Genomic DNA, 227,928 nt, shown 5'->3' on the forward strand with positions numbered 1-227,928 from the left:
GGGCTTGTTGAACTCTTCCAAACAGGTAAAATTATCATCGCTAGAAACTACCAATCTTTCCGCATGTATGCTATCCTAGCAGTAATGTATTTAGTAATCATTACACTGCTTACCCGCTTGGCAAAACACTTAGAAAAGAGGACTAAATAATGGCTGAATTGAAAATTGATGTACAAGACCTCCACAAATATTATGGAAAAAATGAGGTTCTAAAAGGCATTGATGCCAAATTCTATGAAGGCGATGTGGTTTGCATCATTGGTCCTTCTGGTTCTGGTAAATCAACTTTCTTACGAACACTCAACCTACTTGAAACCATTACATCAGGTAAAGTTGTCGTAGACGGATTCGAACTATCTGACCCTAAAACAAATATCGACCGTGCACGTGAAAATATCGGAATGGTATTCCAACACTTTAACCTCTTTCCGCACATGACTGTTCTAGAAAATATCATTTTCGCTCCTGTCGAATTAGGAAAACAAACCAAGACAGAGGCTGAAAAACTAGGAATGGAACTCTTAGAAAAAGTCGGTTTAGCTGATAAAGCTAACGCCATGCCTACTAGCCTATCTGGTGGTCAAAAACAACGTGTTGCGATTGCTCGTTCCCTCGCTATGAATCCAGATATCATGCTCTTTGATGAACCAACTTCTGCCCTTGACCCAGAAATGGTCGGTGACGTTTTAAACGTTATGAAAGACCTTGCTGAACAAGGAATGACCATGCTCATCGTAACTCATGAAATGGGATTTGCTCGCAAAGTTGCCAACCGTGTCATCTTTACCGACGGTGGTCAGTTCCTCGAAGACGGGACACCAGAAGAAATCTTTGACCATCCAAAACACCCACGCCTTATCGAATTTTTAGATAAAGTCTTAAACGTTTAAAAGAAGTTCATCCCGAACTTCTTTTTTATGTTGTAAAGTCAATTAGTTTTTATTTAGTATTTTTGTTAGCACTTCTCCTAATGTGGTGTGGGGCGCTCAAAAGGTCTGGGAGACCTTTTGAGGTGGGAAATGAAGCTGACGAAGTCAACATCAAAACCTCCTACGGAGTTTCATTGCTAGATTTGAGCTTATCTCTATCGCAGTAGATGATTGGATGTACTTGTCGACTACTCGACAGCGTCCACCCTAATCATCCTTGCGGGGGAACTACTACGAAATTGACTTTCAATTTCTGTAGTTCTCCCAAAAATCCGTTCTTATCAAGCCAATTACCCTCACTTTTTAATTTCTAAGCTCAGGCTGAAACTGTCCACTGGACAGTTTCACTAATAAGAATACCACTATAGCGAAAGAAACATTTTTTCTCGTTACGCTCGTCACCATCTCAACGATATTAGTGGTTCTAAAATTCTAATTTTGATTTTGGATGAGTATTAGGTGGACTCTTGAAAATATAGAAGTGGCCAATTGCAGACTTTCAATCAACCACTGCTGCATTCTGTTATTACTATAAAAAAATAAGGCTGGGAAAATCACACATACTCCCAGCCTCTCTTTGGTTATTTACGCTTCTTCTTCGCTTTTTTGAGTTTGTTGGCTTGGCGTTTCATCATTTGCTTCATGGCAAATTGCCCAACTTTTCCTTTGAGGCCACCACCAAACATTTGGCTCATATCCGGCATGCCTGCGCCACCCAGAGCTGATAAATCAGGCAATCCTGAACCTCCCATCATGCTCTCTAAAGCAGACATGTCCATGCCACTCATATCTGGCATATTTGGCAAGTTCTTAGGAAGATTGTTAGGATTGATGCCCATTTGACGCATCATCTTATCCATATCACCTGACATGACACCTTGCATCATGGACTTAGCTTGGTTGAAATCTTTAATGAACTTATTGACTTCCACAAAGCTATTTCCAGAACCATTGGCAATACGGCGACGGCGACTCGGTGTCAGTAAATCTGGATTTTCACGCTCTGCTGGTGTCATTGACGATACAATGGCACGTTTGCGAGCGATTTCTCTTTCATCCACTTTCAGGTTTGCCAAGGCAGGATTGCCAGCCATCCCAGGTAGCATTTTAAGAAGGTCTTCCATCGGTCCCATGTTTTGGACTTGGTCCAGTTGCTCAATGAAATCATTGAAATCAAAGGTGTTTTCACGCATCTTCTCAGCAAGCTCAGCTGATTTTTGCATGTCGTATTCTTGAGAAGCCTTTTCAATCAGGGTCAACAAATCACCCATGCCCAAAATACGGCTAGCCATACGATCTGGGTGGAAGGTTTCAATGTCGGTAATCTTTTCACCAGTACCTGTAAACTTGATTGGCTTCCCTGTGATTTCACGGATTGAAAGGGCAGCACCACCACGGGTATCACCGTCAATCTTGGTTAAGATAACCCCTGTCACTTCCAATTGCTCATTAAACTCACGCGCAACATTGGCAGCTTCTTGACCAATCATGCTATCAACAACCAAAAGGATTTCATGTGGTTGCGCTAATGCTTTGACATCGCGCAATTCCTGCATGAGTTTTTCATCAATTTGGAGACGACCAGCGGTATCGATGAGAACATAATCATTGTGATTCTCACGCGCTTTTTCTAAACCTTGGCGCACAATTTCAACAGCCGGTGTATCAGTCCCCATATCAAAGACAGGGACACCGATTTGCCCACCCAGAGTTTTAAGTTGATCTATCGCAGCTGGACGATAGATATCCGCTGCAATCATCAACGGACGAGCATTTTCTTCCTTGATAAGCTTGTTTGCCAGTTTACCAGCAAAGGTTGTCTTACCAGCACCTTGAAGACCAACCATCATGATAATGGTTGGAATTTTAGGGGATTTTTCAATTTCTGCCGTTTCAGAACCTAAAATGGCTGTTAATTCTTCATTAACAATCTTGATGATTTGTTGAGACGCATCCAAGGTTTCGATAATCTCATGACCAACAGCACGCTCACGAACACGCTTAATAAACGTCTTAACAACCGGAAGTGCAACGTCCGCCTCAAGGAGTGCCAGACGAATTTCTTTTGTAACGTCTTGAACTTCTTTTTCCGTTAGCTTTCCTTTACGACGTAGATTTTTAAACACGCCTTGCAAGCGTTGTGTTAGACTTTCAAATGCCATCTGTTTTTATTTCTCTCCTTTTTTCTTCTCGCTCTTGCTGGCTACATAAGCTCAACAACCAGCTTAATCTCTATTATCAATACTCATTAAAATAGCGATTTTTTCTTGCAAATAGTCATCGTTTGCATATTTCTCAGTCATCTCATCAAAGATTTCACTACGCACAATATAATCAGAATACATGTGCAGTTTCATTTCATAATCCTCTAGAATTCTCTCTGTACGCTTAATATTGTCATAGACAGCTTGCCGACTGACCCCAAACTCTTCAGCGATTTCTGCCAAGCTGTAATCATCTGCGTAATAGAGTTCAATATAATTCATTTGCTTATCTGTTAAAAGCGCTGCATAAAACTCAAAAAGAGCGTTCATTCGATTGGTTTTTTCAATTTCCATATCCTATATTTTACCATAATATCTAGGATTTTAATAGGGGAAATGGCAGAGCTTTTGAGCTGTACCACCATGAACACTCTAGTTTAGACAAGGTAAACACTGGAATAGCTAACCAGCTATCCTGATTGCAAAGCTCAAGGTACTCACAAATAGCATGGCGCCCAAAAACCACTACATCACCTATAAAAATCACACAATCTAAAATACCTTATTTCCAACCTTGAGCATTAACGCAATACTATCTTCAGTAGTCGTTTCTCCCACAGATACCACCATATATGCGGATATATCGTTACAAATCAATCATAATTTGACTGGTGTCACCTAATTGTTTTCTAGGTAGAACTCAAATCGATCGCCTACATACTGACTTCTCACATATTCAAATGGGCGATTATCTGTGAAATAGGAAACTTGTGTGAGTGCTAAAATAGCATGACCTTTAGCAATCGAAAGATAATCTGCCACGCGCTCACTGGCAATTTTAGCTGAAATCACTTGCTGACTTTTGCCAATTTCATAGCCATTATCCGTTAAGGTTTTAAAAAAATGTTCCGTAATGGCTCGTCGTTCAACATTACGAATCAGTTCCTCAGGAATAGAAGCCACTTCATAGACAACAGGAACATTATCCGCATACCGTACCCGCTCCATTCGAATCACATAGTCCGTTTTCTTCAGCTGCAGACGGTCCATTTCCGTCTGGCTCGCCAGTTTCTTTTGATAAGAAATAACTTTCGTAGAAGGGGTCTTCCCTTGCGCTGTCACAATCTCGGTAAACGATGTGGTACCACGCATTTTTTCCTGAACCCATCTGCTGGCCACATAGGTGCCGCTTCCTACTCTCCGTTCTAAGATACCTTCATCAACCAGTAAAGTAATCGCTTGACGAAGCGTCATTCGGCTAACGGAAAAATCATCTGCCAAGTCACGCTCGCTAGGCAGACGGTCTCCAATCTTCCAAATGCCTTTATCAATCTGCTCCTTCAATGCATCGTGAATACTAATATAGGCTGGCGCCATCGCTTTTCCTCCTAATGATATCGCTTGAGGTAGGTGCGTTCTTCATAGACCTCCTCAATCTCAAACAACTCCAAATCTGTCTCTTTAGCGACAATATAATGCCCCTCGCGCTGATAGTATGGCAACTCCCCATCTTCAGTAACAAATGCTAGTCGCTTCTGATCTGGTAACACCTGAAAAGTGAATGATTGATCCTGTGATTTTGGTGTTCCTACAACCAGCCAGTCACGACAGATGACTTCTGCTCCCCATTTCTGATAAAGGTGGTTCGCTTTTTCATCGCCTCTTGTAAAAATGGCTAGCGCTTCAACCCCTTTTTCTCGAAGAAGAATCTCAGCTCGTTCAAATAATTGATTTGCGATGCCCTGCCCCTGATAATCTGGATGGACAGCTAAATTAGCAAAATAAGCGACTTTGTCACAGGAATAATAGGCATATGCTCTGCTATTTTCCCTAGAATAAATCCCAATATCTAGCAGACCAACAACAGTATCTCCCTCTAAAGCAACGAGTTCAATGCTGTCTTCGTAAAAATCCGTAAAGTTATCCTTAGTACGGCTGATATCATCAAAAAAGTCTGAATATAAGTAAGAAAGGGCTTTACAATAGACCCAACTTTTTTCATATTGGTTCTCAAAAGGTTTAATCGTTATCATAAGATTAGTTTACCATATTTAATAAAAAAAGGACTGCAAAAAACCAGAATTTATGCTAGAATAATAGAAACCGTCTATAACATCTGACGTAAAAAGAAAGGGAATCCATGACTGAAACGTTGACTGATGTTCAAAAAATCATCGTTCTCGATTACGGTAGCCAGTACAATCAACTGATTGCGCGTCGTATCCGTGAATTTGGTGTTTTTTCAGAACTTAAAAGCCATAAAATTACAGCAGATGAGCTTCGTGCCATCAATCCTATCGGAATCGTCCTCTCAGGAGGTCCTAACTCTGTCTACGCTGACAATGCCTTTGGTATTGACAAAGATATTTTTGAGCTTGGGATTCCCATTTTAGGAATCTGTTATGGTATGCAATTGATCACACATACCCTTGGAGGGAAAGTGGTCCCAGCAGGTGAAGCTGGTAACCGTGAGTATGGTCAATCTACACTACGTCTTCGTGCCGAATCTAAGCTATTTGCTGGAACACCTGAAGAACAACTTGTTTTGATGAGTCATGGTGATGCCGTCACTGAGATTCCAGAAGGTTTCCACTTGGTTGGTGACTCTGCTGACTGCCCGTTTGCTGCGATGGAAAACACTGAGAAAAACTTCTACGGTATCCAATTCCACCCAGAAGTTCGTCACTCCGTTTACGGTAATGACATGCTTCGCAATTTTGCGGTAAACATCTGCGGTGCGCGTGGTGACTGGTCAATGGATAACTTCATCGACATGGAAATCGCTAAAATCCGTGAAACAGTTGGAGACAAAAAAGTTCTCCTTGGTCTTTCAGGTGGGGTAGATTCATCAGTCGTTGGTGTCCTTCTGCAACGTGCGATTGGTGATCAGTTAACATGTATCTTCGTTGACCACGGCCTTCTTCGTAAGAATGAAGGCGACCAAGTTATGGAAATGCTTGGTGGCAAATTCGGTCTTAATATTATCCGTGTTGATGCCGCAGAACGCTTCTTGAGTCTTTTAGCAGGTGTTGATGATCCTGAGAAAAAACGTAAAATTATTGGTAATGAGTTTGTTTACGTCTTTGACGATGAAGCAAGTAAACTCACCGATGTTGATTTCTTAGCACAAGGTACCCTTTACACAGATATCATCGAATCAGGTACTGAAACTGCCGAAACCATCAAATCTCACCACAACGTTGGTGGACTTCCTGAAGATATGCAGTTCAAACTCATTGAGCCACTCAACACCTTGTTTAAAGATGAAGTACGCGCACTTGGTACTGCACTTGGCATGCCAGATGAAGTTGTTTGGCGCCAGCCATTCCCAGGACCAGGTCTTGCAATTCGTGTGATGGGTGAAATCACTGAAGAAAAACTTGAAACGGTTCGTGAATCAGATGCTATCCTTCGTGAAGAAATTGCAAAAGCAGGCCTTGACCGCGATGTATGGCAGTACTTCACTGTAAACACTGGTGTCCGTTCTGTTGGGGTTATGGGTGACGGTCGTACCTACGACTACACCATCGCTATCCGTGCCATCACTTCTATCGACGGCATGACAGCTGATTTTGCGCAACTCCCTTGGGACGTTCTTAAGAAAATCTCAACCCGAATCGTAAACGAAGTTGACCACGTTAACCGTATCGTCTATGATATCACAAGTAAACCACCTGCAACTGTTGAGTGGGAGTAAAGATTAGTAATTATCTTTAACTCAATAATAGAGATATAACCCCCTGCATGAATCATGTAGGGGATTGTTTATAAATTTCAGCATTCGTAGATGCGATAAGTTTATTATGTTGATCTGATTAACGGAATTTTCCCCATATACACAAAAAATGGTTCCTACTTCTAATAAGTAAGAACCGTTTTTTATTACCTTATTTCAATCATGTAACTCACCAAGCAACTTGGTTATAATTTTGTTCAAAAGATTTGAGAATCGATTTATCCGCATCATTAAATGCCACTTGTGTTTCAAGCAAACCTTTCACAATTGTACGTTGTGTTGCCTCAGCATCTGTACAAGTTACTAGTGTGATTTCGTTGACACCTTCATGATCTTCTAGGACATAAATAGCCTCTGGTTCAACGATTTCTACACTGTTAATCACATAAGTGTAAATAAATTCTTTGTCAGTCAGATAGATTTTCATACCATTTTGAGCTCTCTCAAGTGGTGAAAACAGCATATCTGAAGCACCGACCATCGAAAAAATATGATGGCTAGCCAGCGTATAATTGCCTTGTCCCATAACCTGACTTTCTTTCATGGTACCTGCACCATAAGATAATTCAGTGTTACCGAGACCTTTAAAAATAGGCAAATTAATTTTTAAATCTGGTATAGCTATACCACCTATTACAGGTAGAAGCTGTGCTTCCATTTGAGATTTTAAAATGGATTCTGTTGAGACAGATTCAACTGCTGAGAAATCAAAACTCGCTTCTTTTTCCTTATTCTTTTTGATGGTCTCCTTTGAAACTTGAGAAACTTGATATTTATTAGAATTCCAAGCAATCAAAGTATTTCGAATGGATTTATTAAATACCAATGCTAAACCAACAATAAACAAAAGAACAATTAGGGTGTTGTGTAAAAACGTTTTAAAGGTTTTCTTTTTATTCCGTCTCATCAGCACCATCCTCATCTGTAGCTCCAGATTTCACTAAAGCAAAGGTCACAATTTTAGCTTGTTCATCCAAACGCATCACTTTAACACCTTGGGTTGAACGTCCTGTCTGAGAGATATTTTCAATGCCTGTGCGGATCATGACGCCAGTATCGGTGATAATCATAATATCCTCATCACCACTAACTGTGACAAGCCCAGCAAGTGGTCCATTTTTCTCAGTAATATTAGCAGTTTTAATCCCTTTACCGCCACGACCTTTAGTTGGATATTCGCTTGCAGCGGTACGTTTACCATAACCTTTTTCAGTGATGACAAGAACTTCCTGATCTTGAGCAATAGCTGACGCACCAACAACGATATCTCCATCGCGTAGGGTAATCCCTTTAACACCTGTTGCAACACGGCTCATGCTTCGCACACTATCCTCACGGAAACGAACAGAGTAACCTGTTTTCGTACCAATGATAATGTCATCTTGTCCATTCGTTAAAATCACATTAATCAATTGATCATCATCTCGTAAGCCCAAGGCTTTCAAACCATTTTGACGAATGTTATTAAACTCAGAAACACTTGTACGTTTGACAATCCCTTGTTGGGTGATGAAGAAGAAATGCTTATCTTTGAAGTCTTCTTTCGTTAAATTAATCACCGTCTGGATAGTTTCCCCTTCATCAAGCTTCAAAAGATTGATAATAGGAAGACCTTTTGCGGTACGACCATATTCTGGGATTTCGTAAGCTTTTAGGCGGTAAACACGTCCCATATTCGTAAAGAACAACAAGTGGTCATGTGTCGAGGTAGATACCAAATCTTTGACAAAGTCATCATCATTAACACCTGTTCCTTGAACACCACGTCCACCACGTTTTTGGGCACGGAATTCATCCTGAGCCAAGCATTTGATGTAACCTTTGTTAGATAAAGTGATGAGAACATCTTCTTCTTCGATAAGATCTTCGTCTTCTAGTGACAATACCTCACCGACCATAAGCTCTGTACGACGATCATCAGCATATTTACGCTTGGTTTCATCCAATTCTTCTTTGATAATTGTCGCAACACGTTCAGGCTTAGCCAAAATATCAGCCAAATCTGCAATTAAAGTCAACAAATCATCATATTCAGATTGAATTTTATCGCGTTCCAATCCTGTCAAACGACGCAGACGCATATCCAAAATCGCCTGACTTTGACGCTCTGACAACTCAAAACGACTCATCAGCTCTGCTTGTGCCTCGGCATCAGTCTGACTACCACGGATAATCGCAATCACTTCATCAAGGTGATCAAGTGCGACTAACAATCCTTCTAAGATATGTGCACGCGCTTCTGCTTTCTCTTTATCAAAACGCGTCCGACGAACAATCACTTCTTTTTGGTGAGCAATATAATTGTCAATAATCTGACGTAGGGAGAGAATTTTTGGCACTCCCTTTTCAATAGCCAACATATTGAAACTAAAGTTTGTCTGCAAACTTGTTAGTTTAAACAGATTATTTAAAATCACATTAGCTGACGCATCACGACGAACTTCAATGACAAAACGAACACCTTCACGACTCGATTCATCACGAACAGCTGTGATTCCTTCAATGCGTTTTTCCTGTGCCAAACGAACAATATGCTCGTGAACCTTTGTTTTATTGACACCATACGGAAACTCTGTGACAACAATGCGTTCACGACCAGTCTTAGTCAATTCAATTTCTGTACGAGAACGTAAAACAATTGATCCTTTACCGGTTTCATAGGCACGATGAATACCTGATTTCCCCATAACAAGAGCCCCTGTTGGGAAGTCTGGACCAGGCATTACTTCCATCAAATCACGTGTTGTGACTTCTGGATTATCCATTACTAATTTAACCGCATCAATGGATTCTCCAAGGTTATGCGGTGGAATGTTGGTTGCCATACCAACAGCGATACCTGTCGCTCCATTAACGAGAAGATTAGGAAATCGTGCCGGTAACACTAGTGGCTCACGTTCAGAACCATCATAGTTATCCTGAAAATCAACCGTGTTCTTATTGATGTCACGGAGCATTTCTAGAGCGATTTTGCTCATGCGCGCTTCCGTATAACGTTGAGCGGCCGCACCATCTCCATCCATAGAACCAAAGTTTCCATGACCATCAACCAACATGTGACGATAACTCCACCACTGAGCCATACGAACCATAGCTTCATAGATAGAACTGTCACCGTGCGGGTGATATTTACCCATAACATCCCCGGTAATACGGGCCGATTTTTTATGAGGTTTATCTGGAGTAACACCAAGTTCGTTCATCCCGTACAAAATACGGCGATGTACCGGTTTTAGACCATCACGAACATCAGGTAGGGCACGTGCCACAATAACGCTCATCGCATAGTCAATAAAACTCGTCTTCATCTCACTCGTTAGATTAACATCTACCAAGTTTTTATCTTGCATGTACATGCCTCTTTTCTTTTCAAAAGTCTTTATTATTATATCATAAATTCCTTGGAAAATCTGTATTGGTATCGCTTTCTGTAAGCAATTTTCATTTTTCTTCTTTCTTCCGTGACAAACAGCAAAGAACATGGTAGAATAGTTAGATGTATGGGAATTCCCCAAAGAAAAAAATAAGGAGACGTTTAGCATGACTTTAACTAAACAACACAAAAAAGTTATCCTTGTCGGTGACGGTGCCGTAGGTTCATCTTACGCTTTTGCTTTGGTAACACAAAACATCGGTCAAGAGCTTGGAATTATTGATATTTTCAAAGAAAAAACTCAAGGTGATGCAGAAGATTTAAGCCACGCATTGGCATTTACTTCACCTAAAAAAATCTATGCAGCTGATTACTCAGACTGCCACGATGCTGACCTTGTTGTCTTGACAGCTGGTGCTCCTCAAAAACCAGGTGAAACTCGTCTTGACCTTGTTGAGAAAAACTTGCGTATCAACAAAGAAGTTGTTACTCAAATCGTTGCATCAGGTTTCAACGGTATCTTCCTTGTAGCCGCTAACCCAGTTGACGTTTTAACTTACTCAACTTGGAAATTCTCAGGATTCCCTAAAGAGCGCGTTATCGGTTCAGGTACTTCTCTTGACTCAGCACGTTTCCGTCAAGCACTTGCTGATAAAATCGGTATCGATGCTCGTTCTGTCCACGCTTACATCATGGGTGAACACGGTGACTCAGAATTTGCCGTTTGGTCACACGCTAACGTTGCCGGTGTAAAACTTTACGACTGGTTGCAAGCTAACCGTGATATCGATGAGCAAGGTCTTGTTGATCTCTTCATCTCTGTTCGTGACGCTGCTTACTCAATCATCAACAAAAAAGGTGCTACTTACTACGGTATCGCAGTAGCTCTTGCTCGTATCACAAAAGCTATCTTTGATGATGAAAATGCAGTGCTTCCATTGTCAGTTTTCCAAGCTGGTCAATACAACGGTGTTGAAGATGTCTTTATCGGTCAACCAGCTATCATTGGTGCACACGGTATCGTTCGTCCAGTAAACATTCCACTTAGCGATGCTGAATTGCAAAAAATGCAAGCTTCTGCTGCTGAGTTGAAAGCTATCATTGACGAAGCATTTTCTAAAGAAGAATTTGCATCAGCTTGCAAAAACTAATCTCTGAAAAAGACTGGAATACTGCTATTCCTAGTCTTTTTTATATGTTTTAATGATTGTTCAAGCACCTACAATTAGAATCTTTTGTATCGTTAGCTTCCAATCACCAGCTGCCTCAAAGTGCTTCTATTACAATATTTCAGACGGTTTAAAGATTTTTCTTATACTAGAGGAAGCAAATATTATGAAATATTAAAGATTTCTATCTCTCGTTGACAAATACCTTCATTCATTGTATTATGTAATCAATATAAATAACTACAGAGGTCTACAATGAAAAAACGTCCAGTTTCTGAAGAGTTTAGTAAAAGATTGTTTTATCTTATGCTAATTCTCATACTTTTCTGTTATTTACTAACATTTTTTGAAAAAACTACCTTAGGACCACTTGTGCATCTTACTCCCCTATTTGTAGGGATTAGTTACGATTGGAAAGCTATTTCAAAAGAAAGTATCAAATATCTTCTAGCTACTGTAATAGTCACCCTCAGTTATCCTTGCATCATGCTGATTATTGGTTTAGGTAAGCCATTGTCTCATTATTACACCATTGTCATCTATTTTTTAATAGCAATCTATATTCTTTACTTAAATGTCAAAAAGAGAGTGGGACAGAAGTCATGATTTCGAAGAAATTGACTTCGTCGTCCCACCTCCGCACAGTTGATTAGGATGGCCGCTAACGATTGCGTAGCAAGGGTTTAGGACCTCCAATCAACCACTGCGTCAATCTGTTATTACCATTAAAAATAGAAGGTTGAGATATTTATGTCCCAACCTCTTTTTATTATTCTAATAAATCCGATAACAATATTTGGATTATTTTTAATTCAAGCACATTCATAAAAGAAACCATCTACAAAGTCTTAACATAGCAAAGATAAGTTCCTCTTTCTTTAAACCCTAAAGCTCTTAACAGCTCGCACTCCTTTTCATCACTAAAAAATAATATTTGTCGAATACCTGACTGACGTGCTTCTTCTATAAGAGTATAAAGTAACTCACGAAGAATGCTTTGAGAATCATCAGCCATTTGTTCAGCAATGACATAGCCATAAATTTCCATTTGACAATCCCCAAATGGTCTTGCCCAAAGGGCACCTTTATCAGGAAACAAATAGATTACCCAATTGTCTAATTCTTCCATCAATCGTTCAGGTGACCACTAAACATTTTCAGAGTTATCCCGTGGAAACAGAGATTGAAAGTGTAACTGATTAGAATGGCTGACACGGATAATATCTGACTTAACAGCACATGGCTCACATCTTATAAACGGTTCTTCTAACAGATTGACGACTTGAGGTGCTTCTGCAATCCACCCCTTATCCTTTAAAACTGATTGATAAGTCGCATTTCTCGCATCAATGCCAAAAAGTATCTGAAAATCTTTAAAATGTGATTCTAAGTGCTCAACCAACTCCGTAAGATGTATGTCAGCATGATAAGATAGATTTAACAGATCAACTTGCAAATACTTGTCATCAGGCAGGTAAAAATACCCAATAATCCCTTCTACTTGTCCTTCAAACTCTGCAATCAATAACCTACTATTCTCATGTTCTAATCGCCTCATCAACAATCTTTCAAAATCATCCTTAGTCTTTGTCCCATCAAAATAGGCTGGGTAACCTGATGTTAATGGATTTAAACCTAGTTGATAAAAGGTGTCACCATATCTTTTAATATCACTAAGAGTAGCTTCTCGTAGCATAATATCTCTCCATTTCTAAGACACATTATAGCATAGGGAAAAATAAGCGTCAAAAAAACCAGCCAATCGGCTGGTTTGCATGCTAATCACAAATTAGTCTTTTGCACCAAGTGCTGCCATTGTGATGTAGTTGTATGGTTTGTTGAAATGTGGCAAGAAGAAAATATCTGTCAATGCCAATTTCTCAATAGTAACACCTTCTTGGATAGCAAGTGAGAACATGTGGATACCCATAGAGATATCTTCACGTGCAGCCATTTGCGCACCAAGGATACGGCGTGAATCTTTATCGTAAACGATTTTAAGTGTTACTGGGAAGTTACCATGCTCAATGAATTCTGGTTTTTGATTGTCAGTGTATTCAGTTACAGCAGCGTTGATACCAAGGCGAGTTGCTTTTTCAAGCGTTAAACCAGTTGAAACAAGGTTAAGACCATAGATTGAAATACCGTTTGAACCTTGTACACCAATACCTTCAAGGTCAGTTCCACAGATGTTGTGAGCTGCTACGATACCTGTACGAACAGCGTTTGAAGCAAGGGCGATATAACTTGTGTCACCAGTAGCATTGTCGTAGATTGTAGCACAGTCACCGATAGCATAAACATCTGGAAGTGATGTTTGTTGGCGTTTGTTTACAAGGAATGCACCATTGCGGAAGCGCTCAATACCTTCACCTGCGAAAGCAGTGTTTGGACGGAAACCAACAGCAAGGATTACCATGTCAACATCGTATTCATTTTTATCAGTAATGATTTTTTCAACTTTACCATCACCAGCAACTTCTTTAACAGTCTCACCGAAGGCAAGTTTAATACCATGCTCTTCCATGTTTTTCGCCATAAGATCAGACAAATCACGATCATAGTAGCCAGCAAGACAAGTATCAACAACATCGATAAGAACAACTTCTTTACCTTTGCGTTGGAATGCCTCAGCAAGCTCAACACCGATATAACCAGCACCTACAACGGCAACACGGTTAATGTCTTTGTTCTCAAGTTTTTGAATAACATCTGCTGAGTTTTGGTACAATTTAACAAATTGAAGATTTTCAAGAGTTGCTTCAAATTCAAGTGAACCTTCTTTAATTTCAGCACCTTTAATTGGTGGCAAGATTGGTTGTGAACCTGTCGCAAAAAGCAATTTGTCGTAGCTTTCAACATGCTCTTTACCATTTACAAGAGCTGTAACAGTTTTAGCCTCATAATCAATAGCTGAAACTGGTGATTCCATGTAAACAGTTGCACCAAGTGATTCAAGTTCTTCTTTATCTGAGTAGAACAATCCTTCTGGACCAGAAATTTGTTCACCGATCCAAAGAGCCATACCACATCCTAAGAATGAAATATTTGAGTTTTGGTCGAAAACAACAATCTCATTAGCATCACCATAGTTTGTTAACATGGTTTTAATAGCAGCTGTACCAGCATGGTTGGCACCTACAACAACGATTTTAGACATAGTAAAATCCTCTTTCAAAAATATATTATTTTACTACTCTATTTTATCACATATTACAAGCGCTTTCCATATATTTGCTCACTATCACATGGCAAATTGAAAAAAATATTTATACTTAACAAAAATCAAAAATTACTTTTTGTTTCTTTCTTAAAAGTGCGGACGCTCCAAAGGTCTGGGAGACCTTTGGAGGTGGGAAATAAGACGAACAGAGTTCGTCACAGTCGATAAGGTTTGGGGAACCTTTTGAGGTGGGAAATATAACTGACTAAGTCAGTGTCAAAACCTCCTACGGAGTTTCATTGCTAGATTTGAGCCTCTCTATCTCAGTAGATGATTGGCTGTACTTGTCGACTACTCGACAGCGTCCAACCTAATCATCCTTGCGGGGGAACTACTACGAAATTGATTCTCAATTTCTGTAGTTCTCCCAAAAAGTCCGTTCTTATCAAGCCAATTACCCCCGCTCTTTTATTTCTGAGCTTGGGCTAAAACTGTCCACTGGACAGTTTTACTAATAAGAATACCACTATGGCGAAAGAAGCTCTGGAAAATCAATCCATTTATTGGTTCTTGATTTGATTTAAACTGCTAATTTTGATTTTGGATGAGTATTAGTCACTCCCTCCCCTACTAAATGATTTTATGTAAAAAATGAGATTAGTGTTTTACTAACCTCATTTTAGGATTATTTAGTTTTAATATAGTTAACACCATCTGCTTTTGGAGCAACAGCTTTACCAAAGAATGCTGCAAGAGCAATCACTGTAATTAGGTAAGGAGCCATTTGAAGGTAAACGGTTGGAATATTTTGTAATCCAGGCAATTGGCTTCCAATAACCGCCAAACTCTGAGAAAGTCCGAAGAAAAGACTAGCGAGCATAGCACCAAGCGGATTCCATTTACCGAAAATCACAGCTGCAAGGGCGATAAATCCAGAACCAACGATAGTCGTTGCTGAGAAGTTAATGTTCACAGATTGAGCACTTACTGCTCCACCAACTCCTCCAAGGAATCCTGCAATCATTACGCCTGCAAAACGCATTTTGTAGACATTTATCCCAAGTGTATCAGCCGCCTGAGGATGTTCCCCCACCGAACGGAGTCTAAGACCAAAACGAGTCTTATAAAGCACAAACCAAGCAGTGAAAGCTGTTAGAATAGCAACATACCCCATCAAGCTAGTATTCTTGAAGAATAGTTCACCAAGAACAGGAACATTTTCTAGCACTGGGAAAGAGAATTTACCAAATGACTGACGAATTGAGTCTGTTTGACCTTTACCGTAGATAACTTTAACGAGAAAGACTGAGAAGGCTGGTGCTAAAAGATTAAGTACTGTACCAGACACGACGTGGTCTGCTCGGAAAAGAACCGTCGCAGTGGCATGAATCAACTGGAACAAGATTCCAACAAGCCCACCAATTAATACTGCCAAAAGTGGTGTTACGCTGCCGAATTGTTCCGCAAATTCAATGTTAAATACGACACCTGCAAAGGCACCGATAACCATTGTCCCTTCAAGACCAACGTTAACAATACCTGCACGTTCAGAGAATACTCCTCCAAGACTGGTAAAAATCAAAGGTGCTGAATAGATTAACATCTGCGAAATCAATAAAGCTAATAAGTTTAAACTCATCTTTTACTTACCTCCTTTCGCAAAACGTTTAGATCTTAAAACTTGTTCAAAGATAAATTTCACACCGATAAAGAAAATGATTGAAGCCGTTACGACGTTAACCAATTCTGGTGGAATTTGAGCACGAACCATACCTGAAGAACCTACTGATAGTGCCCCGAAAAGGAAGGCTGCAAATGGAATACCTAATGGTGAGTTAGAGGCTAAGAGAGCAACTGACATCCCATTAAAACCGATATCTAGGTTAGCAGATTGGATGTAAACATTTTGGAATGTTCCTAAACCTTGTACGGCACCACCTAGACCTGCAAGAGCACCAGAGATAATCATTGAAAGAACGATTGTACGTTTCGTACTCATACCAGCATAATCTGCTGCTGTCGGATTAAGACCTGCCGCACGGATTTCAAATCCAAGTGTTGTTTTGGCAAACAAGAACCAGATAACTACTACTGCTATAAGGGCAAAGAAGATACCGATATTCATGCGTGAATTATCTGTTAGAGCTCGTAGCCACTCTGTCTGGTAAGAAGCGTTCGCAGAAACATTGATACTTGAGTCCGTATTTTTCATTAATTCATCCGCAAAAACATCACGAATAATGTGGTTAGAAAAATAGAGTAAGATGTAGTTCATCATAATCGTTACGATAACTTCACTTGTCCCAAGGAATGCTCGTAAAAATCCTGGAATCGCACCAGCAAGACCACCAGCAATCATAGCAATCACAACTGTCGCTAGTACTAATAGAGGTCTAGGCATATCAGGATTTGCTAAGGCAAACCAACCTGCAAAAACCCAACCAACAAGTGCTTGACCTGATAGACCAACATTAAAGAACCCTGCTCGGCTTGCAACTGCAAAACCTAAAGCTGTAAAAACAAGCGGAGCTACTGCACGGAAGATTTCCCCAACGCTCTTAACAGAGCCAAAAGCAGTATAGAGAAGCTCTTCATAACCCCAAACTGGGTCATACCCAAAGACTAACATAATCACTGCCCCAAGTAGCAAACCCGAAAGGACTGCCATCAAGGGAATCAGGATACTTTCATATTTTTTTAGCATAATGATTTCCTTTCTTACTTGAGATGATCTCCAGCCATGAGTTTACCAAGCTCTTGCTTAGTTGTCTCAGCTGGCAACACAATACCATGAATACTTCCATCGTGAATAACAGCAATACGGTCCGATACATCAAGAATTTCATCCAATTCGAAACTCACAACGAGTACCGCTTTACCTTTATCACGTTCAGCAATCAAACGTTTCCGGATATATTCAATCGCACCGACATCAAGTCCACGTGTCGGTTGGCTAACAATCAATAAATCTGGGTTGCGATCAATCTCACGAGCGATAACCGCTTTTTGTTGGTTACCACCAGAAAGGGATTTGCCTGGAATAAGTTCTCCTGCTCCACGAACATCGAACTCTTCCATTAGTTGACGCGCTTTTTCTTTAATCTTAGAGTAATTTAAGATACCATTTTTAGAAATTGGTTCTTTATAATAAGTTTGTAAAGCAAAGTTTTCTGCAACTGTCATATCCAAAATCATACCATCACGATGACGATCTTCTGGGACATGACCAACGCTAAGCTCAGTAATCTTACGTGGAGGATAATGTGTGATATCCTCTCCTTTAATAGTAATTTTACCTGACTTAACTTTACGAAGTCCTGTAATAGCCTGGATTAATTCACTTTGTCCATTGCCGTCAATACCTGCAATACCTACAATTTCACCTGCTCTAACTTCCAAAGAAAGATTTTTAACAGCTGGAATTCCACGGTTTTCATTGACAACAAGATTTTCAACTGACAAGATAACTTCTTTTGGATTTGGAGCAATTTTTTCAGTTTTAAATGATACTGAACGACCAACCATCCACTCAGCCAAGTCATCGTTTGTAGCACCGGAAACTTCTACTGTTTCAATGGATTTACCTCGACGAATAACAGTGACACGGTCTGCAACTGCACGAATTTCATCTAGTTTATGAGTAATCAAAATGATTGATTTTCCTTCTGAAACCAAGACCTTCATAATTTTTAGAAGCTCTGCAATTTCATCCGGTGTCAAAACAGCTGTCGGTTCGTCAAAAATCAGAAGATCTGCTCCACGATAGAGAGTTTTCAAAATTTCAACACGTTGCTGTGCACCAACTGTAATGTCTGCTACTTTAGCAGTTGGATCAACTTCAAGTCCGTATCTCTTAGAAATTTCTGTAATTTCAGCAACAGCTTTTTTGAGATCAATCATGCCAGTAGCGTTAGTTGTCTCACTACCAAGAATGATATTTTCAGTAACGGTAAAGGCATCTACCAACATGAAGTGCTGGTGCACCATACCGATACCAAGCTGCGCAGCTTTCGATGGTGAGTCAATATTAACAGTTTTTCCGTTAATTAAAATTTCACCACTCGTTGGCTCAAGAAGACCAGCCAACATATTCATAAGGGTTGATTTACCTGCACCATTCTCTCCGAGAAGAGCATGAATTTCACCTTTTTTGACATTTAAATTGATATGGTCATTTGCAACAAATTCACCAAATCGCTTCGTTATGTCTCTCATCTCGATGACATAATCTTGTGTCATAATCATTTCCTTTCAAAACTGTCATTTTTTGTCAGTAAAACCTACCAAAATGTGATAGGCTTTACTGAGAGAAAATCTCCCAGTTCCCTAAAAAGAGCGACCGATGTCAGTCGCCTTTTCGGAAGTGTTTACTATTTCATTATTTTTTAGGCTTTTCTGGAACTTCAACTTTACCATCAAGAATAGCTTGTTTAGCATCAGCAACTGCTTTAGAAGCCTCTTCTGAAAGGTTAGTTTCAGCCAATTCTACACCTTTATCTTTAAGAGAGTAACGAACGATTTCACCACCAGGGAATTTATCTTCTGAGGCTTTAGTTGCAATATCTTTAACTGCAGCACCAACTTGTTTCAATGTAGAAGCTAATACAAAGTTAGATTCTTTACCATCTTTAGACTTATAAGCACCTTCAGCTGATTGGTCACGGTCAACACCGATTACCCAAACTTTATCAGCTTCGTTGCGAATTTCGTTTTCTGCTTTAGCTGCTGCAAACACACCATTACCTGTTCCACCTGATGCGTGGAAGATAATATCTGCACCTGCTGCGTATTGAGCTGCTGCAATTGTTTGACCTTTAGCAGAATCATTGAATGAACCCGCATATTGAACATCAATCTTAATTGATTCATCAACTGATTTAACACCAGCTACAAAACCAGCCTCAAAGCGGTCAATAACTTCACCCTTCATTCCACCTACAAAACCAACTTGTTTTGTTTTTGTTGATTTAGCAGCTGCAACACCTGCAAGGTATGATGCTTCATGGTCAGCAAATCCAACGCTAGCAACGTTATCTTGATCAGCTACAACACTATCAACGATAACATAGTGAGTGTCAGGGTTATTAGGAGCTACTTCAGCGATAGCTGATTCTAGGGCAAAACCGATACCGAATACAACATTGTAACCTCCTGCAACAGCTGAATCAAGATTAGTGATGTAATCTGATTCAGATGCAGATTGGAAGTAATCGTAACCGTTACCTTTTGAAAGACCAGCTGCATTTCCCCACTCTTGAAGACCTTCCCAAGCTGATTGGTTGAATGAACGGTCATCAACACCACCGATATCTGTGACGACAGCAGCTTTTAAGCTTGCTTCAGCTTTATCTGACGAAGCGGCCTCTTTTTTAGCCGTACGGCTTCCACATGCAGCAAGTGACAATGCTGCAACAGTAGCTAGACCAAGTCCAACAAATTTTTTGTTCATCTTCATGAACCCTCCTAAATATTTTTGTGCAACGATGTTGCAAGAATAAGATAACCCGAAGGCTAAATACAGATTAGGTCAAATCTGTAAAAGAGTATGGTAATAACTCCCCGACCGTCGTCTCGACCGTCTGACCGTTTTTAGCAATTAATGTAACTTTTGCTGTTGGTTCAAAGAACTCCACCATGACTTGGCGACAAGCACCACATGGAGAAATTGGTTCAGCTGAAGTGCCGTAAATCGCAATTTCTTCCAATTTTTGGTGCCCATCTGAAACGGCTTTAAAAATTGCCGTACGCTCACCACAGTTTGTCAAACCAAAGCTTGCATTTTCAACATTACATCCCGTATAGATTGAACCATCAGCCGTTCTCAGTGCTGCCCCAATCGGAAATTTTGAGTAAGGGACATAAGCACGACTACTGGCTTCAATAGCTAACTCGACCAGATTAGTAGCCACCATTGACTGTTTCTCCTTGAATAATAGCCACACCTGAAGATGTTCCAAGACGTGTTGCTCCTGCTTCAATAAATGCTTGCGCATCTGCAAGAGAACGTGCCCCACCAGCAGCTTTAACACCGATATCTGGACCAACAGTTTGACGCATAAGCGCAACGTCAGCTACTGTAGCTCCCCCAGTTGAAAATCCAGTTGATGTTTTCACAAAATCAGCACCTGCTTTTACTGAAAGTTCACATGCTACTACTTTTTCTTCTTCTGTTAATAGACATGCTTCAATAATAACTTTAACAAGCTTACCATTTGCAGCTTCGACAACTGCACGGATATCTTCTTCTACTAAAACAAGGTTTCCTGATTTTAGGGCACCGATATTAATCACCATATCGATTTCATCCGCACCATTTGCAATAGCATCCTTTGTCTCAAATGCTTTGACTGCTGGAGTTGTTGCTCCCAGTGGGAAGCCAACTACTGTACAAACCTTAACATCAGAGTCAACAAGAGCTTTTGCTGAGTAACCTACCCAAGTTGGGTTAACACAAACACTCGCAAAATCATATTCTTTTGCTTCTGCAAGCAATTTATCAATTTGACTTTGAGTGCTTTCTGGTTTCAATAGAGTGTGATCAATATATTTATTAATAGACATCAATTTTCCCTCTTTTCTTGCTACTAGCTAATAATTTTTAAAATTTCTTGTGACTCTACACGTTCATTACCTATTTTAACATTTTTTTGGAATTCTGTAAGCATTTTATCACTTAAAATTTCGTTTGTGTAAATGGTAGCGATTTTTTCACCCGTTTTCACAGAATCTCCAACTTTTTTGTCGAACACTATTCCAGTTTCATAATCTAAAGAATCGGTTTTTACGGCACGTCCTGCTCCTAATCGCATGGCAAAGAGTCCAAATTCTAAAGCTGGTAGGGCAGTGATATAGCCATCTGCCTCTGCTTTTACTTCTGTGACAAATGCTGCGCTTGATGGGCGATGTAAATCTACTAAATCACCGCCTTGGGCAATAATCATCTCTTCAAATTTTTGAAGGGCTTTTCCATTAACCAGGGCATCTCGAATATCATCTAATGATTTTTCTTGACCTGCCAATTGAAGCATGATTTGAGCAAGCTCACAAATAAAGTGAGTGACATCTTCACGTCCTTGTCCTTTCATGATTTCAATAGCTTCAAGAACTTCAAGACGGTTACCGATAGCACGACCAACAGGTTGACTCATATTTGTGATGACTGCAACTGTCTTACGACCAACTTCATTTCCTAAAGCGACCATGGTTTCAGATAGTTTTTCTGCATCTTCCAAGGTTTTCATGAAAGCACCATCACCAACAGTAACATCTAATAGTATACTATCTGCACCAGCTGCAATTTTCTTAGACATTACTGAACTTGCAATCAAAGGAATGATATCAACAGTTGCTGTCACGTCTCGAAGGGCGTAAAGAAGTTTATCTGCTTTTACCATATTATCAGATTGCCCAATGACTGATAAGCCGATATCTTGGACTTGTTTGATAAACTCTTCCTGAGTACGTTCGATTTGATACCCTTTTACAGATTCTAATTTATCCAGCGTACCACCTGTATGACCAAGACCACGGCCACTCATTTTAGCTACTGGAACACCAAAGGAAGCTACCAGAGGTGCTAAAATTAAAGTAACTTTATCACCAACTCCCCCTGTAGAGTGTTTATCCGTCTTAATACCTGAGATGGCAGACAAATCAATTTGCTCTCCTGAGGCTACCATACTCATCGTTAAATCACGTGTTTCTCTCATGGTCATCCCACGGAAGTAAACTGCCATTGCAAATGCAGCCATTTGATAATCAGGTACAGAGCCATCTGTATATCCTTCAACCAACCATTTAATTTCTTCGGTTGATAGTTCAAAACCATCTCTTTTTTTCTGGATTAAATCAACTGTTCTCATAGTTTCTTTATAATAGTGAGCAAATAAGACCTAACCAGACCTTTACTCCTTGCATTAAAATGGTATTTTACTGCGTAGAGAGTTTTTCTATCTAGAAGTTCTCCTCACATTACTTTCCTTTCCGTAAATTTATCTACTATAATTCTACTGAGCGTTACTTTTCCTTAACACTCTTTAAAATGTAATAGCCTTTATCTTTTTTGACGATTTCACAATTGCCAAACACCTCTTCCATCTTAGCTTTGGCAGAAGGGGCACCCTGTTTTTTCTGGATAACAATCGTTAAGTCACCACCGTCTTCCAAATGATGGTAGGCGCCTTCCAAAACTTCATGAACAACTGCCTTACCAGCTCGGATTGGGGGATTAGAAATGATATGCTCAAAACGTCCTTCAACCTTCTCATAAAGATTTGATTGAAAAATTGTCGGTGTGACACCATTTTTTTCTGCATTTTGCTTCGCCAAGTCTAAAGCGCGATTGTTAATGTCAACCATCGTTGAAGAAACACCCTGAACCTTGCTTAGTGCAATTCCCAGTGGGCCATAGCCGCACCCAACATCTAAGAGGCGGTCACCTTTCTCAAACGCTAAACAATTAAGAAGGACTTGACTCCCAAAATCAATCATTTTTTTTGAAAAAACACCCGAATCAGTCATGAAAGAAAAGGCTTCACCCAAGAGCGTCACTCGTAACTCATGTAAGTCGTGTGCGCTATCAGGATTTTCTGTGTAATACATATTTGCCATATCTTCTCCATTTTCAATAAATTAATCGGAAATTCTGAGCTATTCCCTCTTAAAGCTCGGAATTTAATTATAACATACCTCGGAAACGGTTGCAATCTCTCGAAGTTGATTTTAATTTTAATAATTTCCGAACGTTTTAGAAGTTATGATAAGAAGATTTCGTTTGAAGTATAAAAGTTATTTGCTTTTTCCATTTAAAAACACCCTATGAGCTCAGATTATTAAGAAAAAGTGCTATAATGGCACTATGACAAATGAATTTATAAATTTTGAAAAAATTTCGCGACTTCGATGGCAAGACCTCCATCAAACCACTACACCACTATTGACAGAGGAAGAATTAGAAAATATCAAATCCCTTAACGATAAAATAAATATACAAGATGTTATCGATATCTACCTTCCTCTGATTAGTCTTATTCAGATTTATAAGCATCACCAAGAAAATTTAGCCTTCTCAAAAGGGATCTTTCTACAAAAAGATGTTGGAAAACGTCCTTTTATCATTGGTGTTTCAGGGTCTGTGGCAGTAGGAAAATCAACGACCAGTCGTCTCCTACAACTCTTGTTAACACGAACTTACAAGCACAGTAAGGTTGAAATGGTCACAACCGATGGCTTTCTTTACCCCAACAAGGTACTGACTGAGCGAAATATTTTAAACAAAAAAGGCTTTCCTGAAAGTTATAATATGGAATTACTCATCAATTTTTTAGATGCCATGAAAAGCGGAGCTGAAGCTTCTATTCCTGTCTATTCTCATGAGATTTATGATATTGTTCCTAATAAACAACAGACCCTTTCAGCACCAGACTTTTTAATTGTTGAAGGTATTAATGTTTTTCAAAACCCACAAAATGAACGCCTTTATATGAGTGATTATTTTGATTTTTCTATCTATATTGATGCTGATAGTAAACACATTGAAAATTGGTATCTGGAGCGTTTCAAGGCTCTGCTTGATTTAGCAAAAATGGATACGACGAACTACTACCACCGCTTTACAGAATGGTCTGCTGACGAAGCGCTAGCTTTCGCCAAAAACATATGGAAAAGTATCAATCTCGTTAATCTTGAGAAATATATCGAGCCGACTCGAAATCGTGCTGAATTGATTTTACACAAGTCTGAAGATCATAAAATTGATGAAATTTACCTGAAAAAGTAATTTAGGCTTGCCAAACGACTGCTTTTTCTATATAATAAGGAGGTTAGTAAAAAGGGAGGTAAGAACATTGGCAAACATTAAATCAGCTATCAAACGCGCTGAGAAAACCGTTAAACAAAACGCTCAAAACTCAGCTCAAAAATCAGCTATGCGTACTGCTATCAAAGCTTTTGAAGCAAACCCATCTGAAGAGCTTCTCCGTGCTGCTTCTTCAAGCATTGATAAAGCCGCTACTAAAGGTTTGATTCACGCAAACAAAGCAAGCCGCGATAAAGCACGTCTTGCTGCTAAACTTGGTTAATTTTAGAACGACCTTAGGGTCGTTTTTTTGTCTCCTTACGAGGTAAGTTTATGAAAATTATCATTATTGGACATAGTGGATCTGGTAAATCAACATTAGCCAAAAAACTGGCTCATCATTATAATATTCCCTGTCTTCATTTAGATACACTCCAATTTTTACCTAACTGGGAAAATCGTGCTCCCGAGGACTTCACAGAAAAATTATTCGATTTTTTATCTCACAATAGCTCTTGGGTCATTGATGGGATTTATTCAAAGTTTCTTTTCGAAGAAAGATTAGCTCAGGCAGATTTGATTATTTATCTTAATCTAAATCGTCGGGCTACTTTCTACCGTATTTTGAAACGCTACTTCAATTATCGTGGGAAAAATCGGTCTGACAGGGCCATCGGCTGTCCAGAAAAACTAAATTGGAATTTTCTGTACTTTGCACTCTTTCATTCTCGTAGACCCAAACGGCTGCGGCTGTTTCATACTATTTGTCAAACCTATCGCGAAAAAGCCATCATGCTCACCAATCAAAGAGCTATTGATCAATTTATTATAGACCTTAAAAGAGCAGAATCCTAGGACCTGCTCTTTTAAAGTCAATTAGTTTTTATTTAGTATTTTTGTTAGCACTTCTCCTAATGTGGTGTGGGGCGTTCAAAAGGTCTGGGAGACCTTTTGAGGTGGGAAATGAAGCTGACGAAGTCAGTGTCAGAACCTCCACTCCTACAGAGTTCCATTCCTTCTTGGCAAGCCTAGGTCTCCTTCGCTCTCTGGTTTCTAAGCTCAGGCTGAAACTGTCCACTGGACAATTTCAGCCCCACACACTAAAACTTATTAGTTTTAGTGTTATCACCACTGCGGAAAGTGCTAGTTGTGGCGACTTCGTCGCTCGTAATGATTGCAGAAACTACCAGCAATAAGATATTATAAAACAACCATATGTTGAAGGGAAATTCTTTGTGACTGAGACAATTTATCTTAATCGAGTTTACTATTTTAAAGCTAAAACACTTTAACCTTTCTTTATAACTTCACTTCAAAAATGCTTCCTTTTGGCGTATTATCTTTTATTGTGATTTGTCCTCCAAGAGAATCTGTAATTTGTTTTGCCAAGGACAAGCCTAAACCAAAACCACCTTTTTGACGTGTTCTTGCCTTGTCAACACGGTAAAATCTATCAAAGACTTTCTTTTTATCCTCATCTTTGATACCAAAACCATCATCCATTGCTGTGATATAAAAATGTTTATCTGTCGTTCGCACTTCAAAATGAATCTTTCCGTCATCACTGGTATATTTCACAGCATTATCAAAAAGAATTGTCATCAATTGTTTCAGTAAAGTTTTATCAGATTTAATACTACGATTAACAAGATTTTGACTTGTAAATTCCTTCTGGGCATCTTCAGCAATCATCTGATAATTGTTAAAAATATCAGAAAAGAAAGTTGGTGAAATCTCTGTTATTTCTAATTGTAGACCATCATCTCTACGTGCAAGGTTAAGGAGATTCGTTGTTAACAGTCGCATATTTCTGACTTCTTCCAAACTGGATGCAATATTCTCACTATTTTCCAAAACCGTCGAGTCAGGTCTTCTAAACAGCGACTCTAAGCGATTTTGTAACACTGCCAAAGGCGTCCGCAATTCATGACTGGCATTTTCAACAAAACTTTTTTGCTTCTCATAACTTTCTACAATCGGCTTACGAGACCAATAGGCTAAATAGACACTCACACCTATAGAGACAAACCAAAAGAGTATCATAACCGTCATAATGATGGTGAAGGAGCGTTTGGTTGACTCTTCAATTTGTTTAATACTGACCAAAAATGTTGCATACTTAACCTGCGGATAACTCGCATTATCAACTGCTACCGTAATAGCATGATAGCTTTCAAGCTGACCATAGGGACTCACTGTATCTCCTTCGATAATTTTTCCGAGATGTTTGACATTTAAGGCAACATTAGAAAAATTGGAAAAAGCATCCGCTGTATTAAAAAGATTACCATTCTCATCATAAAAGAGGGCATCCACGTTCATCATTTTCTCTTTGGGTTTTTCCTTATTGGGAAAAGCTTCGATAATGACTGCTGTATCAGTATTATTAACATAAAAATTACGTGTCATTGCCATATTAACGTATGCATCTACCGAAGCCACTGCATTTGTCAGACTGGTATCAACAGACGAATAAATGCCCATCCGAATGACTTGAAGAATAATAACCGTCATCACAAAGAAAATGCCGGTAAAAACAGATAGAAATCTTAAAAAGGTTTTGGGATTTTCCTTATCTGTTCGCCACAACGTTACGATTTTAACCATTTTTTAAAATATACCCCACACTTCGCAAGGTTTGAAGGTTCTCTCCAAAATCAGACCCTTTTAATTTTTTACGAATTTTAGACACATAAACCTCGACAACAGAAATTGTGGTATCACTGTCAAATCCCCACAGACGATCAAAAATTTGTGTCTTAGGCAGGATAACATTCTGGTTTTGCAAGAAATAAACCAGCAATTCAAATTCTTTACCCAATAATTCCACTTCAGCATCATCAACAGTTGTTCTATTGGTCGTCAAATCGACAGAGACATTTCCATAAACCAGGTTATTATCTGTTAATTTCCCAGAACGCTTCAATAGTGCTTGTATACGCATTTTTAACTCTTCTAGGTAGAATGGCTTTGTGAGGTAATCATCCGCCCCTAATTCAAAGCCATGCCCCTTATCATCAAGACTTTCTTTAGCTGTCATGATAAGAACTGGGGTTGTAATCCCCTTTTCACGTATTTCTTTCAACACCTGAAACCCATTTTTTTCAGGCAACATGAGGTCTAAAAGGATTAAATCATAAATACCTGATTCAGCTTCATAAATACCCTCAGCACCATCAAAAACCTGTATGACATCAGCAAAACCATCATCTAAAAAATCAAACACAGAATTTGATAAACTCAAATCATCTTCAACAAGTAAAATTTTAATCATTACAACCACCTCTTTTATCTCTTGAATTAATTATAACACGCTTAACTGTTCTCATACTCAACTAAATTTAGGATACATTAAGTTTATGATACTTTTCTTAAACAGAGCTAAAAAGAGAGTGGGACAGAAGTCATGATTTCGAAGAAATTGACTTCGTCGTCCCACCTCCGCACAGTTAATTAGGATGGCCGCTAACGATTGCGTAGCAAGGGTTTAGGACCTCCAATCAACCACTGCGTCAATCTGTTATTACCATTAAAAATAGAAGGTTGAGATATTTATGTCCCAACCTCTTTTCATCTTTTTTTATTTTTTCAACAAGGCAGCTGATACAGCGGCTTTATTATTTTTCACAAGTTCAGCTCGTGCTGCAATTTCTTTAATTCCCATTGCAATGTTACGGCTTAATGCCATGTCAGACAAGAGTGGTTCAAAGAAGGCTTTATATTCAGCTAAGCGCTCTTCTGTTTTAAAGATTGCTGATGGAATAATGACAAACTTATCAAAGCTCATATCACCACCGAGTGCTCCTTTAATCCATTCCCAATCTTGGCGCGCCCATGTCCAAACGGTTTCTTGAGCAAATGATTTACGCAAGAAGGTCGCATACCAGATAGACAAGTCTTGTGGCTTGACAATATCTTTATTTTCAAAGGCAGCAACTACTGTTTCCAACACAGAGGTCTGCTTAGTTTCTGCTAAAGCTGCAATTAATTGACGTTGGAAGACACCATCAGTTGTCGTTGCGTAAGTATCCAATAACAAGTCTGTCAATTCTTTGGTCTCATCATGTTTCACTTGATTAATCAAGACATCTGAACGTACTGCTGCTGGAAGAGAAGCAATGTTGTCTTTATGCGCTTCAAAGAGTTCCTTAGCCTTTTCAACAGCATCTTCATAACCTGCGTAAAGCATGTAAGCTACTGCAAATTCACGAGTAAGTTCGTCTTCATCTGACTCACCCTCTTTTTTCTCAAACCCAAGACGAGCGTAGTTTTTCGCAAAGATATCAGAAATAATAGCTTGGAAGACTTTCTCCTCTTCACTACCTTCATCAATGAATTGCTTCAATCCACCAAGAACTTGTGAAAGTGCTCCTAGGACTGCTGAATCAGTTTCTTCTGTCATTCCAGAGACAAGTGACACTAATTCACTGTAAGAGATCACTCCACTTTCTGCTAAAAGGCGGCGCTCTTGCAAGACTTGAAGTTTAGAAATTTTATCTAAATTAGCCCATCCGCTCAAAAGGTTGTCTAACAATTCACCTTGATAAGCCGTCAAATAGTGTGACGTGTTTCCTGTGTTTAACTGTAGAGGCTCTTTATTAGCAGCTAATTGGCTGAAATTTGGAATGACAAGTTTTTCTTCTGTCAACGTATCTGGTAATTCGCTCCAGTTACTGTTGAGTGGAACAGGCCAAAGACGATTCTTAGGCTCATTTTCTCCAATAAAGAATTGTTCTTGAGACAGTACCAATTGGTCATCTTCCACTTTTGCAGTTACCAATGGGTATCCTGGTTGCTCTAACCAAGCATCCATAAATCCTGCCACATCACGACCTGATGCTTCAGACAAGGCATTCCATAGGTCACGTCCAATAGTATTACCATATTGGTGACGCTCAAAGTAAATTTTAAGCCCTGCACGGAAATCGTCGTCACCTAACCAACGGCGTAGCATGTGCATGAGGCGGCTACCTTTGGCATAAACGATAGCTGGGTCAAATAAGGTATTAATCTCATCTGGATGATTCACGGCAACGTGTACTGATTGCACACCATCTGTTGCATCACGTTTAAGAGCAGCTTGAACACCTGATGTCTGGAAGTCTTCAAAGATATTCCATGTTGGCTCAATGGCATCAATAGCCACATACTCCATCATATTGGCAAATGACTCATTTAACCAAAGGTCGTCCCACCACTTCATTGTCACAAGGTTACCAAACCATTGGTGAGCCACTTCGTGGGCGATAACAAGTGCAACCTGTTGACGACTTGAAACAGTTGAATTTTCATCAACAAGAAGGTACACTTCGCGGTAAGTAACAAGTCCCCAGTTTTCCATCGCACCAGCTGAGAAATCTGGCAAACCAACGTGAAGACATTGTGGAATTGGGTATTTGACACCAAAGTAATCTTCGTAAAACTCAATCACACGTACGGCAATGTCAAGTGAAAAGTCAAGTTCAGTTGGTTTATGAGCAATTGTTGCATACGAACCAACGAGTGTCCCATTTTTAGTATAGGTCGTTTTTCCATGCAACTCACCGAATGCAAAGGCTAAAAGGTACGATGACATACGTGGTGTTGTCGCAAAGGTCCAAATACCAGTTTCTTGGCGACGTTCAACATTGATTTCAGGCATGTTTGACAAGGCAATGTCACCCTCTACCTGATCAAATTTCAATGAAAAATCAAATGTTGCTTTCGCTTCTGGTTCATCAATACATGGAAAGGCTTGACGAGCAAAGTGACTTTCAAATTGCGTTGAAATAATCTCTTTTTTAACCCCATCAACTGTGTAATAAGATGGGTAAATCCCAGACATATTATCTGTGATTTTTCCTGAGAATTCCACGACAAGTGTCAAACTACCTGTTTCTGGCAATTCAATGTGCACAGCTTCATTCTCGTCATCCATGTGGAAGGCTAATTTTTCATTATCAAGTAAAACAGAGGTAATAGTCAAATCTTTTTGATGCAATGACATTTGATTATCCAATGCTTCACCACTGATAGCAACGTTACCATTAAAGGTTTTAGTTGAGCGATCAATATCCAAGAAAAGATTATAATTTTCTGGGATAAATTTAGTTATCAGATGTTCTACTGACATAAGGGTTCTCCTAAATCTAAATAAAAATGAGAGTGGGACAGGAATCAACTTTTACGGAATTTGATTTCGTCGTCCCACCTCAACACAGTTGATTAGGATGGCCGCTAACGCTTGCTATGCAAGGGTTTAGGACTTCCAATCAACCACTGCGTCAATCTGTTATTACTATTAACAAGAGAAGGTTGAGACATTTTTGTCCCAACCCCATTTTATCATATTTTTTACAATTCAACAATTTTTCCTGTTTTGAGGTAAACAACCCATTCACAGATATTTTTAGCATAGTCTCCGATACGTTCTAAGTACATTAAAACTTGGAAATATTCTTTACCTGCAAATACCGTGTCTGGATTTTCACGAATACGTTCAACGGCAAGGTTTTGAATTTCTTTGAACATGTTGTCAATCAATTCATCTGATGCAGCGATTTCATAAGCTTTTTCATCATCACCTGACATATAAACTTCAAGAGCTTCTTCAACCATTCGCTTAACAGCTTTCCCCATTTTGCGGATTTCTTCTTCCACTTCGGCAATGCGTTCTTCACCTTTGGTACGAATCGTCGCTTTGGCAATAGCTGACGCATGGTCACCCATACGCTCCACATCACTTGAAGCCTTCAAAACGGTGATAACAGTACGTAAATCATGTGCTACCGGTTGCTGAAGTGCGATGATTTCAAGCGATTTTTTTTCTAAGCGGGTTTCATAAGCATTGACAACGTCGTCACTTTCGATAACTTCTTTTGCCATTTCACGATCATGCGTCACAAAAGAACGAACAGCGTTGTTAATTTGCGCTAGAACCTCAGTTCCCATTGCGTAAAACTGATTGTGAAGTTTTGATAATTCTTCTTCAAATTGTGCACGTAACATGTATTTTTTCCTTTCGTAAGTCGTAAGAGATTACCCAAATTTACCAGAAATGTAGTCTTCGGTTTCTTTATGTTTAGGACTAAGGAACATTTCCTTGGTCTTGTCATATTCAACTAGGTTACCATCCAAGAAGAAGCCTGTGCGGTCTGAAATCCGAGAAGCTTGTTGCATTGAACGTGTCACAAGGAGCAACGTGTAGTCTTTTTTCAACTCGTAAAGAGTATCTTCAATCTTTCCAGCTGAAATCGGGTCAAGAGCCGATGTTGGTTCATCCATAAGCAAGATTTTAGGACTATTTGCCAAAACACGGGCAATACAAACACGCTGTTGTTGACCTCCTGAGAGTCCCAGAGCAGAATCATGAAGCCTGTCTTTGACCTCATCCCAAATTGAAGCCCCGATTAAGGATTTTTCAACTGCTTCATCTAAAACAGCCTTGTCTTTGATCCCCTTTAAACGAAGTCCATAAACGACATTTTCATAGATAGACATCGGAAATGGGTTAGGTTGTTGGAAAACCATCCCAATCTCTTTACGAAGTTCTACTGCATCCGTGCGTGGGCTATAAATATTATGTCCGTTATAGATAATAGAGCCTGTCAATGTCCATTCTGGATTGAGGTCTCCCATTCGGTTAATGGCACGAAGCAAGGTTGATTTTCCTGAACCTGATGGGCCAATCAATGCTGTAATCTCGTTAGGATAAAATTCCATACTCACACTATTGAGCGCTTTTTTCTGGCTGTAATAAACAGAAAGATCTTTTACTTCTAAAATAGGTTCTGTCATGATTCCTCCTAACCAAAGTGTCCAGTAACGTAGTCATTCGTTGACTTGAGCGTTGCATTTTGGAAGATATTTTTAGTTTTATCGTACTCAATCAAATCCCCTAAATAAAAGAACGCTGTGTAGTCACTCGCACGAGCAGCCTGTTGCATATTATGGGTAACAATAATAATTGAATAATTCTCTTTAAGGTCAAACATGGTTTCTTCCAGTTGCATCGTCGCAATTGGGTCAAGGTTTGACGCTGGTTCATCCATTAATAAAATATCTGGTTTTACAGCAATCGCACGAGCGATACAAAGTTTTTGTTGCTGACCACCTGAAAGGGTAAAGGCAGACTTGTGCAGGCTATCTTTAACCTGATCCCAAAGCGCTGCTTGTTTCAAAGAGGTTTCAACGATTTCATCAAGAACCTTCTTATCTCGAACACCTGCACGTTCATGTGCAAAGGTAATATTTTTATAGATAGATTTTGCAAATGGATTTGGTCGTTGGAACACCATCCCAATGTGCTTACGCATTTCGTAGACATTGATTTCAGGGGCATTCACATCGATTCCTTGGTACATGATTTCACCAGTTACTTTAGCAATATCAATAGTGTCATTCATGCGGTTAAGGCTACGAAGAAAGGTTGATTTACCACAGCCTGATGGACCAATAAGTGCTGTGATTTTATTTTTTTCGAACTGCATATCAATTCCCTTGATAGCTTCCTTTTGACCATAATAAACGTGGAGGTCTTTGGTTGAAAGGATTGTCTTTTCTTCTGGGAAGGTAATGATATGACGCTCATTCCAGTTATATTCTGACATGTGGTCTCCTTATTCATAAGATACCAAGCCTGTGATGTCTGCCGGGATAGATTCTAAATTCAGCACACATCTGGCAGGTTAAGTTTATTCAGCAGAAGTCAATTTCGCATGAAGGAATTTGCCAAGGCGACGAGCAACAAAGTTGAAAATCAAGATAAAAATCAAGAGCACTGCTGCTGATCCCGCTGACACAAGGGTTCCATCTGGAATTGTCCCTTCACTATTGACCTTCCAAATATGAACGGCCAACGTTTCTGCTTGACGGAATGGTGAGATTGGACTTGAAACGCTGAGTGGGTTCCAGTTACTCCAATCCATCGCTGGTGCAGACTGTCCTGCTGTATAAATAAGCGCTGCTGCTTCACCAAAAATACGACCCGAAGCAAGTACAATACCAGTGACAATTCCTGGAAGTGCTTCTGGAATAACCACATGGAAAACTGTTTCCCAACGTGAAATTCCCAGCGCTAAACCAGCTTCACGCTGGGTATGGTGTACCGTGCGCAAGCTATCTTCAACGGTACGTGTCATCTGAGGAAGGTTAAATACAGTCAGAGCTAGGGCACCTGAAATGATTGAAAAGCCGTACTCGAACTGAACAACGAAAATCAGATAACCAAAAAGACCTACGACCACTGATGGGAGAGATGACAAAATCTCGATACAGGTACGAATAAAGTTTGTCAACGGTCCTTTTTTAGCATATTCAGCCAAGTAAATACCAGCTCCCATTGATAGAGGTACTGAGATAATTAGGGTAATAATCAGCAAGAAGAAGGAATTGTAAAGCTGAATACCAATACCACCACCAGCCTTGTAAGACGATGATTTCCCAGTCAAGAAATCCCAGCTAATATGTGGAATTCCGCGGAGCAAGATGTAAAGAATAAGCGACGCTAGAATGGTGACAATGATACCTGCAATGGTATAAAGAACACCTGTCGCTAATTTATCCATTTTTTTAGCGTGCATAATTTCTCTTTCTCTCTCTCGTAATAAATTTAACTAACATGTTGAAGGCAAGGCTCATAAGGAGCAAGACAAGGGCAAGTGACCATAGTACATTATTTTGAACCGTTCCCATAACGGTATTACCAATTCCCATTGTCAAAACAGAGGTCAGGGTTGCCGCAGGTGTTGTCAAAGATGTCGGCATCACTGCTGAGTTACCTACGACCATCTGGATGGCCAGAGCTTCACCAAAAGCACGTGCCATACCAAAGATGACTGCTGTGAAAATCCCTGGACGAGCTGCATTTAAAGTCACACGCCAAGTCGTTTGCCAACGTGTCGCTCCCATCGCAAGACTGGCCTCACGGTAATGACGAGGCACCGCACGCAGGGTATCTGTTGTCATGAAGGTAACCGTCGGCAAAATCATAACGAAAAGGACAAATACCCCTGATAAGATACCAAAACCAGTACCACCAAAAATCGAACGAACGAATGGCACGACCACTTGCAAACCGATAAATCCGTAAACAACTGACGGAATACCTACTAAAAGCTCAACCGCTGGTTGAAGAATTTTAGCACCATACTTAGGTGAGATTTCTGTCATAAACACTGCTGCACCAATTGCAAATGGCGTCGCAATCAAGGCAGATAAAATCGTAACAATAAATGAGCCTGCAATCATTGGAAGAGCTCCAAATTCTTTTTGACTTGGATTCCATTTTCCATCAAACAAGAAGGTAAAGATATTCACACCATCTGAGAAGAAGGTCGACAAGCCTTTTTGAGCCACAAAAATCAAAATCATTGCAACGATGAAAACAATTAAGGCGAGACACATAAAAGTGATGGTTTTACCAAATTTTTCCAATCTTGAATTTTTTGAAGGTGACATCAGTTTTTTAGCTAATTCTTCATTTTTCATCTTAGTCCTCCTTCTCCGTTACCACACCATCAGCTGACTTAGTAACTTTCATGTCATTGATTGAAATATATCCCATACTTTCTACAATGCCTTCTTGTACTTCGTCTGAAACCATGTAATCTAAAAATTCTTTTGTCAGCTTTTCTGACTTACCTTTAGTGTACATGTGCTCATAAGCCCAAATTGGCCAATCATTAGTTGCGACATTTTCTGGTGTCGGAGCAAAGCCATTCAATTTCATGGTACTGATCGAATCATCCACGTAGGCAAAAGCTAGGTAAGAAATAGCACCTGGCGTCTGTGCGACGATAGATTTAACCATACCATTTGAATCTTGTTCCTGACTCTGTTTAGCATTTTTGCCATCCATAATGACGCTGTCAAATGTTGCACGAGAACCTGAAGAAGCCGCACGATTGATAATGGTAATATCAAGGTCTGAACCCCCGACCTCTTTCCAATTAGATATTTCACCAGTAAAAATTTGACGTAGCTGCTCTGTCGTCAAGTTATCTACTGTCACTTTTTCATTGACAATCACTGCAAGACCCGCTACTGCTACTTGATGGTCAACAAGCGCTGAAGCATCAATACCATCTTTTTCCTCAGCAAATACGTCTGAGTTACCAATATCAACTGCTCCTAATTGCACTTGAGAAAGTCCAGTACCTGAACCACCACCTTGGACATTGACTGATTTTCCAATATGGGTAGAACCAAATTCATCGGCCGCTGCTTCAACCAATGGCTGTAAAGCCGTAGAACCTACCGCAGTAATAGACTCACCTCGATCAATCCAACTAGAGCAAGCTGAGAGAGTTGCACTTGACAAACCGACTAGGGCTAGTAGTTGCCACTTAGATTTTTTCTTAATTGTCATTGTTTTTCCTTTTCATTTTTTTCTGAAAACAATTGTGGTGCTTTACACCAATTACATCATAACATATAGAAACTCTTGCTATCTAGAATATTTTTATAAATTGTATTCCATAACACTTAGGTGTTAAAACGCAAGCCTTTGGGGAAATAATTTTTGAGCGTATTCCCAACAACCTTAGCAAATCCCATGCCGTTGCCCTCTACAACCACTTGGTACCAACCATTTTTATACTGTTCTGGTAACTGAATGATATTTCCTGCGACATAAAGTTCAAACTGTTCTATATCAATTTTTACAAACTGTTCTACATCATCAGGCGATAAGGCAAGTCCTAAAGCAAAAGACGGTTCAAAACGTTTCTTTTTAAAGGTTCCAAGATGTAGACCGTTACGTGCAATTTTCAACTTTTTCAAATCAGGTAAGCCATCCGGTAACAGGTAAAGCTGATCACCAAAGGTCTGCAATAAACCTGATAAAGAAATCGTAAGGTGCTCTCTAGTAAACTCTTGCCAAAGCGACAACTGCTCACGGCTGAGATTGGTTTTGGACGTTTTCATTTTTTGAGTGACTGGCTGGCGCTGATCTTTCAAATGAGCGACAAATTGCCCTTCACCTTTAAAATGATGAGGATACATCCGCCCAACCTCTGGAATGCCAATCCCTTCAACCATACCATTGATTTTAGGAACATCTATCAAATCAAGTTCATATGAATCAAGGAGCCATTTAACCACCTCTTCATTCTCCTCAGGAGCCCAAGTACAGGTTGAGTAGACTAAGCGCCCGCCTGGGGCAAGCATTTTCATGGCATCTTTTAAAATGGATTTTTGCAGCTCTGCACATTCTGCGGGATAGGCTTCGTGCCAATACTGTGTCGCTTCATGGTCTTTACGAAACATTCCCTCACCTGAGCAAGGTCCATCAAAAACTATAAGATCAAAATAGTTCGAGAAGACTTTTGATAGTCTTTCAGCACTCTCATTAGTGACGACCACATTTCTAGCACCAAAACGTTCAATATTTTCTACAAGAATCTTGCTACGTTTCGTCGAAATTTCATTGGAGACGAGGACACCTGTATTTTGTAAATAGCTGAGCAGGTGTGTTGATTTTCCTCCCGGTGCAGCTGCAAGGTCCAAGACTTTCATTCCCTTTTTAGGCGCAGCAATTTGCCCAACAATCTGAGCAGCAGGCTCTTGAGAATAGACTAATCCTGTGACATGCTCTGCACTTTTTCCAGAAACTTTTCCATAAAATCCCCACGGGGTATTAGGAATAGGATCACTAAAGGACTTCTGCTCCTTCTTGAGAGGATTTATGCGATAAGCTGATTGCGATTCTTCATCAAAGGTTTTGAGAAAATCATCAGCCTCTTCTCCCAAAATAGAACGATATTTTTCGATAAATGGTTTAGGTAAATACATGTCTATATTATACTAAAATCACTGTTTTTAAGCAAAAAACAGAACTGAGCTATGCCCAATTCTGTTCATTTTTATTTAGTAAGTGTAAGACATCTGCCTTATACTGTCTTGGAAGAAAAACAACTTTCTCACGGCTGATAAAATCAACCGTCTGACCATCTAAGGTCAGCAGTTCATATCCCAATGATTGGCCTAAAATACTAGCTGCGGCATAATCCCAAGGATAAACATTTGAAAAATATGCCCAAAGCTGATTATTGAGAACCTTAGCCATGCTCAGACCAGCACAGCCATAATTTCTAATCCCTAAAGCATTCTGTAAAACCGCTAGAATATTATGATCATTTTGCACAATCATGCCTGTATTACACGCTACAAGAGATTGATTTAGTGGGCGACCGTCAAAAACAGGAAGTTCTCTGCCATTACAAGTTACTGGAAAAATGCCACCACCAGCGTAGAGTTTATCTGCCATCACATCATAAATCAATCCAAATTGACCAACACCCTGCTCAAAATAAGCTAACATAATGGCAAAATCGGATTTTTGTGTGACAAAATTAAGCGTACCATCTATCGGGTCAATCACCCAGACATTACCATCAGAAATCGCTTGCTGATTATCTGATTCCTCAGCCAAAAAATGATCCTTGGGGTAGGAAACCGTAATCTTCTGCATTAAAAAGGTTTGAATAGCAACATCCACCGACGTTACAATGTCATCATTTGTCGATTTAACGGTGATATCAAAGATGTCTTCCATTTGTTGAAGAAGTAATTTGCCTGCTTCTTTGATTACATTTTGAGCAAAGGTAAATTTACTTTCCAAGCGAAATCACACCCTTCCCCTTATTTTTTGCTGCTTGCACAGCACGGTAAGTCGAGTAACCACTGGTTGCCTCAAATTCACGGTCAATCTGCTTTTCTTGAGCCTTACTTTTCACAATGCTTTTAAAAATAGCATAGCTACTTAACAATTTTTCGGCGTCTATTTTAGACTCGTAGGCAAGCTCTACGGCGTTCAAAAAAGAAAGCACTGAAGTAATCTCATCAGTGCTCCAAGTCAAATCAAGTGGATAAGAATAACTCTTATGCATGTCTTCCCTCAATCTCTGCTCGAATAGTGGCTTGTCGCAAGCCCTGTTTACGATAATCGCGTGGTAAAAAGGCACGGATTTCATCTTCATTAAAACCAATCTGCATCCGTTTGCTATCCATAATAATCGGACGACGAAGAAGGCTAGGATTTTCAGCAATCAACTTAATCAACTCCGAAATAGACAATTCGTCCACATCAATATTAAGCTTCTGAAAAACCTTAGAGCGTGTTGAAATAATATCCTCAGTCCCATTTTCAGTGTAAGATAAAATATCTAACAATTCCTCGCGTGAAAGCGGACTTGTTATAATGTTATGTTCGCGAAACTCTACATCGTGCTTTAATAACCATGCCCTCGCTTTACGACAACTGGTACAGCTAGGCGATAAATATAGCGTAATCATGTCAACACCGCCTCTATCCTTAACTATTTACACTTTATTATACAAAAAAGTAAATCATATTTCTAGACTTTTTTCATAATTAAGCCCATTTTTTTTGAAAATTGTTCATCTTTTTCCAATTGTGTAATCAAATCATCAATGCCAGAGAATTTGACCATGTCCCGAATTTTATGCAACCAGAAAATCTCAACTTCTTCACCGTATATTTCCCCAGTAAAGTCAAAAAGAATGCGCTTCCAGTCGTAACTCTGTTCCACCAAACGTGACGTTCTGACCAATCGAAGTCATTGCGCGATAGATTTTTCCTTTGACACGAACGTCTGTGACATAAACCCCATCTGAGGGTAAATGTGTCCGATCAATCGGAGCTAGATTGGCTGTTGGGTATCCGATGGTACGACCACGCGCATCACCATGGACCACAATGCCTCGTGTCGTGAACGTATATCCCAGCAATTGATTGGTTAACCCGATATCGCCTTTCGTTACCGCTTCACGGATACGTGTTGAGGAAATCTTTTCACCATCTAGTTGGACTTCTTCTACGGTGTGCACAGTAGCATTAGTATTACGAGCTAGATAGTCGCTGTTTGTTTTATTGTGACCAAATTGGTAATCAAAGCCGACAACAATGTCCTGAGCCTGTAATTTTTCGACGTAATGCTTGATAAAATTGTCTGAACTGGTTTTCGCAAAATCACTGGTAAAGTTGGTCAAATAGAGGTAATCGACACCATACTCTTCAAATTTTGCGTAGCGCTTTTCAGGATAAGTCAGGTGCAACAGCAATTCTGGACTAAAACGAGCAAAGGTCAGCTTTGGAGACTCATGAAACGTCAACACTGAAATCGGCAAGTTTTTTTGCTCTGCTATTTCTCGTGCCTTATCAAAAAGAGCCTTGTGTCCCAGATGCAGACCATCAAAATAGCCTAAAACCAAGACTGTCGGTTGTGTAGTTAACAAATCGTGATGATTTTTTATCGTTATGATGTTCATGTTCGTTAAATCAATACTTTTCTAGGTTTATATAAGTCGTCACGCGCTTCTAAAATGGCAATCACTTTGCCCTCATGAAAACCTGCTATTAATTCTGCAGAAGTTTCCAGCTTGACACGACGACCATAGGAAATTTCAGTGACGTCCGCTGAAGTCAGTTCAACGTGCGGCAAGTCAGCAACACCGTACTCAATCGGCAGCAAAAAGCTCCAATCATCGTCATTGACCTTTTCTTTGATTTCTTCCAGAGTCAAAGCAGAGCTTAATTCCAATCCTGCCGAAGCTGTCCTTTGAAGAGCAGACATATGACTGGCATAGCCAAGCGCTGCGCCTAAATCAACAGATAAGGTTCGAACATACGTTCCCTTGCTGCAAGCCACTCGAAAGGTAAATACCGCTCTGCCATTTTCCAAAGAAATCGGTGAGGTACGTGCAAATTCCGTAATGGTCACTTGACGTGATGGGCGTTCAACCTCTTCACCAGCACGCGCATATTCGTAAAGTTTGCGTCCATTGACTTTGACCGCAGAATACATGGGTGGGGTTTGAGTGATTTTGCCAACAAAAGCAGACATGGCGAGATCAACAGCTTCCTCAGATAAATCTGATACCGGTGTTGTCTCAACAATCTCACCAGAAGCATCTTCTGTTGTGGTTGAAAAACCAAGCGTTATCTCACCCTCGTAGACTTTTCCAGCCTCAGTCATGTACTCAATAACACGCGTCGCTTTTCCAACGGCAATAGGTAAAACACCCGTCACATCTGGATCAAGAGTCCCCCCGTGACCAATCTTTTTTTCTTTTAAGAGTTTGCGAAGCTTGAAAACAGCATCATGGCTAGTCATTCCCGCTTCTTTTTTCAAATTAATAATTCCTGAAATCATAACATTTATTATAACAAAAAATCTCACCAATTGGCGAGATTTTACTATGTTTAAAAACGATAAAGCTTTTTAGAAATCCACAATTATTATCCTAACAGCATATGATGAAGAATAAGACCTATTTAATAGCACGCATAATATCTCCATCTAATTCAAAGAAATCCTGAATTTCTTGGATATATTCCAGAACGCCTTGAAAGTCACCAGATTCATCACATACAGCTACATAAGTCATGTGAACAAACTTACCCAGTTTTTCTGATTTGAACCACATGGCTACCTTGTCTTTTTGACCTGTTCGTAACAGTTGAAAAATCATTTAAACTTTATCAAGGACTTTGGGTGGATGGCAGAGCTCAACAGGAAGGCTAATCAATTTAGAACCAACTTTCAAACTGGTCACTTTTCCAACAGTATTTAACATGGTTGGGCTGCTAGTGGTTTAAAACCAAATTCAATCAAAATATTTTATGGCGTTTAATGACTTCTGCAATGGGTATCGTTAACTCAAGCGTATTTATCGTAACACCTTGTCTAAATAGTAGTCAAAAAGGAACCTAAGCTCCTAAAACATTATTTCGTCTGTTCAAAACGTAAATGCACGATAATGCTATCCCCGTAGCCATTGCGCTCCAAATCACGCTGCAGGCGGTAAGAAATGTAATGCTCTGCAATATTGATATAACCAGCATCCATGAGACGATTTTCAACACAAGACTGAATCATGCTAATCGTTGGTCGTTCAACATGGGCTTCTTCAAGGTCAATCGTCACCTTTTTAGTCACTTGGGCAAGGTTTTGACGCCACGTATCATCAATCACATAAACTGTTTGTGCTGCCTTGATAATCGCTTGATAAATTTTTTCAGGATCAAAGTTAGCGACTTGACCATCACGTTTGATAATCTGCATAAGAACACCTCTTTTCATTCGTTTTCATCTTTACTTACATTATGCAAGTGTTTTCATGATTTGTCAAGCTTTTCTTTGTTAAACTGAGCGTTTTAGATGAAAACTTCGAGGAAATGAGGGGGATTTCTTACTTTCAGTAGCGTATTGGAAGATAAAGCCCTGCTTTTCATAAAAAGACAAGCCAATCCGATTGCCCTCCATGGCAGAGGTAATCCATTGTTTCTCAATACCATAGGTTTCCTTTTGATAGGCTGTGAAAGCATCGACTAGCTGACTACCAATACCTTGTCGTTTCAACTCAGGGTCAACATAAAGAACATAGATGTGTCCTTCGTTATGCTCATCAATACCACCACCGATACAACCCAGAACCTTGTCGTCTTCTACAACAACCCAATAACCGTGATAATAAGGACTATCGTCCAAAACATCCTTAGTAACACGCGCTTCGTTATAATAGTCTTCAATCACTTGGTTGATATAGGATTGTGGCACCAAATCTTTATAGGTCTCTCGCCAACCTCGACTACAAACAGCCATAATCTGGGGGACATCTTTTAATACTGCACGCCTGATAATCATGCTAGCTTCTCCTTAGCCTTAGTAGTCTGGGCGCACAACCCCTGTTACAGTTGCACGAGTTGCCTCATAATCACCGTCAACGACAACTTTGACAATACGTTTCGCATCTTCTGCTGGCGCTGGTACAAGAGGGAGACGCAACGGACCAACATCGAAGCCAAGGTAGTTAAATACCGCTTTAACAGGCGCGGGACTTGGATAAGAGAAAAGAGCGTTGACTTTCGGAATGAATTGGCGCTGAATAGCTGCCGCTTTCTTGATATCACTCTGCTCAATGGCTTGAAACATCTCATACATCTCGTCACCATTGGTGTGCGAAGCAACCGAAATAACCCCATCAGCACCCAAGTTCATGGCATGGAAAGCATCCCCATCTTCCCCAGTATAAACAAGGAAATCTTCTGGCTTATGTTCAATCAGATAAGCCATATTAGCAAGGCTGGTACACTCTTTAACGCCAATAATATTAGGATGCTCTGCTAAACGAAGCATGGTTTCAGGAGTCATTTCCACAACCACACGCCCTGGAATATTATAGATGATAATTGGCAAATCGCTCGCATCCGCAATCGCTTTGAAATGCTGATACATGCCTTCCTGAGACGGTTTATTGTAATAAGGTACGATGGCAAGACCTGCAGCGAAGCCGCCAAATTCAGCAACCTCTTTGGCAAACTCAATCGAGTCACGTGTATCATTGGTCCCCACACCTGCAATCAAAGGCACGCGCCCCTTCACAATCTTTTGGACCGCAGCAAACAATTCCAACTCTTCCTTGTGGGTTAAGGTTGGACTTTCAGCTGTTGTCCCTGCTAATAAAATCCCTTCTGTATGGTGGGCTAACAAATGCTCTACCAAATCAGGCAAAGCTTCAAAATTAATAGACCCATCTTCGTGAAATGGTGTAATCATGGCAGTAATAATTTTGGCTTGACGTAATTGCTCAATAGACATTTTGGACTCCTATCTTTTCCTTTTCTAGCAAAAAACTGAGACTAAGACTTCTCTTAATCTCAGTTAAAGCACTTATTTCAATTCAAAAACAAGTTCTTTTGTCGGACGTACCAACCCACGCTCATGAAGGCTTTCAGCAATTTGGACTGAATTCCATGCGGCACCTTTTAGCAAGTTGTCAGAAACCACCCACATATGGATACCATTTTCAGCATCCAAATCTTTACGGATACGACCAACAAATGTCTCACGACGGCCAACAGCATTGACAGCCTGAGGGTAGATTTGGTTAGCGACATCGTCTTCTAACACTGCCCCTGGGAAGTTGGCAATCGCTTCTTTGACATCAGCAATTGGAGCTGGATCAATCGTTTCAATGTAGACTGACTCTGAATGACCTGACAAAACAGGGACACGAACACAAGTTGCAGAAACCTTAATGGCATCATCTTCCATGATTTTCTTGGTTTCTTTTGTCATTTTCATTTCTTCATAAGTGTAGTCATTGTCTGTAAACAAATCAATCTGCGGCAGAGCATTAAAAGCGATTGGGTAATGCTTTTTATCACCACCTGATGGTAAAATTTTAGCCGTCAAATGTTTAGGGGCAACACCATCAACAACTGCTTCATGCAATTGACCAAGCGTTTCTTGGATAGCTGTTGCACCAGCACCTGATACCGCTTGATAAGTTGATACGATGATACGGTCCAGTCCCCAACGCTGACGAATCGGCTCAAGCGCCACCATCATTTGGATGGTTGAACAGTTTGGACAAGCAATAATTCCCTTGTGAACATCCATGGCGTGAGCATTAACTTCTGGAACCACCAATGGTACATCAGGATTTTGACGGAAGTAAGAAGTATTATCAACCACAACAGCGCCAGCTTTTACCGCATAAGGAGCAAACTTAGCAGACGTTCCACCACCAGCTGAAAAGAGGGCAATGTCGACACCTTCAAAAGCCGTCTCAGTCGTTTCCTCAATAACGATTTCTTGCCCTTTATACGTCAAGGTCTTACCAGCCGAACGCGCAGACGCCAATAGGCGTACCTTGTCAATCGGAAGCGTTGACTCTTCCAGCATTTTAATCATTTGTGTTCCTACGGCACCTGTGGCACCAACGACAGCTACTGTATATCCCATGGTTTCTCCTTCATTTGAACACTAGCAGAGCTACTTTCAAAATATTCTAACAATTTATATAAATTTCATTATACTACAATAGCCAGTGCTTGAAAAGTTGAAAATTCAAAAAAGTTGCACAAAATGAAAAAAGTTCCCAAAACGTGAGAACTTTTCATCCTATTTTTAAAAGTCATCCACTGAAATCACCTCATCTGCCATTTCCCAGATTGATGGATTATGGGTCGCAATGATTGATTTTTACTCCAATAATAAGAAAGATGAGGCTATAGATACCCTAGAAACCTTGTCTAAACAGATCAATCATCAAACAGATATTTACTTGAAAATCCTAAATACTTTGGCAAATTTTTATGATGAGGTTGAACGACGTGAAGATTATGAAGAGATTTATCATAGGCTAATGAAGCTCTATCAAGAAAAAGATCTAACTAATCAAGAATATCTTTTTGGCTATCTTAAGGCACGTTACAACTATGCTCATCATTTACAATTAAAAGCGCAATACATGGAAGCTGTTGAGCTTGCTTTAGAAACGATTGCTATCTGTAAAGAAAAAGAGACCAGTCATCAACTTGCTCTCTTACTGATTATTGTTGGAAATGCTGGTAGGCATTTTATGGACGTTGAAAAAGTTAAGGGCTACTATCTACAAGCAAGGGATTTGTTTAGCATTTATGGTAATCACATCATGCTCCTTAAAATTGAAGATTACCTTCAAGAATCATGACCACCCGTCAAACGGGTGGTTTGAACAGGGGCTATAAGCCCACATCACCAGCCAGCGCCTAAAGACGCTGGCTTTCACTTTGTTCAAGCCTAATCGCTTTTGACTCGTCACTTGCCTCTTAAAGAGGCGCTGGTATTACTTGCCATCATCCCTAAAGGGATCTTCGTATTCTTTTACGCTCAATTTATCCAGAGCAATATCATGTTTTTCGTGTTCTTGGATATATTTTTTAATAGTCGCTTCATTCAGTCCAACTGTGCTCACATAATAACCCTCTGCCCAAAAATGGCGATTCCCAAACTTGTATTTGAGATTAGCGTGTTTGTCAAACATCATCAGAGCACTTTTACCTTTTAAGTAGCCCATGAAACTTGAAACGCTGATTCTTGGGGGAATACTAACTAGCATATGAACATGATCTGGCATTAAATGTCCTTCTATTATTTCGACTCCTTTATAACTACATAAACGTCGAAATATTTCGCCTAGACTGCTTCGATATTGATTATAGATTACTTCTCGTCTATACTTAGGTGTAAACACAATGTGGTATTTACACATCCACTTTGTGTGTGATAAACTATGTGCCTTTTGTGCCATATATTGCTCCTTTCGCTTTACTTCAGGCTTGAACACCTTTATTGTATCGCGTTTGGAGTTTTTTGGGTATAACCAACGATGCGCACCCGCATAGCGGGTGGTTTATTTGTTTCGCACCTACGGAGCGAAACGGACTTAAAGTCACATAACTTGAAAAGTGACCCCGAATGTTCGAGAGGTCACTTTTTCTGTTAGATTTCTAACTTGCTTGAGCCATCTGCATGTGATAGTAAACACCTTTTTGGCTCATGAGTGTGGTATGATTGCCATGCTCAACGATATTGCCATCCACCATAACAAGGATAATATCAGCTGATTGAATGGTTGATAATCGGTGCGCAATGATAAAGCTGGTTCTGCCTTCCATCAACTTTTCAAAAGCTTCTTGTACCAAAATCTCTGTTCGCGTATCAATAGATGATGTCGCTTCATCCAAGATTAACATTTGTGGTAACTTGACAAAGATTCTGGCAATGGTTAATAGCTGACGCTGACCTTGCGATAAGGAGTCACCACCATCAGTTAGTACGGTATCATATCCTTTTGGCAATTGGCGAATAAAGAAATCAGCATTGGCAGACTGTGCTGCTGCAATCACTTCTTCTCTTGTCGCATCTGGTTTGGCATAGGCGATATTATCATGTATGGTGCCATTTTTTAACCAGGTTTCTTGTAAGACCATACCAATCTGACTACGGAAATCGGCACGTTTATAGTCTGTCAATGGCTGCCCATCTAATAAAATCTGTCCACCTGTCACATCATAAAAGCGCATCAATAGATTGATTAGGGTTGATTTTCCAGCTCCTGTTGGACCTACCACTGCTACTTTGCTTGCTGCTGGAATGTCAATGGAAAGGTCATTGATCAAGGTGCGTTGGCTATCAGGATAACCAAACGAAATCTTGTCAAAACTAACATGACCTTTCAGTAAGTTCTGACCTAGCTCTGCTTGTCCCTCATCTACTAAACTTTGCTCATCTAAAATAGCATACAACCTCTCCGCACAGGCTAGAGCGCTCTGCAATTCTGCCAAAACCGAAGAAATATCGTTAAACGGCTTGGTATATTGATTGACATAATTAAGGAAGGTTGTCAGTTGACCAACCGTGAACGTTCCTGACATAATGCGATAGGCACCTACACCGGTCAACAGAGCATAGATAAGAGCATTGACAAATCGCGTCGAAGGGTTAACCGTTGAGGAGTAGAAAATAGCTCCTAGTGAGTGCTTAGCATACCGATCATTGATATTTTGGAATTGGGAAATGGCTTGCGCTTGACCATTGAAAGACTGAATAAGACTTTCTTGCCCAATCATTTCTTCTATGAGCTGCGTTTGTAGGCCACGTGACTGCGTTTGATTCTGATATAGGCGATATGATTTTTTAGCAATAAAGCGGGCTAAAAAGAGCGACAAGGGAGTCAACACTAAAACCAAGGCTAACATCACAAAGTCTAATGTTGCCATGGTTACGATAGAGACTACAATCGTTAAAGCACCAACTAAAAACTGATTAAAAATCATCAAGAGACCGTTGCTCAATTGCTCCGTATCGGTTGTTAATCGACTCACCATATCTCCCACACCACGCTTGTCTAAGTAAGCAATTGGTAGCTCATGAAGTTTCGTCATCACAGCTTGACGAAGATTTTTAATATAAGAGAAAATCAAGCGGTTATACAATATCGGAGATAGCCATTGTACCAAAGTATTGGCAACTATCACACATAACATTTGCACGATCAAGCCAGATAAAAGAGACAAAGCATTCTGGCTTAACCACGCTGTCAACAGCTTCACCAATCAAAATCGGTAAATAAATGGTCAATCCCACCTGAGCAATGGTCAATAGGAGAATGGCAAATACTAACCAAGGATTAGCCAGTAAATCTTTCATCAATCGTTTAAACATGCTATTCCCCCTTTTCCTGTGATTTGCAAATGGCTTGATAAATCTCATTTTCTGACAATAATTCTTGGTGAGTTCCAAGTCCAGATTGTTGTCCCTTATCAAGAACTAAAATCTTGTCTGCCTGAGACAGACTCCCTGGTCTTTGCGAGATTAAGATTACAGTGGTATCAGATAATTGTTCACGAAGAGCAGATAAGAGACGGCTTTCTGTGAGGTAATCAAGAGCCGAGGTCGCATCATCCAAAACAAGAAATGGTGCTTTCCTCAAAATAGCTCTTGCAATTGTCAGCCTCTGCCTTTGACCTCCAGAAAAGTTTCGTCCGAAGGCCTCTACCTCAGCATCTAGCTGTCCATCTTTCTCACGGACAAAATCACTCGCTTGCGCCATTTCTAGTGCCTGCCAAAGCTCATCTTCACTAACAGGCTGATGTAAGCCTAAGGTAAGATTTGAACGAATCGTTCCTTTAAATAGCTCTGCTTTTTGTGGAACAAGGGCAACCCAATCACGCCACTCACCTAGTGACCTTGGACTTTGTCCATTTTGAAAAATAGCAAAGCTACCTAGAGTTGGACGGTAGAGACCATTAATCATTTTGACAAAAGTGGACTTCCCAGAACCAGTCCCTCCAATAATACCCAAAAATTGGCCCTTCGCTAACCTTAAATGAATCTGATGTAGAGAAGGTTCAGATGCATTTGGATAGGTAAAGGTGACCTCATCCACAACTAAAGCGTGTGAGGAGGTTTCCCGTTCTAATTCGGCCTCTACTTCCTCTGATGTTAAGTCAAAAACAGAGGAGATCCGTTGAGCTGAGATAAAGGATTGGTTAAGCGTTGTCACTAACATGGTCAATTTAATCAATTCAACTAAAATTTGTAACAGGTAATTAACAAGGGCAACTAACATTCCTTGAGACAGTAAACCTGTTCCGATTTTAACGCCACCATGCCAAATCACAATGACTAAGGTCACATTTACCACAAGATAGGTTAAAGGGGTAACAAGAATAGAAAGATTGCCTGTTTTGAGTTGCTGATGAGTATAACCTGCGTTAGCCTGACTAAAATCAACGATCTCTCGCTCCGTCTGATTAAAGGCACGTATCACTCTTATGCCCTGCATTTGCTCCCTAGTCAAAGACACAATACTATCTAATTGCTGGCGAAGACGCAGATACATTGGGCTAAGAAGTCGACTCATTATGCCTACAATGAGGAAAAGCACGACCACCATTAGCAAAAACCAAAGGGTAATGCCACGATCAATGGTCAAAGCCATGAAAATAGCACCAAAAACGATGAACGGAGAACGTAAAAAGAGACGTAAAAACATATTGATGCCTGACTGAACCTGCATTGTATCACTCGTCATCCGTGAAATCAAGCTAGACGTTCCTAGTTTATCACGCTCCTCTTGAGGTAAGGTCATGATTTTAGCAAATAAATCCTGACTTAATTTTTGAGTATAGCCAACCGCAGCCTTTGCTGAAAAATATTGAGCTGTTATCGCAACGACACAACCAACAACAGCCAGAATAAAAAGCAGAAAAATCATCATATACAGATGATTTTTATCTTGATGTGGAATGGCTTGGTCTAAAATTTGTGCTAACACCAGTGGTACTAGAAGCTCAAAAGAAGCCTCTAGTAACTTGAAAACTGGTCCTAAAATGGTTTCCTTGAGATAGCCTTTAAAATAGGCAAGTAGATTTTTCATAAGTTTCCTTTTAAGTCAGTGATAAGCTGAACTCGAGTTTTCGCAGCTGCAATTATTTCAAGTAATCATAACACTCTCATACCTTCTCAGTTAGAAAAAAGGCTAAAGAATTTGATGAGGTTTAAATTGACTTGAACCTGCCGTGAATAGTAAAAATTGCCACCGTTTTGATAAAGCTCCCTGTCACCATTAATGATTGAGAGAAAGCTATTGTAGGTATAGGTCTTTCCAGTTGTATTTCCAAGACTAGGAGCTAAAACATCACGTGAATAGACCTTAGCCAGTTCGATACTATTTTGACCACCGTGCTCAGCAACGTAAGAAATATAAGGCGAACCAAAATTATAAGCCTGCACTGCGGTCCAATCATCGACATGGTAATCCTCTGCCAAAAGCAAATTTTCTGATAGGACTAATACGCCCTGACGAACACTCTCACGACTATCGGTGATGGTATTGGTCTGCCCAGTAGAGCTTTCACTGGACTGCATGACATCTTGCTGTTCCCCTTTGGTTTCAGTGTAAATCATTGCTAGAACAAGATTTTCATTGGCCAGCGTATCATTTTCAGCTAACACTTCTCTGACCATACCACGGTAGGAAAGAACTGTCTGAACAGCCTGATTTGTCCGATACCCCCATCCTACAATACCAATCAGTAGCAACAGGACTGTCAAGCGTCTTAATTTTTTTAACATTATTTATTTTGAATATCCTGTATGTTCTTGATTAAAATGGAGTAGGTACCATCATTATTTTGGATGAATTCCACACTTTCCGCATCCTGATAGACATTATTTGGAACAATCAGCTCAATGCCATTTGACAAGGAGAGTTTCTGACTTTCCAGTTTCTTAATTTGACGTGAACTATCAATATCCGATATTTTAATTGGCTCTGGAATGGTTTCTTTTAACTCGTCAATAAAGGTCAAACGCGCCGTCAAATTATCGTCAAAGAGCTGGTTAGCCAATTTTTCTGGAGACAATTCTTGCTCTTCCAAATTGTTAAAGATGGCTGTCTTAACCTTTGATTGGAAGGCAAAATCATCCTTATTAAAGCTATCCGCCACCTTCTGTGCCACCTGCTCCACTTGCTTAATGGACTTCTTGACAGACTGCTCAGGCTTGACCTGCAAGAGATTTTCAGAGAAATAATTGGCAAAAGACCCATTATGCTTAATCCGTTTCTCGATTAAATAATACTGGTGTGTTTTTCGGTTAATGAGCAGGGCTTCATCTGGTGTCTGGGCAGCTGATGGGAGATTATTCTGAGTCACCTTGATAGGACTTTCGCTGTCGCCTGAAATATGCGTGAAGTTCTCTTTGAGTCCGACTCGAAGAAAGGCAAAGTATTCCTCGCCATCTCGATCAAACTGGATAAAGACCAAGTCGTTGGTCTTTTGATCCTCGGAAATCACAAATTCTTCCTTCCAGAGCTCTGCTATTTTCACTGAAGTTGCCATCAAATCGTCGGTCAAGTAAGACAAGAAGACATTGTCAGCCTCAAATTGGCCACGCTTAGCCTCATCTGAAAAAACTTTAGATAATTTCTTTCTGAAATAGTCATCAATCCGAGGGGTCAAAACCAAAGGATTTTCAGCTAAAATCAGCTCAGTATCGTCTGGGGTAAATTGGTGAATGATAATTTTTTTGATGTATAAATCTAGCATAACTCACCTTAGTACAATGGGAACGCATCTGTCAAAGCACGAACCTCTTGACGCACTTCGGCTAGGACTGTTTCCTGATCATGGTTTTCAAGAGCTTTGATAATGAGCTCGGCAACTTTTTGGCACTCTGCAACACCAAAGCCACGGCTGGTCACCGCCGCTGTTCCGATACGAATACCAGAGGTTTTAAATGGCGATAGCGTTTCAAAAGGAATGCTGTTTTTGTTGAGGGTAATATTGACCTCATCAAGTAAATCTTGCGCTTTCTTACCGTTCTCAATCACCTTTGTCACATCAACCAGAAAGACATGGTTATCTGTACTACCTGAAATGACTCGGAACTTGTCATGTTGATTGAAAACGTCTGCCATAGCTTGACAGTTGGCAATGACTTGCTGAGCATAGTCTTTCCAAGCAGGATCAAGATTCTCTTTGAAGGCAACTGCCTTAGCCGCAATTACATGTTCCAGAGGGCCACCTTGCAGACCTGGAAAGACCGCAGAATTGATTTTCTTCGCTAATTCTTCATCATTCGTCAAAATCAAGCCACCGCGAGGGCCACGAAGGGTCTTGTGGGTGGTTGAGGTTACCACATCAGCGTAAGCCACAGGATTTGGGTGCAGACCAGCTGCGACAAGACCAGCAATGTGCGCCATATCTACCATGAGTTTTGCCCCTACTGCGTCCGCAATCTCACGGAATCTCTCAAAATCAATGGTACGTGAATAAGCTGACGCACCTGCAACAATCAATTTGGGTTGCACAGCTTTAGCCTGTTCCAAAATAGCATCATAGTCCAATTGCTCTGTCTCAGGATTGACAGAGTAACCTACAAAGTTATAAGTTTTTCCAGAGAAATTCACTGGAGAACCGTGAGTCAAGTGACCACCTGCTGCCAAGTCCATACCAAGAACCGTATCGCCTGGTTCGATAAGTGCCATGTAGGCTGCTGCATTAGCCTGACTACCTGAGTGCGCCTGCACATTGGCATACTGAGCACCAAAGATGGTTTTAGCACGCTCAATGGCTAAATTTTCCACCACATCAACACAGTCTGTCCCACCGTAATAGCGTTTGCCTGGATAGCCCTCGGCATATTTATTGGTCAAAACAGAGCCTTGCGCAGCCATAACTGCCTTAGAGACCACATTTTCTGAGGCAATCAATTCAATATTGTGCTGCTGACGGTCTTCCTCAGCTTCAATAGCTTGCCATAATTCTGGGTCAAATGCCTTGTAATCTTCTTTGTCAAAAATCATTTTTGTTCTCCTTTTATCTAACAGAGGTATACGGTAATACTACTATTTTATGCCAAATTTTGCCAATAATATTATTAATACTTAACAAAAATCAAAAATTACTTTTTTGTTTCTTTCTAAAAAGTGCGGACGCTCCAAAGGTCTGGGAGACCTTTGGAGGTGGGAAATATAACTGACGAAGTCAGTATCTCAACCTCCTACGGAGTTTCATTGCTAGATTTGAGCCTTCTTTTCGCAATATATGATTGGCTGTACTTGTCGACTACTCGACAGCGTCCAACCTAATCATCCTTGCGAGGGAACTACTACGAAATTGACTTTCAATTTCTGTAGTTCTCCCAAAAATCCGTTTCTATCAAGAGTAAACTCCTGATAGCAATACCACTATAGCGAAAGAAACATTTTGGCCTCACTTCGTTAGGAAGTCTATCAATGATATTAAAGGTTCTAAAATGTTAATTTTGATCTTGGATGAGTATAAAACATTTAGGTTAATAACTTCTCTTTAAAACCTTTCACATCGTCTAAATAATGATTTTCTTCAATCACTGTTGTAATCCATTCTCTGTCGTGTACGCGATTAACGCCTGTTTCAACCTGTGATTGGTACAAATCAACAAAAGGGAGTTTTTTCTCTTTGGCACGTTTAACCTCCAAAGAAACATCATAAGTAACCTTACGGAAGTCAATAGAAACGCCATGTTCATCTACCGTCAAAATCGCATACTGGGCACGTAGGTCATGTCGCAACTTTTCCCAAGGAAAAAAAGGGTTCCCAACCGAACCTGGATTGAACAAGAGTTGCCCTTTACTACTGTATCTTAAAACAGGAATATGAGTATGGCCATAAATGGCGACATCACAGGGATATTTTTCAAACAAGCCATCAATCGTTTCTTGACTTGCTGTCGGACCAAGCTCCCAGCCATAGTTTTTTTCAGGTAATTGGTGGGAGAGACTAAAAGAAATCCCTTCTCGATCAGTCATAACATGCATGGGAGTTTCTCGAATACTCGTTACAGATTCAGACGTTAACTCTTCCATGGCGTATTGCACCAGACGATTGAGGTAGATTTCCTCACAATCCTCAATACCAACATCACCATTCAAAACTTCCAAGAGACAATCATCCCAGTTCCCTCGAACCTTGATAGTTGAATTAACCTCATTAAGTAAATTGAAGAGCTCCATTCGTCCATGCCCTGGCAGCAATAAATCCCCAAGAATCCAATACTCTTCTACGCTCTGCTCTTTAGCATCAGCCAGTACGGCTTCTAATGCCGTGGTATTTCCATGAATGTCCCCTAAAACAGCTATTTTAACCATTTAAAACTCCTTGATAATTTTCTATAAGGTTAATGAATTAACATTTCAGAAGTAATGCCGTATTCGACCAATAAATCTGACACCCTATCAAAATACAAAGCATAATGCTCTAATTTATGACCATCTGAACCAATAGAGTACGAGGTACATCCAAGTTTTTTCAACAAATCTAAAGCATAGCGATAAAGATGTTCATGCTCATAAAGGTACATGCTTTTACTATTAATTTCAAAAGCTAAACCAAACCGCATCATTTTCTCAAAAATACGAATCAACTGTGGTTCATATTCTTTTAATTCCTCAATAGTCATTTCAAACGGTCTAAACCCATAATCAAAATGTGCTAGTACATCCGCCTCAACACGTCCAATAGCATATTCTAGCGCTTCAAGATACCTAGGGATAATATTGTCTTTACCTAGTGGAAAAACAAATTCTCTCTGTAGATAGTCAAACTGACCATTATGATGAACAGACAGGAGTTTTAAATCAAACTGCTTATCAGATAAATAATCTAAAATATCATTCTCTCGTGGCTGATAATAACCAATTTCAATGCCTTTTTTGATCCTAACACCCAACTGCTCTTCTAAAATTGAAATTTTTTTACAATAAGCTTGATAATCTGGGATATCATCATTTCCAGAATAAGGATTTGACAAATCAAAATGCTCAGTAGTCACGAATCCATCTGCCATAACTGGCAAATAGTTATCGAAATCCTCCTCACAATCATAAGAAAAATTAGTATGCAAATGATTATCTTGTATCATAACGAGACTCTCCTTTACTTATCTTAACTCCTTGATAAATCTCACTTGGGTTTTATCACCATTGTAGCCGATTTTTCGGTAAAAAGCATGCGCTTCTAAGCGATGGGATCCCGAGTTTAAGCGAATAAAGGCTAAATCAGCTTCAAGAGCTTGTCTTTCTAGTTCTTCCATTAGTAAGTGCCCAATCCCTTGTCCTTGATGGTCTAATGACACAGCTAAACCTAAGACATTCAGTCCTCTTTCCGAATAGATGGCTTCATAAATTTGTGCCTGAACATAACCAATCACTTGGTCAGTTTCATCTACTGCACCAATCAAGAAATGGCTGTCATTGGCTAAACATCTCTCAAGCTGCTTCTCCGTTTCTTCCAAAGAAAAAGGATAACCAAGCGCTGTTTCACTAATCACTTGAAGTTGTGGGGCGTCTGATAGAGTTAATCGTCTGAGGGTTACTTGCGTTGTCATTACTTGCTCCTTTAATTCAGTTGTCTGGCGAGCCATTCTCTGTCAATCTCAGGAAAAATGCTCAGCTCTGCCATTTCTTCCAAAGAAATCCAATGGGGTAGATATTGATTTTTAGGAGTTGAACGCTCCGCTTCTTCACCATGAATAGCCAAAGGACCAACACTTTCTTGCGACTGAATGAGAAAAAGCCAACCATCTTGCTGTTGCATTTCAGCCCTAATCGCTTCCGAAGGAACTTGGATAGCTAATTCCTCCGACAATTCCCTTAGGGCAGCTTGTCTAGGAGTCTCACCAGCCTCAATACCACCGCCAGGGAAAACTAAGTAAGTTTTATCTGGCTTTATTCGCTTAATCAGAACTATAAATTGGCCTGTCTTATCCAATAAAATCACACTTGCTCTCATTTAGTTCACCTTTGTTTTGACCATTCCTAAGAAAAATTGGCTGACATCTTTTGAAAAACCTTTCTTATCAAAAGGCTGTTTAGTTGTCATGATCTGATAGGTTTCTGTATTTTCCTGATAAAAATGGTCTGTTAATGTAAAACTGTTTTTCTCATAAAAAGCTAGTCGTCGTAATCTCTGCTCTGCATTTTCTGAAACCTCAAAAGGAGGTTCAATGGTCACAATCTGAGGCTTTCCACCAGCTTTTTCTTTTACCTTTTGTAAAATAGCGGTGCCATAGCCGTGTGACTGATGACTTTCAGCAACAGCCAGAAACAGTAAGAAATCACAAGACTGACCTTTTACAGTGTAGGAAAAACCAACCAGCTTTTCTTGGTCAAGGTAAGCAAAAAATTCTGCCTGTTTCAAGAGTAAAAACCAGTAGGGCAACCGTTCTTCCTTGGGAAAAGAGGCAAAATATAGATTTCTAACGTCTCTCGCTTTTGAACTAAATGGGGTAACCAAAATGACTTTCATGCATTATCCTCAAAAACAAAATTTAAGTTTTTCTAACAGAAAAATCATAGCTTACATATCAACGCTTCAATAATTCTTTATTTTAATAATTCTCGAGTCTCCATTAAAATAAGACCTAACATATTTTTGCCACGTCCATCACCACCGTCTGCCCAATAGGCATCATTTGTCGTGTGTTCAATCAAAGTAGCATCACCGGTTGAAAGAAGCAACGATTTAAGAACAGGATTTTGTTTAAATTTTTCTAGCACAGCGAATCGCATCACATCATCCTTAACCTCTTCCCAATCCTCACGCAGAGGATTAGACCGATTTCTTCCCTCTAAGGCAGCATCCATCGGAGAAACAATATTTCTAATTTTCTCTTGAATATCTCTGTCCAAAAATTTTTGTGCTTGAAAATAATGCTCAGAAGTTGGCCAAATCCTTTCGCCATCAGAAAAAGGATAAGCCGAAAAATTTGAGAATTCTCCATATGGGTCATTGACACGATAAAATAAAATTTCAGACATATATACTCCTTAAAATCGTAATTCTGGTACGACAGCTAATAAATCTTCCTTAGTAATCGCCCCTTGTCTTAAAATACGAGCCTTTTCTCTAGATAAGTCTAAGATGGTTGAATCTTGACCAGTTAAAACACCATCATCCTCATAGCCCGTCACTTGATTGTCAAAATCTTGTATAATTTCCTTGAAAACAGTACCACTACTCTTACCAGAAATATTGGCAGAAGGTCCAATCAAAACTTTCTGTGAACGAATAAGTTCTAATGTTCTGAGATGATTGGGTACTCTAAATCCAACTGTCGCTAAACCTGAATTAATCCAATTTGGTACCTCAGCATTCGCCTGTAAAATAATAGTCAAAGGGCCTGGTAAGAAGGCGTCATAGAGTTTTCTGAGATAGGGTGGCTGATTCTTAGAATAAGCTAAAATCGTCTCAAAATCAGCGACATTTAGGTTCATGGCCTTGTCTTTTGGACGCTGTTTCAGGGCATAGACACGTTCAACAGCGTATTCGTCAAGTGCTTTAGCAAAGAGTCCGTAGACTGTTTCTGTCGGTAAAACGAGCGCTCCGCCATCTTCCAATATTTTGATGAAATCACATTCTGCCATCTAGCACCACCATCCTATCCTTGCCAAACATATCCTGTATTACACGCACGCGAGCTTCAGGGAAAGCCTTATTAAGTAGCGAAGTCAGTCCATTCCCCTGCTTATAACCAATTTCAAAGTATAGTTTTCCTTTAGCTGTTAAATAAGAGGACGACTGCTCAATAATCTGACGGTAAATGGCATAGCCATCTTCATCCGCAAACAAGGCAAGGTGGGGTTCCGATGCTAAGACATTGCCACCGACTTCATCTTTATCATCGTAAGCAATGTATGGCGGATTAGACACGATAATATCAAAGGAACCCGACACCTTTTCAAACACATCTGATTGAACAAAAGTTACCTCAAGTTGATTGGCTTGCGCATTTTTCTGGGCTAAACTCAGGGCTTCTGATGAAATATCACTTGCCGTGACTTCCCATTCTGGTCGGGCTTTTTTGAGGGATAAAGCTATCGCACCGCTTCCTGTTCCAATGTCTAAAACTCGCAGGTCTGCTCCGCTATTTTCCCTTAAAATCAAATCAACAAGTTCCTCTGTCTCAGGGCGAGGAATCAGTACACGGTCATCAACCGCTAACTCAAGATCTCTAAAATAAGCTTTTCCTGTGATGTACTGAGGGGGAATCTGCTGGCTTAGTTGCTCAAAAATTCGGTGAAACAGTCCCTCGTCAGCAGCCGTAACAGCTTGCCGTAAATGCAAGACAAGGTCGGTCTTTGTCCATCCCTTTAAGGCTTGAAAGACATAGACCAGACCTTCTCTCTCCTCACCAAGCTGCTCAAGGCGCTCTTCTAGTTGCGCAATAAGGTTGGCGTAAGTCATTAGTTATTTAGTTTCTCCAATTTTTGTGTTTGGTCATAAAGCACTAGCGCATCAACGACTTCATCCATTTTACCAGACAAAATGGTATCTAATTTTTGAAGGGTCAAGCCAATGCGGTGATCGGTCACACGGTTTTGTGGGAAGTTGTAAGTACGGATACGTTCAGAACGGTCACCCGTACCGATAGTTGATTTACGCTCGGCATCTTGCTCATCTTGGGCAATTTGGGCAAAATGGTCAGCCACACGCGCACGGATGATTTTCATCGCTTTCTCACGGTTTTTCTGTTGTGTCCGTTCTTCCTGCATTTCAACCTTGATATTGGTTGGTAAGTGAACGATACGAACGGCTGTCGCAACCTTATTGACGTTCTGACCACCAGCACCTGAAGCGTGGTAAATATCCACACGAAGGTCTTTCGGGTCAATATCATATTCAACTTCTTCGATTTCAGGCATGATAAGAACTGTCGCCGTTGAGGTGTGAACACGACCTTGACTTTCTGTCACAGGAACACGTTGCACACGGTGAGCACCTGACTCGTATTTAAGTTTAGAATAAACTGACTGACCTGATACCATGGCAACCACTTCCTTGATACCACCAACACCATTGTAGGAAGCCTCCATGACTTCAAAGCGCCAGCCTTGGCTCTCCGCAAATTTTTGGTACATGGTCAAAAGGTCACCTGCAAAGAGGGCTGCTTCATCACCACCAGCTGCACCGCGAATTTCAAGGATGATATTCTTATCATCGTTAGGGTCTTTTGGCAAGAGAAGGATTTTCAATTTTTCTTCGTAGGCTTCTTTATCTGCCTTAGATTGCTTAAGCTCTTCCTTAGCCATTTCTTCTAACTCAGGGTCGCCACCAGCATCCTTAATCATTTCTTCTGCGTCAGCGATGTTTTGGATAACTTGTTTGTATTCACGATAAGCTGTCACTGTCTCACGCGTGTTCGCTTCTTCACGCGATAATTCCATAAAACGCTTCGTATCGCTCACCACATCAGGATCCGATAAAAGCTCTCCAAGTTCTTCGTAACGGTCTTCCACCGCCTGTAATTGATCATAAATGTTCATAATAATAAGATATTAATGCCGTTAAGCAAGGCAACGGAAAATAGGAATTCTGACGAAGAAGCTCCTGCTTCTAGGAAGAATTATCTTTTTCCTCAGCCTTGTAGGCATATTCAGTTCCTTTCTAAGATATTAAGGGCGTTAAGAAAGTTAGAGAAAAATAGGAGACTGACGCTTTGTGCACGCACACAAGGAAGGTCTATCTTTTTTCCGACGCTTTTAGCCCGTATTCAGTTTCTTTTCTATGATATTAATGCCTTATTGCATTATTCATTCTGTTTCACTAATCGGCGGGTTAAAATAATGTTTCCGACAAACTGAGGTATAGCTTTCATTGCCACCAATTTGCACCTGTGCTCCGTCATAAGTTGGCTTCCCATCTTCCATACGAAGAACCATAGTTGCTTTTTTCTTACAGTAATGGCAAATGGTTTTGATTTCGTCAATTTTGTCTGCTAATAACAGCAGGTGCTTAGACCCTTCAAAGAGCTCATTTCTGAAATCATTTTTAAGACCAAAAGCCATCACTGGAATATCCAATTCATCAACAATACGAGCCAAATCATACACATTTGCTCGTGTTAAAAATTGCGCTTCATCTATCAGAACACAATACGGTTGTGGGCTCTGCGATTGAATAAAACCAAAAATATCCGTATCTTCACTGATGGGATAAGCCTCACGTTTCATCCCAATTCGGCTAGAAACGTAACCAACACCATCGCGAGTATCTAGACTTGACGTCATCAGGATAACAGGTTTCCCCTGCTCCTCATAGTTGTAGGCAACTTTGAGAATCTCAATGGATTTCCCTGAATTCATAGCGCCGTAGCGATAATATAACTGTGCCAAAACACACTTCCCACTTTCACATAGTATCCTTATTATTTTACCATAAAGAGAAAAATATAGCACTTGTGGAATTTAAAAAAGAGACAGATTAACTGTCTCTTGCTTGATAATGGGGTTTTCAATAACTCTAAAGTTTTCACATCAATCAAACTCCAATGCTTCAACTTCTTCAAGTCTCCATTGTATTTCTCTACTTTACTGCAAAAAGTCCTGTTATTAGTGTCAATGAAACATATCAGTAATTTGAATTAAGTTTAGGACATTATTGGTTCATTTTAACCAACACTAATATCATGAAATACCTATGTTTTATCCTGTCCATGTTTCAACTAACGATAACTTTTTCCTTATCATGATGACGAGCGAAGGATAGAGAAGGGTAACCAGCCAATTTCTTCTTGGAAGCGAACCAAAGCCCATTGAAAATGTACTTCCAATAGTTCGACGCTATCTCCTACTTGCACCATTAACTCAGTAGGATTGTAATCTCTATTCAGTGCATTCCCCTCTAAAAAATCGGCAGATACATAGGTTTTCATACCTACTATTTCACAAGAAAACCAATTAGGATAATTGGAGCAGGGAGAAAGATTGACCACTCTTGTTCCTTTCGGAAATGTCGGAAACTTCCCTTCACCTCTATGATTTTGAGAGACATATAACTTCATCACTTCTCCTTTGCCAGAGATATTAGCTTATTGAACGTATTGGCATTTCGTAGAGTCACCATTTGATTGAAAGGCTTGGTCATGATTTTCTTAGAATGAGCTGTTTGTTTAGCATTAGCTTCCTCTCTCACTCGCCAAAACAAGGCTGTTTCACCAATCAAAAAATCTTCGTCTACCAATTCCCAATCCTCTATCAATGCTTCTATCGTTTGTTTTGTTGTTCCCGGTAAATAGAATAAAGCATCTTTACGTTTGGCAGAATCTTCCCACCAAATAGGTAGGCTTTCTGTCAAAATCAGACTCCTTTCTATCACTACAAAAGGAATTGAAAAATCATAGTGAAGAGAAAGAACATCAGTAATCTTTTTCTCAATATCAGACTGATTTTCTTCAGATGAAAAGAATAAATTTCCTGTATTGATATAAGAAGAGACCTCCTCTAATCCAATCTTCTCTAACTGCTCACGAAGTTCAGGCATGATCACCTTGTTCTGTTTGCCAAGATTGATGCCTCGTAATAACAGAAGATATCTTTGCATAATCTCCCCCTAATCCATCGCTTTCAATTCTAACACCAAGTCGCGGATTTGTGCTGCCAGTTCAAAGTCAAGGAGCTCGGCAGCTTCCTGCATTTGTTTTTGGAGTTTCTTGATGGCGTCTTGGCGCTCTTTTTTGTTCATAGCTGAGTAGTCAACTGTTTCTTCTGCCACATCGGTTTCTGTGGCTTTACTGATAGCGATGAGGTCTCGGATGTCTTTCTTGATGGTTTGTGGGACAATGCCGTGCTTCTCATTGTATGCCATCTGAATCTCACGACGGCGTGCCGTTTCGTCCATGGCACGTTGCATGGAGTCAGTAATCTTATCCGCGTACATGATGACATGACCTTCACTGTTACGAGCCGCACGCCCAATGGTCTGAATCAGTCCACGCTCATTGCGGAGGAAGCCTTCCTTATCTGCATCAAGAATGGCAACCAAGCTCACCTCTGGTACGTCAATACCTTCACGGAGCAGGTTAATCCCAATCAGCACATCGAAGACACCGAGGCGGAGGTCACGAATAATTTCTGTCCGTTCTAGCGTCTTAATATCCGAGTGCATGTATTTGACCTTGACTCCCATTTCCTTGAGGTAGTCGGTCAAATCTTCCGCCATTTTCTTGGTCAAGGTGGTGACAAAGACACGCTCACCTTTTTCAGCTCTGCTATTGATTTCACCAAGGAGGTCATCCATCTGCCCCATCGTTGGGCGAACTTCCACCTCAGGGTCAAGAAGCCCTGTCGGGCGGATAATCTGCTCAATCACGGTGTCGGTCTGCTCCATCTCGTAATCGCCAGGTGTCGCTGACACATAGACAATCTGGTGAACATGGCTCTCGAATTCTTCTCGGCGCAGCGGTCTGTTGTCCAAGGCTGACGGCAAGCGGAACCCGTAATCCACCAACATCTGCTTGCGTGAGCGGTCGCCATTATACATGCCCTTGATCTGCCCCATGGTCATGTGGCTCTCGTCAATCATGATGAGGAAATCCTCTGGGAAGAAATCCAGCAAGGTGTAAGGTGGCTCGCCCTCTGAACGGCCGTCCATATGGCGAGAATAGTTTTCGACACCATTGGTGTAGCCCATTTCACGGAGCATCTCTACATCGTATTCTGTCCTTTGGCGAATGCGCTGCGCTTCAATCAATTTGCCTTCTGCTTCAAACTCTTTAACCTGAGCTTCCATTTCATCAATAATATTTTTGATAGCATGTTCCATATGCTCCTCATTGGTCATGAAGTGAGTGGCAGGAAAGAGCACTAAGTGTTCCACTTCTCCCATTGGGCGCCCAGTCAAGCTCTCGATTTCTTGAATGCGGTCAATTTCGTCGCCAAAAAATTCCACACGGAAGGCATGCTCGTCACGAGAGGCAGGGAAAATTTCCACCACATCACCACGCACACGGAAACGCCCACGCTGGAAATCAATGTCGTTACGTTCAAACTGAATATCCACCAATTGGTTCAACAGTTTGTCCCTTGAAATCTCCTGACCAGGTCGCAAGCTGACCGCTGAATCCGCGTATTCCTTTGGAGAACCCAAACCGTAGATACAAGACACCGACGCCACCACAATGACATCATTACGTTCTAAGAGTGATGATGTCGCAGAATGGCGGAGTTTATCAATCTCATCGTTGACTGAACTATCTTTTTCGATATAAGTATCAGATGAGGGCACATAAGCCTCTGGCTGATAATAATCATAGTAGGAAACAAAGTATTCCACGGCATTGTTTGGGAAAAATTCCTTGAACTCCCCATAAAGCTGACCAGCAAGGGTCTTGTTGTGGGCGATGACGAGGGTTGGTTTATTGACTTTGGCAATCACCTGACTCATGGTATAGGTCTTACCAGTCCCTGTTGCCCCCATAAGGATTTGCGCCTTTTCACCACCTTCAATATTATCCACCAGCTGCTCAATCGCCTGCGGTTGGTCACCAGATGGTTCGTATTTTGACACCAGTTCAAACTGATTATCGTCTCGTCTATCAATCATGTCTTTCTTCTTTCTCAGTTTTTTCTTATTTTATCATAATTTTGTTATTTTTATGGATAAGAAAAACGGTCTAGTGACTAAACCAAACCGCTTATGCCTTTTCTTTTTTAATCCCATAGTAGAGATACACAATGAGAAGAAGTTCAACCAGTGATGTGATTAAGCTCCCTTCCGTTCCAAAGCCGCCACCAGAAATCCATTCTGGAGCGCCAGCTTTTTCCACAAAATGAAACAAAGAGGCACCGACACTTTGACCTGAAACAGCTACACCATAGACATTTCCTTGAACGAAATTCCAAGCCCCATGGATACCAATAACTCCCCATAGGTTATCACGTTTCAGCATATAAAGCGCCATCGCAATACCAAATAATACGATATTGAGAATAGATAAGAAAGTGATATGATTATTTGCAAGGTGCATCAAACCAAAGAGGGAACTGCTAATCCCAACAGCAATAGCAAGATTGGTCCGCTTATTTAAAATTGGCAAGAGCCAGCCACGAGTCAGTAGTTCTTCGGTACCACCTTGCAACAACCAAAAAGGAATAGTTGATAGAACATATAGCCATGCTAAACCAGAAAAATCTACGCCAGAAAATCGCACACCTCCCAATAGATAAACCAAACCAATAGCCAAACTGAATTGAAGAGAACCAACCAGAAAACCTAGTGCTAGCTCCTTAAACCAGTTCTTTTTAAAAAAGCCTAGACTTGAAATTGAACGTTTCTCAACCCATTTGACCCATATAAAAAGTAAGCCTGATACAAAGGAAAAACTCAATAATTCCACATGGAGAGGTAAGGTCATTCCTTCTGTGAAGGCGTCAAAATTACCATTGGCTATGATGAAAAAGACAGCTGCAAGACCAAAAATAATCCCAAATAAGACACTACCTATTATAAAGAATCCTTCAACCATTACAGGTGTCAAGATAGCCACAAGCCAAGTAGGCATTTTTTGATAAAGTTCTGTGGGAGCTTGCAAGAATGCGCTTGTTCATAAGATTCTCCTTTGTGTCATTAATCTAATACTATTTTAATCTGCTAATACCTTATTGTCAATAGTTATTGATAGTTAGTAAAACAAATATAAAACTGCACCTATCATTTTTGACAAGCGCAGCTTTTGTTCACTAAAAATCATTCTTTAAGACAACTTACTGGGACTAGGAAACGTCTTTTCACCACTTAAATTTTGTAATAATGACAGTTTGATGCGATGACAGATTGAACATTTGTAACTGAACAGCTTTTCAAATACCCTCTGCTTCCTTGCTTCATTGTTTCCGAGCTCAGACTTAAAATATCCCAATCAACTGTTTCATTCTCACTTGGTTAGGGTTACTGCTGTACCGCTGCAAGTCACCATCAGCATGCCATTGTCTGCTCCTAGGACTTCATAATCCATCTTAACACCAATAACAGCATCTGCTCCTAACTCAGTTGCCCGTCTCTCCATTTCTTTGAGAGCTGTTTCACGCGCCTCAGTCAATTCATTTTCATAACTTGCTGAACGACCTCCAAAGATATTGCGCAAACCGGCACCAATATCTTTAAACATGTTGATTCCAGTGATGACTTCACCAAAAACAATTCCTTTATAACCGCTCACTTGAGCGCCATCAACACCATTAGTTGTTGTTATAATCATAAAACACCTCCGTTTTTGTAATCGTTTTATATATTTTCCAGTGGTTGTTATCTCTCACCACACGCGTAGTCTAAGGCAATATCACTCCCTTACAATCTCTTTTGTAGTTTTTCAACAAAGAGATAAGCTGCTGGGCAAAAGAGGGTATTCTTAATCGTCAAATTATTAATTTGATAAATCTTCTTGCGGTCTGTATGGGGAAATTCACGACAAGCCTTGGGACGAACATCATAAATACTACAAAGGTTGTCATCCCCTAAAAACGGACACGGCATCGATTGAAAAACCTTGTCCCCATCTTCATCTGTCCGTAAAAACGCTTCTTCAAAAGCAGGCAATTTCATGCGAAAATGTTTTGCAATCCTCGTGATATCTGCCTCCGTAAAAAGAGGCCCCAGATTACGACAACAATTAGCACACTTGGTACAATCAATCTCAAGAAAAACCTCACGATGAACCTCTTGGACAACTTTATCCAAATTTTTCGGAGCTTTTTTCTTTAAACTCGCCAAAAACTTACGATGTTCTCCCTGTTTTTGCAACGCTAATTGATGATATTTTTCAATGTCAATACCTTGACTAGCCACAATTTTCTCCTCTATTCTTTATCTTCTTATTATAACTCAAATCATTTACAAAATCAGTATTTTAGTGTAAAATCAGCCTATGAAAATTTTGATTACATCTGGTGGTACCACAGAGAACATTGACAGTGTTCGCGGGATTACGAATCACTCTACCGGTTACCTTGGAAAAATAATAGCAGAAACTTTTTTATCCAAAGGCCATCAAGTCACTTTAGTAACGACAAAACAAGCTGTCAAACCTCTTGAACAAGCAAATTTGACAATCCAACTCATTAGTAATGTAGAAAGCCTGCTCACGACATTGGAGCCTCTCGTTAAGTCACACGATGTCCTCATTCACAGCATGGCGGTATCAGACTATACGCCAGTCTACATGACAGACTTAGAAGAACTGGAGCAAGTAAACTCTCCTGCTCAGCTTTTGTCCAAAAAAAATGGTGAAACTAAAATCTCATCCAAATCTGACTACCAAGTGCTTTTCCTGAAAAAAACACCAAAGGTTATTAGTCAGGTTAAAGAGTGGAATCCCAATATCCGTCTCATCGGTTTTAAACTTTTGGTGAATGTTCCAAAAGCAGAGCTGTTTGACGTGGCGAGGGCTAGCCTTGTCAAAAATCAAGCTGAGCTTATTGTCGCCAATGACCTTAATGAGATTACAGGTGACCAACACATCGCCTATCTCGTTGATGAGACAAATGACATTAAAGCTCATACCAAACTAGAAATTGCTGAAAAACTGTATGAAAAGGTGACTGCTCATGACTAAACGCATTCTACTAGCTGTATCAGGTTCCATCGCTGCCTACAAAGCTGCCGACTTGACTAGCCAACTCACCAAGCGCGGCTATGACGTCCATGTCCTCATGACGGAAGCGGCGACTCAATTTATCACACCACTAACCTTGCAGGTCTTGTCTAAAAATCCTGTTCACTTGGATGTGATGGAAGAAAAAATAGCAGAGCGGATTAACCATATCGACCTAGGAAAAGAAGCCGATCTTTTTATCCTAGCACCTGCTTCTGCTAATACGATTGCTACTTTGGCACATGGCGGAGCAGATAATATGGTCACAGCAACCGCACTGGCTTTGCCAGCAGACCTTCCAAAGCTCATCGCACCAGCTATGAATACAAAAATGTATGATAATCCCTTAACCCAGCGCAATCTCGCTATTTTAAAAGAGGTGGGGTACAAAGAAATCACACCAAAATCAGCTCTCTTAGCCTGCGGTGATGTCGGACGAGGCGCTCTAGCTGATCTAGATACCATTCTACAAACCATTAACGAAAATTTATCATAGCAAAATAGGAGAATAAATGAAAAACAAAAACTCTACCACTGTTGCAACCATCTCAATGTTCTTTGCGACAATGATTGTCATCCATCTTCTGACGTCTATCATTTTTAATGTTCTGCCGCTTCCAATTAAACCAACTTTGGTGCATATTCCAGTTATCATCGCCTCCATTCTCTATGGACCACGTGTAGGAGCAACACTTGGCGGTTTAATGGGACTCATCAGTGTCGTTACTAACACTGTTATCCAAATCCCAAGTAGCTACCTTTTCTCACCCTTTGTCGAAAATGGTAATATCTATTCGCTCATTATTGCAATGGTCCCACGAATACTAATTGGTATCACACCCTACTTTGTCTATAAATTAATCAAAAACCGTAGTGGACTTCTTATCGCAGGTGCTGTAGGATCAATGACCAACACCATCTTTGTACTCGGTGGTATCTTCATCCTCTTCTCAAATGTTTACAACGGTAATGTCCAAGCGATGTTAGCTACTGTTTTAGGAACAAATGCTATCGCTGAAATGGTGATTTCGTCATTCCTAACCTTTATCATTGTGCCACGCCTCGAAAATTTAAAAAAATAATGAAAATCACGAAAACTCGTGATTTTTTTACATGAAAATGATATAATGAAAGCGATTAATAAAAGTTAAAGGAGAATGCAATGACCTATCAAGAAAATTACCAAAAATGGGTGGATTTTTCTGAACTGCCCGACTACCTTCGTACTGAATTAGAATCTATGGATGAAAAAACAAAAGAAGATGCCTTCTACACAAACCTTGAATTTGGTACCGCAGGTATGCGTGGCTATATCGGAGCTGGTACAAACCGTATCAATATTTATGTGGTACGCCAAGCAACTGAAGGCCTTGCAAAATTAGTAGAAAGCAAAGGTGAGGATGCTAAAAAACGTGGCGTAGCTATTGCCTATGACACACGTCACTTCTCACCAGAGTTCGCCTTCGAATCTGCTCAAGTCCTAGCAGCACACGGTATCAAATCTTATGTTTTTGAAAGCCTACGCCCAACACCAGAACTATCATTTGCAGTGCGCCACTACGGTACTGTTGCCGGTATCATGGTAACAGCTAGTCATAACCCTAAAGAATTTAACGGCTACAAAGTTTACGGTGAAGACGGTGGCCAAATGCCACCAGCAGACGCTTCTGCTTTGACTGATTTTATCCGTGGCATTGACAATCCATTTGCCGTTGAACTCGCTGACCTTGAAGAAAGCAAAAGCTCTGGTCTCATCACTGTTCTTGGTGAAGAAACAGACCGCCTCTACCTCGATGAACTCAAGGCTATCAACATCAATAAAGAACTCATTGCCGAGCATGGCAAAGACATGAAAATTGTTTACACACCTCTTCATGGTACTGGGGAAATGCTAGCGCGTCGTGCCCTTGCTGAAGCTGGATTTGAGTCTGTTCAAGTCGTAGAAAGCCAAGCAACCGTTGACCCTGATTTCTCTACCGTTGCATCACCAAATCCTGAAAGCCAAGCTGCCTTTGCCCTCGCTGAAGAACTCGGACGTGAAATCGGAGCTGATGTGCTTTTAGCAACGGACCCAGATGCTGACCGTGTCGGTGTTGAAGTTCGTCAAACTGACGGTTCATACTGGAACCTCTCAGGAAACCAAATCGGTGCAATCATCGCCAAATATATCCTTGAAGCCCACAAACAAGCAGGAACATTACCTGAAAATGCAGCCCTTGCTAAATCAATCGTATCTACTGAATTGGTTACTAAGATTGCTGAAAGCTACGGCGCAACCATGTTCAATGTGTTGACAGGATTCAAATTCATCGCTGAAAAAATCCAAGAATTTGAAGAAAAGCACAACCACACCTACATGTTTGGTTTTGAAGAAAGCTTCGGTTATCTCATCAAACCATTTGTTCGTGACAAAGATGCTATTCAAGCTGTTTTAATGGTGGCTGAAATTGCAGCCTACTACCGCTCTCGTGGCCTGACACTTGCAGACGGTATTGATGAAATCTTCAAAGAATACGGCTACTTCGCTGAGAAAACTATCTCTGTTACCCTCTCAGGTAAAGACGGTGCCGAACAAATCAAAGCAATCATGGCTAAATTCCGTGACAATGCACCAGAACAGTTCAACAAAACAGACATCGCCCTCTTTGAAGACTTTGCTCTTCAAAAAGCTGTCGCCCTTGATGGTACAACAACTGAATTGACAACACCACCATCTGACGTCCTTAAATACACATTGACCGATGACAGCTGGTTTGCAGTTCGCCCATCAGGAACAGAACCAAAGATTAAATTCTATATCGCAACAGTCGGTGAAACACTTGCCGAAGCAGAGGAAAAAATTGCTAACATTGAAACAGAAATCAATGATTTTGTGAAATAATCACACTTTATGACATCAAAACCACCCGCTAAAAAACGGGTGGTTTTAGTTTTCCATATCTAAAAACAAAGTACAAGGCACAAAACCTTGTATTTTCTTGTATTTATCTCTCTAAAGTACTTAACGTTTCTTTAATCTGTGCAAATACTTTTTCCCAGTCTTCATCATTGGTCACATCAAAATGATCTGTATCAATCTTCATTTTTGGACTGTAATCATAATTATCATACCAGTCACCATAATGTCCATGCAAGAGGCGATAGTAATCTAATAGACCATTTTCATCTGTAGGTTGCTCAAAATCACGACCACGTTTTTTGATATTGCCCATGATATGATCAAAACTACCATCAAGATAGACTAACAAGTCTGGTGCTTTCTTAGGCATACCTTCGAGCTCTTCCATCATATTATCCAAAAGCTCTAGGTAAATTTCGTACTCTTCCTGGCTAATATTTCCTTCCAGCGAATTAATGTAAGTAAAGAGCGCATCCTCGTAAATCGAACGATCTAAAACATTATCATTATTATAATAAGCTTCTTTGATTGACTTAAATCGCTTATTTAAGAAATAAATTTGTAGAGCAAAACCATACTTATCAGGATTTTCATAGTATTTATCCAAGATAGGGTTATTTTCTACAGGCTCATAAAATGCCTCTGTACCTAAGGCCTCAGACAGACGGGCAGTATAAGTTGTCTTTCCTACACCAATCATGCCAGCTAATATTATCACAATTGTTCTCACCTCCGAGAGACTATCTTAACACAAGATATGGTAAAAAGTCAATACAGCAATCACAAGATATTGGAACGGGTTAAATATCAAAGTCATTTCCAGCTGAACAGAAAGCTAGAAATGAAACAGAGAAGATACTACAACCGCTCGCAGTTTTTAGCCATATTTTTTAATTTTATACTCAACCAAAATCAAAATTAGCATATTGAGCAAACTCAAGGACCAATAAAGGTATCAATTTCCCAAGCGCTTCTTTCGCCATGGTGGTATTATAATCAAGAGTAAACTCCTGATTATAGCGGGCTTTTTGAGACCTAGACTCAAAAAGTAGCAATGAAACTCCAAAGGAGGTTTTGACGCTGACTTTGTCAGCTTCATTTCCCGCCTCAAAAGGTTCCCCAAACCTTATCGACTGTGACGAACTCTGTTCGTCTTATTTCCCACCTCCAAAGGTCTCCCAGACCTTTGGAGCGTCCGCCACTTTTTAGAAAGAAGCAAAAAAGTAATTTTTGATTTTTGACAAGTATTAATCACCACTTCTAATGTCTCGCAGTCGCTAGTTTTTATAAGTGATATGACTGCTGGTTCACGGTATCAATGATATTTATTCATACTAAAAATAAGAAGCTGAGAAAAATATTCCCAACTTCTTTGATATTTGGCTTTTGACACTAAATTCTATACCAATCAAACTTAGAATGTATTCACAATATTATAGATTGTAGAAAACAGTCAATTGGTTCTCTCTTTGTCACAGAGAAAATCACATTTTTAGCCATTAACGCTTGCGAGTGTTCTTGCGATAAGCCATGCTAAGAATAGCTCCACCGATTGCCAATAAGCCAGCTGAAATAGCTCCGATAGCTGTTTGTTCACCTGTTTTTGGCAATGCTGCTGTCTTAGAAGTTAGCGATTGCTTCTTAGCTACTCGTGAAAACTGATTTGGAGTTTTCGAAACAGTAGTTGCCAACGTTGAGTGAACTGAACCTGTCTCAAGAGATTTCACTTCTGACGACAATTTATCTTCTTGCTTCGTCTCTTTATCGTCCAATTTTGGAGCGATTTCAGATGGTTTGTCATCCTTAGCTTCTGGCTGTGTTTCACCCTTGCTTTCTGGATGTGGAGAAACTTCTGGAGCTCTGTGAAACTCAACTTCTGGTTCTTTCTCTTCGTCCATAATCTCTGGAGCTTTGCCTTTTTCAATCAACTCAAGCAAAGGCATTTGATTATAGTTTCCAGCCATGTCTTCGACAACATAGCTCACATTTTCTAATGTGATTTCAATATCGTCTTCAGTCATCTCTGGAATTGTAACGGTACCATCTTCAGCGATTGGTAAATAAACCACGCTATACAGACCTTCTTCCTCGTCTAGTGAAAGGAATGCTAGACGCTGACGGTAAATTGGCAAGCCTGTTACTTCTGGTTGACTGACAGTCAATTGACGTGTTTCTTTGTTATAATTCACGACTTGAGGAAGAGCTGGTTTTGTCACATTGACCATGATTTCAAAATCCATATGTTGTTCTTTAGCACCTGTTGTCATTGGCGTGTAGAGGACACGATAAATGTAGGTACCATTCGCTACAGTTTCGCCATCCTTATTCGTGCCATCCCAGCTCGTGTTGGTATATTCAACAGCTCCCTGAACTTCATCACTCTTATTGTAGTTTTTATGAGCGATTGCTTCGTTATCACTTTCCCAAATCACGTCACCTGTTTCTTTATCAAGCACTTGAGCTTTTAAGCCCTTGGCATTTCTAAAGAAAGTTCCTTGGAAAGTAACGGTATCCATATTACCATCTTCATTTGGAGAAATAGCAAGATAAGGTTTATCACCTTGATGAATTAAAAGACGTTTGTTTTCATCATCTATTTTTTCATATGACCCTAAAACCGTATTCACTTCTGATTCTGGAGCATCTTCATCTGATAAACCAGCTCCTACAGCAGACCATGGTTTATAGTGTGATTTTAAAGCAGTAAAGCCTTTTTCTACAAAATTACCATATTTTAAATCAAATTCATTAGTCTTTTCTTGAGGTTGGTAATAGAATGTGCCTTCAAGACGGTTATAAATAGCTTCTTCAGCAGCAGGTAAATCTGCAAAGTTTCCTCTAAAGCCAACAAATGGGATACTCATATCTACTCCTTGAGCATCAACGGCTTTAAACTGTACAAAACCATCTAGGAAGTAACCATTTGGCATCTCAGCTTGCAATTTCTGATCTGCTGACGATACGTCAACCTTAAGCGTCACCAATTGACTGCTACGCGGCGCAACGATGACACGTTGTTTAGCTGTATCGAGAACATGCTGAGGTGATAACGTAAAGGCTTTATCAGAAACCTGATCACTCATCACTGTTGCATGGTAATCAAACGTTTTTGGTGTGTCACCAAGATTGTGCACCATGACTGGGATTTCAAATGTGGTTGCCACATCATTTAAGTGGATTTTAGTCTGTTGACCATTACCTGTAACATAGGTATCTGATTTCACAACTTTTGAAAGATCAAGTGCACCTGCACCCTGCTGACGTGGGGAAATAAAGGTTCCAGCTTTAACATTTTTAATTGGATTTGCCGTTGACATCAATAAAGCTTTTGCCAATTCCAAACGTTTTTCTGGAGTAAGGTTTAAATGTGCAAATTTTGTTTCCACATGTTTGAGCAATAAGTTCATTACAGCTGTCACATGCGGTGTTGCCATACTTGTTCCTGACCAAGGTTCGTACTTATTACCAGAAATTGATGAATAAATCCCATGACCTGGTGCAGTGATATCCGGTTTCATATGACCATCTGCAGTCAATCCCCAACTTGAAAAATCATCCATGTAGGCACCTTTAGGTAAGGTAAATTGGCCATAATCACCTGTAAAGGTGAGGTTAGCATCGGTCATACCTTTCAAGATTACACCATCTTCGAAGGTCATAAATCCTGCTGGAATATCCCCTTGTGGCAAACTTTCTAACGAACGTCCTTCCAAGTGGTTAACAATAATGATACCTGCTGCCTTATGTTTAGCAGCCATTGCCATTTTTTCTGCGAATGAGAGTGCGCCTCCACGGTTAACAATGACTATTTTTCCTGCAACATCTTGATTACTATAATCAGCCTGTTCTCCTTCTTTCAAAACAACAAAGGAATACGCCTTTTGATTATCTAATGGTGCTGTCAATTGAATGGCCAAACGTTTTGGTTCAGTAGTAGGAGTTGTTACTGTAACCACTTCTGCAACGAGTTTTTCTGGAACGTAAGAAGCTACGGTTAGCACATTTTCTGATGTTGCCGGGGTTCCAATAATCCCAAAATCAGGATTTTCAGCACTCGGTTTACGATCATAGCCTCCAAAGGCACCATCGTTTCCTGCTGATACAACAATAGCAACACCTTTTTCTTTAGCCTCTTTAATGGCTTGAAGGGCTTCTTCTGATAATTCTTGCTCAGCTTCTGCCGTATTTCCAAAACTCATATTAATAGCTGTCGCACCCAATGCTACCGCATCCTTAATCGCTTGAGCGTATTGTTTAGAATTTTCCAAACGCTGAGAACGTCCTGCTAACTTGGTTCTCATAAAAAGAAGTTGTGCTTCAGGTGATAAGCCTTCAACAACAAATTGATTGCCAAGAGCATGCTTAGACTGACCTGCGACAATACCTGCCACATGTGTCCCATGATCCGTATCTGTCACTTTGACATTGCTACTGTAATCATGGCTGTAAACGATTTTCTCGTTATGCCATTGCCCTCTGTCAATGCCAGCTTCTTTCTTCTTCGCTTCTAGAGCTTCCTTTGTTGGGTAAAGACCTGATTCTGAACTGTTACCTTGAAAAGCTTCATGAGATAAATCAATCCCAGCATCAATCACAGCAATAGCTGTTCCAGCACCTTTTCCTGCTGCTTGCCATAGATCATTAACCTCAGGTGTCACTCCTTGAACAGTTGACGCTTTTTCTTGAGCAGTATCAGATGACTCCTCAGATACCAAAGCGCTTTCTGAAACAGCAGCTTCTGAGTTTTCTACTTCCGCTTTTTCTGGAACAGGTAAAAATACTGGCTGTGAGACTTCTTCTGTTCCCAATTCCGAAATCTGATTGGCCGAAGCCACACCACTATGCCACAACAAAACACTGGTAGCCATCAAAGTGACTCCCATCCATTTACGTTTCTTATAAGACTGATGTTTCAAAATAAATCCTCCAAATTCTTATCGTACCTCAATCTTACAGAAATTATTTACACCTTTCAATAGCAATACTAAAATCAAATCTATTCCTAATGTTATCTAAATGTTATCTTTATAATCTTTATTTTAAATTAATGTTTCTGGGATGTTTTAAGATTTTTTAAGAAAAAAACTTCATAAAATAATGAGTAATTCATTAGCCTTGAACTCAACAACTGTCAAAAAGGCTGGATATCATCCAACCTTATGTCAACTTATCTGAACAAGTTAAACTATCCATATTCTTACCTACCTACTAATAATCGGGATAATAATATATGTATTGATAAGTATGAGTAGTAATAGGTGCACTGGATAAAACCAATAGAAGAAATATTTTGATTGTAGTCCCCGCTCGCCATTGTACAAATTAATAAATAATAACGAAAACACCGATAATAAGAAATTTGGCTCCATAAGGCCTTGTATTGAAAAATCCAAGCCACAAATGTACATAACCAAAGCCGCTAAAACTGTTTTTAATACAGGTTTATCACGAAAAAGATAAAATACAGAAATCAGAAAAATGCCATAATACCAGCCGTCAAATGAAAAAATATACGACAAGGTAGCTCCTAACAATACAGCCAAACTACTCCTGATGACATTTCCTTTATAGTGTTGAATAACTGTCAAAACTGCTAAACCTAATAACAGGGTAAATAGCACATTTTGCTGACGGAGACTAAAAAGTTTCCCAGTTAACGCTAAATCGTAGATAGGTTCTGATAGGACAGCAAATACCCCTAAATTTAAAAAATACCTTTTCAAGCTTCGAGTACACAAGAAACCTTCTACTAACAAAAAGCAGAAAATAGGAAAAGCCACTCTACCCAAAATATGAAACAATTCAGAAACGAATAACAGAATTGAAAATTGTGCATCCGTAAGCATTGAATACGGTGCTGTTAATATAATCCCCTGTTCCAATATAATTTGACTAAAGTGATCCAACACCATTGCTACAACAGCTACCATTTTCAACGTACTACTGGTAAAACATTTTTTCATTATAGCACCTCACTACCACTTGAGTTGTTATTATTATACCATTCTTAGATTTAATTTAGCCATAAAAAAGAAGATGAACTAAGACTTTAGCCCATCTTCTGATAGTTTATATCGCCTGTGTTGTAAAGCCACGGCTTTCGAGGACTTGAAGCATAGCTTCTGCGGTGTCCAAGGCTGTGAAGAGTGGCACGCCTTGGGCAATGGCAGAGCTACGGATAACTTGTCCATCTTCATCTGCGGTACGTTTGGTACCTACGGTGTTGATGATTGCCTGTACTTTCCCTTGACGAACAAGGTTTGGAATGTCGGTATCATCTTGGCCAATTTTACCAACAAGTTGTGCCTCTAAATCATTTTCTGCAAAATATTTAGCTGTTCCTTCTGTCGCAAGGACATTGTAACCAATACGATCAAAGCGTTTTGCCAAGGCTAGCGCTTCTTCCTTAGTATCATCAGCAATGGTGAAGACCACATTTCCAAATTCTGGCAAGTGGAAGTAGCTCGCTTCAAAGGCTTTATATAAGGCTTTTTCAAGGGTCACATCAGAACCCATGACTTCCCCTGTTGACTTCATCTCAGGTCCAAGAAGGCTATCTACCTTAGCTAATTTTGTAAAGGAGAAGACTGGTGCTTTGACGTGAACCAGCGGACTTTCTGGATAAAGTCCATCTTCATAACCTTGCTCTGCTAATGATTTGCCAAGAATCAAGTTGGTCGCCACTTGTGCCATTGGAATATCGGTCACTTTAGACAAGAATGGAACCGTACGACTAGCGCGTGGGTTAACCTCAATCACGTAAACCGTCTCATCCTTGATGACAAACTGAATGTTCATCATCCCGATGCAGTTAAGCCCAATAGCCAAACGTTTGGTATAGTCAGCAATGGTTTCTTGAATTTCTTTGGACAATCCTTGCGGTGGGTACACAGCCATTGAGTCACCTGAGTGGACACCGGCACGCTCAATATGCTCCATAATACCAGGAATCAAGACATCTTTCCCATCAGATATCGCATCTACTTCGCACTCACGACCAACGAGGTATGAGTCAACGAGAACAGGGTGTTCTGGACTTGCTTTTACAGCTGTACGCATATAGCTACGCAAATCCTCTTCATTTTCGACGATTTCCATGGCACGTCCACCGAGAACGTAAGATGGACGTACCAATACTGGGAAACCAATTTGGCGAGCCGCTGCAACAGCTTCTTCTTCATTGGTTGCTGTCTGACCAGGTGGTTGTGGAATGCCTAAGTCTTTCAGAGCTTTTTCAAACAGCTTACGGTCTTCGGCACGATCCAAATCCTCAACTTGGGTACCAAGAATAGTTACACCTGCATTTGATAGCGCTTCTGCGAGGTTAATCGCTGTCTGACCACCAAATTGTACCACGACGCCTTTTGGTTGTTCCAACTCAATCACATTCATCACATCTTCAAAAGTGAGTGGCTCAAAGTAGAGTTTATCAGAGACTGAGAAGTCTGTTGATACCGTCTCAGGATTTGAGTTCATGATAATCGCTTCGTAACCTGCTGCTTGGATGGCTTTGACAGAATGCACCGTCGCATAGTCAAACTCGACACCTTGTCCGATACGGATTGGACCTGAACCAAGTACAATCACTGACTCTTTATCTGATTTGACAGACTCATTTTCCCACTCATAGGTTGAGTAGAAGTACGGCGTTGAGCTTTCAAATTCAGCCGCACAGGTATCTACCATCTTGTAAACAGGGACAATCTTATTCTCTAGGCGAAGAGCTCGTACCTCTGCTGTCACCATGTTCCAAAGCTCTGCAATTTTACGATCTGCAAAACCATTACGTTTGGCTTCTTTGAGCAACGCTACATCACCAGCATGTGTTGCCAGCTCTTGTTCGATTTCAAAGATATGAAGGAGCTTATCTAGGAAGAAAATATCAATCTTTGTCAGCTCTGCCAATTCTTCAATCGTATAACCACGGCGAATGGCTTCTGATAAGTAGAAAAGACGGTCATCTTGAGCTTTAACAATTTTTTCAACCAAAGCATCATCTGTCACATCTGCTAGTTCTGGCATTTCATTGTGATGAACACCAATTTCCAGAGAACGGCAGGCTTTCAGAAGACTTTCTTCAATGTTACGACCAATTGCCATGACTTCTCCAGTCGCCTTCATCTGTGTCCCAAGGCGGCGTTCACCGTGTTCAAACTTATCAAATGGGAAACGTGGAATTTTTGCCACCACATAGTCAAGTGCTGGCTCAAACATAGCGTAAGTCGTCCCTGTAACAGGGTTAATCATCTCGTCAAGCGTCAAACCAACTGCAATTTTGGCTGCCAATTTGGCAATCGGATAACCTGTTGCCTTTGAAGCTAGCGCTGATGAACGAGACACGCGCGGGTTCACTTCAATGACATAGTATTTGAAGCTGTGAGGGTCGAGTGCTAACTGAACATTGCAGCCTCCCTCGATTTTAAGGGCGCGAATGATTTTTAGGCTGGCATCACGGAGCATTTGATTTTCAATATCAGACAGCGTCTGCGTTGGCGCAAATACAATCGAATCACCTGTGTGGATACCAACTGGGTCAAAGTTCTCCATGTTACACACAACTAAGGCGTTATCAGCGGCATCACGCATCACTTCATATTCAATTTCTTTGAAACCAGCGATGGAACGCTCAATCAAACACTGGGTTACAGGCGAGAGCTTCAAGCCATTTTTAGCAATGGTGCGAAGTTCCTCTTCATTGGCACACATCCCACCACCTGTACCACCAAGGGTAAAGGCAGGGCGGACGATAACAGGGTAACCAATGCTGTTGGCAAAGGCTACCGCTTCTTCAACTGTTTCAACAATCTCAGATTCAGGAATCGGCTGCTCCAACTCCTCCATCAATTGTTTAAAGAGGTCACGGTCCTCAGCTTGGTCAATAGCAGACAATTTTGTCCCCAAAAGCTCAACACCAAGTTCATCAAGAATACCAGCTTTTGAAAGTTGCATGGCCATATTCAAACCAGTCTGTCCACCAAGGGTTGGTAAAAGAGCATCAGGTCGCTCCTTACGGAGAATGCGTGTGACAAATTCTAAGGTAATCGGTTCAATATAAACCTTATCCGCAATTTCTTTATCCGTCATGATGGTTGCAGGGTTTGAATTGACCAGAACAACGCTATAACCTTCCTCTTTCAAAGCCAGACAGGCCTGTGTTCCAGCGTAGTCAAACTCAGCTGCCTGACCGATAATAATCGGACCAGACCCAATCACCATAATTTTTTTAATATCTTTTCTCTTAGGCATCTTATTTCCTTTCGTATTTCCTATCTCTCTGGATAGAATTAAATAGTGGCTCCGACACAAGAAAACAACTTCGACAAACCGTTCCAAATTGTTTCAATTCGTAGGAGCTTAAAGACTGTCTATCATCATAACTTCTGGATATCCTATTCCGTTACCTTATCCAATTTCCAAGCATCAATCATCTCAAGAAATTCATCAAAGAGATAGCTAGCATCATGTGGACCAGGTGCTGCATCTGGGTGGAATTGGACTGAAAAGGCTGGAAAATCACGGTGGCGAACCCCTTCAACGGTCTTATCGTTGATTTCTTCGTGCGTAACCATTAGACAATCTGGTAAGCTGTCTCTATCAACTGCAAACCCATGGTTCTGACTGGTGAAATCAACACGACCTGTCGCAATCTCACGCACCGCATGGTTAAAACCACGGTGGCCAAATGTCATCTTATAAGTCTTAGCGCCGTTTGCTAGGCTAAAGAGCTGATGTCCCATACAGATACCAAAAATCGGAATTTTACCTTGAACACCACGTATCATCTCTAAAACTTCTGGAACATCTGTCGGATCCCCAGGACCATTTGACAACATGACACCATCTGGATCGAGGTGTAAAATGTCTTCTGCCGTTGTGTTGTAAGGAACAACCGTCACATTACAATCACGTTTTGAAAACTCACGTAGGATTGAGTGTTTTAAACCAAAATCAACAAGGACAATCGTTTTACCAACTCCTGGAGCAGGGTAAGCAGTTTTAGTGGAAACTTGCTCGATATTATTTGTAGGTAAAACCGTAGCTTTAAGCTGTTCTTGTAAATGTGCTAACTCACCACCATTAGCAAGCGTCGCTTTCATTGTACCGTGTTGACGGATAATTTTAGTTAGGGCGCGTGTGTCGATGCCAGAGATACCAGGAATATTTTTAGACTTTAAAAAGTCATCCAAGGTCATCTGATTACGCCAGTTGCTTGCTCGTCGTGTTGCTTCAGAAACTACTACCCCTTTACAAGTCGGCGTAATGGATTCATAGTCATCACGGTTAACCCCATAATTTCCCACCAATGGGTAAGTAAAGGTTAAAATCTGTCCATTATAAGATTGGTCGGTGATTGACTCCTGATAGCCAGTCATACCTGTGCTAAAGACAATCTCTCCAGTCACATCACATTCCGCACCAAAGGCTTTTCCTTCAAAAACAGTACCGTCTTCTAAAATCAATAATCGTTTTGCCATTGTTTTACTTTAAGGGATGCTAATGTTACTCAGCTTAATCCCCGCCCGCTAGCATCGCTAACAAGCTTCTCCTTTCTATTTGCTGTCTCTCTGGACAGCATTAAATAAATACTTCTGTCTAAATAGCGTGAATGAGTCACTCCGATGTGAGAAAACAACTGCGATCGTTCAGTTGTTTTCGAGCTAGTGCCTGACATAGCCAAGTCACCATAGTGATTGGCGTTTGACAAGGAGCTACTTTAGTAGCCCTTGGAAAGTGGTAGGTCTTTCTATTTGTCGCCTCACAGGACAACATTAAATATCTAAAAACTAACCGAGAACCTTGCTATTGTTCTTTCCGCCCTCTCATAATCGCTTCTAAAATCGCCATTCTCACAAAGACACCGTTAGTCATTTGCTTCACAATCCGTGATTTTTCAGCTTCGACCAGACTATCAGCGATCTCCACATCACGGTTTACTGGGGCTGGGTGCATGATAATAGCAGAGCTTTTAAGACGTTGATAACGCTCTTGATCCAAACCGAATTGACGATGATATGTTTCTTTTGAAAAGGTCCCATCACCATCATGACGCTCATGCTGCACTCGCAACAACATCATCACATCAAGTTCTTCAATGACATCATCAATAGCAATGTACTGACCGTAGCTGTCAAACTCTTCTGAGTACCATTCAACAGGTCCTGCAAAATAAAGCTGCGCTCCCAAGCGTTTTAAAATTTGCATGTTTGACTTTGCCACACGAGAATGCGTAATATCTCCCGCGATGCAAATTTTTAGGCCTTCAAAACGACCAAATTCTTCATAAATCGTCATTAAGTCAAGTAAACTTTGACTTGGGTGCTGACCAGATCCATCACCACCATTAACAATGGAAGCTGAAATCGTAGCACTCCCAATGAGCTGTTTGTAGTAATCAACCTCTGAATGCCTAATCACACAAATGTCAACACCTAGAGCATCTAATGTCAGCACTGTATCGTAGAGGGTCTCCCCTTTATTAACGGAGCTTGTTTCAGCATGGAAATCAATCACATCAAGTCCCAGTTTTTTCTCTGCGACTTCGAATGATTTATGGGTGCGCGTCGAATTTTCAAAAAAGAGATTCGAAACAAATACCTGATGCTCCAATGCATGTGAAGCTCTGCCATTTTTTAAAGAAATCCCTCGAGAAATTAAACCTAGAACCTCTTCTGCACTTAAGTGCTCCATCGACACTAAATGTTTTAGCACTACCTTATCATCTACAATGGGCATGCTTATGCCTCCTCAACTAAAGTGACACGGTCTTTGCCATCCACTTCGACCACTTCAACAATGACTTCTTCACTACTGCTGGTCGGAATATTTTTCCCAACATAGTCGGCACGAATTGGCAATTCACGGTGCCCACGGTCAACCAAGACCGCTAAACTCACACGCGCAGGACGACCGAGACTAACAAGATTGTCAATGGCCGCGCGGATGGTACGCCCTGTATAGAGCACATCATCAACCAAGATAACATCTTTATCCGTGATATCAACCGACATGACAGTGGTATCTTCTTCAACCTTGATGTCATCACGGAAAGGCTTGATATCAAGCTCTCCTAATGGAACATCTAAATTTTCAAGTTGAGATAGACGCTCTTGAATACGTTTGGCTATAAAAACACCACGTGTTTTGATACCAGCTAAGACAATATTATCTAGGTTCTTATTGCGTTCAATAATTTCATAAGTAATGCGCGTGATGGCACGTTTCATCGTCACATCATCGATGATTTCTTTACTCTTCATAATAATCCCTCCTGATAAATGAAGCGCTAATGATACAAAAAATCCCCTTGTTTCCAAGGAGACACTGAAAAATAGAGACAATTAACCCACCGCTATTGCCTGTTTTTTTAAGCTCTCCTTAATCGCCTCACGGGACGATGTTAAAGGATTTTTAATTATCCCTATTATAGACAAAAAACTGAACAATAGCAAGTAAAAAAACAATTTCATTCTGAATTTTATACTTAACAAAACTCAAAATTTACTTTTTTTGTTCCTTTCTTAAAAGTGCGGACGCTCCAAAGGTCTGGGAGAGCTTTGGAGGTGGGAAATAAGACGAACAGAGTTCGTCACAGTCGATAAGGTTTGGGAAACCTTTTGAGGTGGGAAATGAAGCTGAAGAATTCAGCGTCAAAACCTCCTACGGAGTTTCATTGCTAGATTTGAGCCTGTTTTTCGCAGTAGATGATTGGCTGAACTTGTCGACGGCTCGACAGCGTCCAACCTAATCATCCTTGCGGGGGAACTACTACGAAATTGATTCTCAATTTCTGTAGTTCTCCCAAAAATCCGTTCTTATCAAGCAAATTACCCTCGCTTTTTGATTTCTAAGCTTGGGCTAAACTGTCCACTGGACAGTTTCACTAATAATAATACCACTATAGCGAAAGAAACATTTTAGCCTCACTTCGTTCGGTGGCCTATTAACGATATTAGAGGTTCTAAACTGCTAGTTTTGATTTTGGAGGAGTATAATCAGTATTCTTGATAGATAAACCAATCAGCCCAAACAAAAACTCATCGGCATTTGCCGACAAGCTTTCGCTATCCTTTTCTTAACTGCTCCAAGGTTTCTTGGAAAATGGCAGGTACAGGTGCGGTGAATTGCACCAATTCTCCTGTTCTTGGATGGGTAAATCCAAGGGTTTGGGCGTGTAAGAACTGACCGTGACCTTTAAGGGTTTTACGTGGTCCATAGGCTTCATCACCAGCAACAGGGTGTCCAATATAGGCCATGTGAACACGAATTTGATGGGTGCGACCTGTTTCTAGCGTCAATTCTACTAGCGTGTAATCCCCAAAACGTTCCAAGACTTGGAAACGTGTCACTGCTGGTTTTCCTTTAGCAGTAACGGCTTGTTTTTTACGGTCTTTTTCAGAACGGCCAATCGGCGCCTCAATCATACCACGGTCATTAGGTAAATTGCCATGCACAATAGCAAGGTATTTACGAAGTGACTTTTGAGCTTTTAATTCCTCTGCTAGGGCATTGTGAGCGACATCGTTTTTAGCAACCATTAACAAGCCAGAGGTATCTTTGTCAATGCGGTGCACAATTCCTGGACGAACCACACCATTGATAGACGATAAATCTTTGATATGGTACATAAGGGCATTGACTAAAGTTCCTCTTGTGTGACCTGCAGATGGGTGAACGACCATGCCTTGTGGTTTATTAACCACAGCAACATCCTCATCCTCATAAACAATATCTAAAGGAATATCTTCTGCCACGTACTCTAAAATTTCTTCTTCTGGTACTTCATAAGTGATGATATCACCTGCTTTGACAGCATATTTTGCCTTGACAGCTTTGCCATTGACCAAAATCGTCCCAGCCTTAATGCCTTCGTTAGCTTGAGCGCGTGACAATTCCGTCAACTCTGCCACTGTCTTATCAAGACGATGACCACCTTCTTTTACAACTACTTCCATGCTTCCTCATCTTTCCACAATGCTAATGCCAACACAGCTACTCCGACCGTTAGGTAAGAGTCCGCCACGTTGAAAATCGCAAAATCCACAAAATCCAAATGTACCATATCGACCACATAGCCTAGTCGTACACGGTCAATAAAATTACCTAGTCCCCCTGAAATCACAAGGATCAAACCAAGCAACAGCAACCAATTTCCCTTAATATTTTTAATCAGATAATAAATAGCTGCACCAATCACAACAACTGTGACGAGAGCAAAGAACCATTGCTGATTTTGCAACATGGAAAAAGCTGCGCCATAATTTCTGACGTAGGTCAAGCTAAAAATCGGAGGTAAAAAAGACTGAACCTCTTCTAACGCAATATGTTCCACAATCCAAAATTTACTCAACTGATCCAGAGCAATCAACATAGCAATCATTGTTGGAATCACATATTTTCTCATGACTTGTCCTCCTCTAAATCATTAAAGTAGGCTTTCATGACAGAGACAAATTTCTCTGCACATGCTGATAAATCCATTTCTGCACGCTTGACGTAAACCATCTGATTATCTGTAGCCCCTTCTAATGGGATAACAGTAATCCCATTAACACTGGCACTATCAAGAAAACCAGAACCTGTGGCATAAGCATCCGTACGTTCTAAAATACCATTCAAAGTAGCGCGGTCGGTCACTTTAAAAACAGTAGTCGAATCGCTTCGGTCAACTAAATTTTCAGAATAGTAAAGGTACTCATCCTTCTCCTGTGTAAAGAGAACAGACGGAAAACCCGCTAAATCGTCCATCGTTAGACTCGATTTAACCGCCAACGGATGGTTTTTTCGTAGGTAAATGTGCGTTTGAAAATGGCTGAGCTCCACATATTCTAAGCCCTGCTTTTCCATTTTACGTAAAATGCCATCGCGGTTCTGCTCATTGAGGTAGATAATCCCAAGCTCGCTATGCCCTTCTACCACCTCATCCAAAATCTGAACCGTCGTTGATTCAAAAATCCTAAAGTGGGCATATTCTGGATAAGCCTCTGAAAACTTGGTAATCACAGGAGGCAAAAAATCATAATGCTGACTCGAAATCGAAAACTCTTTTTGACCAGATTTATTATAGGTGTACTGATTTTCAAAGGAATCAAAATTCGCCACCAAGCGCTGTGCTTTTTCAAAGAAAATCGTCCCACGTGTCGTCAAAACAGCACCCGAAGTGGTTCTCTTGAAAATTTTAAAACCAAGCTCTTCCTCAAGGTCTTTGACAGCAACTGACAAACTAGGCTGACTAACATAAAGTGTGGTCGCTGCCTCACGAAAAGTCCCCGTGCTTGCAATCGCCACAACGTATCGTAATTGTTGAATATTCATGAGAACTATTATAGCAAATTTTACAAAAAAAAACCTGCACAATGCAGGCTTAGTTTATCTAAGATAAGTAATTTCTGAGGCAATAACAAAGCCAAGTTTTTCATACAAACGTTTAGCAACAACATTGTCAGCCTCCACTGCAATTTGAAAAGGACGACTATCATTCTCAATACGATCATTAAGAATATACTTAGTCATGTAAGTCCCAATACCTTTGCCTTGCTCAGCATTTTTAACAGCCAATCCATATAAAAGTTGATCGCCTGATGATAAATCAACCGTACAAGAGGCGATAACCTCTTCAGCTCGCAAAACAACATAAAGAAGACTCGTTTCATCCTCAATCGCCTCACGCGCATACTGACGACACAACTCCAAGTCTTCTTCAAAGGTTTCAGATTGAAACTTTGCGATCGCTTCCAGATGTTGTAAGTCAGCCTGACACACCCTAATATCAGACCTTTCCTCTAGCGCTACTTTATCACAACCGCGGCTCATCCAAAATTCACTTTCATTAGTCTCATTGACCTGCCAAGCAGATAGCAACCAAGGATTATTAGTCAAAAAATGACGCTCAATATTAAAACTTGGTTTTCCAAGGCCGTAATCTCTTGTTGACTCCTTATAATTTTCAAAAAGCTGGCGCGCAAGTCCCTGACGACGATACGCTGGTGCTACCCAAATAAATAAGTCCACTTCATTAGGGTCGTCTGCATACACGGTCAAAAAACCACGAAGCTCATTTTTTTCATAAACTAAAAAGAAGGCGGGCATGTCTTGATCAAAATTGAGCATATTTGAAAGATATGGCTCGCGTGTAAAGTTATCATAGTCCCTAATTTCAGCAATTAATTGGCGCACTTCTTGCTCCTGCTGTTTTGATAACTGATTCGTTACAATAATTTTCATGATTTCTCCTTGTGTAGATACTTAGAATTAATACTTAACCAAATTCAAAAATTCCTTTTTTGTTTCTTTCTTAAAAGTGCGGACGCTCCAAAGGTCTGGGAGACCTTTGGAGGTGGGAAATAAGACGAACAGAGTTCGTCACAGTCGATAAGATTTGGGGAACCTTTTGAGGTGGGAAATGAAGCTGACAAAGTCAGTAACAAAACCTCTTAGAGAGTTTCATTGCTATTTTTTGAGCCTGTTTTTCGCAGTGGATGATTGGCTGTACTTGTCGACTACTAGACAGCGCCCCCCCCTAAACATCCTTGCGGGAGAACTACTACGAAATTGACTTTCAATTTCTGTAGTTCTCCCAAAAATCCGTTCTTATCAAGCCAATTACCCTCGCTTTTTGATTTCTAACCTCAGGCTGAAACTGTCCACCAGACAGTTTCACTAATAAGAATACCACTATAGCGAAAGAAACATGTTAGCCTCACTTCGTTCGGTGATTTATCAATGACATTCGAGATTATAAAATGCTAATTTTGATTTTGGATGAGTATTAGAGTCCTATTATCTAATCGTGTTTATTTCTTTCAGTATGAGTATTGAGCATTTGGTCAATACTTGATGTACGTAGTATATCAAATTTTTTTCAAGAAAAATAGGACCTCCCATTTGGGAAATCCTACTTTTTCTGTTAGTTAAACTAAATTATTTCGCAATTGGGTAAACAGAAACTTGTTCTATATTATAAAAAGAAATCGTTCTGCAATAATCTTCAAAACCTTTAAAAATCAATATTTTAGGACATCTACAAATTTCATGAAATGACATGGTCATGAATTTTGGGTACCAAAATGGGTACCAAAAAAGCCCCCAGCAAACGCTGAGGGCAGTTGTCTTATCGAAAAGATTTCCTTTCTTATTTTATTCGATTGTTCCCCAAAGACTGATACGATTCCCTGCCTCGTCAGTCTGACCAATCGCCATATAATTACGATTACCAGAGCCTCCGATGTACGAAATCCAGCGGTAGCCATTGGCAGATCCTTTGCTGTCGTATGTGACAGACATACCAGGTTCGTACACTGCCACAATTTCGCCATTTAAGTTCGGCGCACGGCGTGCATTGATAGACGCTTCTCCGACTGTAAAAGTGCCAGTTTCTGGGATAAGCTCAATCTCGTTGCTGGTTGGCTCTACAGCGCTTGTCTGAGTTTTCGTGTTGTCAACATATGGTGGATAAAACCACCCAGTCACACCGCTAAAATCACGAGTGTTAAAACGGGCTGGACCCCCTACTTGTAAGCTGTCCCAGTTTCCATCAATATTTTGCTCGACAGTTTGCATAGTGTAACCGTCACTATCAGCAATTACAACACCGGTGTGGCCAAACTCGTGACTAGCTACCGCCATGACAAACACTGCGCCATGTCGTGGATTTTCCTCGGTTGGCATGTAATGCACTTCCCAGCCTACCTGTGCGGCTGCATTTAGCAAGTCAATAGCATTACCCCACAAATCCACACCAAACCAATTTTTGGCAATGAAACAAGGCAAATCTGCACACTGTGTGCCAAATGCTCCATCTTTATCAACACCCATGCCAGAATTGGCTAGATCGATTGTGTATTGTACAATCTCATTTGCTGTTGTCATTTACTTTCCTCCTCTAAAAAAATTCGAAAAATGGGTTAAGCATGATGGCTATTAAACCCAGAGGCAACACTAACGGTAAAAATATCACTAGCGCAAATAGTTTTAAACTAGCCTTCATGCCAACCTCCTATTTAGGCTCATGATAGCCTAGTGCTTGCTCGCTATCTGATACCCCTGCCGTTGTAGGGTCTGAAACAACCCCAAGCAAAACAAGCAAGGTAAGAGCTGTGTTAGCTACATCATTGATGTTGTCAGGCAATTTCAAGCCCAGCTGTTGAGCTAACAAGATAGCTGTAGCAATAATTGCAGCAAGCGTAGCCTTGTTCTTAAAACGTAGTTTCCAGTTAATTTTCATGACTGGTCTCCTTTCTCAAATTCATCAATTCTGTTATTCATTCGTACCATTTCTTTCTGAATGTCGCCGACTGTGTGAGTAATCGTGCTCAATTCCTCGGTTGTTTTTTCCAGATGTGTCATCAAACGTTCTTCTCGCTTGTTACTGTCAGCTTTTGACTGCTCGTGGAAGTCCATCAATTTCTTTTCACGCTTGTCAGATGTGCGAACGAGATATCCAGCGGCGACTATAAAAAGAATGATAAAGAGGATTTCCCAAGTGAATTGACTTTCAGCGATTTTTCTTGCTTCGTCAAACGGCATAGGCTATTCCTCTTTGTCAGTCGTTTCAGTTCCTACGCTTGATACTTCTACGAGCGCACGCACTTTCTCGCGGAATTTTTTAGGTACTTGCTCAAGTGTAATCCATCCAAGTTCTACTTGCATTGCAAAATAATTAATCATCATTGTTGTTCCTCCAATATAAAAATTTTTAATTTTATTCAATAGTTTCTTCATCTTCGACATCCCCCATCATACCAGCGATGAGTTCGTTAACAGTTGCTGTCGCAACTTTTATGAGTTCTTCGACTTTCGTAAATTGTGTTTCAGAGCGCTCTAGTGCATCGTCAACTTGCGCCAATTTACCAGCAGTAAATTCAAGTTGCTCTTGCATTTCTTGACGTAGCTTCTGACCTTCTTTGATGTTAACTTCCATCTCATCAATCTTAACAACTGACTCAGCCATAGCACGCTCTGCATACTCTGATTTAAAATGCGCCTCACGAGCCAATTCGACAAGCTCTTGCTCTGATTTATCTCGCTGGTCACCAATTGTACGCTCTGTGTATGTAGCATATGAGCCAGTCGTTGATGCAATCGTGATGTCAGTATGTGACACCTTACCTTCGTCGTCATAGACCGGGTATTTCCCTACAATATTCCACGCTCTCATTCTGCTACCTCCTCGTTTTTTGGTTGTGTTTGTCGGTCAAGCAGAGCTTCTAACTCTGCGACTTTTTGTGCAAGTTGTTGATTGACTTGCTGTTGTTGAGTTAGTTGCGCTGTTAACGTCGCTTTATCTAAGCTTAATTGCGCTATCTCAAGCGCTAAGTTTGATTTAATTTGTTCGTCCATAGTGTCTCCTTAATCAAAAAAGCCTACTCCAGAAACATCATCAGTAAAGTGGGTTTGTCTGCCGAATGCTCCTGCTCTATGTAATTTGTTCATATTATGAATTAGTTTGTCTAAAATCCCTATTAAATTATAGTCTCCGGCAATACTTGCCGTATGAATCGTTAATTTCCCTGAATTCTTAGCATGCTTGAAATAAATATAATCTCCATATAATTCAAGATAATCCGAAGTATCATTATCTCGGTTGGCTACTATTCCTGAAAATTTAGACGTGTTAATTGTCTGAGCCACATTTCCTGATGTTGCTCCTAAAATCACATTAACACCACCTTTCGGTGAATCTTCAAACTTTAGAAAACCAACATTTGAGCCCCTTGTTCGATTGATTGTATTGCTTACGGAATTGAATTTAATATCAGAATTCTGATTAAAGGTAATATTAGCTTGATTAAGGTTGATTTGCATAGCGTCATTCTGCGCTGATATTACCTTACCTCTCAGCCAGCCTACTAGTGCGCTGTCTATTTTTGCTTTGATAAAGTCAGCGTCTAAACCGACAATCTTGCTTGCGTTTAGATTGATAACATTGACCTTGCTTGCATCAAGCGTACCTGCTGTAATCTTAGCAGCATCTAAGCTAGCAATCTTAGCAGAGGTGATAACACCGTCTTGTATGTACGTCGTACCAGTGATTTGCACTAGTTTACCGTCAATCTTGACTGAGCCATCTTTATTGAGATTTAGCTGATTAAGCACAGTACCAGCGCTAGTCAGATTTTTAACCGCCCATGAGCCTGCGAGTTGGCTCATTTGGGTTTTTAGACCATCTGCACCACGGACTTCCTGCACAAGCCCTTTAGCCGTCTCAATCGCTTGATAAATATCACCACCGATTGCAATCGACCGCTCAAACTTACTAGCGGACTGAATAGCCTGTGAAATCGCACTCCCATCACCAATCACACGCTTGTGAGCGTCTACGGTGTCTTTGACTGAGTTAAATCCAGTAACTACTGATAGCTCTTTTGCAGATGGGCCCCACGGTTGCTCAAGACGACCCTCAAGTAGCTGATACCCTGCAACGCTAAAACCTCCGACGTCACTAGCCAGAATCGCAAATCTCGCTCTGATTTTGCCCGAGCGTGTCGGGACAAAATGCAATGTAAACCGTTTAAAATCAGCACCAACATCATCAATATGATGGTTACGACGAGTTGTACTTGTGATATCGTCACCACCAAAATTATAGAGGTAAAAGTAAACAGTCCCTATTGTCTCTTTGGCGACATACGCGCTAAAAATGTACTCTTTACCAGCCTCGACTTGCCAGGTTAACGTCGGTGATGCTTTGTTACCACTTTGCCAAGTCAAGACATCTGCGCCTGCGACAGTACGACCGTCAAGTCGCCAATTTCCGTCAATCCAAAAGTGAGACCCGCTAAAATCCTTTGTCCCGTCTACGAGATTGACGCTTGTTGACGTTGGTATCAGTGCTTTTGTCTCAGTAATCTTACGCTCAAAGCTACCTGCAGTTTCCGTGACAAGATTTTGTACAGTCGTTGCCGTTGCATAAGGTTGTAGAGCTGACAATGTGATATAGCCACGACCAGCAATGTTGCTATCAACCTGTGATTTTGTTTGATAGCCTCTGTCTGTTATAGCTTGCTCAACCTGCGTCCTAGTCAGTCGTTTAGCAAGCTCACCCGCTTGAGTTGTGATATCTGTCTCAAGTTGTGTCATACGACCAGTTAGATTGTCAAATTGACTAGCGCTTACAACGTCTCTCAACTGACTTACTGTCTGCTCTCTAAACGTTTTTAACTGACTTACATCTCCAGCAGTTGTCTGCGTTTGACGTGATATCTCTGCAAGGTTTTGCTCTACCATTTGCTTGTAGGTTGCTAGCTCACTACGTATATCCTCATCATGCTCATGATAATCAGACATAATAGAGCCACGCTCGAGTTGATAACCTGCGACACTTAGACCGCCGTCAATAAAGGCAAACCTAGGTTTAATTAGACCTGATTGTGTGACTGTAAAAGTACGCTTGTACCTGATAAAAGATTGCCCAACCTCAGTGATGATGTCCTCGCGACTGACATCAAATCGTGCTGCGTTAGCCTGCCAACTATCAAGATAAAAGTAAACCCTGCCGACGCTAGCTTTTTTTATATATGCACTAAAAGTGTACGTCTCTCCTGCATCTACGGTGATCTCGTAGGCAGGGGATGTTTTAACTCCACTTTGCCACGTAAAAACATCGCAGTCTTGATGACGATAGCTCTCTTTTATCCAGTTACCTTCCCAAATCCAAAAATTGCCAGCAAACCGCTTAGTATGTCGTAAAAGGTTACTACCTCCGACCTTTAGGTTTGCGTACTGTGTCGCTAGTCCTGATATGCCGTCCTCTACAATCTTCGTACGCTTGCTTACGCTATCAATTTGGCCAGTTTGGCTGCTGACTGTTTTAGATAGCTCTATGAGCGTCGCTTTTGTGCCATTGGCTAGCTGTTCTATCGCTGTTGTTCTGCGTGTCAATTGCTCTTGTGCGCTAGCTTGTGTAAGCAATTGTTGCGCCTGTTGAGACAATTGTCCATCTAAAGTCTGTTTAGCTGATGCAATCAGTCTATTTGCCTCTGCGATAGCGTCAATCTTAGCTTGCGTGCCGATTTGTTGCGCTTGCTGAGCTAGCGTCTTTGCGTCTGTCGCTTGTGCACGGATGTCGGAGACTTGTCGCTCGTGTTCCGCGCTGCTTGCTTCAATTTGTGCAGTGACTTGAGCGATTTCATTGTCAAGCTCCTCACGGAATTTTTCTACATCGTTGACGACGGGCACCAATTCCCACTGTACACCGTCCCAACGATACATTTTAGTTTCACCATCGATATTTCTAAAGAGTGTGTCTCCTTCTTTTATCGTGCCTTTAGGCACGTCCTCTGGCAAATCTGACGAGTAAAATACACGATTAACTCCAGATAGCATAACATAAGTTTTTTTGATTGCATCTTCAACATCTGCTAATTGATCACTTAGCTCTTTTTGCATATCAATTAATTTAGATTGAGAAGCGGTATCACTTGATTGAACCCTGGAAAAAACATCTTTGTCACCCAGCTGAACGTCCTGCTTAATGAGTTCGTCAAAAGCGTCGTAATAGCTTTTGACAGTGCTAAAACGAATTTTCTTTTCCAAGTCAATACGTTCATCGATAAACCAAATTGAGTCACCGACACGCGCAACACCTCTGTATTCTTGATTTTTCAACGCAACTAAAGTTGTACTAACCGTTACAGCAACAGAGGATTCTACAGATTGTTTACATTTTTCCAACAATGTAGCACTAATAGACATTCGCTCATCTACTACTGGTTCACCGCTAAGCTTGCCATAAATGTCACTCAATGGACTGAGGTATTCAACTTCCAATCTACCTTTCGATTGATCATTTGCATCATGATAAGCACCATATCCTTTGACGTGTGTTACTAAATTAGTCGCATCAACGGAGTACTTCGTATCCTTGATATTTTTCAGATATCTAAATTGGAAACCTGTATCATTTCCGACCTTACTGTTAATCCGAACAATTTTTCCGATAACCTTAAATTCAAGATTGAAGCGATTCATGATTTGTAAAAACAGTTTATAGCGATTATCGCTACCAAAGTTGGTAAATTCCCGTTTCTCGTATGTCCCCTGCAAATCATAAGAATACCTAGCATCCTTAAATACCAAGTCTAAAAGGTACTCAACTGTATAAGAACGTGTCGGTAAATTGTCATCAATTCTACTTTTTACAAAATCAAATTCAAATGCACCAACTGCTGTGATTTCTAAGTCATAACTGTTTCCTTTAGTGATTTTTACAGGATTGATAATCACAAACTCATCTTGTTCCCCAGGAGTGTAGAGACGATCTAATTCCTTGCAGTCGTCTATCCAGCTCCTGTTTTTAGAAGCTGGAATAGTACAAGTTAGCTTAGGATATTCCCCTTGTTTCTCCTCGATAGCGTAATCTGCGTTAACATAATAGACGCCTTTACTTGTTTTTATCTCCAATTTTTATATCCCTCCTTTCCATCATAGATACAGTGTCCGGTACTCAAAAAGGACTTCACACGAAGCCCCTTGTACCTCTATTTTATTTTTTCCCATCCTTAGAAAAGTCGTTCTTTTATGGCAATCCTCAAAGCAATTATAACCATTCTTTGTTACATCCGTACCATTAATTACAAACTTATCACCAGCTTTGACAGGCTTTTTATACCAAAAATAGGGTTCGCCATTGAATAGAACTTTCAGCTCATTCCCAGTTCCTGAAACGGTTATTTTAGCAGTCATTTGACAATATCTAGGATCTAAACGATGTCCACCGCTGTTAGTAAACTGGTGCGTTCCTGTCCACGTTCGTTGCTGTATTGTAGCATCTTCTTCAAAAGGAAGTTCATAACTCTCTAGTTGGATGCTAATTTCTGATTTTAAACCATTTCGGCTAGGTGATACGCTCTTAGTAACCACTTTAGCTCTACGACTAGGCAAATCAGCGCGTTCAGATGGTTTACGAAAATCACGATACAAATAGAAAGGTTCCCCTCTCAAAAAATGAAAGTAAACAAATTCAACAAGTTGCTCATGCTCGGCTGCATTACTTACCATTTTTGTAAAAACAAGAGTATAGTTCTTACTTCCATGTAAAATACCATAAGATAGTCGACCAGGGCGCATAGTCGGACTCTCAGAAATAACACTCTGCTCGATACCGGAGGCTGACATTTCCTTGACTTTCCAACCTTGTTCATCGGCCGATAAACGTTCGCCATCCAAATGTTCTATCGTAAACATCTCTAGTCTCCTTTCTTGAATAATTTATTGATGATTGCTTCCTGCGCATTTTTAGCGTTGACTTTTTGGCGAATGATATCGCTATCACCCTCGTTAGTAATGTTTACTACTACACTCGGTTGCAGTGCCATTTGTGGTGCAAAATTCATACCACCAAGAGTTGCTTGAGCATGCTTTTTAAGAGCATCCATTTTGGCTGTGTACTTTTCTGGGATTAATCCCTTATTAAAGCTACCAGATAGCCTGTCAGCCATGCCTATAACGTTTTTTTGTACGGATTTAAAGTTGTCTTCTAAACTATCTCCTAAACCGCCCATAATCACCTTACCAGCCGGCTTAAGGAGAACCTTGTCATAGGAAATAGGGCCCTTGTGTGCTTTAATCCAATCGGCGATTCCACCAACAAAATTCTGAACCGCTCCCCAGGCAGATTTCAAACCACCTAAAAAACCGTCCATGATGGCTTTACCAGCCCCCCACAAGTCAATGTTCCCCAAAGAGGTAAAGAATCCTTTGATTGCGTCAATTCCAGACTGAACTAAATTTTTGGCCAGATTCATCATATTTTCAAATGTTGACTTGATGTAACCACCAAAAGCCCCGACTATGCCTTTGATTCCAGAAAGCACGCCGTCCCAATCACCTTTTATCGCAGATAGGATAATTTTGATAAGATTTTGAATAATACTCATCACTAACTCAATTGTCGATTTGATTTGCTCAAAAACAGCAGAGGCTACCGCAAGTATAGACTCTAAACTCCCCTTGAAAATATTGGAAATAAAAGCCCACGCTACTTGAGCAATAACTTTAAGAGAGTTAAAAGTCACAGACCAGGTTGATTCCAGCAACCCTAGAAAAACTCCGACAGCCAATTTGATAATTTCAATGGCCGAAGTAAATACCGTCTGAATAAAATTCCATGCAGACTGTGCCACAAACATGATAGTATTCTGATTTTCGCTCCACCAAGTAGCTAATATAGTCCAAGTTTCCCTGATAAAATCACTGATAAATTGTATGATTGGCTGTAAAAAATTCGAAATAGCTGTCCAAATCTCAATGACCTTTGTCCTAAACTGTTCGTTCGTGTTCCACAAATAAACAAACACAGCAATTAGTGCACCTATTGCTACGATGACTAATCCTATTGGACTTGTCAAAAAAGCAAAAGCTGCTTGTAGCCCTTTGACAGCATTGAAGACTAGTCCGACGCCTTGTCGGAAAGCTGCTATCTGAGTAGTAACAACGCCTATAATCAGAACAACCGGACCGATGGCAGCAAGTAAACTTCCCAGTACAACTACCACAGTCTGCATCGTTGGACTCAGATTGTTAAACCAATTCACAAGACTCGTTATCGCCCCGATAACCGCTGTTAGGGCTGGCGCCAATATTTTACCTATGGAGATTCCAGCAGTTTCAAGCGAGCCTTTCAGCTCCTCAATTGACCCCTTGACACCACTATTCATTGTGTCTGCCATTTCTTTAGCAGCACCATTTGAATTGATAAGCGCTTGAGTTTGTTTATCAAGTGCACCAGGAGCGGAATTGACTAATGCAAGCATTCCAGACATTGCTTCTTTGCCAAACAATGTAGAAATAGCTGCACTCTTTTGACCTTCTGTCAAACCCTCCATCTTAGTTTGTAATTCTTGGGTGATTCCTGACAGTGATTTCATGGAACCGTCAGCATTGAAAAATTCAAGACCAAGCTCCTCCATGACGGCCCTCATTTTTTCGTTTAGGTCTGTCAAGCGTGCCAAGCTCGTTCTAAGGGTAGTACCAGCCTGCGAGCCTTTAATACCAGCATTTGATAAAATACCGACTGCTGCTGCAGTTTCTTCGAGAGTGATACCTAATGCACCTGCGACCGGTCCAACGTACTTCAACGCTTCCGCCATATCACCAACCTCAGCATTAGTATCTGCTGCAGCTTGGGCAAAAACATCTGCAACGCACGACAAACGCATGAAATCTTCTATTTCCATTTTGCAAGTGTTGAAAGTTTTTTGCCCTAAAGCAATTGTTTTAAATACTTGTCAAAGGACAGACTTAGGGCATATTTCTTACGACGCAGACTCATCTTCTTTCCAAAATCTAACTGTTTTAATACCGCTAAACAGAATTTATCCATGACATTTAAATTAAATGCGAGTTGTTTATTCAAAGTCTTATTGGCATCTTCACGAAAAACAACATCTAGTAGCCAGTGCATACTCTCTATTTGCCAATGACCTCTCACATAGTCACACAACTCTTTAGCGCTAACCTGACAACTTAAAATAAAGTAGCGGGTTTCTTCGCTCTCTTGACCATTCTTTGTTATCTGAATACGCGCCCGTCCAATGCTTTGGATATGTCCCCAATCAGGATGCTCTTGACGTATCCACTCTGTATCAGTAATGACTTCATACTGTCTCAATTCAATCTGACCGTGCGCTTTCTCAAGCGTTTCATAGCTATCGTCAAAATTCTGAGAGAGTTCAAAATAGGGACGAATATCTTCTAGAAGGCTCTTTTGATTCTCTTTGACTGCTAGACAATAATCTGCTTTCTTCATGATAATCTTATCCGCAATAGCCTTTTGTGTGCCCATGGCGTCAATACTAATCATGCACCCTTTTACTGAAATCATGTCTAATAATCGTGGAATCGCTGTAATCTCATTGCTTTTTTCATCAGTCGCTACCTGGCCATACGAAATCCCTAAATCTGTCGCATAGGCTGAGACAATATGTAGGGCTTTTTGAGTTTGACTGCCATTACCACGGATAGTCTTCCCGTCAATGGCTACTAAACGTTTTGAAAGTTGTGGTAAGGTTTTAGATGATGAGTCACACGCTTCAAGAAGAGAAGTCCATATCTGTGTGAGTTCTACAAGAACTTGTGAATCTAAGGTCGCAAAAACACGTTGTAGAGTGTCATGAGAGGGAATGCCATTTTCTAATTTGAGAACGGTGCGTAAGGATTTCTCATAGGCAATACCAAACTCCTCTATCTCATCCCAGTGTTCTGCGCCTGATAAGCGAGCAAAGAAGATGAGAAGAACGATATCTGACAATAAGTGTTTAATTTTCCATGGGGAACGGTCGTCTCTAACAGTAATCAAGAAATTTAAAAGGTCTTCCATAACAAAATCCTCCACTTTTATTATAGCGAAGGATTTTGAATTCATCCATGAAAGTCTTTTCTGTAAGCCATATTTTCTTCATGCGTTTGTCGTGTCTGCAACGTGGGTTGATTGACTAGCTTCAAGACCAAACATATTGACAGCAGTAGCCGCCGCTTCACTAGCCAATGCCATGTCACCACCAGATACTGCCGCAAGGTCCATAACACCAGGCATAGCTTCCAAGATTGATTTTACTTCAAATCCTGCCGAAGCCATCATTTCTTGAGCCTGTGCTACTTCTGTAGCACTAAAAACCGAGGAAGCTCCAAGTTTGATAGCCTGGTCTTCTAGTTTTTTGAACTCACTTGCTGTTGCTCCAGAAATCGCCTTGACACGATTCATCTGGCTTTCAAATGTCGCAAAAGTACTAAGTGACGCTGCTCCAATTCCAACGATAGGAGCAGTTAATCCCAGTGTTAAACCAGTACCGATACTAGTCAGCTTAGAGCCTAGTCCAGCTAACTTACCTTGTAATTGTCCGACACCTTGGTTAAACTTCTCAGTCTTTAACAGGGTGTCAATAATAACACTACCGTCTGCCATCTACTCACCTCCAAACCTTGCTGCTAATGCCGAAAGTTTGTCATCATTCTTAACTTGATACTCAGCTTCATCTTCTAGCGAATAAAGGCGCTTCATCTTCTTGACATGTTTGATATACTCTTCTGACGCTTCATCTTTATTAGGCACTTTCATGACACGATAGCTGACTACTTCTTTAAAAGGAGTGTCTTTGTGTAGATTCATGAGTAGTGACATAAATTTTAGCCAGTGCAATTTTCCTTGTTGCTCGAATAGGTCAAGATGATAACTCTGAAAAAAGGACGCAAAGATTAACTCTGCATCCTTTTCAAAGTCCATTGTTTTCGTTTGTGTTCCCCCTCCTAAACCGTCATCATCTTCTTGTTCATAGATAAACGTTTTTAAGATGTATTCAAAGAGCTCAAATTCTTCGTCAAAACTTAACTCCGTACGATCAAAATATGGCAAGAGCATATCCAAAGTCCAGACAATTTTAGCGTAGTCATCGACTTCTTCGTCAGCAAGAAGTTCCATGACTCGCAACACGACATCAAAAGCCAAGTCAACAGCTACGATATGACCGCCAAATTCGAAAGTATCAGCAAGAACTTCATACGTTTCTGTCAACTTCATAAGTCACCTATTTCTTGCCTTTGCGCTTTGAAGAGTAGTAAGATTTTTTAGCTTTTTCAGCACGGTTCTTGTTCTGCTCGATACGTTCTGCAACCAATTCCACTAGATAATCTAACAAATCAACCATGTTAGATAATGACTCGCCTGCTGCTTTATAGAGTTTTTCAAAACTCCCTTCTCCAAAAGGCGATTCAATGACCTTTTGCATCACTTCTAGCTGCTGCCTATAGTTATCCTGTAAAGCTTCTGCATCACCTTCTGCAATTTCAACCCCTGTTAGTTCTTGGATTTCTTTGCCGTAGTCAATGAAATCCTTTTGGATGCGCAACAGATTTTGATCATCAAGAGGCAGTGTGTAGATTTCCCCTGCAATCTCAATTTCTTCAACCGTTTTCTTAAACTCAAACTGTCTTACCATATCTGACTATCCTTTCTATTCCTGAACCTGACGTTCTACACCAAGCGCTTCAGATGCAAGCTCTTTGTTTGTCTTAGTGACTTCTGCAACCACCTTGTTAGGCACAAGTTCTTCGTTTGAGTGAATTTCAAATTCGATTTCGCCTTTACCATTAGCTGCACCCGATGGTCCTTTGATGTTTGCAAATGTAGATGCGAAAGTAAACTGTGTTTTACCACCAGGCAATGTCCAACGCGTAAAACCACGACGTTTGCCCCCATATTGAAATTGACGTGCATAGATCCAGTCTTGAGCCTTATCACCTACTAGGCGATGTCCGGTTAAGGCTAGTACTAGCTGACCGCCTGTAACATCAGATTCAGAACCATCAAGATAGGCATCTTGCGATACTTCTTCGTTCCCGTCTGGTTCTAACTCACTGATACCACCAGCTAAGCGCATCCAGGTTTTTCCATCTTCTGAAATTTCGAGCTTATGCTCGGATTGTAAATAAAATGTTGGCTTATCTGCTGCCATCTCTTATCCTCCTAATTCTGCTCTAAAAAGAGCTGTATATAAATAATTTTTATCACTATCTTTTTCAACGAAGTTAGTGGTCGTAGTACATTCTAGCTTGATAAGATATCCCCCAGAGAAAGGTTCATTTGATAATCCATCTAAGCCATTAACCAAGTTTTCCGTGGTCAAAAAAGCTTCTTGCTGTTTTTTACTTTTGGCCAAAATTTGAAAAGTAAAAACTCTAATCTTACTTTTATCAAGTGCATGATTGTCAAAATTCCCAGCCATGGGGATAATAGCAACCACATCGCTACTCCCCAAAGTGCTAAGAATTGGTTTCTCACCACTCACCTCTTGAACTTTTTTAGTCAAGTAATCAATAAATGTCATGATCAATCTCCTCCAAATGCAGCGCCATACGCTTTTTTAGTCAAATCTAGCCAGTGTCCCAATTGGTTAGTTTTAGCAGCTTCAAACCATTTACCTTGTGCATTAGGATTCTTATCCTTGCTAAAGTTATACTGAGGATTATAGTAAAGTCGTCTAGCATACGGTGTGTGCCAAGAGACTGATCGTTCAGTCACGCGCCCGCTATCTCGTAGATTCCACTCACGGGCAGGGATATACTTATCGCTATCCTTTTTAATTTGATTACTCAGTGCAAATCGAGCTGTCCTTGCAGTTGCTTCGCTTTTAGCAATCAACTTGCCAGCATTAAAAATGACCTCAACCTTAAAACCAATCATTCCAACATTACCTCATAGTGATGTGGCGACTGATCAAAGGCCTTTAGCACCTCAACGCTTGCAATGCGATGCTCTTTCCCTTGATAGCTAATTTTGTCATCAACCTTAAACTGATGATCTACAGGTAACGAGTTTACACAATCAAAAAAGAGCAACAGCTCATAACTATTACTCTCGTTTTGTTGCCCTCGTTGGATACTGCTTTTAGGTTGTACTAACACTTGTGATAATTCCGTAGATACTACTGTTTCTTCTCCCCAGCTATTTTTTTCACCAACTGCAAGATAAGTAACTGCATCAACTAACAACTCTTTCGGGATAGGTTTCACTTGTTTTACCATCTCGTATCTACCCCCTTGTATAGTAGCCCTGTTGGCAGTAAATAGTCCAGCACATCAGGACTAACACCAGCAGAGCCAATATTAGCCGACACCGTAGCTTTCTTTCCGTCCGTGTAGCTAAAATTTCCGACTTTAGCTTGTGTTACAGAAGTCACTCCCATAGCACTTTCCACGCCTATAGCGTTCAGATACTCAATTTGGGCACAGATAGCCATTTTTACGGATTCTAAAAGATTGGCTGGTAATTTATCTACCTGTTCCTTTTTCAAATTAATAAGTGCCAAAATTTTGCGCTCAGAACGTTTTGATAACTCGTTGAACTTTTCCTTATCTAGCTGTGTACCACAATATTCGTCATTATAAAAATCAAAGGTGAGCATCCCTACTCACCTCCCTCCTGATGTTCCTTGATAAAAGCTAAGACGTCTTCTTTTTTCTTAACATCATCAGGAATTACAATACCTGCATTTTCAGCATAAACTTTCAATTCATCAAGCTTCATTTTATTGATATCAGTTTCCTTTGATTCAATAGATTCAACGACTTCTTCGAAGCCACGTGCAATCAATTCCGCTTCAAGCGTACTGCCTTCTTGTACAGTATAGACTTGATTTCCTTTTTCGTAAGTTTTCATATTTCAACCCCTATTAACTAGTTTTATGTGACACATAGATACCGTCTTTTTTCTGTTCCATGACAAAGAGATCATGATACAGACGGTTTTGATAAAGCCAGCCATCGCCTTGGCCGACTTGTCCAGGAGCGAAAAGATACACTGAATTAAATTTAACTTTGGCTACAACAGCTGGTTTAGCAACAATCAAGAAGTTGATAGATTTAGTTCCTGATGTTGGTTTAAAGCCATCGCTAAAGTCAAACTTAGTTTTAAATCGTGTATCATCCCAAGCTTCAACAAGTTTGATGCCATCCAAAGACGTCACACGAGTATCGATGTCATTTGTTTGAGTAACAGTGATATTGCGCGTAAAATCTTCTGCACGTTCCAATGCGTCCATAACTTCGCTTGACACATAGATAATAATATTGTTTGCACCATATTTACGAATTGGTAAGATAGCCGCTTTTAGCTTATCAACAACATTTGATTTGCTGATGTCATCTTCTGTAGCAAATTTACCATTAGTGATTGCTGCTGTTGCAAGTTTAGAGATACGATAGGCATCCAGCTCTGGAGTTGCGTGTTCTGTGATGAAATTTTTTGAAATGTTCGCAGCAGAAAGAGCTTGGTTTGTTTCATCAACATCCGCTTTATCTGCATAGAATTCAATGTCTCGGTCAAATTCAAGTGTATATACTTTATGATCATTAGACATTGTTCCTGAATTGATCCCTTTGTCACGCGTATGTGGTTTATATCCACCCGTTGACAAAGTCGTAACCTTGAAAGATTTGGCTCCTAACCACTCTACTCTAGGTGTTTCCAACTCTGCTGTAATAGAGCCTTGCACCAATCGTTGGTCAAATTCATTTTGATATTTTTCGACATAGTTAATCGTCATTTATTTTTCTCCTTTATTTAAGTCCTAGTGCCTTCGCAAAGGCATCTTCTGCTGTTTCCGTTTGACTCTGAGTTTGAGTCACAAAGTTAGGTTTATCAGCTACATTGGCATCACCTCCTTTGAAATGAGGATATTTCTCAAGCACAGTAGTAATCGCTGCATTGATGTCTGTTTTTTCGTTGACCAAGCTGTTAGCCAAAGTAATAACATCAGAGGTATTTTCTGCAGGTACTCCCAAATGAGCAGCTGCCAACTGAGCTTGTAAGCTAGCAATCGTAGCGTCACGCTCAGCAAGCGAATTATTAGCTACAGTTAGACTATCTTGAATTTTTTGTAATTCTGTTTTCTGTCCTTCCTGGTATTCGTTCCAAGAGGCTAGATTTGCTTTAGCATCTTCTACCGAAGTAACTCCAAGTTGCCCTAAAAGTTCGCTGATTGCTTGACTTTTAATAGCCTCAGTATCAACCGAATCCACTTGTTGTTGTGATGCTGCCTGTTCAACTTGTCCAGACTCGACGTTAGTATCACTAGTGCCCTCAGCACCTCCACCTGCTCCAGTATCCGGTGCCAGTTTAAACAAACGATATTTTAATCCATGTAGCATTATTCTTCCTCCTTATGTTTTGACTGCGGTAATTCTTCATCTTCTGGTTCCACTAAGACGTGCAGAACCTCTGACTTAGCAAAAGCATGATTTTCTACACATAAAAAAGCCAGCTCTTTATCAGATAGCTGACCTTGAATCGCTTGATTAGCTTGTGTAGCAGTAATAGGTGTTGTTACTTCGATATCTCCGCCTCGTGTTTGTACGATAATAACAGCCATTTTAGACCTCTTTCTTTTTGATTTTTGCCTAGTTTAAAGCCATGCGGCAGGGCAAACAGAAAACCGTATGGAATTCCATACGGTTAGAATTAAAGAGTTACATTTTCAAATAATGCTCTAGCTTCTAAAATACCCAGGTATTGATTCATGATTTCCTCTTGCTCTTTCAGCAATTCAAGTGGACAATCTGGCACAAAATCTAGTTGCCCTGCTTCATATTTCACATTCATAGCATGTAATTTATCGCGTTTTTCTTTTAGTTCGCGATATTCATTTACAAATCGTTCTTGATGTGGTTTCATTTTGATTCCTCCTAATCTTTGATAGCTCGATTTGATACTTTGGCATAAATATCAACGTAGGTTTCTGCTTTATCGCCGTTGTGAGTAACTTCTGCATAGTCTCCACACTTATCATCAGACTTAATCTGATTGGTGCTGACTAATGCTTTCCAGTTTTGCAATGTCTTACTAAACCACACTACATAGCAATCTTCTGGGTTGATTTCTCGACCCGAAAGACGTGTGAATTCTTGCGATGCTAATAATTTTGCTTTATCTAACATATTTTCCTCCTTATTTACGGCCAAATAGGCCTTTTTTCTTGTTTTTCCTAAATTCAACAATCGCCTCATCTAAATCAACTCGCATTGATTTATTGTCAGCTTCTAAAACATCAAAGCGTGCGTTAGTTGCTTGTGCGTTGCGTTCGTTGATGTTTTTTAATTCTTCAATAAGACTATTCTGCCTGCTTACAGCTTCTGTGAGTAAAGTATTGCTAGCCATTAATTGCGCTACTACACTTTCAAGTCTCTCAACACGAGACCATTTCTTTTTAATGCGTTTGTTCATGAGTTTCTCCTAAAAATTTATTTTTTAATTTGAACGAGTAAATCATACTCAGATTTAGGTATAGTTACCATCATTGGACTTAGCTCTTTAAATCCAGTAAATTCGCCATTATTTATCTGATATTTCATTTTTTCCTCCATTTTTGGGTACAAAAAAAGCACTATAACAGTGCTTATATTATTGGTCTTTAAAAAAATTGCGCAAGGGTTCGCCGTTTGCCCAACGACGTTGCGCCTCGGCAAGTGTAATGTAATTTGGACCACCGTCAATATTTGTCTCACCGGTGTTCTGCCATTTACAAGTATCACAAATATCGTAAACCTCGGTCAAAGTTCCACAAACAGGACAATGGACGTATTCTAAATCATTTAAGATTATCAAATTCTCTTTTCCGGTCATTGTCAAAATAATCAACTCCTTCCGTTGGTCTAAGCATAGTCGTAATAGTACCTTGTTTAACGCGCCCTAAAGCAAAAATGTTATTCTCTAAGTCATATCTAACGCGTCTTGAATCTGTATCATAACCTAAAACAATATCAGTTATAGGTCTAGACAATAAGTCCGCAGCCTTCTTCTGATATTGTTCACCAGTCAATCCTGGAAACTCTTTTAAGTGACTAGCAACATGACCTTCAAAAGATTTTTTAGTAGGAAATTCCGCTTTAGACCACTTTACATAGTCCTTATAATCCCGAACTAAATCCTCGTATATCTTGCCACCATTATAACGCATATCGTAATAGGTTTCAAGATTTTTAGGGGCTACTTCGGGAATAGCTTTCTTGATTGCTCGATACTCTTCTCTGATTTTCAGATTGTCTTTGACAATGGCTTTTTTCTCGTCGTCAGACAAAATAGTATTTAGCGGTTTCTCACGGTCATATCGTCTCGTTCTACCCGTCTGAGCAGTAAACTGACGTAATTCCTGCCACTTGTTTTCTAAGCGCTGTGAAGCTAATTTAGCCCCTTCCTTGTCCTTTGCAGCAGTTAGAATTGCCCGTTCACGTTTCAGCTGCCTAACTTCCCTTTCTAGTTTCCGTTGGGCCTGTGACTCTGCATAGGCTTTATCATTTTCAGATTTGCTGTAAGGAAAAAAGGTTTGCTTACTCATGCCTGGCACGTAAGGATATTTATGATGACCACAATTGACACCAAATAAGCCAGCAGCTTCGCCGTAAGAAGTCTCCGAAAAGTGCGGATATTTCTCTAGTGGGTCATCTCCGATACCATCGTAGTATATCCGGCCTTGATACGGAGCACACCTTGGACGTGCACCAGCATGGCTAGATACCTCAATATAATCAACACCATATTCACGCCTGCGCTCATCCTCCATAGCATTAGAGATATTAGAGTTCATTGTCCGAGTGATCATATTGAGATAAGTCTCTGTTGACCACTGGGCACCATTTTTAGCTCTAAAGACCGTTAAGCCTTTTTGTCCTGCATTTTTAAGAGCGTCATGCATAGCAACTTGCGGAGTCTTGATACCTGTAGAGACATAAGCAACAACTTGATTGACTGTATCTAAAAAAGTATCTTGACCAGACTGCAACATTGTTGTATTGACAAGATTTAGTGTGTCCTCAGCTTGGTTGATGTAAGTATTTAAAACTCGCAACAACCTCATGCTGTTGTCTGTAGCAGGTGGATTGAGCTTAATCAACCCTTTAGAGTAAGCCTCTTTAAAAAAATCCTCATACCGTCCTGCAGACGTATAGCCTGCCTCAGTCAGCATCTCAACCATACGTTCACGACTCACACGAGCACTTTTACGCATGATTTCAATGTGCTCTTTTCGTAGCTCCCCGATTTCCAGCAATTGCCTAACTTGCCAATCCATGATATCACCAGCTACCATCTCATCATAGTGCTTTGCGAATCTGCGTCCTATCGACATTAACAATTCACGCTCGACGTCAGAATAAAGCTCTATCAAATCAAAGGATAGCTGAATATGAGTATCATAATCCACTAAGCATCACCACCTAGGCCAAATAGATCAACCGCCGTATCGCTTGGAGTTTGACTTTCTTCACGGATGGCCTCAATTTCTGAGTTTGCATCCTCTTCTGACAGCTTAAACAATTTCATTATGGCTTTTTTCTTACTAATCAGTCCAGCTCCTACAAGCGCTATATAGTATTGAGCATCTTGTGTTCTATCCTGCGCAATAGAGTCGTCAAACGTTACAGTTACATCATACTTACTCTCGCCCTCGATAAAACCATAAAGATCCCCAAAATCAACGATAATCGCAACAAGATTTTTCAATGCTGCTTCTACCATCGTTTCGTGAGATTGCTTTGTGCGGAATGTCTTAGAATTTTCAGAGATGACTTCTGTAGCAGTTTTAACTCCCGACGCACCATCAAAACTAAAAGAACCAGGACTAAAACCAATCTGCATGCTTAGCAAGTTTAGCAGGGCGTTAATCGCTGCGATATGTTCATCAACTCGCAATTCAACACTGATATCTTTGATATCTTGAATTCTGCTGTCCTCTCCAGTATGGAAAGCCTCGTACGTTTCGTCTGTTGCGTCAAAATAACGATGAAAATTCCCTTCGCTATCTACAACTGTTCGGATGGCGGAAGCTGGAACCAATATCCGTTTACGGCCAAGCCTAAATTCACGTTCAAAACTATCGTAGGCAATATCAATCGCTCGCAAAGTGTCAAACGCATTGTGATAGATTGAAATCCCAAGCGGACTTGATAAATCAATGTTGTTTGCCGAATTTGGTTTGAGGTAAACAAATAACGGTCTTGATAGTTTTTCGATGACAACTCGTGATTTTAAATCCGGATAAATCTCTGTAATTGGTACACGAATGCCAACATCATCATTTGACTTATCGGTTCTAAACAATTCGTGAGCTACTACATACAACTCACCTTCCCAAGTATGCCATTCCAAATGCGTGTACTTGTATTTCCCACGATACTGTGTGTCAACAAATACTGCCTCGCTAATCCCAGCATTATCCCACGAAATGGGAATAAAGCTATCAGCTTGTACAAAATTGAGACCAATGCTTCCATCCTTTTTGAGATAGGCTTTGATTGCCATACCTCCCAAGGCGAAACTATACTCCAGGAAGCGCTGAAACTCCTGAGTAAAATTGTTTTTCTCTAGCGTGTCAGTGATGAGAGTTGTCAAGCTTTCATTTTTAGAGCCAACATTGATTTCACATTTTTCATTAAAAATTAATGTGGCAAGTTCCGACGTCACAACTTTGGGCATATTCAAAGTTAAACGCTTCTTCTTTTTACGGCCATCCAAGATAGATTTCTCGTAGTAGTCGTGTATTTTATCGTGATAGCCTTGATACAGTTCTTTCCAAACTTGAATGCTATCATAATGCTTATCAGAGAGTTCAATTTCACGATGCAAACTCAAATCTTTTAAGCCTTTTATCAATCCCATTTTTTGCATCACCCCTTTTATTTTAGTCCAGAGGTTTCTAAACATGACTACCTCCTATTTTATTTTGTATCGTCCCACAAAGACATTGACTGAGTACCTAAACTCATCCATTGCGTGGTTGTTTGCGTCAATCGGTTTACCTTTATCATCACGGCTATAAAGCCCTAACTCTTTCAAAAAATGATAATGATCATATTCCTCTTCTTTATGATTTACCAGGTAAAAATCACCATCTGAAATCAAAGTCTGACCACGCTCTATCCCAACTTCGATGCCTTTTGCTTTACTGGAAACATCATGGGCGTTGTTTGGTGCTCCAGTTGTCAGAACACCAATAGCATGTAATTCCTCCCTCAACGCCTTACACGCAGGGTCAATAAAGACATCCGAGTACCGAAGTTGGTATTTTTTAACACACCAATCCATAAAAGCCTTGAGCTCTCTTGCGTATGTTGACATAGCTTTGACTTGACCTGTATCAGCACCACTGTGGTAGTAATGAGCAACACGGTTGAGGTGGAATTTAACCTTACCATCCTCTCGAACCCTAGTAACGATATTACAAGCCATTGACGTTGCATCAGATTGACCACCGTCGCCTGTGAAATACATTTCGATTGGTTCACCTATGAGCGTCTCCTTGATATTTTTATCCATGTCAAATAACCCATAAATAACACCTTGTGGCATTACACGTTGACCAAGAACGTCACGCTTATAAAGATATGGATTCTTTTTCAGTCCATTAATGATAGATTGCTTGCGCTTCTCACTAAGAATCGGATTGTCATCCATGGTCCAATGTGTCCAACGTGTGTTTTGCACGTCAAAAACATCTTTAATGACTGGATGTTGCGGAGCTGGAGGGTTAAGGTCTGCTAAATGATAACGGAGCTTAGCTGCCCAGGTACGCCGAAAAGCTTCTTGGATGAAATCCATGTGTAATAGATTAATCTCACAAAAGACGACTGAACCCAGAGACATACCGGTAATGGCACCAACTGAGTTAACCTTTCCACCACCTTTGTAATACACACGCTTATCACCTTTAGGAGTATGAATAAGCAGATGATCACCACGTTCGTCATGTTTTATTTGACAATTGCCGTCAAAAATGTGCATTAGACCTGTCCCGTCACCGTCAATAAATAGACGGTAAGCTTGTTCTTGGTTGTACGCAGCAATAAGATGATTTTCGTCCTCACATTCTATCAAATACCTTGCATATCGAAAGTGACCAGCAGTTGTTTTTCCGCTACGAGGTGTCCCTTCATTGACTTCTAACTCAAAATTAAAAGGACGCCTGATAATGTCCTTTTGTTTCTTCGAAAAAGTAATCTTCAAGGCTAATCATCCCCTTTCAAAGCATCCAATAGAGCTTCCATAAGTGTTGTATCTGATTGAGAACCTTTTTCTGATTCCAGTTTTACCTTCAACAATTCTATACGTGTACGTTGCTCATCAGTTACCAAGTCTGACCTCGTCATTTCATCGTAAGTCTTAATCATGTTTTTAAGCTCTGCCTGTGTCCTTGCTATTGCAGCTAAAGCTTTTCCCTGCTTATCCCATGCCGTGTGATGTTCATAACCTAAGCCGCCTTTACCCTCGCTTGTGACAAAGGTATTGCTATCCTTAACATCTTCTACAAATAAAATACGCTGAGCGTGCAGTAGATTAGCATAGGTCAGCGTGATATTTTCCCAGAGTATGTCTATAGGCTGTTTTTCTGACAGTTCTTGAGCTATCTCATAAACCTCTTGCGGTAGATACTTAGCAAACAGTCCATGTTTGAGGGCGTTAGTATTGCCTACGGTTGCACCTTTACTATTCTTATTCCCCTTTGGAGCTCCCCGTGTTCGTTTGGTAGTACTACTTTTATTTTTTGTAGTACTACATTCGTTCCATTTGTCTCTTAACTTCCAAACTGAGATAGTTTTTTCAGGCACGCCCAACATCTCACCAAGCTTGCGGTTAGTGATGTTTCCGTTATTTTGCTTGTAAATTTCAAAAGCTTTATCTCGGTTTGGGTCTCGTGCTCTGCCCAACCTTGCACCTCCTATTTGTTCGTTTTGAAAATCAAAAAAGGCAAGACACTTTGTAGGCGCCTTACCCTTATTTCTTGATACTACCATTCTAGCAGATTTTCAGAACCGTGCGTTTCAACTTAGTTCACTTTAGTTCACTTTTGTCAATTACAGCACCTAATTCACGAATTGCATCTTTCTTTTTCTTGTAAAAAGTCGTTTTGCTACATTGCAAGAAGTCAATTATATCGTAAACGCTAGCCTTTTGAATATATACCATTCTAAGAATTGTTCTACTCGTCGGCTTTGGCATCTTATCAATAAGTTTACTCAGCTCTATTCTACGTCTAATAACTTCTTCAGTAGCTTCTTTCATATATTCTTTTAACGCATCCTGCATGCTAAAGATATCAATATACCTTTCATCTAGTTGAACACGCTGACCTCCTTGGACTTTGTTCACGTTCATTTTAGGGCTAGAAAGTAAACTAGCTTCATGATTAGCAAGTTCATCAATTCGATTCTGTATTTCTTCATCTAAATTTTGTAGTTCATCAAGCAATTCCTTAGCCTTGTTCACTCTCTGTCTCCTTTGTGATATAATAGTTTTGTGTTAATTATTGCTGAGGCAGAGAGTGCCTTGGCTTTTTTTGTTGTCCCGAGGCAACAGCGGGACGGTGTATTATTTTTAGGATTCCTTTCTTTTTTGTTTTTTTTTGCGCTACCTTGGATAATCACGACCAGCCTATCAATCGCTTTAGATTTGTTAATATTAAAGGTTTAAGAGTGTTTCCTCGTTTCTAATTTTAAAATATTATTTAGGCTGTAATGACTCGATAGACTTATTCAATCTATCAAGCCTGTAGCCCTACCCTAAAGCTACGTGATACTACTTAACGTGAACTTTCTTTTTAAATTTTTAGGGTAGTGATACCTGCCAGACTTTTGACAGTCTGGTAGGTTGGTTTATTTGCGCTCTATTTTATAAAAAGCATTATGCTTGCCATAATCGATAGTCCAAATATTGCCTACGCTCCAAATGCGATAATACGGACTGGCATGTGTATCTCTTGATTTTATGTGTTCCGAAACTGCTTTTTGGGCTTCTTCAAAAGATTTATAACGACCTACAACTTTTTTTGTTTTCCCGTTGATTTTCCAGCTCACTTTAAATTTTGTCATTCTTAACCTCTAAAATCTGGGTGCTTTAGTAGTTCTGGATTCTCGTAGATGCGATTTTCGCATAAACTCTACTTCATCAAAAGTAAACTCCATTTCGTGTGGGATTTCATTTTCTTCAAAAGCAACCTTACAGCGTACATATTTATCTTCATAGTCAATAAAAACTACATCCGCAACCTTTTTATATTTCTTTATAAAAACCCTAATCTTTGGAACCATTGCTTACCTCCTTTGGTAACTCTGGCAATGACATCCAGTAAAGACCTAGAGCATCGCTATTCATGAGATTGGCTCCATCTGTATCGCTATACCATTCATCTAACCAAATAGTGACGCCATCGCTTACCAATACCATTTCTTCGCTATCTGGTACTGGTTCAGACCAAATTTCATCTGTACCAAAATATTGTTTTTCTTCTTCGTCTGTTTTCCGCAGTGCAAATTTATTCCATTTCATCACTCTTCCTCCACAGGCTTAGCCCACTTCCACGCCCAGTCAAAATCTTGCTTGATTTCTGATTCTGTTAACATTGATTGTACTTCACTACTCCAATCAGGACTATCAGAATGAGTGATTCTTACCCCTTCTTCTTCCCTTTGTAGGAATGTAAATTTCCAAAAACGATTGTTAGGGTCAGGTATCTCAACCGTATACAGCTTCTCTTGCTCGACCTCGTAGCCGTCAAGCCAAGCTCTAGCAAAGGTATTTTGATTGCTGTCTACCCACAAAGACACATCGTTTTTTCTTTGGCCGAGCAAGAAATATGCAGTATATAATGTATCAATATCGCTTTTATTATCCTTAATCCACTCCGCCACAATTTTTGGAATTACGACCTTTTGCGGTTTTGGCAAAACATTTTTTGGATATACAGCAGTCAATTCTGGATTTTCTCCAAAAAAGTTAATTAGCAATCTTCCATCATGTTTGACACCTTCACACTTACCTTCAACAATAACATATTGTCCTGTTTTGAAATTTTTGTTATTCATTTTCCCCTCCTGGCACTCGATTACTCTCCATCCCTCTCTGCTTCAAATAGTCTGGTATCTCGTCGCCAACCTCGATAGCCTCGTACTGCTCTTGTGTAACCAAAAACTTTCCATAAGCACCAGCTTCGACCGTGTACCTTCCCTCAATGATTTCCTTATCTGTGATTGTTCCGACCATCACAGCGCCTGCGTTGTCAGTTTGGTAGATGATTTGCTTCGGCTCCTCTGCTTTTTTAGCAAGTTCCATCCCATAATACCTTGACCATAAGATTATCCCAAACAATGCCAACGTTGCTAACAATGGCATTTTTTTACTGCAATGATTATAAAGTTCAACCCCCAGGTAAAGGACTAACAACATTGCTAATACTGACACAATCAAAATATAGTCATAACTACTCATTATTAGTCACCGTGAATGGTACTGCACTCTCCGGCATGTACTCAATTTCATATTTGTACTTATCAACTTTGGTTTTACCAAGGTCTTCGACAATGAACATATTTTCATCAGCAATCTCTACAATGTGCTTCCGATAACTGTCTTCGCCAACCTGCATGATAATATCAATTGTGTCCTCATCATAATCAACAGATAACAGACCTTCTGCAGTAAACTCAATCTTATCTGTCCGAATGTTGATAATTGTCACTTTACGACGCACATTAAAACTATCAGCTTCTTTACTAACGTTATAGGATACGCGATCTTTTTCTCTACATGCAGCTAAAGTCACAACACTTGCTAATACCATTAATCCTGCAATAAGTTTTTTCTTCATTTTATTTCCTCCATTTTTACACTGTACAGCCTCTTACCTCTATACTTACGTTCCAGGTCGGCCATACATTTAGTAGCATCACCTTCTTTTTCAAAATAATGTGTTTCATCAATTTCCATGTGATCAAATATCACACTTACTGTCCAAGTCATAACTACTCCTTACTTGCTTCATTTTTAATATCTTTGATAATATACCCTGCAGTCTTATGACTGATTTTAGGGTAATATTTTTGAAAAATTCCTTCTAATTTTTCAATAGAAATTTTAACTTTTTCCACTTGTATATCCTCTCTTTTTTATTCACAATTTTGCATATTTTATAAAACGTAACAACGTAACATCACTTATCCAACTTTACTATTTATAAAAAATAAGAATCGCATAATATCAACGTTTACAGCACTTGCTATTTTTACTTATTAAAGTTTTTATATAAATGATGTTACATAGAGATTAGACACCTTACAAACCCAATCATATCAAGGGGTTAGGGGTGTAACATCACTTTTTTTAGAAAACGACTAAAAACACGACCTAAACCATTGATACTACTGACTTTTTGGGGTGTAACATCATTGATGTTACACCTTTCTAAAATTTAGCCTTTTTTTACATAAATCCGGCTAATGTGTAACATCATTTTTTGAGGATGTAACATCACTCTTTTTGCATATTTTTTCTAAAATATCCCCGAGTTGGCTTCCCATTAATACGCTTCAATTTGTATTCCCAGTCGGTGTTGTTATCCATAATCAATTTAATTTTACGAGCCAATTTGTCACCTTTAGCCACATCAATATCAAACACATTTTTCAAAATCTGTTTAGCAGATACACTTGATTGAAGTTTGACACCATCGTAGATAAAACCACTCTCATTTCTGTAATTACTGTTATTAAAGTAAGCCCAGGTGTATTGATGTTGCTGCACGACCGAAAATTCTTCCCATTCTTCAGGGACAAGCATTTCAAGATAGTCATAAACTTGCGATTCTGCTTCGTCTTTATAAGTGAATCGCTCTTTGTAAATTGCTAACTCATCTTCGAAATCATCATCAAAAGTAAGCGTAAAACCTTTTTTGTAAATCGAAACTGCTTCTCCCCAAAGTTGGAGCACATCATTATCCGTCATGTCAAACGGTTTGACAAACTGCTGGTCTGCATCCACCAGCACGGGCAAAAAGCGCCGCTCGCCGGTTTTATCTCCTAGATACTCAATCTTATTGCTAGTTCTTGCGATGACAAAGTTTTTTGGAAATTTCTCCGCACGTCGGCCATAGGATCTACGGAAAGTTAGGTCCGTCTTAGTCACAAAGGCTTTAAGCTCGTCAAAGGTCGTTTTTCTTGATGCTACCATTTCGTCATCATTGACAATCAAAGATTTCAACATAATCTCATAATTGTCTTTATCCATGAAATCCTTAGCAGAATCCGTGTACCAGTCCACCGCAATCTTTTGAAGGAAGGTCGTCTTACCTGCACCTTGCCCACCAACTAGGTCCAACGTATAGTCAAATTTAACCCATGGATTAAAAACCTTTGAAACTGCACCAACAAAGAACATCACGGCAATTTTTTGAACAAAGATACTATCCTCAGCACCCAACCACGTTTGAAAAACTTGCGAAAGTCTCTCTTTATGATCCCATGATTCATAAGCATTCTCCATATACTCCTTGACAGGGTTATAGGTGTGTTCTGCAAAAAACGCTTCTATGCCATCTCGTAGTGCACCTGCTTTGAAGACTGTCTTAAAATGATTTTCCAGATAGACACTCAAGTAGGATTCAAAAGCGGATGGCAACTGCCCACGTCGTAACTGAATAGCATCCAGTTTGACATCATCGACAATCTCATGCTCTCCAGTAAACTCATTATGTCTAAGGAAGTCGTTTAACTTGCTATCACTCTTCATGGCCAATAGCACATTTCTAGGACTATCTGCCACAATAGATTCAATCTCAATCTGTTCGCCTTCTTCGTTTAGAACTTTTTTCTTCCGACGTGAAAACTGCTTGATTGAAATATTAACAATGTCACCTATTATGGCCACCCCCCCTCATGTGTTTTTTAATCATAGAATCAACTGTACGCCTTAGTTCTTTTTTGCTCAGTGGTTCTATCGAATTGTTATTAGCTGTCTCTGCAAGAGTTAAGACACAATTTGGATTTACTGAACGACTCAGTAGTCCTCCGACAAATTTAGCAAGTGTGTCATTTCGACTCCCTTCGTCTCCAAACCCTAAGACAATCATTTCGAATAACTCTGTTGTCCGATTACGTTTTCCTGAACCTTTACTAATTTGGTAGTAGATATTGTCTAAATCACTTCCTGGGTTCTTCTTGTTATACTCTTTCTTAATGGCCATAACTAACTTCCTGCTAGCTGTGACCATGGTGCCACCTTCTTTGGACTTTTCCTTGTCCCAGCTATAAACACCTTTGGGAGTTTTTGACGGTGCTACCAGCACATAGTTGTTCGGATGCGCTTTGATATCCACACCAGGTAGAAAACCAATCATTTGCGACATAGAAACATCAGGATGTTTGAAGTAAAAGATATGCTTACCTCCGCTGGCAGTTTTTGCTTGTAGCGTAGGAGTAATCAAATTTAGATGTTCCCAGTTGGCCAAACTATCAAATCCGTTGTGTTTGCCATGTAAATCAATATCAATCACAAAAAACTTGTCAGTTCTCACAGCTATGTTACTATCCGGATATTGATTCCAGTAATCTTCAATCTCTTGGGCTGTCATAGCTGGCTTATCTGCAAATTTTATGGCTGATTGCTTTCCGTTAGGCACTATGGGAATTACGGAAAATCCAGCTTTTTGATATTTTAGAGCGTATTCTTTCATCCCCATTTAGCACCTCCTTAGAATGGTAAATCATCATCCTTAATATCAGCAGGACTGCTATTTCCAAACGCACCTTCTTGGTTGCCTTGCTGATTACGACTTTCCAAGAGTTGGAAACTTTCTGCGACAACCTCTGTCACATAGACACGTTGCCCTTGTTGATTCTCATAGTTTCGTGTTTGAATGCGACCAGTAATGCCAATCAAAGCACCTTTTTTAGCCCAGTTCGCTAAGTTCTCTGCTGACTGCCGCCAAATCACACAGTTGATGAAGTCTGCTTCACGCTCCCCGGCATCATTTTTAAAAGTGCGGTTCACAGCAAGAGTAAACGTAGCAACAGCTACATTTGAGGGTGTGTAACGAAGTTCTGCATCACGGGTCATACGCCCCACAAGTACGACATTGTTAATCATTATCTTCTCCTTTCTCAACTGTGATATTAAAATTCATTCCATTTAGTTGAATTGGGATAATCACTCCATCTTTAGAATCGTCGGTTAATAAATCAAATAATTCCTCCATGATTTGCTTACCAATTTGTAGCTGAGTTCCGACCAGGGCTGCTCGATTATTAATTTCAATTTCTTCTGATTTCATTATCTACTCAATTCCTTTCGCTTTTTTAGCATCTGCAATAATCTGTTGCGCTTCCTTCAAACGATCGGCAGGGATGTTCTCAGGTTTATCAACACCCATCTTACCGATGAACCAATTACCGATTGCAGCAGCTGGGCTTCCTGTAGCTTCTGCCATATTTTTAAGCTCCGTTCGGATAGCTTTGGCTTGTGCTCCTGTAATAGTTTTAGATCCATTGCTTTTAGCTGGAGCTTTCGCTGTAGACTCTTGCTGACTCGCCTGTTTTTGACTAGTCTTTTGAGCTTTACTAGTAGCTTGATTATTCTGATTGTGATAGGCATCTGTATCAGCATCTTTGTTATCGTCAATCATAAACAATCCGTTCAATGCATACTTACGCGCATAGCTGGATGCAGCTCCTGTGATCTGACTACCGTCCATCCCTTTCTTATTCTCATCTTCACGCGCATAAGCTTTAGTACCAATACTTTCCCCTAATGCGTAAAGTGTTGCCGTAGCTTCAACATAGTAGCGTTCGCCGATTTGAACGACCTCATCTTGTAGGATAAGTGTTGCATCATGCTCTTGTAAAATTGGTTTTAACGCCTCCAAAATATCTTCTGCACTACGATAAGCATAATTCCCGAAGGAATTATATTGCCCTTTTGGAGCAACTAATTTGCCTTGAATACTTTGTAGTGTCACAAAGATAGGAGACTGTGTTCTATTTACCATAGCCCTCCCCTTACTTCAATAAAGCTTCCAAAAAATCTTCGAAACTAGGACCTTTATGTTCTTGATTTATAATTTCCGGTACATCAGCACCACTTGGATAAGTCAACGTGTATTCTGCTTGAACTCGCACAATCTCTGATTCAGATAATTTTGCTAGCAATTTAACGTCCACTTTTTTTTGAGATAGGCAGAATAAGGAATAACCTTAGCAAATCTGATATCATTGACAAAAGTATAATTAAGTTTTAAATACCCGTCTCCTGTTTCAATTTTTTGAAGGAAATTCCCAGTTTTACGATTTCTCAATACGATAAAGTCTTCAGTAAGTTTCATGTTATTTGCTCCTTAAAAATAAAATTCAATGACACGCACGTCGTGTTGTTGACGGCTGCCAGTTACTCGCCATAATAATTGGCGATAATCATCATAATCTCCGTCAGATGGACTGACTGGATCCAATACTACAATTGTTTTAAAACGGTGTTGTAAGCCATCCACACCCACTCCCAAAACTTGGCTAGTAGCAACCACATTGGTCTGCTCCAGAGAGTCTTTCTTATCTCCAGTCCAGATTCCAATTTCCGGATGCCGTTGCTTAATAACTTCTACGATTTGCTTTGATTTGCTGACTATCAACATTTCTGTATGACTAGCTAGCAATAAGTCAAGCTGGAGTAGCATAGGTGTATCCGCATTGATCGCTTTTAATTTTGGAAAGTCAATCTCAAATCCTGTTTGAATCAGATACCGCTCAAAAGTCTTACGACCAAATGTTTGTTTTGCCATAGCAAACTTGCCATCTTTCCCGACTATATTTAGATTTCTAAACTGTTCCAGTTCTTTCTGATTGGCAGGCAGGCACCAGACTGGCTCAAAGATGACCTCGAAGCCGTTGTTTTCCTCTGCCTCTTCGATAGCCTCAACATCTTCCCAGCGGAAGAAATTTGGTAGATTGGCCACGTAGCTTTCATAATCTCGGAAGTCATCCCATTCTTGTTTAGAATAGCTGAATTTTGAGTATTTCATTTTCCCATGTGCCAGTTGCCAATTTTCTTTTTGGTTTGGCTCAGCCATCCCAAAAATTGTCTTTTCCAACGGATAGAAATTCTGACCTTTCTTCCTTATAGGCGTTGCAGATAAACCAACTGTATAGTCACGTTTGACCTTATTATATGCTTTCACGTTGGCGTCGCTCGACATGTTCTGCCATTCATCGATGACAAATACATCACACTCAATAGATTCACCATTTGCTAATCTGTTCTGCAATCTGCGGTCGGTCATGATTTCTAATTCAAAATCATTTACATAGCCTAGTTTTTGATGAGTGTCGTTCCAACCATTTAGGATAGCTAATCGATTATTGATAACCAATACTTTCTTTGCTCCCTTATGCTTTGCAATTTCAAATGCACAGATGGTTTTCCCACGTCCCCCATACGCTTCCAAGAAGAGACCTGGGCAGTCACGTTCACTACGTTTGACAGCCTCAGCTTGCCATTTGCGTAATTCGATTGCCAATGTCCACAATCACCTCCTCGACATCATTCCGTTGAGCCCAGAATAGTCCTAACCTTGCCGCTGCTCTTACATCGTTATGGTGGCTCTTTTCAAAGGACCACAACCCAAGAGCTTTTAGTAAGTCGTTTGGTATATCCGTCTGATATCCTGCATTGCGCTGTAGCACTAAATCTGGATAGCACAATTCGATTGCTCCAATAGTTTCCACAACTGAATTATCCCTGGAATAATCATTGTCCCTAACTTCGAATTTCTCGACCACCACAGTGTCGAAATCAAGAGTACGTCCCACTTCTTTAAACCATTTTTTGAAATTCTCAGCACCAAATGGAACCACCCAATAATCAACCAGCTTGGCATTGTCCAGCAAGACAATCCCTGTTGTACTAGTTTCAATGCGATTACTGCTGGGATCAATTGCTAGGATTCTCATTTAATCACCAACTTTTCTGTACGAATAAGCTCAGCGCCTTTGATTTTCTTACCGGACTTAAGCAGTTCTTTTAATGTTGTTTTGTCCGGAGCGACTGTAACCTTTTTACTGAAGTATTTTTTAGGCAATAACTCTTCATCGACTTTTACTGACTCAGGATTTTGCCTAATTTGTACCGTAAAGATTCCTGACTTAATTTCAGTTTGATTGGTCAATTTCATAGCATCAAAGACATTGCCTTGTAACCAAGCCGCTTTTTTCTTAGCAGCTTCTTTTTTAACCTTGAATTTCTTTTCAGCCTCTTCAAACATCTTAGCTTCAGCAAGTGCTGTTTCAATAACCTGGGCATAGCCTTCAACCTTTTCTGACAATCTGTCTGCCCAGTCGATACTGTCCAACGTGTCTTTTAAAGTGTCATCATCTAGGTTCAAATCGTATAGATCCCGGTATTCTCCAACAAGTTCGTATAATTTAGCCATTATTTCGTTACCTCTTTCATGAGTTTATTAGCTTCTTTGATAAGCAATCGCATGGTATTGCTATCTGTTTCTTTTTCTGCTGCTCTTGTCAGCATATCCACCCATTCCCGTCTAGTATCATTCTTCCAATCTACTAGGTCAGCTAGGGCTTCTGTTGCTCCAAAATAAGCTGAGTAGTCCAATGATTTATCTTCGAGGCGGACACATCTGCCTGCCTTGATGTCTTTAGCTACATTAGTCCTAACGTTGCCGTTTGTTGTTTTGATAGCTTCTGCCACCTCATCGTAGCTGGCAGTGGGATTTTCCTTATTGGATATCTTTAAAATAATCATGTTGCTCATTAGTCAAAAATGTTCGTTTAGCCATTTAAAAATCCTAAATTGACAGCATGAGCTTCTTTATGTCCAGTGTCATATGTGGCAGCCAATTTTTGAGCATCAAGTACAAGTCTACCGTTAGCAACAATCTTATCTGCAACCGTAGAAATAGCTTTCGAACGCTCAATTTCTTGTTCTAGTTCCTCTGCAGTTAGTTCTTCATCACCAAGCCGTTCCAATGCCATGAAGAGATGGTCATTAAGGTCTGATAATTTATTCTTTGTCATTATTCAATACCTTTCTAATTTCCATCTGATCAACTTCATCTAGCTCTGCAATACACTTTTCCAGTGTTGCAGGCAAGATAAAGCCTTTTTCGATAACCACATCCAGTAAGTTCGCTTTAGCAACAATACTAAAGTAATGCTCCTGCATTTCCTTGCTCATTTGATACCTCCATTTTGCAATACCAAATTGATAGAATCTACAATAGTTTGTAGTCTGTGATTTTCGCTTTGTAATTTATTGACTTGATCACGTAATTTGATATATTCCCCTACTGGAACCTCTACAACGTATTCGTTCATCGTACAACTCCTGTTTTGATTTTGATAAGGTTTAATAACCCGTGTAAATTTTTCCATTCCTCGTGACTTAGAATTGTGTATGAGCTGTCGATATGACTGCTGATAGTTTCAAATGCTTTTTGTACTTTTTTCTTTTTATTAAACATTGTTTTACCCTTTCTTAAACTACAAGATGATTTTCTATAAATTCATCCAGTTCCGATTTCTTTATTCGTTTAGTACCATCAATCTGATAAAGATTGAGTCCTTCTTTTATCCATCTTCGAATAGTATTCTCACTCACACAAGCATGGTAGGCTGCCTTGCTAATAGATAACCATCCTCTACCATCAGATTCTCGTTCCAAGAACTCAGTAAATGATTCTTTGAACTGATCCTTAACCACCATTCTGATTCCTGTTTCAAATTCTTCACTTAGGATGTTCATTTTGATCTCCAAACTGTGATATAATGTATGTAGTTTATTTTGTTAAGCGCATGTTCCCGCATGTGCTTTTTTTGTATTTCAATTCACCTCAAACTCTTCCCAAGGTTCGCGGATACCAAGCAATTTTGATACACGAATTTTTAAGTCCACACTGCCTTTTCCTGTTTTTAATAGGTCAGTGATAGTTCCTTGGCTTCTAAGCCCCACTGCTTGAGTTAAGTCAGCTTTTGTCCAGTTTTTCTCGACAAGTCTCTGCTCAACAAGAGCGACCCACTTTTGATGTTGTTGGCTCATATAATCTCCTTTCTGAATTCGTCTAGGCTGACATCCAAAGCGTCAGCAATTTTGACAACAGTGTCAAAATATAATCTTTTTGTTCGTCCTGCTTTAAGCGCAATCAAAACATTCTGTCCGATACCAGCCTTCTTACTGACTGCGTACATAGTTGTATCTTTCTCAGTAATTAATTGCTCAATTTTATTCCACATTTTATCTGCCCCTTTCCATAAAACACAATATATTGTGTTTTAAAAAGTTATCCACAACTATATATTGACAAAACACTATATTCTAGTTACAATATAACTATGACAAATCAGTTCAAAATTTGAAGAATCCTACCGCTTCAAACCTCCTTATGAATTGAATAGTCAAATAAAAAATAGGAAGGAGATATGTATGGTTAAAAATTCAAAACAAACATCACGCAGTGTTGCAACTAAAGCAAGTAAAGCCCTTCGTGATGGTCGTTCATCATCAAGAACCAAATCTATTGCTGGTTCTGCTTTGTCACAAGCTAAACCAAAATCATCTAAGAAGTAGAATGATGTAGTTTGTGCTTAATATGTAACTCTTTCCGTTTTCGATAACTTCGACAAAATTGTCATCAGGAAAGAGTTTTTTTATTTCATCTGAAATATTTCTTACTTCACAATTGTAAAATGTAAGTCCTTCATCCATAGTCACTACTTTCGTGAAAATCATCTCCCCCTCCTCTCTTCAAAATAAAAACGCTCCTATCGAACTGATAGAAACGTGGTATAATATTGATTGGCACTAACGATACGCCTTGGAAAAGGAGGTATTGACCATGTGCGAACTCTTCAAAATAGCGCTTGTCGCAGCCATTGAATGGCTGGTACATCGTTGGTTAGACGATTACTTCGATAAGTAGCTCACACGGTTAGTGTCTCTAACCCAGAAAAAAAGCCCCTAGGTTGCTGGAACAACTTAGGGGCTTTCTGTTTGACACTAATGTGCAAACTCCTCAATTCCCCTAAATTATACGATAAATTTTCTTAAAAGTCAAAAGATAGTATCAAATTTTTCTGCAATAGACTTCAATGCGTCTAAAACTTCATAAGAAAGTATCATAACCACGTTTCTATTCAGTTGTCAAAGAACAAAGCGAATTTTTTTGCGAATTATTTTATCTTTTTGATTGACTTTTTTTAACTCATTAGTTAAAATCAAGATATAAGAAAATCACTAACAAAAACCATTGATAACACTAATCGTTCAAGTCGCCAAACTTATTTTTTTAGTTTTATCTTCGCTTTTTGTTTCGCTTATTATTTCGCTTTACATTTTATATTTTAATCCATTCGATAAAAATAGTCAAGTGTATTTTATCGAAAAAGTTAAAATATTTTTCGTAATGCTTAGAAAGGTTGATAAATCAATGTTTTCGACATTCGAAAAAATCAAAGAACTTTGCAAGAAGCAAGGTATTTCATTGAATACGTTAGAAGAAAAGCTTAACTATCCAAGAAATACGCTTTATAGATATAAAACTCAAACCCCTAGTTCCGAACGTGTTGCAGAAATCGCCGACTACTTCAACGTCTCGACAGATTACCTGCTAGGACGGACGGACAATCCAAACATCGCTAGAGACACCTACGTCACCCCATCTGGAAAAGAGATGGATTTAGCCCAACTTGCCGATGGTGTCATGCTCTTTGACGGCAAACCATTGACAGAAGAAGAAAAGATTACTATCCAAGGTATCATCAAAGGCTACCTTGATAGCCGAAAAGGTTAATTTATATAAAAGGACTGATATATTTGACAGATAAAGAATTACTTGAAACTTTTCAAGTTGAACTTTGTATCTTTCATGGTGATTTAATTGAACGAGACGGCTTCTATGAGCCTGAGTTTAGAGTTGTCTATATCAATAGCTTACTAGACGAAAAAGAGCGCCACAGAGTCCTATTACACGAATTAGGACACATGACGCACAATCCGGTAAATTACCAAAGATTACTCGTTAAATACGAAAACGAAGCAGACCGCTTCATGGTTAGAACACTTCTTGAAGAAGAGTTAGCCCAATACGACATCGTTGATTTCAATTGGTTACAATTCGCTCAGCGCCACAAAATCTCGACTACCTGGGGCGAATCAATGATACAAGAAGAATTTAGGAAAATAGTAGGAATTTAATACATGGGATTATTTAATTTTTTATTTGGAGAAAAGAAAAAGACAACCCCTTCGGTCACGTTTAAATCTTCAGTTAATAGTGACTATGATTATTACACCGAGCGCTATTATAAATTATTAGAACAACGCCCCAATATATTTGAAATTTGGGGAAGGGATTATAATTTCCCAAAATATAATGACAGTTATAAAACAGCGGAAAAGTATAAATTAAGAGAACTTCTACTTCTAGTTTGGTGGGGAAAAACCAAAAATGGCCGCAAGTCGTCTATAACTATACCTAAATACTTCTTTTTAAATTATAATCTGAACGCCGAAAAATTAACTCGCCAATTTAAAGAAGAAGGGTGGTTAGTAGATAAAGACGATAAAACTGTACTGACTGTACAAGGTGAAAAAATTTACAAAAAATATATTGGCTTATGGGAGATCCACTCTTATAAAAGAATTCCACTTTGCTTAGATATTGATTTTCCAAATTGGGATAAAGAAAAATTTGATATTTTAGTTTATAAAAATGATATAAAGTATCATAAAGAAAATATAAAATATTGTGATAAAATGATTAAATATCTTAATTCTCTGAATGCTCCCTCAAGCGCTAAAAGTATTTATGATGATATAAATTACTATTTGAATGATAAAAATAGTAGCGTAGCATCAGTGAATGATTTACAAGAAAAACTTGATATTATTTTAGAAAGAAAACAAGACTTTATTTCAAATTAATCCGAAACCATTGCCGACAAAGCGATGATACAAGAAGATTTTAGAAAAAAGTGAGGATGTAAGAAATGGATTTTAATAAACTCAAAGATTTCGCCAAAACTGCCGTTAATAAGACAGTTGATGGTGTAAATAAAGCTAATGACTTACGTAAAAAAGCAAGTCAGGAAGTGAAACTAACACTACCAGCTTCCAATAGTCTCACTAGTGCTACTACAATTCGTAAAACTATTGATGGACAATATTATCTTGGGTTTTACAGCGAAGAACCTACTGAGCTTTTTGAATATGCTGGGTTTGAATACGCCGGTTCCACAATCACTGAAAAGACAACAACAAAAGGAACAACTACCCAAAAAGGGCGTGCAGGAAGTGTGCTTGGTGGTGCAGCTTTAGGTACCTTGATTGCACCTGGAGTAGGAACCCTAGTTGGTGGAATGGCTGGTGGTTCACGCAAGAAAAAAGCGAAAATTGACACTAGTTCAATTACAACTACTCACGAAAAGCCCGGCAAGGCGACAATTATCTTGCGCGATGTAAATACTGGAGTACTAAAAACCATTACAACAAAATTAACCCAAGCTGAAGCTAATAACGTACAAAATTTCTTTAGCTAAACAAAAAAATCCCCACACTCTGCCCCCAAGCTGTTTAGACGTAAATTGACGTAAAGGAGAAATTATGGTTAGTATACCTATGAAACCAAACCCATTTCGAGAAAAAATGACCTCAATAAAAATTGTAAATCAAACAACCTCACAACTTTTAAGCACTGTTAGTAATTTTGACTTCTATCCTGGTTCAGTTTCTCTAATAGCTTTCGTAGACTTCTTTAATCTGAAACCAGAAACAAATTATATTATGTCCGTCACCGTTCATTTTCCTGATAGCACACATTATCCAGTACATGCTACTAGAGTAAATATACCTAGAGAAGAGTTTATTTCAATGAGTGATGGATACGGTAAAGCAACTGGAAATTTTGATTTTAATTTTACAATTCAATATCCAAGTGATTTCTTTTTTTACTTTGCATTACTAGATGAAAATGGTGATGAGATTGATCAAGCTTACAGTTATCATTCTTTTGGAAAGTGGGGATGATTCATGCAAGAACCAAAAGATAATTTTAAGTCTGACCCAAAACCAAAAATAACTTCTCTCCATTCTAAAAATGCAAGAAAACCTGATAAAACAATTCATGATATAATAGAACTAGAAAATAATAAGGAGGAATCTATTATGTCACAGGATACCTATACCAAATCAGAGATTGATTTGAAATTTCAAAATCTTGAAACTAAAATTGAAGGTAAATTTGACCAGTTGAGTCAAAAGATTGATTTTAGTGTTCAGCATATCCTATCTGAAACTAAAAATATGCTACTAGAGCAACAAGTAAAAGAAAAAACTGAGCGTGAAAATGAACGTAAAACCACAAACCGCTGGCTGATTGGAATCGCTATTTCATTAGCTGGTCTGATTGTGTCTGTTATAGTCAATTTCTTTTTAAGAAAATAAAAAAAGCCCTACGCTCAAATTTTGGTCGAGGCGAGCGTAAGGCAAGTCGTATAAGAAATTTATTCAAAAAGCGATTGCTCTTGAATGCTTTTCTTATACCCATTTTATCAAGAAATGAGGTAAAAATCAATGATAGGAAAGTATCAAAAAGGAGATACTACTGCTTATTATTTCAAAGCCTACCACGGTATCGATCCGTTGACAGGCAAAAAGATTATCACCAAGCGACGTGGATTTAAAACAGAACGTGAAGCAAGACTTGCTGAAGCAAAGTGCCTAACTGAATACGAGAAGAAGAACTTTAGAGAAAAGAACACTTCTACCACTTATCGACAAGTATTCGAAATCTGGAAAGAAAATTATAGAAACACTGTTAAGGAATCAAGCTATGTTAGTCAAGTGGATATCGTTAACAGGCTGATATTACCACACTTTGCAGACAAGAAAATCAATAAGATAACTATCCAAATGTGCCAAAAAGTCGTCGGTATCTGGTTTGAAACTTATGTCAATTATTCCAATATCATCGGACTATCTAGCCAAATTTTTGACAGGGCTGTTGCTTTAGGTCTCATTGAAAGTAATCCAATGAAAAAAGTTATCCGACCAAAGAAAAGGCAAAAAATTCTTGAAACTGTTGTTGAAGATGAAGAAGAAAACTTTTACGACAGAGAAGAACTCATGGAATTTTTCAAAGCTGTAGAGAGTTTTAACGATTTTGAAATGCTCATGTACTTTAGATTATTAGCATTTGCAGGTCTCCGTAAGAATGAAAACGGGGCGTTTGATTGGAAAGATTTCCACTTAGACAAAGGCTATGTCAAACTAAGCCATACCTTAGCTAAAGGTGAAGGTGGAAAAATTATTTTACAAGAAGCAAAGACCCCTGAAAGTAAACGAACCATATCACTAGACCCTATTACTATAGAAATGTTACATGAATGGCACAAGTTTAGCACTAAAGGACTTCTGTTCAAAAAAGAAGACGGACAACCTAGAAGTCTTGTACATGCTAACAATCTATTGAATCGTGTTTATCGCAAGTTTCCAGACCTGAAAAGAATCACTCCGCAAGGTTTTAGACACACCCACTGCAGCTTACTATTCGAAGCTGGTGCAACCATCAAAGAAGTACAACAAAGATTAGGTCACAAAGACATCCAAACCACAATGAACGTCTACGCCCATGTCACTAAGTATTCCAAAGATAAGACGGCTGACAAGTTTGCTTCCTATATTGGTTTTTAAAATATGGGTACCACGGTGGGTACCAAAACAAAAAAAGAGGCCTTCCGAAAACTCGGAAAGCCTTTTGTTAAGCTATTTCTAGCCTTATTTCGCAATTGGGTAAACAGAAACTTGTTTTTTATCGCGACCTTTACGTTCGAAGCGTACAACACCTTCAACTTTTGCAAAAAGTGTGTCATCTCCACCACGTCCTACGTTCACACCTGGGTAGATGTGAGTTCCGCGTTGACGGTAAAGGATTGAACCACCAGTTACAGTTTGTCCATCAGCTGCTTTAGCACCAAGACGTTTTGCTTGTGAGTCACGACCATTTGATGTAGAACCTCCACCTTTTTTGTGGGCGAAAAGTTGCAAGTTTTCAAGATTTTTCAACATAATATTTGTCCTTTCCTATAAATCAGTTGCCAGATTACGCGTTGATAGCGCTGATAACAACTTTTGTGTAAGGTTGACGGTGACCTTGTTTACGGTGGCTACCTTTTTTAGGTTTGTATTTGAAAGTAACAACTTTCTTTTGTTTACCTTGTTTTTCGATAGTACCAACAACTGTTGCACCTTCAACGACTGGAGTACCAACTTTAGTAGTTTCTCCGCCTACAAGAACAACTTCGTTAAAAGTTACTTCTGCGCCTGCTTCAGCGTCGATTTTTTCAACGTAGATAGCTTGACCTACTTCAACTTTAACTTGTTTACCACCAGTTTTGATGATTGCGTATGTGCTCATGATGCACCTCCTATAAATTTTTAATGTGAGGTTTCCCTCTGTGAAGACTCGCCTTGTACCGTGGGACAAACCACTTAAAACGGGACTCGCGCGGTTGCACAGGATGTGCATTTAGTCAACGTTACTATTCTAACACTCTTAGTTATCTTTTTCAAGAAATTTGTTGCGATTTATAACATTTATTTATCATTTTTTCTATAAAAATTACAACAAATCTTCAATCAAATCTTCAACGTCATCATTTTCGGCTTGTGGTGTGATTTCTGTAATCATAATTCCTGCAACAGCTCTTTCAACCAGCCCTTCGACATCCATGCGGCGTTCATACTGTTCGGCATTTTTTATTTTAGGATTTGTTTTTGGACGGTCTGGGGCAAAAATAGTACAACAATCCTCAAACGGTTGGATGGAGATATTGAAGGTGTCAATTTTTTCGGCAATGTCAATGATTTCCAATTTGTCCATCGTAACAACTGGTCGAATAATTGGCGTGTTAGTCACCGCATTAATCGCCTGCATGCTCTCCAAGGTTTGACTGGCAACTTGTCCTAGGCTTTCACCATTAATAATCACCAAGCCATTTCTTTCCTCACGGATACGGTCTGTGATTCGCATCATAAAGCGACGCGTCAAGGTCATCAAGTAAGCTTCAGGGGCTTTTTCTTTAATTTCTTCTTGAATTTCAGTGAAAGGAACTTCGGTAAATTGGATATTTCCACCAAATTTCGTTAGCTTACGGGTTAAATCATGGGCTTTCTTGAGGGCACCTGGACTGGTGTAAGGTGGGCTTGCAAAGTGAACAGCTTCAATATCTACTCCTCGTTTGAGGGCAAGGTAGCCAGCCACAGGAGAGTCAATACCACCTGATAACATCAGCATTCCCTTACCAGAAGTACCAACTGGCAAACCACCAGCACCTTTTATTTCTTCGTGGGAAATGTAAGCTGCTTCGTCACGGATTTCAACCTTGAGTGTCACATCTGGCTTTTTCATTTGGGCTTGGATGGATGGCAGAGCACGAAAAACAGCGTCTCCCAACGCATGGTTAAGTTCACGACTATCCAACTCAAAGCTGTGATCCGCACGCTTCGCTGCTACCTTAAAAGTCAATCCTTCCTTATACAAACCAGTCATGATTTCCTGCACCGCTTTTTCCAAAACAGCGACGTCTTTAGAAAGGCGATAAACCGGATTAAAGGCTTGGATACCAAAAATTTGCTTGAGGCTTTCTGCAACCGGTGCATAGTCCTGACCATTGAGAAAAACGTGGCAACGATCGCGGTCAGCAGTGACGTGGACCTCTGGATAAATGGATAACACATCTTGAATATTGCGTTTTAATTTGTTGATAAAACGCATACGGTTTTTCCCTTTTGTTGATAGTTCACCGTAACGAACCATAATTTCTGAATACACTAAGGTCATTTCTTATCTCACTTTCTTTGTCTTGTCATAAATTTGTCTAAAAACGGTCAAAAATTGTTCCACTTGGCTCATATCATTATCATCATCAAGACTGATACGAACAGCTGTTTGTGCAGATTTGGTCGAAACTCCCATTGAAATCAGAGTCCCTGCTGGTTTACCAGCTTTTGATGAACAGGCTGACGTCGTTGAAATGTAGATTTCATGCTCTTCAAACGCATGAACCACAACCTCTCCTCGCACCCCTTTAATCCCAAAGGTCAAAATGTTAGGAGCAAACTGTTCATTTCCTGAAAAGACCGTGATATCTTCATAGCGCAGCAATTCGTCGCGAATAACCTCTCGCATTTTTGCAATTTTAACAGTTGCTGTTTCTGCCTTATCTAAGGTTAAACGCAGAGCTTTTGCCATGGCGGCGATACCTGCCACGTTTTCAGTCGTTGAGCGCAGGTCTTTTTCTTGCCCTCCCCCTGTCAAAAGCGGTGCGATTTTCTTACCTGACTTTTTATATAGGAAACCAACACCACGGACAGCATGGAATTTATGACCTGAGAACGATGCCAAATCAACACGCTCTGTCAAGAAAACCTCTACTGGAACTTTACCGATAGCCTGTACGGCGTCCACATGAAAAGTGATTGTGGGCTTATCCGCTAACAGCTCTGAAATCTTTTGAATTGGCTGAACAGAACCAATTTCATTATTAACAGCCATAATAGATACTAAAATCGTATCTGGTCTCAAAAGCCCTGCCAATTGGTCAACATCTACAAAGCCATCCTTATCAACCGGAGCGTAGGAAATGTCAAATCCTTGTGTCTTTAACCATGTCGCTGATTCCTTAACCGCAGGATGTTCAATATCAGAAACGATAATATGCTTGCCATAGCGTGCTTTTTCAAAAGCCACACCCTTAATCGCCCAGTTATCACTCTCCGTCCCACCAGAGGTAAAGAAGATTTCTTCCTGTTTTTTCCCTAAAAGCTCTGCAATTTGTCGGCGAGAGGCTTCTAAAATTCGTGTTGATTTGTCGCCAAGACTATGTAGGCTTGACGGATTTCCGAAAATTTTAGTTGCCACTTCTTGATAAGTATAAAGTGCCTCAGGATAAGGCTGCGTTGTGGCTGCATTATCAAAATAAATCATCTATTTCTCTCCATAAAATCAATCCTCACTATTATACCACATGTCTTGCAATCTGTTAGTAATTAAGATAAGAAAACGATTGAACGGTTGATATAGTGTTTTAGCTTTAAAATAGTAAACTCGTTAAGATAAAATGTCTCAGTCACAATGAATTCCTCTTCAATATATGGTTGTTTTATAATATTTTATTACTGGTATTTTCTGCAATCATTACGAGCGACGAAGTCGCCACAACTAGCACTTTCCGCAGTGGTGATAGAGAGTGGGACAGAAGTCATGATTTCGAAGAAATTGACTTCGTCGTCCCACCTCCGCACAGTTGATTAGGATGGCCGCTAACGATTGCGTAGCAAGGGTTTAGGACCTCCAATCAACCACTGCGTCAATCTGTTATTACCATTAAAAATAGAAGGTTGAGATATTTATGTCCCAACCTCGTGGGGGTGAAACTGTCCACTGGACAATTTCACTGCTAAGAATACCACTATAGCGAAAGAAACATTTTTTCTCGCTACGCTCGTCACTATCTCAATGATATTAGAAGTTCTAAAATTCTAATTTTGATTTTGAATGAGTATAAGCATAATTGACAGTCATCCAAAATCAATGAAAGATTAGAATTTTCTAAAAATTCCACACAAATACTTGACACCGTTTTCTATTTGTGATATCTTACTTTCATGTTATATTATATAACATAAATCATTTTTGGAGGTGTCTTATGGCATTGATTGAATTTAAGAACGTCAATAAATATTATGGTGACTATCACGCCCTACGTGATATTAATTTATCCATTGAAAAAGGACAGGTTGTTGTACTTCTTGGTCCCTCTGGGTCTGGAAAATCAACACTTATTCGCACGATCAATGCTCTTGAAACGATTGATTCTGGAAACCTTCTTGTCAATGGGCACGAAGTTTCTCAGATTAAATCTAAAGAACTCCAAACACTTCGTAAAGAAGTTGGTATGGTTTTCCAACATTTCAACCTCTATCCGCACAAAGATGTGTTAGAAAATGTAACACTTGCACCAAAAAAGGTTTTAGGACTCTCTGACAAAGAAGCGACAGCTTTAGCCGAAAAATACCTAACCTATGTAAATATGTGGGACAGAAAAGACTATTACCCTGCCACCCTGTCCTGGTGGACAAAAGCAACGGGTCGCCATTGCTCGTGGTCTTGCCATGCAACCTGAACTTCTCCTTTTTGATGAACCGACATCTGCCCTCGACCCAGAAACTATTGGTGATGTTCTTACCGTCATGCAAAACTTGGCAACTGAGGGTATGAGCATGGTCGTCGTCACTCATGAAATGGGCTTTGCTCGTGAAGTTGCTGACCGTATTATCTTTATGGATCAAGGAACTGTTCTGGTTGACACTACTGACGTCAACGCTTTCTTTGAACACCCAACCGAACCACGCGCCCAGCAATTTCTCAGCAAAATTATCAATCACACTTCTGAAAAAGTCAGCAAGAAAGACTAGGTGATTCTATGAAAAAATGGCTTCTTTCTGCCCTGCTTTTACTTCTAACAACTATCGGTGTTACCCGCGTCTCAGCCGATACCAATAAGGTTGATGCGATCAAAAAAGCTGGCGTCCTTCGTGTCGGTGTGAAGCAAGATGTCCCAAATTTTGGCTACCTCAATGCTGAGACTAATCAATTTGAAGGCATGGAAATTGATATTGCCAAAAAATTAGCAAAATCCCTTGGAGTTAAGGTGGAGTACACTCCTGTAACCACCCAAACTCGTGAACCGCTTATGGATAACGGACAAGTTGATATTATCATTGCCACTTACACCATAACAGAGCAACGTCAGGCTAGCTTTAGCATCTCCGATCCTTACTACTATGACCAAATTGGTTTTCTCGTCCGCAAAAAAAGTAAAATTCAAACTATGGATGATTTAGATGGTTTGACCATCGGCGTTGCTCAAGGGGCAACAACTAAGGCGAATTTAAAAGCCTACGCAGAAGAAAATGGCTTATCCTTTAAGTTTGTTCAGCTAGGCTCTTATCCTGAATTAACCATGTCTCTTCAAGCCAAACGTATCGATGCCTTTTCCGTTGATAAATCTCTTTTATCAGGCTATGTCCATAAAGGTAATCGCATGCTAGATGATGGTTTTAACACACAAGCCTACGGCATTGCAACTAAAAAAACAAATACCGATCTCACTGACTTTATCAACCAAGAATTAACGAAATGGCGTCAGAATGGCAGTCTTCAAAAAATCTACGATAAATTTGAATTGACACCAGCTGAGCCAACCAACTAAGAAAGGAGCGCATATGATATTAACAACTGCACCTCTTAGCCCTTGGGCTTTGGAACGCTGGACTGGTTTGCTAGACCATCTTGACGAATTTGCCTTTGGTTTTTTATACACTTTAGGTACGGCAGCTGGCGCCTTGATTTTAGCACTTGCATTAGGAACAGGATTTGCTATGCTAAATCGCCACCGCCTCCCTCTCGTCCGTTTAATCGCTAGAATTTATGTCGAGGTCTTTCAAAATACTCCCCTTCTAGTTCACTTTGTTTTCCTATACTATGGACTAGCCATTGTGACCGAGGGTGCTATTCGCATTAACACCTTTTTCACAGCTGTTATCTGTGTTGGGCTTTACCACGGTTCGTACATTGCTGAGGTCATTCGCTCTGGTATTGAATCTGTACCAAGAGGTCAGACAGAAGCTGCCTTATCGCAGGGCTTTTCTCAAAAAGAGACAATGTGGTTGATTATTCTTCCCCAGGCGGTTCGCTCTATTTTACCACCTCTGACTAATCAAGTGGTTAACCTGATTAAAAATACGGCAACAGTTGCCATTATTTCAGGAGCAGATATCATGTTTACCGCCAAAAACTGGGCCTATGATACAACAAACTACGTCCCTGCCTTTGCTTCTGCTGCTCTTCTTTACTTCATCATGTGCTTCCCAGTTGCGGCTTGGGGACGTCGTATTGAAGCTCAAAACAAGAAAGCCTATCACCTCTAAAAGGAGAATGCTATGTCTGATATTTTCACATTAACCAACCTAAGCTTTTTATTAAGCGGTTTAGGACTGACCCTGTATATCTCTTTCTGCGCCATTATCTTATCAACGCTTTTTGGTAGCATTTTGGCGCTCATGCGTAATCATCAGAAAAAATGGCTGAGCATCCCAGCCAGCATCTACATTGAGTTTGTCAGAAATGTCCCAAATCTTTTGTGGATTTTCATTATTTTTCTGGTCTTTCAAGTCAAATCAACACCAGCAGGTATCATCGCATTTACAGTGTTTACCTCGGCTGCGCTAGCAGAAATTATTCGCGGAGGGCTAAACGCTATTCCTACTGGGCAGACAGAGGCAGGACTCGCTCAAGGATTTAACCATATCCAAATCTTTGTTTATATCATTTTCCCCCAAGCCTTTCGGAAAATGTTACCAGCTATTATTTCCCAATTTGTCACGGTTATTAAAGACTCCTCCTTCCTTTACACCGTAATCGCCCTGCAAGAATTTTTCGGAAAAAGTCAAATTCTCATGGGAAAATACTTTGAAACAGGACAAGTATTTACCCTTTATGCTATCGTTGCAGGAACCTACTTCCTCATCAATTTTGCCATTTCAAGCTACTCCCGCCACTTAGCCAAAAGCTGGGCAAGTAGTTTAGAGTAAACCAAAAGGCAGAACCCTTTGTTCTAGCCTTTTTTCATATCTTCTAGGGCAAATACAATCCTTTTTCGACACTTTGATCAATCATATCAAGTACCCATTGCCACAAATCTGGACTCTCAGCTTCAATGAAGGCTTTCTTAGCTAAGACCTGAGTTTTAGTCAGTCCGTCTGGATTATCACCTTCTTCTGCAATTAAAAGATGGTTCATCAGCGGTGCTATGGCATCAACACATCTTGCATATCTAGCCTCAACCGAATGACCTTTCTCGAACTCTTGCCAAAGATTTAGATAATATTCTTTTTGTTCCATTGGTAAAAAAGAAAAGGTCTGTGTTACTGATGCCAACTCTCGTTCATAAGAGTCTAACTTTCCAATCTCATCAAATGCAGAAGTATCACCTACTCCAATTTCACCGACATCATGCAAGAGTAACATGGTCATCACTTTTTCCATGTCAACTGTTTCTGAAAAATACTGACGTAGTGTGACCGCCATCAGCGCTAATTGCCAAGAATGCTCTGCCGAATTTTCAAATCGCTTGTCCAAGGTTTGATTTTGACGCGTAATGGTTTTAAGTTTTTCGACTTCGTTAAAAAAGTTCCATTGGGCTTGTAATTCTGTCACATTGTCCTCCTAGTCTCTCTCAACTGGCTGTGGACCAAAACTTTGTGAAGTTGGCATGATTTCAATGCGGTTAATATTGACATGTTCTGGTTGCTCTGCGATCCATAGAACGGTATTAGCAATATCTTCTGGCTGAATACTGTTAGCCCCTTCGTACAGCTTTTCTGCTCTGCTATTGTCCCCTTTAAAACGGACATTTGAAAACTCCGTGCCTCCGCAAAGTCCTGGTTCAACATTGGTCACGCGCACCTTAGTTCCTGCCAAATCCGCACGCAACTCTAAGCTAAACTGCTTAACGTAGGCCTTTGTCGCTCCATAAACATTGCCCCCTGGATATGGGTAAGTTCCTGCTGTTGAGCCGATGTTGATGATGTGACCGGACTGTCTTTCTACCATTTGGGGTAAAAGCTGACGCGTTAAATATGTCAGACCTACGATATTGGTCATAATCATGGTCTGCCAGTCTGCAAAATTGGCCTCATAAGCCTTATCAAGTCCCAGAGCAAGGCCAGCGTTATTAACCAAAATATCAATCTGCTGCCACTCTCTAGGCAAGCTAGCTAGCGCTGTGTCAATAGATGTCAAATCTGTCATATCCATCATCAAAGGGTAAAAATTCTCCCCATACTGCTCTTTTAAGTTCATCAGTTTCTCAAAGCGCCTTGCAGCACCAATCACTCGATAACCTTTGTTAATAAAACTTGCTGTCATCGCCGTGCCAAAACCAGCTGAAGCTCCTGTAAGCAATACCGTCTTTGTCATATCTCATCCTCCTTTTTAGTTATCATATCACTTTTTGTAAAAAAAATCATGTAAGTGCTTTACTTTTGTGTGACTAAAGTAGTATAATAAACAAAAAGATTAAAGGAGATTTTAGGATGATTACATTTGACCATGTTTCTAAGCAATATGGAGATAAATTTGCCCTTAGTGACCTTAATGTAACCATTGATAATGGGGAAATTTTTGGGCTCATTGGGCACAATGGTGCTGGTAAAACCACGACAATTTCTACGCTGACCTCTATTATTGAGCCAACCTACGGTGAGATTAGTGTTGACGGTATGAAACTAACTGAGCATCGTGATGAGATTAAACGTAAAATTGCCTATGTACCTGATTCTCCAGATATTTTCTTGAATTTAACTGCCGATGAATACTGGCATTTTTTAGCAAAAATTTATGGTGTTTCAGATGAAGAGACTGAAAAACGTATCGAAGAACTTGCTAATCTTTTTGACATCTATGATCGTCGCTTTGAAACCATTAGCAGTTACTCACACGGTATGCGACAAAAGGCTATCATTATCGGTGCCCTAGTGCCAAATCCTGATATTTGGATTTTAGATGAGCCTTTGACTGGTTTAGATCCACAGGCGTCATTTGATTTGAAAGAAATGATGAAAAAGCACGCTAGCGATGGCAATACCGTCATTTTTTCAACCCACGTTCTAGCTGTTGCTGAACAACTCTGTGACCGTATTGGTATTCTTCGTCAAGGAAAGCTAATTTTCGTTGGAACCTTGGAAGAACTCAAAGCAGACCATCCAGACAAAGATTTAGAAACCATCTATCTGGAACTAGCCGGTCGGAAAACAGAGGAAAAGGCAGGTGAGGCTTAATGAACTGGGCAATTATTTGGGAGTTGGTTAAAATCAACTTGCTCTACTCTAATCCTCAGGCCTTAGGGGCTATTCGTCAAAAACAATCAAAACGGCCAACCAAAAAGATTTCAGCCTACAAGAGCATGTTGCGTCAGCAAGTTTTTCTGGCACTTTTCCTAGGGCTCATCTATAGTGTTCTCTTCATCGGCATTGACTTCTCCAAGACACCAGGGCTGTTCACCGTTTACCTATTGACCTTCATGGGAATCTCTATCCTAAATGCTTTCCCGGCTGTCTTTACAGTTTTCTATGATAGCAAGGATAGCCAACTCTATCTTCCTTTGCCTATCAAACCGGGAGAGTTGCTTATTGCCAAAACTTTATCAACATTGGGCATGATTTTAGGATACCTTGTCCCTGCACTTGGGTTGCTTATTCTGTGTTACCTCCAGCTCAGTAACCCAGTCATTGCAGTTCTGCTAGGGCTATTCAATTTCCTTTTAATCACCCTAGCAGTGCTTGGGATTTCTGTGGTTTTGGTGAATCGTCTCGGCAGCATTTTGATCAAAAGCCCACATAAAAAACTAATATCAAGTACGCTATTGGTCTTATCACAAATCATTGCCTTTATTGGGATTATGTTTATCAACACCAATAATTCCAGAGAAGTTAGGGAGTCTGGTGGCAATCTGACTGCCTTGCCAGAATTACCATTATTTAGTGGTTTTTACCACATTGCAGATGCCCCATTCTCTATGGCTAGCATCATCAATTATGGTGCTTGGTTCCTACTTCTAGCCATTTTAATCGCTATTATCGCTAAAGTCGTTATTCCAAGCTATTATCGTCAGCTTTGGCAAATTGATAACGGACCCAAAACTATCCGCCAGCGGAAAACAAAGGTAAACCGAACAACCAACAATCTGTTGTTCCGCCACCATCTCAGCACTCTAAAAGTTCCTGCTTTGTGGTCTACAGTTTTCTTGACAGCTTTTCTGTACCTTTTCTTCTTAGCTGGAATGTTGACAAGTGGGCAACTTAATTTCGCTAGCATCACCCCTGATTTCTTTGGTATCTTGTTGATTTTTGGCATCTTAGTCGGCATGACGTCAACTGCACTGACAATGGTCGGAATCTCTCTCGAACGAGATAATTACACCTTTATCAGGACCTTACCTATTAACTTTAAACGGTTCCTAGTAACAAAATTCTGGATTTTATTTGCGATTCAAGCTGGGATTCCTGCTCTAGTGTACAGCCTTGTTGGAAGTCTCATTGGACTTCATCCAATCCTTGTCATCTCACTTGCTACCGGTATTCTTTTAGGGTCATTTGTCCCAGGACAATTTGATTACCGTAAAGACCTCAAACACTTGATGCTCAATTGGCAAAATGTTAATCAACTGATGACAAGAGGCAATCGCAACTTTCTCACTGCCTTACTAGGTATTGTACTTATTATCGGTTTTATCGCATTAGTTGTGTTTTCTGTTATCCTCGCCCATCAATTTGGTGCCCTAACAGTCAGCACAGTTCTCACGATTCTGACTATCATTATCGCTCTTTCATTCCAAATTTATATTTATCGCAACTTTTGGAAAAACTTGTAACATACTTTAGAGGTTGAGACGTAAATATCTCAGCCTTCTTTTTATATGATAGTGGAATGAATTAAAAATAGGGAACAAATATATAAAAATATAGAAAACAATTCTATTTCCCATCTCCTATTTTGCGTACTGTTATTGATTCAAATTACTATAGTAATAGCAGATTGACGCAGTGGTAAAAACGAGCGTCACTATTTCGCTATCCTTTCCTTTGACGGTCATGATTTCCAACGTCAGACTTAAGAATCCCCAATAGGCTCACCGATATCGGGTGCCCACAGAGGACTTCCACCTCAGATGGACAACATGCCCGTCGTACACACTATAAAAAACTCGCTCAGAATTGAACGAGTTTTTTTATTAATTATCCAAAGCTTGAGCAGCAGTGATAATTGACAATTTATAAATATCTTCTGCTGATGAACCACGTGACAAGTCATTGACAGGCTTATTGAGACCTTGTAAAATTGGTCCTACCGCTTCAAACATACCCAGACGTTGAGCAATTTTATAACCAATATTACCTGATTGTAAATCTGGGAAAACAAAAACATTTGCTTTACCTGCAACTGGGCTAAATGGCGCTTTAATTTTCGCTGTAATTTCATCAAAGGCAGCATCGAACTGCAATTCACCATCAATCGCAACATTAGGAGCTAGTTCTTTAGCAATAGCTGTCGCTTCTTGGACTTTAATTGCCTGAGGCGCATTTGCACTTCCCATAGTTGAGAAGCTGAGCATCGCTACTTTTGGTTCAATATCAAAGATGGCTGCTGTCTCAGCAGTATTGACTGCAATTTCAGCCAATTCTTGTGCATTTGGATCAATATTAATAGCACAGTCTGCAAAGATATAGCGTTCGTTGGTATTTTCACGGTTCATCAAGAAAACACCTGATGTACGAGAAATACCCGGTTTAGTTTTAATGATTTGAAGAGCTGGGCGAACAGTATCTGCTGTTGAGTGGATAGCACCTGATACCATACCATCAGCAAGACCTAGTTGCACCAACATCACACCAAAGTAGTTCACATCACGAAGCAGTTTATCAGCATCTTCAAGAGTTGCTTTCCCTTTACGAAGCTCGACAAATTTTTCTTTCATTTCTTCAAAACCATCATAGTTGTTTGGATCTAAAACTGTGATACCTGGGTCTGCAAAACCAAATGAGACTAAAAGATTGTGTACAGCATCTGGCTCACCAAGAATAATCGGCTCAATCAAACCTTCAAATTTCAAACGAGCTGCTGCACGCACCACACGTTCATCAATACCTTCTGGAAAAACAATTTTAACTTGTTTTCCAGCAATTTTTGCACGTAAATCGCCAAATAAATTACGCATAATTTCTCAACTTTCTTTTATTTTTTGTTGTAACTTTAGGATAACGCTTTCCATGTCAGCTGTCAAGGAACTCGTTTGTATTCTTTGTGTTCTTGTGAAGGGATCTGTGAAAGAGAGGTAATGGCAATGGAGCGCTTGTCGCTCAATACCATACGCCATTGAACCACCGTAAAGATCATCTCCTAAAAGCGGTTGCCCAATATGAGAAAAATGAACTCGAATCTGATGAGTCCGGCCTGTGTGAAGCTGAATATCAACTAACTTCACCTTTCCGTAACGCGCAACAACCTTATACGACGTGTGGGCATATTTCCCAGAAGGATGAACACAGCGTGTAATAATGGAGTCTTCAGGTCGAGCAATCGGAGCAATAATTTCCCCTTCATCCGGTAAATCGTCTTCACCTGCTACCAAGGCATAATAACGCTTTTCAATGACCTTTTTCTGTAACTGCTTATCCAGTCTGGCATGGGCGTAGCCGTGCTTGGCAAAAAGCATCAAACCACTGGTATCCTTATCAAGCCGCGTCACAATATGAACTTGCTTATTAGGATAATTTTGCGATAAATAATAGCCCTTAACACGATTCGCCATGGTATGAGAATGTAGAACACTGGGAATACTGGCAATGCCATGAGGCTTATTGAGGATGATAAAATGGTCATCCTCTGAAACAATCTCTAAAGGTTCATATATTGGTTCAAGACTGCCATTGATATCTTCTTCATCAGGAATTTCAATGGTTACCACATCACCAACATTTAAAACAAAGATAGCATTTTCTTCCTTACCGTTTACCCAGATATTTCCACCCTTAAACTTAATTTTAGCCAACAATGCTTTAGACACATCGTGCTCTTTTAAAAGACTTTTTACTTGGCAGGGTCTATGGGCAATATACTCAAATCTCATGTTCTTCTCCAACAAAGGCATCCTTGACCCGTTGCCAAAAACTCGTGTGGCGTGGAGTCGCTACAAAACTGATTTTAGCCTGATCAATTTCGTAAGTCACACGCTGCACATTGCGATGGTGATAGGTTTTATTATCCACGGTCAATACATAAGCCCCTACACGTTTAGGAACAATTTCAATCAGATCTTTTTTAGGTACGATAATTGGGCTTCCCAACGTGCGATAAACACGGTTATTTAAACTGGCAATCTCTGTTAATTGCAGAGCTTCAATCGTCGGATGAAGTACCGCCCCCCCAAGAGATTTGTTATAAGCTGTTGAACCAGTTGGTGTAGAGACAGCCAAACCATCGCCACGGAATCGTTCCAGAAGGACGTGGTTAACCAAAACATCTGCTACCATTGTTTTTTCAAGACGCTTAATCGTAGCTTCATTTAAAGCACGAGAGGTCACTATCCGCCCATCAGATAAGGTTAAGGAAACCTTTAAAATGGGATATGAAACCTTTTCACCACGATCTTCACGAAGATTACGTAACAATTCTTCCACTTCAAAATCACGGTAATCGGTATAAAATCCCAAATGCCCGGTGTGCACACCTACAAAACGAACACGTTCTAACTCTTTTTCATACGCATGAAAAGCCGATAAAAGCATCCCATCTCCTCCAATGGAAATCACAATATCGGGATTACGTTTTGTTAAATAAAAATCAGGATCGTCACGCAAAGCTTTAAAAATCCTGTCAGCAACCCGACGGCTCTGTGGCTTACCATTGGCGATGATTGCGACTCTGGTACTATCGGTATAATTCATCTGTGTCATCACTATTTCCTATTCCGTCACTTAATTTTCGACTATCGTGGTCAAATAAGAGTTGCGCTTCACGAATATCTTCACGAATTTTTCGCATTTCTTCATCCAACTCAAGAGCAATCTTTGCCGTAATCTCCAAACGACGTTTAATTTCATCTGGATAGGCACCACGGTACTTGTAATTTAGAGAATGCTCAATCGTTGCCCAAAAGTTCATTGCAAGGGTACGAATCTGAATCTCTGCTAAAACTGTCTTAGGTCCGTCAATGGTATTAACAGGATATGAAATAACAACATGATACGAACGGTAACCACTCATTTTCATATGATTGATATAATCCCGCTCACGCACAATGGTCATATCCGTTCGATGACGAAGTAACTCTAGGACTTCGTCGATGTCATCCACAAATTGAACCATAATACGAAGTCCCGCAATATCTTCAACTTCCTCAGCCATATTTTCAAAGGCAATATTTCTGCGGACTAATTTTTCTTGAATACTTTCGATAGACTTGACACGCCCCGTAACAAATTCAATAGGTGAATGCCTATTTTGTTTCCGGAATTGCTTACGAATGCCACGTAACTTAATTTTTAATTCCCCAACCGTCTGGATATAGGGATCAAGAAAACTTTCCCAATCAAAATTCATCTTTAAACTACCTCAGGATGCCTTAGCCTACCAAATATCTCTGACAATGATTCTGTCTAATGGTCAGCTAGATTATAGAAAATTAAAACAAATTCAATAGCCACTTAGGACCACTATCATTTTAGCACTACATCCCATGCTCAGTTTGCCACATGTCGCGACGAAACTGAACATTCCTTTCTAGTGTTGCCGTATAAACTCTTCCACTCTTTCTTGTCAAAAAGCTAACTTTTAGCTACAATGAACATAACACTTAATTATACCATAAATTCAGAATTTTTAGAGAAAGAAATAGCAATCATGACAACCCTTGAAATCGAATACAAGACACTCCTCAACCAAGATGAATTTAATCGTTTAGAGAGTCGCTTATCCCACATCAAACCTGTCACACAGACCAATTATTATTTTGATACCGCCAATTTTGACCTTAAAGCACACCGGATGTCTTTGCGTATTCGCACGTTTTCAGACAAGGCTGAGCTGACGCTTAAAATCCCTCAAGAAGTAGGGAACGTCGAATATAACCAAGCTCTGCTTTTATCCGAAGCCAAAAAAGCCATCAAAGAGGAAAAACTCCCTAAAGGCGAGATTCTCAATATCTTAACCAATGAAAATATCCCATTAGAAAACCTTAAAGTGTTGGGACACTTGACTACTGTCCGTCGAGAAACACAGACACCAATCGGCCTTTTAGCCTTAGACTATAACCAATATGCAGGGCTCAAAGATTATGAATTAGAACTAGAAGTCTCAGATGCTACTCAAGGAAAAATCGATTTTGACAACTTCCTAGAGCAGCATAACATCTCGTTCAAATACGCCAAAAGTAAGGTCGCCCGCTTTTCAGCTACCTTAAAAAATGCACACTGATAAGCTAAAGACAATAACATTATCCATCATACACTAGAAACTGGTGAAAAACATCAGTTTCTTTTTTTGTGCAATCAAATCTCTAAAGTAATAACTATTTTCAATGGCTTCATGCTTTTATAGTGATTTTATCGGTTCCATTAATGCTTTTTATCAGATTTTTTGGTAAAATAATAAACGTAAAACTTTCATGTCAATTTAAGAAGGAGCTTAAAAATGTCCGACAAACAAATGAAACTTTTCTCCCTCTCATCTAACCATGAGATTGCTGAGCAGATTGCTAAAGCTGTTGGTGTCCCACTAAGCAAGCTATCTTCACGCCAATTTGCTGATGGTGAAATTATGGTGAATTTGGAAGAAAGCGTGCGCGGAGTTGATGTTTACCTTATCCAATCAACGAGCTATCCTGTAAATGATAATCTCTGGGAATTGCTCATCGCTATCGATGCTTGTAAACGTGCCAGTGCATCTAGTGTGACTGTCGTTATGCCTTACTTTGGCTACTCACGTCAGGATCGTATTGCTAAAACACGTGAACCAATTACTGCAAAATTGGTAGCTAACATGCTCGTCAAAGCTGGTGTTGAACGTGTCGTGACACTTGACCTTCACGCTGTCCAAGTACAAGGATTTTTTGATATTCCAGTAGATAATCTGTTTACTGTTCCACTTTTTGCTAAACACTATATTGATAAAGGCTTAACAGGTTCTGACGTTGTTGTCGTAAGTCCTAAAAACTCAGGTATCAAACGTGCTCGTAGCCTCGCAGAATACTTAGATGCCCCGATTGCTATTATTGACTATGCTCAAGACGATTCAGAACGTGAAGAGGGGTATATCATCGGTGATGTTGCAGGGAAAAAAGCCATTCTTATCGATGACATTTTAAATACTGGTAAAACCTTTGCTGAAGCGTCTAAAATTTTAGAGCGTGATGGTGCAACTGATATTTATGCCGTTGCTAGTCACGGACTTTTTGCAGGCGGTGCTGCTGACATTCTTGACCTTTCTCCAATCAAAGAAATTCTCGTCACAAACTCAGTTGTAACTAAAGAACGTCAGCCTGAAAAAATTCTTTATCTCTCTGCAAGCGAGTTGCTCGGTGAGGCCCTTGAACGTATTCACGAACACCAACCAGTCAGCCCACTTTTTACTTACAAACCAGGAAAATAAATGATTTATTTTGACAATGCAGCGACAACTCCGCTGACCCCCTCAGTTATTTCAGCGATGACTGAAATCATGGAGACAACATTCGGTAACCCTTCTAGTCTCCACACCTTTGGTAGACAGGCTAATCAGCAGTTACGTGCCTTTCGCTCTGCTATTGCCCAAAGTCTTAAAACCATTGACCGTCATATTATCTTTACCTCAGGTGGTACAGAAAGTAACAACACTGCCATTATTGGTTACGCTCTTGCGAATCAAGATAAGGGCAAACATCTCATCACAACAGCTGTTGAGCACCATTCTGTCCTTCACGCGATGACATATCTTGAAAATCGTTTCGGTTTTGAGATTACTTACCTGTCTCCTGTTGATGGCAATATTTCAGCCAAACAGGTGCAAGAAGCCCTGCGTCCTGATACAATCTTAGTGTCAATTATGCATGCTAATAACGAGACTGGGACCATTCATCCCATTTCTGAAATTGGTCAAGTTTTGGCTGACCATCAGGCTGTTTTTCATGTTGATGCTGTGCAAACGGTTGGAAAAATCGAAGTCCTTCCTGAAGAATGGCATGTTGATTTCTTGTCTGCCTCTGCCCATAAATTTCATGGACCTAAGGGCGTCGGATTGCTGTTTGCCAAAGAACACTACTTCGATAAGTTGTTACACGGAGGCGACCAAGAAGAGAAACGCCGTGCTTCTACCGAAAATATGATTTCCCTAGCTGGTATGGCAACTGCCCTTAGTGAAAGTATCAACCATGTGGAAGAGAATTATCAGCATATCAGCGATGTCCGTCAAGCCTTTTTAAATGAATTATCAGGATTAGACTACTATATCAATGCTGGCTCAGAGACGCTTCCTCATGTCTTAAACATCGGTTTTCCCAATGGAAATAACGGACTTCTTCTCACCCTACTGGATTTGGCTAGCTTTGCTGTGTCCACTGGCTCTGCTTGCACAGCTGGCGCCGTTACACCGAGTCATGTGCTAACAAGTTACTACGGACCAGAATCGCCTAAACTTCGCGAATCTATCCGAATTAGTTTTGGAGAACAAAATACAGTTGAGGAAGCTCAGCTTTTAGCACAAAAATTAAAAGAATTATTAACATAAACTCTAAAAATAGGAAAGGAACTGAACTTGGTCTGTGCCACGGTTGTATAAATCAAATTCTGATAACTTATTATGGCATTTGAAAAAGAAATCCACTTGACTGACTGTCGCTTCTCATATGCGATTAGTCCAAATATTAAAAAATACACCCTACGTGACACCACTTTTATGCAAAATAAAGTTGGGAACTACGAGCTAAATCGTCTTTTAGAAATCGTTCCAAACTCTGGCGAAGGGTTCCCATTAAAAATCACTATCAACAAAGAATTAACAGCATTTAAACTGACGATTACAGATAAGTCTGGACTTCGTCTTGTCAATATCTTTAAAAAGGAAGAACACAAAATTCTCCAAGATAAATTCTACTTCCTAATGGATAGCTTAGTTGAGCGTGATATTTTTACCAAAACTGAGATTTAATACTCATTCAAAATCAAAATGGTACATTGTTAACATTTTTAGGAATTGTTCCTCAGCTGGTGAGAGGCGAAAGCGCTCCCCTAGAGACTGGACAAAAGCTCGAATTTTAGTTTTTCTCTTAACATTTGAACAATAGTAAATGGTTTAGAATCAACGTTTCTTAACGACGTTAATCTAAGCCATTTACTATTTTTAAAACGTTTTGCCAGCCTCTTTTACCACAACGGAAAACTCCCAATCTCAGGGACTTTGTCACCTTGATTACTGTCGCCTCCAATCGGAAAGCTGGAGAAAAAATACTTTTTAATACTTAACCAAATTCAAAAATTACTTTTGTTTTTTTCTTAAAAGTGCGGACGCTCCAAAGGTCTGGGAGACCTTTGGAGGTGGGAAATAGAGTTGATAAAGTCAACATCAAAACCTCCTTTTCCGTATGGACAGTGGTTTTGCGACGCCAAAACTCTATGATGTGATCGAAGACAGTGCCAATACTATCTCTTCAAACTCAAGAACAATACGGTGTTGAGTCGTTTGGGGGATTTGTCTCTTCCTAGCCTTGAAGATGAGGAGTTAACAATTCTTCCTCATGCTTCTTACTCCGAGGCTTTCTATCAAGCGGGTTCTTGGCGCTCTTGTCGTCATGTCTGCCAATTCTCTCATCGAAAAGAGGGGGAATTGCTTTATGATGTTGTCTCTCTGGTTACCAATATGACTGGTGGAAGCAGTGAAGAGCACTTTCAACTCTACCGTCAGCGTGGGCAAGCAGAAAACTTTATTAAAGAGATGAAACACGGCTTTTTTGGTGATAAGACAGACAGTTCTACTATGCTCAAAAATAAAGTTCGGATGATGTTGAGTTGCATCGCCTGCAACCTTTTCCTTTATATGAAACATCTTGTTGGTGGAGGTGTGGAGAGATTAACCATTAAACGTTTTCGTCAACTGTATGTGGCGATTGCTGGAAAATGTGTTCAAACTGCTAGAAAACAGATCCTGAAATTGTCACAGTTGTATGCTTATCAAGAGCAGTTTAGGAGCCTATTTCATTGCATTTCCAACTTGAATCTCCGATTACCTGTCGTTGTTCAGGCGGGAAGGCAGTTACTCGACGGATAAGATGACCTATTTTTTAAAATCGATGAGCGCACCAAGGGGGAAGCCTGCCCTTTTTTAGAAAATAGGAACTGGTTCTCCTATTTCACCGAGTCTTAACGATAATAAAACGTTAAAATCCTCAGAGAAATGATTAGGGGTGGTTCTCAGTTCTAAGGATTTTTTGTTATGTTGGAGAATCTTGAAGAAGGTGTGAATAATTCAGGTTAAACGCTTGTGTAGCAATAGGTAGTCTACCTCCTATAAAATCATCTTATTCCCATTCACTTTCTCTTTCATACTCATCCAATCATGGCTACAATCCAAGCTATTTGGGATTACATTGGATAACATATCCTTTTAAAATAGTATTTATTTTGTCTTTTTAGAAACTGTTTTGTTGATTTTTTCACAAAGTTTCATTATAATAAAAGGTATCATAAGCATGAAAAAGAGGGGCATTATCCTCAACTATTTTAGAAAGAGACTATTATATGTTAGAAAAAAATATTCCAAATGCTACTGCTAAGCGTCTTGCCTTATACTATCGTATTTTCAAACGCCTAAATGCAGATAACGTTGTCAAAGCTAGTTCTCAACAAATCGCGGACGCGATGGGGATTGATCCTGCTACTGTTCGTCGTGACTTTTCTTATTTTGGTGAACTCGGACGTCGTGGGTTTGGTTACGATACACAAAAATTGATGAATTTCTTTGCGGAACTCCTAGGTGATCACTCGACAACAAATGTTATGTTGATTGGGGTCGGAAATATCGGGCGTGCCTTGTTACACTACCGCTTCCATGACCGTAACAAAATGCAAATTGCTCTTGCTTTTGATACCGATGATAACGAATTAGTCGGTACAAAGACAAGTGATGGTATTCCCATTTACGGCATCTCTAGCCTAAAAGAGCACCTTGCTGAAACACCTATTGAAACTGCTATTTTAACGGTTCCTTCGACTAAAGCGCAGGAAGTCGCTGATATCTTGGTTGAAGCTGGTATCCGAGGTATTTTAAGCTTTTCACCAGTCAATTTACAAGTTCCTAAAGATGTCATTGTGCAATATGTTGACCTAACGAGTGAACTTCAAACCCTACTTTACTTTATGAATAATTAACCCCACTAAAAAACTGAGGAGAAAGACTTGACTCCTCGGTTCTTTTTTTATATTATCAGATTACTTGTTTTTATAAGTTATCGTTATTTCAGTCTCTATTTGATAAACTTGATAAGTATAATACTCATTCGAGATGAAATAGCAATAGCTCCAAGCAAAGTGAGTAGATTTAATGAGTGAAAAGATGAGAAAGGAAATTGTTATGTCAAAACAACCTATTATCGGTATCGCTGCCAATCAACGTCAAGTCGAAATGGATACCTTGCCTTGGTCTTATGTGCCATCAGGTTTTCCAAATGCTATTATTGAAGCAGGTGGAATGCCTTTAATCCTTCCAATCAATAAGCCTGAAATGGCTAAGCAGTATGTGACAATGATTGATAAACTCATTTTAACTGGGGGGCAAAATGTCACTCCTGATTTTTATAATGAGGAAAAAGATCCAAATGCTGAGGATGACTATCTCCTTGAACGGGATGAATTTGAAATTGCTCTCATAAAAGAAGCTATTGCTCAAGGTAAACCTATTTTTGCAGTCTGCCGTGGCATGCAACTGATGAATGTAGTATTAGGGGGAACTCTCCATCAAAATATCAAAAACCACTGGCAAACAGAGGATTCTGATATCACGACTCAATCTATGGAAGTTGTTGACAAAAGCATCTTTTCGGATATCTATGATAACAATGGGATGATTAATTCTTATCACCGTCAAGCGATCAAAGATTTAGCACCTGATTTGAAAGTTATTGTTAGATCTCCAGAAGATGGCATTATTGAAGCTGTTGAATCAACTAATCCTAATATGCGTTATATAGGGGTTCAATGGCACCCAGAATTATTGATTTATAGCGATAAAGAGCACAGCAAGAAGCTCTTTGATTTCCTTGTTAATCACTTCTAAATACTGTCTGTTTCCTCACGAAAACTGAAATAGGTATTTCTACCAACAATAAGATGGTCTAGAAAAACGACACCTAAATCATCACAACAACGCTTGATTTTATCGGTAAACTGAAAATCATTTTCACTAGGTTCTATGACTCCTGATGGGTGATTATGAACCACAATTAATGATGTTGCCATATGCTTACAGGCATAATGGAGAATTTCTCTAGGCTCTGCAACTGATCGTCTCACTGTTCCTATAAAAATTGTTTTTTGGGCAATGAGGCGATTTTGCGTATCAAGATACAAAGCGACTAAGTGCTCCTGCTTTTTATCCCCTAGCTCCAACATCATACGTTTAGCCAATCGTTCACTAGACATAATGCGCTCTTGTTTTTCGATTTCTGCAGTTTGAATACGGCTAGCTAATTCTATCATAGCCTTGAGTTCAATAGACTTCACGCGACCAATCCCTGACAACTCTTGGAGCTCTTCAAGGGAAAGCTGGCGTAAGTCCGCTAAACTATTGAGACGATTTAAAATAGAATTCGCCAAAGAAAGCACATGCTCCTTCTTTGTTCCCGTTCTTAGACAAATAGCAAGCAGTTCTTGATTACTGAGGTGCTCTGCTCCTTCTGTTATTAATCGCTCCCTGGGAAGCATGGCCTGTTCTTTAAATTGAATACTGTACATGATGACCTCCTATATTATTATTCGTAGCGCCAGCAAAAAAAGACCTCAATTGAAGTCTTTTTTTATTATTCTTAGGAACAAGCTGGGCAGATACCATAAATTAAGAATTGTTTTTTAGTCACCTTATAACCCGTTTTTTGCTCTGCTTGTTTTACCAAAAGCGACGTATCCGCATCCAAAAAATCTGTAATCGAACCGCAAACCTCACAAACCACATGGAGATGCTCATGCCCCATAAAGTCAAAATAAGTGGTGTTGTCATTACTTACCTTAACCTCAGACACAAATCCTTCCTCAATCAAAATCTTCAAATTATTATAAACAGTTGCTAAACTCATGTGAGTGTACTTGTCTTGTAAGTCATGAAAAATTTGTTCTGCACTAGGATGATGGTGAGCTTCAATCATGTAGGCAATGATTGCTTTACGCGTTTCTGTCAGACGAATCTGTTTTTCTTTCAAGTGCGCTAAGACATGGTCGTAAGTTTCTTGATGATCTGGGTGAACCGAAATGTGAAACAAACCTTAAAATCCTCTCAATAATCTAATATACCTATTATACACTAAAATGTTGGTATCTACCACAGTAAAAAAATAGGAGACTAGGATATCGGAATCCCAGCCTCTTAAAAGGGGAGACTAATTATCTTATCTGTCCTGTTAGCAAAAAAGATAACTAAAAACAATATACAACTAAAAGAACCAGTCATTGTCATCTTTTACAGGTTCTGCTTCTTTTCTCTTCCTTGGTCCAGTACCATAGCGTTCTTTTTCAATATCTTCCTTATAAGGAAGGAAAATAGCCAACACAATATAGAGGAAGAGCCCAAAACCAAAGGAGAAATACATAAAAATCGCTGTCAAAATTCGGGCTAGGGATACATCCCAATGAAACTTATCCGACAAACCAGCTAACACGCCACTGATAAATCGGCCTTCACGTTTTTTGTAAAAAACAGTTTCCATAAAATCCTCCTCTATTAATGATACTTATATTTTATCCTTTTTCGGTTGAAAACAAATCAGTCCTACGACTGATTTTATACATTAACGTTTTAGTTATCTCTAGGCACCATAAGATACGTTCTGCCCACTCATTTTTCTATTATACTTATTCTGCTATATCAAGTTTTCCCCGACACTTACCACAGCGGTATTTTCTCACATCAATGCGACGCTTTCTCCAGTATTCTTGCCCACAGACTTTACACTCATAATGGTAACGATAAGCCTTTTGAGCCGACTGAGTCGGCGGCGCATACCGCAAACCATCCACTTTGGCTAGCAAATTTTTAAAATCTTCATCCCCATGCTTGTAGCCTTTTTTCTGAAAATACAGATGGTAATGGCAGAGCTCGTGGCGCACAATTTTTCGAAAAACATCAAGTCCATGCTCCGCATACAGTTTCGGGTTAAAATCCAGATGACCATCCTTTGGAAAAAATCGTCCTCCAGTCGTTTGAAGCCGATTATTCCAATGAGCTGTGTGGGTAAAGTCCCAGCCGAAATCGTCTCGTGAGACCTGCTGAACGTACTTAGTCAAGTCCATGTGGTTTTATTAAGCTTAGTCCGATGCGGTTGCGATCCAAATCCACTTCGGTCACCCAAACAGTAACAATATCTCCAACAGCTAAAATCTCGCTTGGGTGTGGATAAGGAAGCGGCCGTCCATTCTTATCACGTTTACGCTTAACGAGACGAGACTGGTGAATGAGCCCATCTTCGTGGACGCCAATATCAACAAAGGCGCCAAAGTCCACAATATTACGAACCGTTCCCTGTAATTCTTGACCAAGCTTCAAATCTTTAACATCTAAAACATCCTGACGAAGCACTGGCGCTTCAAACTCATCACGAAGGTCACGTCCAGGTTTTAAAAGGTCGGCGATAATATCTGTCAACGTTGCCTCACCAATACCAAGTTTCGCACTCATCTCAGAAACCGTTACCGACTGCAATTTGGTCTTGCTCGCATCATCCAAGGTCTTGATATCGAGAACCGCCAACAACTCTTTTACCGCTGGGTAACTTTCTGGGTGAACACCTGTATTGTCCAAGAAATTCTTAGCATTTGGAATGCGTAGGAAACCAGCTGCCTGCTCAAAGGCTTTAGCACCGAGACGAGGTACCTTCTTGATTTCTGCACGGGACTTGATTTCCCCATTTTCCTCACGGTATTTGACAATATTTTCAGAAATGGTCTTGTTAAGCCCCGCCACATGTGCTAGAAGCGCTGGACTGGCCGTATTAACATTGACCCCCACTTGGTTAACCACCGTATCGACGACAAAATCAAGATTTTCAGCCAATTTCTTCTGACTAACATCGTGCTGGTATTGCCCAACACCAATCGATTTAGGATCAATTTTGACCAATTCAGCCAGTGGGTCTTGCAGACGTCTTGCAATGGAAATGGCAGAGCGTTTCTCAACGGTTAGGTCTGGGAATTCCTGACGGGCTAGTTCAGAAGCTGAATAGACAGAAGCTCCGCTTTCATTAACAATCACATAAGACACCTCTGGGAAATCTTTCAAGACCTCTGCAACAAAGGCTTCACTTTCACGGCTAGCTGTTCCGTTTCCAATCGCAATTAGTTCGATCTGGTAAGTTGTCAATAGCTCCGCTAATTCTTTTTTAGCAGCTGCAATCTTGCCAGCACTTGCAGGTGGCACTGGATAAATCACATGCGTCGTCATCAATTTACCAGTCTGGTCAACAACAGCCAACTTAGCACCTGTACGAAAGGCAGGGTCAAAGCCAAGAACCATTTTACCTTTCAACGGAGCAATTAACAGAAGATTGCGCAAGTTTTCTGAGAAGAGCTTGATTGCCCCATCTTCTGCCACTTCTGACAATTCAGTGCGAATACGACGCTCCATGGCTGGAACAATCTTTTTCTTCAACGCATCTTGAACGACTTTTTCGATGTAGGTATTCTTTTCTTTAAAACGTGCTTCATAAAAACGCGTCATCTTGTCGAGTTGATGGTCAAAGCTGATCTTTAAGATACCCAATTTTTCACCACGGTTAAGGGCTAGGGTCTTATAGCCTTGGAGTTTCGATACCTTATCGCTAAAGTCGTAATACACCTTAAAGACCTGTTTCTCATCAGCTTCTTCGTCCTTAACTTGAGAAACAAGTAAACTATTTGCCCAAATCTCATTGTAGGTCCATGAACGCAGTTTGGTATCTTCAGAAAGGGCTTCAGACAAGATATCACAGGCACCTGCTAAGGCTTTCTCAACCGTTTCAAAGCCTTCTGTAACAAATTTTTCTGCTTCTGCTTCAAGATTTGAGACATTTTGCAAGATTAAGCGCGCTAATGGGAAAAGCCCTGCTTCACGCGCAATCATTCCCTTGGTACGACGTTTTTCCTTATAAGGCAGATAAAGTTCTTCAACATCTGCTAATTTTGTCGCCGCTTCAATAGCTGCTTTGAGTTCAGGTGTTAATTTCCCAAGCTCCTCAATCTTATTCAGAACAGTTTCCTTACGCTCTGCTAAGCTTGTCAGAGACTTGTCCAAATCAATAATAGCCTTGATCTGCACTTCATCCAAATTTCCCGTTTTTTCCTTACGGTAACGAGCAATAAAAGGGATGGTATTACCTTCTTCGGTTAGCAAGAGAACTTGCTCAATTTGCTGTTCTGTCACTCCCAAATCTTGAGAGATTTTAATGATATTTTGATTTTCCATAACACCTTCATTGTACCAAAAAAATCAAGATTTCTCTAGTTTCAATAAAAACAAAGGTCCTTAGGAAAATCTCCCAAGGACTTTAAATTTTATCCGATAAATCAATTACCTTATCATATCTAGCCAATGTCTCATCGTCATAGTGATGGATGACTTCTACTAGAGGTTGGCGCATCGCCATCAATATCTCTGAAATCTGAGTCGCATTTGCCTTATCAAGATTGGATTTAATCTCATCAGCCAAGATCAGTTGGCTATCATGATACAGACTGCGTGCAATTTCTAAGCGCTGCTTTTCACCTCCTGATAACTGAGTGCCGTAGAGTAACTGATTTTTTAAGGATAAGAGATTAACGGAAGTTAACACTTCTGCCATTTTTAAGTCATCAAGAGGTTGTCCAAGTGCAATATTATCTTCGAGACTTAACCCATCAAAAACGTAAGATTCCTGCAAGATATAAGATACAGATTTAGAAATTTGCTCCTTTTCTAAGTGCTGTTGAGAAAAGGTCACCTCTCCTGAATCTGGTAGCTGTTCGCCATATATCATATTCAGAATAGTCGTTTTACCACTACCACTTGGACCGATTAGAGCAATCTTTTCACCTTCTTCAATATTAAATGTTAAGTCCTTAAAAATAGTGTGATTTCCCCGTTTTAGCCCAACATGGTTGATGGTAATCGGAAAGAGTGATTGAGAAGTTTTGGTAACCATTTCTTTGACATCATCTTCAAGTAAGAAAGCATAGCTATCTCTAAGCTGCTTCGTTGATTTGTAAGTATTGAGATAGTAAGATAACTCGTTAAACTGATAACCGATATTGTGCGCAACTAAATAAATCGCAACAAATTGGGAACCAGAGATATAATCATGATAAGTCATCACACCACCGATAATAATCGGAACAACCGAACAAAAGGCATCTATGCTATGGATAATAACATTATTTACGGTCCGTTGCTTTTCATAGCAAATATCTTGATGAACTCTTTTGGAAAGAACGTTCTCAAACCGTGCAAAGAAAAACGCTCTTGCACGATAATGTTTAATCACCCGTTCCCCACCAATAATATTTGTCACTTGGGATAGGTAATCTTGATTAGAATTAGCTCTAGCTTTTGAAAGACGATCTAATTTTTGACTACCAATCCCGCTACAAAGTGCTGGAATGGCGTAAAAAAAGATAAAAATTAGACCAAGGCCAAAATTCGTTAACAAGGCATAAGCTATGGAAACTGTCGTAAAACCGATAGATGATATGATAATAACACTAGGCTCAAGGTAATCATTTTCCAATTGTTTGACATCATTCTCCAGGTTAGACAGAATATCTACTGTATGGATTTTATTACCCGAAAGAAAATGATTAAAGAGCTTACGTTTCATGTTTAGGGTAAAATCGGCAACAATTCTGGCATAGTAATACCGCTTTCCAGCAAGTCCTATCAAAATAATAAAATTCCCAATAATCCCTATAGCTAGAGCAATCCCTAACTCATTAAGAGATTTTTTCTCAAAACTAGCCACAATACGAGAAACCAGGCTCGGCGTGATAAGTGCCTCTAACCAAGTAATCGCAATAAAGATAAAATACATGATTAAATGCTTTTTAGAAATCAATTTGCTAAGCACATCTGATAAACCTTTCAAAGTTATTTAGTCATTTTGAGAAGCGTTTGCTATCTCAACCCATTTATATCATTCACAATTATTCATCGGTATATCCTCTTCGTACGATTTTTCCCTGCTAGCATTTTATCATAGCCTGTCAACAAATCAAAGTGATTTCCTTCACAATTATCCTTTTACGTAATAATACTTAACAAAATGAAAAACTAGCTGCCTGTTTAAGCAACTAGTTCTTAATTGACCTTTTATCTTTTAAAATGCTGTCTGACTAGGGGGGCTACTTCCTCACCGTATAGCTTAATAGCTTTCAGCACCTCTTCGTGTGGCATTGAACCAATTGGAAGGTGAAGCATAAAGCGGTCTAGGGATAAATCTTCGATAATTCGAATGATTTTCTCAGCCACCGCCTTTGGATCACCGACAAACATTGCCCCATCAGGACCAACTGAATGAAGGTATTGCTCTTTGGTCATTTCGCTCCAGTGCGGGCGTCCTTTAGCAATGTTATCAACCGTTTGCTTGGTAGGATGAAAATAATTCTCGATAGCTGACTGATTATCTTCTTCAATCCATCCCCAAGAATGAGCAGCGACTTTCAACTGCTCTGGACGGTGACCATGACGGGCACCTAATTCTTTATAGATGGCAACAAGCTGCGCAAAATGCTTAGGATTACCACCAATAGTCGCATAGGCAATTGGAAGCCCCTGTTCTGCAATACGAACCGTCGAATCCAAATTACCACCTGTCGCAATCCAGATTGGGAAATCCTCTTGAACGGCACGAGGATAGACTGGACGGTTATCCACTGACTGGGTAAATTTCCCCTTCCACTTCAAGTTGGTCGTTTCTTTGATGGCTAAAAGCATATCTAATTTTTCATTAAACAATTCATCATAGTCTGCTAAGTCATAGCCAAACAATGGAAAACTTTCAATAAATGATCCACGACCAGCCATAATCTCTGCTCTGCCATTTGACAAAGCATCAATGGTCGCATACTGCTGATACACACGCACGGGGTCGATAGATGACAAAATGGTCACAGCTGACGATAAGCGAATGTGCTTGGTATTCACTGCACCTGCTGCTAAGACAATCTCAGGTGCTGATACTGCAAAATCTTCACGGTGGTGCTCGCCGATGGCATAAATGTCCAGACCAACTTGGTCAGCTAACTCAATCTCTGCAACCAATTCTCGAATCCGTTGATCATGGGGAATCGCTTCTCCTGTTTTTTCCAATACTGTTGTTTCTCCAAAGGTCGAAATGCCTAATTCAATCATAAGTTTACCTCTTTTGTGATGATAGAGATATCTTATCACTATGTAGTAATATTTTCAACTGTTTAAACTTGTGCAAATTCTTACTAGAGTTATTTAGACTTAACAAAAAAAGAGGTAACTGATAGTTTTTCTCGGTTACATCTCACATTTTCATCTTGCTAGACTATTTCAGTATTGCTAGCTTTCTTATTCATTAGCATGATTGCGTTCGTCTAGTTCAATCATCTTATTTGAAAGATTTTTTCGCTTTTCTTTGATATGTAATAAAAGCTAAAGCAGACTAAGGCTGATGACTAACAAAACTTCAAAAAGGACTATGGGTTCCCATTGACTGGGAGAAAGTGTCCACCAAGGCGGCGTGTAATGTCCCCTTTGGACACTTCTAATGCCTACCGTACCATGGATAAGGAAAAACCAATAGCTATAACTGTCCCTACTTGAGCAAAATTTCTCAAACGTTCTAAAAACGATTCCTCTTCTTTACCTGTAATCACATTAGCATATAAGGCAAAAAGAAGGAAAGCGCATTGAAACATTGGAAACAGGTAGTGGCCTTCTACTCTTGTCACTTTTAATACAGAGACAAGAAGATGAGACACCCACAGGCAAATCGCCAACATAGAAAAATTAACAATGATTTCCAACACAGGATGTTTCTTTAAAAAACGGTTAAACACTCTGTTAAACTTCCTTTTCTAATGAGTAACTGAAAAATCTGCGCTAACAAGTCTACTACAATTTGGAACACGAACACAGAACTCTAAGCAACTTTAAAATCGGTCAGGCAGAATGCTATTCCTCTGAACAAATCCCAAAGATAAGTTTAAAGGCTTTTTTATGCTTTTTCTGACGCTGATACCCTTCCTTGGTATCCAAAATCAAAACGGTATCACCTAGCCATAATCGCAAATAAATGGACTTGGGCTTGATTGGACCAACAATGCCTTTTTTCTCGTATTCGGTGCCATCTTCATGTTCAAATTCGGTTCGAACTAACCAACGATTGCCAATACCAAATTCAATAAATTTTGTCATTTTAGGGACCATCCGCCATCAACTTTAACGATTTCGCCTTGCAAGGCTTGCGCTTTTCCTGAAGCCAAAAATAGGGTTAAATCAGCAACTTCTTCTGGCTCTAACCAACGTTTGATTGGGGTTTCAGAGGCTACCCAATCTGCTAGTCCTCCTGGTTCAAAATCGGCTGCTGTCATCGCTGTTTTAACCGCACCAGGAGCAATTCCAAAAATTTGCACACCGTCCTTGGCATAATCAAGAGCAAGCTGACGCGTTAAACCAGCCACGGCATGTTTTGAGCTGGTATAAGCTGCTCCGCCACCACCTGCAAGAAAACTAGCAATCGAGCACATATTGATAATGATACCAGCTTGTTTCTTGACCATTTTCGGTAAATAATAGCGGATAAGCTTAGCTGTCGCCAAAAAATTGACAGCGAAAATGTCTTCAAAGTCTCTCTCAGAAATATCAAGCAGTGGCTTGTAATCATCTAAAATACCGGCGGTATTACATAAAATATCCACATCAGATATGAACTCATCAAGTTGTGCTAAATCACCAGTCACATCCATTTGTAAAAAATGGAATTGTTCATGAGTCACATCTGGTTTGTCAGACTTATCAATCCCATAAACTGCGCAGCCATTTTCCAAAAAGGCACGCGCCTGAGCCAGTCCAATGCCTGAGGAAACACCTGTGATAAGGACAGTTTTAGTCATGCACTTCTACCCAGTCGGTCGCTAACACATCGCAAGGTGTCGGGCTCCACATGCTAAAGCCCTCACCGTCACCTGTCACGTTAATCAAGAAATAAGGGGTAGCTTCCAACTTTTCGCCGTTGACTTCGATGGTATCAAAGAGCTGCACATAGTTTTCAGCACCGCCCCAACCTGTACGAACGTATTTTTTCTTAGCCTTTAAGCCTGGTAAAATCTCTTCAAATGTCATGGTTTTCTCCTTTTATAATCCTAATTCACTGTAAGTTGTACGGTAGCCAATTTGTAAAACCTTGTCACCGTCCACTAAAATAGGGCGCTTGATCAGCATACCATCAGCCGCCAACAATGCTAGCGCCTCATCAACTGATAAGGTTGACAATTTGTCTTTCAGCCCTAACTCACGGTAGCTATTACCAGAGGTATTGAACAACTTCTTCAGCTCAACACCACTATCGAGCCAGCTTTTCAAAATAGCCAGCTGAGGAGGATTGGTTTTGATGTCAATCGCCTCCACTTCAATTCCTAAACTTTTCAATTCAGCCTTAGCTTTTCGGCAGGTCGAACATTTAGGGTATTCGTAAAAAATCATGATTTTTCTCCAATTCTAATAAGCTGCGCTTGCGTTCCAAACCACCCGCGTAGCCCGTTAACTGACCCTTAGCCCCTAAAACACGATGACAGGGCACCACTAGGCTCAGTGAATTTTTTCCTACGGCAGAGCCAATAGCTTGCGCAGACTTACAAGAGAGTTGCTCAGCTAATTGTCCGTAGGTTATCGTCTGACCGTAAGGAATCTCTGCTAGCGCTGCCCAAACCTTTTTTTGAAAAGCAGTTCCTTGAGGCGCTAGGGGTAATTGGGCAAGGTCTGGTTGCGCTCCTGAAAAATAACTGTCCAGCCACTGCTTGGTGACTTGCAAAAGCTCACTGTCCTGCTCTGCTATTTCCATCCCCTCAAAACCAGCCATAAAATACTTCTGGTCATCGAAATAAACGCCACATAGCTGATTATCAAAGGCAACTAAGGTCATCTCACCGAGTGGGGATTCGTAACGGCATTTTGACAACATCTAATCTACCATCGCAAATTCAGCAATTTCTTGATACTGTGCCTTTTCTGAACACGTCTTAATCTTCTGATAAGCAAGACGTTCACCATCAAGAGGGACCTTGCCACAGTAAATATAGCCTAATTTTTCTAAAATGTGTTGCATGATGGTATTTTTCTCATGAGTATCACAGCGAAAATCTGGGCCATCATGCCCTTCAATAAGCCCTTGGATAAAAGTCTGAGCCACTTTTTGCCCACTGTGAGCACTTGACACTGCAATCCGGTGAAAGACTGTATAACGTGGGTGATTGTGGCGCCATTTCCCATCGTAAATCTTCTCATAGGCCTCTTCTTTACCAACAATGACCGCCGCATATGAAACAATCTCTCCTTCAATGAGACCAACCCATCCACGAGCCTGTAAAATATCATCAAAGATGTCCTCTTCAGCTGGATAAGCACCTTGCCACTGATCACTACCTGAGGCTTTCAAAAAGGCACGTGCTTCTTCAATAATCTCTAAAATGCGCCCAATCTCATTTGGGTGAGCTAACCGTAATTCCATGATATTCTCCTATTCACAATCTATTTTTCTATTATACTATTTTTCATCTTTGAATGCTTGCTTTGGTATCACTTATTTTGCTATACTTATCTCATAAAATCTCAAAGGAGTTCCCATGATTACAAAAGAATTTTGTGCTGAAAATTTAACAGATTTGCACCACTTAGTTGGTACTGATATCACACGTGTTGAGCTTTGTGATAATTTAGCTGTTGGCGGCACAACACCAAGTTACGGTGTCATTAAAGAAGCTAACCGCTACTTACACGAGAATCACATTACCTCTGCTGTGATGATTCGTCCTCGTGGTGGCAATTTTGTCTACAACGATCTTGAGCTTCGTATAATGGAGGAAGATATCTTGCGTGCGGTTGAGCTAGAAAGTGACGCCCTTGTTCTCGGTCTACTCACTGAGGATAACCAACTTGATACTGAAGGTATTGAGTATCTCCTACCTGCTACTCAAGGATTGCCTCTCGTTTTCCATATGGCCTTTGATTTGATTCCAGAGGCTGAGCAAAAATCTGCGCTGGATAGCTTGATTGAGTTAGGGTTTACACGTGTTCTTCTTCACGGCTCTGCCATTCGCCGAGATATTTTTGAAAATGTGGACCACATCAAAGAGCTCATTGCCCACGCCAATGGTCGCATCGACATTCTCCTCGGTGGTGGGGTCACTGCTGATAACTATGAAAAATTGATTGAGCTTACTGGCGCAACACAGGTCCACGGAACAGGACTTGTCGCTGACTAAATCATCTAAAAAAGCACTGGAAAAACCCAGCGCTTTTATTGTGCTCAAAGATGACATCTCTATTTTTCCATTTTATGCCTGATAAACAAGTTTCCCATTACAAATCGTGTATTTGACAACGCCTTTGAGTTTGTCACCGATGAAAGGTGAATTAGCTGCTTTTGAATGGAAATGCTCTGAGATAATACGGTCTTCGTTATCAGAGAAAATCACAATATCTGCTGGGCCATTTTCCGCCAAATAACCGGCGTCAAAGCCGTAAAGTTCTGCTGGGTTGACGGTCATTTTTGCCAGTAATTCCGACAAGCTGAGGTGCCCTGCTTCAACCAAATGCGTCAGGCCTAAAGAGAGGGAGGTTTCTAAACCAGTCATGCCTGACGGTGCTTGGGTCACATCAGAGACCGCTTTTTCATCCGCATGGTGCGGAGCATGGTCGGTCGCAATCACAGAAATTACCCCTGATTTCAGCCCTTCAATAACGGCTAAGCGATCGCTTTCCAAGCGTAATGGCGGATTCATCTTGGCATTTGCTCCTTTTTCAAGAAGCAGGTCTTCGGTTTTTGAAAAATGCTGCGGTGCGACTTCTGCAGTGACCTTAGCACCAAGCGATTGGGCAAAGGCAACCACTTTCACCGACTCTGCTTTAGACAAATGCTGCACATGGAATTTATTTTGCACCTCATAGGCAATCATGACATCACGCGCCACCATGCTATATTCAGCCACGCCACGAGCGCCACCACAGCCAAAATGGTGTTTAGCGATGTGTTCATTGAGACCTAGAATGCCATTCAACTGAGGGTCTTCCTCGTGAAGCGCCACAACCACATCCAATGCCTTGGCTTTTTTGAAGGCCTCACGAACCACTCCAGTATCTTCAAGAGGAATCCCATCATCTGAAAAACCGACTGCACCAGCTGCTAATAAGGCTTCAAAATCCGTCAAAGTTTTACCATCAAAGTTTTTGGTTACAGTAGCGTTGGTTTTGATATGGATAGCTTCTTTTGCTGCTGACTCCAAAACCTCGGTCAAAGTCTCCACATCCGAAATGGTTGGATTGGTATTGGCCATCATGACCACAGTGGTAAAGCCACCTGCTGCTGCCGCCAAAGCACCTGTGTGAATGTCTTCCTTATGCGTCTGACCAGGCTCACGAAAATGCACATGGATATCAATTAATCCTGGAGCAACAACAAGCCCTCTGGCATCAATAACCTCTGCCTCGGGAACATCTATCGCATCAGCAATGCGAACAATTTTCTTCCCCTCAACAAGAACATCTGTCACCCTATCCAAACCCGTTTTTGGGTCAATCACTCGACCGTTTTTAATTAAAAGCATGTTTTCCTCCTATTTCAGTTGCGTGATTAGCTTTTCCACTTCAGCTACACCTACGGTATCTCCAATGGCTAAAAAGAGGTCTTTGGCCTTTTGGAAATAGCTGAGCTCCTGAGTGATTTCACCGAGACCACGATAAGCGCAGGCTTTAGCTACCTCATCATCGGTCTGTAATGCCAAATTGAGTGCCATTCTCATCTTAGCTTCCGCAGTAGTTTTGTCCCCCATTAAAAAATGTAGGTAAGCATCTTCATAGCCTGCTATTGACTCCGCCTGTTTCCAGTCACTGTCATCTAAGTCTAATTGTGCTATTAAGGCTTGTTCTTGAACAATATAGTCAAGAGCTTTGGGGTAGTCTTTGGCCTCTCGTTCGACATAAGCCAGCTGGTGAAGAGCGATATGCTTCATTTCCAAGTCACCAAGTTTTTCTGCTAGCCTCACATTATCCTGTCCAGTCTGCCTTGCTTCTTGTAATTGCGCCTTCTTCACGGACAAATAAATCCTATTGTTATTAGCCCAAAATTGTCCGCTATAATCAGTCTTATCGAGGTCATCATATAGCTTTGCTAGCAGCGCTTCTGCCTCTTCCAAACGGTTATCGTCCAGCGCTTCAAAAAAGAGTGCGGTTTTATCCATGTCTGTCATTGCTCTCACTCCTTACTGCAGCCAATCAATTTTACCCAGCCCTGCCTCTTCTAAATAGGCGTTAGTTCTTGAAAAAGGATTACTGCCAAAAAAGCCACGGTAGGCTGACAGCGGACTTGGGTGAGCCGATTCAATCACTTGATGATGGGAATTGGTAATCAAAGCTTTTTTCTTTCTCGCATAGCCACCCCAAAGGATAAAGACTACAGGCGTTTCTTTTTGATTAAGGACCTTAATCACCGCATCTGTGAATGGCTCCCAGATAAGATTCGCATGACCATTGGCATTACCAGCTGGAACCGTCAGACAAGCATTTAGCAATAACACGCCCTGATCAGCCCAAGGTGTTAAATCATGGGTTTCTTTCAAACCAATATCTTCTTGCAATTCTTTCAAAATATTTTGCAAAGATGGCGGAGCAGGTAAGTCATTAGGCACTGAAAACGATAGCCCTTGCGCTTGCTGAGGACCGTGGTAAGGATCCTGCCCCAAGATAACTACCTTAGTATCCTCAAATGACGTGTGGGTTAGAGCCGCAAAAACCTTTTCCCTAGGGGGATAAATCACGCCTTCCTGATAAACCTTATCCATAAAAGCATTGATCTGACCAAAATAATGCTCTGGTAGCTCTGCCTTGATTTTCTCATGCCAAGTGGAATGTTTCATCTTACTTACACCTCCTCAACGTGGAAGAACTCAGTCACCACAATACCATCTTCTGAAAACTCTAGACCAACAGTCGGTAAGTAACGACGCCAAAAGTCTCCAAAGATAGCTTTCCAATCGTCAATTGACCCATCGCCTTCAGCATTTGAACGAGCCGTTTCTTCTGAAATATCACAAAAACGTTCCAAAACTACCTTGTCTGTCACCAATAACACCTCTCTCTGAGGATTATCTGGATTGTCCAACATAATCGACCGACTGCCTGGCTGATCCAAGTCTTCTAAGTCACGATACTCTGCAAACCAAGACGATGTGGCACATTTTTGACCCGAGACTGTCAAGTCATACAAATCACTGTATTCTGCCGGATGTCCCCAAACTTCCAATTCGGGATACTTGGCCTGTAATTCACCATATTTTGCCATTCATTCCTTCCCTTCCATCCTATCTTTTCTTTATTTTATCATAAATAGCACTAAAAAAATCTCTCGCAACTGTCAATTGAGAAAGATTGTTCGTTATTTATTTTTTTGAAAAAGCTGCGCAAAGACAAAGACGCCTACCGCAAGCCAAATTGTCGCAAATCCTACCATTTCTCCACCAGTAATCCCCTCACCAAAGATAAAAACTGCAATAAAAAGTTGCAAGGTAGGATTAAAATATTGAATGAACCCTACTTGATTAAGCGGAGCGCGTTTAACAGCTTCCGCAAATAATAAGAGAGGGATTGCAGTGATTATTCCCGATAGAGCTAGTAAGCCTTGCTCAATCAAGCTTACATCAAACCAGCCAACTGGACTTAAAAAGATAAGATAACCTACCGCAAAGGGCAAAATAATCCCTGCTTCTACTAGCATCGCAACATCACTTGAAAGTTTAACTTGTTTTTTTAATAAGCCATAAATGCCAAAAGACAAGGCTAAAATAAAGGTTACAAGCGGCAGCTGACCTGTTAGTGCAATCAAGACAAGAACTCCTAAAGCCGCTAGAGCAACTGCAATCCACTCAAGACGCACCAGCTTTTCCCCTAGAAAAAGAATGGACAAAAGAACTGATACCAAGGGCATCAAGTAGTAACCAAGGCTAGCTTCCGTAGCTTGACCGCTACCCACCGCATAGATATAGACTAGCCAATTGACAGCGATAAATAGGCTGGCAAAGATCATTGTCCATAAAGGCTTTGAAGTGTTTTTCAGATAAGTGAGCTCCTTAGTTAACTTACTAGTCTGTCTCGTCAGAATAAAGTAAGCTAACATCGTCACAAAAGTCCAAACAATCCGATAGGAAAAAGTCGTATGAGCAGGTACTCCGCCCAAGGCTTTCCAATAAAGGGATAAAAGCGCCCAAGCCAGATAGGCACAAAAGGCGTAAATCAGCCCTTTTCTACTCTCACTCAACACGCACACCCTCACGGTCAACTTCTAAGATAAAGCATTCACCATCAAATTTCAATGCCTCAATAGCTGATTTCATGTTGGCTGCCTTATCTTGTTCGGCTAAGACCATAATCGTTGGTCCTGCACCTGATAAATAAGTCGCATAGGCTCCCATTTCTTTAGCTAAAGTCTTAATCGGAAGAAATTCTTTGACCAAAGATTGGCGATAAACTTCATGGAAACGATCGCCCTCAATAGCCGCTCCTGCCACCTCTAGATTTCCTGATAAAAGCCCTGCTATAGCCACATTCGCAATGGAGGAGGCTGCGACAGCTTCTTTATAAGAAAGCTCTAGTGGTAATACCCCACGAGAATCAGAAGTCTTCAACTCATAACTAGGAATAAAAGCAATAAAACTACAAGTTGGAAACTCCGCAACAATCTGATTAACCTTGTCATTTACAAAAGAAGCAATGACCAAATTCCCAAAAATCGCTGGCGCAACATTGTCAGGGTGTCCTTCAATCTCAGTCGCTATTGCTAATTTTTCATCAGCAGTCATCTCAAGATGACCAAGCTGATTGGCTAACTCAATACCTGCCACAATAACTGACGATGACGACCCCAAGCCACGCGCCAATGGGATATCTGATGTCATCTCAATCACGTGTGGCTGTATATCAGATTTAATGTGAAGTGCCGTAGCAATTAACAAGTTACTCTCATCACTAGGAATATCGCCCAAATCATGCTTGATGAACCACTTATCAGACGGCTCCTTAATCTCAATCGTTAAATATTTTGACAGAGCTACTCCAACCGAATCAAAACCAGGACCAACGTTGGCTGACGTTGCAGGTACTGTAATTCTCATCTTACTCTCCTAACACTTTAAAGCTATTTAAGACCTTAAATTCAACCACATCTGCTAATTTAGCCGTCACATTGGCTAAGGCAGTTTTGCTCATTTCATGAGTCACAATGACCACACGAGCCGTTTCACCATTTGCCTTATGCTGAAGCACCTGTTCGAAAGAAATATTTTCAGCATTAAAAATCTCTGCTAAACGAAGGAGCTGTCCTTTCTTATCTGGGGTTTCAATCGCAAAGTAGTAACGGCTCTTAACATCTGAAAGGTCTGCAATCGTTGTCTCACGGGTAAATTCATTAAAGGCTTTACCAACAGTGGCATCATTCAAACGACGAGCAATACGTACAATATCTGCCACAACACTTGTCGCTGTTGGTTTTTGTCCAGCACCAGGTCCGTAATACATGGACTGACCGATACCAATTGACTCGACAAAGACAGCATTCATCACACCATTAACACTTGCCAAAGGATGAGATTTCGGCACAAAGCTTGGTGACACTTCTGCAAAGAGCCCTGATGGCGTTTCCTCAATCGAACCAATCAGCTTAATCACATAACCGAGCTGTTGCGCAACCGCAACATCATCCGTGCTAATCGTTGAAATGCCTTTGTGCGTCACATCTTCCAAACAAATCGTCATGCCAAAACCAAATTGGCTAAGGATAACTGCCTTATAGGCTGCATCAATCCCTTCAACGTCATTAGTAGGATCACTCTCTGCATAGCCTAATTCTTGAGCCGTTTTGAGGGCATCCTCATAAGACCAACCTTCATCAACCATCTTGGTCAACATGAAGTTAGATGTCCCATTCAAAACGCCTAAAATACGGGTAATTTTATCTGAAGTTAAAGAATTAGCTAAGGTCCGCAAAATTGGAATACCACCTGCCACAGCTGCCTCATAGTAGAAAGCCAACTGCTTTTCTTGAGCAAGAGAAATCAACTCCTTACCGTGACTAGCAATCAAATCCTTATTAGCTGATACCACATGTTTACCTGCTTCCAAAGCCTTTGTAATAAAGGTTTTTGCAGGCTCAATCCGTCCCATCAATTCAACCACAATGTCAATCGAATCATCCGAGACAATCTCATCAATACTTGTCACAAAATGATAATCGTGCCCTGCTGCTAACAAACGATTTTTTTCCTCATCATCCTTGACCAATACCTTAGCGATTTCAATCTGTCGTTTCGCTGCTGCTGTGATTTTTTCACCATTTTCTTCTAATAAAAACGGAATACCGCTCGCTACAGTACCAAATCCAAGCAATCCAAGTTTAATTGTCATATTATTACCCCTAAAAAGATTTATTACGTCCTATTATAACAAAAAATTCTGAATTGACAGTCTTCTCATTCTCAGATTTTTGATATAATAGACAAAAAACAACAAAGGAGCCTCATATGTCCAGCCCCTCTCGCCGTTCGAGACACCGTCGTTCGCCATTCCTAGGCGTATTACTCTCCCTCATCATCCTGCTTAGCTGCTTTGCTCTTTTCTTCTTTTGGAAAATGGCTGACGCTAAAGAAGCTAATCAGAAAACAACTCAAACCAGCTCTGCTATTTCCCAAGTCCAAGAAACAACTGAACAAGCCCAACAAATCGAAAACACCTCTGAAACGGAAACCGTCACTTGGACGACACAAGAGCAACCTGTCAGCATCCCAATTCTCATGTATCACGCTATCCATGTCATGGCTCCTGAGGAAGCTGCTAATGCTAATCTTATCGTGGCACCAGATATTTTTGAGAGCCATATCAAGCGCCTAAAAGATGACGGTTACTATTTTTTAAGTCCTGAAGAAGCCTATCGTGCCCTTACTGAAAATAGTCTCCCTGCTGAAAAGGTTGTCTGGCTTACCTTTGACGATAGCCTCTGGGATTTTTATGACTACGCCTATCCGATTCTTGCTAAGTACGGTGCTAAAGCCACCAACAATGTCATCACAGGAACGGTTAATCACGAAGGAAATTTAACCGTGGAAGAAATGCAAGAAATGAAGGCAAATGGTATTTCCTTGCAGGGACACACTGTCAATCATCCAGATTTAGAGTATTCAACGCCAGATACTCAAACCTCCGAACTCAGCGATTCAAAAACCTATCTTGATCAAACCTTTTCACAAGACACTATCGCTGTTGCCTATCCAGCTGGTCGGTATTCTGATACGACAATTAACATCGCGCAGCAACTGCATTATAAACTTGGTGTCACGACAAACGAAGGCGTTGCTAGCGCAGCAAACGGATTACTCACCCTTAACCGTGTACGGATGTTCCCAACAACAACTGCCGATGAACTGATTAGTCGAATTGAATAACAAGAAAACACTCCGTTCAACGTTGAATGGAGTGTTTTACCATAACAATTTAGAACAAGATACTAACTTATTCGAGTGAGATGGAATAAGTTGATTAGTATGTTTTTTATCATCCTATTCTTGATTCAAATTACAGTACTAATTATCTCATCGTTACAAATTCTTCGGCACCTGTTGGATGAATGGCAACGGTATTATCAAAATCTTCTTTTGTTGCGCCCATCTTAATAGCAACTGAGAAACCTTGTACCATTTCATCCACGCCGTATCCAATACCGTGAAGCCCAATGATTTTTTCCTCTTCCCCAAGACAAACGAGCTTCATCTTACTTGGTTGACGGTGTGTTCCCAGAGCTGTGTACATTGGTGTAAAGGTTGAACGGTAAACCTTGATGTTTTCAGCACCAAATGCAGCGATGGCTGCTTCTTCTGACAAACCGATTGAACCAATGGCTGGGTGACTAAAAATAACGGTTGCCACATCCTTATAATCCATCTTAGCATTCGTTTTACCGTTGAATAAGCGCTCTGACAATTGACGACCCGCTTTAACAGCAACAGGCGTTAATTCTAATTTACCAGTCACATCCCCAAGGGCATAAATTCCTGATACGTTTGTATTTTCATAGTCATCGCTAGCAATATAACCTTGGTCTGTCAAAGCAACACCTGTTTTTTCCAAACCAAATCCAGTTACATTAGGACGACGCCCGATGGCCCAGATAAGCGTATCAACAGTGTAGCTCTGCCCATTTTCTAAAACCAAAGTCAACGACTCATCAGCATTCTTAATCACTTCTTTAGGAACAGACCGCGTATGTAAAGTAGGACCATTTTCTGCCATATAATCAGTCAATGTTCCGATAATTTCTTGGTCAAAATTGCGGAGCGGACGGTCCTGACGGACAAAAAGAATGCGTCTCCGAACCCAGAGTATGGAGAACACCAGCCACCTCTACCGCAATATAGCCTGCGCCTACAACAGCTGTACGATTAGGAACAGCATCCAGCTCAAAGAATCCATCAGAGGTGATACCATACTCAGCACCCGGAATGTCTGGATAGAGGGCATGACCTCCTGTCGCAATCAAAATATGAGGCGCTGTATAACGTTGCCCAGCCACTTCTACCGTATGAGCATCTACAAAAGTCGCGTATTCATACACACGTTCCACACCATTATTATCAAATCCACGCTCGTAAGACCCGTGAATTCGGTCAATATAAGCCTGACGATTAGCCTTCAATGTTGAAAAATCAAAGTTTTTCGTCTCCACTTCAAAACCATACTCTGCCGCATAATGATTGAGGGTTTCAGCAACCTGAGCACCATACCACATGACTTTTTTAGGCACACAGCCGACATTGACACAGGTTCCTCCGACTTCTTTTCCTTCAAACAGGATGACCTTAGCACCATGCATGGCTGCACGGTTAGCACTAGCAATACCTCCTGAACCACCACCGATAACGATATAGTCATATTGTTTTACTTCTGACATATTTTCTCCTTTTTTAAACTAGACCGATTGGTACAATTTTCTTTATTCTAACATAAAAAAAGGTAGCAGACAAAAAACTGCTACGACATTTTTGGGTTAGATAATTTCAGGTAATTCATCATCATTATCAAAGTCCTCAACCTTATCTTCACCAGGAAATGGTTTTTGAAGGCGTCCCAAAATAAAGCGAGATATCGGGCCTGCGATGAGGAAATTAAGAGGAATAGCAGCTACAAAATTCGTCAGCCATGCTTTGCCATAAGCCCCTAACGTAATCACCGACCAAGGCAGCCCCTGACCAATAATCAAGTTAAAAATCAGACCATAGAGTGACATGAAAGTCACCATAAAGAGTGCCATTGTCCCTGAGATAGCCACAATTTTCACCCAACGCTTCTCGTGGTGACCGATATGATGTAACATCGTAAAAGCAATTTTCTTAGCAATTGGCCCTACCAAAATCACATCCAGAAGAAAGGCAACAGCAAATCCAGGCAAGTACCCCGCAAATACATGTCCCCAATGAACTGATCCTGTATTCATATAAAGGTTCCAGATTGACATCCCAAACACCATGATGCCACACATCATCACTGTAAACAACATCGCTTCTTTAAAATTTCTAGGCATTATAAACTCCATTTCTAAAACATTAGATTTTACTATACCATAAAAAATTTTTCTTCGTAAGCAATTTTTTCAAAAAATTACAAGATAATTTCCATTTCTGTATGTAAGGGTTTCATGCCTTGCTTTTGGTAAAAGCGGAGCGCCGAAACATTATCATTCCAAACATTCAAAGTTAGATGGTAACAACTTATTTCTTTGGCGTAAGCTAAGGCAAAGCTATACAATTCTTGACCAATTCCGCCACCTCGAACATCCTTATCCACACATAAGTCATCTATGAAGAGAGATTTTACAGGCTCAAGAACTGCTCCTTTAGCTTCTTTTATCTCTAAAAAGAGATGTCCGATAACAGCTTTGCCATTATCATAAACAAAAACAGGTTTGGTATCATCTGTTAAAAGCAACTCAAGCTCTTCATCTGTAAACTTACCGCCACTACCTTTAAAAATATCTGGTCTAGCTTCATGATGAACCTGTAGAATCTGACCTAATAAGCGTTGAATAGCAGGAATATCGGCTGATGTCGCACGTCTAATCATTTTATAGTTCCTAAAAGCACTAAAACTAAAAGATAAGTTTTCCTCCTAGTTTAGCTGAGCTCCCTTTCTAATTTTTGTCCATTATATCAAAAATCGTGCTTCTTATGCTATAATGGAAACATGAAAACATTACTTTTTATTCTAATCGCCTATCTGCTTGGTTCAATCCCGACTGGTCTTTGGATTGGGAAGCAATTTTTTAAGATTAATCTCCGCGAACATGGTTCAGGAAATATGGGAACAACCAATACCTTCCGTGTCCTTGGAGTCAAAGCTGGGTTAGTCGTTCTTGCTGTTGATGTCCTCAAAGGGACACTAGCGACCTTACTCCCTATCTGGTTTGGCAGTTCCATATCACCTCTTATGATTGGATTTTTTGCTATTTTAGGACATACCTTTCCCATCTTCGCTCAATTTCGTGGTGGAAAAGCTGTCGCTACGAGCGCTGGGGTTCTCTTAGGCTTTGCACCGAGTTTTCTTCTCTACCTAGCCATTATTTTTGTAGCCAGCCTATACCTCTTTAGCATGATTTCTCTTTCGAGCGTCATTGCCGCCACCGCTGCTATCCTAGGAATCGCTATCTTCCCTGCCATTGATTTCATCCTAACAACCTACGACCCACTTTTTAGCCTTCTCATTCTCCTAATCGCAGCCGTCATTATGGTTCGACACAAAGAAAATATCTCTCGAATAAAAGCAAAAACCGAAAACCTCGTCCCATGGGGACTAAACCTTACCAAGCAACAAAAAAAATGAGCATTCACTTGATGCTTATTTTTTCTTCCTTAAACGATTTATTATGATAAATACTAGATTCAAAACCACTCGAAACAACACATCTCTAAAACATCTATATCTGTGTAAGACAAGATGAACTTGTGTTGGAACCATTCGAAACAACACAGCGAGTTAAAATAAGGCAGTGATTTTTAATCCAGTCCGTATCCAACTTGAAAAAGTGGGCACCGATTCGGTGCTTTTTTGTTACTCAATTTTGTATCCGATTACATATTATCACAATATGATTTTTATGAGCAACTTTCTCATCTTCATTTTTCATCAGCTCTTTTCCTAAATAAAGTCAACTGCTACACCAAATCATTATCAGCACTAAGAACAACATTTAAAAAGAATCGCAAAAATTCAAATGCTTTATTTCCCTCGCTAGTCAATTGTTAATCTTATCTCACTGAATAATTTCACAACACCTCTTGGTTAGCCTATTTATCCACTTTATCCCCAAGGTAAAAGACAAGCCAGCCAACTACTGGTCAAAAGATTATGGCAAAATAGAAGAAGCTGGGCAAGTTTTTCCCAGCTTCTTCCTATTATCACTTTCAAATGATTGGCTACACACAGCTTTTACACTACCAATACCGATTTTTAATCACTTAGTTATCTTCTGAAAGGTCAGTATCAGACTGGTCAGTTAAATCGATGACAATATCTTCTTTAACAACTTCTTCTTCTGGGACTTCAACGATAATGATATCCTCTTCTGAGACGGTTTGAACTGTCTCGCTAACTTTTTCTTTAACTTGTTCAACAGTTGCTTTTACTGCTTGCCCGATATTCTCAGCGCTAAACTCACCTGATTCCCATTTGCCTTTATACTCAGTAAAGGTTTCTGTTGCCAAATCTTTGTACTCAGCCACTTTTCCTTTAGCTGCTTCATGATAAGCATCAGGATTAGCCTTATAGTCGTCAAAATTTTCTTTTGCTTTAGCAACAAGTTCTTTCCCTTTTTCAGTTCCTAGAAAATAAGCTGCCGCTGCACCAGATGCTGCACCTAGAATAACACTTTTTAGAAATTTCCCCATGAGCTTATACCTCCGTTTTTTTATCTTTTTTACTAAATAGTTTTGAAGCCATACGTGCTGCGAAAGCAGCTTTGCCCGTATTAGCAACAACAGCTGTTCCCTTACTTGCTTTTGACGAAAGGTTGCGTGCCTGTTCATTCAAATCAGACACACTAACTGATAAATCAGCAATAGCTGTAAAGAGCGGATCAATCGTTGCGACTTTTCCATTCACATCATCTACCAAAACATTAGCCTTAGCTAAGATTTCATTCGTTTGGTAAAGGGTCACATTAACATCACTGGTCAATAATTTAATGGTTTGTTTCGTTTCTTCGACAGTTTCCGTTAATTTTTTGATAAAAAGAACCAAGAAAACAACTAAAACCACAACTGCAATTGCAATAATTAAAAGTGCAATGCCACCTAAATCCATAAGTCACCTCATTTCGTTTGATAGTAAGGAATATCATTCTTCTGACGTCGAATGACAACAAATACCACGCCTGTAATCACTAGAATAGCACTGAGCCATTGAGAGACTCGTAAGCCCATCAACATGAGACTGTCGGTTCTCATTCCTTCAATTACAAAACGGCCACAGCCATACCAGATAAGGTAAAAGGCTGTTATTTCTCCCTGTTTTAACAGATTTGGACGACGGCGAAGTCCCATAATCACGAGAAATCCTAAGAAATTCCAAAGGCTTTCATACAAGAAGGTAGGCGTTCGATAGCTCCCATCAATATACATTTGCTTTTTGATAAAGCTGGGCAGGTAATCGAGATGCTGCACCGCTTTTCCATAAGCCTCTTGATTGACAAAATTTCCCCAGCGTCCAATACTCTGAGCAATCATCACTCCTGGAGCTGCAATATCCAAAAAGTCAATCGGCTTAATCATACGGTAGTAAGAAAAAGTAAAAAGTACCACCGCACCGGTCAGAAGACCTCCGTAAATCGCAAGACCACCATTCCAAATGGCAAAAATTTCATTAAGATGCTTGCTGTAGTACGACCACTCAAAGATGACATAATAGAGCCTTGCTCCCAATATGGCAAGAGGGAAAGCAACGAGAATAAAATCTGTCACATCATCTGCTGAAATCTTCTTTTTGGGCCCTTCTTTACTAGCAAGATAAACCGCTAGCGCTACACCAGTCATAATAATCAGGGCATACCAGTGAATGGCGATAGGACCTAATTTAATAGCAACTGGATCAATCATTAGTAGCTCCATTCTGGCTAATGAGAGCTGTCAAACGATCCTCAAAAGTCTTTGTCGCATCGTAGCCCATCAGACGAGCTCTGTGGTTCATCGCAGCAGCCTCAATCACAACAGAGACATTTCGACCTGTTTTAACCGGAATACGTACGCGAGGAATTTTGACACCTGCAAATTCAATTTCTTCGTTGCTATTTCCCAAACGGTCAAAAACCTTACCTGCTTCAAAGTTTTCAAGGTAAATCGCTAATTGGATTTGAGAAGAGCCTTTCACCGCACTAGCACCGTAGAGGCTCATAATGTCAATAATCCCAACACCACGAATTTCCAAGAGATGGCGCAAAATCTCCGCTGGTTCACCCCATAGAGTTTCTTCATCTTTAGCATAAACATCAACTCGGTCATCAGCCACCAATCGGTGGCCACGTTTTACCAATTCAAGACCTGTTTCACTCTTACCAATTCCAGAATCCCCTTGGATTAAAACACCCATTCCGTAGATATCCATCAAGACACCGTGAACACTGGTTCTTTCTGCAAGACAGGAATGAATGTACCAAGACATTTCACCTGAAAGGCTACTGGTTGGAATACGCCCACGTAAAACAGCGGTGCCTTTTTCTTTAGCAGCCTGAAGCATTTCCTCAGGAATCTCTAAATTGCGAGCCACGACAATTGCTGGCGTTTCTGGCTTAAACATTTCACTTAGGACTGCATAACGATTATGGCTAGTCATACTCATTAAGTAAGACCATTCTTTCATCCCTAGAAGTTGAACACGTTCTGGTGAATAATAGGTAAAATAACCAGTCATTTCTAGACCTGGGCGTGAAATATCAGACGTTGTAATCTCCTTATTCAGAAGTTCCCAGGTCCCATAAATCACTTCTAATTTGACCTTATCCACTAACATTTTTACAGTAAGTGTCATAAATTTCCTTTCCAAAGTAAGCGCTTTGCACTCTATTTTATTCATTATAGCATTTTTTAAGGATTTTTGAAAATGCTAGCCCCGTTTTAAAGAGCTCTTCTGTTTGTCAGTCCAACGTTAATCCGTTTGAACTCCCCTAAATTTTCTCTCAAACATCGCTACTAGCCAACCAACAGCAATATCACCTATGCTTTTCTAATCATTTGAGAAAAACGTCTGACTTCTTTATTGACTAACCTCAGACAAGGATAAGCTGGTTTAGTCCGTAAAAAACTCCGCTTACTATAGTCTCTCCATGTAGGGGCTACAAATCCTCTCCTCACCTTCCAACGAAAATCAGGGTCGTGGGGACTGACAGGCATCACATCTAGCTCCCAGTGCCGTTGATTGTTTCGTGTCGCATAATTAAAACTCGCACCATTAACCACACCAGCCACCGTCATTTTTTCAGGATCAATCTCATTTAAAAAACACCCCGAACTGCTCAGAATAAACTCCGTGTGGAACCTTTGAAGGATTTTTATATTGTAACTAACCTTACCGTCTGGATAATAAGGCACTCCGTCTTTTACCATGACTTTATTGTGAAGACGAGCAGATTCTAAGAGGGTGTAGGAACGGTGTTTCAAATAACGTGCCAAGCCCTCTGCATCTGTTTGATTTTTATGGCGAAAATGCTGGCGCACATACTCCGCTTGGTGACAAGAGATCAGATAGCGCAGCTGGTGTACTTGCCTTGCCAACTTCCCTTCTTGAGCCAAACTCTCTCCAGGAAAAGCCTTATCTACCTGCTCTGCGATGTCCCACCAAAAGGTATCATCTGGAGCTAAACTAGGAGAAATCAGTGATAAGAGATAACGAGTCTGTGCCATATCTCCCGTTAACTCTGGAAAATCAAGCAAACTCATGATTAGCTTTAATAACTGTTTGGGAGAAGAATGCTTTTTTTCAATAGTCCAAAGTTTCTTGAAAGTTGATGAACCCAGACGTGGATCAATGGTGGTCATATTTTTCAGTTCTTCTATACTCTGCTGTGACCAAGGTAACTTAAAAAAGCGTTTCAATTGCAAATACCTTTGCCAAATCTCTTGCATTGTTTCTCCTTTCCTAGAATTATCCCAAGTTATCCCCCTCATTATAGCAAAAAAGAAAAGCTCAAACGAGCTTTTCTAACTGTTTATCTTATTTCGCTTTACGAAGGTAACCAAATAGGACACCTGAGATGATTGCTCCGACAAGGACAAATGCAAGGTAAAGGAATGGATTTGATGTCAATGCGATAACGAAGATACCACCATGTGGCGCCATCAATTTGATACCAGCAAGACCAACAAGTCCACCTGCAATCGCAGAACCTGCGATAAAGCTTGGGATAGCACGCGCTGGGTCAGCAGCGGCAAATGGAATCGCACCTTCCGTAATAAATGAAAGACCCATGATGATGTTCGTCAAACCTGAATCACGTTCTTCATCAGTAAATTTATCTTTGAAAAGAAGTGTTGCAATGAAAACTGCAAGAGGTGGAACCATACCACCAGCCATAACAGCCGCCATCACGATTGAACCACCGTTTGTCACAGAAGCTGCAAGTGTACCAGTACCGAAAACATAAGCGGCTTTATTAACTGGACCACCCATGTCAATCGCCATCATACCACCAACAAGGAGACCAAGAAGAACAGCTGAGCTTCCTGACAAACCGTTCAAGAAGTCATTAAGTGCTGTATTGATTGCTGACATTGGGATATTAACTGCCAACATCGCAAGACCTGTCAAAATAGTACCAAAGAGTGGCAAGATCAGAATAGATTTTGCACCTTCCAATGAACGTGGCACTTTCACGTATTTTTTAAGTGCAAGAACAAGGTAACCAGCAAGGAAACCACCTACAAGAGCACCAAGGAAACCTGATGGCACACCTGCAAGACCTGCTGTCGCTTCTCCACCAGCAGCGTAAGCAATTTTACCATAAGCCAAACCATTTGAAGCAATGGCACCAGTAACAAAACCTGCAACCATACCTGGTTTTTCAGCGATTGAGTAAGCCACATAACCAGCAAATACTGGAATCATGAAACCAAAGGCAGCTTGACCAATCTTCATGAAAGTTGAAGAAATTTCATGATATGATCCAAGATTTCCAAGCTGATCTTTAGGAACACCTAAAATGTTATCAAATAGAAAAGCTAAGGCAATCATGATACCACCACCGATAACGAATGGAAGCATTTGTGATACACCACTCATCAAGTGTTTATAGAAAGCTTGACCTGCTGACATTTTTTCTTCTGAAGCAGCCGCTTGAGCGCCGTCTTTAGCCACATAAGTTTCTGCTTCACCGTTTAAGATGATGTTGATTAGCTCTTCTGTTTTCTTGATACCATCAGCAACTGGACGGCTCACAAGTGGTTTACCATTGAAACGAGGCATATCAACTGCTTTATCAGCTGCAATGATAACCCCTTTAGCTTTGGCAATATCTTCAGCTGTCAATTTGTTACCAACACCTGAAGCTCCATTTGTTTCAATTTTAATAGCAACACCCATTTCAGCAGCCACTTTTTTAAGTGATTCTTCTGCCATGTAAGTGTGGGCAATACCAGTTGTACATGCTGTAACTGCTACGATGAAATCTTGACCTTCTGCTGGAGCAACAACTGTTTCAGCCTCTGCTTTTTCAGAAGCAGCATCGAAAACTGCAATCACTTCTTCTGGTGTGTTTGCCGCACGAAGTTTATCCGCAAAACCATCTTTCAAAAGGTATTGTGACAATTCAGCAAGGGCTGCTAAGTGTGTGTCATTTGCCCCTTGAGGTGCCGCAATCATAAAGAACAAATCAGTCGGTTGACCATCAAGTGATTGGTAATCAACACCCTTGTTTGATTTTGCAAAAAGAACTGCTGGCTCAGCTACCACAATATTTTTAGCGTGTGGCATGGCAATTCCATCACCAAGACCAGTTGTCATTTGCTCTTCACGAGTCATGATACCTTTTTTGAAGATGTCAAAATCGTGCACAATATCCTTTTCAACGAGTTTTGTAATCATCTCGTCAATCGCCATTTCTTTTGAAATTGCTTGAAGATCAAGCAACATCAAATCTTTCTTCAATAAATCTTGAATTTTCATCGTTTTTCTACCTCTACTTTTTCAAAAGTTTCTTTAATAAAGTCAATGCTTGCCAAATCATCTGAGAAAGCTGTCGCTGTTCCACAGGCCACACCCCATTTGAGCGCTTCAAGTGGATTTCCAGTAGCGACAAATTCACCAGTAAAGCCAGCCACCATTGAGTCACCAGCACCAACTGAATTTTTTACTTGACCCTTAATTGGTTTTGCAAAATAAGCCGCTTCTGGCGTCACTAGGAGCGCACCGTCACCTGCCATTGAAACGATAACGTTTTTAGCTCCCTTAGCTAAGATTTGACGTGCGTAGGTTTCAATGTCATCAATGCCATTTAGCTCTACACCAAAAATCGCTTCGAGCTCATGGTTATTTGGTTTCACCAAGAGTGGCTCATAAGCTAAGCTATCAAGCAATGTTTGTCCTTCAAAGTCACAAACCACTTCTGCGCCAGCTTTTTTCACCAAAGGAATCAAGCGGTTATAAACCTGATTACCAAGGTTTGACGGAGCTGAACCGGCAAAGACCACCACATCATCTGGCGTCACTTGTGAGAGGACGGTTTCAAGCTCTACCAACTGACCTTCCGTGATGACTGGACCTGTCCCATTGATTTCAGTCTCATGATCCGCCTTAATTTTAACGTTAATGCGCGTGTCTTGATCCACTTGAACAAAATTAGTCTTGATGCCTTCAGCCACCAAACCATCTGTTACAAATCGACCTGTAAAACCACCGATAAAACCAGTAGCCGTATTGTCGTAACCTAGCTTTTGCAGGATACGACTAACGTTAATCCCTTTTCCACCCGCATACTTATCGTCACTATCCATACGATTAACAGCGCCAATTTCAACACTGTCAAGACGGACGATAAAGTCAATGGATGGGTTTAGGGTTACCGTATAAATCATACTTCTATTACCCTCGTTTTTTCTTTTATTTTTTGGAAAATGGCAGAGCTACTTTCTGATGTCAGCAGCGTTACCTTTTCAATTTCTGCAACCTTAACAAAGGAGATATGACCAAATTTTGAAGAATCGACTAGGACAAAGCACTCTTTAGCATTTTCAATAACCGCTTTTTTGACCATGGCTTCCTCGTAATCAGGTGTCGTCAGGTAAGCTGAATCCACACCATTCATTCCAATAAAAGCCTTATCAAAATTAAGCTGGTTAATTTGTGCCAAAGTCGCTTGACCGACACTAGCATCCGTGGTTTGCTTCACAAAACCACCAATGATAATTGTCCGAATGCCTTTATCAATCAACTGACTGGCATGGTGTACCGAATTGGTCACCACCGTCACCGTCGTGTCTGTCAAAATATCTACCAAGAGCGCCGTTGTCGTTCCAGCATCTATAAAAATCACATCATTAGGATGAATCTCTTCTAGAGCTCGAGTGACAATTTGTCGTTTTTCTTGAATGTTTTTGACAGATTTTTGAAGGTTGCTCGGTTCATCTCTCAACGTCTGTAAACTCTCTGCACCGCCATGAACACGGCGGAGCTTATTTTCAGACTCCAACTGGTCCAAATCCCTTCGAACCGTTGACTCCGAGGTCTCTAGTAAACCCACTAACTCTTCCAAGGTCACAAAATGTTCTTCTGACAACCTATCCATAATCAGCTGTTTACGCTCAGATTTTAAAATAGGGGCACCTCCTCTGCAATCGTTTACAGAATTCATTCTACACTATTTTCTAGCAAAGTCAAGCAATATCTCTCAAAAACTCCCAAAAAGCACGAAAAGCACAATAGTCATCAAATTAATGCCTAAATCGCTCCTAAACCAACGTTCGATTCAAAAGGTTAACAGTCATATTCTTACACCATAACCATGACACCTACAAAAAAGCTAGATCAGCTGTGCCATTCTCTGACCATCCCCCAAAAAAACACCTCACTATTATCAATATCTTCCTATTTATTGATAATAAAGCATCACATTACACCGAGCCGACTTTAGTTTCAAGCTGCTCTTTTTCTAAAAATAACATTAAGAAAATAAAGAAAACCTTAATAAGATGAAATTAACATAAGTTATATTAAGATAGTCTATGGTTAACCTAATAAATAGACAAATTCATGAAATGTGTATTGATAGATAGCTGCTATTGCAGTATAATGACAAAGATTTTGAGACAGGAAAATTGTCCTAAAATTAAAATAAAAAATGGAGGAATCATTATGATTAAATCTAACACAGTCAAAAGACTTATCGGAACAGGCGCTATTGCTTTTGCTTTCTTTAGCGCCAGCCTAGCAATGGGGACACCAGTGAAGGCGTAGGGAGCTTCCGTATCTTCTCAGGTAAAGGATCCATTTTTAAAAGGGCGTGAAGACGGTGGATTTCAAGGTTTTTACGATGCTGTAGACAATAAATTCAATGGTCAACATCCCGATTTCGAACATATTTATCCTGAAGGTAAAGATATGCCTAAATATGAAAGAAATGAAGATAACGAAAATTATCTACGCAGTTACAGAGACAGTTACAAGACAGAATATACAGCAACATATCAAAGTAAATACGGCTCTAAAGTTCCTGAAGTTAGCGGTCCTGAAGTTAGCGGTCCTGAAGCAGAACAAAATAGTACGGAAGCTGAATCAACAATTTTTGACACTATTATTGGTGTCGCATTGACAGTATTAAGTTGGTTTTTTCCCATTAATTAAATCCATATAATCGTTTTGCTTCACTCTCCACTGAGTTAGCAAACTTCTTTAACATTTTAGCTGAGATACTTACTGATTCTAAAACCACATTAACTTGATTTATCCTCAGCTATCCAAGGAGCAAAAAAGCCAAGAATCATTATAGAGGGATTCTTGGCTTTTGGCTTTCATCATAGTAAACACTAAAAATCCCCCTCAAACTGTAATTGACAGGACTGTCACTTATTAGCCATAAAACTTGACTACTATATTCAACAAATTTGCACTAAGATTCTTTTAACACCTTAAATGAAACACAAAAACGGAGAAATCATGATAATGAAATCTAAAGCAATCAAAAAACTTATCGGAACAGGCGCTATCGCCTTCGCCTTCTTCAGTTCTAGCCTAGCAATGGAGACAACCGTAATTGCGGACTCAATCGATTCAGCATTGAAACAGCAACAATTTGAAGAACCAAGTAACCAAGGTTTTATCGATGGGTACGATTTAGGATACAAAAATGGTAACAAATCTGGTGCTAAAAATCCGTACGATTCCCCTCCATTAGACAATCTTCCAAGTTACAAGGAGATTAATGAGGATTATTCCAGAGGATTTAAAGAAGGTTATAATTTAGGTTATTGGAATGGTTGGAGTCGTTTAACTGATCCAAATTTTATTATTGATCCGGTATTAGACCCAGATTTACATGGTCAACAGCATACGGAACAGCCAGAAAACTTTATTGATACTATTTTTGGCTTTTTCGCTGATATTTATGCTCAGGTGACCACATTTTTTTATAGCATTTGGTAAATTGATTTTACTATTTCCTGATTCATCCTCAGCTAACATGATATATAACAAAAGCCCAAGAATCGCACGCTGATCCTTGGGCTTTTGTACTCATACTCATTTTTACTTAACAACAAGTAAACACTGTCAAACATATTACAACGATCATCCGAACGTTTAGTAGTTTCTAAACAACCTTATTTGAACAACTTCTGCAACTGTGTTAAAATAACAAAGTAAATAAGTTATGACGGTAGCTGCAACCTATCAGAAAGGTGGTGGTGCTTATGAATGTAAGTACTAAAATCTGGATAGAAAGGAGTAGCAACTTTTGTCTGTAGCAGAGGCTTTACAGTTGATGTTGAACTTTGGTAATCTTATCATTGCTCTACTAACACTTGTTATAGCACTCATTTTGCTTAATGATAAAAAGAAATAACCGTCTTATACTTTAGCCGATTTGACGATTATTTCTTAATTATTCAATTGGCTACCGTCTTAAACGGATTTACACTAGGAGTTGTTGACGCAACTCCTTTTTATATCTTCATTATAAAGCATTGACTGATATTTTGCAAGCAAGACTTAGTTAAATGTGCGACAACGATTATCCGAACGTTTAGCAGTTTATAGACAAACTTATTTGAACAACTTCCGACGACATGTTAAAATAACAAAGTGAATAAGTTATGACGGTAGCTGCAACCTATCAGAAAGGTGGTGGTGCTTATGAATGTAAGTACTAAAATCTGGATAGAAAGGCAAGTCGCTAACGTTAATCGCTATGGCGATTTAACTACTCCTTGCACTAGTTCTTGGCGTAAAAAATATCGTTTTACGCCAAGAAACGTCGGAGTAGCACTTTTTGACTGCGTTTGAAGTTGTGCAAACTATCTTAGGTTTTGGTACCTTTACCATTACTTTGATTGGCTTGTGCTATAAAATCTTCAGCGATAAAGACAAAAAGAAATAACCGTCCTAAACTTTAGCAAGTTGACGGTTATTCTTTAACCCAAAATTAGCTACCGTCTTAAACGGATTTACACTAGGAGTTGTTAGCGCAACTCCTTTTAGTATTCTTATTATAAAGCATTGACCAACATTTTGCAAGTGAGACTTGCTTCAAACACATGAAAAAATCGTCTATCCTATAACATTTACTCATTAATTAACGAGGTTGAATGTACTGGACGGTTGTCCTTGTCTGGGTGCGCGTATTTGATAGCTTCGTTTACTGCGATCGGCGCTTCACCAAATCCTGTGGCAATCAGCTCAACTTTGCCTTCATAATCTGCGGCATCACCGATTGCAAAAACACCTTCTTGACTGGTTTCAAAGGTACGAGATACGTTGATTGAGGTGCGTTTGTAATCCACATTCCAATGTTTAAGATTTTTATTATTAGTTGAAAAGCCGAAGCTGACAATCAAAGCATCTAGTGGTAAGTCAAGTGTTTCTTCTGATTTCACTTTTTGGACTGTCAAACTGGTCGCTCTGCCATTTTCCCCAGAAATTGAAAGAGGAACATAAGGAGTTAGTATCTCCACAGAAGAGTTTTCCATGACCTCTACACTGTGTTCATGAGCTCGAAAGCTATCTCGGCGGTGAACAACCGTGACACTCGCAGCGATACTTTCAAGGGCATTTGCCCAGTCAACTGCCGAGTCCCCACCACCACAGATAACCACTTTCTTGCCAGCAAACTGATCCAATTTGTGAACATTGTAGAAAATAGTCGTATCGGCATAACGTTCTTCACCGTCAACGCCCAAAGGACGTGGCGCAAAGGCCCCATTACCGCATGCAATAATAATAGAACGGGATAAATGCTCAGCTTTATTGGTTTTAATATGAAAAATACCATCTACCTTTTCAAAAGTTTGTACTTCTTCTTTAAGGCAGATTGTGGTCTTGTCCTTAAAACGCTCTAACTGTTCCAGCAATTTCTCAGTTAATTCAGCACCTGTTGTGACTGGATAGCCCGGAATATCATAAATCTTCTTTTCAGGATAAAGGATGGCAGGCTGCCCGCCAAGCTCTGATAAGCTTTCAATAATCTGCACGTTCATGCCACGTAAGCCAGCGTAGAAGGCTGCCCAAAGTCCTACAGGACCCCCACCAATAATCGTAATATCATGAATAGTCTGTGTCATACTTACTCCTTACTTTTCTTGAATACGTTTAAATAAGGCTTCGGAATAAGGGTGAACGAGCGCAATTGCACGACCAGTTAACACCATCGAAATAATGGTCCCTACTCCGATACCAAGTAGCGGTTGACCCGCTAGAAAACCAATCACTAATGCCAACACAATGTGAATAGCATCTAAAAGATTTTTACCATAACCAAATCCTCTTTTAGCTACCAAACCAATCACATCCGCCAAAGCATCCGCAGGATTAGGAATTAACTGCATGGCAATCATAAGTGAAGCTCCAATCGCAATTAAGACAACCGCAAGGAGCAGAAAAATCCCTTGTAGGACAACCCCTTCGGCAGCTGGCATTAACCCATCAAAAACTTCAATAAAATAACTGGTCAGTACACTTGCAATAAGCTGAAGCAATTGAATCGGTCTAAACGTTTTCCCCAATAAAATCGCCTGTAAAAGCAACATCACACAGTAGGAAATAAAACTCGTTGTACCTAGTGAAATACCAGATAATACCGTTGCAATATAAGGTAAAGTTGTCACCGGAGAAACCCCTAAGAGACTCTTAGTATTCAGCGTAATCCCCGCCGCTAAAATGATCACTCCAAGCAAATAGACAGCACACTGTGCCCAATTAATACGTTTATCCATCAATTTCCTCTTTTTTTATCTTATTTAATAGTTCTTTTTCTTCTTCAGTAAAATGGTACACCTCAAGTAGATCTGGTCTACGTTCCAAAGTTTTTCTGAGGCTTTGTTCCAAACGCCAAAGGCGGATATTCTCATGATGTCCAGACATCAAAACATCAGGCACAGTCATGCCACGAAAATCATATGGACGGGTGTACTGTGGGTACTCCAAAAGTCCAGATGAAAAACTATCATCTTGATGACTGGCCTCCTTACCAATCACGTCTGGAATAAGGCGCACCGTCGCATCCACCATGGTCATGGCTGCAAGTTCACCACCCGTCAATACAAAATCCCCTAGTGAAATTTCATCCGTCACGAGTGTCTTAATCCGCTCATCATACCCCTCATAATGACCACAAATAAAAATCAACTCGTCTTCCTGAGCCAATTCTTCTGCGTAAGCTTGATCAAAGGTACGTCCTGCTGGATCAAGGAGAATCACACGAGGGTTTTTCGCTTCAATTTTTTCAATGGTATCAAAAATGGGCTGAGCACGAAGTAACATTCCTTGACCGCCACCATAAGGCTCATCATCGACATGACGAGCCTTTTCTGCATTTTCACGAAAATTATGGTAGTTAATCTCAAGCAAACCTTTTTCTTTAGCCTTACCGACAATGGAGTGCTCAAGCGGTGCAAACATCTCAGGAAATAGGGTCAGAATATCAATCTTCATCATCAAGTCCTTCCATGATTTCGACATCAACACGGTTCCCCTCAATATCCACATTTAGAACAACTGGCGGAATGTAAGGAAGTAATAAATCGCGTTTTCCTTTACGCTTAACGACCCAGACATCATTAGCTCCTGGTTGTAGAATTTCTTTAACCTGACCAATCAGAACATCATTTTCATAAACATCGAGACCGATGATTTCATGGTAATAGAAATCCCCCTCTTCTAATTCTGATAAATTTTCCTCAGCCACTTTGAGTGAAAATCCTTTGTATTTTTCAACATCGTTAATATGGTAAAGCCCTTTGAATTTCACAATATCAAAGTTTTTTTGCTTACGATGCGTTGCAACTTCAACTTCCATCACAAAGTTGTCCTTGTCATCAAACACTGATAAACAGCTACCTTTTTTAAACCGTTCATCCGCAAAATCAGTGACACTCATCACGCGCAACTCACCTTGCAAACCTTGGGTATTAACAATTTTTCCAACATTAAAATAATTCATTTTCTCTCTTCTTTTCTACTTAGAAATCACTCTTTATTTTACCACGAGAGCTCTAAAAAAGCCAACTTTCGTTAGCTTTCTTTTATTTCCAGTTTAATCCGACTAAGTCGTTCATTTCCTGATAGGCAATGTCAACCTTCTCTTGGATATCAGCTGGTATCTCTGACCGGTATTTACCGCCTTCTAGAAAATCTTCCAAAATCATCACTCGGTAATCAAAGTTTGGATAGTTATAGGTTGGATTATAGGTTCCTTTGTGCCAAGCCCAGACCATTGTTGGATGTGCCTTAGCTGTTTTGATAACAGTCTTATCTCCTGTTTTTTCAAAGGTAACATCCATAAACAAACCACGCTCTGTCCAGTAGTTTCCAAGCATTTCATAGGTTTGATTGGAAATAAAGTTTCCCATTGAGTAGATGATTAGCTTTTTGTCACCCTTATGATTAACAATTTCTGACGGCTCTGCCACGTGAGGATGTCCACCAAATACAACATCTGCTCCCCAATCAACCATCTTATGATACAAGTCTACCTGCTCTGCCGTTGGTTCCAAAGAATACTCAACACCCATCTGAGGCATGACAATGGTCACATCAGCCAATTTCTCAGCCTTCTTGAGCTCTTTCTTAATCTTCTCCTCATCCAAATCAGACATGTGCTTTTGATACTCTTTTTCAGTGAGATTAGCTTCCATGCCATTATAGCCATAAGAATAACCTAGAATCGCAATTTTAATACCATTAACTTCTCTGATAAGAAAATCCTGTTTCTCCCGATTCTCTGTATAAACACCAATCGTATCTAAACCAAGTTTATTGAATGTTTCAACCGTATTCAAAGCTCCAGATAACTGCGAATCCAAAATATGATTATGCGCCAAATCGATAACATCATATCCTGTATCTTTTATCGTTTGAGCAATTTCTGCTGGCGCATTAAATAGTGGATAGCCCGCTAGTGGAAAATCAGGACTAATCGTCCCCTCATAGTCACCGATGGCTAAATCTGCTTTCTCAATCCATTCTTTAACATAGGTGAAATAAGGATCAAACCGATAAGACCCATCCTCCTGATAAGCTGACGTATAAAGAATATCGTGAATCAAGATATCGCCGTTGGCAACAACACGAGCTGTACGTACCTTCGATTTTTCTGCTTTTTCTTTCTCTAAAGTTGTTTTAATCGTATTGTTTAAAACAAAATCTCCCGTACTTAGACGTCTTTCCAGTAAGAATGCTAAAAAGAGTATTAAAACTAACAGACTAAATAACAATCCCAGTCGGCGTTTTTTTTGATGTCGTCGTTGCACGTGTCTTTGATCCATAATCCGTCCTCCTGTTTGATTATTATAACATTTTTGGAAAAGATAAGAAAGCGGTTTATAACATGAGGTCTATTGACGAAAAATCCCCACAGACGAGTGAGGAATTCCGTATTAAGCAATCGCTATATACCGTCTATTACCACTAAAACCAATATAAGAAATCCATTGGCGTCCTTCAGAAGTTAGCACCTTATCATAATTAACTGTTTCTCCAGCATCATAGTAAGCTAGTTCTGAACTTGACATCTTTGGTTCTGCTTTGATTGAAGACCGTTTGGTAAAGGTATAAACACCTTGTGGAGCAATAGCAGTTGAGCTTGGTTGTGGCATAACCGCCGGGCTCTTATAGTCTCCTCCAGAAAAGCCATAATATTCTTCCAAAGTTAGGCCAGAGTCATAGACCTCTTTAGCTTCTTTTCCGATATATCTCACATGCCATGGTTCTTTCCATATAACCTGTGACAGCTTCTTTTCCTGGCAAATATCTCACCACAAAACCATATTTATGAGCATTCTGTTGCAACCAATCTGCCGCTGCTTTGTCCTCAAGTAAGCGACCTGATTTATCTGTAAAATCATAAGCTAAACCAGTCTGATGTTCACTATGTCCTGCCCTGGCTGAGTAACGGTCTGCTGCTGCAGAACCATCACTATTAGTATACGTTTGATAAAGGGATTTCTGTATCTCGTAACTCCTAAAACCGCTATAGGTTTTCCCAACATTAAATCCTTGGTTAATCATGTCATTTCGTAAGCGGATAAAAGCTTCTCTCGCTTTTGGATTTTCTCCAGGGTTATAGGTTGATGCTAAAGGATATTTCTTATTAGCGATGACAATCTCATCATATTTTCCTTGAATACTATAATATGAACCTTTGTAAGTCACTTCCTTATTAGCCGTAGACACTGCAGCTTTAACCTCTGTTGTCGTTTTAGTCACAAATGTTAACTGTCCGTCATTTTGACGATAATACAAGTGAATATTGTACTCACCAGCCTTATTTTTGTGGTTGCTGATGTTCACAGAAACCTTGTAACGACCTGTGGCTTCTTCAGTTGCTTTATACCATTGAAGGTCATCTTGACCATCTTGTGTCGTCCAAGTAGGCACAAGAATTTCAGATAATTTTTTAGGGGTTGAGATATCACTAATCACAATGTCAAAACCTTTTTCTGATTGGTTTTCAACGTGAATATTACCAGTGAGTTTTACTTCTGTCGGTTTAGATATGGGGGAAATAGCAGAGCTATCAATCTCTTTTCCCTGACTTGACGAATCACCCTTAGTCACTTCTCTTGTCACCACCTGACCCAAATCAACATAGCGACGAGTACCGCTATAGCTAATATAAGAAATCCAGTTATGGTTATCATTGGTTAAAACCTTATCGTAGTTAACACTCTCTCCCTTATCAAAATGAAATTGAGTAGTTGCTGCAACACGTGCTTCATTCTTAACCGCTGCAGTCTTCTCAAAACGATAAGTTCCTTGTGCTGGAATACTCAGTTTAACAGTCTCTTTAACAACTGGCTGAGCTTCTGCTTTTGGTGTGGTTTGAACTGTTGGCTTTGTTTCTGATTTTGGCGCCACTACCTTAGTTTCAACTTTACCCAAATCCGCGTAACGGCGCATACCATTGAAGCTGATGTAAGACAACCATTGGTGCCCATCATTTACTAAAACTTTATCGTAATTGACCTTGTCCCCTTTTGGATAGTAGAATTGCGTTGATGCTGAAACTTTCGCTTCATTTTTGACCTCTGTGTTTTCCTTGAAGGTGTAGGTTCCTTGTGGCGCTAGAGTTAGAGCAACTGGCTGAGTTTTTGCTTTTGGTGTAGGTTGAACTGTTGGCTTTGTTTCTGATTTTGGCGCCACTACCTTAGTTTCAACTTTACCCAAATCGGCGTAACGGCGCATGCCATTGAAGCTGATGTAAGACAACCATTGGTGCCCATCATTTACTAAAACTTTATCGTAATTGACCTTATCACCTTTTGGATAGTAAAATTGCATCGGTGCTGAAACTTTCGCTTCGTTTTTGACCTCTGTGTTTTCCTTGAAGGTGTAGGTTCCTTTGTCAGGAAGACTTGGTTTTACAGTCTCTTTAACAACTGGCTGAGCTTCTACTTTTGGTGTAGTTTGAACTGTTGGCTTTGTTTCTGATTTTGGCGCCACTACCTTAGTTTCAACTTTACCCAAATCGGCGTAACGGCGCATGCCATTGAAGCTGATGTAAGACAACCATTGGTGTCCGTCATTTACCAAGACTTTATCGTAATTGACCTTATCACCTTTTGGATAGTAAAATTGCATCGGTGCTGAAACTTTGGCTTCGTTTTTGACCTCTGTGTTTTCCTTGAAGGTGTAGGTTCCTTTATCTGGGAGACTTGGTTTGACAATTTCTTCAACTACTACTGGTTGGGTTTCAACTTCACTCTCCATGACCTTTGGCTCTACAGACTCTACAGCTGTATCAGTATTGATTTCTGGTGACTTTTCAGGTGTGAGTCGATTTGTCGTAATCTCCACAGAAGATGTCAAGGCATTATCTGCTGACTGTGCAGAATTAACTTTATTAAGTTCACCCGCTTGTGTCACTTCTTCTAATGCTGGATTTTCTACCACACTATTAGTATTTTCTACTGGCTGATCTATCGGACTTGTATGGCTTATTTCTGTAACCATGTGATTTTTCATAGAACAAGCACAGCAACAATGAGACATATCGTCTGCCATTGCGGTCTTATTCCCAAAAAGCAACAGGCTACCAAGTAATACTGAAGCAGCTCCAAAGGAATATTTCCTAATGGAAAAACGTTGTTTCTGATGCCCAAAAAATTCTTGTTTCATAACTACTTCCTCACTATTCTTTTTTTTCGCCTTCATTATAATCCTTTATATTTTCATTGTCAATATATAACTGTAACGTTTGTCATTTTTTTGTAATATTTGTAAATAGACTTGTAAACTAATCTGATGAAAATAGCACAGCATTACTGGTAATTGCTAATCAGAGATCGGTTTTATTCTCTTGATTTTAAATCCCTCATATAACTATTCGATTTTCTGTGACATTTTTAGTGTAAAAAATCATTTTCTACAATATTTTTAGAAAAAGGGAGGCTTACAAGAATAAACCTCCCAAAATATTAATGTTGGATGTCAGAGTAGGCAATGTAGTATCGTGCTGATTTTTCCCTATCTTGAACTACAAAAGAATACCACCAGTCACCGTTATCTCTAAAATATTTATCCACGACAAACGCATGAAGAAAATATCGCTTTCAGATAACGATTTTTCATAAAAAGATATATTTTTAGCCATGAAATTTTGTTATAATATAGACGAAAAAGAGGCTGAATCGATGTATGTGTGTAAATGTCGTGAAAATATTTTGAAAAAATGCATGTAGCTAGAAAATGGTTACATGCATTTTCTTCATGCGTTTGTCCTGAATATTTATCCCATTCTACTTGACTACCAACAGGTTTAGTAAAGACAATCTCACTTGATTTATCAGATGCAACATAGACTGAAACTTCTTTATCTATATCTAAAATACCCGAAGTCGCTTCCCAGACTCCTGTTCCTCCTTGAAGCTGAGTTGCAGCTTCACTTACCTGTGATTGGGAAGTATTCTCATTTTGACTTGTCTGTGCTTCAATCTGGCTTGTTGACTCAATCCTTTTACTTTCTAAACTCTCCGTTGTGGTGGTTTGCTTTTTAGGATTTTTAGAAGACTGACTATTTTTCGAGGTTGTTTGGCTTGTTTTAGATTTATACTTAACAAAAATCAAAAATTACTTTTTGCTTCTTTCTTAAAAGGTGCGGACGCTCAAAAGGTTTGGGGAACCTTTTGAGACGGAGTTTCATTGCTACTTTTTGAGCCTCTTTTTTCACAGTAGATGATTGGCTGTACTTGTCGACTACTCGACAGCGTCTAACCTAATCATCCTTGCGGGGAACTACTACGAAATTGACTTTCAATTTCTGTAGTTCTCCCAAAAATCCGTTCTTATCAAGCAAATTCCCCTCGCTCTTTTATTTCTGAGCTTGGGCTAAAACTGTCCACTGGACAGTTTCACTAATAAGAATACCACCATGGCGAAAGAAGCTCTGATAAATCAAACCATTTATTGGTTCTTGATTTTACTTAAACTGCTAATTTTGATTTTGGATGAGTATAAGTCACAAGTTGTAGACGTGCTAGATAAACTTTATCAATAGTTTGCTCCTTTTCAGATAAAAAGAAAAACCGCTACTCCGAAGAATAGCGGTTTAATCATGTTTTAGGCTACTTGAGTAGTTGCTCTATTATTTAAGAGTAACTGAAGCTCCAGCTTCTTCAAGTTTAGCTTTGATTTCTTCAGCTTCTGCAGTTGCAACGCCTTCTTTAACCATAGCTGGTGCACCATCAACAAGTTCTTTAGCTTCTTTAAGACCAAGACCAGTGATTTCGCGAACAACTTTGATAACGCCAACTTTTTTGTCGCCAGCAGAAGTCAACTCAACGTCGAATGAGTCTTTAGCTTCTTCAGCACCAGCACCAGCAGCTGCAACAGCAACTGGAGCAGCAGCAGTTACGCCAAACTCTTCTTCGATTGCTTTAACAAGGTCGTTAAGTTCAAGGATTGTAGCTTCTTTAATTTCAGCAATAATGTTTTCAATGTTCAATGCCATTGTGAATTTCCTCCAAATAGGTATTTTTATAATGTTAAGTGTAGCTTTAAGCTGCTACAAGCTGACGCCATTTGATTAAGCTGCGTCTTCTTTTTCTGCAACTGCTTTGACAGCGTATGCAACGTTGCGAACTGGCGCTTGAAGTACAGAAAGGAGCATAGAAAGCATACCTTCGCGGTTTGGCAATGTAGCAAGTGCTTCGATTTCAGCTTTAGTTGAAACTTTACCTTCTACAGCACCACCCTTGATTTCAAGAGCGTCAGCAGTTTTAGCAAAATCGTAAACGATTTTAGCTGGAGCAACAGCATCATCTGAGAATGCAACAGCTGATGGTCCTACGAACATTTCAGCCATTCCTTCAAGACCAGCTTTTTCAGCAGCACGACGTAGGATAGAGTTTTTAATCACTTTATACTCAACGCCTTCACCACGTAAGTTACGACGAAGAACAGTATCTTGCTCTACAGTCAAACCACGTGCGTCAACAACGACGATTGAAGTAGCTGCTTTCATTTGCTCAGCAACAGCGTCCACAAGTTCCGCTTTTTTAGCAATAATAGCTTCTGACATTTAAGTTTACCTCCGTTTTTATTTTTGGCTAGGCACAAAAAAATCGTACCTAAACCTAGACACGAAAGTACAAAATACACATAATAGATATGGTTTTTTGTCCTCGGTAGGATGTTTATGAGTCCAGCTCCCCTACTGTCTTAGGTCAGTTTTATTTAAAACCTTAATCATTTTACCATGTTAGTATATAGGTGTCAATAAAAAAACTTTATTTTTTTCAATTTTTATCTCAAAAAAGTTTAAAAAGAAATCAGAAGGATGGGATATTGTTCTTTCAAGTAGTTATACTCATCCAAAATGCCCCAAAACAAAATAAAAAACCTACTACATAGCGTTAAAACGTTGATGTAATAGGCTTCTTAATGTTTTATTTAATCACTTCTTGCGTCTTAGCGTAGTTTGCTTCAACGGCTTCTTTTTCAGCTTTCCACCAATCTTGGTTTTCTGTGTACCAAGCGATGGTTTCTTCCAAACCTTCTGAGAAGTTGGTAAATTGTGGCTCCCAACCTAATTCTTCACGAAGTTTTGTTGAATCAATAGCGTAACGAAGGTCGTGACCTGCACGGTCTGTCACATGATCGTAAGCATCTTTTGGTTGACCCATTTTCTCAAGAATCAACTCAAGCACTTCTTTGTTATTTTTCTCACCATCGGCTCCGATAAGGTAAGTCTCACCGATACGACCTTTGGTCAAGATAGCCCAAACACCTGTTGAGTGGTCATTGGTGTGAATCCAGTCACGAACATTTTTACCTTCACCGTAAAGTTTTGGTTTGATACCTGCCAAAATATTGGTAATCTGGCGTGGGATGAATTTCTCAATGTGCTGGTATGGTCCATAGTTATTTGAACAGTTAGAAATCGTAGCTTTCACACCAAATGAACGTACCCAAGCCTTAACAATCAAGTCTGATGCAGCCTTGGTTGATGAGTAAGGAGATGATGGGTTGTAGTTGGTTTCAGCTGTAAATTTCTCACCTGGACCTTCACCGTGACCTGGTAAATCTTCACGAAGAGGAAGGTCACCATACACTTCATCTGTTGACACATGGTGGAAACGAATGTCATATTTACGAGCTGCTTCCAACAATGTGTAAGTACCAATAAAGTTGGTGTGGATAAATGGACTTGGATCGTTCAATGAGTTATCATTGTGGCTTTCAGCTGCATAGTGAACAATGGCATCTGATTTTGCTGCCAATTGGTTTACTAACTCAGCGTCAGCGATGTCCCCAACAACAAGCTCGACTCGGTCGCCTAAGATTGCTTCCAAGTTCGCACGGTTACCCGCGTAAGTTAATTTGTCCAAGACTGTTACATGAACATCTGGATGATTGTTATAGACGTAGTGCACAAAGTTAGAACCGATAAAACCAGCTCCACCTGTGACGATGATATTTTTAAATTCTGACATGATTTTAAGATACAAAGGGACATTTCACTCTCGAAACATTCTAGAAAACTAGAAAATCTGACAAAGATGCTTGGCATCTGGAAAGAGTTTTCTAGGAATGTCGTCCCGTGTTCCATTTTATAAAAAATGGAACATTCCTTTCATATTTTCTTATTTCTAGTTTGCTTTACACTTATATTAGTAACTTAGTTACTCTTACAACTCTTCTTTTTTCAATGGTTTGACATCTTTGAGAAGGGGATGATTTTTATCTGCTTCTGACACTTCTGCTGCCTCAAGATTTTCCCACTTAATACCGAGGGTTGGGTCAGCGTAGTTAACAAAGGCATATTTAGGTTTTAACTCAAGTGCCCAGTAGTCGTTTACAAGGTAAGTGTAAGCCGCAGTATCTGACAACACTTGGAAACCATTGGCTACACCACGTGGCACAAAAATTCCTTTAGAAGCGTCAATAACTGTCTGATAAGTGTTTCCAAAGGTGTCACCTTCACGAAGGTCTACCCAAGAACCAATCACTCTTCCTTCATCTGCAATTGACACGTATTTATCCCAAGGCTCTGCGTGCAAGCCACGAAGGGTATGTTTCTTATTGAAAGAAATGTTATTTTGTAATTTTCCTTCTTCAAAGAAACTTTCTGGAAATCCTAACGGTACCATTTTTTCTTTTTGGAAGTTTTCTTTAAACCAACCGCGGTTATCCCCACGCACTGGAATATCAAATTCTAACATTCCTGGAATACCTGGAACTTCACGGCATGCTAAGTCTTTATCAAAAAATTGTTCTGTCATTAAGCCTCTCCAATTAAACGAAGCAAATATTGTCCGTATTCATTTTTCTTAAGCGGTTGTGCTAATTCAAGGACTTGTTCTTTGGTAATATAACCCATACGATACGAAATTTCTTCAAGGTTTGCCACTTGAACATTTTGCATACGTTGAACAGTCTCAATGTATTGCGCTGCTTCAAGCAAACTTTCATGAGTCCCTGTATCAAGCCATGCAAAACCACGTCCCATGACTTCAACTGACAAATCACCACGCTCAAGGTAAGCCTTATTAACATCTGTGATTTCCAATTCACCACGAGGAGATGGTTTGATATTTTTGGCAATCTCTACAACATCATTATCGTAGAAATAAAGTCCTGTAACTGCATAGTTTGATTTTGGTTGCTCAGGTTTTTCTTCGATAGAAATAGCATTCATATCCTTATCAAATTCAACCACACCAAAACGCTCTGGGTCTTTAACTTGGTAACCAAAAACAGTTGCTCCGCTTTCTTTCGCCGCAGCACGTTGAAGCATTGCTGAAAGACCTGGACCGTGGTAAATGTTATCTCCTAAGATAAGGGCAACACTGTCATCACCGATAAATTCTTCACCGATGATAAAGGCTTGTGCCAAACCATCTGGACTTGGTTGCTCTGCATAAGAGAGTGAAATCCCAAATTCAGAACCATCACCAAGTAATTCCTCAAAACGAGGCAAATCTTGTGGCGTAGAGATCACTAAAATGTCCTTAATACCAGCCAACATCAGAACTGATAATGGGTAGTAAATCATTGGTTTATCGTAAACCGGCATCAATTGTTTTGATGCTGCTCGAGTTAGTGGGTACAAGCGTGTACCAGACCCACCTGCGAGAATAATACCTTTCATGGTTTTCTCCTTAAATATCTAATCATTTTATTCTATCATATTTTATGATATGTGTCATTGACTAATATAACGCTCGATAGGATAGTCAGAGACAGACAAGTCTGGTGTTTGATTGGTAACGAGCTGACTAAGCATTTTTCCTAAGAGAGGCCCTGTCGTTAGTCCTGATGATCCAAGTCCGCTAACGGCATAAACACCATTGAGGTCTGGAATTTCACCTATAAAGGGACAAAAATCACTGGTGTAGGCTCTAATACCGACACGATCATTTTTATGACTTGCTTCTTTTAGTCTTGGGAAAAAGGCTGACGCTTTCTCTTCAAAATCTACTAAAATGCTTTCATCAACGGTCAAATCAAATCCCATATTTTTCTCATGACTAGCTCCAACAGAGACTTTACCACCAGCAAAAGGAATGACATCAATTTCTCCCTCTGGAATAATGACAGGGTTGTGTCCTGTTTCCAAATCATCAAAATAATAGTCTCGTAATTGTCCCTTTTGCGGACTTACATCTACCTGATAGCCAAGTGGTTCTAAGATTTCTGGTAACCAAGCTCCGCAGGCTAAAATGACCGAATCAAATACCTGACCATTAACCCTATAAGTACCATCTGACAAACGTTTCAGCTCTGCTTTTTCCTTTAAAAGAGTAAAGCCAAATGCCTTAATTAAGGTCTCAGTTAATTGAGAACCTTCAACACGTGCAGCACCACTGGCTAAAATTCCCTTATCAAAGCCAGTTAAATCTGGAAATCTTTTTTGAACTTCTGCTAAGGTTTGGACAGAGAGGGAACCAATTAGTGGAGATTCCACCAATCGTGACTCAGCCAATTCATGTAATTCTTCCAAGTATTCTGGACGCGATTTGAGAAGAAGAGCACCTGACTGGTCATAAAAATCTGTCGCCACACCATCCTCTTTTAAATCACGTAACAGCTCTGGATAAAAATCTGCTCCAAAGCGAGCCAAACGGTACCAAGCCTTGTGACGACGACGTGAGAACCAAGGACAGATAATGCCAGCGGCAGCCTTTGTCGCCTGCCCTATCCCCTCATCAAAAATCGTAACCTCAACATCACTTTTTGAAAGATAGTAAGCTGCTGTCGAACCGACAATTCCAGCTCCAATAATTGCTATTTTTTTCATCATTTACCCCAACGCAACATCCATTACCATCAACGAAAATCATCGCTCCTGCTGCAAAAGACAGGGCGTATGGAATAATCGCCAACATCCACAGTACAAGCGCAGCTCCTAATACCGCTCCTAATGGCTCAACAATCGCAGACATGGCTCCCCAGAAAAAGGCTGCACTCCGCGATTTTCCTTCTGTCCGAATAGGAATAGAAAGCGCCGCACCTTCTGGAATATTTTGAAGACCAATCCCCAAAGCTAAGCCCATAGCACCTGCAATAGCCGCTTGTGTCATGTTACCATTGGCTAAAGAACCAAAGGTAACACCAACAGCCAGACCTTCTGGGAAATTATGAATTGTAATGGCTAAAAAGAGCAAAGCAGTTTTTGATAATTTTTCTGGTTCAATACCTTCTGCTTCTGACTTATGTTTCCCAAGATGCAAATGAGGAACAACAGCATCTATCACTCGTAGGCTGAAACCACCTGCTAAAAAACCAATAGCTGCAGGGAACCAAGACCACTTCCCGTAAGTCGGTTCGGCGTATTCTATGGCTGGTGCCAAAAGCGACCAAAAAGAAGCCGCAATCATGACACCCGCCGCAAAGCCATTCATGGTATCTAATAACTTGCGATTAATCGTTTTGAAGAAGAAAACAATCGCAGCACCTAAAACGGTACAGCCCCATGTAAAAAGCCCTGCTAAAAAAGCTAAAAGAACTGGATTTAAAGACAATACATTATTCATCATGGTTTTTCAAACACTTTCTAGTCTTATAGATGATAAAAAGGATTGGTATTACTGGAAGCTTCTAAAACTTCAATGTCCCAATGATTGTCAAACGTCCACTGGCGTAAAAGCTCTGCTATTTTTTTAATAAAAAGCACTTCAATATGATGTCCAGGATCAATCCCCAAAAGCCCTTCTGTCAGCATTTCTTGAGCAGTGTGATAATAAATATCACCTGTAATATAAATATCTGCCCCTTTTGCTACTGCTAATGGGTAAAAGTCATCACCAGAACCGCCACAAATCGCCACGCGCCTTACGATGGGATTTCCTTTATCATAGGAAATTAAACGAACACTATCAAGTTCAAACACGTTTTTTACTTTAAGCGCCAACTCCTCAACTGTCTGCTCGGCAATTGTGCCAATGCGCCCTAGCCCCATCTGATCCTTGGTTAGAGATAGAGGTTCTGTATCTTCTATCTCCAACAACTCACAAAACCAGTCACTTAAGCCACCAGGGACAACATCGATGTTAGTATGACTGACATAAACAGCGATATCATGCTTAACCAGGTCCAGCAAAATATCACGCTGAGGACTTGACACCAAGTCTTTGAGCCCTTTAAAAATCGGAGCATGCTTGGTTATAATGAGGTCGACATCATTGGAGATGGCTTCTGCCACAACAGTCTCACGGACATCCAAAGTCACCATGACACGCTTGATGTCTTTCTTTAAACTACCAATTTGCAGACCGACGACATCCCCTTCCATGGTTAGCTCTTTCGGACAAAAGGCTTCATATCGTGCGATAACATCACTTGCCAGAACCATTGAGTACCTCCTTGATGATTTCGATTTTTTGGAAAAGAGCAGAGCGGTCACTGTCATTATTTTCTGGAATCTGTGACAGTGCCACTTCTAATTTTTCGATTTCACGCACCCATTTGGCTACGAAAGTCTCTGATTTTTCGGTTAATAAGTGCTTCCCAAAACGCAATTCCGTTTTGGTCAACACTTCTTTACCATGCTCAGCGACTAAAATTTCATAAGATTTGTCATTTTCAGTCATGATTTTTTCAGCGACAATGGTAAATTCATTTGCCATCAGCCATGTTCGTAAGTCATCCTCACGGTTATTAGGCTGTAAAATCAGACGTTCTACCTGCGCCAGCTTTTCTTTTCCAGCCTCTAAAATATCCGCAATTAGGCGCCCACCCATACCACAAATCGTAATGGCATTGACACCATCAGTCACTTCAAAAGCAGCTAAACCATTAGCTAAGCGCACATCAATCTGATCAGACAGACCATATTTAGCTACATTTTTCACCGCAGAATCGTAAGGACCTTGAACTACTTCCCCAGCAATGGCTGAAGAAATGTGACCAGACTGGATTAAGGCAATGGGTAGGTAGGCATGGTCGCTTCCAACATCTAACAGTTTACTTCCTTTTGGGACAAATGTCGCCACTTCAGTTAGGCGACTTGATAAAATCGTATCCATAGTTATTCTTTCTACTTGTTTAATCCTTTTTATTATACCAAAAAAACTCGCTATAAAAACGAGTTTTCGATAGGTTATCATTTATTCACATAAGCAACTGCACGAACTGGTGAACCTGTTGCTTCTTTCCAGTTGGGATAGGCAATTGAAATGACACTTCCAGTCGCTGGTAACTGGTCTAGATTTGCCAAAACTTCAACTTGATAAATGCCTTGCTCAAGGAGATAGTATTCTTGTTTTAAAGCTCCGCCATTCTCAAATGCAGACTTACCACTGTCTGTATCTAAGGTTTCATGTCCGACTGCCTTAACACCTCGCTCATGGATTAAAAACTCTAGAGCTTCACGAGACCACCCAGGAGTCTGTTGGGCACCTTTTTCATCTAGATTACGAATAGCTTCTTGATCAGGCCAACGTTTGTGCCAGTCGCTACGAAAAGCAACAAAAGCACCTGATTCAATTTGACCATACTCTGCTTCAAAATCCAAGATGTCCTGTTTTGTTAATTCATAATTTGGATTTTCTGCAACGGCTTGTGACTTATCAATCACATAAAGAGGTAAAAGAAGGTCTTCCAGAGCAATTTGGTCTAGCCATTTCCCACCTTCTACGAAGTGAATTGGGGCATCAATATGGGTTCCATATTGCCCAACCACTGTAAATTGTTGCACATGAAAACCATCTTTTAGAGTAAAAATATCCTTTTTCTCTAGGCTAGGAAGGGCAGGAAAATGTGGGCTATTTTCATCAATTTTATGAGTTAAATTAACTAATCTGGCTGATTTAAAAACCTGAAAGGCATCTAATAACTTTGTCATAAGCACTCCAATTCTTTCTCTTTAATAATCACTTAAATCTTTTCCAAGGCTACATTCAAATCTTCAATCAAATCATCAACATTTTCAAGACCGACAGAAATACGGATTTGATTTGGTGTCACACCACATGCCGCTAAATCTTCCGGAGACAGCTGCGCATGCGTTGTTGTATAAGGATGTACAACTAATGATTTGGCATCCGCAACATTGGCAAGGTTGGAGAAGATTTCCAAATTATCAATAACAGTCGCTGCATCCTTATCATCACCTTTGACATGGAATGTGAAAATAGAACCTGCACCTTTTGGCAAGTATTTTTGTGCCAATTCATAGTAAGGACTTGATGGCAAGCTAGGGTAATTCACTTTTTCAACCTTCGGATGATTTTCTAAAAATTCAGCAATTTTTTTCGCATTTTCCACATGACGTTCCACACGCAACGATAGCGTTTCTAGCCCTTGTAACAAGAGGAAAGCATTAAAAGGTGAAATAGCCGCTCCAGTATCACGCAAGAGTTGCACACGCAAAGCCGTAACGAATGCTGCCGCACCAATGTCTCGTGTATAGGAAATATTGTGATAAGAGTCATCTTCTTCCACGAATTGTGGGAACTTACCAGAAGCCTCCCAATCAAATTGACCACTATCAACAATGATACCGCCAATTGTCGTACCGTGTCCACCAATAAACTTTGTGGCAGAATGAACCGAGATATCAACCCCATGTTCAAATACATTAATCAAATACGGTGTTCCAAAAGTATTATCTGCCACAAGCGGAATCTTATGGGCATGTGTCAGTTCAGCTACTTTTTCAATATCTGGAATGTTAATGAGAGGATTACCTAATGTTTCAATCAATACTAACTTCGTATTATCTTGAATAGCCGCTTCTACTTCGTCTAGATTTTCAATGTTGACAAATGTTGTCGTAATCCCATAGCGTGGTAAAGTTTCTTTTAGAAGATTAAAGGTCCCACCGTAAATGGTTGTCGCAGCTACCACATGGTCCCCTGCATGCGCTAAGCCAAGTACAGTATAGGTAATAGCAGCCATTCCTGAGGCAGTCGCTAAAGCACCAACTCCCTTTTCAAGTGCAGCAACTCTATCTTCAAAAACTGCTACCGTAGGATTGCCAATACGCGTATAAATATTTCCAGGCTTTCTCAAGGCAAAGAGATCTTCACCTTCTTGAACATCATCAAAAACATAAGAAGTCGTTTGATAAATAGGCACTGCACGTGATTTTGTCTCAGCATCAGGTTTTTGCCCAGCATGTAATTGCAAGGTTTCAAATGAAAATTCTCTTGTCATATCAATTCTCGCTTTCTTTTTTCTTATTTTAGCGAAAAAAAGCAGAGCTGACCAATACTTATTCCATGAAAAAAGGTATAGTTTAAAACTATACCTTTAATTTTCTAACAAGTAAAGCTAGAACATAAACACCCAAGCCTGTTACCGCACAAATTCCTGATAAACTGAGGTCAAAATGTATTCCCAAAACATAGCCAATAATAACCATCAGAGAACTGAAAAGACCTACAAAGCCTAGAAAACTATGAAAATGTCTTGACCAAAGCTGCGCAGCCATTGCCGGAGCCACTAAAAAACTAATGACTGTAATAGAACCTGCAATGTCAAAGGCGATAACTACCGTCAAGGAAACTAGAAAGACAATCACTATTTGAAGGGCTTTAACAGATAACCTAGACAATTGTGCCTGATTCCTATCAAACAGAAAGAGCTTAAGGTGGTTATAGAAGATTCCAAAAAAGAGGAGAACAACCAGAAGCAATCCTGCTGATTTCGCCAAGGCTACTGGTAAGGACATCCCTAAAATATCAATCCTATTCAATGGTGTAAATAAGACCTCCCCCATAAGGACAATATCTAAGTCCAAATGAACATTTCTTGCAAAAACTGAAATGAGGATGACACCTAAGGCAAAAAATGTCGTAAAAACAAGACCTGTCGCTGCATCATGGGTCAAATTCCCTGAACTGATACTTTCAATCGCAAACACCGCTAAGACACCAAATAGAGTAGCTCCTAGCACTAAAATTGGACTATCCAAACTACGCGCCACGAAAAAGCCCAATACGATACCTAAAAGAACAGAATGCGCCAGTGCATCAGCCAACATAGACTGGTTGCGAAGTACCAAAAGACTACCTAGAAGGCCACACGACAATCCCATTAAAAGTAAAATGAGTAAGACTTCAGACATGGCGTCCCCCTTTTCTGGTTAAGCTATAAGACATTAAAGCCAGTAAACTCATGACCAAAATAATCGTCGGACCGGTAGAAAGTCCTGAAATAATCGAACTTAAGTAAGTTCCGACTAAGGTTGAAAAAATAGCAGAGATAGCAGCTAAAATCAAGGTTACTCGATAATGTTTTGCCCAGAAAAGTCCAATAGTTGCAGGTGCAATCAAAAAAGCTGAAATCAACACAGCACCAACTACCTTCAACCCAACAGCAATCAAACTAATCATCAATAAAATAATCAGTTGTTGCAAAAAAATGGTTGAGATACCGACGCTTTGGGCAAATCCTTGATCAAAAAGGTAGAGCTTAAAAGCTGGGTAAGTTAAACCAAAAACGATAAGGGCAAAACTTGACACCCCAGCAATAAGCAAAATATCTTCAAAACGAATAAAGGCAGCTTGTCCAAAAAGATAATTTTGTAACCCAGCTTGAGAACTTTGAGCAAAATGCGGGTTTCCTTGTAGCAGCTGCTTGAGCACCATTCCAAGACCAAAAAATGACACCGATACTAGAGATAAAATATTTAATAGTGGTTGTCCGCTATGCTTTTTGATCCAATAGACCATCGTATATGAAAGATAACCTGAAAACATCGCTCCTAGCATAAGGAGAAAGGGATTTCGAGATTGAAACACCATAAAGGCAACTATCACACCAGGATATGAAGCATGTCCCAAAGTATCACCAACCAAACTTTGCTTAGTCAAAACACTAATCGTCCCGACCAAGCAGGTTGCTAGTGCAAAAAGTGTGATTCCTATCGCTACCGTAATAAACGAATAATCCGTTAAAACCTCAAGCATTACGCCAACCTCCCTCACCCTTTCCTTTAAAAAAATGCTGGGCAGGACTCTGATAGGCTTTTTGATAATTATCTAGCGTTAGGGTTTCAGCTAAAGGGCCATCAGCTACACAAGTCTTATTTAACCAGACCAAATGATCAAAATAACTTTCTAGAGTATTCAAATCGTGGTGGATAACGACGGATGTTTTCCCTTGTTCTTGAAATTCCTTCAAAATTGACATGATAATTTCTTCTGTTTTAATGTCAATACCAGCAAGAGGCTCGTCCATGAGGTAAAGCTCTGCTTCTTGTGCCAAGGCACGAGCAATAAAGACACGTTGTCTCTGCCCTCCTGATAATTCACTAATTTGTCTATCTTTTAAATCCAACAGGTTCATTTTTTCTAAGGAAGAAATCACAATGTCTTTGTCCTTGCTTGTTGGACGTTTCAACCAATTTTTGATGTGCGGATAACGTCCCGTAAGAACAATATCATAAACCGTTGCTGGAAATTGCCAGTTCACTTGACTAGCTTGTGGAATGTAAGCTATCCTACTTGCGATAATCTGTGATAAATTGCCCGATTGCCCCAATAATTCTATCTTACCACTATTATACTTTTCAAATCCTAAAAGACTTTTGAATAATGTGGACTTCCCAGCACCATTTGGACCTACAATAGCACAGCGACTTCCCTGTGGAATAACAAGATTAACATTTTCTAGCGCTAGTACGTGCTGATAAGCTACCGTCAAATCAGACACTCGAATAGCTGCATTCATGACTTTCCTCCTCTTTATTTCAGATAATCAACAATCAATTTAATATTGTGTTTATACATATCGACATAAGTGTCCCCTTTTTCACCCGCAGGTGCTAATGAATCTGAGAAAAGCTCCTTATGTTCTCCAGTAACAACCTCTACTGAACCACCTTTGGCTTTGACAGCTTCTTGAAGCTTCTTCATACGTTCTGGATTTGTTGTGGATTCAGTGAAAATAGCTTTAATATTGTGATCAATAATCAAATCAACCGTTTTAATCATATCGCTATTAGCAACTTCTGACTCCGTGCTAACCCCTTGTGGTGCATAAAGTGTAAAACCGTAACGATTTGCAAAATAGTTAAAGGCATCATGCGGTGTCACTAAATAGCGGCTTTTCTCAGGAACAAGTGATAATTGTTCTTTATTCCACTTATCAAGCTCATCGAGTTCTGTTAAATAAGCCTTTTCATTTTTCTCAATAACTTCTTTTTTATTGGGCAATAACTCTTGCAAATCATCTGATGCTGCCTCTACTGCTTTTTGGTAAAGGTCTACATCAAACCAAAAGTGTGGGTCAACGACATCTTCACCATCTTCTTCCATCGTTCCAATCTCACCTTTAGTGAAATTGCGGGTTACAGCAGAGCCTTTTTCTTCAAGGGCTTCAATCATTTTTCCTTCAAAATGTAAACCGTGATAAAGAACAAGGTCAGCTTCTTGCAATTTCTTCAAATCACTAGACTTAGCGGTATAAAGGTGAGGATCTTCTCCTGCTGGAATAATCAGTTGGCGCTCAACCAAATCTCCAGCCAATTCATTGACCATATCATCTAAAAATGATGTGGTAACCGTAACAACTGGCTTTTCTTTGGCAGTCTTTGTGCCAGAAGACTGATTGTTACAAGCGGTTAAAGCCAATAAAGCTACTGAAGTCAGCATAAGTGTGTTTAATTTTTTCATTTCTAAGAAACTCCTAGGTTTTATTATTTGATTAGTTAGGTAAACCTAACTTTATAAAAAGGATAAACGATGTTGAGCTTTTTGTCAACCATTTACCAACATTTTTGTTATAATAATCTTTGAAAAAGAGACGAGGTTTAATATGACACCCAATAAAGAAGATTATCTCAAATGTATTCACGACTTACGAGAGCGTGGCGATAAAATTTCTAATAAAATGATTGCAGACTATCTCCAAGTTTCGACACCATCTGTTTCTGAAATGCTGAAAAAAATGCAGGCTGAGAACTGGGTAGTAAAAGACAAGAATCTAGGATACGCTTTAACAGAAAAAGCAGATCTGATTGTTACGGAACTCTACCGAAAACACCGATTACTCGAAGTATTTCTCCAAGAACACCTTCACTATACGACCGATGAAACCCATCAGGAAGCTGAAATTTTAGAACATGCTGTTTCAACCATGTTTATTGATCGTCTAGAAGACTATCTTAACTTCCCAGAATTTTGTCCCCACGGTGGTACCATTCCAGAAAAAGATGCTCCTTTGACAGAAAAAAATCATCAAACGTTGTCACAAGTTTCGGAAAGTGGCGATTATCAGCTCGTTCGCGTTCACGATGAAATTGAGTTACTGAATTATTTAAACCGCAATGACTTTCATCTCGGTACCCACTTTACCTTGATCGAAATTGATACCTATGCACAAACTTATCAGATTCAGTTTAATAACAAAGAACTTACTATTCCACTAGCAATTGCTAAACTTATTTTTGTGAAATAAATGGCTATACAACTAATACTCACCCAAAATCAAAATTAGCAGTTTAAGACAAATCAAGAACCAATAAATGGATTGATTTTCCAGAGCTTCTTTCGCCATGGTAGTATTCTTATTAGTGAAACTGCCCCGTGGACAGTTTCAGCCTGAGCTTAGAAATTAAAAAGCGAGGGTAATTGGCTTGATAAGAACGGATTTTTGGGAGAACTACAGAAATTGAAAGTCAATTCCCCCGCAAGGATGATTAGGTTGGACGCTGTCGAGTAGTCGACAAGTACAGCCAATCATCTACTGCGATAGAGATAAGCTCAAATCTAGCAATGAAACTCAGTAGGAGATTGGGACACTGACTTCGTCAGCTTTATTTCCCACCTCAAAAGGTTCCCCAAACCTTATCGACTGTGACGAACTCTGTTCGTCTTATTTCCCACCTCCAAAGGTCTCCCAGACCTTTGGAGCGTCCGCACCTTTTTAGAAAGAAGCAAAAAAGTAATTTTTGATTTTTGTTAAGTATAAAGAAGCTGGACAAAAAGTCTTAAAAATAGCAAATGGCTTAGAGTAACGTCGTCAAAAACGTTGATTCTAAGCCATTTTATTTTGTTCAATTTTCAACAGCAAGGCGGAAATTTGAGTTTTGCCCAGCCTCTTTAGTTATTATGATACTTAATAGTTTGTCCTATCTCATTTAGGACTCACTTATTTTTTCGTAATGGGTGCGACACTGCCTAGCAGTTTTTTGAGACCAACTTCTGGGAATTTGATTTTCAATTCCTGAGTAGCTCCGCTACCTGAAACTTCTAGAACAATGCCTTCTCCCCACTTACGATGGACGGCGATGTCCCCGACTTGCCAGTCTGCATTTGCGGTATCGTTTGTTTTATCAAACGGCACACCTCCTTTGACAAATGGCTGTGCAGTACTGATTGGTCTTGGTTGCGCTTGCGCTTTTCGGGCTTGAATAGCTTGTGAAAGGCTCATACCTTGCCCAAATTGTTTTGCTCCGCTATGTGACGACGTCGCCATAAAGGAAGTATTCGCTGGACGTGCTAAGCCTTGGTAAGCCAAAAGCTCATCTGAAATTTCACGAAGGAAGCGCGTTGGGCGGTTATAGCTAGTTTTACCAAAGAGGGTACGGGTATTGGCATTAGTCATAAAGAGAATCTCTTCAGCACGGGTAATCCCAACATAGGCTAGGCGACGCTCTTCTTCCAATTCATCCGGATCTTCTGCTGCACGTGTTAGCGGAAAGACATTTTCTTCCATCCCAATCAAGAAAACAACTGGGAACTCCAGACCTTTAGCCGCATGGAGGGTCATAAGAGTCACCTCTGCCGACTCCACATTGCCATCGTCTGTATCAGCAATCAACGCCAAATCATTTAAGAAACGGCTGAGGCGGTCTAAGCCTGTTTCATCAGGGGCTCCGTCTTCATTATTGTCATCAAAGTTTTTCGTTACAGATAGAAACTCTTCAATATTTTCCACACGCGCTTGACTTTCCAAGGTATTTTGCAAGCGCAGAGCTTCTAAGTAGCCTGATTTGTCAAGAACAGCTTCAACGACTTCTGTCACAGAATACCGATCAATGTCTGCTCGAAGATTGAGAATGAGGTTTGCCAAGTCCCAAACTGCCTGCGCAGCTTTTCCCTTAATTGAAGACAACATGATATTAGCTGAAGCATCTAAGAGACTCGTGTCACGCTCGTAGGCAAAGGTACGGATTTTTTCAAGAGTTCCTGGTCCTACGCCACGTTTGGGTTCATTGACGATGCGTTCAAAGCTAATGTTATCTGCCGTATTGGCAATGATGTTGAGGTAGGAAATCACATCACGAATTTCCTTACGGCTATAGAACTTGGTGCCTCCAACCATGGTATAAGGGATATTCGATTTGAGAAGCGCTTCCTCAATGGTACGAGATTGGGCATTGGTGCGATAAAGTACCGCAAAATCTTTGAAGTTTTTAGCTGTTTCGCGCACCATATTGCTGATGGTTGAAGCTACAAATACTGCCTCATCGCGCTCGTCATTGGCACGGTAGTAAACCAACTGCTCACCATCATCATTTTGCGTCCACAACTTTTTAGGACGACGATTTTTATTATTGTTGATAACTTCGTTAGCAGCCTGTAAAATCTTTTTCGTTGAGCGATAGTTTTCTTCTAAAAGAACAACCTTGGCTTCTGGGTAATCTTTTTCAAAATCAAGGATATTTTGCATATCCGCTCCACGCCAACCGTAAATAGATTGGTCAGCATCACCCACAACACAGATATTTTTGAAACGAGAAGCTAATAGTTTCACCAACTGGTACTGGGCATGGTTGGTATCTTGGTACTCATCCACATGTATATACTGGTAACGCTGTTGGTAGTAAGCCAGTACCTCTGGATTTTTATCAAAAAGGCGGAGCGTCATCATGATGAGGTCGTCAAAATCCATGGCCTCACTACGACGCAATTCTTCCTGATAAGCCTTATAACATTTAGCTACAATCTGCGTGTACATGTCACCAGCCATATTGTCATAAGCCACTTCATCCAGCAAATCATTCTTGGCATTAGAAATAGTCCCCAAGATGGCACGTTCATTCCATTTTTTCGGATCCAGGTTCAGATTTTTCAAAATCCGCTTCATCAGCGTGCGTTGCTCACCCGGATCAACGATGGTAAAGTTACGGTTGTAGCCAATATGATCTGCCTCACGGCGTAAAATCCGCACACACATGCTGTGGAAAGTCGCAATAAGCGTATCTGCTGTTGCAGGATTGAGAGCAATGGCACGTTCCCGCATTTCACGCGCAGCCTTATTGGTAAAGGTGATGGCCAAAATATTCCAAGGATTGACCATCTTTTCATCAATCAGATAGGCAATTCGGTGCGTCAACACACGCGTCTTCCCAGAACCCGCTCCTGCCATGATCAGCAAGGGGCCCTCTGTCGTCTCTACCGCCTCTGCCTGTCTGTCATTCATTCCATTTAAAAGGGGATTTCCCATTTGAAGTCTCCAATCTTATAAATCTTTACTATAAAATACTAAGCGCTCAATTTCTTGAAAACCATTTTTTTGATAGAAATTCTCAGCCGGCATGCCCCTGTCCGTCAAAAGTGACAAAAAACTAACTTTTTCATCTAATTCATTCACAAGCTGATTGAGCAAAGCAGTCCCTAGCCCTTGACCCTGAGCTACTTTTTTAACTCCCATTTCATGAATATAGCATTCATGACCAGACCACCAAGAACGTGTGACACCGTAAATAAACCCAAGAAGTTCACCATTTTCAACAGCTAGCACCCCAATAAAATTTGGCGTCTGATAAAATTCAGTAATGTATTGCAAAGCACCTTCCACAGTCCACTCATCATTCCAAGGCTCATCATTGAAAATGTCAACAAATAAGTGTGCACAAGAAAGCAAATCCTTCTCAGTTAGTCTTTTAAATTCCATGATTTCTCTCAATCCACAAAAATAAGCTCTACTATTTTACCATTTTTTAGGGAAAATAGCAGAGCTGATACTTGTCGTAATTCAAAAATAACTTTTTTACTTCTTTCTAAAAAAGTGCAGATGCTAAAAAAAATTTTGGCACCCCTTTGTCTGAAGAAAATAACTCTAACAACGTCAGCCTCAAAATCTCCTACGGAATTTCCTTCTTTCTTAGCAAACTAGGACTATCGTTTATCAAAACGATTCATTGGTGTCCTAATCTTAATTCAAAATACTATAAAACATTATGAAACAACCATCTCTTGACAGAAAATGACGTATAACGGAGATACATTTATCATAAGAGGAATTAACTAAACTAGTATAATTTTAGTTTTGGAGGAGTATGGGCTATCCGAATTATTCCCGCAATGAGTTCAAAAATAGGACAGCTCCTATAGTGATACTCACTGATAAGAGTCTGTCCCAATTATTCATTGTAAGCTCAGAGACGGTTACCGAAAGCGTCTTAAGCATTAAAACTTTCTGTCAATTGTGGTACGACTTGTTTTTTACGAGATACTGCACCAGCAAGGAAAGCATGGTTATTTTCAAGTTTGAAGTTGAAAGCTGCTTCAACTTTATCCATGTTTGAACCAAGTGCAAGGATCTCAGAGTTTGAGTTCAAAATATCTGTAATCATCAATACAAAATCTGAATAGCCGTTTGTTTCTGATGATGCTGTCATTGCAGCTTCAATCTCTGCTTGGCGTTCCAAAACTTCTGCAATATCAACAGTATTGACTTGAGCCACACGGACATTATTGCCATTAAGTGGGAATGTTTTCGCATCAATATCAATCAATTCCTCAGCTGATTTACTTGAAAGATTTGTACCAGCTTTAAGGAGTTCAAGACCGTACTCTTCTAAATTCACACCAGCAAGCTCTGCCAATTCTTTAGCGACTTGCGGATCTGATTCATGTGTTGTTGGTGATTTAAGAAGGAGTGTGTCTGACACCAAACCTGACAAGAGAAGACCGGCAACCTCACGAGGAAGTGTCACACCCGATTCTTTTGAAGCACGGTAAACGATTGATGAGGCAGATCCAACTGGCTCTAAACGCATATAAAGAGGATTTGCAGTCTCAAAGTTCGCCACACGGTGGTGGTCAATCACTGCTGCCACTTCTACTTCACGAATATCAGCAATAGATTGTTGGAATTCGTTGTGGTCAGTCAAGATAACCTGAGAAACACCTTCTGCTTTAGCAGATTCTACCACACGTGGTGCTTCAATACCAAAATAGTTAAGCGCAAATGCTGTTTCTTCGTTAGGAGTTCCAAGAGCAACAGCTTCCGCATCGCGACCCCAAGCTGTACGCTCAAGATAAGCCCAACCGTATGAAGATGCAATAGCATCTGTATCAGGATTTTGGTGACCAAAAACTAAACATTTAGACATGATATACCTCTATTTCACATTTTTCTTCATTATACCATAAAATGAGCCATTCGTTAAATCCCTTTCACTCAAAACTTTACTTTTTACGGATAATAGAATGACAGGAAAATTTGGTTTTATAGCACAGCTCCTCTAAAAATACCAAAAGAGGTAGAATTTTTGCCTACCTCTTTTTGAACATCGCGATTAACAATTTTCGGCGACTGCTGTAATACCTGCAATACGTCCAAAGGTGAAGATATCAGTTAATGAGTTACCACCTAGACGGTTACCCGCATGGAGTCCTCCTGCTACCTCACCAGCAGCATAAAGTCCTTTGATTATTTCACCACTTTCATTGATAACGTGTGTTGTGGTATCAATTTTGAGGCCGCCCATAGTATGGTGCACTGCCGGTTTACGTGGGGTCGCATAAAATGGTGCCACTTCACATTTGAGGTCAAAGCCACCCTTATTAAATTCAGGGTCAAAACCTGCGTCGACGTATGAATTGTAGTTTTTAATCGTTGTGACCAATGTTTCTGGATCGACACCAATTTGCTCTGCTAATTCTTCCAAGGTATCGGCACGGTGAAGAGTTCCTGCTGCAACTTGCGCATCAATTTTTTCTTGACTAGTATTGTAAGCTGTCGCTTTAATCTTATCATCTGCAATAAGGTAGAAAAGGCCACCATTATCAATCGCAGCTTGAGACAATTTGTCACGGCTACCGTATTCGTCAACGAAGCGTTTTCCTTCTTTATTGACCATGATAAAGTTAGCAGGTGGCACTTGAAGCCCTGAGAAGAGCGCACCTGTCACAGGATCTGACACTGGCATCATTTGGCTGAAGCCCATACCAACAAGGTCGGCACCAACAGATTGCCCAAGGAGAATACCATCACCGGTTACAGCCGGTGTATTTGATGTTGCAATGTCATCGTCAATTTCTGTCCAATAAGTATTGTACTGTTGGAGCATCTTCGTATTGGCACCAAAACCACCTGATGCCATGACCACTGCTTTAGCATTTACCGTAATGGTTTGACCATTTCGCCCTTCTGCAATCACACCACGAACGGCTCCATTTTCAACAATGAGTTCTTTAACAGGTGAATCAGTCAAGATTGTTCCACCATGTTCACGCACGTATTTGTCAAGAACAGAAATAAAGGCAAATCCCATAGGCTGAACAGGTTTGTGACCACGGCGCCAAAGGGCACCAACTGGCATGGTCACTTCATCACGAACAAACTCTACCCCAATATCTTCCAACCAACGAACAGAATCGAGAGCATTTTCCGTTAAGACTTTGACCAAGTCATAATTCCCATGAATTTCCTGTCCATTAAGGTCAGTTCGTTTCCCACCGATATAAGTCTGAATGCGATAAAGAAGAGTCGAATCAAAGAGGTAAGTTGGATCCTCAAGGTATTTTTCAACCTCACCTTTCAAGGCTCTAAAGTCTTCTAAGTATTCTGGATCAATGGTTTCTTCATCGGTGTTAATCAATTCTTGAAGGTTGTGCGCTTCACCAGGATTAGCCGCAAAAGTATTTTGCCAAGCAGGGTCTGGAGCATTCATAGGACCACCAGCACGGACGGTATTGCCACCGACAGCTGGGAATTTTTCAACGACGATGACTTTCTTGCCTTCTTGAATAACAGTTGCCGCAGCTGCAAGTCCAGCTCCTCCTCCACCGACAACAACGACATCAGCTTCATAGGTCTTATCTTCTTTGTCCAAAGCCGAAGGCGCTTTAGGGCGTTTACGGAGCACATCTGGATTACCTCCTGCTAATTTAACGGCACGCGCTACCCCATCAAGGACACCATTTGACGTCACTGACGCACCTGAAATGGCATCAACATTAAGGGTTTGTCCTTCAATGATTTCAGCTGGAACACGAGTAAAAACAATATCTGCAATCCCAGATGATTCACCAGATGAATCAATATCAATTTTTTCAATCTTTTCTTCAGACAAGGTCACTTCCATTGGAAGTTTACCATTGTGCCCTTCAGTTGTTACTGAGTAAGTTCCCGGTTCAAAACGAACTTCTTCTGGCAGATTGAGCTGATTGGCCACTTCAACAAAGCGCAAGAAACGGAAGAAACAACTGTCTAGGAAATCGACTGTTCCTTCATTGGCAAGGTCACCATTTTCATCAAAGGCACGGTGAGCACGACCTAAAAGGAATTCACTCCCTGGCATAACAGTCGCATTAACACCAGGAGCATCTAAAATCTGACGCAGGTGCAATTGCGCACGAGATGACCCCTGTACATCGTATGACGCCCCAACAATCATGGTTGGTTTGCCATCCAATGGATGGACGTTAAAAGATAACCATTCAATGAGACTATTAAGACTTGATGGGATGGTATGGTTATGCTCAGGTGTCGCAATAATGACCCCATCTGCTTCCGTAATTTTAGTGTTAAAGTTTTGAATAACAGGCGTCTCTGTTTGGTCGTCTGTTTCATTAAACATCGGCACGTCTGTGATTTCTAGAATCTCAATATCAGCCTTTTTCGCAAAATGCTTCTGCATGAACTGCAAGAGCATGCGGTTATAAGACTTCTTCGCATTGGTACCAACAATCGCTACTAATTTCATCACTTCATTCCTCCTAACTTACGCTTTTAGCCACTCTTCCCAGATAAAAGACTTTTTACGGTCAGTATCTTCTGGCTTAACCAATTGATTGGTCAAGGTTACAAATTGGACAAATTCTGCGAAATGTTCTTCCAACTCAGCCACTTTTTCTGGATTATTCAAATGACAGTTATCATCTAAAACTTGTTCTGAGTGACCTAAGAAGAATTCTGTCCCTGGCATAACACGCGCTTTTAGCTCAGGAGCATCTAAGATTTGACGCAAATGTGCCTGCGCACGCGATGTTCCCAAAAGGCCAAGTGAGGCTCCGACAATCATCGTTGGTTTATTGACAAGGGCACGGCTGGTATAAGCAATCCACTCAAGCGCAGAAGCAAGCGGTGCTGGAATCGTATGATCATACTCTGGAGTAGCAATAATCACACCATCTGCTGCCAGTATTTTTTCAGAGAACACTGCAACTGTTTCTGGAGCTGTCTTATCCTCTGGTTCATTGAAGGCTGGTAAATCTTTAATTTCCAAAATATCAATATCAGCCTGCTCCTCAAAATGTTTTGCCATGAATTTGAGAAGTTTGCGATTGGTAGAACGGTCTGAATTGGTACCGACAATAGCAACTAATTTCATTATGTTACCTCTTTCACAATTTTATAGTACCATTATACTATTTCGCTAGTTTTTGTAAACGTTATCTCAAGAAAGTTCGTGCTATTGTATTATTTTGTCGTACTTTTGTATCAGATTGTGAAAAAAGTTTCAAATTTTCATTTGAACTTATTGACATCGTTTTCAATGTTGTGATATATTTTTCGTGAAAAAACAAACAAAGTTTCTTTTAGAAAGGATATCTTATGTCGAAAACTTTGAACCGGTGGCAAGTCATTGCTGCTTCTACTGCTATTTTGCTCTGTACTGGAGCTGTCTATGCCTTCTCTGTCTTTGCTGGTCCGCTAAGCGCTCAGACAGGCTGGTCTATGCCAGAAATTATGATGGCTTTTACCATTAACTCTGCAATTGGCCCTATCCCCATGATCCTAGGTGGTTATCTTGTTGACAAAGGTTATGTCAAATGGACCATTGCTCTTGGAGCTTTGCTTTTTGCTACTGGCTTCTTCCTAACAGGATATGCTTCAACACCTACCATGCTTTACCTTACCTATGGTTTGATGGCTGGTTTGGGACAAGGCTTCGCTTATTCAGGAGCATTATCTAACACACTCCGGCTTTTCCCAGACAAACGTGGTCTAGCCTCTGGCATTTTGACTGGTGGTATGGGATTTGCAGCCGTAATCGCATCACCAATTGCATCAGCTCTTATCCAAAGTCACGACGCCAAATTTGCCTTCCGTACAATCGGTCTTGCCTATATTATCATTGTTCTTATTGCAAGTTTCTTTATCAAGGCTGCGCCTGCAGGCTATAAACCAGAAGGTTGGAACCCTCCAGCACAGGCTCGTCAAGGACTTGTTAATAAAAATTGGACTGATATGTTGAAAACACCTATTTTCTACGTCGTTATCTCAATGTTCTTCGTGGGTGCTTTCTCAGGTCTTATGATTGCTTCACAAGCATCACCAATTGGTCAGTCAATGTTTGGGCTTTCTGCTGGGACTGCTGCTCTTTACGTATCTCTTTACTCTATTGCTAATTCAAGCGGCCGCCTTATCTGGGGATCTGTCTCAGACAAAATAGGTCGCAGTAAAACACTTCTTATCATTTACTCAGTTGTTGCTGCTGCGCTCTTTATCTTAACCGTTGTTCCTGGTCAATTTGGTTTCACTCTAGGAATTATTGGTCTGGGTATTTGTTTCGGTGGGGTCATGGGTGTCTTTCCATCAATCGTTATGGAAAACTATGGACCTGCTAATCAAGGAGTCAACTACGGTATTGTCTTCACAGGTTATTCACTAGCTGCCTTCTTTGCGCCACGTGTTGCTGTACAAATGGCTAGCGCAAACAACGGTAACTATAGCCAAGCCTTCTACGTTGCTATCATCCTAGCACTTGTCGGACTTGGACTTAACCTCGTTTATATGAAAATGCACAAGAAAAGTTAGTTCATTCTGTGTCTACAATCTGAAACTTCCTCATACGAGGAAGTTTTTTGGTATAATGAAAACAAATTTGTCAGAAAGAGAATGTCCATGGTCAAATATAGCCGCTTTTTAAAAGATAATCCCTCTGGTTTTCCATATGATTATGAAAAAGGACACATTAAAAATGGATTTCCCGATGTCATGTATCACTGGCATCCTGAGTTGGAAATTGTCTTTGTCCATAAGGGGTCTGCTTCTTACCACATTAATAATGAACAATTTGAAAGTCAATCTGGTGATATTATTTTTATCCAATCGACTGCCCTACATGCTATCCATCCTATAGAAGATAAGGAAGAAATCTCAACAACTTTTCGGATTCATCTAGATAACCTTGGACGTCATCAGATTGAAACCTTTAGTCAGCGTTACATTCAACCCCTTTATTCTGGTCATTTCCATCTGACACCTTGTCTACGCCCATCCGACGAAGGGTATTCTAATATCAAAAACTGTCTGCTCAGCCTTTTTGCCCTTATAGAAGAACAGAGCCTCTACTATGACATTCTTCTAAAAGCAAAACTCCATGAATTACTATATCTTCTCTTTAGGCACCGCCATGTCAATCGCCATTACACTGACGATACCTATCAGAAATATCAAAAATTAAAGGATTTGATTCATTTCCTCCAAGAGCACTATGCAGAAGACATCTCAATTGAACAATTAGCTCATAACTTCGGTTATAGTAAAAATCATTTCATGAGCATTTTTAAATTACACACCGGAAGTTCTTGTATGGATTTTCTGATTCAATTACGGCTAAATAAAGCTTGTGAAGCCCTAATTCAAACAACGCTACCTATCGCAGAAATTTCTAGGCAAGTTGGTTTTTCAAATCTCTCAAATTTTAATCGTCAGTTTAAACAACGTTATCATATGACGCCAAACCAGTATCGAAAACAAAAAAGAGTAAAACAGAAATCTTAACTTCTGTTCCACTCTCATTCAAATAAAGTATTATGTTCTCATATCATTATTTTGTCACCGAAAAGCATGAAATGTTGGACAAAAAATGAAAGCTCGACGAAGTAACATATCAGTTTTCAAAGACATTAAACTTTTGCCATACGATTCATGTATTCGGTGTAACTTTCCGTTTCCATCAAATCCTTGGCATTTTGAACGCGTTCACGTGTCGGTGGTTTAACCCCTTCCAACGGATAAGGGATACCAAGTTCACGCCATTTGAATTCCCCCATGGTGTGGTAGGGCAGAATTTCAAATTTATCCACGTTTTTCAAGGTTTTAACAAACTTACCAAGCTCAATCAAATGCTCATCAATATCAGTTAAACCAGGAACTAGAACATGACGAATCCAAACCGGAATGCCTTTATCTGATAGGTAATGTGCAAATTTAAGAATATTAGTATTAGGTTGACGTGTTACGACCTTGTGCTGTTCTGGATCAATCTCCTTCAAATCAAGCAAGACCAAGTCTGTGACAGCTAATAATTTGTCTAAAATCTCGTGATATTCTGGTGTTGGACGATAGGCAAACCCACAGGTATCAAGTGTCGTGTGAATGCCTAATTTTTTAGCCTCTGTGAAAAGAGCGATGAGAAAATCAATTTGAAGCATTGCTTCCCCACCAGACACTGTAATCCCCCCATTTTTCCCCCAAAAATGGCGGAAATTGAGCGCTTCTTTCAACACATCTTCCACTGTACGTTCGGTCGCTTTATTTGATACCATTTCCCAAGTATCAGGATTATGGCAATATTGACAGCGGAGCTTGCACCCTTGTAAAAAGATGATGAAGCGTATACCAGGCCCATCCACAGAACCAAAACTCTCTGTCGAATGCACCATTCCTGTTACCTTTTTGTAATCAATGTCAGTCATGCCGTCTCCTTGTAACCGTTTTTCTTATTTTCATTATACACTTTTCACGGTCCTCTGCCTAGCTTTCTGTACCAATTCCTCAAAAGTCTATGCTATAATAACCCATTTTTTGTGTACTATAAAAGCTGAGCAAACTGTCAAGCTCAGCTTCCCAATCTATTTTCCAATCTTAGTCTTTCCTTGCCAATAATCAAAGCCATCTTTAAGAACATAGACATCCTTAAAGCCTGCCTTTTTCAAGGTCATAATCACTTTAGGCAGCTCTGTACCACGAGTGGCATCATACAGAAGGATTGGTTTATCTTTACGAAGAGCTCCAAGTGACTGGGAAAAGCCAGGGGCTGGAAGATTGCGCGCTCTTAGGATATGCTTTTTCTGAAAACTTCCCGTATCTCTGATATCAATGAGCTGTGCTCCTTGCATTTTACCTTCAAATTCTTCAGAACTTAAGAAAGTTGCTGCACGTCGAACACGAAAATAATTCCAAGCTAAATAGAGCCCCCATACAATCAAAATTCCCCATAAAATAAGTGATAGTGGTGTCATAGTATCTCCTTATTTGGTAACAAATTGTCGAGCCAAGCTTGCTGCACCGATAAGACCAGCATCATTTCCAAGCTCTGCAATTTTAATCTTAGTTGTTTTACGAACTTGTGGAAAAGCATAGCGATTAAAATATTTTTCAATACGGCTACGTAAAAACTCCCCAGCTGCTGACACACCTCCTCCAACAACAATCGAGTCTGGATTAAGAATACTTCCAAGATTTGCTGCTGCAAGGCCTAAATAGAAACCAACTTTTTCAACAACGGAATCAGCAAAGCTGTCTCCTGCTGCCGCAGCTGTAAAAATATCTTTACTTGTTACTGTTTCACCATTATCAATAGCAGCTTTAATGCTTGATACTCCTTCATAGCTTTCTGCCAACAAACGAGCCACGCGCACTACACCCGTTGCTGATGCTACTGTCTCAAGGCATCCATTACTTCCACAAGTGCAAGCAAAGCCATGGTCTGGCTCTACAATCATATGACCGATTTCACCACCAGCACCTGCGACACCGTGGATAAGATTTCCATCAGCAATGATACCACCGCCAACACCTGTCCCAAGTGTCATAAAGACCACGTCAGGATTGTTCTCACCAGCACCGACCCAGCGTTCACCAAGAGCTGCCACATTTGCATCATTATCAATCGCAAATGGGATACCAATTTCACGTTCAATCACTGAACCAACTTCTTGAGTATTAGCCCAGTTCAAGTTGAAAGCACCTGTAACTGTTTTTTTCTCACGATCAACTGCCCCTGGAGAGCCCATACCAATACCAACAAAATCATCTTTTGTCAATCCATACAGTTCCAAGCGGTGTTTGATTGACTCCACAATATCTGGCACAATCTGTTTACCATCATCCAAAATATTAGTGTCAATAGCCCATTTTTCTTGAACTTCACCATCAAGTGTCAAAATCCCAAATTTAACAGTTGTTCCACCAAGGTCAATACCTAATAATTTTTTTGTCATCGTTTTACTACCAAATCTATAGAGAACATCACTAAAATAGGACTTTGAATTTCCCTCATCGTCACAAATTAGTCACTTCTCTCAGATTATTTCCTTTCCTTTTCCATTTCCAATCGGTGCTCCCGTCGTAAAATTAATTCTGCTAAAATATAGTCCTCTTTTTCAAGCAAGCCATTTTGATAAAGCCCTTCAAGCTCAATCTTCATCAGTTCAATATCATAAAGGCGCTTGCCAAGATACACGATAATCCCAAAACGTTTTAACAACTGTTGCACATCGTAAAGTGTTTTCATATAAGAATAGTATCAAAAAAACCGCTCTTTTTCAAGCAGTTTTTGCAAACGATTGCAAATTGTGAACAAATCTTTGAAAAGCATTGAACTTGATAAAGAGCTAAGATAAATCTTGTTTCAAATAGTTGGGATGAAAAATCTGATAATCCGCTTCAAGTCCGTTCTTACCAATCACGACACCATGAAGACTCCCCTCGTAAACAGCACCGCCGTCAATATTGAGCTTATTATTCTTATAAATGACTTGTGTTTGCAGCTTATCTTGACGGATAGAGGTCACCGGAGTATGCCCATGAACGATTAATTTATCTGGCACAAGGTCACTCTCGTAAAAAGCTTCCCTAATCCAAATCGCATCATAACGCACCGTCCCCCTGTAATTCTCCAAGGTCAAATCAAAACCGGCATGAACACAGATAGCGTAATCATGCTCATAATACACAGGAAGATTGGTGATAAAGTCCAACAAGTCCCCATACTCTGACCTAAAAAGCTCTGCGATTTCATCAGGCGACTTTTCATCAAGAATACCTTGATAAAAAAGGCTTTCAAAAGTTTCCTTCGCCCCATTGCGCAAATACCAGTCCATCTTTTCCTCAGGAGAATCCAACCAGCGTAAAATCATATCCTCATGATTACCAGTAATACAGATCGCACCCTCATTTTCAACAAGCGCCATGACCTTCTCAAAACACTCTTTTGATTTGGGGCCACGATCAGCCAAATCTCCCAAAAAGACGAGCTGCTGACTTTCCTTGTCCCAGTGCTTCAAAAGTGCCTCTAGGAGATCAAACTCCCCATGCACATCCCCTATAACAAATAATTTTTTCACGAAAAAACCTCCACGTGTACTTATCATACACCTTTTGGAGGCTTTTGGCTATAGGTTAAAGATTTGGAGCCTGATTTAGCTCTGCTTGTAACATCCAGATGATTTTTTGGCTATCGCCCAAAGCATCCGCAAAAAGACCGTTAGTCACATCATCACCTTCTTTGTCAGTCACTTCAAGTCCAGTCTGATAAAGAGCTGACAAATAACGATAAAGCTCTACTAAACGTTCTAGACGCTCTGCTATTGTTACATCGTAAGAACCTGGAATTTCTGTCAAATTTGACTCCTCATCAAATTCTTTGAGCGTTGAAAAAGGTTTACCACCTAGCATGATTAAGCGCTCACTAAATTCATCCAAGGCATCTGCCAAACCATCCATGTACTCATCCATTTTTTCATGGAATGCAATAAAGCCTTTGCCACGCGCATACCAATGAGCTTGATGAATAATTGACATTGCCTTAGATAAATCTGCAACTGCTTGGTTCAAAACCAATTTTGTTTCTGGAAAATCAATAGTTTTTGGGGTAATTTCAAGTGCCATAATAGCCTCCTTTAGCTTAAAACGAAAATGTACTGAGTAATCAACTGCTAGCAGTTGATGTATTTATTTTAGAATAATTCTAAATAAAAGTCAAATATTTTGCTTTTACGAATAATAAAGTATGGAAAATATCTTTTATCTCTACACCCTGACACTCGGACTCATTCTCAGCTATTACGACATAAAAACACAAGAATATCCCTTAATCATCTGGCTCATAATGACTCTACTACTGCTTCCCTTTTACCCTGCCAATCTCCTTTTCACCCTACTCTGCCTACTAGGACTTTTTGCCATGCTGAGAAATATCAATATCGGAGCTGGAGATTTTTTCTATCTAGGAACTCTAGGGTTAGCAAATCCATTAACAGACCTTCTTTGGATTATCCAATTTGCAAGTCTCCTAGGCATTTTTTTCTACCTCCTTCAACTCAATAAGCAAAAAACAATAGCATTTATCCCCTTTTTAGTTGTGGGCTATGCGCTTGTTTTAATAGAGAAAGGAACAGGATGTTTGTAACTATAGTCACAATATTTTTTCGATACCAATAAAATCTCCTAGCACTTGCTAAGAGATTCTTTTTAATTCTGCATGGCTCCTGCTTGGAGTTCATACATTTTATGATAGGTGCCACCCAAGGCTAGAAGCTCCTCATGGGTGCCAGACTCGATGATCCGTCCCTTATCAAGCACATAGATACAATTGGCATCTTGGATAGTTGACAAGCGATGGGCAATAGCAATCGTTGTCCGACCTTTCCTCATCTTGGCAAGAGAATTTTGCACGATGCTTTCTGTCTCAGAGTCAATATTTGCCGTTGCTTCGTCTAAGATAAGAATTTTTGGCTGACTAGCCACCGTTCTGGCAAAGGCCAAAAGCTGGCGCTGACCTGTCGAGAACGAAGACCCACGCTCAGAAACTGGTGCATCATATTTTTCAGGTAATTTTTGAATAAATTGATCTGCATCCACAAACTCTGCAGCTGCTTGAACCTCTTCATCCGTCAACTGTTGATACATGGCAATATTAGATTTTATGGTTCCATGATATAGGAATGGATCTTGGAGAACTAGACCAACATTTTTTCGTAACTCAGCCTGACTATAATCACGAATATCAATACCATCAAGAAGAACTTGCCCTTCTGCAAATTCATAGAAACGCATGAAAACATTGATAATAGATGATTTCCCTGAACCTGTGTGACCAACAAAGGCAATCGTTTCTCCTTTTTTCACTTCAAAGGAAATGTCATCAAGAATTTTACGGCTACCATCATACGAGAAACTCACATTTTTAAAGGCAATATTCCCTTGGGTCACCCTTGCACTGCTATTATCATTTTGAACAGGCTCAAAATCAGTTTCATCAATCAGTTTGAAAACACGACCGGCAGATACCATTGAGGTTTGAAGCGTTGAAAAGTTTTGACTGACTTCAATAAGCGGATCAAAGAGACGATTCACATACTGGATAAAAGCATAGATTGTACCAGCTGTTACCGCTGTTTTCATTCCCATCGCCCCAAAATAGCCCATCAAAACAGCATAAGCCAGAAGTTTTAAAAGTGACATAGCAGGGCGAAGCATCAGACTGTCCAAAGCCATAAAGCGATTAGAGTAAAGCACATGTTCTTCATTGATGGCATCAAACTCTTCTTTGAGACGCTCTTCCTGATTGAAAGCCTGAATAATACGAATCCCTTCAATACTTTCAGACAATTTACTGTTGATATCTGAGAGAAGCGAACGCGTTTTTTCAATAACAGCAGTTGACTTTTTACGGTATAAATTCACAAGAATAAAGATGAAGGATAAGAAAATCACAACCAAACTCGTCAATTTAATGTCCAGAACCAACATGGTATAAAGCGTCACCGTGAAGACAAATATAGCTGAGATAAAACTCGATAAAATTCCAGAGAACATCTCACTGATGGATTCTGTATCATTGGTCAAACGAGACACAATAGAACCCGCAGGTGTTTTATCAAAGTAAGACATCCCTAAACGTTCCATCGTCGCAAAGGCATCACGACGAATATCTCGGACAATGCTGTAAGAAACACGCGCAAAAAGCAAATTACCTAGGTAAGAAAAAGCTGCGCGTAAGAGGTAAAGAAGATAATACCCCACCAAAATCAGACCTGCTGTCTGCGTCATATTGCCAAGGTAGTCATCAATAAAGCGACTAGCCACCAATGGAATAATGGTTTGTAGAACGGTTGTGGTCAAAAGAAAAGTTAGTGCCAAAACAGTTAACCATTTATAATTTTTTAAATAGGATAGAAGACGTTTGAGAACTTCCCATTGATTTTGTTTAGTTTTCATCAACACCCTCCATTTCTAATTGTTGTGAAGCATAGGTTTCAGCATACCAACCATTTTGCGCCAACAGTTCTTCATGAGTTCCACGCTCAAGGATACGCCCATCTTGCATGACCAAAATAAGGTCGGCATGAACTACTGCTGACAAGCGGTGCGCTGTGATAATCGTTGTCTTATGGTCACGTGTCTCTTTCAGATTTTCAATAATGGCATGCTCAGTCTTAGCATCTACGGCAGATAGACTATCATCCAAAATCAGAATATCAGGATTCAAAATCATGGCACGACTCATGGCCAAGCGCTGCTTTTGTCCCCCAGAAAGAGAAACTCCCTTTTCACCAATTAAAGTATCAAAACCTTCAGGCATCGCTTTAATATCATCATAGACTTGAGCCAGCTTAGTCGCTTTTTCCACTTGTTCCAATGGCAGAGCAGGATTTCCAAAACGAACATTTTCTAAGATTGTTGTCGCAAATAAAAATTGGTCTTGCGGAACATACCCCATCAAACCACGCAAATCAGACAAACGATAATCACGAATATCATTTCCATCTAACTTAATGGAACCTTCATTAACATCGTATTCACGCAATAATAGCTTAATCAAGGTTGTCTTACCAGAACCTGTCTGACCAACCAAGCCAAGTGTTTGACCTTTTTCAAGAGTAAAATGAATAGCTTCAAGAGTAGGTTCACCCTCGTAAGCGAAGTGATCAATAGCGTATTCTAAACAACCATTGCAAATCCCCTCAACTGGACTATCTGTCTCCTGAACATCAGATTCTTGATCTAATAATTCAGCAATACGGTCATAGGAAACATTACCACGTTGTGTGATATTGAAAAGGAATCCCACAGCCATCAAAGGCCAAACGAGCATATCTAAGTAGGTCACAAAAGTAACAAGATTACCAACAGTTACCTGCCCCGCTTGTACCATATAAGAACCGACTAAAAGGGTCAAGACATAGCTGGCTCCTACAAAAAGCATCACTGTCGGATCAAACATCGCATTGTACTTCATGGAAACCAGATTCTTTTCAAAAGCTGCTTCGTTGACTTCTTGGAATGCTTGCGTTTCTTGCTCTTGGTAGCCAAATGATTTGGTCACCTTAATTCCAGAAACTGATTCTTGGACCTTATTGTTAAGGTCTGAAAAGGCAGCTTGAGATTGTCGGAATGATTCGTGGTTCTTACGTCCCAGACGACTTGTTGCCAAAGCCATAAATGGTAAAGGTAACACAGCAATCAAGGTCATTTGCCATGAAATGCTAAAAAACATGGTCGCTAAAGTGACTAGAGCTGTTACCGAAGCATCTACCGCTGACATCACACCACCCCCAGCAAGACGAGTGAGAGAATTAATGTCGTTGGTCGCATGCGCCATCAAATCACCTGTACGGTATTTTTGATAGAAAGAAGGTGACATCTTGGTAAAATGCTCAAAGAGCCTAAAACGCATGATTTGCCCTAGGCGATAGGATGTTCCAAAAATGTACATCCGCCAAATATAGCGTAAAAAGTACATGCCTAGCGAAGCCAGTAACAAATAAACCAGATTAAGCGCCAATTCTGTTAGCGTTAGACTCCGACTGGCAATATGGTCAACAATAACCCCCATCACAAAAGGGGGGACCAGATTAAGCACTGCAACCAAGCTCAGGGCAATAATCCCAATAAGATATCGGCGTCTTTCTTGATAGAAAAACCACCATAATTTTTTTATAATTTGCATAATCTTAATGTAAGACTTTCTGAATATTGGTTTAAACTTATTACAGAAAGACCTACCTGTTTCCCTTTCAATTTCTTTTCATCTATTGCGCGCTATTTTCAGCACACACAACTTTTATCATACACCTTAGACCTAGTCTAAGGTCAAGTATTTTATCTAAAAAAATGCAAAGCATCCTTCGAGTTGGTCACCTTTATCACTTTTACAGTTGAGAATTGTTCCAAAAGTTCCTCTGTCTTTTGATGACTTTTTGGAAAACCCCATATAAAACGAATAAAGTCCCAGTCAATACTTTTGGGATTTCCAGCACTATTCTTTTGAAAAAGGCTGTGCAGGTACCGTTTGACAGCACGATATAGACAGACTAAGCGTGGTACTTGTAGCCAGATCACCAGATCTGCTCTTTTGAGCCGAACTTCCATAGAACTACCATAATTACCATCAATGATCCAAGAACTACCCACCACTGCTTTGTCTAACCGCTCCAAGAAAACCTCTTTAGAAACAGTCTCCTTGTCATCAATCCAATTCAACTTATCAAGATGGATAAGGGGAAGCTGCAACTCTCGAGCTAATAATTGAGCGAAAGTGGATTTCCCTGCCCCAGGAGAGCCAATAATCATTATTCTCTGATACATCATCTACCTCCAAGAAAGGAAGGCTGGTAAACTTAACCCAGCCTTCTTTTATAATAATAGTCTAACGCAGTTAGTTGAATATTAAAACAATTCTGTACGCTATATCATCCAAAGATTGAAAATTAAGTAGTAAAAGGAGTTACAACTTCTCTCCCACTCTCAATAAAGTTTGGAGTCTATTAAATGCCCAAAAAGCAATAGCTCCCCCAAGTGTATTTGTCCAAAGGTCATCAATCTCAAAAACACGATCAGCATCAATGAGCACATCTAGCACAAGCTGACCCGTTTCAATGATTAAGGAAATGGCAAAGCTTAGAAAGACGATTTTCTTCAGACTTCTCAGATTTGGAAAAAGACCAAGCAAACCCAACATCAAGGGAAAAATGAGAAAAATATTCATCAGATTTTGCCCAATCACCCAAGAAATCTCTTTTAAATTATCTAGTTCACCAAAACTCAGTAAGGAATTAAAGGGAACTAAAAGAAATACCATTCTTCCAACTGAAAAAACATTTGGGGTCTCAACACCCTCAATAATTCCATATTGCGGCGTCCAGCAAAGCAAAACCAAAAGAAAACAGTAGATAATCACCAAACTCCAAGTCAGCTGACGTCCTTTTGAGGTTAGCTCTGCTTGTTTATCAAAAAAAATAGACATTAACGACCTGCCGCTTCAACAACCGCCTTACGACGATCTGCTTTCATCGTATTTGAACGAAGTTGCCCACAAGCTGCATCAATATCCGTTCCATGCTCTTGGCGCACAACACAGTTAACGCCATTCTTCTTAAGAACATCATAGAAGGCAGCGGTTCTTTCCTTTGTCGAACGGCTGTACTGATCATGCTCAGAGACAGGGTTGTATGGAATCAAGTTAATATAAGATAACTTGCGAATTTTCTTAGTCAAGTCAGCCAACTCTTGCGCATTCTCAACATGGTCATTCACTTCATTAAGCATGATATACTCAAAGGTCACACGACGGTTAGTTGTTGCAATATAGTATTCAATCGCTTCAAAGAGTTTCTCCAGAGGGAAAGAGCGGTTGATACGCATGATATTTGAACGCAAATCATTATTTGGCGCATGAAGCGAAACAGCAAGATTGACTTGCACACCTTCATTGGCAAAATCTTTGATTTTGTGAGCAAGACCAGAGGTTGATACCGTAATGTGGCGCGCACCAATTGCAAGCCCTTTGTCATCATTAACCACATGAAGGAAATTCATCACATTGTTATAGTTATCAAGCGGTTCACCAATTCCCATCACAACGATATGACTAACACGCTCTCCCTGACCACGCTCATCAAAATATTTTTGCACCAACATGATTTGAGCAACAATTTCTCCACTCACCAAGTCACGTTGCTTAGGAATCAAGCCAGAGGCACAGAAAGTACATCCGATATTGCACCCAACCTGAGTTGTGACACAGACAGAAAGTCCATAGTGCTGACGCATCAAAACCGTCTCAATCAACATCCCATCAGGAAGCTCGAACAAATATTTAACCGTACCATCTTTTGACTCTTGAACGATACGCTGTTTAAGCGGATTGATACAAAAGTTTTCATCTAATTTCGCAATGAAGTCTTTAGAAATGTTAGTCATCTCGTCGAAAGATTGGACACGTTTACGGTACAACCAATCCCAGATTTGAGTTGCACGGAATTTTTTCTCACCATTTTCAATCGCCCACTCAATCAACTGTTCTTGTGTCAAATTGTAAATAGAAGGTTTATAACCAGGCATTTCTTCTAATTTAGGACGACGCTTTGGTCTTGTTACTTTTACATCTTCAGTCATTATTAAAATCCCTATGAGCTCTAAACACCAAGCAGATGCTATGATACTTCTCCAAGGTTTGCCCATATTCGGCTATTATCTAGTCGAATATCCCTTTCTTTTTCTCTAAAATTTATCGTTCTTTTTTACGAATGGTAAAATGTTGACCTGACTCCGTCAGTTCGCGTTCAGATATTCTCTGACGCTTTCTCTCTTTTTTATCACGATCAATATTAGTCGTCATTTTAAATTCTTTTTGCCCTTTACCACTTGATGGCTTACGGCGACGTCTACGACGACGTTTTGAAGGTTCTTCATCTTCTGAAACCATTTCACGAGGCTCTGCATTTTCCAAAACAAAATAAGCACAACCAAAGGCACAATACTCCTTGAGGTAATCCTCTAAATGTGAAATTTTATTGCCAGTAACGACTGGCTTATCATCCTTGTAAAACCCTTTAAGACGGAGCTGCTCGTTGCCCCAATCACCAACGATATAATCATACTTGAGCAACCATTCTGAAAAACGCTGATTAAAAGCTTCTAATTCAAAACCATCCTTGTGATTATCCAAGAGCGTCAAACTAATGTCATCCGTTTTAACAATCTGGTCAAAATGAACAAATACTGGTCCAGGAAACTTATTATAATTGTACATTTCCGGAGAAATCTCTTTTCTCATCGCAATCCTTTCTTTTGATATCTTCATTTATAGAGGGGCATCGTTTACCAAGACTCCCGCAATTTATTTCTACTATTGTAACCTTAATATTATACCCTATTTTCCAAAAAATTGTTAGTAAAAACATGCTAGTCCATGGGAAAGGCAGGATATTTCTAGCTGAAGCAAAAAACCAAACATTAAGCTGAAACAAAAAAGCCACCCGTTCCGATGACTTCTTAGCATGATCTAACTGTTTAGTTGCTTCTTAATCCTTAAGACCAGTTTGCTCAATTTGAGTTAGGGCATTATTTTCAAAATTAAGAATTAGAGTTGCACCACTGTCAGTCTTAAGACCACTAGTCCAAACCGCTTGAATTTCTTCTTTTTCAGATGACATCGCTTGAGACATAACATCAGGCTGTCCCAATTTATCAGATACCGCTTGAAAACTCTCTCCAAGATTATCACCTTGTGTTACTTTCAGAGCATCCACCGCCGATTTTGTAATCGTCTGTTCTCGGTTAAATTGAAAATTAGAAATCGACCGAACAATACTGCTATCTTGGTAAAGATGAACACGCAATGACACTTGATCAAACGCCCAACTATAAAGATCTACAGAAACATCACCCGCTGGAACGGTTTCATGACTAACCGGCTCGCCAAACATCTTCTTCAACGTCTCAAGATTTGTCCCACCTTTAAACTCATTAGCAGCTGTCGCTAATACAATCTCGTTAAACTTGAGACGAATATCCTGATGCGCCGGAGTGGTATCTTTTTTCACAATAGTAGTATTTAGTTCAGTATTTGCAAGATCAGCCTCTTTCTTAGCTTCTTTTTTTGAACCACATGCCGCTAACCCAAAGAGTGATAAGACAACACCAAGAATCATTAACTGTTTTTTCATCTTTTTTTCCTTTTAAAAATGGCAGAGCTAGTCCGCCAAATAAGATATGGAGCCGGTGGGAGTCGAACCCACGTCCAAACACCTGCCAACACATTCGTCTACAACCATAGGCTATGTCTTCATTTAACAAGATTTCGATACATAGCTCAAACCCAAATCTTGCGAGTCTATCAATCTCTTTTTAACCAGCTAGACAATAGTTAAACGTAGCTTGCTGTTTTAAGACTTCTAATGGGACACAAGCAATCTCATAGAAGTCACGCTTGCTGGTGTTTAGGCAGCGAGAGCGTAAGAGTTTGTATTTTTTGCAGTTATATTTAACTGAACGTTAACGCCGTCACGCGAGTTGCAAAATATGCCTCATAATGCCTGTCGAATCCGTAACGACCCCTTATGAGTATAAATACTTTCTAAGTATAACAAATTTTAGATTGACTTGCAATCATTAAACACAAGATGCACGACAAACGCATGAAGAAAATATGGCTTACAGAAAAGACTTTCATGGATGAATTCAAAATCCTTCGCTATAATAAAAGTGGAGGATTTTGTTATGGAAGACCTTTTAAATTTCTTGATTACTGTTAGAGACGACCGTTCCCCATGGAAAATTAAACACTTATTGTCAGATATCGTTCTTCTCATCTTCTTTGCTCGCTTATCAGGCGCAGAACACTGGGATGAGATAGAGGAGTTTGGTATTGCCTATGAGAAATCCTTACGCACCGTTCTCAAATTAGAAAATGGCATTCCCTCTCATGACACTCTACAACGTGTTTTTGCGACCTTAGATTCACAAGTTCTTGTAGAACTCACACAGATATGGACTTCTCTTCTTGAAGCGTGTGACTCATCATCTAAAACCTTACCACAACTTTCAAAACGTTTAGTAGCCATTGACGGGAAGACTATCCGTGGTAATGGCAGTCAAACTCAAAAAGCCCTACATATTGTCTCAGCCTATGCGACAGATTTAGGGATTTCGTATGGCCAGGTAGCGACTGATGAAAAAAGCAATGAGATTACAGCGATTCCACGATTATTAGACATGATTTCAGTAAAAGGGTGCATGATTAGTATTGACGCCATGGGCACACAAAAGGCTATTGCGGATAAGATTATCATGAAGAAAGCAGATTATTGTCTAGCAGTCAAAGAGAATCAAAAGAGCCTTCTAGAAGATATTCGTCCCTATTTTGAACTCTCTCAGAATTTTGACGATAGCTATGAAACGCTTGAGAAAGCGCACGGTCAGATTGAATTGAGACAGTATGAAGTCATTACTGATACAGAGTGGATACGTCAAGAGCATCCTGATTGGGGACATATCCAAAGCATTGGACGGGCGCGTATTCAGATAACAAAGAATGGTCAAGAGAGCGAAGAAACCCGCTACTTTATTTTAAGTTGTCAGGTTAGCGCTAAAGAGTTGTGTGACTATGTGAGAGGTCATTGGCAAATAGAGAGTATGCACTGGCTACTAGATGTTGTTTTTCGTGAAGATGCCAATAAGACTTTGAATAAACAACTCGCATTTAATTTAAATGTCATGGATAAATTCTGTTTAGCGGTATTAAAACAGTTAGATTTTGGAAAGAAGATGAGTCTGCGTCGTAAGAAATATGCCCTAAGTCTGTCCTTTGACAAGTATTTAAAACAATTGCTTTAGGGCAAAAAACTTTCAACACTTGCAAAATGGAAATAGAAGATTTCATGCGTTTGTCGTGCACAAGATGCACAAACTCCTGCTATCAAAAGCTGTAATAACTCAGACAAACTAAAACAAAAATATTTTTTAAAGTCAATTAGTTTTTATTTAGTATTTTTGTTAGCACTTCTCCTAATGTGGTGTGGGGCGCTCAAAAGGTCTAGGAGACCTTTTGAGGTGGGAAATGAAGCTGACGAAGTCAGTGTCACAACCTCCCCTCCTACAGAGTTCCATTCCTTCTTGGCAAGCCTAGGTCTCCTTCGCTCTCTGGTTTCTAAGCTCAGGCTGAAACTGTCCACTGGACAATTTCAGCCCCACGAGGTTGGGACATAAATATCTCAACCTTCTATTTTTTATGGTAATAACAGATTGACGCAGTGGTTGATTGGAGGTCTGCAACTGGACACTTCTTCATTTTCAAGTGTCCACCTAAAATAGTCCACTGGACTATTTTACTACCACGCAATCGTTAGCGGCCATCCTAATCAACTGTGCGGAGGTGGGACGACGAAGTCAATTTCTTCGAAATCATGACTTCTGTCCCACTCTCTATCACCACTGCGGAAAGTGCTAGTTGTGGCGACTTCGTCGCTCGTAATGATTGCAGAAAATACCAGCAATAAAATATTATAAAACAACCATATATTGAAGAGGAATTCAGTGTGACTGAGACATTTTATCTTAAACGAGTTTACTATTTTAAAGCTAAAACACTATAGTTATCTGGTATATAAAGGTGTCAACATTGTCACCATCTCAAAAATCGTTGGGCACAAAGATATCAACGAAACGCTTAAGACTTACTCGCACCTTTTCGAAAAAAGCAAAGAAGAAGAATTTGAACAAATCAGAAATTTTTGGGGCGAGATTGGGGCAACATAGTAAAAAAGCCTTATTTTAAAGGCTTTTTCTGTTATATTTCATCCACTCTAAGGGAATCGAACCCCTATTTCAAGAACCGGAATCTTGCGTGATATCCATTACACTAAGAGTGGGAACTTAAATATTATAGCATGAAATAGAAAAAAATAAAAGACCTGATAAACAGGTCTTTTGCTTGAATTACAATTCAATATCACCGAAAAGATCAGCCATTGAGAATCCAGTTTGAGTTTCTGGCAATTCGTAATCACGTTTAGCTTCACGTTTTGGAGCGCGACGACGTGGTTGACGTTTTTCGCCTTCTTCACTAGAATTTTCTTCACGTGCTGGACGCTCTTCCAATGCTTTGATTGAAAGTGATACGCGCTCAGCTTCAGCGTTTACTTCAAGAACTTTAACAGTTACATCTTGACCAGCTGAAAGAACATCTTTTGGATTTTCAACACGTTTGTGTGAAATTTGTGAGATGTGAACAAGTCCATCAATACCTGGTAATACTTCAACGAAAGCACCGAAGTCTGTCAAGCGTTTAACTTTACCTTCGATAACGTCACCAGCTGCAAGTTTTTGCTCAACGCCATCCCATGGTCCAGGTGTTGTTGCTTTAAGAGAAAGTGACACACGTCCTTCTTCTTCGTCGATTGCAAGAACTTTAACTTCTACTTCCTCACCTACAGATACAACTGATTTTGGAGAAGCGTTACGCTCATGTGACAATTCAGTCACGTGAACAAGTCCGTCAACACCACCAAGATCGATGAAAGCACCGAAGCTTGTCAAACGTGCAACTTTACCAGTTACAACTGAACCAACTGCAATATTTGAGAAGATTTCTTGACGAGCTGCTGCTGCTGTTTCTTCTACAACTTCACGACGTGACAAGATGAAACGATTTTCAGCTGCATCAACTTCTTTAATTTTAGCATCAAATTCTTGACCTACAAATTGTTCAGTGTTACGAACAAAGCGTGTATCGATCATTGATGCTGGGATGAAACCACGAAGTCCTTCAAACTCAACTGAAAGTCCACCTTTAACAGCACGAGTACCTTTAACAGTAACAACTTCGCCTTCGCGACCAACTAATTTGTCCCAAGCTTTGCGAGCTTCCAAACGTTTTTTAGATACAAGGTAAGTTACTGTATCAGTATCTTTACCTACAACTTGACGAAGAACAAGCACTTCAAGTGTTTCGCCAGCTTTTACAAGGTCATTGATGTCAGCATTACGGTCGTTAGTCAATTCACGAAGAGTCAATACACCTTCAACACCAGTTCCGCTGATGATAAGGTTAGCTTGACCAGCGTCAACTGTCAATACTTCTGCAGTGACAACATCACCTGGGTTAACTTCGCTAACACTGTTTAGCAAATCTTCAAATTCATTCATTCTAAAAAATCCTCCAACAAAACCCAGCCTATTCTGGGTTTTGGTATATCTTATTTTCAAGGTTACTCGCAAGAGCTTACCATGACTGGGGTAGCTGGATTCGAACCAACGCATGAGGGAGTCAAAGTCCCTTGCCTTACCGCTTGGCTATACCCCAAAACTATACTGGAGCAAACTCCATATGGAAAGAGAGGGATTCGAACCCCCGAACCCGAAGGAGCGGATTTACAGTCCGCCGCGTTTAGCCTCTTCGCTATCTTTCCAAAACACAAG

The 227,928-nt window shown here is 40.1% G+C and carries 248 protein-coding genes, 3 tRNA genes, 1 other RNA gene, 9 pseudogenes and 2 other annotated features (1 of these 263 cut by a window edge); of the genes and pseudogenes, 47 read left to right on the plus strand and 214 right to left on the minus strand.

Annotated features, from left to right (window positions below):
• Both AB6M99_RS05620 and AB6M99_RS05625 read left to right on the plus strand, forming a co-directional pair.
• A protein-coding gene (locus AB6M99_RS05620) for an ABC transporter substrate-binding protein/permease (RefSeq protein WP_369351221.1) crosses the window boundary here: on the plus strand, positions 1-150 show its 3' end. 2,013 nt of this gene lie to the left of the window's left edge; 150 of the gene's 2,163 nt are visible here — the last part of the coding sequence; the start codon falls outside the window, past its left edge; the stop codon is at positions 148-150.
• Entirely contained in the window at positions 150-890 is a 741-nt protein-coding gene (locus tag AB6M99_RS05625) for an amino acid ABC transporter ATP-binding protein (RefSeq protein ID WP_121834685.1), read from the plus strand. Before AB6M99_RS05620 ends, AB6M99_RS05625 begins: the two co-directional genes overlap by 1 nt.
• A 620-nt stretch (positions 891-1,510) precedes the next feature.
• Here the strand turns inward: AB6M99_RS05625 and ffh are convergent.
• The 4 genes from ffh to AB6M99_RS05645 all read right to left on the minus strand — a co-directional run bounded on the left by ffh (position 1,511) and on the right by AB6M99_RS05645 (position 5,163).
• Entirely contained in the window at positions 1,511-3,091 is a 1,581-nt protein-coding gene (gene ffh / locus AB6M99_RS05630) for a signal recognition particle protein (RefSeq protein ID WP_121834684.1), read from the minus strand.
• 63 nt (positions 3,092-3,154) lie between these two features.
• On the minus strand, positions 3,155-3,487 hold the full coding sequence (locus tag AB6M99_RS05635; protein WP_121834683.1) for a putative DNA-binding protein: 333 nt from the start codon (positions 3,485-3,487) through the stop codon (positions 3,155-3,157).
• A gap of 324 nt (positions 3,488-3,811) precedes the next feature.
• Positions 3,812-4,510: a GntR family transcriptional regulator gene (locus AB6M99_RS05640; RefSeq protein ID WP_121834682.1), complete on the minus strand. Its 699-nt coding sequence runs from the start codon at positions 4,508-4,510 to the stop codon at positions 3,812-3,814.
• Positions 4,511-4,521: 11 nt separating this feature from the next.
• A complete protein-coding gene (locus AB6M99_RS05645) occupies positions 4,522-5,163 on the minus strand; it encodes a GNAT family N-acetyltransferase (protein ID WP_121834730.1) in 642 nt (213 codons plus the stop codon).
• A gap of 110 nt (positions 5,164-5,273) precedes the next feature.
• Between AB6M99_RS05645 and guaA the strand changes: the two genes are divergently transcribed.
• Positions 5,274-6,830: a glutamine-hydrolyzing GMP synthase gene (gene guaA / locus AB6M99_RS05650; protein ID WP_121834681.1), complete on the plus strand. Its 1,557-nt coding sequence runs from the start codon at positions 5,274-5,276 to the stop codon at positions 6,828-6,830.
• Positions 6,831-7,038: 208 nt separating this feature from the next.
• On the opposite strand, the gene AB6M99_RS05655 is transcribed toward guaA, so the two are convergent.
• Positions 7,039-7,785 (minus strand): class A sortase, encoded by a 747-nt coding sequence (locus tag AB6M99_RS05655; RefSeq protein WP_121834729.1) that lies wholly within the window; start codon positions 7,783-7,785, stop codon positions 7,039-7,041.
• The gene (gyrA, locus tag AB6M99_RS05660; RefSeq protein WP_121834680.1) at positions 7,763-10,219 is read right to left on the minus strand and encodes a DNA gyrase subunit A; all 2,457 of its coding nucleotides are present in this window, start codon (positions 10,217-10,219) and stop codon (positions 7,763-7,765) included. Before gyrA ends, AB6M99_RS05655 begins: the two co-directional genes overlap by 23 nt.
• A gap of 190 nt (positions 10,220-10,409) precedes the next feature.
• On the opposite strand from gyrA, the gene AB6M99_RS05665 reads away from it, so the two are divergent.
• Positions 10,410-11,393, plus strand: coding sequence for an L-lactate dehydrogenase (locus AB6M99_RS05665; RefSeq protein WP_121834679.1), 984 nt, complete (start codon positions 10,410-10,412; stop codon positions 11,391-11,393).
• A gap of 273 nt (positions 11,394-11,666) precedes the next feature.
• Positions 11,667-12,017 carry a hypothetical protein gene (locus AB6M99_RS05670; RefSeq protein ID WP_183121641.1) on the plus strand — a complete coding sequence of 117 codons (351 nt, stop codon included), beginning with the start codon at positions 11,667-11,669 and terminating at the stop codon, positions 12,015-12,017.
• A 232-nt stretch (positions 12,018-12,249) separates the two neighbouring features.
• Here the strand turns inward: AB6M99_RS05670 and AB6M99_RS05675 are convergent, their stop codons facing one another.
• The 11 genes from AB6M99_RS05675 to AB6M99_RS05725 form a co-directional block, all read right to left on the minus strand.
• Positions 12,250-12,540 carry a hypothetical protein gene (locus tag AB6M99_RS05675; RefSeq protein ID WP_121834678.1) on the minus strand — a complete coding sequence of 97 codons (291 nt, stop codon included), beginning with the start codon at positions 12,538-12,540 and terminating at the stop codon, positions 12,250-12,252.
• Positions 12,541-12,558: 18 nt separating this feature from the next.
• Positions 12,559-13,107, minus strand: coding sequence for a hypothetical protein (locus AB6M99_RS05680; protein ID WP_121834677.1), 549 nt, complete (start codon positions 13,105-13,107; stop codon positions 12,559-12,561).
• Positions 13,108-13,200: 93 nt separating this feature from the next.
• The gene (nox, locus tag AB6M99_RS05685; protein WP_121834676.1) at positions 13,201-14,571 is read right to left on the minus strand and encodes a H2O-forming NADH oxidase; all 1,371 of its coding nucleotides are present in this window, start codon (positions 14,569-14,571) and stop codon (positions 13,201-13,203) included.
• Positions 14,572-15,259: 688 nt separating this feature from the next.
• The gene (locus tag AB6M99_RS05690; protein WP_121834675.1) at positions 15,260-16,213 is read right to left on the minus strand and encodes an ABC transporter permease; all 954 of its coding nucleotides are present in this window, start codon (positions 16,211-16,213) and stop codon (positions 15,260-15,262) included.
• A gap of 3 nt (positions 16,214-16,216) precedes the next feature.
• Positions 16,217-17,278: an ABC transporter permease gene (locus tag AB6M99_RS05695; RefSeq protein WP_121834674.1), complete on the minus strand. Its 1,062-nt coding sequence runs from the start codon at positions 17,276-17,278 to the stop codon at positions 16,217-16,219.
• Positions 17,279-17,292: 14 nt separating this feature from the next.
• Entirely contained in the window at positions 17,293-18,813 is a 1,521-nt protein-coding gene (locus tag AB6M99_RS05700) for an ABC transporter ATP-binding protein (RefSeq protein WP_369350364.1), read from the minus strand.
• A gap of 139 nt (positions 18,814-18,952) precedes the next feature.
• On the minus strand, positions 18,953-20,023 hold the full coding sequence (locus AB6M99_RS05705) for a BMP family protein (protein WP_369350365.1): 1,071 nt from the start codon (positions 20,021-20,023) through the stop codon (positions 18,953-18,955).
• A gap of 73 nt (positions 20,024-20,096) precedes the next feature.
• The gene (locus AB6M99_RS05710; RefSeq protein ID WP_121834672.1) at positions 20,097-20,567 is read right to left on the minus strand and encodes a cytidine deaminase; all 471 of its coding nucleotides are present in this window, start codon (positions 20,565-20,567) and stop codon (positions 20,097-20,099) included.
• Complete coding sequence (deoC, locus tag AB6M99_RS05715) at positions 20,473-21,135, minus strand: deoxyribose-phosphate aldolase (protein WP_121834671.1); 663 nt, start codon at positions 21,133-21,135, stop codon at positions 20,473-20,475. The genes AB6M99_RS05710 and deoC overlap by 95 nt, the downstream gene beginning before the upstream one ends.
• Before the next feature lie 23 nt (positions 21,136-21,158).
• A complete protein-coding gene (locus tag AB6M99_RS05720; protein ID WP_121834670.1) occupies positions 21,159-22,436 on the minus strand; it encodes a pyrimidine-nucleoside phosphorylase in 1,278 nt (425 codons plus the stop codon).
• A gap of 154 nt (positions 22,437-22,590) precedes the next feature.
• Complete coding sequence (locus AB6M99_RS05725; RefSeq protein ID WP_121834669.1) at positions 22,591-23,184, minus strand: class I SAM-dependent methyltransferase; 594 nt, start codon at positions 23,182-23,184, stop codon at positions 22,591-22,593.
• 247 nt (positions 23,185-23,431) lie between these two features.
• Here AB6M99_RS05725 and coaA point away from each other — a divergent pair, with 247 nt between their 5' ends.
• From coaA to AB6M99_RS05740, 3 genes are read left to right on the plus strand one after another with little or no spacing between them, the layout of a single operon-like run.
• Positions 23,432-24,352, plus strand: a complete 921-nt coding sequence (gene coaA / locus AB6M99_RS05730; protein WP_121834668.1) for a type I pantothenate kinase — start codon at positions 23,432-23,434, stop codon at positions 24,350-24,352.
• Positions 24,353-24,386: 34 nt separating this feature from the next.
• On the plus strand, positions 24,387-24,653 hold the full coding sequence (gene rpsT / locus AB6M99_RS05735; RefSeq protein ID WP_121834727.1) for a 30S ribosomal protein S20: 267 nt from the start codon (positions 24,387-24,389) through the stop codon (positions 24,651-24,653).
• Positions 24,654-24,703: 50 nt separating this feature from the next.
• Positions 24,704-25,225 carry an AAA family ATPase gene (locus AB6M99_RS05740; protein WP_121834667.1) on the plus strand — a complete coding sequence of 174 codons (522 nt, stop codon included), beginning with the start codon at positions 24,704-24,706 and terminating at the stop codon, positions 25,223-25,225.
• A gap of 444 nt (positions 25,226-25,669) precedes the next feature.
• Here AB6M99_RS05740 and AB6M99_RS05745 read toward each other — a convergent pair whose 3' ends face one another.
• The 21 genes and pseudogenes from AB6M99_RS05745 to AB6M99_RS05845 form a co-directional block, all read right to left on the minus strand.
• The gene (locus AB6M99_RS05745) at positions 25,670-26,977 is read right to left on the minus strand and encodes a cell wall metabolism sensor histidine kinase WalK (protein WP_121834666.1); all 1,308 of its coding nucleotides are present in this window, start codon (positions 26,975-26,977) and stop codon (positions 25,670-25,672) included.
• Positions 26,970-27,644 carry a response regulator transcription factor gene (locus tag AB6M99_RS05750; RefSeq protein ID WP_121834665.1) on the minus strand — a complete coding sequence of 225 codons (675 nt, stop codon included), beginning with the start codon at positions 27,642-27,644 and terminating at the stop codon, positions 26,970-26,972. Before AB6M99_RS05750 ends, AB6M99_RS05745 begins: the two co-directional genes overlap by 8 nt.
• Before the next feature lie 306 nt (positions 27,645-27,950).
• The gene (locus tag AB6M99_RS05755) at positions 27,951-30,482 is read right to left on the minus strand and encodes a M1 family metallopeptidase (RefSeq protein WP_121834664.1); all 2,532 of its coding nucleotides are present in this window, start codon (positions 30,480-30,482) and stop codon (positions 27,951-27,953) included.
• A gap of 221 nt (positions 30,483-30,703) precedes the next feature.
• Complete coding sequence (phoU, locus tag AB6M99_RS05760) at positions 30,704-31,357, minus strand: phosphate signaling complex protein PhoU (protein ID WP_121834663.1); 654 nt, start codon at positions 31,355-31,357, stop codon at positions 30,704-30,706.
• Positions 31,358-31,387: 30 nt separating this feature from the next.
• Positions 31,388-32,146 (minus strand): phosphate ABC transporter ATP-binding protein PstB, encoded by a 759-nt coding sequence (gene pstB / locus AB6M99_RS05765; protein ID WP_121834662.1) that lies wholly within the window; start codon positions 32,144-32,146, stop codon positions 31,388-31,390.
• A gap of 8 nt (positions 32,147-32,154) precedes the next feature.
• Positions 32,155-32,958 (minus strand): phosphate ABC transporter ATP-binding protein PstB, encoded by an 804-nt coding sequence (gene pstB, locus AB6M99_RS05770; protein WP_121834661.1) that lies wholly within the window; start codon positions 32,956-32,958, stop codon positions 32,155-32,157.
• Between the two features lie 84 nt (positions 32,959-33,042).
• A complete protein-coding gene (gene pstA, locus AB6M99_RS05775) occupies positions 33,043-33,930 on the minus strand; it encodes a phosphate ABC transporter permease PstA (protein ID WP_121834660.1) in 888 nt (295 codons plus the stop codon).
• On the minus strand, positions 33,920-34,837 hold the full coding sequence (pstC, locus tag AB6M99_RS05780) for a phosphate ABC transporter permease subunit PstC (protein WP_121834659.1): 918 nt from the start codon (positions 34,835-34,837) through the stop codon (positions 33,920-33,922). The genes pstA and pstC overlap by 11 nt, the downstream gene beginning before the upstream one ends.
• A 1-nt stretch (position 34,838) precedes the next feature.
• On the minus strand, positions 34,839-35,711 hold the full coding sequence (locus tag AB6M99_RS05785; RefSeq protein WP_121834726.1) for a phosphate ABC transporter substrate-binding protein PstS family protein: 873 nt from the start codon (positions 35,709-35,711) through the stop codon (positions 34,839-34,841).
• 122 nt (positions 35,712-35,833) lie between these two features.
• Complete coding sequence (locus AB6M99_RS05790; protein WP_121834658.1) at positions 35,834-37,141, minus strand: RsmF rRNA methyltransferase first C-terminal domain-containing protein; 1,308 nt, start codon at positions 37,139-37,141, stop codon at positions 35,834-35,836.
• Between the two features lie 49 nt (positions 37,142-37,190).
• Entirely contained in the window at positions 37,191-37,970 is a 780-nt protein-coding gene (locus AB6M99_RS05795) for an inositol monophosphatase family protein (RefSeq protein WP_121834657.1), read from the minus strand.
• Complete coding sequence (locus tag AB6M99_RS05800; RefSeq protein ID WP_121834656.1) at positions 37,960-38,238, minus strand: UPF0223 family protein; 279 nt, start codon at positions 38,236-38,238, stop codon at positions 37,960-37,962. The genes AB6M99_RS05795 and AB6M99_RS05800 overlap by 11 nt, the downstream gene beginning before the upstream one ends.
• Positions 38,231-38,644 (minus strand): Spx/MgsR family RNA polymerase-binding regulatory protein, encoded by a 414-nt coding sequence (locus AB6M99_RS05805; protein ID WP_121834655.1) that lies wholly within the window; start codon positions 38,642-38,644, stop codon positions 38,231-38,233. Before AB6M99_RS05805 ends, AB6M99_RS05800 begins: the two co-directional genes overlap by 8 nt.
• A 62-nt stretch (positions 38,645-38,706) precedes the next feature.
• Positions 38,707-39,640: pseudogene (locus AB6M99_RS05810) on the minus strand (bifunctional riboflavin kinase/FAD synthetase).
• A gap of 5 nt (positions 39,641-39,645) precedes the next feature.
• Positions 39,646-40,524 (minus strand): tRNA pseudouridine(55) synthase TruB, encoded by an 879-nt coding sequence (truB, locus tag AB6M99_RS05815; protein ID WP_121834653.1) that lies wholly within the window; start codon positions 40,522-40,524, stop codon positions 39,646-39,648.
• Positions 40,525-40,642: 118 nt separating this feature from the next.
• Positions 40,643-40,885: pseudogene (locus AB6M99_RS05820) on the minus strand (PAS domain-containing protein); the annotation flags it as partial.
• Positions 40,880-41,045: pseudogene (locus AB6M99_RS05825) on the minus strand (DUF1858 domain-containing protein); the annotation flags it as partial. The pseudogenes AB6M99_RS05820 and AB6M99_RS05825, both read right to left, overlap by 6 nt.
• A 52-nt stretch (positions 41,046-41,097) precedes the next feature.
• Positions 41,098-41,436, minus strand: coding sequence for an ATP cone domain-containing protein (locus AB6M99_RS05830; protein WP_121834651.1), 339 nt, complete (start codon positions 41,434-41,436; stop codon positions 41,098-41,100).
• Positions 41,437-41,514: 78 nt separating this feature from the next.
• Positions 41,515-42,018 carry a GNAT family N-acetyltransferase gene (locus AB6M99_RS05835; protein ID WP_121834650.1) on the minus strand — a complete coding sequence of 168 codons (504 nt, stop codon included), beginning with the start codon at positions 42,016-42,018 and terminating at the stop codon, positions 41,515-41,517.
• An 18-nt stretch (positions 42,019-42,036) separates the two neighbouring features.
• Positions 42,037-42,972, minus strand: a complete 936-nt coding sequence (gene dapA, locus AB6M99_RS05840) for a 4-hydroxy-tetrahydrodipicolinate synthase (protein WP_369350366.1) — start codon at positions 42,970-42,972, stop codon at positions 42,037-42,039.
• Between the two features lie 72 nt (positions 42,973-43,044).
• Entirely contained in the window at positions 43,045-44,121 is a 1,077-nt protein-coding gene (locus AB6M99_RS05845) for an aspartate-semialdehyde dehydrogenase (RefSeq protein WP_121834648.1), read from the minus strand.
• A 229-nt stretch (positions 44,122-44,350) separates the two neighbouring features.
• Between AB6M99_RS05845 and AB6M99_RS05850 the strand changes: the two genes are divergently transcribed.
• Positions 44,351-44,851 carry a transcriptional regulator gene (locus AB6M99_RS05850; protein ID WP_369350367.1) on the plus strand — a complete coding sequence of 167 codons (501 nt, stop codon included), beginning with the start codon at positions 44,351-44,353 and terminating at the stop codon, positions 44,849-44,851.
• A 135-nt stretch (positions 44,852-44,986) separates the two neighbouring features.
• On the opposite strand, the gene tnpA is transcribed toward AB6M99_RS05850, so the two are convergent.
• The 22 genes and pseudogenes from tnpA to AB6M99_RS05960 all read right to left on the minus strand — a co-directional run bounded on the left by tnpA (position 44,987) and on the right by AB6M99_RS05960 (position 64,814).
• Positions 44,987-45,451 carry an IS200/IS605 family transposase gene (gene tnpA, locus AB6M99_RS05855; protein WP_121834646.1) on the minus strand — a complete coding sequence of 155 codons (465 nt, stop codon included), beginning with the start codon at positions 45,449-45,451 and terminating at the stop codon, positions 44,987-44,989.
• Between the two features lie 199 nt (positions 45,452-45,650).
• Positions 45,651-47,367, minus strand: a pseudogene (locus AB6M99_RS05860) (ABC transporter ATP-binding protein).
• Position 47,368: 1 nt separating this feature from the next.
• The gene (locus AB6M99_RS05865; RefSeq protein WP_121834644.1) at positions 47,369-49,084 is read right to left on the minus strand and encodes an ABC transporter ATP-binding protein; all 1,716 of its coding nucleotides are present in this window, start codon (positions 49,082-49,084) and stop codon (positions 47,369-47,371) included.
• Between the two features lie 86 nt (positions 49,085-49,170).
• Entirely contained in the window at positions 49,171-49,782 is a 612-nt protein-coding gene (locus AB6M99_RS05870) for a lysozyme family protein (protein ID WP_121834643.1), read from the minus strand.
• The gene (locus AB6M99_RS05875) at positions 49,782-50,756 is read right to left on the minus strand and encodes a nucleoid-associated protein (RefSeq protein ID WP_369350369.1); all 975 of its coding nucleotides are present in this window, start codon (positions 50,754-50,756) and stop codon (positions 49,782-49,784) included. Before AB6M99_RS05875 ends, AB6M99_RS05870 begins: the two co-directional genes overlap by 1 nt.
• A gap of 8 nt (positions 50,757-50,764) precedes the next feature.
• On the minus strand, positions 50,765-52,015 hold the full coding sequence (gene glyA, locus AB6M99_RS05880; protein WP_121834641.1) for a serine hydroxymethyltransferase: 1,251 nt from the start codon (positions 52,013-52,015) through the stop codon (positions 50,765-50,767).
• 486 nt (positions 52,016-52,501) lie between these two features.
• Complete coding sequence (locus tag AB6M99_RS05885; protein ID WP_121834640.1) at positions 52,502-53,341, minus strand: metallophosphoesterase; 840 nt, start codon at positions 53,339-53,341, stop codon at positions 52,502-52,504.
• 29 nt (positions 53,342-53,370) lie between these two features.
• Positions 53,371-54,111 carry a PHP domain-containing protein gene (locus AB6M99_RS05890; protein WP_121834725.1) on the minus strand — a complete coding sequence of 247 codons (741 nt, stop codon included), beginning with the start codon at positions 54,109-54,111 and terminating at the stop codon, positions 53,371-53,373.
• A 21-nt stretch (positions 54,112-54,132) separates the two neighbouring features.
• Complete coding sequence (locus AB6M99_RS05895; RefSeq protein WP_121834639.1) at positions 54,133-54,579, minus strand: GNAT family N-acetyltransferase; 447 nt, start codon at positions 54,577-54,579, stop codon at positions 54,133-54,135.
• A gap of 11 nt (positions 54,580-54,590) precedes the next feature.
• Entirely contained in the window at positions 54,591-54,983 is a 393-nt protein-coding gene (locus tag AB6M99_RS05900) for an NUDIX domain-containing protein (protein ID WP_121834638.1), read from the minus strand.
• Positions 54,984-55,499 carry a GNAT family N-acetyltransferase gene (locus AB6M99_RS05905; RefSeq protein WP_369350370.1) on the minus strand — a complete coding sequence of 172 codons (516 nt, stop codon included), beginning with the start codon at positions 55,497-55,499 and terminating at the stop codon, positions 54,984-54,986. It lies immediately after the preceding gene.
• Positions 55,500-55,576: 77 nt separating this feature from the next.
• Entirely contained in the window at positions 55,577-56,011 is a 435-nt protein-coding gene (locus tag AB6M99_RS05910; protein WP_121834636.1) for an NADAR family protein, read from the minus strand.
• Between the two features lie 9 nt (positions 56,012-56,020).
• Positions 56,021-56,617 (minus strand): L-threonylcarbamoyladenylate synthase, encoded by a 597-nt coding sequence (locus tag AB6M99_RS05915; protein WP_121834635.1) that lies wholly within the window; start codon positions 56,615-56,617, stop codon positions 56,021-56,023.
• Entirely contained in the window at positions 56,604-57,437 is an 834-nt protein-coding gene (gene prmC / locus AB6M99_RS05920) for a peptide chain release factor N(5)-glutamine methyltransferase (protein WP_121834634.1), read from the minus strand. The genes AB6M99_RS05915 and prmC overlap by 14 nt, the downstream gene beginning before the upstream one ends.
• Positions 57,437-58,516 carry a peptide chain release factor 1 gene (gene prfA / locus AB6M99_RS05925; protein WP_121834633.1) on the minus strand — a complete coding sequence of 360 codons (1,080 nt, stop codon included), beginning with the start codon at positions 58,514-58,516 and terminating at the stop codon, positions 57,437-57,439. Before prfA ends, prmC begins: the two co-directional genes overlap by 1 nt.
• Positions 58,517-58,783: 267 nt before the next feature.
• Entirely contained in the window at positions 58,784-59,365 is a 582-nt protein-coding gene (locus AB6M99_RS05930) for a thymidine kinase (protein ID WP_121834632.1), read from the minus strand.
• A 350-nt stretch (positions 59,366-59,715) separates the two neighbouring features.
• The gene (locus tag AB6M99_RS05935; RefSeq protein ID WP_121834631.1) at positions 59,716-60,033 is read right to left on the minus strand and encodes a hypothetical protein; all 318 of its coding nucleotides are present in this window, start codon (positions 60,031-60,033) and stop codon (positions 59,716-59,718) included.
• Positions 60,033-60,572: a DUF1697 domain-containing protein gene (locus AB6M99_RS05940; RefSeq protein WP_121834630.1), complete on the minus strand. Its 540-nt coding sequence runs from the start codon at positions 60,570-60,572 to the stop codon at positions 60,033-60,035. The genes AB6M99_RS05935 and AB6M99_RS05940 overlap by 1 nt, the downstream gene beginning before the upstream one ends.
• Positions 60,573-60,581: 9 nt before the next feature.
• Positions 60,582-62,573, minus strand: coding sequence for an excinuclease ABC subunit UvrB (gene uvrB, locus AB6M99_RS05945; RefSeq protein WP_121834629.1), 1,992 nt, complete (start codon positions 62,571-62,573; stop codon positions 60,582-60,584).
• Between the two features lie 91 nt (positions 62,574-62,664).
• Positions 62,665-63,531: a CPBP family intramembrane glutamic endopeptidase gene (locus tag AB6M99_RS05950; RefSeq protein WP_369351222.1), complete on the minus strand. Its 867-nt coding sequence runs from the start codon at positions 63,529-63,531 to the stop codon at positions 62,665-62,667.
• Positions 63,532-63,903: 372 nt separating this feature from the next.
• Positions 63,904-64,227, minus strand: coding sequence for a putative heavy metal-binding protein (locus AB6M99_RS05955; protein WP_121834627.1), 324 nt, complete (start codon positions 64,225-64,227; stop codon positions 63,904-63,906).
• Positions 64,228-64,316: 89 nt separating this feature from the next.
• Positions 64,317-64,814, minus strand: a complete 498-nt coding sequence (locus AB6M99_RS05960; protein WP_121834626.1) for a YkgJ family cysteine cluster protein — start codon at positions 64,812-64,814, stop codon at positions 64,317-64,319.
• Between the two features lie 79 nt (positions 64,815-64,893).
• Here AB6M99_RS05960 and AB6M99_RS05965 point away from each other — a divergent pair, with 79 nt between their 5' ends.
• From AB6M99_RS05965 to AB6M99_RS05980, 4 genes are all read left to right on the plus strand, one after another.
• The gene (locus tag AB6M99_RS05965; protein ID WP_121834625.1) at positions 64,894-65,580 is read left to right on the plus strand and encodes a phosphopantothenate--cysteine ligase; all 687 of its coding nucleotides are present in this window, start codon (positions 64,894-64,896) and stop codon (positions 65,578-65,580) included.
• Entirely contained in the window at positions 65,573-66,115 is a 543-nt protein-coding gene (gene coaC / locus AB6M99_RS05970; protein ID WP_121834624.1) for a phosphopantothenoylcysteine decarboxylase, read from the plus strand. The genes AB6M99_RS05965 and coaC overlap by 8 nt, the downstream gene beginning before the upstream one ends.
• Before the next feature lie 16 nt (positions 66,116-66,131).
• The gene (locus AB6M99_RS05975) at positions 66,132-66,701 is read left to right on the plus strand and encodes an ECF transporter S component (RefSeq protein ID WP_369350371.1); all 570 of its coding nucleotides are present in this window, start codon (positions 66,132-66,134) and stop codon (positions 66,699-66,701) included.
• 80 nt (positions 66,702-66,781) lie between these two features.
• Positions 66,782-68,500 (plus strand): phospho-sugar mutase, encoded by a 1,719-nt coding sequence (locus AB6M99_RS05980; RefSeq protein ID WP_121834622.1) that lies wholly within the window; start codon positions 66,782-66,784, stop codon positions 68,498-68,500.
• Positions 68,501-68,603: 103 nt separating this feature from the next.
• On the opposite strand, the gene AB6M99_RS05985 is transcribed toward AB6M99_RS05980, so the two are convergent.
• The 66 genes and pseudogenes from AB6M99_RS05985 to AB6M99_RS06310 form a co-directional block, all read right to left on the minus strand.
• Complete coding sequence (locus tag AB6M99_RS05985) at positions 68,604-69,236, minus strand: deoxynucleoside kinase (RefSeq protein ID WP_121834621.1); 633 nt, start codon at positions 69,234-69,236, stop codon at positions 68,604-68,606.
• A 781-nt stretch (positions 69,237-70,017) separates the two neighbouring features.
• Positions 70,018-73,434: a S8 family serine peptidase gene (locus tag AB6M99_RS05990; protein ID WP_369350372.1), complete on the minus strand. Its 3,417-nt coding sequence runs from the start codon at positions 73,432-73,434 to the stop codon at positions 70,018-70,020.
• Between the two features lie 285 nt (positions 73,435-73,719).
• Positions 73,720-74,481, minus strand: a complete 762-nt coding sequence (locus AB6M99_RS05995; RefSeq protein ID WP_121834619.1) for a TraX family protein — start codon at positions 74,479-74,481, stop codon at positions 73,720-73,722.
• A gap of 106 nt (positions 74,482-74,587) precedes the next feature.
• Positions 74,588-77,764, minus strand: a complete 3,177-nt coding sequence (gene carB / locus AB6M99_RS06000; RefSeq protein ID WP_369350373.1) for a carbamoyl-phosphate synthase large subunit — start codon at positions 77,762-77,764, stop codon at positions 74,588-74,590.
• Between the two features lie 143 nt (positions 77,765-77,907).
• Entirely contained in the window at positions 77,908-78,993 is a 1,086-nt protein-coding gene (locus AB6M99_RS06005; protein ID WP_121834617.1) for a carbamoyl phosphate synthase small subunit, read from the minus strand.
• Between the two features lie 325 nt (positions 78,994-79,318).
• Positions 79,319-80,251: an aspartate carbamoyltransferase catalytic subunit gene (locus AB6M99_RS06010; RefSeq protein ID WP_121834616.1), complete on the minus strand. Its 933-nt coding sequence runs from the start codon at positions 80,249-80,251 to the stop codon at positions 79,319-79,321.
• 2 nt (positions 80,252-80,253) lie between these two features.
• Positions 80,254-80,775 carry a bifunctional pyr operon transcriptional regulator/uracil phosphoribosyltransferase PyrR gene (pyrR, locus tag AB6M99_RS06015; RefSeq protein WP_121834615.1) on the minus strand — a complete coding sequence of 174 codons (522 nt, stop codon included), beginning with the start codon at positions 80,773-80,775 and terminating at the stop codon, positions 80,254-80,256.
• A gap of 804 nt (positions 80,776-81,579) precedes the next feature.
• Positions 81,580-82,470, minus strand: coding sequence for an RluA family pseudouridine synthase (locus AB6M99_RS06020; protein ID WP_121834614.1), 891 nt, complete (start codon positions 82,468-82,470; stop codon positions 81,580-81,582).
• Positions 82,461-82,919, minus strand: a complete 459-nt coding sequence (gene lspA / locus AB6M99_RS06025) for a signal peptidase II (protein ID WP_121834613.1) — start codon at positions 82,917-82,919, stop codon at positions 82,461-82,463. Before lspA ends, AB6M99_RS06020 begins: the two co-directional genes overlap by 10 nt.
• Positions 82,916-83,830: a LysR family transcriptional regulator gene (locus tag AB6M99_RS06030; protein ID WP_369350375.1), complete on the minus strand. Its 915-nt coding sequence runs from the start codon at positions 83,828-83,830 to the stop codon at positions 82,916-82,918. The genes lspA and AB6M99_RS06030 overlap by 4 nt, the downstream gene beginning before the upstream one ends.
• 54 nt (positions 83,831-83,884) lie before the next feature.
• Positions 83,885-84,739 carry a GNAT family N-acetyltransferase gene (locus AB6M99_RS06035; protein ID WP_121834611.1) on the minus strand — a complete coding sequence of 285 codons (855 nt, stop codon included), beginning with the start codon at positions 84,737-84,739 and terminating at the stop codon, positions 83,885-83,887.
• A gap of 912 nt (positions 84,740-85,651) precedes the next feature.
• A pseudogene (locus tag AB6M99_RS06040) lies at positions 85,652-86,383 on the minus strand (CHAP domain-containing protein); the annotation flags it as partial.
• A 127-nt stretch (positions 86,384-86,510) separates the two neighbouring features.
• A complete protein-coding gene (locus tag AB6M99_RS06045) occupies positions 86,511-86,738 on the minus strand; it encodes a phage holin (RefSeq protein WP_369350377.1) in 228 nt (75 codons plus the stop codon).
• A complete protein-coding gene (locus tag AB6M99_RS06050; protein WP_369350379.1) occupies positions 86,735-87,040 on the minus strand; it encodes a hypothetical protein in 306 nt (101 codons plus the stop codon). The genes AB6M99_RS06045 and AB6M99_RS06050 overlap by 4 nt, the downstream gene beginning before the upstream one ends.
• A gap of 3 nt (positions 87,041-87,043) precedes the next feature.
• Positions 87,044-87,184 carry a hypothetical protein gene (locus AB6M99_RS06055; protein ID WP_183121663.1) on the minus strand — a complete coding sequence of 47 codons (141 nt, stop codon included), beginning with the start codon at positions 87,182-87,184 and terminating at the stop codon, positions 87,044-87,046.
• 31 nt (positions 87,185-87,215) lie between these two features.
• Positions 87,216-87,671, minus strand: a complete 456-nt coding sequence (locus AB6M99_RS06060; protein WP_369350381.1) for a hypothetical protein — start codon at positions 87,669-87,671, stop codon at positions 87,216-87,218.
• Positions 87,668-87,853 carry a hypothetical protein gene (locus AB6M99_RS06065; RefSeq protein WP_369350383.1) on the minus strand — a complete coding sequence of 62 codons (186 nt, stop codon included), beginning with the start codon at positions 87,851-87,853 and terminating at the stop codon, positions 87,668-87,670. Before AB6M99_RS06065 ends, AB6M99_RS06060 begins: the two co-directional genes overlap by 4 nt.
• Positions 87,854-87,862: 9 nt before the next feature.
• A complete protein-coding gene (locus AB6M99_RS06070; protein ID WP_369350385.1) occupies positions 87,863-91,915 on the minus strand; it encodes a phage tail spike protein in 4,053 nt (1,350 codons plus the stop codon).
• Positions 91,916-91,936: 21 nt separating this feature from the next.
• Positions 91,937-92,698, minus strand: a complete 762-nt coding sequence (locus AB6M99_RS06075; protein WP_369350388.1) for a hypothetical protein — start codon at positions 92,696-92,698, stop codon at positions 91,937-91,939.
• 2 nt (positions 92,699-92,700) lie between these two features.
• Positions 92,701-94,689 (minus strand): phage tail tape measure protein, encoded by a 1,989-nt coding sequence (locus AB6M99_RS06080; protein WP_369350389.1) that lies wholly within the window; start codon positions 94,687-94,689, stop codon positions 92,701-92,703.
• 26 nt (positions 94,690-94,715) lie between these two features.
• Positions 94,716-95,876 carry an ISAs1 family transposase gene (locus AB6M99_RS06085; RefSeq protein ID WP_121836465.1) on the minus strand — a complete coding sequence of 387 codons (1,161 nt, stop codon included), beginning with the start codon at positions 95,874-95,876 and terminating at the stop codon, positions 94,716-94,718.
• 33 nt (positions 95,877-95,909) lie between these two features.
• Positions 95,910-96,416, minus strand: coding sequence for a phage tail tape measure protein (locus tag AB6M99_RS06090; RefSeq protein ID WP_369350390.1), 507 nt, complete (start codon positions 96,414-96,416; stop codon positions 95,910-95,912).
• Positions 96,417-97,028 (minus strand): Gp15 family bacteriophage protein, encoded by a 612-nt coding sequence (locus tag AB6M99_RS06095; RefSeq protein ID WP_369350391.1) that lies wholly within the window; start codon positions 97,026-97,028, stop codon positions 96,417-96,419.
• Between the two features lie 7 nt (positions 97,029-97,035).
• Entirely contained in the window at positions 97,036-97,446 is a 411-nt protein-coding gene (locus tag AB6M99_RS06100) for a hypothetical protein (RefSeq protein ID WP_369350392.1), read from the minus strand.
• A 15-nt stretch (positions 97,447-97,461) separates the two neighbouring features.
• Complete coding sequence (locus AB6M99_RS06105) at positions 97,462-97,962, minus strand: phage tail tube protein (RefSeq protein WP_369350393.1); 501 nt, start codon at positions 97,960-97,962, stop codon at positions 97,462-97,464.
• A 3-nt stretch (positions 97,963-97,965) separates the two neighbouring features.
• On the minus strand, positions 97,966-98,334 hold the full coding sequence (locus AB6M99_RS06110; protein ID WP_369350394.1) for a hypothetical protein: 369 nt from the start codon (positions 98,332-98,334) through the stop codon (positions 97,966-97,968).
• 2 nt (positions 98,335-98,336) lie between these two features.
• Positions 98,337-98,690 carry a minor capsid protein gene (locus tag AB6M99_RS06115; RefSeq protein WP_369350395.1) on the minus strand — a complete coding sequence of 118 codons (354 nt, stop codon included), beginning with the start codon at positions 98,688-98,690 and terminating at the stop codon, positions 98,337-98,339.
• Positions 98,687-99,031, minus strand: coding sequence for a putative minor capsid protein (locus AB6M99_RS06120; RefSeq protein WP_369350396.1), 345 nt, complete (start codon positions 99,029-99,031; stop codon positions 98,687-98,689). The genes AB6M99_RS06115 and AB6M99_RS06120 overlap by 4 nt, the downstream gene beginning before the upstream one ends.
• Complete coding sequence (locus AB6M99_RS06125; RefSeq protein WP_369350397.1) at positions 99,025-99,411, minus strand: hypothetical protein; 387 nt, start codon at positions 99,409-99,411, stop codon at positions 99,025-99,027. The genes AB6M99_RS06120 and AB6M99_RS06125 overlap by 7 nt, the downstream gene beginning before the upstream one ends.
• A 2-nt stretch (positions 99,412-99,413) precedes the next feature.
• Positions 99,414-99,665, minus strand: a complete 252-nt coding sequence (locus tag AB6M99_RS06130; RefSeq protein ID WP_369350399.1) for a hypothetical protein — start codon at positions 99,663-99,665, stop codon at positions 99,414-99,416.
• A 13-nt stretch (positions 99,666-99,678) separates the two neighbouring features.
• On the minus strand, positions 99,679-100,551 hold the full coding sequence (locus AB6M99_RS06135) for a hypothetical protein (protein WP_369350400.1): 873 nt from the start codon (positions 100,549-100,551) through the stop codon (positions 99,679-99,681).
• 13 nt (positions 100,552-100,564) lie between these two features.
• Positions 100,565-101,155 carry a hypothetical protein gene (locus AB6M99_RS06140; RefSeq protein ID WP_369350401.1) on the minus strand — a complete coding sequence of 197 codons (591 nt, stop codon included), beginning with the start codon at positions 101,153-101,155 and terminating at the stop codon, positions 100,565-100,567.
• Complete coding sequence (locus tag AB6M99_RS06145; RefSeq protein WP_369350402.1) at positions 101,155-101,376, minus strand: hypothetical protein; 222 nt, start codon at positions 101,374-101,376, stop codon at positions 101,155-101,157. Before AB6M99_RS06145 ends, AB6M99_RS06140 begins: the two co-directional genes overlap by 1 nt.
• An 89-nt stretch (positions 101,377-101,465) precedes the next feature.
• Positions 101,466-101,678 (minus strand): hypothetical protein, encoded by a 213-nt coding sequence (locus AB6M99_RS06150; protein WP_369350403.1) that lies wholly within the window; start codon positions 101,676-101,678, stop codon positions 101,466-101,468.
• An 11-nt stretch (positions 101,679-101,689) separates the two neighbouring features.
• Complete coding sequence (locus tag AB6M99_RS06155; protein ID WP_369350404.1) at positions 101,690-101,941, minus strand: DUF6275 family protein; 252 nt, start codon at positions 101,939-101,941, stop codon at positions 101,690-101,692.
• Positions 101,942-101,951: 10 nt separating this feature from the next.
• Positions 101,952-102,227 (minus strand): hypothetical protein, encoded by a 276-nt coding sequence (locus tag AB6M99_RS06160; protein WP_369350405.1) that lies wholly within the window; start codon positions 102,225-102,227, stop codon positions 101,952-101,954.
• Between the two features lie 177 nt (positions 102,228-102,404).
• Complete coding sequence (locus tag AB6M99_RS06165) at positions 102,405-102,626, minus strand: CPCC family cysteine-rich protein (RefSeq protein ID WP_369350406.1); 222 nt, start codon at positions 102,624-102,626, stop codon at positions 102,405-102,407.
• Entirely contained in the window at positions 102,592-104,202 is a 1,611-nt protein-coding gene (locus AB6M99_RS06170; RefSeq protein WP_369350407.1) for a phage minor capsid protein, read from the minus strand. The genes AB6M99_RS06165 and AB6M99_RS06170 overlap by 35 nt, the downstream gene beginning before the upstream one ends.
• Positions 104,202-105,701 (minus strand): phage portal protein, encoded by a 1,500-nt coding sequence (locus AB6M99_RS06175; RefSeq protein WP_369350409.1) that lies wholly within the window; start codon positions 105,699-105,701, stop codon positions 104,202-104,204. The genes AB6M99_RS06170 and AB6M99_RS06175 overlap by 1 nt, the downstream gene beginning before the upstream one ends.
• Positions 105,702-105,710: 9 nt before the next feature.
• Positions 105,711-107,000 carry a PBSX family phage terminase large subunit gene (locus tag AB6M99_RS06180; RefSeq protein WP_369350410.1) on the minus strand — a complete coding sequence of 430 codons (1,290 nt, stop codon included), beginning with the start codon at positions 106,998-107,000 and terminating at the stop codon, positions 105,711-105,713.
• 2 nt (positions 107,001-107,002) lie between these two features.
• Positions 107,003-107,701 carry a phage terminase small subunit gene (gene terS, locus AB6M99_RS06185; RefSeq protein ID WP_369350411.1) on the minus strand — a complete coding sequence of 233 codons (699 nt, stop codon included), beginning with the start codon at positions 107,699-107,701 and terminating at the stop codon, positions 107,003-107,005.
• A gap of 124 nt (positions 107,702-107,825) precedes the next feature.
• Positions 107,826-108,260 carry a DUF1492 domain-containing protein gene (locus AB6M99_RS06190; RefSeq protein ID WP_369350412.1) on the minus strand — a complete coding sequence of 145 codons (435 nt, stop codon included), beginning with the start codon at positions 108,258-108,260 and terminating at the stop codon, positions 107,826-107,828.
• Positions 108,261-108,646: 386 nt separating this feature from the next.
• A complete protein-coding gene (locus AB6M99_RS06195) occupies positions 108,647-108,862 on the minus strand; it encodes a hypothetical protein (RefSeq protein ID WP_369350413.1) in 216 nt (71 codons plus the stop codon).
• A 9-nt stretch (positions 108,863-108,871) separates the two neighbouring features.
• Positions 108,872-109,081, minus strand: coding sequence for a hypothetical protein (locus tag AB6M99_RS06200; RefSeq protein ID WP_369350414.1), 210 nt, complete (start codon positions 109,079-109,081; stop codon positions 108,872-108,874).
• Entirely contained in the window at positions 109,065-109,319 is a 255-nt protein-coding gene (locus AB6M99_RS06205; RefSeq protein WP_369350416.1) for a hypothetical protein, read from the minus strand. The genes AB6M99_RS06200 and AB6M99_RS06205 overlap by 17 nt, the downstream gene beginning before the upstream one ends.
• A complete protein-coding gene (locus tag AB6M99_RS06210) occupies positions 109,319-109,855 on the minus strand; it encodes a DUF1642 domain-containing protein (protein ID WP_369350417.1) in 537 nt (178 codons plus the stop codon). The genes AB6M99_RS06205 and AB6M99_RS06210 overlap by 1 nt, the downstream gene beginning before the upstream one ends.
• Positions 109,848-110,162 carry a DUF1372 family protein gene (locus tag AB6M99_RS06215; RefSeq protein WP_369351203.1) on the minus strand — a complete coding sequence of 105 codons (315 nt, stop codon included), beginning with the start codon at positions 110,160-110,162 and terminating at the stop codon, positions 109,848-109,850. The genes AB6M99_RS06210 and AB6M99_RS06215 overlap by 8 nt, the downstream gene beginning before the upstream one ends.
• A gap of 88 nt (positions 110,163-110,250) precedes the next feature.
• Entirely contained in the window at positions 110,251-110,637 is a 387-nt protein-coding gene (locus tag AB6M99_RS06220; RefSeq protein ID WP_369350418.1) for a hypothetical protein, read from the minus strand.
• Positions 110,634-110,789, minus strand: coding sequence for a hypothetical protein (locus AB6M99_RS06225; protein WP_369350419.1), 156 nt, complete (start codon positions 110,787-110,789; stop codon positions 110,634-110,636). Before AB6M99_RS06225 ends, AB6M99_RS06220 begins: the two co-directional genes overlap by 4 nt.
• A gap of 2 nt (positions 110,790-110,791) precedes the next feature.
• The gene (locus AB6M99_RS06230) at positions 110,792-110,917 is read right to left on the minus strand and encodes a hypothetical protein (RefSeq protein ID WP_369350420.1); all 126 of its coding nucleotides are present in this window, start codon (positions 110,915-110,917) and stop codon (positions 110,792-110,794) included.
• Between the two features lie 379 nt (positions 110,918-111,296).
• Positions 111,297-112,691: a VapE domain-containing protein gene (locus AB6M99_RS06235; RefSeq protein WP_369350421.1), complete on the minus strand. Its 1,395-nt coding sequence runs from the start codon at positions 112,689-112,691 to the stop codon at positions 111,297-111,299.
• Positions 112,675-113,502, minus strand: a complete 828-nt coding sequence (locus tag AB6M99_RS06240; protein ID WP_369350422.1) for a bifunctional DNA primase/polymerase — start codon at positions 113,500-113,502, stop codon at positions 112,675-112,677. The genes AB6M99_RS06235 and AB6M99_RS06240 overlap by 17 nt, the downstream gene beginning before the upstream one ends.
• A gap of 11 nt (positions 113,503-113,513) precedes the next feature.
• Complete coding sequence (gene ssb, locus AB6M99_RS06245; protein WP_369350423.1) at positions 113,514-113,909, minus strand: single-stranded DNA-binding protein; 396 nt, start codon at positions 113,907-113,909, stop codon at positions 113,514-113,516.
• Entirely contained in the window at positions 113,902-114,093 is a 192-nt protein-coding gene (locus AB6M99_RS06250; protein ID WP_369350424.1) for a hypothetical protein, read from the minus strand. The genes ssb and AB6M99_RS06250 overlap by 8 nt, the downstream gene beginning before the upstream one ends.
• 3 nt (positions 114,094-114,096) lie before the next feature.
• Complete coding sequence (locus AB6M99_RS06255; RefSeq protein WP_369350425.1) at positions 114,097-114,807, minus strand: ERF family protein; 711 nt, start codon at positions 114,805-114,807, stop codon at positions 114,097-114,099.
• Between the two features lie 153 nt (positions 114,808-114,960).
• Positions 114,961-115,140, minus strand: coding sequence for a hypothetical protein (locus AB6M99_RS06260; RefSeq protein WP_369350426.1), 180 nt, complete (start codon positions 115,138-115,140; stop codon positions 114,961-114,963).
• Between the two features lie 12 nt (positions 115,141-115,152).
• Positions 115,153-116,328, minus strand: a complete 1,176-nt coding sequence (locus AB6M99_RS06265; protein WP_369350427.1) for a DEAD/DEAH box helicase family protein — start codon at positions 116,326-116,328, stop codon at positions 115,153-115,155.
• Positions 116,297-116,761 carry a hypothetical protein gene (locus AB6M99_RS06270; protein WP_369350428.1) on the minus strand — a complete coding sequence of 155 codons (465 nt, stop codon included), beginning with the start codon at positions 116,759-116,761 and terminating at the stop codon, positions 116,297-116,299. Before AB6M99_RS06270 ends, AB6M99_RS06265 begins: the two co-directional genes overlap by 32 nt.
• Positions 116,758-117,240, minus strand: coding sequence for a siphovirus Gp157 family protein (locus AB6M99_RS06275; RefSeq protein WP_369350429.1), 483 nt, complete (start codon positions 117,238-117,240; stop codon positions 116,758-116,760). The genes AB6M99_RS06270 and AB6M99_RS06275 overlap by 4 nt, the downstream gene beginning before the upstream one ends.
• Positions 117,240-117,572, minus strand: coding sequence for a hypothetical protein (locus AB6M99_RS06280; RefSeq protein ID WP_369350430.1), 333 nt, complete (start codon positions 117,570-117,572; stop codon positions 117,240-117,242). Before AB6M99_RS06280 ends, AB6M99_RS06275 begins: the two co-directional genes overlap by 1 nt.
• Before the next feature lie 26 nt (positions 117,573-117,598).
• Entirely contained in the window at positions 117,599-117,844 is a 246-nt protein-coding gene (locus tag AB6M99_RS06285; protein WP_369350431.1) for a hypothetical protein, read from the minus strand.
• Positions 117,831-118,004, minus strand: a complete 174-nt coding sequence (locus AB6M99_RS06290; RefSeq protein ID WP_369350432.1) for a hypothetical protein — start codon at positions 118,002-118,004, stop codon at positions 117,831-117,833. Before AB6M99_RS06290 ends, AB6M99_RS06285 begins: the two co-directional genes overlap by 14 nt.
• Positions 118,001-118,144 (minus strand): hypothetical protein, encoded by a 144-nt coding sequence (locus AB6M99_RS06295; protein WP_369350433.1) that lies wholly within the window; start codon positions 118,142-118,144, stop codon positions 118,001-118,003. The genes AB6M99_RS06290 and AB6M99_RS06295 overlap by 4 nt, the downstream gene beginning before the upstream one ends.
• A 160-nt stretch (positions 118,145-118,304) precedes the next feature.
• A complete protein-coding gene (locus tag AB6M99_RS06300; protein WP_369350434.1) occupies positions 118,305-118,571 on the minus strand; it encodes a helix-turn-helix domain-containing protein in 267 nt (88 codons plus the stop codon).
• A 78-nt stretch (positions 118,572-118,649) separates the two neighbouring features.
• Positions 118,650-118,865 carry a transcriptional regulator gene (locus AB6M99_RS06305; protein WP_369350435.1) on the minus strand — a complete coding sequence of 72 codons (216 nt, stop codon included), beginning with the start codon at positions 118,863-118,865 and terminating at the stop codon, positions 118,650-118,652.
• On the minus strand, positions 118,862-119,059 hold the full coding sequence (locus AB6M99_RS06310; RefSeq protein WP_027974611.1) for a helix-turn-helix transcriptional regulator: 198 nt from the start codon (positions 119,057-119,059) through the stop codon (positions 118,862-118,864). Before AB6M99_RS06310 ends, AB6M99_RS06305 begins: the two co-directional genes overlap by 4 nt.
• A 190-nt stretch (positions 119,060-119,249) precedes the next feature.
• Here AB6M99_RS06310 and AB6M99_RS06315 point away from each other — a divergent pair, with 190 nt between their 5' ends.
• The 8 genes from AB6M99_RS06315 (at position 119,250) to AB6M99_RS06350 (ending at position 124,514) form a co-directional block, all read left to right on the plus strand.
• Positions 119,250-119,393, plus strand: coding sequence for a hypothetical protein (locus AB6M99_RS06315; RefSeq protein WP_169361579.1), 144 nt, complete (start codon positions 119,250-119,252; stop codon positions 119,391-119,393).
• An 859-nt stretch (positions 119,394-120,252) separates the two neighbouring features.
• Positions 120,253-120,615: a helix-turn-helix domain-containing protein gene (locus AB6M99_RS06320; RefSeq protein ID WP_369350436.1), complete on the plus strand. Its 363-nt coding sequence runs from the start codon at positions 120,253-120,255 to the stop codon at positions 120,613-120,615.
• A gap of 23 nt (positions 120,616-120,638) precedes the next feature.
• Positions 120,639-121,019 (plus strand): ImmA/IrrE family metallo-endopeptidase, encoded by a 381-nt coding sequence (locus AB6M99_RS06325; protein WP_369350438.1) that lies wholly within the window; start codon positions 120,639-120,641, stop codon positions 121,017-121,019.
• Positions 121,020-121,022: 3 nt separating this feature from the next.
• Positions 121,023-121,748: a hypothetical protein gene (locus AB6M99_RS06330; RefSeq protein WP_369350439.1), complete on the plus strand. Its 726-nt coding sequence runs from the start codon at positions 121,023-121,025 to the stop codon at positions 121,746-121,748.
• 65 nt (positions 121,749-121,813) lie between these two features.
• Positions 121,814-122,362, plus strand: coding sequence for a hypothetical protein (locus AB6M99_RS06335; protein ID WP_369350440.1), 549 nt, complete (start codon positions 121,814-121,816; stop codon positions 122,360-122,362).
• Between the two features lie 64 nt (positions 122,363-122,426).
• Entirely contained in the window at positions 122,427-122,849 is a 423-nt protein-coding gene (locus tag AB6M99_RS06340) for a hypothetical protein (protein ID WP_369350441.1), read from the plus strand.
• 3 nt (positions 122,850-122,852) lie between these two features.
• A complete protein-coding gene (locus AB6M99_RS06345; protein WP_369350442.1) occupies positions 122,853-123,266 on the plus strand; it encodes a hypothetical protein in 414 nt (137 codons plus the stop codon).
• 129 nt (positions 123,267-123,395) lie between these two features.
• Positions 123,396-124,514 carry a tyrosine-type recombinase/integrase gene (locus AB6M99_RS06350; protein ID WP_369350443.1) on the plus strand — a complete coding sequence of 373 codons (1,119 nt, stop codon included), beginning with the start codon at positions 123,396-123,398 and terminating at the stop codon, positions 124,512-124,514.
• Between the two features lie 84 nt (positions 124,515-124,598).
• Here the strand turns inward: AB6M99_RS06350 and rpmA are convergent, their stop codons facing one another.
• From rpmA to AB6M99_RS06370, 4 genes are all read right to left on the minus strand, one after another.
• Complete coding sequence (gene rpmA, locus AB6M99_RS06355; protein ID WP_027972895.1) at positions 124,599-124,889, minus strand: 50S ribosomal protein L27; 291 nt, start codon at positions 124,887-124,889, stop codon at positions 124,599-124,601.
• A 34-nt stretch (positions 124,890-124,923) separates the two neighbouring features.
• On the minus strand, positions 124,924-125,238 hold the full coding sequence (rplU, locus tag AB6M99_RS06360) for a 50S ribosomal protein L21 (RefSeq protein ID WP_121834610.1): 315 nt from the start codon (positions 125,236-125,238) through the stop codon (positions 124,924-124,926).
• Between the two features lie 34 nt (positions 125,239-125,272).
• Positions 125,273-125,344: a sequence feature (ribosomal protein L21 leader region), on the minus strand.
• A 98-nt stretch (positions 125,345-125,442) separates the two neighbouring features.
• Complete coding sequence (gene thiI / locus AB6M99_RS06365; RefSeq protein WP_369350444.1) at positions 125,443-126,663, minus strand: tRNA uracil 4-sulfurtransferase ThiI; 1,221 nt, start codon at positions 126,661-126,663, stop codon at positions 125,443-125,445.
• Positions 126,664-126,666: 3 nt separating this feature from the next.
• Positions 126,667-127,809 carry a cysteine desulfurase family protein gene (locus AB6M99_RS06370; RefSeq protein ID WP_121834608.1) on the minus strand — a complete coding sequence of 381 codons (1,143 nt, stop codon included), beginning with the start codon at positions 127,807-127,809 and terminating at the stop codon, positions 126,667-126,669.
• A 721-nt stretch (positions 127,810-128,530) separates the two neighbouring features.
• Here AB6M99_RS06370 and AB6M99_RS06375 point away from each other — a divergent pair.
• From AB6M99_RS06375 to AB6M99_RS06390, 4 genes and pseudogenes are all read left to right on the plus strand, one after another.
• A pseudogene (locus AB6M99_RS06375) lies at positions 128,531-129,299 on the plus strand (amino acid ABC transporter ATP-binding protein).
• An 8-nt stretch (positions 129,300-129,307) separates the two neighbouring features.
• Positions 129,308-130,096, plus strand: coding sequence for a transporter substrate-binding domain-containing protein (locus AB6M99_RS06380; RefSeq protein ID WP_121834606.1), 789 nt, complete (start codon positions 129,308-129,310; stop codon positions 130,094-130,096).
• Positions 130,097-130,109: 13 nt separating this feature from the next.
• Positions 130,110-130,814 (plus strand): amino acid ABC transporter permease, encoded by a 705-nt coding sequence (locus tag AB6M99_RS06385; protein ID WP_121834605.1) that lies wholly within the window; start codon positions 130,110-130,112, stop codon positions 130,812-130,814.
• Positions 130,815-130,826: 12 nt separating this feature from the next.
• Positions 130,827-131,477, plus strand: coding sequence for an amino acid ABC transporter permease (locus tag AB6M99_RS06390; RefSeq protein ID WP_121834604.1), 651 nt, complete (start codon positions 130,827-130,829; stop codon positions 131,475-131,477).
• Positions 131,478-131,520: 43 nt separating this feature from the next.
• Here AB6M99_RS06390 and AB6M99_RS06395 read toward each other — a convergent pair whose 3' ends face one another.
• The gene (locus AB6M99_RS06395; protein ID WP_121834603.1) at positions 131,521-132,102 is read right to left on the minus strand and encodes an HD family hydrolase; all 582 of its coding nucleotides are present in this window, start codon (positions 132,100-132,102) and stop codon (positions 131,521-131,523) included.
• A gap of 9 nt (positions 132,103-132,111) precedes the next feature.
• Positions 132,112-132,864 (minus strand): SDR family oxidoreductase, encoded by a 753-nt coding sequence (locus AB6M99_RS06400; RefSeq protein ID WP_121834602.1) that lies wholly within the window; start codon positions 132,862-132,864, stop codon positions 132,112-132,114.
• 116 nt (positions 132,865-132,980) lie between these two features.
• Between AB6M99_RS06400 and AB6M99_RS06405 the strand changes: the two genes are divergently transcribed.
• Positions 132,981-133,724, plus strand: coding sequence for an ABC transporter ATP-binding protein (locus tag AB6M99_RS06405; protein ID WP_121834601.1), 744 nt, complete (start codon positions 132,981-132,983; stop codon positions 133,722-133,724).
• Positions 133,724-135,316 (plus strand): ABC transporter permease, encoded by a 1,593-nt coding sequence (locus tag AB6M99_RS06410; protein WP_121834600.1) that lies wholly within the window; start codon positions 133,724-133,726, stop codon positions 135,314-135,316. Before AB6M99_RS06405 ends, AB6M99_RS06410 begins: the two co-directional genes overlap by 1 nt.
• A 360-nt stretch (positions 135,317-135,676) precedes the next feature.
• Here AB6M99_RS06410 and pta read toward each other — a convergent pair whose 3' ends face one another.
• Genes pta through AB6M99_RS06430 form a run of 4 tightly spaced genes read right to left on the minus strand, consistent with a single transcriptional unit; the run spans position 135,677 to position 139,044 of the window.
• Positions 135,677-136,660, minus strand: a complete 984-nt coding sequence (gene pta, locus AB6M99_RS06415) for a phosphate acetyltransferase (RefSeq protein ID WP_121834599.1) — start codon at positions 136,658-136,660, stop codon at positions 135,677-135,679.
• A 6-nt stretch (positions 136,661-136,666) separates the two neighbouring features.
• A complete protein-coding gene (locus AB6M99_RS06420) occupies positions 136,667-137,572 on the minus strand; it encodes an RluA family pseudouridine synthase (RefSeq protein WP_121834598.1) in 906 nt (301 codons plus the stop codon).
• The gene (locus tag AB6M99_RS06425) at positions 137,562-138,398 is read right to left on the minus strand and encodes an NAD kinase (RefSeq protein ID WP_369350445.1); all 837 of its coding nucleotides are present in this window, start codon (positions 138,396-138,398) and stop codon (positions 137,562-137,564) included. Before AB6M99_RS06425 ends, AB6M99_RS06420 begins: the two co-directional genes overlap by 11 nt.
• Positions 138,373-139,044 (minus strand): GTP pyrophosphokinase family protein, encoded by a 672-nt coding sequence (locus AB6M99_RS06430; RefSeq protein WP_121834596.1) that lies wholly within the window; start codon positions 139,042-139,044, stop codon positions 138,373-138,375. Before AB6M99_RS06430 ends, AB6M99_RS06425 begins: the two co-directional genes overlap by 26 nt.
• A 300-nt stretch (positions 139,045-139,344) precedes the next feature.
• Between AB6M99_RS06430 and AB6M99_RS06435 the strand changes: the two genes are divergently transcribed.
• From AB6M99_RS06435 to AB6M99_RS06465, 7 genes and pseudogenes are all read left to right on the plus strand, one after another.
• Positions 139,345-139,917, plus strand: a complete 573-nt coding sequence (locus AB6M99_RS06435; RefSeq protein ID WP_121834595.1) for a CYTH domain-containing protein — start codon at positions 139,345-139,347, stop codon at positions 139,915-139,917.
• A gap of 216 nt (positions 139,918-140,133) precedes the next feature.
• A complete protein-coding gene (locus tag AB6M99_RS06440) occupies positions 140,134-141,090 on the plus strand; it encodes a ribose-phosphate diphosphokinase (protein ID WP_121834594.1) in 957 nt (318 codons plus the stop codon).
• A complete protein-coding gene (locus AB6M99_RS06445; RefSeq protein WP_121834593.1) occupies positions 141,091-142,203 on the plus strand; it encodes a cysteine desulfurase family protein in 1,113 nt (370 codons plus the stop codon).
• A 72-nt stretch (positions 142,204-142,275) separates the two neighbouring features.
• Positions 142,276-142,623, plus strand: a complete 348-nt coding sequence (locus AB6M99_RS06450; RefSeq protein ID WP_121834592.1) for a DUF1831 domain-containing protein — start codon at positions 142,276-142,278, stop codon at positions 142,621-142,623.
• Positions 142,624-143,044: 421 nt separating this feature from the next.
• A pseudogene (locus AB6M99_RS06455) lies at positions 143,045-143,739 on the plus strand (transposase); the annotation flags it as partial.
• Between the two features lie 470 nt (positions 143,740-144,209).
• Positions 144,210-144,839, plus strand: a complete 630-nt coding sequence (locus AB6M99_RS06460) for a redox-sensing transcriptional repressor Rex (protein WP_121834591.1) — start codon at positions 144,210-144,212, stop codon at positions 144,837-144,839.
• Positions 144,840-145,041: 202 nt separating this feature from the next.
• Positions 145,042-145,743, plus strand: a complete 702-nt coding sequence (locus AB6M99_RS06465; protein WP_121834590.1) for a gamma-glutamyl-gamma-aminobutyrate hydrolase family protein — start codon at positions 145,042-145,044, stop codon at positions 145,741-145,743.
• On the opposite strand, the gene radC is transcribed toward AB6M99_RS06465, so the two are convergent.
• The 14 genes from radC to AB6M99_RS06535 all read right to left on the minus strand — a co-directional run bounded on the left by radC (position 145,740) and on the right by AB6M99_RS06535 (position 156,376).
• Positions 145,740-146,420 carry a DNA repair protein RadC gene (radC, locus tag AB6M99_RS06470; RefSeq protein ID WP_121834589.1) on the minus strand — a complete coding sequence of 227 codons (681 nt, stop codon included), beginning with the start codon at positions 146,418-146,420 and terminating at the stop codon, positions 145,740-145,742. The genes AB6M99_RS06465 and radC overlap by 4 nt on opposite strands.
• Before the next feature lie 71 nt (positions 146,421-146,491).
• On the minus strand, positions 146,492-146,941 hold the full coding sequence (locus tag AB6M99_RS06475) for a Fur family transcriptional regulator (RefSeq protein ID WP_121834588.1): 450 nt from the start codon (positions 146,939-146,941) through the stop codon (positions 146,492-146,494).
• Between the two features lie 171 nt (positions 146,942-147,112).
• A complete protein-coding gene (locus AB6M99_RS06480; protein ID WP_121834587.1) occupies positions 147,113-147,385 on the minus strand; it encodes a PspC domain-containing protein in 273 nt (90 codons plus the stop codon).
• Between the two features lie 145 nt (positions 147,386-147,530).
• Positions 147,531-147,968: a SprT family protein gene (locus AB6M99_RS06485; protein ID WP_121834586.1), complete on the minus strand. Its 438-nt coding sequence runs from the start codon at positions 147,966-147,968 to the stop codon at positions 147,531-147,533.
• Positions 147,955-150,114, minus strand: coding sequence for a Tex family protein (locus tag AB6M99_RS06490; RefSeq protein ID WP_369350446.1), 2,160 nt, complete (start codon positions 150,112-150,114; stop codon positions 147,955-147,957). Before AB6M99_RS06490 ends, AB6M99_RS06485 begins: the two co-directional genes overlap by 14 nt.
• Before the next feature lie 82 nt (positions 150,115-150,196).
• A complete protein-coding gene (locus AB6M99_RS06495; protein WP_121834724.1) occupies positions 150,197-151,747 on the minus strand; it encodes an ABC transporter ATP-binding protein in 1,551 nt (516 codons plus the stop codon).
• A 242-nt stretch (positions 151,748-151,989) separates the two neighbouring features.
• Complete coding sequence (locus AB6M99_RS06500) at positions 151,990-153,030, minus strand: LLM class flavin-dependent oxidoreductase (protein WP_121834584.1); 1,041 nt, start codon at positions 153,028-153,030, stop codon at positions 151,990-151,992.
• A gap of 389 nt (positions 153,031-153,419) precedes the next feature.
• Complete coding sequence (locus AB6M99_RS06505) at positions 153,420-153,707, minus strand: hypothetical protein (RefSeq protein WP_121834583.1); 288 nt, start codon at positions 153,705-153,707, stop codon at positions 153,420-153,422.
• 115 nt (positions 153,708-153,822) lie between these two features.
• The gene (locus AB6M99_RS06510) at positions 153,823-154,065 is read right to left on the minus strand and encodes a DUF3977 family protein (protein ID WP_121834723.1); all 243 of its coding nucleotides are present in this window, start codon (positions 154,063-154,065) and stop codon (positions 153,823-153,825) included.
• Positions 154,062-154,763, minus strand: coding sequence for a 3-oxoacyl-ACP reductase (locus AB6M99_RS06515; protein ID WP_369350447.1), 702 nt, complete (start codon positions 154,761-154,763; stop codon positions 154,062-154,064). The genes AB6M99_RS06510 and AB6M99_RS06515 overlap by 4 nt, the downstream gene beginning before the upstream one ends.
• Complete coding sequence (locus AB6M99_RS06520; protein WP_121834581.1) at positions 154,756-154,992, minus strand: DUF2829 domain-containing protein; 237 nt, start codon at positions 154,990-154,992, stop codon at positions 154,756-154,758. Before AB6M99_RS06520 ends, AB6M99_RS06515 begins: the two co-directional genes overlap by 8 nt.
• 12 nt (positions 154,993-155,004) lie before the next feature.
• The gene (locus AB6M99_RS06525) at positions 155,005-155,355 is read right to left on the minus strand and encodes an arsenate reductase family protein (RefSeq protein ID WP_121834580.1); all 351 of its coding nucleotides are present in this window, start codon (positions 155,353-155,355) and stop codon (positions 155,005-155,007) included.
• On the minus strand, positions 155,330-155,830 hold the full coding sequence (locus AB6M99_RS06530) for a methylated-DNA--[protein]-cysteine S-methyltransferase (protein WP_121834579.1): 501 nt from the start codon (positions 155,828-155,830) through the stop codon (positions 155,330-155,332). The genes AB6M99_RS06525 and AB6M99_RS06530 overlap by 26 nt, the downstream gene beginning before the upstream one ends.
• Positions 155,831-156,376: a GNAT family N-acetyltransferase gene (locus tag AB6M99_RS06535; RefSeq protein WP_369350448.1), complete on the minus strand. Its 546-nt coding sequence runs from the start codon at positions 156,374-156,376 to the stop codon at positions 155,831-155,833. It lies immediately after the preceding gene.
• Positions 156,377-156,491: 115 nt separating this feature from the next.
• On the opposite strand from AB6M99_RS06535, the gene AB6M99_RS06540 reads away from it, so the two are divergent.
• Positions 156,492-157,130, plus strand: a complete 639-nt coding sequence (locus tag AB6M99_RS06540) for a copper homeostasis protein CutC (RefSeq protein ID WP_121834577.1) — start codon at positions 156,492-156,494, stop codon at positions 157,128-157,130.
• A gap of 72 nt (positions 157,131-157,202) precedes the next feature.
• On the opposite strand, the gene AB6M99_RS06545 is transcribed toward AB6M99_RS06540, so the two are convergent.
• The 7 genes from AB6M99_RS06545 to AB6M99_RS06575 form a co-directional block, all read right to left on the minus strand.
• On the minus strand, positions 157,203-158,471 hold the full coding sequence (locus tag AB6M99_RS06545) for a dihydroorotase (protein ID WP_121834576.1): 1,269 nt from the start codon (positions 158,469-158,471) through the stop codon (positions 157,203-157,205).
• Positions 158,472-158,480: 9 nt separating this feature from the next.
• Positions 158,481-159,113, minus strand: coding sequence for a hypothetical protein (locus AB6M99_RS06550; RefSeq protein ID WP_121834575.1), 633 nt, complete (start codon positions 159,111-159,113; stop codon positions 158,481-158,483).
• A 12-nt stretch (positions 159,114-159,125) separates the two neighbouring features.
• Positions 159,126-159,779, minus strand: a complete 654-nt coding sequence (locus AB6M99_RS06555) for a uracil-DNA glycosylase (RefSeq protein WP_369350449.1) — start codon at positions 159,777-159,779, stop codon at positions 159,126-159,128.
• 5 nt (positions 159,780-159,784) lie between these two features.
• Positions 159,785-160,204, minus strand: coding sequence for an RNA-binding protein (locus tag AB6M99_RS06560; protein WP_121834573.1), 420 nt, complete (start codon positions 160,202-160,204; stop codon positions 159,785-159,787).
• 93 nt (positions 160,205-160,297) lie between these two features.
• Positions 160,298-161,176 carry an EamA family transporter RarD gene (gene rarD / locus AB6M99_RS06565; RefSeq protein ID WP_369350450.1) on the minus strand — a complete coding sequence of 293 codons (879 nt, stop codon included), beginning with the start codon at positions 161,174-161,176 and terminating at the stop codon, positions 160,298-160,300.
• The gene (gene thrB / locus AB6M99_RS06570) at positions 161,169-162,029 is read right to left on the minus strand and encodes a homoserine kinase (RefSeq protein WP_121834571.1); all 861 of its coding nucleotides are present in this window, start codon (positions 162,027-162,029) and stop codon (positions 161,169-161,171) included. Before thrB ends, rarD begins: the two co-directional genes overlap by 8 nt.
• A 1-nt stretch (position 162,030) precedes the next feature.
• Positions 162,031-163,317, minus strand: coding sequence for a homoserine dehydrogenase (locus AB6M99_RS06575; RefSeq protein WP_369350451.1), 1,287 nt, complete (start codon positions 163,315-163,317; stop codon positions 162,031-162,033).
• A gap of 116 nt (positions 163,318-163,433) precedes the next feature.
• Between AB6M99_RS06575 and AB6M99_RS06580 the strand changes: the two genes are divergently transcribed.
• On the plus strand, positions 163,434-164,351 hold the full coding sequence (locus AB6M99_RS06580; RefSeq protein ID WP_369350453.1) for a polysaccharide deacetylase family protein: 918 nt from the start codon (positions 163,434-163,436) through the stop codon (positions 164,349-164,351).
• A 142-nt stretch (positions 164,352-164,493) separates the two neighbouring features.
• Here AB6M99_RS06580 and gorA read toward each other — a convergent pair.
• The 3 genes and pseudogenes from gorA to AB6M99_RS06595 all read right to left on the minus strand — a co-directional run bounded on the left by gorA (position 164,494) and on the right by AB6M99_RS06595 (position 167,022).
• A pseudogene (gene gorA, locus AB6M99_RS06585) lies at positions 164,494-165,853 on the minus strand (glutathione-disulfide reductase).
• Positions 165,854-165,949: 96 nt separating this feature from the next.
• Complete coding sequence (locus AB6M99_RS06590) at positions 165,950-166,483, minus strand: DUF2798 domain-containing protein (protein ID WP_121834567.1); 534 nt, start codon at positions 166,481-166,483, stop codon at positions 165,950-165,952.
• A 77-nt stretch (positions 166,484-166,560) separates the two neighbouring features.
• The gene (locus AB6M99_RS06595; protein WP_121834566.1) at positions 166,561-167,022 is read right to left on the minus strand and encodes a GNAT family N-acetyltransferase; all 462 of its coding nucleotides are present in this window, start codon (positions 167,020-167,022) and stop codon (positions 166,561-166,563) included.
• Between the two features lie 120 nt (positions 167,023-167,142).
• On the opposite strand from AB6M99_RS06595, the gene plsY reads away from it, so the two are divergent.
• Positions 167,143-167,778, plus strand: a complete 636-nt coding sequence (plsY, locus tag AB6M99_RS06600) for a glycerol-3-phosphate 1-O-acyltransferase PlsY (protein WP_121834565.1) — start codon at positions 167,143-167,145, stop codon at positions 167,776-167,778.
• 635 nt (positions 167,779-168,413) lie between these two features.
• Here plsY and AB6M99_RS06605 read toward each other — a convergent pair.
• From AB6M99_RS06605 to AB6M99_RS06640, 8 genes are all read right to left on the minus strand, one after another.
• The gene (locus tag AB6M99_RS06605; RefSeq protein ID WP_369350454.1) at positions 168,414-168,842 is read right to left on the minus strand and encodes a YtxH domain-containing protein; all 429 of its coding nucleotides are present in this window, start codon (positions 168,840-168,842) and stop codon (positions 168,414-168,416) included.
• Positions 168,843-168,846: 4 nt separating this feature from the next.
• Positions 168,847-169,257: a DUF948 domain-containing protein gene (locus AB6M99_RS06610; RefSeq protein WP_121834563.1), complete on the minus strand. Its 411-nt coding sequence runs from the start codon at positions 169,255-169,257 to the stop codon at positions 168,847-168,849.
• Positions 169,258-169,265: 8 nt separating this feature from the next.
• Complete coding sequence (gene lgt / locus AB6M99_RS06615; RefSeq protein ID WP_369350456.1) at positions 169,266-170,048, minus strand: prolipoprotein diacylglyceryl transferase; 783 nt, start codon at positions 170,046-170,048, stop codon at positions 169,266-169,268.
• A complete protein-coding gene (hprK, locus tag AB6M99_RS06620; protein WP_121834561.1) occupies positions 170,041-170,976 on the minus strand; it encodes an HPr(Ser) kinase/phosphatase in 936 nt (311 codons plus the stop codon). The genes lgt and hprK overlap by 8 nt, the downstream gene beginning before the upstream one ends.
• Before the next feature lie 185 nt (positions 170,977-171,161).
• Complete coding sequence (locus tag AB6M99_RS06625) at positions 171,162-172,070, minus strand: DUF3114 domain-containing protein (protein ID WP_369350457.1); 909 nt, start codon at positions 172,068-172,070, stop codon at positions 171,162-171,164.
• An 88-nt stretch (positions 172,071-172,158) separates the two neighbouring features.
• Positions 172,159-174,105: a fructose-specific PTS transporter subunit EIIC gene (locus AB6M99_RS06630; protein ID WP_121834559.1), complete on the minus strand. Its 1,947-nt coding sequence runs from the start codon at positions 174,103-174,105 to the stop codon at positions 172,159-172,161.
• On the minus strand, positions 174,102-175,013 hold the full coding sequence (pfkB, locus tag AB6M99_RS06635) for a 1-phosphofructokinase (RefSeq protein WP_121834558.1): 912 nt from the start codon (positions 175,011-175,013) through the stop codon (positions 174,102-174,104). Before pfkB ends, AB6M99_RS06630 begins: the two co-directional genes overlap by 4 nt.
• Positions 175,010-175,789: a DeoR/GlpR family DNA-binding transcription regulator gene (locus AB6M99_RS06640; protein ID WP_245962674.1), complete on the minus strand. Its 780-nt coding sequence runs from the start codon at positions 175,787-175,789 to the stop codon at positions 175,010-175,012. Before AB6M99_RS06640 ends, pfkB begins: the two co-directional genes overlap by 4 nt.
• A gap of 746 nt (positions 175,790-176,535) precedes the next feature.
• On the opposite strand from AB6M99_RS06640, the gene AB6M99_RS06645 reads away from it, so the two are divergent.
• The 4 genes and pseudogenes from AB6M99_RS06645 (at position 176,536) to AB6M99_RS06660 (ending at position 178,528) form a co-directional block, all read left to right on the plus strand.
• A complete protein-coding gene (locus AB6M99_RS06645; protein ID WP_121834557.1) occupies positions 176,536-176,778 on the plus strand; it encodes a hypothetical protein in 243 nt (80 codons plus the stop codon).
• A 318-nt stretch (positions 176,779-177,096) separates the two neighbouring features.
• Entirely contained in the window at positions 177,097-177,576 is a 480-nt protein-coding gene (locus AB6M99_RS06650) for a hypothetical protein (protein ID WP_369350459.1), read from the plus strand.
• Positions 177,577-177,886: 310 nt separating this feature from the next.
• Positions 177,887-177,994, plus strand: a complete 108-nt coding sequence (locus AB6M99_RS06655; protein WP_245962673.1) for a putative holin-like toxin — start codon at positions 177,887-177,889, stop codon at positions 177,992-177,994.
• 390 nt (positions 177,995-178,384) lie between these two features.
• A pseudogene (locus AB6M99_RS06660) lies at positions 178,385-178,528 on the plus strand (putative holin-like toxin).
• Positions 178,529-178,712: 184 nt separating this feature from the next.
• Here AB6M99_RS06660 and AB6M99_RS06665 read toward each other — a convergent pair.
• From AB6M99_RS06665 to AB6M99_RS06700, 8 genes are all read right to left on the minus strand, one after another.
• Positions 178,713-179,708, minus strand: coding sequence for an NAD(P)/FAD-dependent oxidoreductase (locus tag AB6M99_RS06665; protein ID WP_369350460.1), 996 nt, complete (start codon positions 179,706-179,708; stop codon positions 178,713-178,715).
• A gap of 9 nt (positions 179,709-179,717) precedes the next feature.
• Positions 179,718-180,359, minus strand: coding sequence for a YitT family protein (locus tag AB6M99_RS06670; protein ID WP_121834553.1), 642 nt, complete (start codon positions 180,357-180,359; stop codon positions 179,718-179,720).
• Positions 180,352-181,077: a tRNA (guanosine(37)-N1)-methyltransferase TrmD gene (gene trmD / locus AB6M99_RS06675; protein ID WP_121834721.1), complete on the minus strand. Its 726-nt coding sequence runs from the start codon at positions 181,075-181,077 to the stop codon at positions 180,352-180,354. Before trmD ends, AB6M99_RS06670 begins: the two co-directional genes overlap by 8 nt.
• Positions 181,067-181,585, minus strand: a complete 519-nt coding sequence (gene rimM / locus AB6M99_RS06680) for a ribosome maturation factor RimM (RefSeq protein ID WP_121834552.1) — start codon at positions 181,583-181,585, stop codon at positions 181,067-181,069. Before rimM ends, trmD begins: the two co-directional genes overlap by 11 nt.
• Positions 181,586-181,667: 82 nt before the next feature.
• Entirely contained in the window at positions 181,668-182,909 is a 1,242-nt protein-coding gene (locus AB6M99_RS06685; protein WP_121834551.1) for a CapA family protein, read from the minus strand.
• 111 nt (positions 182,910-183,020) lie between these two features.
• Entirely contained in the window at positions 183,021-183,341 is a 321-nt protein-coding gene (locus AB6M99_RS06690; protein WP_245962672.1) for an SH3 domain-containing protein, read from the minus strand.
• Complete coding sequence (locus AB6M99_RS06695; protein ID WP_369350461.1) at positions 183,316-185,760, minus strand: SH3 domain-containing protein; 2,445 nt, start codon at positions 185,758-185,760, stop codon at positions 183,316-183,318. The genes AB6M99_RS06690 and AB6M99_RS06695 overlap by 26 nt, the downstream gene beginning before the upstream one ends.
• A gap of 399 nt (positions 185,761-186,159) precedes the next feature.
• Entirely contained in the window at positions 186,160-186,708 is a 549-nt protein-coding gene (locus AB6M99_RS06700; RefSeq protein ID WP_121834550.1) for a hypothetical protein, read from the minus strand.
• Between the two features lie 304 nt (positions 186,709-187,012).
• Between AB6M99_RS06700 and AB6M99_RS06705 the strand changes: the two genes are divergently transcribed.
• On the plus strand, positions 187,013-187,138 hold the full coding sequence (locus tag AB6M99_RS06705; protein WP_369351223.1) for a hypothetical protein: 126 nt from the start codon (positions 187,013-187,015) through the stop codon (positions 187,136-187,138).
• An 87-nt stretch (positions 187,139-187,225) separates the two neighbouring features.
• Here the strand turns inward: AB6M99_RS06705 and rplL are convergent, their stop codons facing one another.
• The 15 genes from rplL to AB6M99_RS06780 form a co-directional block, all read right to left on the minus strand.
• Complete coding sequence (rplL, locus tag AB6M99_RS06710) at positions 187,226-187,591, minus strand: 50S ribosomal protein L7/L12 (RefSeq protein ID WP_121834549.1); 366 nt, start codon at positions 187,589-187,591, stop codon at positions 187,226-187,228.
• 75 nt (positions 187,592-187,666) lie between these two features.
• Entirely contained in the window at positions 187,667-188,161 is a 495-nt protein-coding gene (gene rplJ, locus AB6M99_RS06715) for a 50S ribosomal protein L10 (protein WP_121834548.1), read from the minus strand.
• A gap of 28 nt (positions 188,162-188,189) precedes the next feature.
• Positions 188,190-188,324, minus strand: a sequence feature (ribosomal protein L10 leader region).
• Between the two features lie 204 nt (positions 188,325-188,528).
• Positions 188,529-189,575: a dTDP-glucose 4,6-dehydratase gene (rfbB, locus tag AB6M99_RS06720; RefSeq protein WP_121834732.1), complete on the minus strand. Its 1,047-nt coding sequence runs from the start codon at positions 189,573-189,575 to the stop codon at positions 188,529-188,531.
• 195 nt (positions 189,576-189,770) lie between these two features.
• Positions 189,771-190,364 (minus strand): dTDP-4-dehydrorhamnose 3,5-epimerase family protein, encoded by a 594-nt coding sequence (locus AB6M99_RS06725; protein ID WP_121834733.1) that lies wholly within the window; start codon positions 190,362-190,364, stop codon positions 189,771-189,773.
• Entirely contained in the window at positions 190,364-191,233 is an 870-nt protein-coding gene (gene rfbA, locus AB6M99_RS06730) for a glucose-1-phosphate thymidylyltransferase RfbA (protein WP_121834734.1), read from the minus strand. Before rfbA ends, AB6M99_RS06725 begins: the two co-directional genes overlap by 1 nt.
• A 54-nt stretch (positions 191,234-191,287) precedes the next feature.
• Positions 191,288-192,382, minus strand: a complete 1,095-nt coding sequence (locus AB6M99_RS06735; RefSeq protein ID WP_369351224.1) for an NAD(P)/FAD-dependent oxidoreductase — start codon at positions 192,380-192,382, stop codon at positions 191,288-191,290.
• The gene (locus AB6M99_RS06740) at positions 192,312-193,121 is read right to left on the minus strand and encodes a ZIP family metal transporter (RefSeq protein WP_369350463.1); all 810 of its coding nucleotides are present in this window, start codon (positions 193,119-193,121) and stop codon (positions 192,312-192,314) included. Before AB6M99_RS06740 ends, AB6M99_RS06735 begins: the two co-directional genes overlap by 71 nt.
• A gap of 23 nt (positions 193,122-193,144) precedes the next feature.
• Positions 193,145-193,936: a Nif3-like dinuclear metal center hexameric protein gene (locus tag AB6M99_RS06745; RefSeq protein ID WP_121834735.1), complete on the minus strand. Its 792-nt coding sequence runs from the start codon at positions 193,934-193,936 to the stop codon at positions 193,145-193,147.
• On the minus strand, positions 193,920-194,609 hold the full coding sequence (locus AB6M99_RS06750) for a tRNA (adenine(22)-N(1))-methyltransferase TrmK (RefSeq protein ID WP_121834736.1): 690 nt from the start codon (positions 194,607-194,609) through the stop codon (positions 193,920-193,922). Before AB6M99_RS06750 ends, AB6M99_RS06745 begins: the two co-directional genes overlap by 17 nt.
• 77 nt (positions 194,610-194,686) lie before the next feature.
• Positions 194,687-195,427, minus strand: a complete 741-nt coding sequence (locus AB6M99_RS06755) for a cyclase family protein (protein WP_369350464.1) — start codon at positions 195,425-195,427, stop codon at positions 194,687-194,689.
• 32 nt (positions 195,428-195,459) lie between these two features.
• The gene (locus tag AB6M99_RS06760) at positions 195,460-196,740 is read right to left on the minus strand and encodes an O-acetylhomoserine aminocarboxypropyltransferase/cysteine synthase family protein (protein ID WP_121834738.1); all 1,281 of its coding nucleotides are present in this window, start codon (positions 196,738-196,740) and stop codon (positions 195,460-195,462) included.
• A gap of 88 nt (positions 196,741-196,828) precedes the next feature.
• Positions 196,829-197,653, minus strand: a complete 825-nt coding sequence (locus AB6M99_RS06765; RefSeq protein ID WP_121834739.1) for a metal ABC transporter permease — start codon at positions 197,651-197,653, stop codon at positions 196,829-196,831.
• Positions 197,646-198,497: a metal ABC transporter permease gene (locus AB6M99_RS06770; protein WP_121834740.1), complete on the minus strand. Its 852-nt coding sequence runs from the start codon at positions 198,495-198,497 to the stop codon at positions 197,646-197,648. Before AB6M99_RS06770 ends, AB6M99_RS06765 begins: the two co-directional genes overlap by 8 nt.
• Positions 198,490-199,260 carry a metal ABC transporter ATP-binding protein gene (locus AB6M99_RS06775; RefSeq protein ID WP_121834741.1) on the minus strand — a complete coding sequence of 257 codons (771 nt, stop codon included), beginning with the start codon at positions 199,258-199,260 and terminating at the stop codon, positions 198,490-198,492. Before AB6M99_RS06775 ends, AB6M99_RS06770 begins: the two co-directional genes overlap by 8 nt.
• A gap of 14 nt (positions 199,261-199,274) precedes the next feature.
• Entirely contained in the window at positions 199,275-200,204 is a 930-nt protein-coding gene (locus tag AB6M99_RS06780; RefSeq protein WP_121834742.1) for a metal ABC transporter solute-binding protein, Zn/Mn family, read from the minus strand.
• Positions 200,205-200,346: 142 nt separating this feature from the next.
• Between AB6M99_RS06780 and AB6M99_RS06785 the strand changes: the two genes are divergently transcribed.
• Positions 200,347-200,988 (plus strand): metal-dependent transcriptional regulator, encoded by a 642-nt coding sequence (locus AB6M99_RS06785; protein ID WP_121834743.1) that lies wholly within the window; start codon positions 200,347-200,349, stop codon positions 200,986-200,988.
• A 693-nt stretch (positions 200,989-201,681) separates the two neighbouring features.
• Here the strand turns inward: AB6M99_RS06785 and pcrA are convergent.
• From pcrA to AB6M99_RS06810, 5 genes are all read right to left on the minus strand, one after another.
• Positions 201,682-203,982, minus strand: a complete 2,301-nt coding sequence (gene pcrA / locus AB6M99_RS06790) for a DNA helicase PcrA (RefSeq protein ID WP_121834744.1) — start codon at positions 203,980-203,982, stop codon at positions 201,682-201,684.
• Between the two features lie 15 nt (positions 203,983-203,997).
• A complete protein-coding gene (locus AB6M99_RS06795) occupies positions 203,998-204,432 on the minus strand; it encodes an N-acetyltransferase (protein ID WP_121834745.1) in 435 nt (144 codons plus the stop codon).
• Positions 204,433-204,940: 508 nt separating this feature from the next.
• A complete protein-coding gene (locus tag AB6M99_RS06800) occupies positions 204,941-205,876 on the minus strand; it encodes a manganese-dependent inorganic pyrophosphatase (RefSeq protein WP_121834746.1) in 936 nt (311 codons plus the stop codon).
• Between the two features lie 186 nt (positions 205,877-206,062).
• The gene (locus tag AB6M99_RS06805; protein ID WP_121834747.1) at positions 206,063-208,474 is read right to left on the minus strand and encodes a flavocytochrome c; all 2,412 of its coding nucleotides are present in this window, start codon (positions 208,472-208,474) and stop codon (positions 206,063-206,065) included.
• An 18-nt stretch (positions 208,475-208,492) separates the two neighbouring features.
• Positions 208,493-209,101, minus strand: coding sequence for an NADPH-dependent FMN reductase (locus tag AB6M99_RS06810; RefSeq protein WP_121834748.1), 609 nt, complete (start codon positions 209,099-209,101; stop codon positions 208,493-208,495).
• Between the two features lie 224 nt (positions 209,102-209,325).
• On the opposite strand from AB6M99_RS06810, the gene AB6M99_RS06815 reads away from it, so the two are divergent.
• Together AB6M99_RS06815 and AB6M99_RS06820 are read left to right on the plus strand one after the other, a co-directional pair.
• Complete coding sequence (locus tag AB6M99_RS06815; RefSeq protein WP_369350465.1) at positions 209,326-210,531, plus strand: OFA family MFS transporter; 1,206 nt, start codon at positions 209,326-209,328, stop codon at positions 210,529-210,531.
• 87 nt (positions 210,532-210,618) lie between these two features.
• On the plus strand, positions 210,619-211,500 hold the full coding sequence (locus AB6M99_RS06820; protein ID WP_121834750.1) for an AraC family transcriptional regulator: 882 nt from the start codon (positions 210,619-210,621) through the stop codon (positions 211,498-211,500).
• A 125-nt stretch (positions 211,501-211,625) separates the two neighbouring features.
• Here the strand turns inward: AB6M99_RS06820 and pflA are convergent, their stop codons facing one another.
• The 6 genes from pflA to AB6M99_RS06850 all read right to left on the minus strand — a co-directional run bounded on the left by pflA (position 211,626) and on the right by AB6M99_RS06850 (position 215,613).
• Positions 211,626-212,417, minus strand: coding sequence for a pyruvate formate-lyase-activating protein (gene pflA / locus AB6M99_RS06825; RefSeq protein WP_121834751.1), 792 nt, complete (start codon positions 212,415-212,417; stop codon positions 211,626-211,628).
• Between the two features lie 156 nt (positions 212,418-212,573).
• Entirely contained in the window at positions 212,574-212,963 is a 390-nt protein-coding gene (locus tag AB6M99_RS06830; protein ID WP_121834752.1) for a rhodanese-like domain-containing protein, read from the minus strand.
• A gap of 9 nt (positions 212,964-212,972) precedes the next feature.
• The gene (locus AB6M99_RS06835) at positions 212,973-213,944 is read right to left on the minus strand and encodes an ROK family glucokinase (protein WP_121834753.1); all 972 of its coding nucleotides are present in this window, start codon (positions 213,942-213,944) and stop codon (positions 212,973-212,975) included.
• 86 nt (positions 213,945-214,030) lie between these two features.
• Entirely contained in the window at positions 214,031-214,237 is a 207-nt protein-coding gene (locus AB6M99_RS06840; protein WP_121834754.1) for a YqgQ family protein, read from the minus strand.
• 100 nt (positions 214,238-214,337) lie between these two features.
• Positions 214,338-215,069, minus strand: a complete 732-nt coding sequence (locus tag AB6M99_RS06845) for a metallophosphoesterase (RefSeq protein WP_245962683.1) — start codon at positions 215,067-215,069, stop codon at positions 214,338-214,340.
• A 55-nt stretch (positions 215,070-215,124) separates the two neighbouring features.
• Complete coding sequence (locus AB6M99_RS06850; RefSeq protein ID WP_121834756.1) at positions 215,125-215,613, minus strand: DNA starvation/stationary phase protection protein; 489 nt, start codon at positions 215,611-215,613, stop codon at positions 215,125-215,127.
• Positions 215,614-215,734: 121 nt separating this feature from the next.
• Here AB6M99_RS06850 and AB6M99_RS06855 point away from each other — a divergent pair, with 121 nt between their 5' ends.
• On the plus strand, positions 215,735-216,133 hold the full coding sequence (locus tag AB6M99_RS06855; RefSeq protein ID WP_121834757.1) for a prepilin peptidase: 399 nt from the start codon (positions 215,735-215,737) through the stop codon (positions 216,131-216,133).
• Positions 216,134-216,195: 62 nt separating this feature from the next.
• Here AB6M99_RS06855 and AB6M99_RS06860 read toward each other — a convergent pair whose 3' ends face one another.
• From AB6M99_RS06860 to ssrA, 8 genes are all read right to left on the minus strand, one after another.
• Entirely contained in the window at positions 216,196-217,944 is a 1,749-nt protein-coding gene (locus AB6M99_RS06860) for an ABC transporter ATP-binding protein (RefSeq protein WP_369350466.1), read from the minus strand.
• A complete protein-coding gene (locus tag AB6M99_RS06865; RefSeq protein WP_121834759.1) occupies positions 217,934-219,676 on the minus strand; it encodes an ABC transporter ATP-binding protein in 1,743 nt (580 codons plus the stop codon). The genes AB6M99_RS06860 and AB6M99_RS06865 overlap by 11 nt, the downstream gene beginning before the upstream one ends.
• A 152-nt stretch (positions 219,677-219,828) precedes the next feature.
• Positions 219,829-220,317, minus strand: a complete 489-nt coding sequence (locus AB6M99_RS06870; protein ID WP_142925585.1) for an AAA family ATPase — start codon at positions 220,315-220,317, stop codon at positions 219,829-219,831.
• Positions 220,318-220,453: 136 nt separating this feature from the next.
• Positions 220,454-220,972, minus strand: coding sequence for a VanZ family protein (locus AB6M99_RS06875; protein ID WP_369350467.1), 519 nt, complete (start codon positions 220,970-220,972; stop codon positions 220,454-220,456).
• On the minus strand, positions 220,972-222,069 hold the full coding sequence (gene rlmN, locus AB6M99_RS06880; protein ID WP_121834864.1) for a 23S rRNA (adenine(2503)-C(2))-methyltransferase RlmN: 1,098 nt from the start codon (positions 222,067-222,069) through the stop codon (positions 220,972-220,974). The genes AB6M99_RS06875 and rlmN overlap by 1 nt, the downstream gene beginning before the upstream one ends.
• 166 nt (positions 222,070-222,235) lie before the next feature.
• Complete coding sequence (locus tag AB6M99_RS06885; protein WP_121834762.1) at positions 222,236-222,784, minus strand: YutD family protein; 549 nt, start codon at positions 222,782-222,784, stop codon at positions 222,236-222,238.
• A 247-nt stretch (positions 222,785-223,031) separates the two neighbouring features.
• Positions 223,032-223,676, minus strand: a complete 645-nt coding sequence (locus AB6M99_RS06890) for a DUF3862 domain-containing protein (RefSeq protein ID WP_121834763.1) — start codon at positions 223,674-223,676, stop codon at positions 223,032-223,034.
• Positions 223,677-223,720: 44 nt separating this feature from the next.
• Positions 223,721-224,067, minus strand: a transfer-messenger RNA (tmRNA) gene (ssrA, locus tag AB6M99_RS06895).
• Between the two features lie 117 nt (positions 224,068-224,184).
• On the opposite strand from ssrA, the gene AB6M99_RS06900 reads away from it, so the two are divergent.
• The gene (locus tag AB6M99_RS06900) at positions 224,185-225,345 is read left to right on the plus strand and encodes an ISAs1 family transposase (protein WP_121836465.1); all 1,161 of its coding nucleotides are present in this window, start codon (positions 224,185-224,187) and stop codon (positions 225,343-225,345) included.
• A 962-nt stretch (positions 225,346-226,307) separates the two neighbouring features.
• Here the strand turns inward: AB6M99_RS06900 and AB6M99_RS06905 are convergent.
• From AB6M99_RS06905 to AB6M99_RS06920, 4 genes are all read right to left on the minus strand, one after another.
• A tRNA-Arg gene (locus tag AB6M99_RS06905) sits at positions 226,308-226,379 on the minus strand.
• A 67-nt stretch (positions 226,380-226,446) separates the two neighbouring features.
• Positions 226,447-227,655: a 30S ribosomal protein S1 gene (rpsA, locus tag AB6M99_RS06910; RefSeq protein ID WP_369350468.1), complete on the minus strand. Its 1,209-nt coding sequence runs from the start codon at positions 227,653-227,655 to the stop codon at positions 226,447-226,449.
• Positions 227,656-227,740: 85 nt separating this feature from the next.
• Positions 227,741-227,812 (minus strand) — tRNA-Gln (locus AB6M99_RS06915).
• A gap of 25 nt (positions 227,813-227,837) precedes the next feature.
• Positions 227,838-227,918: transfer RNA gene (locus AB6M99_RS06920), tRNA-Tyr, on the minus strand.
• Positions 227,919-227,928 lie beyond the last annotated feature (10 nt).

It is taken from the genome of Streptococcus hillyeri, assembly GCF_041081565.1.
Classification (GTDB): Bacteria; Bacillota; Bacilli; order Lactobacillales; family Streptococcaceae; genus Streptococcus; species Streptococcus hillyeri.

What these genes read in the sequence shown, in the direction of transcription:
- AB6M99_RS05625 (WP_121834685.1), top strand. Translation starts at nt 150, where the DNA reads ATGGCTGAATTGAAAATTGATGTACAAGACCTCCACAAATATTATGGA.
- ffh (WP_121834684.1), bottom strand. Translation starts at nt 3,091, where the DNA reads ATGGCATTTGAAAGTCTAACACAACGCTTGCAAGGCGTGTTTAAAAAT.
- AB6M99_RS05635 (WP_121834683.1), bottom strand. Translation starts at nt 3,487, where the DNA reads ATGGAAATTGAAAAAACCAATCGAATGAACGCTCTTTTTGAGTTTTAT.
- AB6M99_RS05640 (WP_121834682.1), bottom strand. Translation starts at nt 4,510, where the DNA reads ATGGCGCCAGCCTATATTAGTATTCACGATGCATTGAAGGAGCAGATT.
- guaA (WP_121834681.1), top strand. Translation starts at nt 5,274, where the DNA reads ATGACTGAAACGTTGACTGATGTTCAAAAAATCATCGTTCTCGATTAC.
- AB6M99_RS05655 (WP_121834729.1), bottom strand. Translation starts at nt 7,785, where the DNA reads ATGGTGCTGATGAGACGGAATAAAAAGAAAACCTTTAAAACGTTTTTA.
- gyrA (WP_121834680.1), bottom strand. Translation starts at nt 10,219, where the DNA reads ATGCAAGATAAAAACTTGGTAGATGTTAATCTAACGAGTGAGATGAAG.
- AB6M99_RS05665 (WP_121834679.1), top strand. Translation starts at nt 10,410, where the DNA reads ATGACTTTAACTAAACAACACAAAAAAGTTATCCTTGTCGGTGACGGT.
- AB6M99_RS05670 (WP_183121641.1), top strand. Translation starts at nt 11,667, where the DNA reads ATGAAAAAACGTCCAGTTTCTGAAGAGTTTAGTAAAAGATTGTTTTAT.
- AB6M99_RS05675 (WP_121834678.1), bottom strand. Translation starts at nt 12,540, where the DNA reads ATGGAAGAATTAGACAATTGGGTAATCTATTTGTTTCCTGATAAAGGT.
- AB6M99_RS05680 (WP_121834677.1), bottom strand. Translation starts at nt 13,107, where the DNA reads ATGCTACGAGAAGCTACTCTTAGTGATATTAAAAGATATGGTGACACC.
- nox (WP_121834676.1), bottom strand. Translation starts at nt 14,571, where the DNA reads ATGTCTAAAATCGTTGTTGTAGGTGCCAACCATGCTGGTACAGCTGCT.
- AB6M99_RS05690 (WP_121834675.1), bottom strand. Translation starts at nt 16,213, where the DNA reads ATGAGTTTAAACTTATTAGCTTTATTGATTTCGCAGATGTTAATCTAT.
- AB6M99_RS05695 (WP_121834674.1), bottom strand. Translation starts at nt 17,278, where the DNA reads ATGCTAAAAAAATATGAAAGTATCCTGATTCCCTTGATGGCAGTCCTT.
- AB6M99_RS05700 (WP_369350364.1), bottom strand. Translation starts at nt 18,813, where the DNA reads ATGACACAAGATTATGTCATCGAGATGAGAGACATAACGAAGCGATTT.
- AB6M99_RS05705 (WP_369350365.1), bottom strand. Translation starts at nt 20,023, where the DNA reads ATGAACAAAAAATTTGTTGGACTTGGTCTAGCTACTGTTGCAGCATTG.
- AB6M99_RS05710 (WP_121834672.1), bottom strand. Translation starts at nt 20,567, where the DNA reads ATGCGCAAGCATTTATTGAAGCAGGAGCAACACGTCTTGGAACATCTT.
- deoC (WP_121834671.1), bottom strand. Translation starts at nt 21,135, where the DNA reads ATGTCTATTAATAAATATATTGATCACACTCTATTGAAACCAGAAAGC.
- AB6M99_RS05720 (WP_121834670.1), bottom strand. Translation starts at nt 22,436, where the DNA reads ATGAGAACAGTTGATTTAATCCAGAAAAAAAGAGATGGTTTTGAACTA.
- AB6M99_RS05725 (WP_121834669.1), bottom strand. Translation starts at nt 23,184, where the DNA reads ATGGCAAATATGTATTACACAGAAAATCCTGATAGCGCACACGACTTA.
- coaA (WP_121834668.1), top strand. Translation starts at nt 23,432, where the DNA reads ATGACAAATGAATTTATAAATTTTGAAAAAATTTCGCGACTTCGATGG.
- AB6M99_RS05740 (WP_121834667.1), top strand. Translation starts at nt 24,704, where the DNA reads ATGAAAATTATCATTATTGGACATAGTGGATCTGGTAAATCAACATTA.
- AB6M99_RS05745 (WP_121834666.1), bottom strand. Translation starts at nt 26,977, where the DNA reads ATGGTTAAAATCGTAACGTTGTGGCGAACAGATAAGGAAAATCCCAAA.
- AB6M99_RS05750 (WP_121834665.1), bottom strand. Translation starts at nt 27,644, where the DNA reads ATGATTAAAATTTTACTTGTTGAAGATGATTTGAGTTTATCAAATTCT.
- AB6M99_RS05755 (WP_121834664.1), bottom strand. Translation starts at nt 30,482, where the DNA reads ATGTCAGTAGAACATCTGATAACTAAATTTATCCCAGAAAATTATAAT.
- phoU (WP_121834663.1), bottom strand. Translation starts at nt 31,357, where the DNA reads ATGTTACGTGCACAATTTGAAGAAGAATTATCAAAACTTCACAATCAG.
- pstB (WP_121834662.1), bottom strand. Translation starts at nt 32,146, where the DNA reads ATGACAGAACCTATTTTAGAAGTAAAAGATCTTTCTGTTTATTACAGC.
- pstB (WP_121834661.1), bottom strand. Translation starts at nt 32,958, where the DNA reads ATGTCAGAATATAACTGGAATGAGCGTCATATCATTACCTTCCCAGAA.
- pstA (WP_121834660.1), bottom strand. Translation starts at nt 33,930, where the DNA reads ATGCACGCTAAAAAAATGGATAAATTAGCGACAGGTGTTCTTTATACC.
- pstC (WP_121834659.1), bottom strand. Translation starts at nt 34,837, where the DNA reads ATGAAAAATGAAGAATTAGCTAAAAAACTGATGTCACCTTCAAAAAAT.
- AB6M99_RS05790 (WP_121834658.1), bottom strand. Translation starts at nt 37,141, where the DNA reads ATGTATTTACCTAAACCATTTATCGAAAAATATCGTTCTATTTTGGGA.
- AB6M99_RS05800 (WP_121834656.1), bottom strand. Translation starts at nt 38,238, where the DNA reads ATGCATAAGAGTTATTCTTATCCACTTGATTTGACTTGGAGCACTGAT.
- AB6M99_RS05805 (WP_121834655.1), bottom strand. Translation starts at nt 38,644, where the DNA reads ATGATTACGCTATATTTATCGCCTAGCTGTACCAGTTGTCGTAAAGCG.
- truB (WP_121834653.1), bottom strand. Translation starts at nt 40,524, where the DNA reads ATGATTTCAGGAATTATTAATTTGAAAAAAGAAGCGGGAATGACTAGC.
- AB6M99_RS05830 (WP_121834651.1), bottom strand. Translation starts at nt 41,436, where the DNA reads ATGCAGATTATCAAACGTGATGGTCAAGTCGCTAACTTTGATCCTGAA.
- AB6M99_RS05835 (WP_121834650.1), bottom strand. Translation starts at nt 42,018, where the DNA reads ATGATTATCAGGCGTGCAGTATTAAAAGATGTCCCCCAGATTATGGCT.
- dapA (WP_369350366.1), bottom strand. Translation starts at nt 42,972, where the DNA reads ATGTCTATTGAGCAATTACGTCAAGCCAAAATTATTACTGCCATGATT.
- AB6M99_RS05845 (WP_121834648.1), bottom strand. Translation starts at nt 44,121, where the DNA reads ATGGGATATACAGTAGCTGTCGTTGGTGCCACAGGTGCCGTAGGAACA.
- AB6M99_RS05850 (WP_369350367.1), top strand. Translation starts at nt 44,351, where the DNA reads ATGATTGATTTTTACTCCAATAATAAGAAAGATGAGGCTATAGATACC.
- tnpA (WP_121834646.1), bottom strand. Translation starts at nt 45,451, where the DNA reads ATGGCACAAAAGGCACATAGTTTATCACACACAAAGTGGATGTGTAAA.
- AB6M99_RS05865 (WP_121834644.1), bottom strand. Translation starts at nt 49,084, where the DNA reads ATGAAAAATCTACTTGCCTATTTTAAAGGCTATCTCAAGGAAACCATT.
- AB6M99_RS05870 (WP_121834643.1), bottom strand. Translation starts at nt 49,782, where the DNA reads ATGTTAAAAAAATTAAGACGCTTGACAGTCCTGTTGCTACTGATTGGT.
- AB6M99_RS05875 (WP_369350369.1), bottom strand. Translation starts at nt 50,756, where the DNA reads ATGCTAGATTTATACATCAAAAAAATTATCATTCACCAATTTACCCCA.
- glyA (WP_121834641.1), bottom strand. Translation starts at nt 52,015, where the DNA reads ATGATTTTTGACAAAGAAGATTACAAGGCATTTGACCCAGAATTATGG.
- AB6M99_RS05885 (WP_121834640.1), bottom strand. Translation starts at nt 53,341, where the DNA reads ATGGTTAAAATAGCTGTTTTAGGGGACATTCATGGAAATACCACGGCA.
- AB6M99_RS05895 (WP_121834639.1), bottom strand. Translation starts at nt 54,579, where the DNA reads ATGACAACGCAAGTAACCCTCAGACGATTAACTCTATCAGACGCCCCA.
- AB6M99_RS05900 (WP_121834638.1), bottom strand. Translation starts at nt 54,983, where the DNA reads ATGAGAGCAAGTGTGATTTTATTGGATAAGACAGGCCAATTTATAGTT.
- AB6M99_RS05905 (WP_369350370.1), bottom strand. Translation starts at nt 55,499, where the DNA reads ATGAAAGTCATTTTGGTTACCCCATTTAGTTCAAAAGCGAGAGACGTT.
- AB6M99_RS05910 (WP_121834636.1), bottom strand. Translation starts at nt 56,011, where the DNA reads ATGTCTGAAATTTTATTTTATCGTGTCAATGACCCATATGGAGAATTC.
- AB6M99_RS05915 (WP_121834635.1), bottom strand. Translation starts at nt 56,617, where the DNA reads ATGGCAGAATGTGATTTCATCAAAATATTGGAAGATGGCGGAGCGCTC.
- prmC (WP_121834634.1), bottom strand. Translation starts at nt 57,437, where the DNA reads ATGACTTACGCCAACCTTATTGCGCAACTAGAAGAGCGCCTTGAGCAG.
- prfA (WP_121834633.1), bottom strand. Translation starts at nt 58,516, where the DNA reads ATGAACATTTATGATCAATTACAGGCGGTGGAAGACCGTTACGAAGAA.
- AB6M99_RS05935 (WP_121834631.1), bottom strand. Translation starts at nt 60,033, where the DNA reads ATGAAGTTATATGTCTCTCAAAATCATAGAGGTGAAGGGAAGTTTCCG.
- AB6M99_RS05940 (WP_121834630.1), bottom strand. Translation starts at nt 60,572, where the DNA reads ATGCAAAGATATCTTCTGTTATTACGAGGCATCAATCTTGGCAAACAG.
- uvrB (WP_121834629.1), bottom strand. Translation starts at nt 62,573, where the DNA reads ATGATTGATAGACGAGACGATAATCAGTTTGAACTGGTGTCAAAATAC.
- AB6M99_RS05950 (WP_369351222.1), bottom strand. Translation starts at nt 63,531, where the DNA reads ATGCCTACTTGGCTTGTGGCTATCTTGACACCTGTAATGGTTGAAGGA.
- AB6M99_RS05955 (WP_121834627.1), bottom strand. Translation starts at nt 64,227, where the DNA reads ATGATTATAACAACAACTAATGGTGTTGATGGCGCTCAAGTGAGCGGT.
- AB6M99_RS05965 (WP_121834625.1), top strand. Translation starts at nt 64,894, where the DNA reads ATGAAAATTTTGATTACATCTGGTGGTACCACAGAGAACATTGACAGT.
- coaC (WP_121834624.1), top strand. Translation starts at nt 65,573, where the DNA reads ATGACTAAACGCATTCTACTAGCTGTATCAGGTTCCATCGCTGCCTAC.
- AB6M99_RS05975 (WP_369350371.1), top strand. Translation starts at nt 66,132, where the DNA reads ATGAAAAACAAAAACTCTACCACTGTTGCAACCATCTCAATGTTCTTT.
- AB6M99_RS05980 (WP_121834622.1), top strand. Translation starts at nt 66,782, where the DNA reads ATGACCTATCAAGAAAATTACCAAAAATGGGTGGATTTTTCTGAACTG.
- AB6M99_RS05995 (WP_121834619.1), bottom strand. Translation starts at nt 74,481, where the DNA reads ATGAAAAAATGTTTTACCAGTAGTACGTTGAAAATGGTAGCTGTTGTA.
- carB (WP_369350373.1), bottom strand. Translation starts at nt 77,764, where the DNA reads ATGCCTAAGAGAAAAGATATTAAAAAAATTATGGTGATTGGGTCTGGT.
- AB6M99_RS06005 (WP_121834617.1), bottom strand. Translation starts at nt 78,993, where the DNA reads ATGGCAAAACGATTATTGATTTTAGAAGACGGTACTGTTTTTGAAGGA.
- AB6M99_RS06010 (WP_121834616.1), bottom strand. Translation starts at nt 80,251, where the DNA reads ATGCCCATTGTAGATGATAAGGTAGTGCTAAAACATTTAGTGTCGATG.
- pyrR (WP_121834615.1), bottom strand. Translation starts at nt 80,775, where the DNA reads ATGAAGAGTAAAGAAATCATCGATGATGTGACGATGAAACGTGCCATC.
- AB6M99_RS06020 (WP_121834614.1), bottom strand. Translation starts at nt 82,470, where the DNA reads ATGGAAGTAGTTGTAAAAGAAGGTGGTCATCGTCTTGATAAGACAGTG.
- lspA (WP_121834613.1), bottom strand. Translation starts at nt 82,919, where the DNA reads ATGAGAAAATATGTGATTCCAACAATGATTGCTATGTTGATTGCTCTG.
- AB6M99_RS06030 (WP_369350375.1), bottom strand. Translation starts at nt 83,830, where the DNA reads ATGAATATTCAACAATTACGATACGTTGTGGCGATTGCAAGCACGGGG.
- AB6M99_RS06035 (WP_121834611.1), bottom strand. Translation starts at nt 84,739, where the DNA reads ATGAAAATTATTGTAACGAATCAGTTATCAAAACAGCAGGAGCAAGAA.
- AB6M99_RS06045 (WP_369350377.1), bottom strand. Translation starts at nt 86,738, where the DNA reads ATGAAAATTAACTGGAAACTACGTTTTAAGAACAAGGCTACGCTTGCT.
- AB6M99_RS06050 (WP_369350379.1), bottom strand. Translation starts at nt 87,040, where the DNA reads ATGCCGTTTGACGAAGCAAGAAAAATCGCTGAAAGTCAATTCACTTGG.
- AB6M99_RS06055 (WP_183121663.1), bottom strand. Translation starts at nt 87,184, where the DNA reads ATGATGATTAATTATTTTGCAATGCAAGTAGAACTTGGATGGATTACA.
- AB6M99_RS06060 (WP_369350381.1), bottom strand. Translation starts at nt 87,671, where the DNA reads ATGAGAGCGTGGAATATTGTAGGGAAATACCCGGTCTATGACGACGAA.
- AB6M99_RS06065 (WP_369350383.1), bottom strand. Translation starts at nt 87,853, where the DNA reads ATGGACGAACAAATTAAATCAAACTTAGCGCTTGAGATAGCGCAATTA.
- AB6M99_RS06075 (WP_369350388.1), bottom strand. Translation starts at nt 92,698, where the DNA reads ATGTTTACGATAGAACATTTGGATGGCGAACGTTTATCGGCCGATGAA.
- AB6M99_RS06080 (WP_369350389.1), bottom strand. Translation starts at nt 94,689, where the DNA reads ATGGAAATAGAAGATTTCATGCGTTTGTCGTGCGTTGCAGATGTTTTT.
- AB6M99_RS06085 (WP_121836465.1), bottom strand. Translation starts at nt 95,876, where the DNA reads ATGAATTCAAAATCCTTCGCTATAATAAAAGTGGAGGATTTTGTTATG.
- AB6M99_RS06090 (WP_369350390.1), bottom strand. Translation starts at nt 96,416, where the DNA reads ATGGCAGACGGTAGTGTTATTATTGACACCCTGTTAAAGACTGAGAAG.
- AB6M99_RS06095 (WP_369350391.1), bottom strand. Translation starts at nt 97,028, where the DNA reads ATGAAGTTGACAGAAACGTATGAAGTTCTTGCTGATACTTTCGAATTT.
- AB6M99_RS06100 (WP_369350392.1), bottom strand. Translation starts at nt 97,446, where the DNA reads ATGGTAAGACAGTTTGAGTTTAAGAAAACGGTTGAAGAAATTGAGATT.
- AB6M99_RS06105 (WP_369350393.1), bottom strand. Translation starts at nt 97,962, where the DNA reads ATGGCAGCAGATAAGCCAACATTTTATTTACAATCCGAGCATAAGCTC.
- AB6M99_RS06110 (WP_369350394.1), bottom strand. Translation starts at nt 98,334, where the DNA reads ATGACATTTATTGATTACTTGACTAAAAAAGTTCAAGAGGTGAGTGGT.
- AB6M99_RS06115 (WP_369350395.1), bottom strand. Translation starts at nt 98,690, where the DNA reads ATGATTGGTTTTAAGGTTGAGGTCATTTTTAATGCTGGCAAGTTGATT.
- AB6M99_RS06120 (WP_369350396.1), bottom strand. Translation starts at nt 99,031, where the DNA reads ATGGTAAAACAAGTGAAACCTATCCCGAAAGAGTTGTTAGTTGATGCA.
- AB6M99_RS06125 (WP_369350397.1), bottom strand. Translation starts at nt 99,411, where the DNA reads ATGCTCACCTTTGATTTTTATAATGACGAATATTGTGGTACACAGCTA.
- AB6M99_RS06130 (WP_369350399.1), bottom strand. Translation starts at nt 99,665, where the DNA reads ATGAAAACTTACGAAAAAGGAAATCAAGTCTATACTGTACAAGAAGGC.
- AB6M99_RS06135 (WP_369350400.1), bottom strand. Translation starts at nt 100,551, where the DNA reads ATGACGATTAACTATGTCGAAAAATATCAAAATGAATTTGACCAACGA.
- AB6M99_RS06140 (WP_369350401.1), bottom strand. Translation starts at nt 101,155, where the DNA reads ATGCTACATGGATTAAAATATCGTTTGTTTAAACTGGCACCGGATACT.
- AB6M99_RS06145 (WP_369350402.1), bottom strand. Translation starts at nt 101,376, where the DNA reads ATGGCTGTTATTATCGTACAAACACGAGGCGGAGATATCGAAGTAACA.
- AB6M99_RS06150 (WP_369350403.1), bottom strand. Translation starts at nt 101,678, where the DNA reads ATGAAACCACATCAAGAACGATTTGTAAATGAATATCGCGAACTAAAA.
- AB6M99_RS06155 (WP_369350404.1), bottom strand. Translation starts at nt 101,941, where the DNA reads ATGTTAGATAAAGCAAAATTATTAGCATCGCAAGAATTCACACGTCTT.
- AB6M99_RS06160 (WP_369350405.1), bottom strand. Translation starts at nt 102,227, where the DNA reads ATGAACAAACGCATTAAAAAGAAATGGTCTCGTGTTGAGAGACTTGAA.
- AB6M99_RS06165 (WP_369350406.1), bottom strand. Translation starts at nt 102,626, where the DNA reads ATGACCGGAAAAGAGAATTTGATAATCTTAAATGATTTAGAATACGTC.
- AB6M99_RS06175 (WP_369350409.1), bottom strand. Translation starts at nt 105,701, where the DNA reads ATGTTTAGAAACCTCTGGACTAAAATAAAAGGGGTGATGCAAAAAATG.
- AB6M99_RS06195 (WP_369350413.1), bottom strand. Translation starts at nt 108,862, where the DNA reads ATGACAAAATTTAAAGTGAGCTGGAAAATCAACGGGAAAACAAAAAAA.
- AB6M99_RS06200 (WP_369350414.1), bottom strand. Translation starts at nt 109,081, where the DNA reads ATGGTTCCAAAGATTAGGGTTTTTATAAAGAAATATAAAAAGGTTGCG.
- AB6M99_RS06205 (WP_369350416.1), bottom strand. Translation starts at nt 109,319, where the DNA reads ATGAAATGGAATAAATTTGCACTGCGGAAAACAGACGAAGAAGAAAAA.
- AB6M99_RS06210 (WP_369350417.1), bottom strand. Translation starts at nt 109,855, where the DNA reads ATGAATAACAAAAATTTCAAAACAGGACAATATGTTATTGTTGAAGGT.
- AB6M99_RS06215 (WP_369351203.1), bottom strand. Translation starts at nt 110,162, where the DNA reads ATGCCATTGTTAGCAACGTTGGCATTGTTTGGGATAATCTTATGGTCA.
- AB6M99_RS06220 (WP_369350418.1), bottom strand. Translation starts at nt 110,637, where the DNA reads ATGAAGAAAAAACTTATTGCAGGATTAATGGTATTAGCAAGTGTTGTG.
- AB6M99_RS06225 (WP_369350419.1), bottom strand. Translation starts at nt 110,789, where the DNA reads ATGACTTGGACAGTAAGTGTGATATTTGATCACATGGAAATTGATGAA.
- AB6M99_RS06240 (WP_369350422.1), bottom strand. Translation starts at nt 113,502, where the DNA reads ATGGGGATGAAAGAATACGCTCTAAAATATCAAAAAGCTGGATTTTCC.
- ssb (WP_369350423.1), bottom strand. Translation starts at nt 113,909, where the DNA reads ATGATTAACAATGTCGTACTTGTGGGGCGTATGACCCGTGATGCAGAA.
- AB6M99_RS06250 (WP_369350424.1), bottom strand. Translation starts at nt 114,093, where the DNA reads ATGAAATCAGAAGAAATTGAAATTAATAATCGAGCAGCCCTGGTCGGA.
- AB6M99_RS06255 (WP_369350425.1), bottom strand. Translation starts at nt 114,807, where the DNA reads ATGGTAAATAGAACACAGTCTCCTATCTTTGTGACACTACAAAGTATT.
- AB6M99_RS06260 (WP_369350426.1), bottom strand. Translation starts at nt 115,140, where the DNA reads ATGAAACTTACTGAAGACTTTATCGTATTGAGAAATCGTAAAACTGGG.
- AB6M99_RS06270 (WP_369350428.1), bottom strand. Translation starts at nt 116,761, where the DNA reads ATGAGAATCCTAGCAATTGATCCCAGCAGTAATCGCATTGAAACTAGT.
- AB6M99_RS06275 (WP_369350429.1), bottom strand. Translation starts at nt 117,240, where the DNA reads ATGGCTAAATTATACGAACTTGTTGGAGAATACCGGGATCTATACGAT.
- AB6M99_RS06280 (WP_369350430.1), bottom strand. Translation starts at nt 117,572, where the DNA reads ATGATTATTTTAAAGATATCCAATAAGGAAAATCCCACTGCCAGCTAC.
- AB6M99_RS06285 (WP_369350431.1), bottom strand. Translation starts at nt 117,844, where the DNA reads ATGACAAAGAATAAATTATCAGACCTTAATGACCATCTCTTCATGGCA.
- AB6M99_RS06290 (WP_369350432.1), bottom strand. Translation starts at nt 118,004, where the DNA reads ATGAGCAAGGAAATGCAGGAGCATTACTTTAGTATTGTTGCTAAAGCG.
- AB6M99_RS06295 (WP_369350433.1), bottom strand. Translation starts at nt 118,144, where the DNA reads ATGAACGAATACGTTGTAGAGGTTCCAGTAGGGGAATATATCAAATTA.
- AB6M99_RS06300 (WP_369350434.1), bottom strand. Translation starts at nt 118,571, where the DNA reads ATGAACATCCTAAGTGAAGAATTTGAAACAGGAATCAGAATGGTGGTT.
- AB6M99_RS06305 (WP_369350435.1), bottom strand. Translation starts at nt 118,865, where the DNA reads ATGAGCCAACAACATCAAAAGTGGGTCGCTCTTGTTGAGCAGAGACTT.
- AB6M99_RS06310 (WP_027974611.1), bottom strand. Translation starts at nt 119,059, where the DNA reads ATGTGGAATAAAATTGAGCAATTAATTACTGAGAAAGATACAACTATG.
- AB6M99_RS06315 (WP_169361579.1), top strand. Translation starts at nt 119,250, where the DNA reads ATGGTTAAAAATTCAAAACAAACATCACGCAGTGTTGCAACTAAAGCA.
- AB6M99_RS06320 (WP_369350436.1), top strand. Translation starts at nt 120,253, where the DNA reads ATGTTTTCGACATTCGAAAAAATCAAAGAACTTTGCAAGAAGCAAGGT.
- AB6M99_RS06330 (WP_369350439.1), top strand. Translation starts at nt 121,023, where the DNA reads ATGGGATTATTTAATTTTTTATTTGGAGAAAAGAAAAAGACAACCCCT.
- AB6M99_RS06335 (WP_369350440.1), top strand. Translation starts at nt 121,814, where the DNA reads ATGGATTTTAATAAACTCAAAGATTTCGCCAAAACTGCCGTTAATAAG.
- AB6M99_RS06340 (WP_369350441.1), top strand. Translation starts at nt 122,427, where the DNA reads ATGGTTAGTATACCTATGAAACCAAACCCATTTCGAGAAAAAATGACC.
- AB6M99_RS06345 (WP_369350442.1), top strand. Translation starts at nt 122,853, where the DNA reads ATGCAAGAACCAAAAGATAATTTTAAGTCTGACCCAAAACCAAAAATA.
- AB6M99_RS06350 (WP_369350443.1), top strand. Translation starts at nt 123,396, where the DNA reads ATGATAGGAAAGTATCAAAAAGGAGATACTACTGCTTATTATTTCAAA.
- rpmA (WP_027972895.1), bottom strand. Translation starts at nt 124,889, where the DNA reads ATGTTGAAAAATCTTGAAAACTTGCAACTTTTCGCCCACAAAAAAGGT.
- rplU (WP_121834610.1), bottom strand. Translation starts at nt 125,238, where the DNA reads ATGAGCACATACGCAATCATCAAAACTGGTGGTAAACAAGTTAAAGTT.
- thiI (WP_369350444.1), bottom strand. Translation starts at nt 126,663, where the DNA reads ATGACCTTAGTGTATTCAGAAATTATGGTTCGTTACGGTGAACTATCA.
- AB6M99_RS06370 (WP_121834608.1), bottom strand. Translation starts at nt 127,809, where the DNA reads ATGATTTATTTTGATAATGCAGCCACAACGCAGCCTTATCCTGAGGCA.
- AB6M99_RS06380 (WP_121834606.1), top strand. Translation starts at nt 129,308, where the DNA reads ATGAAAAAATGGCTTCTTTCTGCCCTGCTTTTACTTCTAACAACTATC.
- AB6M99_RS06385 (WP_121834605.1), top strand. Translation starts at nt 130,110, where the DNA reads ATGATATTAACAACTGCACCTCTTAGCCCTTGGGCTTTGGAACGCTGG.
- AB6M99_RS06390 (WP_121834604.1), top strand. Translation starts at nt 130,827, where the DNA reads ATGTCTGATATTTTCACATTAACCAACCTAAGCTTTTTATTAAGCGGT.
- AB6M99_RS06400 (WP_121834602.1), bottom strand. Translation starts at nt 132,864, where the DNA reads ATGACAAAGACGGTATTGCTTACAGGAGCTTCAGCTGGTTTTGGCACG.
- AB6M99_RS06405 (WP_121834601.1), top strand. Translation starts at nt 132,981, where the DNA reads ATGATTACATTTGACCATGTTTCTAAGCAATATGGAGATAAATTTGCC.
- AB6M99_RS06410 (WP_121834600.1), top strand. Translation starts at nt 133,724, where the DNA reads ATGAACTGGGCAATTATTTGGGAGTTGGTTAAAATCAACTTGCTCTAC.
- pta (WP_121834599.1), bottom strand. Translation starts at nt 136,660, where the DNA reads ATGCGTAATTTATTTGGCGATTTACGTGCAAAAATTGCTGGAAAACAA.
- AB6M99_RS06420 (WP_121834598.1), bottom strand. Translation starts at nt 137,572, where the DNA reads ATGAGATTTGAGTATATTGCCCATAGACCCTGCCAAGTAAAAAGTCTT.
- AB6M99_RS06425 (WP_369350445.1), bottom strand. Translation starts at nt 138,398, where the DNA reads ATGACACAGATGAATTATACCGATAGTACCAGAGTCGCAATCATCGCC.
- AB6M99_RS06430 (WP_121834596.1), bottom strand. Translation starts at nt 139,044, where the DNA reads ATGAATTTTGATTGGGAAAGTTTTCTTGATCCCTATATCCAGACGGTT.
- AB6M99_RS06435 (WP_121834595.1), top strand. Translation starts at nt 139,345, where the DNA reads ATGACAACCCTTGAAATCGAATACAAGACACTCCTCAACCAAGATGAA.
- AB6M99_RS06440 (WP_121834594.1), top strand. Translation starts at nt 140,134, where the DNA reads ATGTCCGACAAACAAATGAAACTTTTCTCCCTCTCATCTAACCATGAG.
- AB6M99_RS06445 (WP_121834593.1), top strand. Translation starts at nt 141,091, where the DNA reads ATGATTTATTTTGACAATGCAGCGACAACTCCGCTGACCCCCTCAGTT.
- AB6M99_RS06450 (WP_121834592.1), top strand. Translation starts at nt 142,276, where the DNA reads ATGGCATTTGAAAAAGAAATCCACTTGACTGACTGTCGCTTCTCATAT.
- AB6M99_RS06460 (WP_121834591.1), top strand. Translation starts at nt 144,210, where the DNA reads ATGTTAGAAAAAAATATTCCAAATGCTACTGCTAAGCGTCTTGCCTTA.
- AB6M99_RS06465 (WP_121834590.1), top strand. Translation starts at nt 145,042, where the DNA reads ATGTCAAAACAACCTATTATCGGTATCGCTGCCAATCAACGTCAAGTC.
- radC (WP_121834589.1), bottom strand. Translation starts at nt 146,420, where the DNA reads ATGTACAGTATTCAATTTAAAGAACAGGCCATGCTTCCCAGGGAGCGA.
- AB6M99_RS06480 (WP_121834587.1), bottom strand. Translation starts at nt 147,385, where the DNA reads ATGGAAACTGTTTTTTACAAAAAACGTGAAGGCCGATTTATCAGTGGC.
- AB6M99_RS06485 (WP_121834586.1), bottom strand. Translation starts at nt 147,968, where the DNA reads ATGGACTTGACTAAGTACGTTCAGCAGGTCTCACGAGACGATTTCGGC.
- AB6M99_RS06490 (WP_369350446.1), bottom strand. Translation starts at nt 150,114, where the DNA reads ATGGAAAATCAAAATATCATTAAAATCTCTCAAGATTTGGGAGTGACA.
- AB6M99_RS06500 (WP_121834584.1), bottom strand. Translation starts at nt 153,030, where the DNA reads ATGATTGAATTAGGCATTTCGACCTTTGGAGAAACAACAGTATTGGAA.
- AB6M99_RS06510 (WP_121834723.1), bottom strand. Translation starts at nt 154,065, where the DNA reads ATGACAAAATTTATTGAATTTGGTATTGGCAATCGTTGGTTAGTTCGA.
- AB6M99_RS06515 (WP_369350447.1), bottom strand. Translation starts at nt 154,763, where the DNA reads ATGACTAAAACTGTCCTTATCACAGGTGTTTCCTCAGGCATTGGACTG.
- AB6M99_RS06520 (WP_121834581.1), bottom strand. Translation starts at nt 154,992, where the DNA reads ATGACATTTGAAGAGATTTTACCAGGCTTAAAGGCTAAGAAAAAATAC.
- AB6M99_RS06530 (WP_121834579.1), bottom strand. Translation starts at nt 155,830, where the DNA reads ATGTTGTCAAAATGCCGTTACGAATCCCCACTCGGTGAGATGACCTTA.
- AB6M99_RS06535 (WP_369350448.1), bottom strand. Translation starts at nt 156,376, where the DNA reads ATGGAATTACGGTTAGCTCACCCAAATGAGATTGGGCGCATTTTAGAG.
- AB6M99_RS06540 (WP_121834577.1), top strand. Translation starts at nt 156,492, where the DNA reads ATGATTACAAAAGAATTTTGTGCTGAAAATTTAACAGATTTGCACCAC.
- AB6M99_RS06545 (WP_121834576.1), bottom strand. Translation starts at nt 158,471, where the DNA reads ATGCTTTTAATTAAAAACGGTCGAGTGATTGACCCAAAAACGGGTTTG.
- AB6M99_RS06550 (WP_121834575.1), bottom strand. Translation starts at nt 159,113, where the DNA reads ATGACAGACATGGATAAAACCGCACTCTTTTTTGAAGCGCTGGACGAT.
- AB6M99_RS06555 (WP_369350449.1), bottom strand. Translation starts at nt 159,779, where the DNA reads ATGAAACATTCCACTTGGCATGAGAAAATCAAGGCAGAGCTACCAGAG.
- AB6M99_RS06560 (WP_121834573.1), bottom strand. Translation starts at nt 160,204, where the DNA reads ATGGCAAAATATGGTGAATTACAGGCCAAGTATCCCGAATTGGAAGTT.
- thrB (WP_121834571.1), bottom strand. Translation starts at nt 162,029, where the DNA reads ATGAGAATTACAGTACCTGCAACGTCAGCCAACGTTGGTCCTGGTTTT.
- AB6M99_RS06575 (WP_369350451.1), bottom strand. Translation starts at nt 163,317, where the DNA reads ATGACAATTAAACTTGGATTGCTTGGATTTGGTACTGTAGCGAGCGGT.
- AB6M99_RS06580 (WP_369350453.1), top strand. Translation starts at nt 163,434, where the DNA reads ATGTCCAGCCCCTCTCGCCGTTCGAGACACCGTCGTTCGCCATTCCTA.
- AB6M99_RS06590 (WP_121834567.1), bottom strand. Translation starts at nt 166,483, where the DNA reads ATGCCTAGAAATTTTAAAGAAGCGATGTTGTTTACAGTGATGATGTGT.
- AB6M99_RS06595 (WP_121834566.1), bottom strand. Translation starts at nt 167,022, where the DNA reads ATGATTAGACGTGCGACATCAGCCGATATTCCTGCTATTCAACGCTTA.
- plsY (WP_121834565.1), top strand. Translation starts at nt 167,143, where the DNA reads ATGAAAACATTACTTTTTATTCTAATCGCCTATCTGCTTGGTTCAATC.
- AB6M99_RS06605 (WP_369350454.1), bottom strand. Translation starts at nt 168,842, where the DNA reads ATGGGGAAATTTCTAAAAAGTGTTATTCTAGGTGCAGCATCTGGTGCA.
- AB6M99_RS06610 (WP_121834563.1), bottom strand. Translation starts at nt 169,257, where the DNA reads ATGGATTTAGGTGGCATTGCACTTTTAATTATTGCAATTGCAGTTGTG.
- lgt (WP_369350456.1), bottom strand. Translation starts at nt 170,048, where the DNA reads ATGATTGATCCAGTTGCTATTAAATTAGGTCCTATCGCCATTCACTGG.
- hprK (WP_121834561.1), bottom strand. Translation starts at nt 170,976, where the DNA reads ATGACACTTACTGTAAAAATGTTAGTGGATAAGGTCAAATTAGAAGTG.
- AB6M99_RS06625 (WP_369350457.1), bottom strand. Translation starts at nt 172,070, where the DNA reads ATGCAAGAGATTTGGCAAAGGTATTTGCAATTGAAACGCTTTTTTAAG.
- AB6M99_RS06630 (WP_121834559.1), bottom strand. Translation starts at nt 174,105, where the DNA reads ATGAAAATTCAAGATTTATTGAAGAAAGATTTGATGTTGCTTGATCTT.
- pfkB (WP_121834558.1), bottom strand. Translation starts at nt 175,013, where the DNA reads ATGATTTATACGGTAACCCTAAACCCATCCATTGACTTTATCGTCCGT.
- AB6M99_RS06640 (WP_245962674.1), bottom strand. Translation starts at nt 175,789, where the DNA reads ATGAATTCTGTAAACGATTGCAGAGGAGGTGCCCCTATTTTAAAATCT.
- AB6M99_RS06645 (WP_121834557.1), top strand. Translation starts at nt 176,536, where the DNA reads ATGCCTAAATATGAAAGAAATGAAGATAACGAAAATTATCTACGCAGT.
- AB6M99_RS06650 (WP_369350459.1), top strand. Translation starts at nt 177,097, where the DNA reads ATGAAATCTAAAGCAATCAAAAAACTTATCGGAACAGGCGCTATCGCC.
- AB6M99_RS06665 (WP_369350460.1), bottom strand. Translation starts at nt 179,708, where the DNA reads ATGACACAGACTATTCATGATATTACGATTATTGGTGGGGGTCCTGTA.
- AB6M99_RS06670 (WP_121834553.1), bottom strand. Translation starts at nt 180,359, where the DNA reads ATGGATAAACGTATTAATTGGGCACAGTGTGCTGTCTATTTGCTTGGA.
- trmD (WP_121834721.1), bottom strand. Translation starts at nt 181,077, where the DNA reads ATGAAGATTGATATTCTGACCCTATTTCCTGAGATGTTTGCACCGCTT.
- rimM (WP_121834552.1), bottom strand. Translation starts at nt 181,585, where the DNA reads ATGAATTATTTTAATGTTGGAAAAATTGTTAATACCCAAGGTTTGCAA.
- AB6M99_RS06685 (WP_121834551.1), bottom strand. Translation starts at nt 182,909, where the DNA reads ATGGATCAAAGACACGTGCAACGACGACATCAAAAAAAACGCCGACTG.
- AB6M99_RS06695 (WP_369350461.1), bottom strand. Translation starts at nt 185,760, where the DNA reads ATGAAACAAGAATTTTTTGGGCATCAGAAACAACGTTTTTCCATTAGG.
- AB6M99_RS06705 (WP_369351223.1), top strand. Translation starts at nt 187,013, where the DNA reads ATGGCGAAAGAAGCTCTGATAAATCAAACCATTTATTGGTTCTTGATT.
- rplL (WP_121834549.1), bottom strand. Translation starts at nt 187,591, where the DNA reads ATGGCATTGAACATTGAAAACATTATTGCTGAAATTAAAGAAGCTACA.
- rplJ (WP_121834548.1), bottom strand. Translation starts at nt 188,161, where the DNA reads ATGTCAGAAGCTATTATTGCTAAAAAAGCGGAACTTGTGGACGCTGTT.
- rfbB (WP_121834732.1), bottom strand. Translation starts at nt 189,575, where the DNA reads ATGTCAGAATTTAAAAATATCATCGTCACAGGTGGAGCTGGTTTTATC.
- AB6M99_RS06725 (WP_121834733.1), bottom strand. Translation starts at nt 190,364, where the DNA reads ATGACAGAACAATTTTTTGATAAAGACTTAGCATGCCGTGAAGTTCCA.
- rfbA (WP_121834734.1), bottom strand. Translation starts at nt 191,233, where the DNA reads ATGAAAGGTATTATTCTCGCAGGTGGGTCTGGTACACGCTTGTACCCA.
- AB6M99_RS06735 (WP_369351224.1), bottom strand. Translation starts at nt 192,382, where the DNA reads ATGAAAAAAATAGCAATTATTGGAGCTGGAATTGTCGGTTCGACAGCA.
- AB6M99_RS06740 (WP_369350463.1), bottom strand. Translation starts at nt 193,121, where the DNA reads ATGATGAATAATGTATTGTCTTTAAATCCAGTTCTTTTAGCTTTTTTA.
- AB6M99_RS06745 (WP_121834735.1), bottom strand. Translation starts at nt 193,936, where the DNA reads ATGGTTCTGGCAAGTGATGTTATCGCACGATATGAAGCCTTTTGTCCG.
- AB6M99_RS06750 (WP_121834736.1), bottom strand. Translation starts at nt 194,609, where the DNA reads ATGGATACGATTTTATCAAGTCGCCTAACTGAAGTGGCGACATTTGTC.
- AB6M99_RS06755 (WP_369350464.1), bottom strand. Translation starts at nt 195,427, where the DNA reads ATGACAAAGTTATTAGATGCCTTTCAGGTTTTTAAATCAGCCAGATTA.
- AB6M99_RS06760 (WP_121834738.1), bottom strand. Translation starts at nt 196,740, where the DNA reads ATGACAAGAGAATTTTCATTTGAAACCTTGCAATTACATGCTGGGCAA.
- AB6M99_RS06765 (WP_121834739.1), bottom strand. Translation starts at nt 197,653, where the DNA reads ATGTCTGAAGTCTTACTCATTTTACTTTTAATGGGATTGTCGTGTGGC.
- AB6M99_RS06770 (WP_121834740.1), bottom strand. Translation starts at nt 198,497, where the DNA reads ATGCTTGAGGTTTTAACGGATTATTCGTTTATTACGGTAGCGATAGGA.
- AB6M99_RS06775 (WP_121834741.1), bottom strand. Translation starts at nt 199,260, where the DNA reads ATGAATGCAGCTATTCGAGTGTCTGATTTGACGGTAGCTTATCAGCAC.
- AB6M99_RS06780 (WP_121834742.1), bottom strand. Translation starts at nt 200,204, where the DNA reads ATGAAAAAATTAAACACACTTATGCTGACTTCAGTAGCTTTATTGGCT.
- AB6M99_RS06785 (WP_121834743.1), top strand. Translation starts at nt 200,347, where the DNA reads ATGACACCCAATAAAGAAGATTATCTCAAATGTATTCACGACTTACGA.
- pcrA (WP_121834744.1), bottom strand. Translation starts at nt 203,982, where the DNA reads ATGGGAAATCCCCTTTTAAATGGAATGAATGACAGACAGGCAGAGGCG.
- AB6M99_RS06795 (WP_121834745.1), bottom strand. Translation starts at nt 204,432, where the DNA reads ATGGAATTTAAAAGACTAACTGAGAAGGATTTGCTTTCTTGTGCACAC.
- AB6M99_RS06800 (WP_121834746.1), bottom strand. Translation starts at nt 205,876, where the DNA reads ATGTCTAAATGTTTAGTTTTTGGTCACCAAAATCCTGATACAGATGCT.
- AB6M99_RS06805 (WP_121834747.1), bottom strand. Translation starts at nt 208,474, where the DNA reads ATGAAATTAGTAGCGATTGTTGGTACCAATGCGAAGAAGTCTTATAAC.
- AB6M99_RS06810 (WP_121834748.1), bottom strand. Translation starts at nt 209,101, where the DNA reads ATGAAATTAGTTGCTATTGTCGGTACCAATTCAGACCGTTCTACCAAT.
- AB6M99_RS06815 (WP_369350465.1), top strand. Translation starts at nt 209,326, where the DNA reads ATGTCGAAAACTTTGAACCGGTGGCAAGTCATTGCTGCTTCTACTGCT.
- AB6M99_RS06820 (WP_121834750.1), top strand. Translation starts at nt 210,619, where the DNA reads ATGGTCAAATATAGCCGCTTTTTAAAAGATAATCCCTCTGGTTTTCCA.
- pflA (WP_121834751.1), bottom strand. Translation starts at nt 212,417, where the DNA reads ATGACTGACATTGATTACAAAAAGGTAACAGGAATGGTGCATTCGACA.
- AB6M99_RS06830 (WP_121834752.1), bottom strand. Translation starts at nt 212,963, where the DNA reads ATGACACCACTATCACTTATTTTATGGGGAATTTTGATTGTATGGGGG.
- AB6M99_RS06835 (WP_121834753.1), bottom strand. Translation starts at nt 213,944, where the DNA reads ATGACAAAAAAATTATTAGGTATTGACCTTGGTGGAACAACTGTTAAA.
- AB6M99_RS06840 (WP_121834754.1), bottom strand. Translation starts at nt 214,237, where the DNA reads ATGAAAACACTTTACGATGTGCAACAGTTGTTAAAACGTTTTGGGATT.
- AB6M99_RS06850 (WP_121834756.1), bottom strand. Translation starts at nt 215,613, where the DNA reads ATGGCACTTGAAATTACCCCAAAAACTATTGATTTTCCAGAAACAAAA.
- AB6M99_RS06855 (WP_121834757.1), top strand. Translation starts at nt 215,735, where the DNA reads ATGGAAAATATCTTTTATCTCTACACCCTGACACTCGGACTCATTCTC.
- AB6M99_RS06860 (WP_369350466.1), bottom strand. Translation starts at nt 217,944, where the DNA reads ATGAAAACTAAACAAAATCAATGGGAAGTTCTCAAACGTCTTCTATCC.
- AB6M99_RS06865 (WP_121834759.1), bottom strand. Translation starts at nt 219,676, where the DNA reads ATGCAAATTATAAAAAAATTATGGTGGTTTTTCTATCAAGAAAGACGC.
- AB6M99_RS06870 (WP_142925585.1), bottom strand. Translation starts at nt 220,317, where the DNA reads ATGATGTATCAGAGAATAATGATTATTGGCTCTCCTGGGGCAGGGAAA.
- AB6M99_RS06875 (WP_369350467.1), bottom strand. Translation starts at nt 220,972, where the DNA reads ATGTCTATTTTTTTTGATAAACAAGCAGAGCTAACCTCAAAAGGACGT.
- rlmN (WP_121834864.1), bottom strand. Translation starts at nt 222,069, where the DNA reads ATGCCTGGTTATAAACCTTCTATTTACAATTTGACACAAGAACAGTTG.
- AB6M99_RS06885 (WP_121834762.1), bottom strand. Translation starts at nt 222,784, where the DNA reads ATGAGAAAAGAGATTTCTCCGGAAATGTACAATTATAATAAGTTTCCT.
- AB6M99_RS06890 (WP_121834763.1), bottom strand. Translation starts at nt 223,676, where the DNA reads ATGAAAAAACAGTTAATGATTCTTGGTGTTGTCTTATCACTCTTTGGG.
- AB6M99_RS06900 (WP_121836465.1), top strand. Translation starts at nt 224,185, where the DNA reads ATGAATTCAAAATCCTTCGCTATAATAAAAGTGGAGGATTTTGTTATG.
- rpsA (WP_369350468.1), bottom strand. Translation starts at nt 227,655, where the DNA reads ATGAATGAATTTGAAGATTTGCTAAACAGTGTTAGCGAAGTTAACCCA.